At 43.0% G+C, this 230,686-nt stretch carries 197 protein-coding genes, 1 tRNA gene, 1 other RNA gene and 2 riboswitches (2 of these 201 running past the window's edge); of the genes, 32 read left to right on the forward strand and 167 right to left on the reverse strand.

Going from position 1 to position 230,686, the window contains the following annotated elements:
* The 18 genes from LG330_RS13675 to clpP form a co-directional block, all read right to left on the reverse strand.
* Nucleotides 1–81 carry the 5' end (the start) of a hypothetical protein gene (locus tag LG330_RS13675; protein WP_404404701.1) on the reverse strand. The gene continues 1,686 nt to the left of window position 1, outside the view, so the window shows 81 of its 1,767 coding nt (coding positions 1–81); it begins with the start codon at nucleotides 79–81; its stop codon lies beyond the left edge, outside the window.
* 396 nt (nucleotides 82–477) lie between these two features.
* Nucleotides 478–960, reverse strand: a complete 483-nt coding sequence (locus LG330_RS13680) for a hypothetical protein (RefSeq protein ID WP_404404703.1) — start codon at nucleotides 958–960, stop codon at nucleotides 478–480.
* A gap of 94 nt (nucleotides 961–1,054) precedes the next feature.
* Nucleotides 1,055–2,044: a tyrosine-type recombinase/integrase gene (locus LG330_RS13685; RefSeq protein ID WP_404404705.1), complete on the reverse strand. Its 990-nt coding sequence runs from the start codon at nucleotides 2,042–2,044 to the stop codon at nucleotides 1,055–1,057.
* 148 nt (nucleotides 2,045–2,192) lie between these two features.
* Nucleotides 2,193–2,550: a transfer-messenger RNA gene (gene ssrA / locus LG330_RS13690) on the reverse strand.
* Between the two features lie 126 nt (nucleotides 2,551–2,676).
* Nucleotides 2,677–3,141, reverse strand: coding sequence for an SsrA-binding protein SmpB (gene smpB / locus LG330_RS13695; RefSeq protein WP_404404707.1), 465 nt, complete (start codon nucleotides 3,139–3,141; stop codon nucleotides 2,677–2,679).
* A gap of 168 nt (nucleotides 3,142–3,309) precedes the next feature.
* Nucleotides 3,310–5,619: a ribonuclease R gene (gene rnr, locus LG330_RS13700; protein ID WP_404404709.1), complete on the reverse strand. Its 2,310-nt coding sequence runs from the start codon at nucleotides 5,617–5,619 to the stop codon at nucleotides 3,310–3,312.
* 24 nt (nucleotides 5,620–5,643) lie between these two features.
* The gene (locus LG330_RS13705) at nucleotides 5,644–6,396 is read right to left on the reverse strand and encodes an alpha/beta hydrolase (RefSeq protein WP_404404711.1); all 753 of its coding nucleotides are present in this window, start codon (nucleotides 6,394–6,396) and stop codon (nucleotides 5,644–5,646) included.
* A 732-nt stretch (nucleotides 6,397–7,128) separates the two neighbouring features.
* Nucleotides 7,129–7,362, reverse strand: coding sequence for a preprotein translocase subunit SecG (secG, locus tag LG330_RS13710; RefSeq protein WP_404404713.1), 234 nt, complete (start codon nucleotides 7,360–7,362; stop codon nucleotides 7,129–7,131).
* A 287-nt stretch (nucleotides 7,363–7,649) separates the two neighbouring features.
* On the reverse strand, nucleotides 7,650–7,799 hold the full coding sequence (locus LG330_RS13715) for a DUF1540 domain-containing protein (protein WP_404404715.1): 150 nt from the start codon (nucleotides 7,797–7,799) through the stop codon (nucleotides 7,650–7,652).
* A 416-nt stretch (nucleotides 7,800–8,215) separates the two neighbouring features.
* The gene (locus LG330_RS13720) at nucleotides 8,216–8,656 is read right to left on the reverse strand and encodes a cell wall hydrolase (RefSeq protein WP_404404717.1); all 441 of its coding nucleotides are present in this window, start codon (nucleotides 8,654–8,656) and stop codon (nucleotides 8,216–8,218) included.
* Between the two features lie 181 nt (nucleotides 8,657–8,837).
* Nucleotides 8,838–10,130, reverse strand: a complete 1,293-nt coding sequence (gene eno, locus LG330_RS13725) for a phosphopyruvate hydratase (protein ID WP_404404719.1) — start codon at nucleotides 10,128–10,130, stop codon at nucleotides 8,838–8,840.
* 459 nt (nucleotides 10,131–10,589) lie between these two features.
* Complete coding sequence (gene gpmI / locus LG330_RS13730; RefSeq protein ID WP_404404721.1) at nucleotides 10,590–12,122, reverse strand: 2,3-bisphosphoglycerate-independent phosphoglycerate mutase; 1,533 nt, start codon at nucleotides 12,120–12,122, stop codon at nucleotides 10,590–10,592.
* A complete protein-coding gene (gene tpiA, locus LG330_RS13735) occupies nucleotides 12,115–12,876 on the reverse strand; it encodes a triose-phosphate isomerase (RefSeq protein ID WP_404404723.1) in 762 nt (253 codons plus the stop codon). The genes gpmI and tpiA overlap by 8 nt, the downstream gene beginning before the upstream one ends.
* 21 nt (nucleotides 12,877–12,897) lie before the next feature.
* On the reverse strand, nucleotides 12,898–14,082 hold the full coding sequence (locus tag LG330_RS13740) for a phosphoglycerate kinase (protein WP_404404725.1): 1,185 nt from the start codon (nucleotides 14,080–14,082) through the stop codon (nucleotides 12,898–12,900).
* 140 nt (nucleotides 14,083–14,222) lie between these two features.
* The gene (gap, locus tag LG330_RS13745; RefSeq protein ID WP_404404726.1) at nucleotides 14,223–15,233 is read right to left on the reverse strand and encodes a type I glyceraldehyde-3-phosphate dehydrogenase; all 1,011 of its coding nucleotides are present in this window, start codon (nucleotides 15,231–15,233) and stop codon (nucleotides 14,223–14,225) included.
* 56 nt (nucleotides 15,234–15,289) lie between these two features.
* Complete coding sequence (locus tag LG330_RS13750) at nucleotides 15,290–16,315, reverse strand: sugar-binding transcriptional regulator (RefSeq protein WP_404404727.1); 1,026 nt, start codon at nucleotides 16,313–16,315, stop codon at nucleotides 15,290–15,292.
* Between the two features lie 177 nt (nucleotides 16,316–16,492).
* Nucleotides 16,493–16,732 (reverse strand): glutaredoxin family protein, encoded by a 240-nt coding sequence (locus LG330_RS13755; RefSeq protein WP_404404729.1) that lies wholly within the window; start codon nucleotides 16,730–16,732, stop codon nucleotides 16,493–16,495.
* 176 nt (nucleotides 16,733–16,908) lie between these two features.
* Nucleotides 16,909–17,511 carry an ATP-dependent Clp endopeptidase proteolytic subunit ClpP gene (gene clpP, locus LG330_RS13760; protein ID WP_404404731.1) on the reverse strand — a complete coding sequence of 201 codons (603 nt, stop codon included), beginning with the start codon at nucleotides 17,509–17,511 and terminating at the stop codon, nucleotides 16,909–16,911.
* A 222-nt stretch (nucleotides 17,512–17,733) separates the two neighbouring features.
* On the opposite strand from clpP, the gene LG330_RS13765 reads away from it, so the two are divergent.
* Nucleotides 17,734–17,805: transfer RNA gene (locus tag LG330_RS13765), tRNA-Arg, on the forward strand.
* Nucleotides 17,806–17,946: 141 nt separating this feature from the next.
* On the opposite strand, the gene LG330_RS13770 is transcribed toward LG330_RS13765, so the two are convergent.
* The 16 genes from LG330_RS13770 to LG330_RS13845 all read right to left on the reverse strand — a co-directional run bounded on the left by LG330_RS13770 (nucleotide 17,947) and on the right by LG330_RS13845 (nucleotide 33,032).
* Nucleotides 17,947–18,204 carry an HPr family phosphocarrier protein gene (locus LG330_RS13770; protein WP_404404733.1) on the reverse strand — a complete coding sequence of 86 codons (258 nt, stop codon included), beginning with the start codon at nucleotides 18,202–18,204 and terminating at the stop codon, nucleotides 17,947–17,949.
* Between the two features lie 17 nt (nucleotides 18,205–18,221).
* Nucleotides 18,222–19,169, reverse strand: a complete 948-nt coding sequence (gene whiA, locus LG330_RS13775) for a DNA-binding protein WhiA (RefSeq protein WP_404404735.1) — start codon at nucleotides 19,167–19,169, stop codon at nucleotides 18,222–18,224.
* 29 nt (nucleotides 19,170–19,198) lie between these two features.
* Nucleotides 19,199–20,170, reverse strand: a complete 972-nt coding sequence (yvcK, locus tag LG330_RS13780; protein ID WP_404404737.1) for a uridine diphosphate-N-acetylglucosamine-binding protein YvcK — start codon at nucleotides 20,168–20,170, stop codon at nucleotides 19,199–19,201.
* On the reverse strand, nucleotides 20,167–21,051 hold the full coding sequence (gene rapZ / locus LG330_RS13785) for an RNase adapter RapZ (protein WP_404404739.1): 885 nt from the start codon (nucleotides 21,049–21,051) through the stop codon (nucleotides 20,167–20,169). The genes yvcK and rapZ overlap by 4 nt, the downstream gene beginning before the upstream one ends.
* Nucleotides 21,052–21,065: 14 nt before the next feature.
* Nucleotides 21,066–21,524 carry an NUDIX hydrolase gene (locus LG330_RS13790; RefSeq protein WP_404404741.1) on the reverse strand — a complete coding sequence of 153 codons (459 nt, stop codon included), beginning with the start codon at nucleotides 21,522–21,524 and terminating at the stop codon, nucleotides 21,066–21,068.
* Between the two features lie 688 nt (nucleotides 21,525–22,212).
* Complete coding sequence (trxB, locus tag LG330_RS13795; RefSeq protein WP_404409615.1) at nucleotides 22,213–23,184, reverse strand: thioredoxin-disulfide reductase; 972 nt, start codon at nucleotides 23,182–23,184, stop codon at nucleotides 22,213–22,215.
* 62 nt (nucleotides 23,185–23,246) lie between these two features.
* Entirely contained in the window at nucleotides 23,247–24,695 is a 1,449-nt protein-coding gene (locus tag LG330_RS13800) for a tetratricopeptide repeat protein (protein ID WP_404404743.1), read from the reverse strand.
* A gap of 196 nt (nucleotides 24,696–24,891) precedes the next feature.
* Complete coding sequence (gene hisIE / locus LG330_RS13805) at nucleotides 24,892–25,518, reverse strand: bifunctional phosphoribosyl-AMP cyclohydrolase/phosphoribosyl-ATP diphosphatase HisIE (RefSeq protein ID WP_404409617.1); 627 nt, start codon at nucleotides 25,516–25,518, stop codon at nucleotides 24,892–24,894.
* Between the two features lie 2 nt (nucleotides 25,519–25,520).
* The gene (gene hisF / locus LG330_RS13810; RefSeq protein ID WP_039810995.1) at nucleotides 25,521–26,279 is read right to left on the reverse strand and encodes an imidazole glycerol phosphate synthase subunit HisF; all 759 of its coding nucleotides are present in this window, start codon (nucleotides 26,277–26,279) and stop codon (nucleotides 25,521–25,523) included.
* The gene (gene hisA / locus LG330_RS13815; RefSeq protein ID WP_404404745.1) at nucleotides 26,279–27,007 is read right to left on the reverse strand and encodes a 1-(5-phosphoribosyl)-5-[(5-phosphoribosylamino)methylideneamino]imidazole-4-carboxamide isomerase; all 729 of its coding nucleotides are present in this window, start codon (nucleotides 27,005–27,007) and stop codon (nucleotides 26,279–26,281) included. The genes hisF and hisA overlap by 1 nt, the downstream gene beginning before the upstream one ends.
* Nucleotides 27,004–27,639, reverse strand: coding sequence for an imidazole glycerol phosphate synthase subunit HisH (gene hisH / locus LG330_RS13820; protein WP_404404747.1), 636 nt, complete (start codon nucleotides 27,637–27,639; stop codon nucleotides 27,004–27,006). Before hisH ends, hisA begins: the two co-directional genes overlap by 4 nt.
* Nucleotides 27,640–28,230: an imidazoleglycerol-phosphate dehydratase HisB gene (hisB, locus tag LG330_RS13825; RefSeq protein WP_404404749.1), complete on the reverse strand. Its 591-nt coding sequence runs from the start codon at nucleotides 28,228–28,230 to the stop codon at nucleotides 27,640–27,642.
* Nucleotides 28,231–28,632: 402 nt separating this feature from the next.
* Nucleotides 28,633–29,901 carry a histidinol dehydrogenase gene (hisD, locus tag LG330_RS13830; protein ID WP_404404751.1) on the reverse strand — a complete coding sequence of 423 codons (1,269 nt, stop codon included), beginning with the start codon at nucleotides 29,899–29,901 and terminating at the stop codon, nucleotides 28,633–28,635.
* Between the two features lie 26 nt (nucleotides 29,902–29,927).
* A complete protein-coding gene (gene hisG, locus LG330_RS13835) occupies nucleotides 29,928–30,554 on the reverse strand; it encodes an ATP phosphoribosyltransferase (protein WP_039811006.1) in 627 nt (208 codons plus the stop codon).
* Nucleotides 30,551–31,729, reverse strand: coding sequence for an ATP phosphoribosyltransferase regulatory subunit (locus LG330_RS13840; RefSeq protein WP_404404754.1), 1,179 nt, complete (start codon nucleotides 31,727–31,729; stop codon nucleotides 30,551–30,553). Before LG330_RS13840 ends, hisG begins: the two co-directional genes overlap by 4 nt.
* A 529-nt stretch (nucleotides 31,730–32,258) precedes the next feature.
* Entirely contained in the window at nucleotides 32,259–33,032 is a 774-nt protein-coding gene (locus LG330_RS13845) for a SurA N-terminal domain-containing protein (protein ID WP_404404756.1), read from the reverse strand.
* A 418-nt stretch (nucleotides 33,033–33,450) separates the two neighbouring features.
* Between LG330_RS13845 and LG330_RS13850 the strand changes: the two genes are divergently transcribed.
* Nucleotides 33,451–34,041 carry a biotin transporter BioY gene (locus LG330_RS13850; protein WP_404404758.1) on the forward strand — a complete coding sequence of 197 codons (591 nt, stop codon included), beginning with the start codon at nucleotides 33,451–33,453 and terminating at the stop codon, nucleotides 34,039–34,041.
* A 17-nt stretch (nucleotides 34,042–34,058) separates the two neighbouring features.
* On the opposite strand, the gene LG330_RS13855 is transcribed toward LG330_RS13850, so the two are convergent.
* From LG330_RS13855 to hprK, 5 genes are read right to left on the reverse strand one after another with little or no spacing between them, the layout of a single operon-like run.
* Nucleotides 34,059–34,562: an acyltransferase gene (locus tag LG330_RS13855; RefSeq protein ID WP_404404760.1), complete on the reverse strand. Its 504-nt coding sequence runs from the start codon at nucleotides 34,560–34,562 to the stop codon at nucleotides 34,059–34,061.
* Nucleotides 34,559–35,212: a pyrophosphatase PpaX gene (gene ppaX, locus LG330_RS13860; protein ID WP_404404762.1), complete on the reverse strand. Its 654-nt coding sequence runs from the start codon at nucleotides 35,210–35,212 to the stop codon at nucleotides 34,559–34,561. Before ppaX ends, LG330_RS13855 begins: the two co-directional genes overlap by 4 nt.
* Nucleotides 35,196–36,140: a nucleoside recognition domain-containing protein gene (locus LG330_RS13865; RefSeq protein WP_404404764.1), complete on the reverse strand. Its 945-nt coding sequence runs from the start codon at nucleotides 36,138–36,140 to the stop codon at nucleotides 35,196–35,198. Before LG330_RS13865 ends, ppaX begins: the two co-directional genes overlap by 17 nt.
* Nucleotides 36,141–36,149: 9 nt before the next feature.
* The gene (gene lgt, locus LG330_RS13870; protein WP_404409619.1) at nucleotides 36,150–36,980 is read right to left on the reverse strand and encodes a prolipoprotein diacylglyceryl transferase; all 831 of its coding nucleotides are present in this window, start codon (nucleotides 36,978–36,980) and stop codon (nucleotides 36,150–36,152) included.
* Nucleotides 36,981–36,998: 18 nt separating this feature from the next.
* Nucleotides 36,999–37,934 carry an HPr(Ser) kinase/phosphatase gene (gene hprK / locus LG330_RS13875; RefSeq protein ID WP_404404766.1) on the reverse strand — a complete coding sequence of 312 codons (936 nt, stop codon included), beginning with the start codon at nucleotides 37,932–37,934 and terminating at the stop codon, nucleotides 36,999–37,001.
* Between the two features lie 161 nt (nucleotides 37,935–38,095).
* Here hprK and LG330_RS13880 point away from each other — a divergent pair, with 161 nt between their 5' ends.
* Nucleotides 38,096–38,755, forward strand: a complete 660-nt coding sequence (locus LG330_RS13880; protein ID WP_404404768.1) for an N-acetylmuramoyl-L-alanine amidase — start codon at nucleotides 38,096–38,098, stop codon at nucleotides 38,753–38,755.
* A 46-nt stretch (nucleotides 38,756–38,801) separates the two neighbouring features.
* Here the strand turns inward: LG330_RS13880 and LG330_RS13885 are convergent, their stop codons facing one another.
* The 30 genes from LG330_RS13885 to LG330_RS14030 form a co-directional block, all read right to left on the reverse strand.
* Entirely contained in the window at nucleotides 38,802–39,065 is a 264-nt protein-coding gene (locus tag LG330_RS13885) for a hypothetical protein (RefSeq protein WP_404404770.1), read from the reverse strand.
* A gap of 449 nt (nucleotides 39,066–39,514) precedes the next feature.
* Nucleotides 39,515–40,774, reverse strand: a complete 1,260-nt coding sequence (locus LG330_RS13890) for a DUF4097 family beta strand repeat-containing protein (RefSeq protein ID WP_404404772.1) — start codon at nucleotides 40,772–40,774, stop codon at nucleotides 39,515–39,517.
* A 167-nt stretch (nucleotides 40,775–40,941) separates the two neighbouring features.
* Nucleotides 40,942–43,824 (reverse strand): excinuclease ABC subunit UvrA, encoded by a 2,883-nt coding sequence (uvrA, locus tag LG330_RS13895; protein ID WP_404404774.1) that lies wholly within the window; start codon nucleotides 43,822–43,824, stop codon nucleotides 40,942–40,944.
* Nucleotides 43,825–43,831: 7 nt separating this feature from the next.
* Nucleotides 43,832–45,814: an excinuclease ABC subunit UvrB gene (gene uvrB / locus LG330_RS13900; protein ID WP_404404776.1), complete on the reverse strand. Its 1,983-nt coding sequence runs from the start codon at nucleotides 45,812–45,814 to the stop codon at nucleotides 43,832–43,834.
* A 553-nt stretch (nucleotides 45,815–46,367) separates the two neighbouring features.
* Nucleotides 46,368–46,613, reverse strand: a complete 246-nt coding sequence (locus LG330_RS13905) for a CsbA family protein (RefSeq protein WP_404404778.1) — start codon at nucleotides 46,611–46,613, stop codon at nucleotides 46,368–46,370.
* Between the two features lie 31 nt (nucleotides 46,614–46,644).
* Entirely contained in the window at nucleotides 46,645–47,283 is a 639-nt protein-coding gene (locus LG330_RS13910; protein WP_404404780.1) for an HD domain-containing protein, read from the reverse strand.
* Nucleotides 47,284–47,602: 319 nt separating this feature from the next.
* Complete coding sequence (locus LG330_RS13915) at nucleotides 47,603–48,766, reverse strand: hypothetical protein (RefSeq protein WP_404404782.1); 1,164 nt, start codon at nucleotides 48,764–48,766, stop codon at nucleotides 47,603–47,605.
* Nucleotides 48,767–48,881: 115 nt separating this feature from the next.
* On the reverse strand, nucleotides 48,882–50,279 hold the full coding sequence (locus LG330_RS13920) for a S41 family peptidase (RefSeq protein ID WP_404404784.1): 1,398 nt from the start codon (nucleotides 50,277–50,279) through the stop codon (nucleotides 48,882–48,884).
* 24 nt (nucleotides 50,280–50,303) lie between these two features.
* Nucleotides 50,304–50,849, reverse strand: a complete 546-nt coding sequence (locus LG330_RS13925) for a TlpA family protein disulfide reductase (RefSeq protein WP_404404786.1) — start codon at nucleotides 50,847–50,849, stop codon at nucleotides 50,304–50,306.
* Nucleotides 50,850–51,075: 226 nt separating this feature from the next.
* Nucleotides 51,076–52,500 carry a murein hydrolase activator EnvC family protein gene (locus LG330_RS13930; protein WP_404404788.1) on the reverse strand — a complete coding sequence of 475 codons (1,425 nt, stop codon included), beginning with the start codon at nucleotides 52,498–52,500 and terminating at the stop codon, nucleotides 51,076–51,078.
* 50 nt (nucleotides 52,501–52,550) lie between these two features.
* Nucleotides 52,551–53,435, reverse strand: a complete 885-nt coding sequence (ftsX, locus tag LG330_RS13935; RefSeq protein WP_404404790.1) for a permease-like cell division protein FtsX — start codon at nucleotides 53,433–53,435, stop codon at nucleotides 52,551–52,553.
* Complete coding sequence (gene ftsE, locus LG330_RS13940; RefSeq protein WP_404404792.1) at nucleotides 53,425–54,111, reverse strand: cell division ATP-binding protein FtsE; 687 nt, start codon at nucleotides 54,109–54,111, stop codon at nucleotides 53,425–53,427. The genes ftsX and ftsE overlap by 11 nt, the downstream gene beginning before the upstream one ends.
* A gap of 251 nt (nucleotides 54,112–54,362) precedes the next feature.
* Nucleotides 54,363–54,683, reverse strand: coding sequence for a cytochrome c551 (gene cccB / locus LG330_RS13945; protein ID WP_404404794.1), 321 nt, complete (start codon nucleotides 54,681–54,683; stop codon nucleotides 54,363–54,365).
* 53 nt (nucleotides 54,684–54,736) lie between these two features.
* Complete coding sequence (locus tag LG330_RS13950) at nucleotides 54,737–55,606, reverse strand: YitT family protein (protein ID WP_404404796.1); 870 nt, start codon at nucleotides 55,604–55,606, stop codon at nucleotides 54,737–54,739.
* Nucleotides 55,607–55,827: 221 nt separating this feature from the next.
* Nucleotides 55,828–56,932, reverse strand: a protein-coding gene (gene prfB / locus LG330_RS13955; protein ID WP_404404798.1) for a peptide chain release factor 2 whose coding sequence is annotated in 2 segments (ribosomal slippage) — nucleotides 55,828–56,859 and nucleotides 56,861–56,932 — 1,104 coding nt in all. Because the reading frame shifts where the segments join, the coding sequence is not laid out codon by codon here.
* Between the two features lie 449 nt (nucleotides 56,933–57,381).
* On the reverse strand, nucleotides 57,382–59,889 hold the full coding sequence (gene secA, locus LG330_RS13960) for a preprotein translocase subunit SecA (RefSeq protein ID WP_404404800.1): 2,508 nt from the start codon (nucleotides 59,887–59,889) through the stop codon (nucleotides 57,382–57,384).
* A gap of 286 nt (nucleotides 59,890–60,175) precedes the next feature.
* Nucleotides 60,176–61,006: a DUF1028 domain-containing protein gene (locus LG330_RS13965; RefSeq protein WP_404404802.1), complete on the reverse strand. Its 831-nt coding sequence runs from the start codon at nucleotides 61,004–61,006 to the stop codon at nucleotides 60,176–60,178.
* A 33-nt stretch (nucleotides 61,007–61,039) separates the two neighbouring features.
* The gene (locus LG330_RS13970) at nucleotides 61,040–61,570 is read right to left on the reverse strand and encodes a chromate transporter (protein ID WP_041123211.1); all 531 of its coding nucleotides are present in this window, start codon (nucleotides 61,568–61,570) and stop codon (nucleotides 61,040–61,042) included.
* Nucleotides 61,567–62,094 (reverse strand): chromate transporter, encoded by a 528-nt coding sequence (locus LG330_RS13975; RefSeq protein WP_404409621.1) that lies wholly within the window; start codon nucleotides 62,092–62,094, stop codon nucleotides 61,567–61,569. The genes LG330_RS13970 and LG330_RS13975 overlap by 4 nt, the downstream gene beginning before the upstream one ends.
* Before the next feature lie 36 nt (nucleotides 62,095–62,130).
* Entirely contained in the window at nucleotides 62,131–63,741 is a 1,611-nt protein-coding gene (locus tag LG330_RS13980) for a gamma-glutamyltransferase family protein (RefSeq protein WP_404404804.1), read from the reverse strand.
* 335 nt (nucleotides 63,742–64,076) lie between these two features.
* Nucleotides 64,077–64,727, reverse strand: a complete 651-nt coding sequence (locus LG330_RS13985) for an SGNH/GDSL hydrolase family protein (protein ID WP_404404806.1) — start codon at nucleotides 64,725–64,727, stop codon at nucleotides 64,077–64,079.
* Nucleotides 64,728–64,797: 70 nt separating this feature from the next.
* Entirely contained in the window at nucleotides 64,798–68,436 is a 3,639-nt protein-coding gene (locus LG330_RS13990) for an Ig-like domain-containing protein (protein WP_404404808.1), read from the reverse strand.
* Nucleotides 68,437–68,501: 65 nt separating this feature from the next.
* The gene (locus LG330_RS13995) at nucleotides 68,502–69,476 is read right to left on the reverse strand and encodes a Gfo/Idh/MocA family protein (RefSeq protein WP_404404810.1); all 975 of its coding nucleotides are present in this window, start codon (nucleotides 69,474–69,476) and stop codon (nucleotides 68,502–68,504) included.
* Nucleotides 69,473–69,982, reverse strand: coding sequence for a hypothetical protein (locus LG330_RS14000; protein WP_404404812.1), 510 nt, complete (start codon nucleotides 69,980–69,982; stop codon nucleotides 69,473–69,475). The genes LG330_RS13995 and LG330_RS14000 overlap by 4 nt, the downstream gene beginning before the upstream one ends.
* 5 nt (nucleotides 69,983–69,987) lie before the next feature.
* Nucleotides 69,988–70,827, reverse strand: a complete 840-nt coding sequence (locus LG330_RS14005) for a sugar phosphate isomerase/epimerase family protein (RefSeq protein WP_404404814.1) — start codon at nucleotides 70,825–70,827, stop codon at nucleotides 69,988–69,990.
* Nucleotides 70,824–72,401, reverse strand: coding sequence for an FAD-dependent oxidoreductase (locus LG330_RS14010; RefSeq protein ID WP_404404816.1), 1,578 nt, complete (start codon nucleotides 72,399–72,401; stop codon nucleotides 70,824–70,826). Before LG330_RS14010 ends, LG330_RS14005 begins: the two co-directional genes overlap by 4 nt.
* 1 nt (nucleotide 72,402) lies before the next feature.
* Nucleotides 72,403–73,461 (reverse strand): Gfo/Idh/MocA family protein, encoded by a 1,059-nt coding sequence (locus tag LG330_RS14015; RefSeq protein WP_404409623.1) that lies wholly within the window; start codon nucleotides 73,459–73,461, stop codon nucleotides 72,403–72,405.
* A gap of 16 nt (nucleotides 73,462–73,477) precedes the next feature.
* Nucleotides 73,478–74,473, reverse strand: a complete 996-nt coding sequence (locus tag LG330_RS14020) for a zinc-binding alcohol dehydrogenase (RefSeq protein WP_404404818.1) — start codon at nucleotides 74,471–74,473, stop codon at nucleotides 73,478–73,480.
* Between the two features lie 5 nt (nucleotides 74,474–74,478).
* On the reverse strand, nucleotides 74,479–75,534 hold the full coding sequence (locus tag LG330_RS14025) for a dihydrodipicolinate synthase family protein (protein WP_404404820.1): 1,056 nt from the start codon (nucleotides 75,532–75,534) through the stop codon (nucleotides 74,479–74,481).
* Nucleotides 75,535–76,551, reverse strand: coding sequence for an NAD-dependent epimerase/dehydratase family protein (locus LG330_RS14030; protein WP_404404822.1), 1,017 nt, complete (start codon nucleotides 76,549–76,551; stop codon nucleotides 75,535–75,537).
* A 106-nt stretch (nucleotides 76,552–76,657) separates the two neighbouring features.
* On the opposite strand from LG330_RS14030, the gene LG330_RS14035 reads away from it, so the two are divergent.
* Complete coding sequence (locus tag LG330_RS14035; protein WP_404404824.1) at nucleotides 76,658–77,998, forward strand: hypothetical protein; 1,341 nt, start codon at nucleotides 76,658–76,660, stop codon at nucleotides 77,996–77,998.
* On the opposite strand, the gene LG330_RS14040 is transcribed toward LG330_RS14035, so the two are convergent.
* From LG330_RS14040 to LG330_RS14055, 4 genes are all read right to left on the reverse strand, one after another.
* The gene (locus LG330_RS14040) at nucleotides 77,968–78,819 is read right to left on the reverse strand and encodes a Gfo/Idh/MocA family protein (protein WP_404404826.1); all 852 of its coding nucleotides are present in this window, start codon (nucleotides 78,817–78,819) and stop codon (nucleotides 77,968–77,970) included. The genes LG330_RS14035 and LG330_RS14040 overlap by 31 nt on opposite strands.
* Nucleotides 78,820–78,821: 2 nt before the next feature.
* Nucleotides 78,822–79,625, reverse strand: a complete 804-nt coding sequence (locus LG330_RS14045) for a carbohydrate ABC transporter permease (RefSeq protein WP_404404828.1) — start codon at nucleotides 79,623–79,625, stop codon at nucleotides 78,822–78,824.
* 29 nt (nucleotides 79,626–79,654) lie between these two features.
* Nucleotides 79,655–80,506: a carbohydrate ABC transporter permease gene (locus LG330_RS14050; RefSeq protein WP_404409625.1), complete on the reverse strand. Its 852-nt coding sequence runs from the start codon at nucleotides 80,504–80,506 to the stop codon at nucleotides 79,655–79,657.
* 176 nt (nucleotides 80,507–80,682) lie between these two features.
* Entirely contained in the window at nucleotides 80,683–81,933 is a 1,251-nt protein-coding gene (locus LG330_RS14055; RefSeq protein ID WP_404404830.1) for an extracellular solute-binding protein, read from the reverse strand.
* A gap of 258 nt (nucleotides 81,934–82,191) precedes the next feature.
* On the opposite strand from LG330_RS14055, the gene LG330_RS14060 reads away from it, so the two are divergent.
* Nucleotides 82,192–82,818, forward strand: coding sequence for a YesL family protein (locus tag LG330_RS14060; protein ID WP_404404832.1), 627 nt, complete (start codon nucleotides 82,192–82,194; stop codon nucleotides 82,816–82,818).
* A 22-nt stretch (nucleotides 82,819–82,840) separates the two neighbouring features.
* Here LG330_RS14060 and LG330_RS14065 read toward each other — a convergent pair whose 3' ends face one another.
* The 48 genes from LG330_RS14065 to LG330_RS14300 all read right to left on the reverse strand — a co-directional run bounded on the left by LG330_RS14065 (nucleotide 82,841) and on the right by LG330_RS14300 (nucleotide 130,452).
* Entirely contained in the window at nucleotides 82,841–83,695 is an 855-nt protein-coding gene (locus tag LG330_RS14065) for a MurR/RpiR family transcriptional regulator (protein WP_404404834.1), read from the reverse strand.
* A 6-nt stretch (nucleotides 83,696–83,701) separates the two neighbouring features.
* A complete protein-coding gene (locus tag LG330_RS14070; RefSeq protein WP_404404836.1) occupies nucleotides 83,702–84,610 on the reverse strand; it encodes an ROK family protein in 909 nt (302 codons plus the stop codon).
* 14 nt (nucleotides 84,611–84,624) lie between these two features.
* A complete protein-coding gene (locus tag LG330_RS14075) occupies nucleotides 84,625–85,314 on the reverse strand; it encodes an N-acetylmannosamine-6-phosphate 2-epimerase (RefSeq protein WP_404404838.1) in 690 nt (229 codons plus the stop codon).
* A 2-nt stretch (nucleotides 85,315–85,316) separates the two neighbouring features.
* Nucleotides 85,317–87,203 carry a hypothetical protein gene (locus LG330_RS14080; RefSeq protein ID WP_404404840.1) on the reverse strand — a complete coding sequence of 629 codons (1,887 nt, stop codon included), beginning with the start codon at nucleotides 87,201–87,203 and terminating at the stop codon, nucleotides 85,317–85,319.
* A gap of 330 nt (nucleotides 87,204–87,533) precedes the next feature.
* On the reverse strand, nucleotides 87,534–88,274 hold the full coding sequence (gene nagB, locus LG330_RS14085) for a glucosamine-6-phosphate deaminase (RefSeq protein WP_404404842.1): 741 nt from the start codon (nucleotides 88,272–88,274) through the stop codon (nucleotides 87,534–87,536).
* Nucleotides 88,261–89,439 carry an N-acetylglucosamine-6-phosphate deacetylase gene (nagA, locus tag LG330_RS14090; protein WP_404404844.1) on the reverse strand — a complete coding sequence of 393 codons (1,179 nt, stop codon included), beginning with the start codon at nucleotides 89,437–89,439 and terminating at the stop codon, nucleotides 88,261–88,263. The genes nagB and nagA overlap by 14 nt, the downstream gene beginning before the upstream one ends.
* 31 nt (nucleotides 89,440–89,470) lie before the next feature.
* Complete coding sequence (locus LG330_RS14095) at nucleotides 89,471–90,310, reverse strand: MurR/RpiR family transcriptional regulator (RefSeq protein ID WP_404404846.1); 840 nt, start codon at nucleotides 90,308–90,310, stop codon at nucleotides 89,471–89,473.
* Between the two features lie 264 nt (nucleotides 90,311–90,574).
* Entirely contained in the window at nucleotides 90,575–91,612 is a 1,038-nt protein-coding gene (locus tag LG330_RS14100) for a YecA family protein (RefSeq protein ID WP_404404848.1), read from the reverse strand.
* A 251-nt stretch (nucleotides 91,613–91,863) separates the two neighbouring features.
* A complete protein-coding gene (locus LG330_RS14105; protein ID WP_404404850.1) occupies nucleotides 91,864–92,613 on the reverse strand; it encodes an SDR family NAD(P)-dependent oxidoreductase in 750 nt (249 codons plus the stop codon).
* 164 nt (nucleotides 92,614–92,777) lie between these two features.
* Nucleotides 92,778–93,365 carry a ribosome hibernation-promoting factor, HPF/YfiA family gene (gene hpf / locus LG330_RS14110; RefSeq protein ID WP_404404852.1) on the reverse strand — a complete coding sequence of 196 codons (588 nt, stop codon included), beginning with the start codon at nucleotides 93,363–93,365 and terminating at the stop codon, nucleotides 92,778–92,780.
* A 144-nt stretch (nucleotides 93,366–93,509) separates the two neighbouring features.
* Nucleotides 93,510–94,493, reverse strand: a complete 984-nt coding sequence (locus LG330_RS14115) for an aldo/keto reductase (protein ID WP_404404854.1) — start codon at nucleotides 94,491–94,493, stop codon at nucleotides 93,510–93,512.
* On the reverse strand, nucleotides 94,490–95,998 hold the full coding sequence (gene xylB / locus LG330_RS14120) for a xylulokinase (protein WP_404404856.1): 1,509 nt from the start codon (nucleotides 95,996–95,998) through the stop codon (nucleotides 94,490–94,492). Before xylB ends, LG330_RS14115 begins: the two co-directional genes overlap by 4 nt.
* A gap of 66 nt (nucleotides 95,999–96,064) precedes the next feature.
* Nucleotides 96,065–97,393 carry a xylose isomerase gene (gene xylA / locus LG330_RS14125; RefSeq protein WP_404404858.1) on the reverse strand — a complete coding sequence of 443 codons (1,329 nt, stop codon included), beginning with the start codon at nucleotides 97,391–97,393 and terminating at the stop codon, nucleotides 96,065–96,067.
* Nucleotides 97,390–98,364, reverse strand: coding sequence for an aldose 1-epimerase (locus LG330_RS14130; RefSeq protein WP_404404860.1), 975 nt, complete (start codon nucleotides 98,362–98,364; stop codon nucleotides 97,390–97,392). The genes xylA and LG330_RS14130 overlap by 4 nt, the downstream gene beginning before the upstream one ends.
* Entirely contained in the window at nucleotides 98,276–98,908 is a 633-nt protein-coding gene (locus tag LG330_RS14135) for a YesL family protein (RefSeq protein WP_404404862.1), read from the reverse strand. Before LG330_RS14135 ends, LG330_RS14130 begins: the two co-directional genes overlap by 89 nt.
* Nucleotides 98,871–101,018 (reverse strand): glycoside hydrolase family 52 protein, encoded by a 2,148-nt coding sequence (locus tag LG330_RS14140; RefSeq protein ID WP_404404864.1) that lies wholly within the window; start codon nucleotides 101,016–101,018, stop codon nucleotides 98,871–98,873. The genes LG330_RS14135 and LG330_RS14140 overlap by 38 nt, the downstream gene beginning before the upstream one ends.
* 204 nt (nucleotides 101,019–101,222) lie before the next feature.
* Nucleotides 101,223–102,032 carry a carbohydrate ABC transporter permease gene (locus LG330_RS14145; RefSeq protein ID WP_404409627.1) on the reverse strand — a complete coding sequence of 270 codons (810 nt, stop codon included), beginning with the start codon at nucleotides 102,030–102,032 and terminating at the stop codon, nucleotides 101,223–101,225.
* A gap of 105 nt (nucleotides 102,033–102,137) precedes the next feature.
* Nucleotides 102,138–103,016: a carbohydrate ABC transporter permease gene (locus LG330_RS14150; RefSeq protein WP_404404866.1), complete on the reverse strand. Its 879-nt coding sequence runs from the start codon at nucleotides 103,014–103,016 to the stop codon at nucleotides 102,138–102,140.
* Nucleotides 103,017–103,277: 261 nt separating this feature from the next.
* Complete coding sequence (locus LG330_RS14155) at nucleotides 103,278–104,579, reverse strand: extracellular solute-binding protein (protein WP_404404869.1); 1,302 nt, start codon at nucleotides 104,577–104,579, stop codon at nucleotides 103,278–103,280.
* Between the two features lie 116 nt (nucleotides 104,580–104,695).
* Nucleotides 104,696–105,481: a response regulator gene (locus tag LG330_RS14160; protein WP_404404871.1), complete on the reverse strand. Its 786-nt coding sequence runs from the start codon at nucleotides 105,479–105,481 to the stop codon at nucleotides 104,696–104,698.
* Nucleotides 105,465–105,878 (reverse strand): sensor histidine kinase, encoded by a 414-nt coding sequence (locus LG330_RS14165; protein ID WP_404404873.1) that lies wholly within the window; start codon nucleotides 105,876–105,878, stop codon nucleotides 105,465–105,467. The genes LG330_RS14160 and LG330_RS14165 overlap by 17 nt, the downstream gene beginning before the upstream one ends.
* On the reverse strand, nucleotides 105,824–107,221 hold the full coding sequence (locus tag LG330_RS14170; RefSeq protein WP_404404875.1) for a sensor histidine kinase: 1,398 nt from the start codon (nucleotides 107,219–107,221) through the stop codon (nucleotides 105,824–105,826). The genes LG330_RS14165 and LG330_RS14170 overlap by 55 nt, the downstream gene beginning before the upstream one ends.
* Before the next feature lie 426 nt (nucleotides 107,222–107,647).
* Entirely contained in the window at nucleotides 107,648–109,336 is a 1,689-nt protein-coding gene (locus tag LG330_RS14175) for a methyl-accepting chemotaxis protein (RefSeq protein ID WP_404404877.1), read from the reverse strand.
* Nucleotides 109,337–109,500: 164 nt separating this feature from the next.
* Complete coding sequence (locus LG330_RS14180) at nucleotides 109,501–109,701, reverse strand: YjfB family protein (RefSeq protein ID WP_404404879.1); 201 nt, start codon at nucleotides 109,699–109,701, stop codon at nucleotides 109,501–109,503.
* 12 nt (nucleotides 109,702–109,713) lie between these two features.
* Entirely contained in the window at nucleotides 109,714–110,073 is a 360-nt protein-coding gene (locus LG330_RS14185) for a hypothetical protein (RefSeq protein ID WP_404404881.1), read from the reverse strand.
* Nucleotides 110,074–110,122: 49 nt separating this feature from the next.
* Entirely contained in the window at nucleotides 110,123–110,464 is a 342-nt protein-coding gene (locus LG330_RS14190; RefSeq protein WP_404404883.1) for a flagellar protein FliT, read from the reverse strand.
* Nucleotides 110,464–110,865: a flagellar export chaperone FliS gene (gene fliS, locus LG330_RS14195; protein ID WP_404404886.1), complete on the reverse strand. Its 402-nt coding sequence runs from the start codon at nucleotides 110,863–110,865 to the stop codon at nucleotides 110,464–110,466. Before fliS (LG330_RS14195) ends, LG330_RS14190 begins: the two co-directional genes overlap by 1 nt.
* Before the next feature lie 18 nt (nucleotides 110,866–110,883).
* Nucleotides 110,884–112,950 carry a flagellar filament capping protein FliD gene (gene fliD, locus LG330_RS14200; RefSeq protein WP_404404888.1) on the reverse strand — a complete coding sequence of 689 codons (2,067 nt, stop codon included), beginning with the start codon at nucleotides 112,948–112,950 and terminating at the stop codon, nucleotides 110,884–110,886.
* Nucleotides 112,951–112,962: 12 nt separating this feature from the next.
* Nucleotides 112,963–113,322: a flagellar protein FlaG gene (gene flaG / locus LG330_RS14205; protein WP_404404890.1), complete on the reverse strand. Its 360-nt coding sequence runs from the start codon at nucleotides 113,320–113,322 to the stop codon at nucleotides 112,963–112,965.
* Between the two features lie 99 nt (nucleotides 113,323–113,421).
* Nucleotides 113,422–115,089, reverse strand: coding sequence for a motility associated factor glycosyltransferase family protein (locus LG330_RS14210; protein WP_404404892.1), 1,668 nt, complete (start codon nucleotides 115,087–115,089; stop codon nucleotides 113,422–113,424).
* On the reverse strand, nucleotides 115,073–115,606 hold the full coding sequence (locus LG330_RS14215; RefSeq protein ID WP_404404894.1) for a hypothetical protein: 534 nt from the start codon (nucleotides 115,604–115,606) through the stop codon (nucleotides 115,073–115,075). The genes LG330_RS14210 and LG330_RS14215 overlap by 17 nt, the downstream gene beginning before the upstream one ends.
* Nucleotides 115,607–115,679: 73 nt before the next feature.
* A complete protein-coding gene (locus tag LG330_RS14220; RefSeq protein ID WP_404404896.1) occupies nucleotides 115,680–116,492 on the reverse strand; it encodes a flagellin in 813 nt (270 codons plus the stop codon).
* Between the two features lie 179 nt (nucleotides 116,493–116,671).
* Nucleotides 116,672–116,887: a carbon storage regulator CsrA gene (csrA, locus tag LG330_RS14225; RefSeq protein ID WP_404404898.1), complete on the reverse strand. Its 216-nt coding sequence runs from the start codon at nucleotides 116,885–116,887 to the stop codon at nucleotides 116,672–116,674.
* A 4-nt stretch (nucleotides 116,888–116,891) separates the two neighbouring features.
* A complete protein-coding gene (fliW, locus tag LG330_RS14230) occupies nucleotides 116,892–117,323 on the reverse strand; it encodes a flagellar assembly protein FliW (protein ID WP_404404900.1) in 432 nt (143 codons plus the stop codon).
* Nucleotides 117,324–117,342: 19 nt separating this feature from the next.
* Nucleotides 117,343–117,906 carry a DUF6470 family protein gene (locus tag LG330_RS14235; RefSeq protein WP_404404902.1) on the reverse strand — a complete coding sequence of 188 codons (564 nt, stop codon included), beginning with the start codon at nucleotides 117,904–117,906 and terminating at the stop codon, nucleotides 117,343–117,345.
* Nucleotides 117,907–117,922: 16 nt separating this feature from the next.
* Nucleotides 117,923–118,801: a flagellar hook-associated protein FlgL gene (flgL, locus tag LG330_RS14240; protein ID WP_404404904.1), complete on the reverse strand. Its 879-nt coding sequence runs from the start codon at nucleotides 118,799–118,801 to the stop codon at nucleotides 117,923–117,925.
* Nucleotides 118,802–118,813: 12 nt separating this feature from the next.
* Nucleotides 118,814–120,463: a flagellar hook-associated protein FlgK gene (gene flgK, locus LG330_RS14245; RefSeq protein ID WP_404404906.1), complete on the reverse strand. Its 1,650-nt coding sequence runs from the start codon at nucleotides 120,461–120,463 to the stop codon at nucleotides 118,814–118,816.
* Between the two features lie 19 nt (nucleotides 120,464–120,482).
* The gene (locus LG330_RS14250; protein ID WP_404404908.1) at nucleotides 120,483–120,890 is read right to left on the reverse strand and encodes a flagellar protein FlgN; all 408 of its coding nucleotides are present in this window, start codon (nucleotides 120,888–120,890) and stop codon (nucleotides 120,483–120,485) included.
* 93 nt (nucleotides 120,891–120,983) lie between these two features.
* Nucleotides 120,984–121,424 carry a YaaR family protein gene (locus tag LG330_RS14255; RefSeq protein WP_404404910.1) on the reverse strand — a complete coding sequence of 147 codons (441 nt, stop codon included), beginning with the start codon at nucleotides 121,422–121,424 and terminating at the stop codon, nucleotides 120,984–120,986.
* A gap of 106 nt (nucleotides 121,425–121,530) precedes the next feature.
* Nucleotides 121,531–123,330: a flagellin gene (locus tag LG330_RS14260; protein WP_404404912.1), complete on the reverse strand. Its 1,800-nt coding sequence runs from the start codon at nucleotides 123,328–123,330 to the stop codon at nucleotides 121,531–121,533.
* 3 nt (nucleotides 123,331–123,333) lie between these two features.
* The gene (fliS, locus tag LG330_RS14265; protein WP_404404914.1) at nucleotides 123,334–123,777 is read right to left on the reverse strand and encodes a flagellar export chaperone FliS; all 444 of its coding nucleotides are present in this window, start codon (nucleotides 123,775–123,777) and stop codon (nucleotides 123,334–123,336) included.
* Between the two features lie 165 nt (nucleotides 123,778–123,942).
* Nucleotides 123,943–124,236, reverse strand: coding sequence for an EscU/YscU/HrcU family type III secretion system export apparatus switch protein (locus LG330_RS14270; protein ID WP_404404916.1), 294 nt, complete (start codon nucleotides 124,234–124,236; stop codon nucleotides 123,943–123,945).
* Complete coding sequence (locus LG330_RS14275; RefSeq protein WP_404404918.1) at nucleotides 124,233–126,434, reverse strand: hypothetical protein; 2,202 nt, start codon at nucleotides 126,432–126,434, stop codon at nucleotides 124,233–124,235. Before LG330_RS14275 ends, LG330_RS14270 begins: the two co-directional genes overlap by 4 nt.
* A gap of 57 nt (nucleotides 126,435–126,491) precedes the next feature.
* Entirely contained in the window at nucleotides 126,492–126,758 is a 267-nt protein-coding gene (gene flgM, locus LG330_RS14280; RefSeq protein WP_039811186.1) for a flagellar biosynthesis anti-sigma factor FlgM, read from the reverse strand.
* A 115-nt stretch (nucleotides 126,759–126,873) separates the two neighbouring features.
* Entirely contained in the window at nucleotides 126,874–127,287 is a 414-nt protein-coding gene (locus tag LG330_RS14285; RefSeq protein ID WP_404404920.1) for a TIGR03826 family flagellar region protein, read from the reverse strand.
* Between the two features lie 101 nt (nucleotides 127,288–127,388).
* Nucleotides 127,389–128,006, reverse strand: a complete 618-nt coding sequence (locus tag LG330_RS14290; protein WP_404404922.1) for a ComF family protein — start codon at nucleotides 128,004–128,006, stop codon at nucleotides 127,389–127,391.
* 56 nt (nucleotides 128,007–128,062) lie between these two features.
* Nucleotides 128,063–129,226, reverse strand: a complete 1,164-nt coding sequence (locus LG330_RS14295) for a DEAD/DEAH box helicase (RefSeq protein ID WP_404404924.1) — start codon at nucleotides 129,224–129,226, stop codon at nucleotides 128,063–128,065.
* A 383-nt stretch (nucleotides 129,227–129,609) separates the two neighbouring features.
* Nucleotides 129,610–130,452: a DegV family protein gene (locus tag LG330_RS14300; RefSeq protein WP_404404926.1), complete on the reverse strand. Its 843-nt coding sequence runs from the start codon at nucleotides 130,450–130,452 to the stop codon at nucleotides 129,610–129,612.
* 235 nt (nucleotides 130,453–130,687) lie between these two features.
* On the opposite strand from LG330_RS14300, the gene LG330_RS14305 reads away from it, so the two are divergent.
* Complete coding sequence (locus LG330_RS14305; protein WP_404404928.1) at nucleotides 130,688–131,461, forward strand: transposase; 774 nt, start codon at nucleotides 130,688–130,690, stop codon at nucleotides 131,459–131,461.
* Nucleotides 131,462–131,559: 98 nt separating this feature from the next.
* Here the strand turns inward: LG330_RS14305 and LG330_RS14310 are convergent, their stop codons facing one another.
* The 6 genes from LG330_RS14310 to LG330_RS14335 all read right to left on the reverse strand — a co-directional run bounded on the left by LG330_RS14310 (nucleotide 131,560) and on the right by LG330_RS14335 (nucleotide 139,634).
* Entirely contained in the window at nucleotides 131,560–133,533 is a 1,974-nt protein-coding gene (locus LG330_RS14310) for an EAL domain-containing protein (protein WP_404404930.1), read from the reverse strand.
* Between the two features lie 20 nt (nucleotides 133,534–133,553).
* Nucleotides 133,554–134,660, reverse strand: coding sequence for a SpoIIE family protein phosphatase (locus LG330_RS14315; RefSeq protein ID WP_404404932.1), 1,107 nt, complete (start codon nucleotides 134,658–134,660; stop codon nucleotides 133,554–133,556).
* A gap of 64 nt (nucleotides 134,661–134,724) precedes the next feature.
* Nucleotides 134,725–135,039 (reverse strand): STAS domain-containing protein, encoded by a 315-nt coding sequence (locus tag LG330_RS14320; RefSeq protein WP_404404934.1) that lies wholly within the window; start codon nucleotides 135,037–135,039, stop codon nucleotides 134,725–134,727.
* A gap of 24 nt (nucleotides 135,040–135,063) precedes the next feature.
* Nucleotides 135,064–137,175, reverse strand: coding sequence for a flagellar assembly protein A (locus tag LG330_RS14325; RefSeq protein WP_404404936.1), 2,112 nt, complete (start codon nucleotides 137,173–137,175; stop codon nucleotides 135,064–135,066).
* Nucleotides 137,176–137,202: 27 nt separating this feature from the next.
* Complete coding sequence (locus LG330_RS14330) at nucleotides 137,203–138,678, reverse strand: HAMP domain-containing protein (RefSeq protein ID WP_404404938.1); 1,476 nt, start codon at nucleotides 138,676–138,678, stop codon at nucleotides 137,203–137,205.
* Between the two features lie 2 nt (nucleotides 138,679–138,680).
* Nucleotides 138,681–139,634 carry an ATP-binding protein gene (locus tag LG330_RS14335; protein ID WP_404404940.1) on the reverse strand — a complete coding sequence of 318 codons (954 nt, stop codon included), beginning with the start codon at nucleotides 139,632–139,634 and terminating at the stop codon, nucleotides 138,681–138,683.
* 575 nt (nucleotides 139,635–140,209) lie between these two features.
* Here LG330_RS14335 and treP point away from each other — a divergent pair.
* Together treP and treC are read left to right on the forward strand one after the other, a co-directional pair.
* Nucleotides 140,210–141,652 (forward strand): PTS system trehalose-specific EIIBC component, encoded by a 1,443-nt coding sequence (gene treP / locus LG330_RS14340; RefSeq protein ID WP_404404942.1) that lies wholly within the window; start codon nucleotides 140,210–140,212, stop codon nucleotides 141,650–141,652.
* 142 nt (nucleotides 141,653–141,794) lie between these two features.
* The gene (treC, locus tag LG330_RS14345) at nucleotides 141,795–143,480 is read left to right on the forward strand and encodes an alpha,alpha-phosphotrehalase (RefSeq protein ID WP_404404944.1); all 1,686 of its coding nucleotides are present in this window, start codon (nucleotides 141,795–141,797) and stop codon (nucleotides 143,478–143,480) included.
* Nucleotides 143,481–143,875: 395 nt separating this feature from the next.
* Here the strand turns inward: treC and LG330_RS14350 are convergent, their stop codons facing one another.
* The 3 genes from LG330_RS14350 to LG330_RS14360 form a co-directional block, all read right to left on the reverse strand.
* Nucleotides 143,876–144,973, reverse strand: a complete 1,098-nt coding sequence (locus LG330_RS14350) for an amidohydrolase (protein ID WP_404404946.1) — start codon at nucleotides 144,971–144,973, stop codon at nucleotides 143,876–143,878.
* Between the two features lie 2 nt (nucleotides 144,974–144,975).
* Nucleotides 144,976–146,082: a mandelate racemase/muconate lactonizing enzyme family protein gene (locus tag LG330_RS14355; protein ID WP_404404948.1), complete on the reverse strand. Its 1,107-nt coding sequence runs from the start codon at nucleotides 146,080–146,082 to the stop codon at nucleotides 144,976–144,978.
* Nucleotides 146,083–146,341: 259 nt separating this feature from the next.
* Nucleotides 146,342–146,911: a YybH family protein gene (locus tag LG330_RS14360; protein WP_404404950.1), complete on the reverse strand. Its 570-nt coding sequence runs from the start codon at nucleotides 146,909–146,911 to the stop codon at nucleotides 146,342–146,344.
* A 464-nt stretch (nucleotides 146,912–147,375) separates the two neighbouring features.
* On the opposite strand from LG330_RS14360, the gene treR reads away from it, so the two are divergent.
* Nucleotides 147,376–148,095 (forward strand): trehalose operon repressor, encoded by a 720-nt coding sequence (gene treR, locus LG330_RS14365; protein ID WP_404404952.1) that lies wholly within the window; start codon nucleotides 147,376–147,378, stop codon nucleotides 148,093–148,095.
* Between the two features lie 173 nt (nucleotides 148,096–148,268).
* Here the strand turns inward: treR and LG330_RS14370 are convergent, their stop codons facing one another.
* Nucleotides 148,269–148,943, reverse strand: a complete 675-nt coding sequence (locus LG330_RS14370; protein WP_404404954.1) for a response regulator — start codon at nucleotides 148,941–148,943, stop codon at nucleotides 148,269–148,271.
* A 20-nt stretch (nucleotides 148,944–148,963) separates the two neighbouring features.
* Nucleotides 148,964–150,106, reverse strand: a complete 1,143-nt coding sequence (locus LG330_RS14375; protein ID WP_404404956.1) for a sensor histidine kinase — start codon at nucleotides 150,104–150,106, stop codon at nucleotides 148,964–148,966.
* 329 nt (nucleotides 150,107–150,435) lie between these two features.
* Between LG330_RS14375 and LG330_RS14380 the strand changes: the two genes are divergently transcribed.
* Nucleotides 150,436–151,074 (forward strand): YigZ family protein, encoded by a 639-nt coding sequence (locus LG330_RS14380; protein ID WP_404404958.1) that lies wholly within the window; start codon nucleotides 150,436–150,438, stop codon nucleotides 151,072–151,074.
* Nucleotides 151,075–151,231: 157 nt separating this feature from the next.
* Nucleotides 151,232–152,332, forward strand: a complete 1,101-nt coding sequence (locus tag LG330_RS14385) for an LCP family protein (protein WP_404404960.1) — start codon at nucleotides 151,232–151,234, stop codon at nucleotides 152,330–152,332.
* 253 nt (nucleotides 152,333–152,585) lie between these two features.
* Here the strand turns inward: LG330_RS14385 and LG330_RS14390 are convergent, their stop codons facing one another.
* From LG330_RS14390 to LG330_RS14425, 8 genes are all read right to left on the reverse strand, one after another.
* Nucleotides 152,586–153,644 (reverse strand): glycosyltransferase family 4 protein, encoded by a 1,059-nt coding sequence (locus LG330_RS14390; RefSeq protein ID WP_404404962.1) that lies wholly within the window; start codon nucleotides 153,642–153,644, stop codon nucleotides 152,586–152,588.
* 171 nt (nucleotides 153,645–153,815) lie between these two features.
* A complete protein-coding gene (murJ, locus tag LG330_RS14395) occupies nucleotides 153,816–155,327 on the reverse strand; it encodes a murein biosynthesis integral membrane protein MurJ (RefSeq protein ID WP_404404964.1) in 1,512 nt (503 codons plus the stop codon).
* Between the two features lie 13 nt (nucleotides 155,328–155,340).
* Entirely contained in the window at nucleotides 155,341–155,820 is a 480-nt protein-coding gene (pssE, locus tag LG330_RS14400; RefSeq protein ID WP_404404966.1) for a PssE/Cps14G family polysaccharide biosynthesis glycosyltransferase, read from the reverse strand.
* Entirely contained in the window at nucleotides 155,817–156,293 is a 477-nt protein-coding gene (gene pssD, locus LG330_RS14405; protein ID WP_404404968.1) for a PssD/Cps14F family polysaccharide biosynthesis glycosyltransferase, read from the reverse strand. Before pssD ends, pssE begins: the two co-directional genes overlap by 4 nt.
* A gap of 4 nt (nucleotides 156,294–156,297) precedes the next feature.
* Nucleotides 156,298–157,404 carry a glycosyltransferase family 4 protein gene (locus LG330_RS14410; protein ID WP_404404970.1) on the reverse strand — a complete coding sequence of 369 codons (1,107 nt, stop codon included), beginning with the start codon at nucleotides 157,402–157,404 and terminating at the stop codon, nucleotides 156,298–156,300.
* Complete coding sequence (locus LG330_RS14415) at nucleotides 157,397–158,542, reverse strand: polysaccharide pyruvyl transferase family protein (RefSeq protein WP_404404972.1); 1,146 nt, start codon at nucleotides 158,540–158,542, stop codon at nucleotides 157,397–157,399. The genes LG330_RS14410 and LG330_RS14415 overlap by 8 nt, the downstream gene beginning before the upstream one ends.
* A gap of 283 nt (nucleotides 158,543–158,825) precedes the next feature.
* Nucleotides 158,826–160,718: an N-acetylmuramoyl-L-alanine amidase gene (locus LG330_RS14420; protein ID WP_404404974.1), complete on the reverse strand. Its 1,893-nt coding sequence runs from the start codon at nucleotides 160,716–160,718 to the stop codon at nucleotides 158,826–158,828.
* A 211-nt stretch (nucleotides 160,719–160,929) separates the two neighbouring features.
* On the reverse strand, nucleotides 160,930–163,677 hold the full coding sequence (locus tag LG330_RS14425) for a phosphodiester glycosidase family protein (protein WP_404404976.1): 2,748 nt from the start codon (nucleotides 163,675–163,677) through the stop codon (nucleotides 160,930–160,932).
* A 225-nt stretch (nucleotides 163,678–163,902) separates the two neighbouring features.
* On the opposite strand from LG330_RS14425, the gene LG330_RS14430 reads away from it, so the two are divergent.
* From LG330_RS14430 to LG330_RS14440, 3 genes are all read left to right on the forward strand, one after another.
* On the forward strand, nucleotides 163,903–166,176 hold the full coding sequence (locus LG330_RS14430) for a S8 family peptidase (protein ID WP_404404978.1): 2,274 nt from the start codon (nucleotides 163,903–163,905) through the stop codon (nucleotides 166,174–166,176).
* A gap of 172 nt (nucleotides 166,177–166,348) precedes the next feature.
* Nucleotides 166,349–167,380 carry an NlpC/P60 family protein gene (locus LG330_RS14435; protein ID WP_404404980.1) on the forward strand — a complete coding sequence of 344 codons (1,032 nt, stop codon included), beginning with the start codon at nucleotides 166,349–166,351 and terminating at the stop codon, nucleotides 167,378–167,380.
* 105 nt (nucleotides 167,381–167,485) lie between these two features.
* On the forward strand, nucleotides 167,486–168,520 hold the full coding sequence (locus LG330_RS14440) for an acyltransferase family protein (RefSeq protein WP_404404982.1): 1,035 nt from the start codon (nucleotides 167,486–167,488) through the stop codon (nucleotides 168,518–168,520).
* 82 nt (nucleotides 168,521–168,602) lie between these two features.
* Here the strand turns inward: LG330_RS14440 and LG330_RS14445 are convergent, their stop codons facing one another.
* Both LG330_RS14445 and LG330_RS14450 read right to left on the reverse strand, forming a co-directional pair.
* Nucleotides 168,603–169,874 carry an S-layer homology domain-containing protein gene (locus tag LG330_RS14445; RefSeq protein ID WP_404404984.1) on the reverse strand — a complete coding sequence of 424 codons (1,272 nt, stop codon included), beginning with the start codon at nucleotides 169,872–169,874 and terminating at the stop codon, nucleotides 168,603–168,605.
* Nucleotides 169,875–169,992: 118 nt separating this feature from the next.
* A complete protein-coding gene (locus LG330_RS14450; RefSeq protein WP_404404986.1) occupies nucleotides 169,993–171,990 on the reverse strand; it encodes an S-layer homology domain-containing protein in 1,998 nt (665 codons plus the stop codon).
* 329 nt (nucleotides 171,991–172,319) lie between these two features.
* Here LG330_RS14450 and LG330_RS14455 point away from each other — a divergent pair, with 329 nt between their 5' ends.
* The 6 genes from LG330_RS14455 (at nucleotide 172,320) to LG330_RS14480 (ending at nucleotide 181,532) form a co-directional block, all read left to right on the forward strand.
* Nucleotides 172,320–173,681 (forward strand): O-antigen ligase family protein, encoded by a 1,362-nt coding sequence (locus LG330_RS14455; protein ID WP_404404988.1) that lies wholly within the window; start codon nucleotides 172,320–172,322, stop codon nucleotides 173,679–173,681.
* A 243-nt stretch (nucleotides 173,682–173,924) separates the two neighbouring features.
* On the forward strand, nucleotides 173,925–174,323 hold the full coding sequence (locus LG330_RS14460; RefSeq protein ID WP_404404990.1) for a GtrA family protein: 399 nt from the start codon (nucleotides 173,925–173,927) through the stop codon (nucleotides 174,321–174,323).
* A 4-nt stretch (nucleotides 174,324–174,327) separates the two neighbouring features.
* On the forward strand, nucleotides 174,328–175,245 hold the full coding sequence (locus LG330_RS14465) for a glycosyltransferase family 2 protein (RefSeq protein WP_404404992.1): 918 nt from the start codon (nucleotides 174,328–174,330) through the stop codon (nucleotides 175,243–175,245).
* 15 nt (nucleotides 175,246–175,260) lie between these two features.
* Nucleotides 175,261–176,808, forward strand: coding sequence for a glucosyltransferase domain-containing protein (locus tag LG330_RS14470; protein ID WP_404404994.1), 1,548 nt, complete (start codon nucleotides 175,261–175,263; stop codon nucleotides 176,806–176,808).
* Between the two features lie 416 nt (nucleotides 176,809–177,224).
* The gene (locus tag LG330_RS14475) at nucleotides 177,225–178,331 is read left to right on the forward strand and encodes an acyltransferase (RefSeq protein ID WP_404404996.1); all 1,107 of its coding nucleotides are present in this window, start codon (nucleotides 177,225–177,227) and stop codon (nucleotides 178,329–178,331) included.
* 390 nt (nucleotides 178,332–178,721) lie between these two features.
* Complete coding sequence (locus tag LG330_RS14480) at nucleotides 178,722–181,532, forward strand: carboxypeptidase regulatory-like domain-containing protein (protein WP_404404998.1); 2,811 nt, start codon at nucleotides 178,722–178,724, stop codon at nucleotides 181,530–181,532.
* A gap of 40 nt (nucleotides 181,533–181,572) precedes the next feature.
* Here LG330_RS14480 and LG330_RS14485 read toward each other — a convergent pair whose 3' ends face one another.
* From LG330_RS14485 to LG330_RS14495, 3 genes are all read right to left on the reverse strand, one after another.
* Entirely contained in the window at nucleotides 181,573–182,685 is a 1,113-nt protein-coding gene (locus tag LG330_RS14485) for a diguanylate cyclase (protein WP_404405000.1), read from the reverse strand.
* Nucleotides 182,686–182,857: 172 nt separating this feature from the next.
* The gene (locus LG330_RS14490; protein ID WP_404405002.1) at nucleotides 182,858–183,766 is read right to left on the reverse strand and encodes a hypothetical protein; all 909 of its coding nucleotides are present in this window, start codon (nucleotides 183,764–183,766) and stop codon (nucleotides 182,858–182,860) included.
* Between the two features lie 200 nt (nucleotides 183,767–183,966).
* Nucleotides 183,967–186,186 (reverse strand): 5'-nucleotidase C-terminal domain-containing protein, encoded by a 2,220-nt coding sequence (locus LG330_RS14495; protein WP_404405004.1) that lies wholly within the window; start codon nucleotides 186,184–186,186, stop codon nucleotides 183,967–183,969.
* A 527-nt stretch (nucleotides 186,187–186,713) separates the two neighbouring features.
* Between LG330_RS14495 and LG330_RS14500 the strand changes: the two genes are divergently transcribed.
* Nucleotides 186,714–187,124, forward strand: a complete 411-nt coding sequence (locus tag LG330_RS14500) for an LCP family protein (protein ID WP_404405006.1) — start codon at nucleotides 186,714–186,716, stop codon at nucleotides 187,122–187,124.
* Between the two features lie 50 nt (nucleotides 187,125–187,174).
* Here the strand turns inward: LG330_RS14500 and LG330_RS14505 are convergent, their stop codons facing one another.
* The 7 genes from LG330_RS14505 to LG330_RS14535 form a co-directional block, all read right to left on the reverse strand.
* Nucleotides 187,175–188,200, reverse strand: a complete 1,026-nt coding sequence (locus LG330_RS14505; protein WP_404405008.1) for an S-layer homology domain-containing protein — start codon at nucleotides 188,198–188,200, stop codon at nucleotides 187,175–187,177.
* A gap of 192 nt (nucleotides 188,201–188,392) precedes the next feature.
* A complete protein-coding gene (locus LG330_RS14510) occupies nucleotides 188,393–189,448 on the reverse strand; it encodes an S-layer homology domain-containing protein (protein WP_404405010.1) in 1,056 nt (351 codons plus the stop codon).
* A 270-nt stretch (nucleotides 189,449–189,718) separates the two neighbouring features.
* Nucleotides 189,719–190,303, reverse strand: a complete 585-nt coding sequence (locus LG330_RS14515) for a histidine phosphatase family protein (protein WP_404405012.1) — start codon at nucleotides 190,301–190,303, stop codon at nucleotides 189,719–189,721.
* 193 nt (nucleotides 190,304–190,496) lie between these two features.
* Nucleotides 190,497–191,795: an acetamidase/formamidase family protein gene (locus LG330_RS14520; protein WP_404405014.1), complete on the reverse strand. Its 1,299-nt coding sequence runs from the start codon at nucleotides 191,793–191,795 to the stop codon at nucleotides 190,497–190,499.
* A 100-nt stretch (nucleotides 191,796–191,895) separates the two neighbouring features.
* Nucleotides 191,896–192,669 carry a transposase gene (locus LG330_RS14525; protein ID WP_404405016.1) on the reverse strand — a complete coding sequence of 258 codons (774 nt, stop codon included), beginning with the start codon at nucleotides 192,667–192,669 and terminating at the stop codon, nucleotides 191,896–191,898.
* Nucleotides 192,670–192,788: 119 nt separating this feature from the next.
* Entirely contained in the window at nucleotides 192,789–197,528 is a 4,740-nt protein-coding gene (locus LG330_RS14530; RefSeq protein WP_404405018.1) for a S8 family serine peptidase, read from the reverse strand.
* A gap of 240 nt (nucleotides 197,529–197,768) precedes the next feature.
* Nucleotides 197,769–198,284 (reverse strand): nuclease-related domain-containing protein, encoded by a 516-nt coding sequence (locus tag LG330_RS14535; RefSeq protein ID WP_404405020.1) that lies wholly within the window; start codon nucleotides 198,282–198,284, stop codon nucleotides 197,769–197,771.
* 239 nt (nucleotides 198,285–198,523) lie between these two features.
* On the opposite strand from LG330_RS14535, the gene LG330_RS14540 reads away from it, so the two are divergent.
* A complete protein-coding gene (locus LG330_RS14540; protein WP_404405022.1) occupies nucleotides 198,524–199,054 on the forward strand; it encodes a DUF1456 family protein in 531 nt (176 codons plus the stop codon).
* Nucleotides 199,055–199,453: 399 nt separating this feature from the next.
* Nucleotides 199,454–199,544: riboswitch (cyclic di-GMP riboswitch) on the reverse strand.
* A 94-nt stretch (nucleotides 199,545–199,638) separates the two neighbouring features.
* On the opposite strand, the gene LG330_RS14545 is transcribed toward LG330_RS14540, so the two are convergent.
* The 8 genes from LG330_RS14545 to LG330_RS14580 all read right to left on the reverse strand — a co-directional run bounded on the left by LG330_RS14545 (nucleotide 199,639) and on the right by LG330_RS14580 (nucleotide 209,917).
* A complete protein-coding gene (locus LG330_RS14545; RefSeq protein ID WP_404405024.1) occupies nucleotides 199,639–200,781 on the reverse strand; it encodes a Gfo/Idh/MocA family protein in 1,143 nt (380 codons plus the stop codon).
* 134 nt (nucleotides 200,782–200,915) lie between these two features.
* Nucleotides 200,916–201,728 carry a glycosyltransferase family 2 protein gene (locus LG330_RS14550; RefSeq protein ID WP_404405026.1) on the reverse strand — a complete coding sequence of 271 codons (813 nt, stop codon included), beginning with the start codon at nucleotides 201,726–201,728 and terminating at the stop codon, nucleotides 200,916–200,918.
* A 74-nt stretch (nucleotides 201,729–201,802) separates the two neighbouring features.
* Nucleotides 201,803–202,984 (reverse strand): PLP-dependent aminotransferase family protein, encoded by a 1,182-nt coding sequence (locus LG330_RS14555; RefSeq protein ID WP_404405028.1) that lies wholly within the window; start codon nucleotides 202,982–202,984, stop codon nucleotides 201,803–201,805.
* 178 nt (nucleotides 202,985–203,162) lie between these two features.
* On the reverse strand, nucleotides 203,163–204,539 hold the full coding sequence (locus LG330_RS14560) for a YjiH family protein (RefSeq protein WP_404405030.1): 1,377 nt from the start codon (nucleotides 204,537–204,539) through the stop codon (nucleotides 203,163–203,165).
* Between the two features lie 170 nt (nucleotides 204,540–204,709).
* The gene (locus tag LG330_RS14565; protein ID WP_404405032.1) at nucleotides 204,710–206,386 is read right to left on the reverse strand and encodes an acyl-CoA dehydrogenase family protein; all 1,677 of its coding nucleotides are present in this window, start codon (nucleotides 206,384–206,386) and stop codon (nucleotides 204,710–204,712) included.
* Between the two features lie 208 nt (nucleotides 206,387–206,594).
* Entirely contained in the window at nucleotides 206,595–207,164 is a 570-nt protein-coding gene (locus LG330_RS14570; protein WP_404405034.1) for an NADPH-dependent FMN reductase, read from the reverse strand.
* Nucleotides 207,161–208,249, reverse strand: coding sequence for a dimethylsulfone monooxygenase SfnG (sfnG, locus tag LG330_RS14575; protein WP_404405036.1), 1,089 nt, complete (start codon nucleotides 208,247–208,249; stop codon nucleotides 207,161–207,163). Before sfnG ends, LG330_RS14570 begins: the two co-directional genes overlap by 4 nt.
* A 212-nt stretch (nucleotides 208,250–208,461) precedes the next feature.
* Nucleotides 208,462–208,557: riboswitch (SAM riboswitch) on the reverse strand.
* Nucleotides 208,558–208,717: 160 nt separating this feature from the next.
* A complete protein-coding gene (locus LG330_RS14580) occupies nucleotides 208,718–209,917 on the reverse strand; it encodes an MFS transporter (protein ID WP_404405038.1) in 1,200 nt (399 codons plus the stop codon).
* Nucleotides 209,918–210,146: 229 nt separating this feature from the next.
* On the opposite strand from LG330_RS14580, the gene LG330_RS14585 reads away from it, so the two are divergent.
* A complete protein-coding gene (locus LG330_RS14585; protein WP_404409629.1) occupies nucleotides 210,147–211,325 on the forward strand; it encodes a GTP-binding protein in 1,179 nt (392 codons plus the stop codon).
* 97 nt (nucleotides 211,326–211,422) lie between these two features.
* On the opposite strand, the gene LG330_RS14590 is transcribed toward LG330_RS14585, so the two are convergent.
* The 7 genes from LG330_RS14590 to LG330_RS14620 form a co-directional block, all read right to left on the reverse strand.
* Complete coding sequence (locus LG330_RS14590) at nucleotides 211,423–212,217, reverse strand: ABC transporter ATP-binding protein (protein ID WP_404405040.1); 795 nt, start codon at nucleotides 212,215–212,217, stop codon at nucleotides 211,423–211,425.
* 6 nt (nucleotides 212,218–212,223) lie between these two features.
* A complete protein-coding gene (locus tag LG330_RS14595; RefSeq protein ID WP_404405042.1) occupies nucleotides 212,224–213,138 on the reverse strand; it encodes an ABC transporter permease in 915 nt (304 codons plus the stop codon).
* Nucleotides 213,139–213,199: 61 nt separating this feature from the next.
* Nucleotides 213,200–214,183 (reverse strand): ABC transporter substrate-binding protein, encoded by a 984-nt coding sequence (locus LG330_RS14600; protein WP_404405044.1) that lies wholly within the window; start codon nucleotides 214,181–214,183, stop codon nucleotides 213,200–213,202.
* A 243-nt stretch (nucleotides 214,184–214,426) separates the two neighbouring features.
* Nucleotides 214,427–216,925, reverse strand: coding sequence for a bifunctional 2',3'-cyclic-nucleotide 2'-phosphodiesterase/3'-nucleotidase (locus tag LG330_RS14605; protein ID WP_404405046.1), 2,499 nt, complete (start codon nucleotides 216,923–216,925; stop codon nucleotides 214,427–214,429).
* 221 nt (nucleotides 216,926–217,146) lie between these two features.
* Complete coding sequence (locus tag LG330_RS14610) at nucleotides 217,147–218,490, reverse strand: S-layer homology domain-containing protein (protein WP_404405048.1); 1,344 nt, start codon at nucleotides 218,488–218,490, stop codon at nucleotides 217,147–217,149.
* A gap of 136 nt (nucleotides 218,491–218,626) precedes the next feature.
* Nucleotides 218,627–219,148, reverse strand: coding sequence for a hypothetical protein (locus tag LG330_RS14615; RefSeq protein ID WP_404405050.1), 522 nt, complete (start codon nucleotides 219,146–219,148; stop codon nucleotides 218,627–218,629).
* Entirely contained in the window at nucleotides 219,126–219,719 is a 594-nt protein-coding gene (locus LG330_RS14620; protein WP_404405052.1) for a hypothetical protein, read from the reverse strand. Before LG330_RS14620 ends, LG330_RS14615 begins: the two co-directional genes overlap by 23 nt.
* A 170-nt stretch (nucleotides 219,720–219,889) precedes the next feature.
* Between LG330_RS14620 and LG330_RS14625 the strand changes: the two genes are divergently transcribed.
* From LG330_RS14625 to LG330_RS14665, 9 genes are all read left to right on the forward strand, one after another.
* The gene (locus LG330_RS14625; RefSeq protein ID WP_404405054.1) at nucleotides 219,890–220,417 is read left to right on the forward strand and encodes a CueP family metal-binding protein; all 528 of its coding nucleotides are present in this window, start codon (nucleotides 219,890–219,892) and stop codon (nucleotides 220,415–220,417) included.
* A gap of 214 nt (nucleotides 220,418–220,631) precedes the next feature.
* Nucleotides 220,632–221,732 (forward strand): S-layer homology domain-containing protein, encoded by a 1,101-nt coding sequence (locus tag LG330_RS14630; RefSeq protein WP_404405056.1) that lies wholly within the window; start codon nucleotides 220,632–220,634, stop codon nucleotides 221,730–221,732.
* Nucleotides 221,733–221,991: 259 nt separating this feature from the next.
* Nucleotides 221,992–222,846 (forward strand): hypothetical protein, encoded by an 855-nt coding sequence (locus LG330_RS14635; protein WP_404405058.1) that lies wholly within the window; start codon nucleotides 221,992–221,994, stop codon nucleotides 222,844–222,846.
* Between the two features lie 27 nt (nucleotides 222,847–222,873).
* Nucleotides 222,874–224,775 carry a zinc ribbon domain-containing protein gene (locus LG330_RS14640; protein ID WP_404405060.1) on the forward strand — a complete coding sequence of 634 codons (1,902 nt, stop codon included), beginning with the start codon at nucleotides 222,874–222,876 and terminating at the stop codon, nucleotides 224,773–224,775.
* Nucleotides 224,776–224,785: 10 nt separating this feature from the next.
* Nucleotides 224,786–226,609 (forward strand): zinc ribbon domain-containing protein, encoded by a 1,824-nt coding sequence (locus LG330_RS14645; RefSeq protein ID WP_404405062.1) that lies wholly within the window; start codon nucleotides 224,786–224,788, stop codon nucleotides 226,607–226,609.
* 132 nt (nucleotides 226,610–226,741) lie between these two features.
* Nucleotides 226,742–227,602, forward strand: coding sequence for a hypothetical protein (locus LG330_RS14650; protein WP_404405064.1), 861 nt, complete (start codon nucleotides 226,742–226,744; stop codon nucleotides 227,600–227,602).
* 119 nt (nucleotides 227,603–227,721) lie between these two features.
* Nucleotides 227,722–228,036, forward strand: coding sequence for a DUF2628 domain-containing protein (locus tag LG330_RS14655; protein WP_404405066.1), 315 nt, complete (start codon nucleotides 227,722–227,724; stop codon nucleotides 228,034–228,036).
* 100 nt (nucleotides 228,037–228,136) lie between these two features.
* Nucleotides 228,137–228,856, forward strand: a complete 720-nt coding sequence (locus LG330_RS14660) for a hypothetical protein (RefSeq protein WP_404405068.1) — start codon at nucleotides 228,137–228,139, stop codon at nucleotides 228,854–228,856.
* A 228-nt stretch (nucleotides 228,857–229,084) separates the two neighbouring features.
* Nucleotides 229,085–230,686, forward strand: the 5' portion of a protein-coding gene (locus LG330_RS14665) for a hypothetical protein (RefSeq protein ID WP_404405070.1). It continues 18 nt past the right edge of the window; only the first 1,602 of its 1,620 coding nucleotides appear in the window; its start codon is at nucleotides 229,085–229,087; the stop codon falls past the right edge of the window.

Consider the following 230,686-nt stretch of genomic DNA (forward strand, 5'->3'; position numbering starts at 1 on the left):
TCCCTTGTTCTTTTTTAAAGATTCTAGTTGGTGTGGGGTAAATTTTTTTACTGCGTTAGTTAGTGTCCATTCTTTTGGCAAAAATTCTCCTGCTTTCTTTATATTTTCATTAATACTTTCACGTATAAGGTTCTGTGCAAGATTACCCTCTAAGTAATATTATATACCTCTCCTTATAGAGAGTAATCTTGCACAGAAAATAAATTAAAATTAATTAAATATTAACTACTACTTTTAACAATCATCTTTATATTTGAATATGAAAAAGTATAAATTGACATGTCCTATCTCACACTTAATTACATAAGATAAATCTATCCACACTCTCAAAGAAGCAAAAATATAAAGAGTGTAAATAGATTATTTATGGGGAATTTATTATTTTTTATCCATTTCTTGTTTTACTCATGAAGATTATACTCATATTAATTTTCTATTTCAATAGCTTTTAGAAATACTTCAAGAAATTAATGTTCATTATTGAACATCAAAACTTTTATACATACTAGCCTTTAGATCAGAACGTATATCAGAAATTATTGGATCTATACACTTCTTAGAACAATATTTATTACTCGATTCATAATTAGGACCACTTATTCTCCACCAACTCTTATCTTTATCGCTTGATACTTTTTTCCCGCAATTTTTACAGCTAAAAGACCACTTCCTTTTTAAATTTTTGCGAAAAGCTGTTTCTAATGAATTAGGTCCATAACAAAGAGTATAATGCCAATATTCATTTTCGGCATTTTGTTTTTTGATTTCATTCAAGTCATATTCACTCATATTTTTATATGTGTGATTCAATTCTTCAGCCAATGCTAAAGCAATTTTCGGATCTATTTCGTACCCTTCATCATTGAACAACTTAACTTTTCCGCTATCTTCTTCATAATCAAAATGATAATTAATTCTTTTATTATTTTTTATATACTCTCTGATTACATTTTTATCCATCATTTCACTCCTAAATCAACTTAATTGTTATATGTCTAATCAAACAAAGCTATATAGCTAATATTTATCATTAAACAAACTGATATTTTAAAATTTAATTTGGATTGTTCATATATTGTCGTAGGTTATTCGCAACCTCATCTACATCTAAGTATAAATACTTTGTAGTCACTGAAATATCACTGTGTCCCAGTGCTTTTGAAATTAATGCTACACTTGCTCCATTATTTAATAAATTTTTAGCATAGGCTCTTCTTATTGAATGAGCATTTATATTTTTAAAACCATATTTCTTTGAATACCTATTTAGCTGCTTTGAAATCGCACAATTTGAGGATTTTGTTTTACATACTGGCAAACCATTTTGAGTGATAAATATAAAAGAATGTTCAGTACCATAGTACTTTTTAATTCTCGAATTAAGATCTATGAGTTTAAGAAACATTTTTAATAGCTCATCATCGAGTGGAAGTTTTAGACTGTTGTGATTTTTTAAAACCGATCCGTCTAAAACGAGTTGCTTACCAACAAAGTCTATATGCTTAATTTCTAAACACCCTAAAGTTTTGATACGGATTCCTGTTTTATATAATGTGATTATTGCCACACTATCTCTGAATCCAATGAAATTTGATTTATCTATTACAGACAACAATTGATGTAAATCATCTGCATTAGATCCTTTCTTAACTTCATTGTCTACTTTAATCTTTATCCCGCTCCAAAAACGGTCTTGTATCCATCCATTGTTATAGAATCGTCCTAGTATGGCTTTGATAGATTTCAATCTTATTAATTTGGTTTGCTGAGACACATTTAAGCTTCCAAGATAATCATAAATTACTTGTTGATTTAAATCTTCCACAAAATTGATATTTGTATTTTGTATAAGCTGATTAAATGCATACTGATATGTTTGTATAGTTCTGATCCTATTTCCTTCTAAATGCATTTGTTCTGTTACAGCTTTCAAAACGACGGATAACTTTTGCTTATTCGACTTATTTTCATTTAAAACTGAGAAACCTAAATCTTCTTGAAGGTTTTCAACTGAAAAAACCCCATGTTTTCTGTTTCTTTTCATATAATCGCTCCTTGAATTTAGTTAAGGAGTTGAACCAGAGTTCGCAAACCACATAAAAAAACAGGGATATTACAGAAGAGTTCATCTCCCGTTCAATATCCCTGTTGCTTATAAACTTATATATATCAGTATTTCCACCGTTTTAATTTGGTGGAGACGGTGGGAGTCGAACCCACGTCCAGAAACTTCAATACTTGAGCTTCTACGAGCGTAGTCAGCCTATTCGCATTTCACCGTAACTTATGCCAACTGACAGGCGTCCGAACGGCTATCCTGATTAGTCTCTTCAGGCTGCTTCAGGTGGCAGCAGACTGCGTATCCCACTATAAGTGAACCTCAGGCAGGTCTACATGGGTGATAGACAAGTGAGGCCTCAAGTGCTTATTAGGCAGCTAGAGCGTAATCTTGTTTGTTGTTAACTATTTTTGTTGACGTTGATGACGGAGACGATCCCTCCGACTCGCAACTCAAGCTCGAACCATTCCTGTCGAATCCGTAACGTCCCCATGATAAGGATGAAACAGGCGTTAACCTGGTTCAGTACGGGATCCGGAATTCAATCCGGTTGTCCTGCCGCTGTTAGCAGCATAATCAATTATAACATAGTACCGTCTTTTTTCAACTGGAAAGCCTTACCGCTGGCGCTCTTTCAGTGCACGTGCCACTTCACGCTTCGCATCCTTCTGCTTCATCGTCTCACGCTTATCGTATTTCTTCTTACCTTTACCAAGACCAATCAGCACTTTTGCATATCCGTCTTTAATATACAGCTTAAGCGGGACGATTGAATAACCCTGCTGTTTTGTTAAGCCTATTAATTTATTAATCTGCTGTTTATGCAAAAGCAGCTTTCTTTCACGCAGCGGATCATGATTATACCGGTTCCCTTCTTCATAAGGACTGATGTGTGCATTATTTAAAAACACTTCGCCGTTACTGATTCGCGCAAATGAATCCTTAAGGTTGACACGTCCCCTGCGGATCGATTTGATTTCCGTTCCCTGAAGCACGATGCCCGCTTCGAACGTTTCTTCTATAAAATAGTCATGACGCGCTTTTTTATTTTGCGCAAGTAATTTACCTTCTCCTTTTGGCATGAGTTAAACCTCCCAATAGAAATGCTGAAGGCGCTCGTTCAGATCCGACAGGCATAAGACGCGGAGCGGAAAACGGGTGGTTTTCCTGTTTGCCGCTGCGTGGCTTATGACCCGAGGAGCTAGCGCCTGAAGCTGGACAGCTCCAAGTTTAGAATGCGCCCCTGCATCCTACTTTTTCTTCTTCTTTTTGTTCTTCTTATTTCTCGGAGCACCTTTATAAAACTTTTTCTTGTCTCCTTTGCCGCCATCATCACGTGTACGCTTTTTCTTATCGCGACCGTCTTTTTTACCGCGGCTGTCTACAACGCGTGCTGTTTCTCTGCGGACTCTCGGTGTACCCTTCATGCCGACTATTTCAAAATCAATTGCACGCTCGTCTTTATTCACGTTGACAACGCGGATTGAAATTTCATCACCGATTCTATATACGTTACCGGTCCGCTCACCGATCATCGCCATGTGACGCTCATCAAAGCGGTAGTAGTCGTCAGTCATATAGCTGACGTGAACAAGTCCTTCAATTGTGTTGGACAATTCAACAAAGATACCGAAGTTTGTTACTGAAGAAATGACACCGTCAAACTCTTCACCAATCTTGTCCATCATATACTCCGCTTTTTTCAGCTCATCTGTTTCACGTTCAGCGTCAACTGCACGTCTCTCGCGTCCTGAAGTATGTGCTGCAATTTCAGGCAGCTGTTCAGACAAGCGCTTCTGCGTCTTTTCATCGACCTTTTTATTGATCAGATACGTTCTGATCAAACGGTGGACGATTAAGTCAGGATAACGTCTGATAGGTGAAGTGAAGTGCGTATAGAAATCAGTCGCAAGACCAAAGTGGCCAAGGCTGTTTTCATCATATTTTGCCTGCTGCATTGAACGAAGCATCATTGTTGAAATCACCATTTCTTCAGGTGTTCCCTGAATATCATCAATGATTTCCTGCAGTGCTCTCGGATGCACTTCATTTCCAGTACCTTTTACTGTAATACCGAAGTTTGTAATAAACTCAAAGAATCTCTCCAGCTTTTCAGCCTTTGGATCCTCGTGAATGCGGTAAATAAACGGCAGGTTCATCCAGTGGAAATGTTCAGCAACTGTTTCGTTGGCTGCAAGCATAAACTCCTCAATGAGCTTTTCACCGACAGAGCGCTCACGGATACCGATCTCAGTCGGATTTCCTTCTTCGTCCACGAGTACTTTTGCTTCTTTAAAATCAAAGTCAATCGCACCGCGGCCAAAACGTTTACCGCGCAGAATCGCTGCAAGCTTTTCCATCTCACGGAACATTGGTACAAGCGGCTCATACTTTTCAATCAGCGTTTCGTCCTCATCAACAAGAATTTTATTTACATCAGAATACGTCATACGCTCATTTGTACGGATTACACTCTGGAAAATGTCGTGTTTAATCACGCCGCCGTTTTGATCAATCTCCATTTCACATGAGAGTGTCAGACGGTCCACTTTTGGGTTCAGTGAACAGATTCCATTTGACAGGCGGTGCGGAATCATTGGAATTACACGGTCTACAAGGTAGACACTTGTCCCGCGCTCATACGCTTCTTCATCGATCGGCGAGCCTTCTGTCACGTAATGGCTGACATCCGCAATGTGAACACCGAGCTTATAGTTTCCGTTATCAAGCTTGCTGAGTGAAATCGCATCATCTAAGTCCTTCGCATCTGCGCCATCAATTGTCACAGTCGTCACGTCACGCAGATCACGGCGGTCGTTCAGGTCTGCCGGATCAATTTCATCGGGTACGTTATTCGCCTGCTCGATCACTTCATTCGGGAATTCAATTGTAATGCCGTGCTTATGAATGATCGACAGGATATCCACACCCGGATCATTTTTGTGACCGAGAATCTGGATCACTTCGCCTTCAGCACTGTTGCGGCCATCCGGATAAGCTGTGATTTCAACGATCACTTTATGACCTTCCACTGCACCTTTGCTCGCATTTTTCGGAACAAAGATATCACTGGTCATTTTTTTATCATCAGGCATCACAAATCCGAAGTTTTTACTCTCTGTATACGTTCCGACAACCTGCTTCGTGCCACGCTCAAGAATACGAACAACCGTACCTTCTTCACGGTCTCCTCTTGATTCACTTGATACACGTACCATTACCTTGTCACCGTGCATCGCGTGTGCAGATTCATTCGGCGGAATAAAGATGTCTTTTCTACCCGGCTCATCCGGAATTAAAAATGCAAATCCTTTTGCATGGCCTGAGAGTGTTCCTCGTACAAGGTTCATTTTTTCCGGAAGGCCGTAACGGTTACTTCTTGTTCTGACGATTTCTCCTTTTTCCTCTAAAATCACAAGCGACTTTACAAGGTCTTTGAAATCTGCAGAATCAAAAATTCCGAACGATTCCTCCAGTTCCTGCACAGTCAGCGGTTTATAAGCCTCTTCCCGCATGTACGTGAGCAGTTTTTCTTTCATTATCATCACCGATTCTTCCATCAGCGGCCCCTCCATTTTCAGCTGTTATTTTTCAACTGACCAGTCAAGGGAATCAAGAAACGCCAGCACATCCTCATGCAGCTGTTCTTTCTCTTTATCAAGCGTAATCACGTGGCCTGACTCCTCATACCATTTCAGCTTCTTCTGATCAGTTTCAATGCCTTCAAAGATAATATTTGCTGAATCTGTATTAATCATGTGATCATGTCTTCCCTGCACAACAAAAGTTGGCGTATAGATCATATCAACAGAATTTCTCACTTCACCAATCAGCTCCTGAAGTCCCTTCAGTGTCTGCATCGGTGTCTTTTCAAATTCCTTCATTTCAGCTTCAATCTGATCTTCATCTTTTTTCTCATATTTCTTAAATTCGCGGGCGTACTCTAAAACTCCTTTGTACATCACTTCTTCACTCTTAATGTACATCGGCGCACACATTGTCACGATACCCTTTACAGGAGCAGTGTAACCTAACTTCAGTGAAAATACACCACCAAGTGAAAGTCCTGCAACCGCAATTTCCTCATAGCCCTGGTTCTTCAGATGCTCATAGCCTGCTTCAACATCCTTCCACCAGTCCTCAGGTCCCGTTTCTACAAGCTCCTCAGGTGGCACACCATGCCCCTTATAGTGAGGCGCGTGTGATGTATATCCGTTTTTCTCTAAAAAGCGGCCAAGCATTCTCACGTCGGAAGAATTACCTGTAAAACCGTGAAGTAATAGTACAGCACGCTTCCCGCCTTCAAATGTAAATGGTTTTGGTAAATTCAGTTTCATCTTCAGTCACTCCAATTGCAATTTCGTCTTGTTCTATTTTAGTAGAAAACGCGGTGGAAAGCTATTTGTGCGCATTGTGGAGGTTTTATGGAACCGTTTCGCTACGCTTCAGGGGGACGCTTTCCGGACGGTGGTCGCTGAGCCTCCTCAGCTTCGCTTGCGGGGTCTCAGCTATCCCACTAGTCGTCCCGGAGTCGCCCCCTTCCGCTACGCTCAACTATGAAAGTGCTCTAATAACAAAATGGGCAAAATTCAAAACAGCATTAACGACTCAACATTCTATATAGTCAGTTAACTACGCTCAACAACCGTATTTAAAGTCTTAATATAACTAGTATGGTTTTTGAATGACATATGATGTCTCCCGACGTAGCGATACACCCGGGTGGAGTGCTGTATAACCTCTGTTGACTGCAGTGACACTGGTATTGAATGCACTATATATATCACTGACTGCAGTAACACCTTACTTCGACATCCTCATTTAACAATTTACCGGCTGGATGGTCATTTTAATATGCTCTCTAATTACAAATAGTAATCTCAGGCGAGCGCAGCGGAAGGGGGGGCGACTCCTGCGGGATTTGACGGACAGCTGAGACCCCGCAGTGCAAAGCACGAGGAGGCTCAGCGCCGTCCCCGCGGAAAGCGTCCCCCCTGAAGCGCAGCGAGACGATGTCTAATGATCCGCAAAATAATAAAAACCCGACCATCCGATCGGGTTTTAAGCATTTATTGTAGCACAAAGGCAACTGCAATCGTCAGAACGAAAAACAGTACCGAAAGAACGATAGTAATACGGTTTAAAACAAGGTCAATCCCACGTGCTTTCTGCTTGCCGAAAAGCTGTTCAGCACCACCAGAAATGGCGCCTGAAAGACCAGCACTTTTACCTGACTGCAGAAGAACCACGACGATCAACAAGATACATACGATGACTAATAGGACAGTTAATAATGTTTCCATGTGTTCCACCTCCTGAACCGACCTTACACTCGTTCCATTTTATCATACGCCCATAAGGCATACAATCTTTGTTTTTGACATTATTCAAAAACACTAACACTTGTCAGAAAACTAAAATATGCAAAAAATCAAAACTTCCTGATTGACGGATTTACTGTACATGGCCCATTATATTAGGTTTCTAGTGATTGCCGGACTTTGTGCCATACTTTCTCTGCAGTTTCAGTTGAAAAGACAGTGAGTACGGATTGAAAAAAGCGGCTGCCTCGCACGGCAGCCGCTTTTTCTTATACATGTTCATAGGTTTTGCAATCTGTTTCTTCACTGGATTCAGCACGTTTTTTATGAGAGCCAACATGAATTTTCTCTGCCTCGCACCTCGTACCATCTCTGTTAAATTTACAGCTGTTCACTTCGCACATAATGATTTGTTCCATCAAAAGCCCCTCCTTCTTTTGTTGAATCAAATACCAGCATGACAAGTTGACATTTCATTATGACTGATAAACGCTGAATATTGAACTAAATATTCTGTTTATTCAGATAATAAAACGTATTAATATTATCTCCTTTTTGTATATAACTAAACCCGGTAATCATTTTTACGTATAATGTTGCAGGAAGAGCACCTGGTTCTGAATAGTTTAATTAATCCTTTTGGTAATCAAATGAATCCTGTCATTGATTTAAATATTTATCATGATGAACCAATTAGTCACTTTGCACATTAAACTAAAGCTGATTAACACCCCACTTAGCTTCTATTTCACCAAAAAAAACTCTCTGTCCTATAAGACAGAGAGGATCTCTTTTCAGCATATGATGTAAGAATTCCCAGCAGCCCCGCTGTTTGTTACAGCCTGTAAACACTCTCACACGTATTAGCCTGCGGTTCATAATAGCAGTGCTGTTTGAATTGTCCGGAAAATGGCTGATCGTACCAGGTTGGAGGACAGGGTGCATATGGATTGAAGTACCAGAGTGCATATTTGGAAGGGTGTTGTCTCCAGTTTCTAATGACCTGTCTAGCTAAATCTCGCTCCAGGTCTCTTGCCGGGCTGTAAAACAAATTACCTTTTTGTACTGCCTCAAAAGAATAATTATTACCCTGAATCTGAAAAATCACATCATTGATCGTCCTCACATCCCTGAAATCCAGACAATCGGCTACAGCACGATTAACGATCACATTCCCGACCATCAGCATCCCCAATTTCCCTTCACCCTCAGCTTCTGCCCGCATCATCCTTGCAATCAGATCAATGTCCTTGCTGTTATGCTTTACTCTCGTCACGTTTTTCACCTCTCAGTTATTGTATGAAAGACGCATTGAAAGATGTCAGCCGGCACACCGGGGACGGAGTTAAGTGAGCCGCTTTTAGAATCATTATAAAAATGAATCAGTCAACTCCGTCCCCCCCTGTGCCGCTACAAAAAAATCCCCCCTGCCATCAAAGGCAGAGAGGACTTGATTATTAGCGTAAGTTATAGAAAGTTTTAGCGCCAAGGTACTGTGCTGTTGCACCAAGCTGATCTTCGATGCGAAGAAGCTGGTTATATTTCGCAACACGGTCAGTACGTGATGGAGCACCAGTTTTGATCTGGCCTGCATTTGTAGCAACTGCGATGTCAGCGATTGTTGCATCTTCAGTTTCACCAGAACGGTGAGAGATGACTGCAGTGTAACCTGCACGCTTCGCCATTTCAATTGCATCAAATGTTTCAGTCAGTGTACCGATCTGGTTCACTTTGATCAGGATTGAGTTACCAATTCCCTGCTCGATACCGCGAGCAAGTTTTTCAGTGTTTGTAACGAACAGGTCGTCACCTACAAGCTGAACTTTATCACCGATCTTTTCAGTTAACAGCTTGAAGCCATCCCAGTCGTTTTCATCAAGGCCATCCTCAATTGATACGATTGGATACTTGTCAGCCATTTCAGCATACCAGTTAACCATTTCTTCAGAAGACTTCACAACGCCTTCTCCAGAAAGGTGGTACTTGCCATCTTCTTTATTGAAGATTTCAGAAGCAGCTACGTCCATTGCCAGAAGAACCTGTTCTCCTGGCTTGTATCCAGCTTTTTCGATTGCTTCAATAATTGTTGAAAGTGCTTCTTCATTTGAACCAAGGTTTGGCGCAAATCCACCTTCATCACCAACAGCAGTGTTAAGACCTTTGTCTTTAAGAACTGATTTAAGTGAATGGAAGATTTCTGCACCCATACGAAGTCCTTCACGGAATGTTTCAGCACCAACAGGCATTACCATGAATTCCTGAATGTCTACGTTGTTATCAGCGTGCTCCCCACCATTAAGGATGTTCATCATCGGTACTGGAAGCTGCTTCGCGTTGAATCCGCCAAGGTACTGATAAAGTGGTACATCAAGGTAATCTGCTGCTGCGTGAGCAACTGCCATAGATACACCAAGGATTGCGTTAGCACCAAGCTTACCTTTATTTTCAGTACCATCAAGCTCGATCATTGCATGGTCGATTGATACCTGGTCAAGTACTGAATAGCTATCGATTAGTTCTGGCGCGATTACGTTGTTTACGTTTTCGATTGCCTTAAGAACGCCTTTTCCAAGGTAACGGTCTTTGTCACCGTCACGAAGTTCTACTGCTTCATATTCACCTGTTGAAGCACCTGATGGTACTAGTGCACGGCCAAATGCGCCGCTTTCTGTGTAAACTTCAACTTCTACTGTTGGATTACCGCGTGAATCAATTACTTCACGTGCGTATACATCTACGATAAATGGCATGTTAAAATCTCTCCTCTTTTAAATGATTTTTCGGGATATTTTGCTTTTTTTAGTTAGTTCGTTGATTTCCGCTCCAGGGGGACGCTTTCCGTGGCCGGGCGGTGAGCCAGCAGGCTTCGCCATGCTCTGTCTCACACGTCCCTTCCTGCCACTGGAGTCGCTCCCTTACGCTTCAATCAACTATGTGCAAATCATTTGATAGCAAAATTCAATTTACAGGCCGGAAGTACACTGTGATATGAATTAACTATTTCAAATTATATTGTGTAGGAAACAAAATCCGGAAGTTCTTTTGTTTCCTTTTTATTAAGAAGCATCCAGCAGATCGAAGCGGAGGGCAGTGACTCCGGAGCGATTAGTGGGACAGCTGAGACCCCACAGGCGAAGCCGAGGAGGCTCAGCGACCACCGCTCGGAAAGCATCTGCCTTGAGCGTAGATCTCTGCGATTATAGGAAACCTTACTTCTTAATAAGTGACTCACCAGTCATTTCTTCAGGCTTTTCAACCTTCAGCAAATCAAGCATAGTCGGTGCAAGGTCGCCGAGAATTCCGCCTTCACGAAGCTCTGCACCTTCCTTTGTTACAATCACCGGTACCGGATTTGTTGTATGAGCAGTCATTGGCTTGTCATCAGGTGTGATCACTTCGTCAGAGTTGCCGTGGTCTGCTGTGATAATGACATGTCCGCCTTTTTCGTGAATCAGGTCAACGATTTTACCAAGACATTCGTCTACCGCTTCAATCGCTTTTACAGTTGGCTCAAGCATGCCGCTGTGGCCAACCATATCCGGGTTCGCAAAGTTCAGCAGGATCGCATCAAATCGGTCTTCATTAATTGCATGAAGTAACGCGTCCGTCACTTCGTATGCACTCATTTCAGGCTTCAGATCATACGTTGCCACTTTTGGTGAATCAATCAGGATGCGTTCTTCTCCCGGGAATACTTCTTCACGTCCACCGCTCATAAAGAACGTTACGTGAGGGTACTTTTCCGTTTCAGCAATACGCAATTGCGTCAGGCCATGAGCAGATAGCACTTCTCCCACTGTGTTTTTCAGATCCTCTGCTTTAAATGCTACATCAGCACGCACTTTATCACTATAGTGCGTGAAGCTGACGAACTGCAGATTCTCAGGTTTATTCTGACCCAGTTCAAAGCCCTGGAAGTCAGGGTTTGTGAGGGCTGTTGACAATTGAATTGCACGGTCAGGACGGAAATTGAAGAAGATCACTGAATCCTGATTTTCAATTCTGCCAACAGGCGCTCCATTCTTTTCAATGACGAAAGGAATGACAAATTCATCGTACACTTCTTCACCGTAAGAAGCCTGAACACCTTCTTCAGCAGAGCTGAATGTAGGGCCCATTCCGTCAACCATCACGCGGTACGCTTTTTCAACGCGTTCCCATCGGTTGTCACGGTCCATTGAGTAATAACGGCCGGAAATTGTTGCGAATTCCCCAACGCCAATCTCTTTCATTCTTGCTTCAGCATCCGCAACATACTGAAGACCTGATGAAGGAGCAACGTCGCGTCCATCTAAAAATCCGTGAACGTACACTTTTGTTAGTCCTGCATCTTTTGCAATCTCAAGCAGTGCAAAAAGATGCTCATAATGACTGTGTACGCCGCCGTCAGAAAGCAGCCCCATAATATGAAGTGCTTTGTTGTGACGCTTCGCATTATCAACCGCACGAAGAAATTCCGGGATAGAATGAAACTCCTTATCGCGGATTGAAATGTTAATACGCGTCAGGTTCTGATACACCGGTCGTCCTGCTCCGATATTCAGGTGACCTACCTCTGAGTTACCCATTTGCCCATCCGGAAGTCCGACAGCTTCACCGCTTGCTGTCAGTGTGTTGTGGGGAAAGGTTTCCCAGTATCGGTCAAAGTTCGGCTTTTTCGCCTGAGCGACTGCGTTTCCTTTTGTTTCAGAACGCAGTGCAAAACCATCAAGAATAATTAAAGCAACTGGGGCTTTACGCATTTGCGCCAGCCTCCACTAATGCAAGGAATGAATCTGCTTCAAGACTTGCACCGCCAACAAGTGCGCCGTCGATATCGCTTTGTGCCATGTATTCTTCAATGTTAGCAGGCTTTACGCTTCCGCCATATTGAATACGTACTGCTTCTGCAGCAGCTTCTGACACAGTCGAAGCAACCACTGAACGGATGTGTGCACATACTTCATTTGCATCTTCTGCAGTTGAAGATTTACCAGTGCCGATTGCCCAGATAGGCTCGTATGCAATCACTGTCTGTTTTACCTGTTCTTCAGATAATCCTTCAAGTGCAGCCTTTACCTGGCCACCAACAAAGTCTTTTGTTTCGTTGTTTTCACGCTGCTTAAGAGATTCACCCACACATACGATTGGTGTAAGGCTGTATTTAAACGCAGCATGTGTCTTCTTGTTTACTGACTCATCCGTTTCATTGAACATGTCACGGCGTTCAGAGTGTCCAAGAATGACATATTGCACGCCAAGGTCCTGAAGTGCTACAGGGCTTGTTTCGCCTGTAAATGCACCATTTTCCTCGAAGTGCATGTTCTGTGCACCTACAGCGGCATCTGAGTTTTTAGTTAAATCCACAAGATTTGCTAAAAATAGTGCCGGTGAACAGATTACAGCATCCACCTTGTCATTTGAAGGTACTTTTGAAGCAACTTCTTCAGTAAAAGCTTTCGCCTCAGATGCTGTTTTATTCATTTTCCAGTTTCCTGCAATAATTGGTTTACGCATTGAAAATCATCCTTTCCCGGTTTACTTATCGTTTAGTGCGACAACGCCTGGAAGATCTTTACCTTCCATAAACTCAAGAGAGGCACCGCCACCTGTTGAGATATGACTCATCTTATCAGCCATGCCGAACTTTTCGACTGCTGCAGCTGAGTCTCCTCCACCGATGACAGAATATGTATCCTGTGCATCAGCAAGGGCCTGTCCTACCGCTTTTGTACCATTTGCAAATGAATCAAGTTCAAATACTCCCATTGGTCCATTCCAGATCACAAGCTTGGACTGAAGGATCACATCACGGTACAATTCGCGTGTTTTCGGTCCGATATCAAGACCTTCCCAGTCAGACGGAATTTCATCGACTGAAACTTCTTTAATATTCGCATCGTTTGAGAAATCATCCGCTACGACGATATCGACCGGCATATAGAACTTCACGCCTTTGTCTTCTGCTTTTTTCATAAATTCTTTCGCAAGATCAATCTTATCTTCTTCTAAAAGAGATTTTCCGACTTCATGACCCTGTGCTTTAACAAATGTATAAGCAAGGCCGCCACCGATAATCAGGTTATCCACTTTATCAAGCAGATGATCGATCACACCGATCTTATCTTTTACTTTTGCTCCGCCAATAATTGCTGTAAACGGACGCTCCGGATTAGATAAAGCTTTACCTAACACATCAAGCTCTTTTTCCATGAGCAGACCTGATACAGCCGGAATGTGTTCTGCAATACCTGCAGTAGAAGCATGTGCACGGTGTGCCGCTCCGAATGCATCATTGACATACACATCAGCCAGGCTTGCAAACTGCTTCGCAAGTTCAGCATCATTCTTTTCCTCACCAGGATAGAAGCGCACATTTTCAAGAACGAGAATGTCTCCTTCTTCAAGAGAAGAAACAGCTTCTTCAGCTTTCTCACCGTATGCTTCCTCAACTGTTTTTACGTCTTTTCCAATCAGTGAAGACAGGTGCGCTGCAACAGGTGCAAGACGAAGTTCCTCAACAACTTCACCCTTTGGACGTCCAAGGTGGCTCGCTAAAATCACCTTCGCTCCGGCTTCTGTTAAATACTTAATCGTAGGAAGGGCTGCACGCACGCGCGTATCATCTGTCACTTCTCCATCCTTCATCGGCACGTTAAAGTCTACGCGGCAAAATACCCGTTTCCCTTTAAGATCAACATCTTTCATGCTTTTCTTGTTCATTGAATACAGGCCTCCTTCAATTTATTGGCAAGCGGATGAAAAAAGGGAGTGGGGATCATTCCCCGCTCCCCGTTTCACCCTCTTATTATAAGGGATGACCAGCCGAAAGACCAATCATACTCTCTAAAAATCCGGACTTCTTACAGTCCTTTTTCAGCCATATAAGCAGCTAGGTCTACACAGCGGTTTGAGTAACCAGTTTCGTTATCATACCAAGAAAGTACTTTAACCATGTTATCTTCAAGAACCATAGTAGAAAGACCATCTACGATTGAAGAGTTCGTGTTGCCATTGTAGTCAGTTGATACAAGCGGCTCGTCGCTGTATGCAAGGATTCCTTTAAGGTTGCCTTCTGCAGCTTCTTTAAGTGCAGCGTTGATTTCGTCAGCAGTTACATTCTGATTAAGTTCAACTACAAGGTCAACAAGTGATACGTTTGGCGTTGGTACACGCATAGCCATACCGTTCAGCTTGCCTTCAAGTTCTGGAAGTACAAGAGATACTGCTTTTGCAGCTCCAGTTGAAGTTGGGATAATGTTTTCAGCAGCTGCACGCGCACGACGGTAGTCTTTGTGTGGCAGGTCAAGAATCTGCTGATCATTTGTGTATGAGTGAACTGTCGTCATCATACCGCGCTTGATACCGAACTTGTCGTTAAGAACCTTAGCATATGGAGCAAGGCAGTTCGTTGTACAAGAAGCGTTAGAGATTACGTTGTGGCTTGCTGCATCATACTTGTCTTCATTTACGCCCATTACGACTGTAAGATCTTCGCCGCTTGCTGGTGCAGAGATAATGACTTTCTTCGCTCCGCCTTCAAGGTGCTTAGCAGCTGCTTCACCTTTAGTGAAGATACCAGTTGATTCGATTACGATCTCAACGCCAAGCTCGCCCCATGGAAGGTTTGCAGGGTCACGTTCAGCGAGAACTTTCACTTTGTGTCCGTCAACAAGAAGGTTGTCGTCTCCATCTACTTCTACTTTCTGATCTAGCTTTCCGTGAACTGAGTCATACTGTAGAAGGTGTGCAAGCATATTAGCATCAGTAAGGTCGTTTACTGCTACAACCTCTACATCCGGGTTATTAAGTGCTGCACGGTATACGTTACGTCCGATACGTCCAAATCCGTTAATTCCAATTTTCACTGTCATGAATAATTCCTCCTTAGAATGTTTGGGGATGGTGCTTTAATATATTTTAAAAGGTCTTACCCTTTCAAAAGCTCTTTTGCTGCTCCTTCGTCTGTAATCAGTGTCGAAGAAGTCTGTGGTGCGCCTTTAAAATAAGCGCGGATTGCCTGTGCCTTGGAGTGACCTCCGGCTACAGCAAATACGTTAGGTACATTGCCCAGGTCCTTCAGCTGAAGTCCGATGGTTTTTACCTTGTGGACAATATTGCCCTCCACGTCAAAATAATAACCAAATGCTTCACCGACTGCCTGTCCTTCAGAAATCGTCTGAAAATGATCCTCTGAAGTGTTGCGGCGTTTTGCCATTGTATGGGCGTCACCGATTCCATGAAGAACGATATCTGCTGAAGTAATGAGTGACATCACTTCTTTAATGGCAGGTTCTTTCTTAATCGATTCATACACTTCACGGCTGACCTGATCCGGCACATACAAAACTCTGTGCCTCGCACCGGATTTAAGTGCCATTGTCGAGCAGATTGTATTCGCCTGGTTCTGAACATCCTCACCAATACCGCCACGCGCCGGAACAAATAATGTTTCTGGTGTGGCAAAGTCAGGCGTCAGCATGCCCGCTACTGCAGACATCGTTGTACCACCGGTCACTGCAATGACTGTGTCAGTGCCGACATAAGGCTTCATACTCTGAATCGCTGCCCGTCCAAGCTCTTCCTTCACCCACGGCGAATCGTCACTGTCCCCGGGTACGATCATAACCTCTTTGACTTTCAGCATGTCTTTTAATGAATGCTCCATTAAGGTTATACCCGATATCTCATTTATCATGCGTTCAAGTGGGATAAGGATTTCCATTCCATCCTTCGTCAGGCTCATGCCCGATGAATGAATGTGGATCAGATCCTGAGCTTTTAACTGCTCAACCTCTTTCCTCAATACCCTCTCTGTCATGCCAAGAGACTGAGCAAGACTTCTTCTGCCGACAGGCTGTAAAAACCTGACTGACCTCAAAACCTGGTACTTCAGTTGAATCTCATCAAGCAGGTCAGGCACCAGACGCTTTTGGATGTCAATAATGTTTGCCATATCAAAGCTCCTTTTCAGTGAAACATCACTTCAAGGCCCGGCAATATCCTGACATCGAAGTGTTCCTGGTCATTTTTTGTCCCGCATAGACATATTATGTCCCATTCAGTCCAAAAAAAAGATCCCTGCTACAACTCTAATCATAGCAAGGTTCTTAGAACGTTTCAAGAAATAAAGTCAAGACATTTTTTGAAAACGTTTACTTATTGTCACAAAATCAATATTGCCAGCCTGAATGATTTCCCCTTCAACTTCTATAACAGGGATCATCAGCCCATACTTCTCCGTCCATTCGTCAGATGTATCAATATCACGCTCAACAATTTCAAAGCCGTGATCCTCCTGCGCAAGACCTAGCATTAACTTTCCTTCTTCACATAAGCCGCAGTTTTTGCGGGTGTAGTAGTGTACGATCATTGGGTCACCTCGGTTGTTAGTTATACATGAATTAGGCGGTACAGCGGGGACGGAGTTCAGTGATCCATTTTTGTAATAATTGTAAAAATGGATCAGTCAACTCCGTCCCCAGTGTGCCGCTGTATCGCTCAACATAAAACCGGTCCCTCACAAAGAGAGACCGGCTGATTTAAAACTTATTTACCATCTTCAGCAAGCTTGTTGCGGTCCATGATCTGATCAACCAGACCATATTCTTTCGCGCGCTCAGCTGTCATGAAGTTATCACGGTCAGTGTCCTTCGCGATTGTTTCGAAATCCTGACCAGTACGCTCAGCAAGAATTTTGTTCAGCTTTTCGCGCAGGAACAGGATACGCTTTGCAGCGATATCAATTTCAGTTGCCTGACCCTGTGCACCGCCAAGTGGCTGGTGAATCATGACTTCAGCGTTAGGAAGTGCATAACGGTGGCCTTTTTCACCTGCAGCCAGTAAGAATGCACCCATAGAAGCTGCCATACCGATGCAGATTGTGTGGACTTTCGGCTTGATGAACTGCATTGTATCGTAGATTGCCATACCCGCTGTGATGCTTCCACCCGGGCTGTTGATGTATAGATAGATATCTTTGTCCGGATTGTCAGCTTCAAGGAAAAGCAGCTGAGATACGATTGAGTTCGCAACGTTGTCATCAATTCCGCTTCCAAGCATAACGATACGGTCTTTCAGCAAACGTGAATAAATGTCATATGCACGCTCACCGCGGTTAGTCTGTTCAATAACTGTAGGAATTAAATTCATTGAAAAATCCTCCTTTAACGATCTAATGGTGTGTTGCAACAATATGTACTGTTATCTTACAACGAAGGTCAAACAAGGTCAAACAATATGACTTTTCTTTCTTTCTTTCATCATACCCATCTGAACCTATGATGTACAAGTCTGAACCATCACTGTAACTGTAAAACTTCTCTTGCATTCATAAAACCCATTTATTATAATAGAAAAGCATCGTTAAAGCGTGCCCTCGTAGTTTAATGGATATGACGCAAGATTCCGGTTCTTGAGATAGGGGTTCGATTCCCTTCGAGGGCGTTACGCAGCCGATCACTCTGATGAGTGGTCGGCTATTTTATTGTCTTCTTTATGTATTTCGCCATTGTAGTTATGTTTCCCTTTAAAACACCGTTACATTTTAAAAAACCCCTTTTCGGTGTGACCGAAAAGGGATTTTGATTATTTCTCTTCTTCTACATATGCTGCAAGCGTTTGCATCGCTGCTTCTTCATCAGCACCATCTGCGATTAATGTAAAGCTTTCACCTGAGCTGAGTGCAAGACTCATTAAGCCCATTATGCTTTTTGCGTTTACCTTTTTATTTTCTTTCTGAATATACACATCTGAAGAAAACTTTGTAGCTTCCTGAACAAATATGGATGCAGGACGTGCCTGCAATCCACTTTTTAACCTGACTGTTACTTCTTTTTGCTGCATCTGATCTCCTCCTGAACTTAGTTTCCTACCATTTCACCCTTGCGCAACTTTTCAGCAATCTGATCAATTTTTCTTAAGCGGTGATTAATCCCGGACTTGCTGACAGCGCCGCCGGAGACCATTTCGCCAAGTTCTTTTAACGTAACATCCTGATAGGCAACTCTCAGTTCAGCGATTTCTCTGAGCTTGTCAGGCAGGATCCCAAGGCCCGCTGTTCTCTCGATAAAGCGGATATTTTCAACCTGTCTGAGTGCTGCGCCAATTGTTTTATTCAGATTAGCCGTTTCACAGTTCACAAGTCGATTGACAGAATTTCTCATGTCTCTGACAATCCGTACATCCTCGAAGCGGAGAAGCGCCTGGTGTGCACCGATCAGACTGAAAAATTCAGTGATTTTTTCAGCTTCTTTGAGATAAGTAATAAAGCCCTTTTTACGTTCAATCGTCTTACCGTTCAGATCAAACTGGTTCATAAGATTAGCCAGAGAATCGTTATGCTCTTCATACATTGTAAAGATTTCGAGGTGGTATGATGAGGTTTCAGGGTTATTGACTGATCCGCCAGCTAAAAATGCACCTCTTAAGTAAGCGCGCTGACAGCATTTTTTGCCGATCATTGCAGGTGTTACTTCATGATTCAGCTGAAAGCCTTCCCCTAAAATATTCAGGTCCTCTAAAATATCACGTGCTTTCTCTGCAATTCTGACAATATAGACATTGTTTTTCTTCAATCTCATTTTCTTCCGGACAAGCAGTTCCACCTGCACGACATAATTCTTTTTAATCAGTGTATAAATTCTACGGGCAATTGCCGCGTTTTCTGTTTGAATATTGACGATCAGAACTCTGTTTGAAAAAGACAGTGATCCATTCATCCTGATCAGTGCAGACAATTCTGCTTTTAAGCAGCAATCATTTGCTTCTATCTGGGTGAGTTCTTTCTTCGTTTCTGACGCAAATGACATGTGTCTTTTCCGCCTCCCTCTTTCACTTACTACGCAAGGTGATCTTTTGTTTCAGCCATTAAGCGGACAATAATTTCTGCGACACGATCAGTATCATGACGGATGAGTCCTTCGCGATTAATAATTATTTTATCATAAACCACCTGAAGTCCGAGTCCTTTTAGACGCTCTACATCGAATTTTACCGGTTCCGCCATTTCTTTATCATAAAGTGAACGGATCTCCGCCGGAACGTCTTCATTATTTACGAGTACGTAATCCATAAATCTCGCATCCATATGCTTGTAGATCGCTTCTACATGCTGGGAAGCTGTATAATTCAGCGTTTCACCGGCCTGGGTCATCAGGTTACAAATATATACTTTAGGTGCAGTACTCTTTAAGACAGCCTGCCCAATTTCTTTTACAAGCAGATTAGGCAGGATACTTGTATAAAGCGAGCCTGGTCCGATAATGATCATATCGGCTTCTTCAATGGCTTCTATCGCCTGTGGCAGGGCTTTCACATGCTTTGGTGATAAAAACACCCGGTCAATCTTCTTCCCGCTAAATGGGATTTTCGATTCACCTTTAATAATTGAACCGTCCTCCATTTGAGCGGACAGGACAATACTCTGGTTGGCAGAAGGCAGTACGCGCCCTCTGACATTCAGTACTTTACTCATTTCCTCCACGCCGTGCGCGAAATCACCGGTAATCGATGTCATCGCTGCTATAATTAAGTTCCCCAGCGAATGACCGCTTAATTCGTTCTTACTCGCAAATCTGTATTGGAACATCTCTTCTACAAGCGGCTCAACGTCAGATAATGCAGCAATCACATTTCTGATATCACCCGGTGGCGGAATCTTCAGGTCATCCCTGATTCTGCCCGAACTCCCTCCGTCGTCTGCTACTGTTACAATTGCTGTCAGATCAAGCGGGTGCTGCTTCAGCCCGCGGAGCAGAACAGACAGGCCTGTCCCGCCCCCGATCACAACAACTTTACCTTTTTGACTCATTTTTTCGGTGCACCCTGCTTTTTGTGAATATCACGGTGTGCAATCTGAGTGTGATAATCCTTGGCAAATGCACGGGCGATCTCTTCAGTCAGTGCTACTGAGCGGTGCTGTCCGCCAGTGCACCCGATTGCAATCACAAGCTGACTTTTGCCTTCACGTTTATAATGAGGAAGCATGAACTGAAGCAGATCAATCGTTTTCTCGAGAAACTTCTTCGTCTCATTCCACTTCATTACATACTCAGAAACTTCTTCATCCAGGCCTGTCTGGGGTCTCATATGATCAATATAATGCGGATTTGGCAGGAACCTTACGTCAAATACAAGGTCTGCATCAATCGGCAGCCCGTGCTTGAATCCAAACGACATCACATTAACTGTAAATAAAGACTGCTTGTTTACTGAAAACTCCTGAAGAATTTTCTCACGCAGTTCTCTCGGTTTTAAATTTGACGTATTATAAATCGTCTGTGCGCGTCCCTTTAATTCAGATAACAGTAGCCTTTCCTGCTTAATGCCTTCCATCGGCAGTCCGGCAGGTGCAAGCGGGTGAGAGCGTCTCGTTTCTTTATAGCGTCTCACAAGCGCCTGATCATCAGCTTCTAAAAATAGAATACGCGGCTTCAGCGTTTCTTCATCATCAAACTGATCAAGTGCCTGAAAAAGAGAATCAAAAAACTCTCTTCCTCTTAAATCCATGACAACTGCTACACGATTCATCTTGTCCCCGGATTCCTTCATCAGCTCAAGAAACTTCGGTAAAAGCGTCGGAGGCAGATTATCTACACAGAAAAAACCAAGGTCTTCAAAGCTTTGAATCGCAACCGTTTTTCCTGCTCCCGACATTCCAGTTATAATCACTAATTCCATATCTGTTGACATGAAGACACTCCCCCTCAGCTAGGATCCAGACGATAGGATAACAGCTTAAAATCTTTTGTATAAGTGAACGTGCCATAGATGACGCCCTGACCATGAATCACATATTCAAGAATATGACGGTCACCTTCAGCCATATCAAGCGACTGAACGGCCTCTACCGGCTGCCACTGAAGGATTCCCTCCGGTGATTCATCGAGCAGCAGACCATCACCCTCTGTCGCCAGGAACGTAAACATCATCCACTCGGAAATGACTTCATTTCCTTCTTTTATAATAAAAGTAAAAATCCCTTTAATTTCAGGGTTTTTCACATAAATCCCTGTTTCTTCACGATACTCTCTAATGCAGGCATCTCTGACAGATTCACCAGGTTCCATTTTACCGCCCGGCGCAACCCACCAGTCTCTTCTCGGCTTTTGGAGAAGCAGCGCCTGGTTATCTTTTATATATACACAATTCGTTATCCTCTGCACAATATCACCTGCTCATTTTTGCTCATTCATTTTATTATACATGGTTTCACAGCCTCTCACAATGAAGCCGTACTGTCTCCTTCTCTATCCATATGTAAATCTCCTTTTTGTTATGAGCACAAAAAAGGGCACGGACATGTTCGGTGTCCGTGCCAAAGATATATACTAAAGGGGGTCAATTACTTATGGTCTTACTATACCCATAAATTGTTGCATAGCGGTTACAGTTTGGTAACGATTAGATAAAGATTTGGTTATTGATCTAAAGTTTTGGTTTTTGTAGTTTGGCAGGTGATTTCCGCTTCAGGGGGACGCTTTCCGCGGCCGGGCGGTGAGCCCGCAGGCTTCGCCATGCTCGGTCTCACACGTCCCTTCCTGCCGCAGGAGTCGCCCCCTTACGCTTCAATCACCTACTGTGCGAGTAGGTTGATCGACTTTATTAAGAGCACATAAAGTTACGGAAACCGCTTTATGCTCACAGTAACAATCAATTTTAATCTAACTAACATCTTAATTTAAATGGTTTTAAAACACAAAAAGCTGATGATTGGAGTGGAGGACGGAGACTCCTGCGTCATCGAAGCGACAGGTGAGACCCCGGAGACGCAAAGCGTCGAGGAGGCTCACCGCGCGGACGCGGAAAGCGTAGTCCTCCACGGAAATCATCAGCGGTTATTAAATGCTTATATTATGACTGAACCTTCAAAGACTCAGCAAGCTCTTCCACATAGTGCTGGATTGCCTGTGAAGCGACACTGCCGTCGCCTGTAGCAGTTACGATCTGACGAAGCGTCTTATCGCGCACGTCACCAGCTGCGAAGATACCAGGTACGTTTGTCTGCATTTTTTCATCAGTCTCAATGTACCCTTCATTATTCAGAATACCAAGACCTTCAAACGGCTTTGTCAGTGGCACCATACCGATATAGATAAATGCGCCATCTGCAGCAAATTCCGTTTCAGAACCGTCTTTAGTTGATACAAGCGTGACTGAACCGACTTTGCCATCTTTGTCATTGATTTCTTTTATCGTAGAATTCCAGATAAAATCGATCTTTTCGTTATCAAATGCACGCTGCTGAAGGATCTTTTGTGCGCGCAGTTCATCTCTGCGGTGAACGATTGTCACTTTGTTTGCAAAGCGTGTCAGGTAAACGCCCTCTTCAACTGCAGAGTCTCCGCCGCCGACAACGACAAGGTCTTTATTTTTGAAGAATGCACCGTCACATACCGCACAGTAAGATACGCCGCGTCCGCCAAGTTCTTTTTCACCCGGTACGCCAAGCTTCTTATACTCTGCACCTGTTGTGATCAGAACGGCACGTGCTTTATATTCTTTTGAACCGGCTTTGATTGTTTTATAATCCCTGCCGTCCTCGATGCTCTTCACGTCACCATATGCATATTCAGCACCGAATTTCTTCGCATGCTCAAACATTTTATTTGATAGATCAGGTCCAAGAATGTGGTCAAATCCAGGATAGTTTTCAACGTCCTCTGTATTTGCCATCTGGCCACCCGGCACACCGCGCTCAAGCATAAGTGTTGAAAGGTTTGCTCTTGAAGTATATACAGCAGCCGTCATCCCTGCAGGACCAGCGCCAATAATAATTACGTCATAAATTTTTTCTTCGGTCATGAAATGACACTCCTTTTTGATGAGTTCATAATTTATCTACAATATATCGTAATCCAAGGTATATAAATCGTCCAATCATCTGCTTATGGCAAGTAACATTCCAGCTCGCGCTTATATCTGGCAAGCGTTCCAGGCGCAATGCCGTAACTAGCTGCGATCTCTTTTTGCGTCAGTTTTGATCCTCTGACCTTCCGCCACAAATACTCCACAGCAGCTGAAAGACCCTCTACATTTTGAAATGGATATCCGTCAACGGATCCGTGATAGACAATATGAAACCACATATAGAATAATCCCTGATGTGCTTTTTCGTGCAGATCAAAGTGTTTTAAAAGTTCACATGCAACCAGATGCGCTCTGCTGATCGGTGTATCCTGAGGTTCATCAGATCGCACCATATCATAGTATGCTTTTTCAATCTCTGTATAGTATTCAGGTGCATCTTCTTTTAAAGAGCTGTCTGACTCCTGAATATCTTTAAATAGAATAAACATCCGCTCTTCCGGATAAAAGGTTTTCAGTTTTTCATCATTCCGGGTCGTTGCACGGTTCCACGGTTCCTGCCCTGCTTTTTCAGGCTGCTCTTCAATGACACGCTTCCACGCTTCTTCAGCCGCTTTTTTATGACCGGAATGCCACGCTGAATGCGACAGCCAGTAATGAAAGCCGCTGTCACCTTCGAATCCTTTTTTTGCAAGACTCTTCAGCCAGCCATATGCCTGCTCATGCCTTCCGAGTAAAGCAAACGTTGCCCCAAGCTTAAAGCGGTGTTCAATCAGAAACGGTCTCACCGTCTCAAGCGCTTTTACAAGAGCCTCTAATTCCTTCGTGCGTCCCTGATAATGATAAAATACCGCTAAATTACACAAAGCATGCAGGTTACCGGGATTTTTGTTCAGTACTTCAGTCAAAATAGCTGAAGCCTGTTCCGTTTCTCCCTGGTAGAAATAGGCAAGTGCAAGGTTGTTATAGGCTGACCAGTAGTCCGGATAACGGTCAACCACATCTTCAAGCACTTCAATCGCTTCCTTGAACTTTCCATCAGCAAGCAGCTTCCCGGCCTTTTCCTGATGTATAATCAGGTCATCATGCTCAAATTCATCATCAAAGCCGTCTTCATCCTCAAACTGCAGCAGATCAAGCAGATCCTCTGCATCCTCTGAGAATTCACCGTCCGGCTGATCCTCTAAATACGTATTTACATGGCGGTATGCCTCCTGGAACAAGCCAAGATGCGCATAATTGTTTGCCATAAAATAGTGAACTTCTGTCATAGACGGATCGGTTGACTCACTTATACGCTTCAGACGTTCATTAGACTCCTGGAAATGCCCAAGCTCCGTTTCAATCATCGCAATCTGAAGTGCAATCATCGGCTCTTCCGGCTCAAGCTCGGCCGCTTTCCCTAAATATTTCACAGCCTTCTCAAGCTGACCCTTTTGATAAATGGCCATCCCTCTTTTATACAGACTCTCACCTGTCTGGGTAAATGGCACAAGCTTTCCTTTTTGATGATCCGATCCTTTTTTCATGCATAGCCTCCGTACGTTGTATTAACTAATCAATTTTAGCACGGAATTGGAAGTGTGGGAAGGGATGATTGCCATGGTCAGAGGGTAAGAGAGTAGAGGCGGGTCTGTCCCGGGTCTACGCTGGCCAGGTAGACCCGGGACAGACCCGCCTCTACCCACAAAAAACACCCGCTCCAAAAAGGAACGGGCATCTCATTTATTTAGGTCTATTATGTCGTTCTTCAAGCACGCCCATCACATCTGCAAGGGGAAGTTTCTGCTCGCGAAGCAGTACGAGTGTGTGATACAGCAGATCCGCTGTTTCCCACTTAAGCTCTTCTTTATCACGGTTTTTCGCTGCGATAATCACTTCAGCTGACTCTTCTCCGACTTTTTTCAGGATCTTATCAACGCCTTCTTCAAACAGATACGTTGTATAAGCACCTTCAGGACGTTCTTCATCGCGCGCTGCAATCAGCCCTTCAAGCACTGACAGAATCTGCGTGCCGACAGCCTTTTCGTCTGACTCATATACTTTTTCATTAAAGCATGAACGCTCGCCTGTGTGACATGCAGGTCCGGCAGGCTTTACGCGGACAACGAGTGAATCTCCGTCGCAGTCGAGTGTCATGTCAATGATTTTCTGCGTGTTCCCGCTGGTTGCCCCTTTATGCCAAAGCTCCTGGCGTGAACGGCTGTAAAACCATGTTTCACCGGTCACAGCTGATTTCTCAAACGACTCTTTATTCATATACGCAACTGTCAGGACTTCTCCGGTTGATGCATCCTGCACCACTGCCGGGATTAATCCTTTTTCATCGAAGCGAATGTTCTCTGTATTGATGGTCATCTTACATTCACTCCTTCATTTCTTAAATGTGCTTTCACTTCTTTAACGCTTGTCTCTTCATAGTGGAAAATGGATGCTGCCAGTGCTGCATCCGCTTTTCCATCTGTAAAAATTTCAGTGAAATGCTCACTGCCGCCGGCTCCGCCTGATGCAATCACCGGAATATTGACAGCTTCACTCACTGCTTTGGTCAGTTCAACATTAAAGCCTGATTTTTCACCATCGCGATCCATTGACGTTAAAAGGATCTCTCCTGCACCAAGTGATTCTGCTTCTTTGACCCAGTCGATCACGAGTCTCTCAGTCGGCTTACGGCCGCCGTGCGTGTAAACGCGCCACGTGCCTGCTTCCTCGTCCCATTTAGCATCCACTGCGACCACGATACATTGCGTACCGAAATACTCTGCGCCTTCCCTGATCAGTTCCGGTCTTAAAACCGCAGCTGTGTTCAATGACACTTTATCAGCTCCTGCACGCAGAATCCGTTTCATATCCTCAAGTGCATTAATCCCACCGCCTACTGTAAAAGGAATGGCAAGCTCTGCAGCAACACCCTGCACGACATCCACCATTGTTTTGCGGCCTTCATGTGATGCTGAAATATCAAGGAACACAAGTTCATCTGCACCCTGCTGATCATATGCACGTGCCAGTTCAACCGGATCCCCTGCGTCTCGGAGCTCAACGAACTGGATCCCTTTTACCACGCGGCCTTCTTTTACATCAAGACAAGGAATGATCCGTTTTGTCAGCATCACGATGTCTCCTCAATCGCCTGTTTGACGGTGAATTTATTCGTGTAGATTGCTTTACCGACAATGGCACCTGCTACACCGATCCCCGAAACAGCCTGCAGTGTACGCAGGTCCTCAAGAGAGCTGACCCCGCCTGAAGCAATGACTTCAGCACCTGTGTATTCAGCAAGTTCTACAACTGCATCCACATTTGGACCGCTCAGCATGCCATCCGTTGCGATATCTGTAAAAATGAACGTTTCAGCGCCTGCTTCTGCAAGCTCTTTTCCAAGGTCAACTGCCTTTAGCTCTGACGTTTCAATCCACCCGTGTGTGGCAACGTAGCCGTTCTTTGCATCAAGACCGATTGCAATGCGGCTGCCGTATTTCTTCAGCCATTCTTTTACTAAAGCAGGGTTTGTGACAGCCAGACTTCCGATAATTACGCGGTCAACGCCCTGGTCTAAATAGTGTACGACGTCTTCTTCAGTACGGATGCCGCCGCCGACCTGAACACGCGCGGGCAATTCTTTCACAACGCGCTCTACGAAGACATCATTCACGCGCTTGCCATCCTTTGCTCCGTCAAGGTCCACCATGTGAATCCACTCTGCACCTTCATCGACAAACTGCTTTGCCATATCAAAAGGAGAGTCACCATAGATCGTCTCCTGTGCATAATCACCTTGAGTAAGACGTACACATTTGCCGCCTCTCATATCAATTGCCGGGTAAACTGTGAAACTCATACTTCCACCTCCGTATTTTGTACGTACTGCGTATAGTTTTTCAAAAGTGCCATGCCTAAGTCACCGCTTTTTTCAGGGTGAAACTGCATGCCGAACACATTGTTTTTTCCGACGACAGCCGGTACTTCTTCAAAATAGTCAGATGAAGCGATCAGTGCATCTCGTTCCTCACCAGCAATATAGTAGGAGTGAACAAAATAAACGTGATCCGCTTCAACATCCGCTGTCATTGGTGAATCCTGATGAAACTTCAGCTTATTCCACCCCATATGCGGAACCTTATAGCGTTCACCATTTGCTTCCCCCAAAAACTTAACCGCTTTTCCTTTCAGAAGTCCAAGTCCTTTAAACGCGCCATTCTCTTCGCTTTCATCAAATAAAAGCTGCATCCCAAGGCAAATCCCGAGTATCGGTTTCCCTGCTTCCGCCTGTTCTTTAATAAAATCAGACAGCTTCGTTTCATCCAGCAGCTTCATTGCATCACGAAATGCGCCAACACCCGGCAAAATCAGTCCGTCTGTCTTTTCAAGCTGCTCTTTTTTATCACTGATAATATAGGGAACGCCAATCCGCTCAAGTGCTTTACTGACACTGAACAGATTCCCCATACCGTAATCAACTATTCCGATCATTTACAACATCCCTTTCGTTGATGGCACACCTTTAACTCTCGGATCGATCTGAGTTGCTTCATCAAGTGCGCGGCCAAGCGCTTTAAATACAGCTTCGATCATATGATGCGTATTGAAGCCGTAATGGACATTCACATGAAGATTCATCCGCGCTTCAATCGCAAGCTTCCATAAAAATTCATGTACAAGTTCCACATCAAAATCCCCAACGCGCTCTTTTGGGAAATCAGCATTCATCACTAAATGTGGGCGATTGCTCAGGTCTACTGTCACCTGAGCCAGTGCTTCATCCATCGGAACAAAAGCGTTGCCGTAACGCTTGATTCCTTTTTTATCTCCTAATGCTTCAAGCAGTGCCTGACCGAGTACGATGCCAATATCCTCTGTTGTATGATGCCCATCAATATCCACGTCCCCGCGGCCTTCAACTGTCAGGTCAAAGTGTCCGTGTTTTGTGAAAAGGTCGAGCATGTGGGTCATAAATGGTACGTCTGTCTGAATATCGCTGATCCCTTCGCCGTCGATGTTCAGTGAAAGTGAGATATTGGTTTCATTTGTTTTTCTTTTTAATGAAGCTTTACGTTCAGTCATTTGTGACACTCCTTTTTTATGTATGGCAGCTATTTTGATAGCTTTGTTTAAGTTGGCTGAGGATTGGAGCTCCAGGCGGACGCTTTCCGCAGGGCCGGCGGTGAGCCTCCTCGGCGCAAGCGCCTGCGGGGTCTCACCTGTCCGGCTTCTCCTGCTGGAGTCGCCGCCTTACGCTCCAATCATCAGCTGTGCAGGTATTTTGTTTGTGTTTCATAAAAAGAAAAATCACAACCTACAATTTAAAAATTAATTAATAATTAATCCAGCTGAGACTTCGGAGGACGGAGACTCCCGCCCCGGGGAAGGACAGGTGAGATCCCGCAAGGCGAAGCCTGAGGAAGCTCACCGGCCGGGGGCAGGAAAGCGCAGTCCTCCGAAGTCTCAGCGGCTTTTAAAGAAACTTTAGTTTTTATCCCTCGCCTCAATCGCTCTCGCATGGGCTTCTAAGCCTTCGAGCCTTGCAAACTTCGCAACTTTGCTGCCGTTTTCGTTAAAGGCTGTTTTGCTGTAGGAGATGATGCTCGATTTTTTTACGAAATCATCTACTGACAGCGGGCTTGAGAAACGTGCTGTTCCGCTTGTTGGCAGTGTGTGATTTGGCCCTGCAAAGTAATCGCCGATCGGCTCTGAGCTGTATCTGCCGACGAAAATTGCGCCTGCGTGGCGGATCTTTCCAACCAGCTCCATCGCATTTTCCATCTGAACTTCAAGGTGCTCAGGTGCGATCTGATTGACTGCTTCTACTGCCTCATCAAGAGAATCGGCTACATAAATCGCACTGTGCTCTTCAATTGCAACGCGTGCCATGTCATGTCTTGGCAGTTCATTCAGCTGTGCTTCCACTTCTTTTTGTACCGCTTCAGCAAGGTCTTTTGAAGTTGTAACAAGATTCGCCTGTGAGAGCTCGCCGTGTTCAGCCTGTGATAACAGGTCAGCTGCGACTTCATTAGCAAAAGCTGTATCATCAGCAAGGACAGTCACATCACTCGGTCCTGCGATCATATCAATATCCACAATCCCGAATACTTCACGCTTGGCAAGTGCAACAAAGATATTTCCCGGTCCAGTGATTTTATCAACCGGTTCAATTGATTCAGTTCCATAAGCAAGCGCCGCAACTGCCTGGGCACCGCCGATTTTATAAATATCGCGGACCCCTGCAAGTCGGGCTGCTGCAAGAACGCCTGCAGGCACTTTGCCGTCTTTACCAGGTGGTGTCACCATGACGATCCGCTTCACACCAGCGACCTGCGCAGGAATTGCGTTCATTAAAACTGATGAAGGATAAGCTGCTGTTCCGCCTGGCACGTAAATGCCTGCTGCATCAAGCGCTGTGACCTTTTGACCAAGAATCGTACCATTTTCTTCAGTGGTCATCCATGACTGCTGAACCTGCTTTTCATGGAAAGCACGGATATTGTTCGCTGCTTCCTGTAAAATTGACAGCAGTTCCTCATCCAGTTCCTGAAGTGCTTCGTCTACTTCACCATCAGTCACCTTTAACGACTCAAGCTTTACGCCGTCAAACTGCTCCGTGTAAAAGCGGACTGCCTCATCACCTTTTTCTTTTACTGCCGAAATAATATCCTGCACACTTTTCCGCTGCGCCTCAGTTCCCTGATCGAGCGACTGACGCGGAATGCTGCTTTCATTTAGAAAACGAATGTCCATCGTTAGCAAATCCTTTCTGCTGGCTGCTAGCCATTCACCACTTTTTCAAGCCTGTTCGTCATCTCACTGATCCGATCGTGCATCAGACGATAGCTAACCGGGTTCGCAATCAGACGCGATGTGATGTCTACAATATGCTCATACTCTACTAAACCATTTTCCTTTAGCGTACGTCCGGTTGAGACAATATCCACAATCCGGTCCGTCAGCCCGATAATCGGTGCAATCTCAATTGAACCGTTCAGCTTAATAATTTCCACCTGTTCACCCTGCTCTCTGAAATAAGAGGATGCAACATTCGGATATTTTGTGGCAATTCTCGGTGCTACTTCATTCATTTCAGTATCAGGAAGCCCTGCTACCGCTAAATAGCAGTGGCTGATTTTAAGGTCCAGCAGTTCATACACATGACGCTCTTCTTCAAGCATCACATCTTTCCCTGCAATTCCGATATCTGCAACCCCGTGCTCTACGTAAGTCGGCACGTCCATCGGTTTCGCTAAAATAAAGCGCAGGTTTTCTTCAGGTACTTCAATAATTAGCTTTCTTGAGTCATCAAATTCAGGCGGTAAATTGTAGCCGGCTTCCTTCAACATCACAACCGCTTCTTCAAATATACGCCCTTTTGGCATGGCAATCGTTAATTCCTTCATGCCTGAACCCCTTCCTTTCCAATAAACGTATGCACATCTTTAAATCCAGCCGTAAAGCTGTCCAAGTCAGATACACCTCTTACATCCTGCACAATCACAGGCTGCTGGTTCTGTCTGTACTCTGCCGCCTTTTCAGCAGCTTCTCTCCTGCGTTCAGCTGAAAATAAAATGAGTGCAGGCTGAGCCTTTTTCACACTTTTATTTAAAGCTTCCATCACATAATCCATTCTCAGTCCAAACCCGGTCGCACCAACCTCAGCGCCGAATTTCTTCAACAGGTTATCATAACGGCCTCCGTTACCCAGTGCGAACCCTACATGATCTGCATATACTTCAAATAATACACCCGTATAGTAAGACATGTGGCTGACAAGCGACACATCCATTTTCACATAATCCTCTAAGCCGTAATCCTTCAGCACTGAAAGTAATTCTTCAAGCTCACGCAGCGGCCCGCGTCCACCTTCACCCTCTAAAAGAGCTTCAGCTTTCGCAATCGACCCGCCGTTCCCCTGGATATGAAGTACATCAATCAGTCTCTTCTTATCAATAGAAGAAAGCGGCAGTGAATCCACATGCTTGCGGTAACCGACGTAGTTCTTTTCATATAAATGCTTTCTCAGCTTCTCAGCCCGTTCTTCTGTTCCGACGATCTGAAGGAATAGCTCCTGCAGGAACCCAACATGTCCAACTGCGATCGTAAAGTCTTCCAGACCGGATGCTCTTAATACTGAAGCTAAAAGTGCAATCGTTTCAGCATCCGCACTGACAGTTGAATCACCAATCAGCTCAACACCGATCTGTTCAAACTCAGCCGGTCTCCCACCTTCACGCTGCTGCGCGCGGAATAGGTTAGCCGCATATGCCAGTCTCAGCGGATTACGGTCTTTCAACAGCTTTGAAGCCGCTACACGGGCAATAGGCGCTGTCATATCAGGTCTGAGCACAAGCGTTCTTCCCTGCTGATCAAGAAGCTTAAACAGCTGCTGATCTAAAATCGCAGATGCCTCGCCGACTGTTTCGTCATATTCAAGGGCTGGTGTTTCCATAAATTCATAGCCCCAGTTCATCATTTCATTTTCAATGTTTGTACGGATTTCTTTTTTCAGACTATATAAATGAGGAAACGTATCTCTCATTCCAATCGGTTTTTCAAACATAAACAGCTTTGACATCGTCTCCACAACCTTTCATTAAATAACGCTGATAACCGCTAAACCTTTCCGTGGAGGACTTCGCATTCCTGCCCCCGGACGGTGAGCTTCCTCAGGCTACGCCTTTCGGGATCTCACCTGTCCTTTTCCGGGGCGGGAGTCTACACCCTCCACTCCAAGATTCAGCTTAGTTACATTTTAGTAATTAAAAGTTTAAAAACTTTTGTGCTTTCTTAAATTAAACCGTATCTTTTTATTATACCTTCTTACTGTAAATAACTCGAACAATTGACTGAATCCTTTAGTTCGCTAATACGATAACATAATGAAGATATTGTGTAGTTTACTAGGGTTGGGGTGGTTAGTCAAGGGGTGTGTTTAAGTGAAGAGGTTACTGTTTTTGCTGGAGTTGTTGTGGTTTCTCTTCGGGTTGTAGTGATACGCCCGGGAAGTTGTCTGTATTCCCCGCCAGGTTGTAGCGATCACCTGCCCCACGCAGTCACTTCTATACAAAAAAAGACACCCCCACAAGGAGATGCCTCATAACCATTTAGATTAATGTTTCAATTTCAGCGTCAGCTTTCAGCTCTTCAAGGTGAGCCATTAGCTGTTCCTGCTGTTTTTGCTGGTTCAGGTTCGCTACGATGTCTTCTCGAACGTCTTCTAAAGCAGGTGCTTCCTGGCCGGATTGTTCTGCCTGTGCAGTAATCTGCTCATAAAATTCCTGAATTTCTTCATCAGAAGGCTCTTCTGCAGGCGCTACTTCGTTTACATACTTATCAAATTTGATAGAGTCTGCCATCTGGCTGCGAAGTGTTTCCTGATCCATGCCCTGTGCTTCCATGATTTCATTCAATGCTTCTTCTCCACCGAACTGCTCCTGGAATGATGCGTATTCTTTATCAATTTCCTCTTCAGTGGCTTCATGTCCAGCTTCGTCTGCTTTTTGAATGATCAGTGTCTGGTTCACTAAAAGATCAAGTGTCTGAGTTTTAGCCTGCTCTGCACCTTCTTCAGTTGTAGGATCCTGTCCCATTTGCTGAAGGTTGCTTTGCGTTGAAGCTAAAGCTGAGTTATATGCCTCACCTGTAATTTCTTCACCGTTAATGGTTGCAACGACTTCATCTTCTGCAACCTGCTGCTCTTCCATTGCAGCCTGCATATCTTCAGCAGCTGCCTGCTGATCTTCTGCTGCCTGTTCCTCTTCAGCAGTTGGTTCTTCATTTTCCGCTTCTGTATTTGCTGATTCATCATCACTGCATGCCGCGAGTCCAAGCGCTAGTGCACCTGCAGCGAATGGTAGAAAGATTTTCTTAAAGTTCATAAAGGTAAAACCCCTTTCAGATTTCCAAAAACTCTATTTCTTAGCCTAGGTTGCATTGTATCGAATATCTGGAAAAAAGCAAACCCATAACACTTAATTTCACTAAATTGAAACATCAATGTAATACGCAATCAGTACGATTCACTCAAATATAAGCATTACTCATTTCCATTTTAATAACTCATGTAAAATCATTATAGGTTAACCTTAATCAAAATTAAGTTGACTTAAAAACTTATTCAAATTATAATCTTTTTGTACATAACTTTAACAAATTTAGCTGGAACTTGGAGTAGTGGACGGAGACTCCCGCCCCAGTAAGGGTCTCACCGCCCGCGGGCAGGAAAGCGCAGCCCGCCACGGAAAGTATCAGCGGTCTTGGAGACCATACAGCATTTATTAGAAAAGAGGGGTTCAAATGGTAAAATCACAGGTTCACGGAATGGTGCTTGCCTCATTATTCGCAGCACTTATGGCAATCGGCGCAAACATCACTTCGATCGTACCAATCCTGGTAGTCGGAAATGTGCCAATCACACTTCAAACTGTCGTCTGCCTGATCGCAGGCCTGCTGCTCGGTAAAAAATGGGGACCAATTGCAATGACCGTTTATATGCTGATCGGTCTCGCAGGGATGCCTGTATTTGCCGGATGGGGTGGCGGTCTTGGCACACTGATCAGTCCTACATTCGGATTTATTCTTTCATACATCGTTGTAGCATGGATTGTTGGCCTGCTGACTGAAAAGAGACAGTCATTTGCGATGCTCGTCACTGCGGCACTGCTTGGCACAGCGGTTAACTACTTCCTCGGCACCAACTGGATGTATATGGCGTACAAGCTGTGGTTTAACGCACCGGAAGGCTTTACTTATACAATGGCATGGATCTGGATGCTGCCGACTGCTCCAAAAGATATTATTCTTTCATTTGTGGCGGCGGTGGTTGGTGCTAAAATGCTCAAGGTGTTCCCGCAGGCACAGGTATCAAAAACAAGAGTGCCGGCATAATAAAAAGAGCAGAGGATTTAGTCCTTCTGCTCTTTTTTTTCGGGCATTTTAATAATCTGCATTGGATTTCCGCCTGCAAATGCTCCGGCCGGTACGTCCCGGTGCACAAGTGTAGCAGCTGATATGACTGCACCGTCACCGATCACAACACCGGGTAATACAGTCGAGTTTGCTCCGATCATGACATTGTCACCAATCACAACTTCCCCGAGCCTGTATTCCTCCACCAGATATTCATGGGCTAAAATCGTAGAGTTATAGCCGATAATTGTATTGCGTCCTACTTTAATCATTTCAGGATAAAGTGTGTCCGGCATCACCATGAGTGCAAATGCCGTTTTTTCACCGACTTCCATTTTTAGCAGCTTGCGGTACATCCAGTTCTTCAAACTAATAAACGGCGTATAGCGCGCAGTCTGCAGTACAGCAAAATTCCATGCCACTTTGATAAAAGGAACAGTTTTATAAAGCTGCCAAAGCGAATTCGACCCTTCTACAGGATAGCGCTTTGTTCTTCTCATGAGCCGCTTTCCTCAATAATCTTCAGCAGGTCACTCATTTCCTCAAGCATAAAGTCAGGCTTGTATGTGGCAAGGTGCGCTTTCCCTTTCGATGTCCAGGCAACACCTGCAGTTCTGGTGCCTGCATTGTGACCGCCTTCGATATCATGGTGATTATCACCGATCATAATCGCCTGATCAGCTGTTGAGCCGAGTGCTTCAAGTGCTTTATTCAGCGGTTCAGGATGAGGCTTTGCGTGCTCCACATCATCAAGGCCGATCACAACGTCAAAATACTGGTCAAGGTTCATCAGCTTTAGCCCTTTTACCACCATGTCATGACGCTTTGTTGAAACGATCGCCATTTTAATCCCGCGCTCATGCAGTTCTTTTACCGTCTCATCCACCCCGTCAAATGCTGTGACAAGTTCATCATGTACTTTTAAATTGTATTCTCTGTAGAAATCGACCATTTCCTGCGTTTTTTCAGGATTTAACGCCTGAAATGAATCAACGAGCGGAGGCCCCATAAACTGCAGGACATCCTCACGGGTATATTCCCCCGGATAATAGTGATCCATGACATGCATAAATGAAGAAATAATTAAATCGTTTGTATTAATTAATGTGCCATCAAGATCAAATAGCACGGTATCAATGCGTTTGTTCATAGCTTGGCTCTCTCCTCTCCGCACGGTTCCAGATGGCCGCGACGATCATGGTTAATAAAATCGCTGTTATCACTCGGATCAGCAATAGCGGCAGGATTGGGATCCCAAGCGGAATAAAGATTAATGTATCCTCGACAATGGCGTGACAAGCGACAAGAAAAATAAATGCAAGAGTCGCATCCTTTTTGCTGACGCCGTCTTCCTGCACTGCTTTAATCATCACCCCTGCCCCGTAGGCAAGGCCGATCGTCAGACCCGCAACGAGCGTCATCGATGTATTCTCTTTCATTCCAAGACCTCTAGTGACAGGCGCCATCCAGCGGGAAAAGACGTCCAGCCATTTCAGGTCGCGCATGATTTGAATCACAATCATAAGCGGGATGACAATCAGGGCAAGCTGCATCACGCCAAATGCTGCTTTTTCAAGTCCAAGCAGCAGGATCGAACCCCAGCCGCTCACATCAGGCTCACTAACAGGCACCATGCCGTACTGTGCAATCTCACCACCGCCGCTCCAGACAAGATTAATGACAATCGCTGATGTAAAAGCAAGTCCAAGTCTGACGAGTAAAACCACCCACAGCTTCACGCCTACCTTTAGCGCCACCCCTGTTTCAATTAACAAGTTATGAGAAAAAGAGAGCATGACTGCAATAATGAAGACTTCCTTCACCGTCATTTCAAGTGATAAAATCCCGGCGATCCCGGCATATAAATTTAACAGATTTCCTAATACAAGCGGAACCGCCGCTTCCCCGCTGAGACCAAATAAGCCCATAAACGGTGCAATCAGATCCGTGATAAACGGTAAGACAGGCGTGAACTGAAGAACCGTAATGATGAACGTGATCGGGAAAATGATTTTACCAAGCGTCCACGTCGTATTCAATCCTGCCTTTAAACCGTCTTTAATCGTCTGTTGTTTCATTCCATTCACCTAATTTCGTTTATCAGCGTAGCGCGTTTTAATCCCCTGTCCAAATCTGCGATACAGAATCAATCCCACTGCAACAATCACTAATAGAATAGAAATCGCCTGTGCAACGCGGATTGTCTCAGTCAACATCAGGCTGTCTGTGCGAAGCCCTTCTACAAACGTACGACCGACTGAGTACCAGATTACATAGCTTAAGAAAATCTCGCCTCTGAGCGGGTTCACTTTTCGGAGGAGCAGCAGCAGAATCAGGCCGACAAAGTTCCATACTGATTCATATAGAAACGTCGGATGATAGTAGGCAAAGCTGCCGTTCACTTCAATATACATCTGGTTAATGATCCACTCGGGAATCATCAGTCCTTCAAGGAAGCTCCGTGATACCTCGCCGCCGTGTGCTTCCTGATTAATAAAGTTCCCCCAGCGCCCAAGCATCTGACCTAAAATAATGCTTGGTGCTGCAATATCGACAATTTTCCAGAATGATAGACCTTTTCGTTTCGCAAAAACAAATCCTGTTGCAACCGACCCGATCAGTGCACCGTGAATCGCAATCCCACCGTTCCAGATCGCAACAATCTCACCCGGGTTCTGTGAGAAATAATCCCACTGAAAAATGACATAATAAATTCTCGCACTGATAATCGCAATCGGTACTGCCCAGATTAACAGGTCAGCAAACATATCCTTTGGCATACCAAGTCTGTCTGCTTCACGGTTCGCAAGCAGGTAACCGAGCACAATACCCGTTCCGATAATCAGTCCATACCAGGCCACACTAAGCGGTCCGATGCTGAAGGCAACCGGATCGATCGGCTGGGCTGTTAATAACATCATATTGTTTCCTCCTGATTAAATATCATCATGGTCTCCGTCTACAATAATGTCATTCAGACGGTTTGAAAATTGCTCCGCTGCATTCATGCCCATTCTCTTCAGACGGAAATTCATCGCAGCCACTTCTATAATGACTGCCAGATTTCGACCAGGTCGAACCGGCAGTGTAATTTTCGTGATATCTGTATCAATAATTCTCATCGTTTCTTCATCCAGTCCAAGACGGTCGTATTGCTTCGTCTTATCCCAGATCTCAAGGTCAATCACAAGTGTCACACGCTTATGACTGCGAACAGCCCCGGCACCGAAAAGTGTCATCACATTAATAATGCCAAGTCCTCTGATCTCAAGTAAATGCTCAATCAATTCAGGTGAAGAACCGATCAGCGTATCTGTATCCTCCTGGCGAATTTCCACACTGTCATCTGCAACAAGCCGGTGACCGCGTTTTACAAGCTCAAGTGCCGTCTCACTTTTACCGACACCGCTTTTACCCGTAATCAATACACCCACACCATAAATGTCCACAAGTACGCCATGCAGTGCTGTAGTCGGTGCAAGTCTGCTCTCTAAAAAGTTTGTCAGACGGCTTGAAAAACGCGTCGTCTTCACAGGTGTTCTCATCACAGGCACCTGACTCAGCTCAGACGCCTCAATCAGCTCACGTGGCACTTCAATATCACGCGACAGAATAATGCCTGGTGTATTATCAGTACATAACTGTCTCATCCGGTCCTTCTTTTCATCAGTCGACAGCAGCTCATAAAAAGACATCTCCGTCCGTCCGAGCAGCTGAATCCGTTCAGCAGGATAATAGCTGAAATAACCTGCCATCTCAAGACCCGGTCTTGATATATCACTCGTTGTAATCGGCCGGTGAATACCTTCTTCCCCGCTCACGAGCTCCATCTTGAACTTCTCAATAATCTCATTCGTCGTTACTTTAGCCATCATGACCCTCCCTGCTTATCTCACATACAGTCTATTGTAGCACTTTGAAAAATGAAGCACTACATTAGAAAACCGAAACATTTTTGAAAAGGTGTCTGATTTTCAGATCAAATACGATCTCTTTACCGAAAGCCAAAACCATTTAAAAAAGGAGAATCATGATGCCAATTGTATGTATTGATGCAGGACACAGCTACGACACGCCGGGAAAACGAAGTCCGGATGGAATGAAAGAATACACATTTAACAAAGCAGCTGCAATCGCTGCTAAAAAAGTCTTACTACAGGCAGGAATGACAGTACTCACCCCACACAGAGATGACCACGACGTCCCGCTCACCGCGAGAACAGATCTCGCAAACAACGGCCGGGCAGACCTTTATGTTTCTATTCATGCAAATGCTTTTGGCGGATCCATCTGGAATGGGGTCCAGGGAATCGAAACGTACATCCATCCACATCATTCCGGAGAAGAGAAAAAGCTCGCACAAATGATCCATCAGCATCTCATTAAAAGTGCGAAACGACCTGACAGAGGCATCAAAACAGCTGACTTCCACGTGCTGCGCGAGACAAAAATGCCTGCAGTTTTAGTGGAGTGCGGATTCATGACCAATCGTCAGGAAAAGCAGCTGCTCGCAAGTGATTCATACAGAAAAACGTGTGGTGAAGCCATCGCAGCAGGTGTACTCGCTTACCTCAGAAAAACTGTACAGCATACATTCTATGTTCAGACCGGCGCATTCTCTAAAAGAGAGAACGCTGAAAAACAGGCAGCTGAGTTAAAAAAAGCCGGCTTTGAAGCAATTATTAAATCATAACGCAAACTAAAAAGACGTCGGGGGTTTTGATACCCCTAACGTCTTTTTAATTTGCGTTGGATACTTCCGGATTATCTTTTCCTGAAGAAAATCTCAGCTTCAGACCAATTGCCAGAATTGCAATCGAGATCAGCAGGCTGATGCCCCCGACACCCCAATTGAAAATCAGCAGAATCCATTTAAACAAACCCATAATATCAGTACTCTGCGTAAACAATGCCAGCACAACAAACAATACGCCTGTCCCAAGAAATGCAGCACCAACCGTACTGAAACCAAACCACATGATCCGGTTAATAAACGTCTCCATCTGCCTCACCCGCCTTATGTATTTATTGTACTATACCATGATGTGGGGGTTGGGAAACATTTTGGTGCAGAGTGGGTGGGTAGAGCTGGGTCTGTCCCGGGTCTACCTTTGTTAGCGTAGACCCGGAACAGACCCAGCTCTACAAACAGACTTTTGGTTTGTTAAAGGCATGAAGAGGGTGTGGTGGTGCAGAGTGTGGAGTGGATATGTCATTCTGTGAGGCGGAATGATACAAGTTGGTGGGGGGATTGCTGTAAGTTCCAGGGGGTATCGCTACAAGCCGGGCTGTGATCGCGACATCTCTGCACATAATTGCTACAAGTCCCCGCGCCGCGCCAAACGCGTCTGCCATTCCCAAATACAAAACAGCCCAATGCGCTCGTCTGGGGGGACGCGCATTGGGCTGTTTTTAAATGTGTGAATCCTGGTCATCTATTTAGACGAATCTGTTAAGCGTTGGTTTCATTCTTTTTTGAATATGATTTAACAGTAACTGAACCGGTTTTTGCATCCGCTGTGATATACAGCTTAGATGCACTTTCGCGGTCTTTTCTGAAATTTAGTCTGCGCTGCATCATTTCCTCGCGCTCTTCTAAATGGTCCATCTCATGGAAGTCCACTTTCAGCTTACCAAAGTTTGTTCTGAGCGTACCATCCAGCGAGACTGAATCAGGCACGTTAATTTCAATCGGGCCTGCAAGTGACTTGGCTTCGATGCGTCTCGCTGATGAACTTGATGTGCTGCAGACAATCTTTCCATTTACAGATTGCGCATCGATTTCATCTAGCGCACCTTCAACATTTACTTTACCATTCACTGATTCTGCTTCAATCAGGTCAGCGCGTGTGTTTTCAACGTTGATCCCGCCATTAGCCGTTTCAAGCTCTGCTTTTTCAACAAGCATATTAGAAAGCTCAATTTTTCCGTTCGCTGTCCGGACTTTGATTTTATTTACGTTCCCGCCTTCAGCCTGAAACTTGCCGTTGAACAGACGGATATCCCATCTTTCATAGCTTGCTTTTGGTACGTATAATACAGTATCCAGACTCATCATCTTCAGGTCTGAGACAAAGCGCAGTTTCTTGAAATTCGTATTAAAAATCACTGAATCTTTCAGCTGCTGCTTCGCTTTCAATTCATCATCTGATCTGAACACTTTCACATTACATTCAGCTCTGACAAAGTCTTCATCCCAGGGACGAATCGTCAGCTTACCGTTTGAAATGCTCGTTTCAATATCAATGAGCTCTGCTTTTTCAGATTCAAACACGTGCTTAAATTCAAGTGAAGGACCCATATTGAATTCAAGGTCCAGCCCTTTCACTTTATCAAATGCAGTCTGAACAAAGTCTGTCAGTTTGTCTTTTTGCTGCTGGCGTGACGTTTTCTTCGTCTGCTCTGTCTTATACTCAGTTGCTTTTTTCTCGATTGTGCCGAAAAGATCATTGATCATTTCATCAAGATTGAACGGAAATTCTTTTTTCTGACTGCCTGACTCGCTGTGTGACTGACTGTGCGATTCACTGCTTGTCTTGTGAGAAGAACGGCTCTGCTGTTCATAAGTTGTATCTTTATGAGCAGAAGAAGCTGAATCTCCCGTTGACTTAGAACCGTCTTTTTCGAGTGCTTCCAGTAAAGTTAATGCCTCAGTGGCCGTGATTGTTCCCTTTTCTACCATACTTAAGATTCTCTTGCGTTCGTTTTCCATGTATTTGACACTCTCCTCTAGTTTGAAATTGCCTCTACAGTATTTGAACGTGCTGCCTATTATACGATTAACCTGAATAAAAGTTTCATTTGATTTAAGCATGACAGAAAATCCGGAACTGATCACCCGTCTCAGGACTGATATTCACCTAAACCCAGGGTACGATTTTAAGCGTTCACTTTTTCTCCAGTGCGCTCAGCCATCTTTTCTTCCATCCGGTTACGATCACGTTCAAGGACCGGCTTCAGATAGCTTCCAGTGTAAGATTCCTTCACTTCAGCAATCGCTTCAGGCGTTCCGCAGGCAAGGATTGTGCCACCACGGTCACCGCCTTCAGGTCCAAGGTCAATGATATAATCCGATGCTTTAATAATATCGAGATTGTGCTCGATGATCAGAACGGTATCTCCATTGTCAACCAGGCGCTGCAATACATTAAGCAGGCGGGAAATATCATCCACATGAAGGCCTGTTGTCGGCTCATCCAGAATATACATTGATTTACCGTTTGAACGTCTGTGCAGTTCTGAAGCAAGCTTCACACGCTGGGCTTCCCCACCGGAAAGCGTTGTTGCAGGCTGACCAAGTGTAATATAACCAAGTCCAACGTCTACAATTGTCTGCAGTTTACGGCTGATCTTCGGAATGTTCTCAAAGAATGAAAGGCCGTCTTCTACTGTCATCTCAAGAACGTCTGCGATATTTTTCCCTTTATATTTCACTTCAAGCGTCTCACGGTTATAGCGTTTCCCGTGACATACTTCACACGGTACATAAACGTCAGGCAGGAAGTGCATTTCAATTTTAATAATCCCGTCACCGCGGCATGCCTCACAGCGTCCGCCTTTTACATTAAAGCTAAAACGGCCTTTTTTATAACCTCGCACTTTCGCTTCATTTGTTGTCGCATATACGTCACGGATATTATCAAACACACCTGTATAAGTCGCCGGGTTTGAACGTGGTGTTCTGCCGATTGGAGACTGATCAATATCAATAACTTTTTCAAGCTGATCAATGCCTTTGATTTCTTTATGCTCTCCAGGCTTTACCTTTGAACGATGAAGCTTTTGAGCGAGTGACTTGTGTAAAATGCTGTTGATCAGCGTACTTTTACCTGAACCTGATACACCTGTTACAGAGGTAAAGACACCAAGCGGAATTTTGACATCGACTTCCTTCAGGTTGTTGGCTTTTGCACCTTTGATTTCAAGCTGTCTCTTTTTATCAGGCTTTCTGCGTTCAGTTGGCAGTGGAATAAATTTCTTTCCTGACAAGTACTGACCGGTCAGTGACTTTGTGCTCTTCATCACCTGTTTTGGCGTACCTGCTGCAACAATTTCACCGCCGTGAACTCCGGCTCCAGGTCCAACATCAATCAGATAATCTGCTGCAAGCATTGTATCTTCATCGTGTTCAACAACAATTAATGTATTACCAATATCACGCATATTTTTCAGCGTTTCAATCAGGCGGTCATTATCACGCTGGTGCAGGCCGATTGAAGGCTCATCCAGAATGTAGAGAACGCCGGTCAGCTGAGAACCAATCTGGGTTGCAAGTCTGATCCGCTGAGCTTCACCGCCTGAGAGTGTTCCGGCTGCACGGCTTAGTGTTAGATAGTCGAGTCCAACATTTACTAGGAACGTCAGTCGCTCATTGATTTCTCTTAAAATAAGACGGGCAATCTGCATTTCTTTTTCAGTCAGTTCTACACGGTTAAAAAAATCCTTTGCTTCTTCAATTGAAAAAGAAGTGACGTGTCCAATATGAAGATCCTGTACTTTTACTGCAAGGCTTTCACGCTTCAGACGGTGACCTTCACAGCTCGGGCAGTGATGCTGTGCCATATATTTCTGCATCTGCTCACGAATATAATCCGAGCTCGTCTCGCGGAAACGTCTCTCAACGTTTTTTAGTACGCCTTCAAAATTGATTTTGTTTTCACGGACCTGACCAAAATCATTCTCATAGCGGAAGTAGATCTTGTCACGGCCGGACCCTTTCAAAATTTTATCCATTTGTTTCTTAGGGATATCCTTAACCGGAATATCCATATCAATATCATAGTGGTCACTAACCGCTTTTAGCATCGATGGGTAGTACTGAGAGCTGGTTGGTTCCCATGGTGCGATCGCATGCTCATTCAGCGTGCGGTCCCAGTCAGGAATGACAAGCTCCAGGTCTACTTCAAGCTTTGTGCCAAGGCCATCACATTCCGGGCAGGCGCCAAACGGCGAGTTGAATGAGAACATACGCGGTTCAAGCTCTTCAATTGAAAAACCGCAAATCGGGCAGGCGTGATGTTCATTAAATTTGATTTCCTCTTCGCCAATGACATCCACAATGACATTCCCGTCTCCAAGCTTCAATGCAGCTTCGAGTGAATCTGCCAGACGTGCTTCAGCACCTTCTTTTACAACAATACGGTCAATGATGACTTCAATAGAATGCTTTTTATTTTTATCAAGCTCAATCTCATCGCCGATATCCATCATTTCACCGTTCACACGGACACGTACATACCCCTGCTTTTTCACGTCCTCAAGAATTTTCGCATGTGTTCCTTTACGGCCGGATACTAGCGGAGCAAGTACCTGGAGCTTTGTACGTTCAGGATATTCATAAATCCGGTCAACCATCTGTTCCACTGTCTGCGATGTGATTTCAATACCGTGATCAGGACAAACCGGTCTGCCGACACGCGCAAATAACAGTCGGAGGTAGTCATAAATTTCAGTAACGGTTCCGACTGTTGAACGAGGGTTTCTGCTGGTTGTTTTCTGATCAATTGAAATTGCCGGTGATAATCCTTCGATTGTATCGACATCCGGCTTATCCATCTGACCAAGGAATTGTCTTGCATAAGCAGAGAGCGATTCAACATATCGCCTCTGCCCTTCCGCATAAATCGTGTCAAATGCGAGCGATGATTTACCTGATCCTGAAAGACCTGTCATCACGACGAGTTTGTCACGCGGAATTTTTATATCAATATTTTTAAGATTATGAGCGCGGGCGCCCTGTATAATAATCTGATCTTTACCCATAGTCAGGTCATCCTTCCGCTTTCAGTTCTAAAACGAGGTCACGCAGCTCAGCCGCTTTTTCAAAATCAAGCGCACGTGCCGCTTCCTTCATTTCAATTTCCATTGACTCAATGACTTTCGCACGTTCCTTCTTAGACATCTTCTTCATCTGTTCAGCAGGTGATACATACTCTTCCGCTTCTTCAACCGCATGTGTTGCACGAATCACATCACGGATTTCTTTATTAATTGTAACCGGTGTAATGCCATGTTCTTCATTATAGGCAATCTGTTTCTCACGTCTTCTCGCTGTCTCTTCCATCGCACGAGACATAGAGTCAGTCACTTTATCTGCATATAAAATAACATGACCGTTTGAGTTACGTGCAGCCCGGCCGATTGTCTGAATCAGTGAACGGTCAGAACGAAGGAAGCCTTCTTTATCCGCATCTAAAATTGTAATGAGTGACACTTCAGGAATATCAAGCCCTTCACGTAATAGGTTGATCCCGATTAAGACATCATATTTACCAATCCGCAGATCTCTGATAATCTCAATCCGCTCAAGCGTCTTTATTTCTGAATGGAGATATTGAACTTTAATGCCAATTTCCTTTAGGTAATCAGTGAGATCCTCAGACATTTTTTTCGTCAGCGTCGTGATCAGCGTACGTTCGTTTTTCTCAATCCGGTCCTGAATCTCACCAAGCAGGTCGTCAATTTGACCTTCACTCGGGCGGATTTCAACGGTTGGATCAAGCAGCCCGGTTGGACGAATGATCTGTTCAACCATTTCATCCGTATGCTCCATTTCATATGGACCCGGCGTTGCTGATACATAAATGGCATTATGCACATGCTTTTCAAATTCCTCAAATTTCAATGGGCGGTTGTCCATTGCTGACGGAAGACGAAAGCCGTGATCTACAAGCACTTTCTTACGGGCCTGGTCACCATTATACATCCCGCGGACCTGAGGAAGCGTTACGTGGGACTCATCAATAACTAAAAGAAAATCGTCAGGGAAATAATCCAGCAGTGTATAAGGCGTTGCACCTGCTTCGCGCAGTGTCAGGTGTCTTGAGTAGTTTTCAATACCTGAACAAAAGCCCATCTCTCTCATCATTTCAAGATCATAGCGCGTTCGCTGTTCGAGTCGCTGCGCTTCAAGCAGCTTATCTTCTTCCTTCATAATCTTCAGCTGTTCTTCAAGCTCTTTTTCAATGTTTTCAATTGCCACACGCATTTTTTCTTCACGCGTTACGAAGTGGGATGCCGGGAATACTGCTACGTGGTCACGGTCACCAAGAATTTCACCTGTCAGGGCATCCACCATCCTGATCCGGTCAATTTCATCGCCGAAAAATTCCACGCGGATACAGTGCTCATCGTTTTTAGCTGGGAAAATTTCAACTACATCGCCTCGTACACGGAACGTTCCGCGGGTAAAGGCAATATCGTTGCGCTCATACTGTATGTCAACGAGTCTTCTAAGCAGCTGGTTCCGCTCGATTTCCATCCCGACCCGGAGTGAAACTACCAGTTCTTTATATTCTTCAGGCGAACCTAAGCCGTAAATACATGAAACGGACGAGATAATAATGACGTCATCACGCTCAAACAGTGAAGATGTCGCTGAATGACGCAGCTTATCAATTTCATCATTGATGCTGGCGTCTTTTTCTATAAATGTATCGGTCTGAGGCACGTAAGCTTCAGGCTGATAGTAATCATAATAGCTGACAAAATATTCGACAGCGTTATTTGGGAAGAACTCTTTAAACTCACTGTAAAGCTGTCCGGCAAGCGTTTTGTTATGTGCAATGACCAGCGTTGGTCTTTTCACTTCCTGTACAACGTTCGAAACCGTAAAGGTCTTCCCTGTCCCAGTCGCACCAAGCAGTGTCTGATGCCGCTTCTTCTTTTCCACACCCTCTACAAGCTTCTTAATTGCAGCAGGCTGATCCCCCGCCGGCTGATATTTTGACTGCAAATCAAATTCCTGCACCATTCGTTCAACGCCTCCTATACTTCTTTTCGATAAAACCTTCTTCTATATTCATACCCTTTATGATGAAATGAAACAGGGTTTTAGGCAAATTAATTGTCTCAACTAGTTTACCACCATGAGATGAAAATTAACAGCAAAAAGCGAACATACATTCTTAAAATGTGTTTTGAGCTTGATAACCGCTAAACCTTTCCGTGGAGGGTTGCGCTTTCCTGCCCCCGGACTGTGAGCCTCCTCGAGCTAAAGCTCTGCGGGGTCTCACCTGTCCTTTTCCGGGGCGGGAGTCTCCACCCTCCACTACAAGGTTCAGCTAAGTATAATAATGGAATTTATATGGATGTAAAAATATGGATCGGAATTTTTGAAAAATGGATTCTCATTCAGCTGATCGGAGCGTAAGGCGGCGACTCCGGCACGATTAGTTGGAAGCTGAGACCCCACAGGCGAAGCCGAGGAGGTCTAATGGAGCCACAAAACGGCTCATCCAGGAAAGCGTCCGCCTGAAGCGCAGGTCAGCGGTTCTCCAGACACACACAGAAAAACAGCGCCGAATCTATGCGATTCCGCGCTGTTTTTCTGTGTAGTTCTTCATATATCGGTTGACGTACCAGAGACCGAGTGTCAGTGAAGCTGCGTCGACGATGATGACATACCAGCTGCCTGTATAGCCTTTATAAGAGGAGCCGGCAATCAGTGCAATCGTCAGCAGCATTGCAATCGTGCGGCTATATGTGATTCGGGTAAATAGGATAACGAGTAATGCCGGAAGAAACATGGCCATCAGAATTTTTGTGCCCATTTCATCACCTCACGATTCAATCATACTGAACTCATTTTGATGCTGCAATAAGATTTTCCGTTATTTTGCTTAATTCTGAATGAGGAATAAACTTTTCAGCGAGCATATCAGGCAGCACACTCTCGAGGAAAAACGCCACGCTCGTCATTTCTCTAAACTTCAGGATAGTGGATAATGCGTCCTGATAGATCTCAAGGAAAATCGGTTCAGGGTTTCCTTTTTGTATTTCACCAAACGATTCATACAGCAGATCAATTTTATCCGCGACAGATAGAATATTTCCTTCAAGCGTGCGATCCTTGCCTTCTTTAAAACGCGCAAGGTAAATCGACTGATACTCTTCAGGAAATTCTGCCTGCACAAACCGGTGCGCCATCTCCTCCTCCACTTCACTGAACAGACGGTTTAATTCAGAGGATGCGTATTTAACCGGCGTTTTGATATCACCCGTAAAAATTTCAGGGTAATCATGGTTCAAAGCTTTTTCATAAAGGTTTTTCCAATTGACAGTTTTCCCATGGTGCTCTTCAACTGTACCAAGAAACTGGGCAATTTTTGTCACTTTAAATGAATGAGCGGCAACTGTGTGTTCATTGTATTTAAACTTGCCTGGACAGCGGTAAAGCTTTTCCATATCCGATAAACTTTTAAAATAATGATGAATCCCCATGAGCTCACCCCGTTAATTTTAGCTAATCGTAGCATTCACAGTGTGTAAAGTACAATACATAGTATGTGAAAAATTTGCTAAAAGATTTGGGTGGGAAGGGGTTTGTTTAATTCAATCATCTTTGTGATTATTCCATCACCTTTTATTTTATTCGATCAGGTCCAGCGTCATTTCAGCCTCAGCCACTTTACATGTAGTTAATTCTTACACCTTTCAACTTTTATCCATCATCAATCAAATTAATTCAATCATCATTCTGATTATTCAACGCCACAGCATCTCGCACCGCGCATCCCGAAAACAAAAACAGCCCGATTCCTCAGGCTGTCTCACGTTTACGATCTTCAATTAAAATCAGTCCAAGCTGATAATGCTGACCTTCATACAATGCTGCCTGCGTGTAGCGGATTTCGCCTGCATGGTTGAATACTTCAAGCTTACTGTGAGCGCGGTTTTTCTGGACCGCCTCATAAAATTCACGTTCATTTCGTACAACAATGCCATTGACCTTATGGACCATTTCACCACGCACGAGACCCATTTTTGCAGCCGGCGTGTCAGGAAGTACGTCAATAATCATGACGCCTTTGTCCCCGTTCAGGAAATGATAACCGGATTTTCTGCAGACAGCACGTGTTTTCAGCAGAATGAACAATCTGCCCGCAAGCGCAATGCCAAATGCTGCGTAAATCAGATACGGTGCCCAGAGTGAGCCCGCTGCGATTACAGCAGAAAGTACACCGAGCCATACAACCTGCGCTCCGGTTGATCTTAAGATATTTTTCGGCAGGTCATGGACTACTGTTAACTGATAACCGAGTATAGCCGGGAAAATCAGCAGCGAGAAAGTTTCACCTGCACCGATAAGCGGCCACCAGCCTACTTCACTGATCAGTCCATTTGGGACAGGAATCAGCAGCGGCACAAGCCAGATTCTTTTTGTAAAAAATGCGCCGGCCTTCATGCCACGCGGAGTCCGGACCAGGCGGGGTGACGTCTGTTTCACTGAGTTCAGCTGAATCATAAGCCCTTCAGCAATCAGCAGTAACCCCATGATGATCCCTGCAGCTGTAAATACTTCCGGCAGTGCAGGCACCAGGTCAGGAACCGTGACATCAAAACGATCGAGCCCGATGATTGCTGCAAGCACAACAGGAAATAGAAACCCTGCAGATAAAAGCCTGAACTGGCCTGTGACTGCAGCTAAAATCATGACGAGACTAACTGCATAAATCCAGAATGTGTCCATTACGATCCCTGCTCCACTGATGACTGCTGATAAAACAAGTCCAACTGCCAGAGAAACACCAAAGAAGCTGATTAATTCTATGTACCATGGTTTGACCGCTGTTCTGACGTCCCTGCGTTCTCTTTTCAATCTGACAGCTCCTGCAGCAATTGCTGCGATCACGCCAATGATCAGCACTGGATTTAACAGACCCAGCAGCGCACCAGGCAATTCATTTAACCATTGATTGAACATACGATCCCCCCGGTCGATAACAAATTCTTGTATTTATTGTATCAGACCTGAGGGATTCACAGTATAGGAATTTCGCCCGGTCCACACGTTTCTTTATGTGAACCGGACGGGATATTTAATGCTTCGCAATAAATTCGATTGCAGATTGCAGCTGGTGATCGTGATTTGGATTCTTTTTATATAACTCAAGTGTTGATTCCAGCTTTTTTAAAGTTGAGGTATTCACTTCACCTGTTTCTTTCAGACGCGATTTCTTCTGGAAATCACGGATAGCTTTTTCAGTCTGTCCACTGAAGTAGCCATCGGTGCGGTCGATTTCGTAGCCGAGTCCATCGAGCAGTCTCTGAAGTGAAGCAACTCTTTCATCATTCATGCCTTTTTTCAGTACAATGGATGATTGAACAGGGGACAGCTCAAAGATCTCGGGCTGGACAACCTCTAAAGTTGGCTGAATGCCTTTACGGTGTATCCAGCGCTTATCCGGTGTAAGCCATTTGGACACAGTCAGCTTCATCTGACTGCCGTCGCCAAGCTCAAGTGACTGCTGCACTGTTCCTTTACCGAAAGTTTTCGTACCAATCAGCGTATATCCTTCCACTTCATACATTGCTGCTGCAAGAATCTCTGAAGCTGAAGCGCTGCCTTCATCGATTAAGACAACAACTGGATATTCCTTTTTATTTTCAGAAGCTGAAGTTAAAGCTTCTCTTTTCCCGGAGCGCTCCTCCACATACATAAACGGTTTCTTATTTGTGATAAAATTGCCAAGTACTTCCTCCACGCTCGACAGCAAGCCACCCGGATTTCCTCTTACATCAATAATTAATCCGGACAGCTCTTCCTTCTCAAGGTCAGCTAAAGCAGCTTTAACATCCTTGCCTGTTCCCTCACCGAACGTTTTAATTTCTATGTACCCAGCCTTTGCCCCTTCACGTTCATAAAGCTGATGGGAAACCGTTTCTACAGGAATATCATCCCGCACCACGTTAATTGTTAATGACTTTTCAGCTTCGCCTCTCAAAATACCGAGCTGTACGCGGCTACCTTTAGGTCCTCTGATTTTAGAGGTCAGATCGTAAATGGTCAGCCCGTCTATTTCTTCATTATCTACTTTTGTAATGACATCATTCGGCTTCAGTCCAGCCTTTTCAGCCGGTGATCCTTTTAGCGGAGCAACTATGATAAAGCTGCCTTCCTGCTGTGTAATTTCAGCACCGATCCCACTGAATGATGAGTCGAGTGAATCATGGAACTGCTTCGAGGCCTGTTCATCCATATATACCGAATAGGGATCTCCAAGCGCTTCAACCATGCCTTTTAATGCGCCATCAAGCAGTAAATCCTGATCCACCTTTTCCACATAACTCTCCTGAATCATCTGCTGTGCTTTTTCAATTTTTGACTGTTCAATAGAAGTTTCTTCCGTCACTCTTTTAACAATCCACCGGTCCGCACTGTAATAGACACCTGCTCCCAGTACCATACATATCAGGATCATAAGTACTCTTTTCACCTGCTTCCCCCTCTCTGATACACATTATGAAGCATTTGTTTCACTTAGAAGCCCGTCCAGACTCTTTTCAAGCTGTGCTGCTGTTACGGGTCCGTAAAATGTTTCATAAATCCTCCCGTCAGCAGTCATCATGACAGTAATGGGGATTGTAAATACTTTGAATGTCTTCTGGAGGCGACCTTCCTCATCCATGGCAATCGGAAAAGAAACCTGATGCTCTTTAACAAAATCAGAGACATTCTCTTTGCTGAACTCCTCCTTCGTCAAATTCACACCAATCATCTTTACATCAGGATGTTCGGCCGAAAACTTTTTTAACTCAGGCATTTCCTCAATGCAGGGCGGACACCAGCTTGTCCAGAAATTCAGAATCAGTGGCTTACCGATGAAATCTTTTTTGGAAAGCTCAGTGCCATCTTCCATAATCAGCGTAAATTCAGGCGCATCCCTTAACGCCGTTTTCATAGCAGGTTCGCTTGGCGCCGGCTCAACACTGACCAGAAAAAATAATCCCGCACAGCACAAAACAGCAAATGCCCATCCAGCCAACCCTAATTTCTGAACCGTCATATACTGTCCCTCCTCGTGAGGAAGTATATGAAGCAGGTTGGGTTTCATGCCATGGGTTTTGCTGTTTATGGCGGTGGTTTTTCCATTATTTATGTGGCGCACTGGGGACGGAGTTAAGTGGTTCATTTTTAGAATCATTCTAAAATCGGCACACTCAACTCCGTCCCCAGTGTGCCGGTGTACCGCACTAAAAAACTCCCAAACCGAAGTTTGGGAGTCTGCTAGATTAGAATGAGATATATTTACGTGGGTTAACAGCATTTGACTTAGAGCCGTTCCATGCGCCTTCGTGAAGTTCGAAGTGAAGGTGAGACCCAAATGAGAATCCTGTGTTACCCATGCCGCCAATGTATTGGCCTTTTTCAATGAACTGACCATTTGATACTGAAATACTGCTTAAGTGAGCATATACAGTTGTGAAAGTCTGTCCGTTAACACTGTGAGTTAAAATGATCATGTTACCATAACCACCATTTTCACCGCCAGCTGCTTTAACAACATAACCATCTGCTGCTGCAACAATCGCTGAACCCGTACCATTAGCTACATCAATTCCATAATGATAACGAGTCTTACCATTTAGGATATCCCAGCCGAATTCAGTCGTGATTCTACCGCTTGCAGGTGATGTCCAAGCACCAGCTGATACAGGAGCTGATACTGATGGCGCTGATGGCTGTGAAGAACTGCTTGAACTGTTTGAGCTGCTGGCACTGCTTGAACTGTTAGCACTGCTTGAACTGCTAGTCTGGGCTGCTGCTTGTCTCTCAGCTTCTGCTTGTCTCTCAGCTTCTGCCTGTCTTTCAGCTTCTGCCTGTCTTTGTCTTTCAAGTTCTTTCTGACGCTCAATTTCTCTTTGTCTAGCAAGCTCAGCAAGACGTTCCTGCTCTGCTACAATTTCGTTTTCAATATCTGTTGCAAGTTCTTTTAGTTCACTATCTTCTTCCTGAAGCTTAGACTTTTCATCTTCAAGTTCAGCCTGCTTTGCTTCTAGTTCTGCCATTAGTGCAGCTTTGTCAGCCTTTTGAGCATCAAGATCTGCTTTTAGACCGTCAAGCTCAGCTTTTTGAGCTTCAAGCTCTTCAAGCTGCTGCTGAACCTCTGCTTCCTTTTGCTCAAGAGATTCTTTATCCTGACGCTGTTCTTCCATGATTTTTCGGTCAGCATCTACAAGTGTATTTACAGCTGAGAAACGGTCGATGAAATCTCCGAAGTTTTCAGCTCCGAGCAGTACATCAATATAGCTAACAGATCCGCCGGTTAATTGAATTGCACGTGCACGCTCTTCAAGCAGTGCGTTACGCTCTTCAATTTTTCTCTTTAATTCTTCAATTTCTCCACGAAGCTTTTCAATCTGAGCATTTGTCTCATCAATTTCAGCTGAAACAGCATTAATTTTATTTGTTGTATCTTCAATCTCGCTATCAAGCTCTTTAATTTCAGCAGTTACTTTTTCCTGCTCAGCAACAATCTCTTCAATACGATTATTAGTTTTGCTGATTTCACCGCCGATTTCTTCACGCTGACTTTCAATTGATGAACGCTCTTCTTTTAAGTTATCTAATGTTTCAGCAGATGCTGTATTGATTGCCGGAAAGCTTCCTGCAACAAGTGCTGCTGCCAATGACAAGCTGACGAATGACTTTTTCACAAATTTGTTCTCCCTTCGAATCTAGCATTTCTTTGTCTATATTTCTATTTTTAAACGCGCAGGAACTTTCTGACAGACATAAAGCTTCCCCAAACGCCGATTACAACGCCCATCAGTAAAATTAATGCGTTAATCTGATATATAAACGGTGAAAACTCAAGGATCTGAATAAATGAATTTTCAAGCCGCGGCTCCATGTACTCATAAACATTGTAGTAAAGAAGTGAAACAGCAGTAATCGGCAGGATTGAACCGATAATACCGAGCCAGATTCCTTCTAAGATAAATGGAATTCTGACAAACCAGTTAGATGCACCAACCAGCTTCATAATCTCAATTTCTGTCCTTCTTGCAACAATTGTGATCTTAATTGTGTTTGAAATCAGGAACATTGCGGTAAACAGTAAACCGAAGATCAAAACGGCACCGACATTTCTGCTGACTTCAAGGATGCTGAACAGCCGATCGATTTTCCCTTCTCCATATTCGACAGAGTGTGTATTCTCTAACGTGCCGATCTGGGAAGCGAGACGTTCAGTCTGCCTCGGGTCCATGGCTTTAACAACAAATTTATCCCGGAGCGGGTTGTTCTGTTCGAATAACGCCATCTCCTCACCGAAGCTGTCAATCAGTCCGGATAGTTCTTCTTCTTTTGTTGAATACTCAATGGATTCAACACCTGATAATTGTTCTATTTCCTGCTCTAACGATGCGACTGCCTGATCGTCTGCTTCAAGCTCAACGTAGACGTTCATTTCAACATCGTTTTCTATATCATCTGCGGCTTTATTCATATTCAGCATAAGAGCTGTGAATACGCCGACAAGTAATAACGTGACAGTAACTGCACTGACAGATGCAAATGTCATCCATCCGTTTCTCGCAAGACTCTTAAAGCTTTCTCTAAAGTGTCTCGTTATCGTTCTAGCTTTCATAACCGTAATCCCCCCGCTGTTCGTCACGGACAATTACACCATTTTCAATGGCAATGACACGGTGGCGGATCGTGTTAACTATTTCACGGTTATGCGTAGCCATAATAATTGTAGTGCCGCGTGAATTAATTTCTTCAAACAAGTTCATAATTTCCCATGAAGTCTCCGGATCAAGGTTTCCCGTCGGCTCATCGGCAATCACCACTTTTGGTGAATTAGCGATTGAACGTGCGATAGAAACTCGCTGTTGTTCCCCTCCGGAAAGCTCATCGGGCATCATGCGGGCTTTGTGTTTCAATCCAACAAGATCTAACACTTCCATAACTCTCTGTTTGATCACCTTTGGCTGTTCCTCAATCACTTCTAAAGCAAAAGCTATATTTTCGTAAACGGTCAACTTATTCAGGAGTTTGAAATCCTGGAAAACCACCCCGATATTTCTGCGTAAATAGGGCACGCGATTGCGCTTCAGTTTCGCAATATCGATTCCGTTCACCATAATTGTCCCTTTTGTCGGTTTTTCTTCACGGTACATCATTTTGATAAATGTAGATTTACCAGCTCCACTTGGTCCGACAACATAGACGAACTCTCCGGACTGAATCTTCACATCAAAACCGTTTGCAGCCATGATACCATTTGGGTACTTTTTGTATACTTCATTCATTTGTATCATATAAAAAATTCGCACCTTATCTTTAAATTTCCATGATGACTGTTTCTGGCTGACTGGTGTACATGCCTGTAACCCCCGATATAATAGGAATAAATAGCTAATTATAAGGGCAGGTCGATTTTTGGCACAAGAACATTATATCATTCTAACGAATTTTGTTAACGACATTTATATTACAGTTTCATTTCGTCTATGAAATATAAAAAAGCACCTTTTTCCAAATTGGAAAAAGGTGCTTAAATCATAATATATTATTGCTTTTCAGATAACCACTCTGCAACAACTTCGGCTTCTTCACCTTCAATTAATCCACCAGGCATGCCGCCCTGTCCCTCTAAAATCACTGTAAGAATCTCATCCTGGCTCAGTCTAGAGCCTACTTCTTCAAGGTTTGGACCGCTTGCACCTTCAAGGTTATCACCGTGACAGCCTGAACAGTTGCCAATATAGATTTCTTCCGGATCCATCTCACCAGCTGAAGAACCTGTATCAGTTGCTTCCTCTTCTCCGCCTCCGCATGCTCCCAGTAATACTGCAGATCCCAGTGCAACACCTAACCACCATTTTTTCATCAATATCCACCTCCTCCTTAAAATTATGTCAAAACTTTTCTTAAAATAGCAATTTATTCTCTCTTAAACCCTTCACCAAGCACTTCTGATGCGTCATTTACTATGACAAATGCGTTTGGATCGATCTTTTTTACTACATTTTTCAGTTTTGTAAATTCAGTCTGATCAATCACACACATTAAGATTGGGCGCTCACGATCGGTGTATCCGCCATACGCTGACAGCTTCGTCACACCTCTGTCAACTTCATCAAAAATAGCCTGGCTGATCTCTTCCTGACGATTCGTAATAATATGAACCATCTTTGAGCGCTGCCATCCAACCTGCACGAGATCAATCGTTTTACTCGTTACGTACAGCGCAATCAGTGCATACAATCCAAGTTCAATAGTGAAAACAATTGCCGAACTGAGAACGATTAACCCGTCAATGATTGCGATACTTGTACCAAGACCAAGGCCACTGTACTTATGTATAATCTGCGCAGCCAAATCCGTACCGCCTGTAGATGCTTTACCTCTAAATACAATTCCTAAACCAATTCCGACACCAATTCCGCCAAATAGTGCACCAAGAAGAGGGTCCTCTGTCCATGGTGCCCAATTTTCCGTCAAAAATACCCACCCCGGCAAAGCAAGTGTTCCGACGAATGATTTTAATCCAAAGTTTTTCCCTAGAAGAATCACCCCTGCAATAAACAGCGGAATATTAAAAGAGTACTGAACAATTGCAGGACGCCACTCAAACAGTCCATTTAAAATCGTACTGATCCCGCTTGTTCCACCTGATGCTACCGCATTCGGAAGGAGGAATACGTTAAAAGAAATCGCGACAAATAATGCCCCGATGATTACATATAAATAGTCAATTACACCATGCCAGCGTTTCGGCTCACTCTGACCACGGCGATTCTGCTTACTCATTGACAGTCATCCTTTCTCTATTCTAGTCTACACCGCTAGAGAGTATAGCATGTAGCGACATTTCTGTGAATATTGTCATGCTAGAGCGTTAGTGCGGTGAAGGGGATGAGTTTCGTAGACCCTGGTCTGTCCCTGGTCTACAATTGACGGCGATGGGGTCTGTCCCGCCTCTACCCGCTTGTCAAAAGAAAATCCGCTGCACCCAAGCAGCGGATCTGTCATCAGTTATTAATTTTCGAACGCAGATAAGCGTTGATGAATGGATCTAAATCGCCGTCCATTACACCCTGCACGTTACCTGATTCTGCACTTGTTCGGTGATCTTTCACCATTGAATACGGGTGGAAAACGTATGAGCGGATCTGGCTTCCCCAGCCAATTTCCTTTTGCTCACCTCGGATATCGGCAAGCTTCTGCTCCTGCTCTTCAATCTTCAGCTTATACAGCTTGGATTTAAGCATTTTCATTGCTGTCTCACGGTTTTTAATCTGTGAACGTTCAGACTGACATGATACAACTGAATTTGTCGGAAGGTGGGTAATCCGCACGGCTGAGTCAGTTGTATTAATGTGCTGACCGCCTGCGCCGCTTGCTCGGTACGTATCAATTTTCAGATCTTCAGTTCTAATCTCAATTTCAATTTCATCATTGAATTCAGGCATGATGTCACATGACACGAATGATGTGTGACGGCGGCCTGATGAGTCAAATGGTGAAATACGGACGAGACGGTGAACACCTTTTTCTGCTTTCAGGTAGCCATATGCATTGTGGCCCTTAAATAGAAGAGTAACGGATTTGATTCCCGCTTCGTCTCCAGGAAGATAATCGAGTGTTTCCACTTTGTACCCACGCTTTTCACCCCAGCGCTGATACATCCGAAGCAGCATAGAGCCCCAGTCCTGAGACTCGGTACCGCCTGCGCCCGGGTGCAGTTCAAGGATGGCATTGTTTTTATCGTATGGCTCACTTAATAGTAATTGAAGTTCGAACTCATCCAGCGTTTTGCGGAAAGTTTCCAGCTCAGAGACCATTTCATCGTGCATTTCTTCATCCGGCTCTTCTTTTAAAAGCTCGAGTGTAACTTCAAGGTTTTCCTGGGTATCAACCAGGTTTTGATAGCCGTTTACGACATCTTTCAGTGCATTTTGATCATTGATGATGCCTTGTGCTTTTTGCTGGTCATCCCAGAAAGTTGGTTCGACCATGAGTTCGTCGATTTCTGCGAGTTTTGCCTCTTTGTTTTCTAAGTCAAAGAGACCCCCTGAAGTCAGCCAGTACCTTGGCTGTTTTTTCGAGCTCGTTTCTTACATCTGATAATTCCATTTGAGTTCCACCTTATTTTAAAGTTGATTTTGTATGTTGCTTGAAAACCGCTTGTGATCTCCGTGGAGGGCTGCGCTTTCCGCGGCCGGTCCGGCAAGCCTCCTCGGCTAAAGCCTGCGGGGTCTCGCCTGGCCCTTCCTGCCGCAGGAGTCTCCGCCCTCCACTCCAATCACAAGCTGAGATTACTTAGTAAATTAATGATACGAAGCTCACCTTTATGATACAGAGACTTCTAAGAAAACAAGTATGAATGAATTTATTAAATAACAATATGATATCTGCATAGCTAATGACTGGAGTGGAAGGTGGGGACTCCGGGGCGATAAAGCGGGATAGCTGAGACCCCGCAAGGCGAAGCCTGAGGAGGCTCAGCGCCCGCCGCCCGGAAAGCCTCCACCTGGAGCTCCAGTCATTAGCCAACTTTCACAGATTCATATGAATAACGCTTATTAAACCCCGTGGCAGTTCTTATATTTCTTACCGCTTCCGCATGGGCATGGGTCGTTGCGGCCGACGTTGTTTTCTTTGCGGACCGGCTGGACTTTTTTCTTCGTCTCGCCGTCTGTTTTCGGGTTGACTGCCTGTCCTTTTGCAACTTCTTCACGCTCGATGTTGCTGCGGATTTCAGCTTTCATCACGTATTTTGTGACTTCTTCGTTTATTGACTGCTGCATCATTTCGAACATTGCGAAGCCTTCGTTCTGATATTCACGCAGTGGGTCGATCTGACCGTATGCACGCAGGTGGATACCCTGACGGAGCTGATCCATCGCGTCGATGTGGTCGATCCACTTTGTATCAAGTGAGCGGAGAAGTACAACTTTTTCAAATTCACGCATTCTTTCACCAAGCTCAGCTTCACGCTCATCATAACGCTTCGTTACTTCTTCCATAATAAGAGATTTCATCTCATCATTGGATTTACCTTCAAGCATTTCTGCTGTAACCACATTCTCAGGCAGCAGGTTGGCAAAGATAAAGTTTTCAAGAGCTTTCAGATCCCACTTACTTGTTTCTTCAACCATCGGTGCGTGTGCATCGACTGCATCGTGAACAGTTGTTTCAACCATTTTATCAACGATATGACGCAGGTTTTCTGATTCCAGAATTTCGTCACGGTCTGTGTAAATGATTTCACGCTGCTGACGAAGTACATCGTCATACTGAAGAAGCTGCTTACGCGCATCAAAGTTGTTACCTTCAACACGTTTTTGTGCAGATTCAACTGCGCGTGACACCATTTTACTCTGGATGGGCTGTGAATCATCCATACCAAGGCGTGACATCATATTTTTCATATTGTCTGAACCGAATCGGCGCATCAGGTCATCTTCCATTGAAAGGTAGAACTGAGTGACACCAGGGTCTCCCTGACGTCCTGCACGACCACGAAGCTGGTTATCGATACGGCGTGATTCATGGCGTTCAGTACCAATTACAGCAAGTCCGCCAAGATCTTTTACGCCATCGCCAAGCTTGATATCTGTACCACGGCCGGCCATGTTTGTCGCGATCGTTACTGCACCGCGCTTACCGGCGTCCGTAATGATCTGCGCTTCACTGCCATGGTTTTTCGCATTGAGCACATTGTGTGGAATCCCTTTTTTCTTCAGTTCACTTGCGATCAGTTCTGACGTTTCAATTGCAACTGTACCAACAAGCACAGGCTGCCCTTTCGTGTGGCGCTCAGCAATATCCTCAATCGCTGCCATATACTTTCCTCTGACAGAAGCGTAAATCAGATCAGCTTTATCGTCACGTACAATTTCACGGTTTGTCGGAATGACAACAACTCTCATGTTATAAATATTGCGGAATTCCTCTTCCTCAGTTTTTGCTGTACCTGTCATACCCGACAGCTTTTCATAACGGCGGAAGTAGTTCTGAAAAGTGATCGAAGCCATTGTCATCGATTCATTTTGAATCTCAAGACCTTCTTTCGCTTCAATCGCCTGGTGAAGCCCATCGCTGTAACGGCGGCCTTTCATCAGACGGCCTGTGAACTGGTCAACGATGACGACTTTTCCTTCTTCTACAACATAATCAAAGTCACGTTTCATTGAAGCATGTGCTTTTAGTGACTGTGTAATATGGTGGTTTAGTGTAACGTGCGCATAGTCATACAGATTATCAATACGGAAGGCTTTCTCCGCTTTTGTAATGCCGTCTTCCGTCAGCTGTACACCTTTTGTCTTTTCATCATAAGTGTAATCCTCATCAATTCTGAGGTTACGTACAAATGCGTTTGTCTGGATATAAAGCTGCGTATTCTTCTGAGCCTGACCCGAGATAATGAGTGGCGTTCTCGCTTCATCAATTAAAATCGAGTCAACTTCATCGATTACAGCAAAGTAAAGCGGACGCTGAACTTTCTGCTCTTTATAAAGCACCATGTTATCGCGCAGATAATCAAATCCGAGCTCATTATTCGTGCTGTAAGTGATATCAGCTAAATAAGCCTCGCGCTTTTCATCCTTGTCCATGCTATTTAAATTCAGTCCAACAGTCAATCCGAGGAAATTGTAAAGCTGGCCCATTTCTTCAGCATCACGGCTGGCAAGGTATTCGTTGACTGTGACAACGTGCACACCTTTTCCTGTGATCGCATTAAGATAAACAGGCATTGTCGACGTCAGCGTTTTACCTTCACCGGTTTTCATTTCTGCAATGTTGCCTTCGTGAAGCGCTGCGGCACCCATCATCTGAACGCGGTAAGGATCCAGTCCAAGCACACGCTTTGCACCTTCTTTTACAACAGCAAATGCTTCAGGCATTAAATCATCAAGTGATTCTCCCTGCTGAAAACGCTGCTTGAATTCATCAGTCTTTGCGCGCAGCTGTTCATCAGAAAGCTGTTCAATGCTGCCGGCAGTTGCAATCACTTTATCAGCAACTTTATCAAAACGTTTCACATCACGCTTATTGCCATCAAAAATTTTATTCAAAATTCCAGACATGTTAACGCTCCTTTATATAACGGGCGGAAAAACCGTCCTTGCTATTCACATCGCAAACAGAGTTTATACCCCTGCTACGTTGACTTTAAACCTACGTATACACCTAATTATCTTATCACTTACAGGGGGGATATACAAGAAATGGAGGGATGGGGTTTGGTGAGTGTGGCGGGAGTTGCGGCTTGTAGAGGCGGGTCTGTCCCGGATCTACGTTCTCGATAAGGTAGACCCGGGACAGACCCGCTTCTACCCCCACCCCAAAACAAAAACCGGGCCCCAGCCCGGTTTAAGTACGCTCCATATATTCAACGACTTCCATATCCACATATCCTTCAGCCTGCTGACGCATTTCGAAGTTTTCTGTGTGAAGATAGTTTTTAAGTGCTTTTTCAATTGACATGCCATCTTTTAGATAGCCGAGGCGCACAAGCTGGAGTTCAAGTTTTTTCTCCACTTCGCCTTCAATTGGCATAATATATTCTTTTTTAGACTCTGCAAAGTACAGCTGATGAAGCCTGTAAATCCGGATCAGTTCATCAACAGGGGTTGTATGATCATCGACACGCAGGTCAATATAGCGGTCGTTATGACCTCCATAACCACCCTTTTCTTTTACAACTAAAAGCGCAGCGGATTGCTGACCACGCGAGTCTCCGCCGGCAGCCTGACCAGCTGCTAGTGCAGCGAGCAGTCTGTCAGCGAGCGGCTGACCTTCTGCGTTTTCGTAGGCTCGTGCCATTGATTCCACGGTGCCTTCTACCAGCACATTGCCCTGCACAGCAAAATGTTTTCCGGTCATTCCGCCTGCCCAGTCGTAGCACTCTTCTCCAGTGTATGTAGCTGCATTACCCTGGTTATCAATGATGCCGACCTGTCTGTATGCACGGTCTTCATCATCTTTTGTTAAAAGCTCAAGCGTTTCTTCAGCCGTTTTACCAGCCATAATAAACGTCATTGCTTCAGGTCCGTATGCTGTATTCGCATAGGACTGTGTCGCCACTGCCCCGACGCCTGCAACAGCATGTGGCACAACAGCACCTACTGCCAAAAATTTCGACTGCGTTGCAACGCCCCACTCTTTTTCTACCGGATCATAACCCACGATTGAATATGTCATTTTCAGCACTCCCTTACATCAAGATGCTTATATTTACCCTAAGAAAACCGCCCCGTAAACCAGTGCGCCGGCGATCACAAATGCAGGATGCACCTTGAACCGCTCGAGTAAAACAAAACTGATCACTGCAAGTACGACAGTTTGTACTGTCCCGGTCGCTTCAATCGCATCCGCGAAAAATCCCCACGTCATCACGCCTAAAAGCACGGCAATTGTCGGTCGCACAAGTGTGGACATTTTTTTCACTCGGGGTGAATCCTTATATTTCATTATCAGTCCGAGCAGAACAATCATCAGAATTAATGATGGGGCGATCGTTGCAAAAAGCGCTACCCCTGCTCCTAAAATGCCGCCTTCTGCATAACCGATATAGCCTGCCATTTTTGTTGCGATCGGGCCTGGCAGTGAGTTACCGAGTGCGAGCACTTCTGAAAATTCCTGTGTCGTCATCCAGCCATAGCGGTCAACCACTTCATTTTCAACAAGTGGAATAGACGCCGGACCGCCTCCATAACCAAGGATTCCGGGTATAAAAAACGCCAAAAAGATTTCCCAGTAAATCATGCTTTAGCACCCCGCTTCCCGCCAAAAATCAGTGCATAAAGCAGAATGCCCAAAATGAGAATCGCCGGGTGCACATCCGCCACTTCAAGCAATAACAGGCTTCCTATAATCAGCGCAATCGCAATGCCCCAGCCGAGCGCAGTTTTGGATTTTTCCATAAAATCCCATGTCAGCACGGCAAGCATGACGCCAACCACCGGTACAACTGCCTGTGACATGCCGTTTACCCAGGCGACGTCACGATATGCATTTAAAGCCATCAGCATGACAATCATTGCGACTACTGTAGGAAAAGTTGTTGCGAAGACTGCATTGATCATGCCCAGTATGCCGCCGACACGGTAGCCGATATAACCAGCCATTTTTGTTGCAATCGGTCCCGGCATTGCATTGCCGAGCGCAAGTACATCTGAAAATTCCTCGTCGCTCATCCATTTATAATGTTCCACTACTTCCTTATGAACGAGTGGAATCGATGACGGTCCGCCCCCAAATCCGAAGATACCGACTCTGAAAAATCCCATGAACAGACCGCCCTGTTTATTTTTAGCCAATTGTCATCACCACGCTGCAATTTGTCCGTCTGTACGGGATTCTGTTCCGCCTTTTAACACGCCAGTCTTTGGATCGCGCCAGATAATCTGTCCGCGTCCAAAAGATCCGCCGTCTGTTGTTACCTGAATCGTATGTCCTTTTCTTACAAGCGCCTGCGCTAAATGGTTCGGGAAGTGCGGCTCCACGTGAACCGTTTTTCCATTGATCCACTGCCATCTCGGTGCATCAAGCGCTGCCTGCGGATTCAAGTGAAAATCAATCGTATTCACAGCAACCTGGAAATGACCCTGCGGCTGCATATAACCACCCATGACACCAAATGGACCGACTGCTTCACCGTCTTTAGTAAGGAATCCAGGAATAATCGTATGATACGTCCGTTTTCCAGGCTTCAGCGCGTTCGGATGTTCAGCATCCAGACTGAAATCATGCCCTCTGTTTTGAAGTCCGATCCCAGTTCCCGGCACAACAACGCCCGAGCCAAATCCCATATAGTTACTCTGAATATATGAAATCATATTTCCTTCATCATCTGCAGCAGCCAGATAAACCGTTCCGCCTTTAGGAAGCTCCATTGGCTCAGGATCAATTGCCTTTTCACCGATCACTTCCCGGCGTTTATCCGCATACTCTTTTGATAAAAGCTCTTCAGTTGAAATCGGCATATCCTCAGGCTCTGTAATGAATGCTTTTCCATCTGTAAACGCAAGCTTCATCGCTTCAATCTGCTTGTGATATGTATCTGCACTCTGGAATTCATCAAAGTCAAACCCCTGCGCGATATTCAGCGCCATCAGTGCAATCATCCCCTGACCGTTCGGCGGGATTTCCCACACATCATAGCCGCGGTAATTCACAGACACAGGGTCAACCCATTCAGGCTTGAACGCTGCAAGGTCCTCTTTTGATAAATACCCGCCGTGCTCCTTCATATAAGCATCAATTTTATCAGCTAACTGTCCGCTGTAAAAGCTTTCCGACTTTGTTTCAGCAATTTCTTTTAACGTCTCAGCATGTCCTTTTGATGACCACATCTCACCAATTTCAGGTGCACGGCCCTCAGGTGTGAACGTATCAAACCATGGTTTATATACGTCATCCTTGAAAATCTCTTTGAATTTCTCAACCGCAGACTTCCAGTACTTCCCGAGAATCGGTGATACCGGGTAGCCCTCTTCAGCCAAACGGATCGCTGGTGCCATCAGCTTTTCAAAAGGAAGTTTACCATGCTTTTCAGAAAGCTCAGCCCACGCAGCCGGCACACCGGGTACAGTCACCGGCTCCACGCCAAACACAGGCATCTTTTCATAGCCGCGCTTCTTCATTTCTTCTATTGAAATAGACTGCGGTGCAGGTCCACTCGCATTCAGCCCGTGCAATTTATTTTTCGTCCAAACAAGTGCGAACGCATCGCCGCCAATCCCGTTTGAAGTTGGCTCCACAACAGTCAGTGCTGCAGCTGTTGCAATTGCAGCATCAATCGCATTGCCTCCCTGCTGCAAAATCTCAAGCCCTGCCTGCGCAGCAAGCGGCTGGCTCGTCGCCACCATTCCACGCTTTGCAAAAACCGTATTTCTCTGTGATGAAAATGGATGATATAAGTAATCTGTTGTCATCTATGTACACTCCTTTTATTTCGAAATACGAACCAATGCGTTTTATTATAGTCTAAATTGAGGGAAAATTCTAGTTTTGATTTAAAAAGGGTAGAAGCGGGTCTGTCACGGGTCTACTAAAAACGATGAATGAGGCTGATATGTCACTTAATTGTACTTTCATGACACTCAACGTAGCATATACCTACTTCAAGCCGGGTGTATCGCTACTTCGATGACAAGCATAGGCCCTTCAATCAAAGAAACATGTCGTTCAAGCAAAGTACGTTCAACAAAAAACGCCGGATGCTTAACTTAAAGCATCCGGCGTCTCCCCCCACCTAGCTGAAATAGAATCAAATTCGTTTTTTAGCATTTAAAGAGTGACTAACGACAGTATACAATTCCCGAGCCCCTTCAGCTGTAAGATGTGTTCCGCTGCTGTCAATCATGCCGGATTGTATCAGGTACTTATCAGGATCAGGATCATGCTCTGCTCCGGACTTTTTCAAAAAATACTGCCATACATCAATCAATTGTACTCGTTCCGTATCTGAAATTTCTCTAACAATATCATTATATTGATCTACCCAATCACGTGGAGAGATATCCTTAAAGAATGAGGTATGATGTCTCGAAAGATAATACCCATCCCCACCGCTTCCTTCTATTAAAGGGATGACCGTCATAAGGACCGGCTTCTTGGAAGTTTGACGAATAAGGTTAATAAAGTACAACAAATTCTCTCTATATCTGCTCAAGCTGACTTTTGGTTTATTCTTTTCTGTCATGACAGCATCATTTGTACCAAACATGATAAATACCGCATCACCATTTAAGTTTATTTCTCCATTGGTTAACCTGATTCTTGCATCTTCAGTCGTGTGACCATTCACCCCTTCATTGACAACTTCTATACCCGTCAACCCGGATAAAAGTGTGGTCCAATTTTTACTCCCCAGCATCTCACCTTTTGTATTGCTGTCTCCTATTACGATGATTTTCAACCGTATGCACCTCGTATCTTCACAGGGAAAGAGAGCTCTAATAATAGAACTCTCTTAACACTATGGCCTATTAATTTCCTCTGCCGGGATGTAACTTCCCATTTTTGTGCGTTACATGTACTTCTATTTCACTTGTATAATTAGCGGTATTGTTGATTCCCTCTGGCAATTGCAGCTCTCCGATTATGGTATATGTTCCTTTTTTCTTGTCGTGATAGTCAGATTGCTCCTTGTTCCAGACCACCGGTACTTCAAGCTGATAGTCCTGATCGTTCAGCGTTACTGTTACGACCGGCGGCAGCTCTACATCATCCAGCGGTGTTTTATGCTTAACATAGACTGCTTCAGGTTTTTCGACGGAATTCACTTCTGTTTCTTCCATTGAATAAACGTACACGTTGTCATAGTAGACATTAGAAACATACGCTTCATTACTTGCTAGGTGAACCACCATGAATGCGGCACCCTCAGGAGGTGTTACAGTAAATTCATCGTTTCTCCACTCACCAAGTTTCCCATCAAAGATGATACCAAGCCCGCGTGTCAGATTAATAAACTCTTTATTTTCATCATAGTAGCGAACCTGAAAAAGTGATCGACTTGAAGAAAAAGCAGTACCTGTTTCAGGATTTATAAGAGGCTGATCCAAGTAAAAACTTGCGCCTGCAGTGTATTCTTTCCCCGGTACAACAGGGATCATTGATGACTCAAGTGCAGCAAAACCAACAGTTGTGGCATCCTTTAAGCTTAAGCTGTACTCTCCTGACCTTGAAATTGAATCTGTCAGTTCAAGGGAAGTATGATCTTTCTCGGCAACCACTCTCCAGCCAGGGATTTCACCATCCAGATATCCTTTTTCAAAATCTGCATTTTCAATCAAATAATATTTTTTGAATAGCCCGAACTGTTTTTCAAGTACAGTGATTTCTACTGAAGCCTTTAACGCTTCCTGGTTCATAATGCCCTCCGGCAGAACCGGTTCACCGTATATCACATTATTGCCCGGTGTGGTTGCATCGTAATCTGAATTGCTGATCTCCCATTCAATATTCATATCTATTTCATTTCCGTTACTCAAAACTCCCCGCACTGATGATGGGAGATTGAGCTGCTCTGCTGTTGTGCCGTATGCTACTGTAATCGGCTCTATATCTCCAATACTCACAACCTCAGGTGCGGCTTCAGTAGACACATAAACATCATCATAATAGACATTTGATACCCAGTTGGTGCTTCCTCCAAGATGAACAGTCATATATGCTGCTTCTTCGATCGGCGTTACACTGAACTCTTTGACCTGCCACTGATGCAGGGGTCCAAGCAATTCTGTCCCCAGACCGCTTGTATACTGAATAAGCTCTTTATTTTCATCATAATACCTGACCTGCATAAGGCTGCGGTTTGATGAAAAGTTTCCTCCGGCAGGATTTTCAGGAGGATCAGATAAATAGTAGCTGACACCAATTGTGTATTTTTGACCCGGTGTCACTGAAAACAGATCTGATTCGAGTGTTGCAATCTTTGATGTGGACTGATCAAGCATTCTTAAACTCTGATTACCTGATAAGGAGAAATCTCCTGAAATTTCCAGAGACGTATTTTCCTGCTCTATAAAGGGTCTCCAGCCAGGAATCACGCCATCTGTTACTTCCATTTCAAAATCTGCGTTCTTAATATCAATTTCAGTCTGGACAGGTGCATTTACGTCATCTACTACGCGAATCCGTTTGAGCATTGACGCTTCGCTGTAATAGATGTGTCCATCATCTCCAATTACCATCAGATTTGTACGGGTACCCGGAAATGATTGATGCTCCATTGTATCTGTATCAATCACAACTATTTGACTGCCCAGGGTGGTATAAAGAAGAGACCCTTCCCAACGCAACTTCACTGGACTCCATAGGTGAGAAAAATTCCAGTTAGTTGAAATGATTTCTTTTTGTTTTACGACTTCATAAGTATCAGGGTCTAATGCAAATATTGTTCCATAAGCAGCACCCCATATATTTCCATCAGGCCCCGCTGACAGGCTTCCAATCGCTTTTGGCTTTTGACCATCTGCTAATTGAATATCAGGAACAAACTCTGCAATTTTTTCATCGTTTTCAACATCCCATACGAACATTTTTGCTTCTGTTGCTTTTGGCTCGATACCAAGCCCGTTCCAAATCGTCGTTGAACCAAATAACTTACCATCCTGATATGCGAGACCCATCACACTTTGGTCCTCTACGACATTTCTATGAGTATCCCAATTTACTCCATCAAAAATCGAGATAGCGCCTCCATAAGTACCGCCTTTTGAAATCGTACCTGCAAATAAATATCCATCCCCTGTTGTCATTGCAAAAGGTCTGTCCTGATCTTCTTCAATGTCATGGATTTTATAAGGATTATTTTCACTGATCGGCAATGCAGGATCCAGTTCATAGATTTGTGCACCTGCATATACGCCAAACATCATTTTATCACCATATGGTGTCATCCCTTCAGTCTGGCCCATGCTGAATCTCTCAGTCTCACCGGTCTCAATATTATACCTTGTACCTGATGAGCCATGATAACCACCCATATACAGAAGACCATCCGGACCAAATTCCATTGCCTGAACGGAGATTGGTGTCCCACTCACGACTGGCGCTCGATCTTTTATCACACCAGTTTCAAAGTTGATGAGCTTTACACTCCCGCTTGCAATTGTGGCAAGTGTTTTTCCCGGTAGTTCTGGATCTCCCTCAACTTCAATCCATGTACCATGTCTGAAATAAAGACCATATGCAATGTCGGTTGGGGTAGACACTTTTGTGGAGAGATCAAATTCTACAAATTTATTTTCTGCAATATAATAGGTTTTTCCATCAATCTCAGGTGTAACATACATACTGCGGTAATTTTCAATCACTTCAACCCATTCATCATTTTTCATGTCATAAATCAGTCCAAGATTCGGAGTAGATGACATGTGAATAAAGAGAAATTCGTTTACAGCCTGCATTCTGAAAAGACCTGGTGCATCATTTTCTGTATACCCTGTTTCTTCAGGAAAAGGAATGTATACTCTCTCACCTGTTTCAGGATCCATTTTAAACAGACCTCCAACTGTTGCAGTACCAGCAAAGAGATTGCCATCATAATAAGCTACATCCTGTACATATTGGCGGTTTGTTCCGAAAGCTTCGTAGAGTTCGATTTCACCTTCTACAGGATCATATTTAAATACCTGACCAGTCGGGTATGTTCCGCCATAGACTACATTATTTTCATCCACAGCAAGACCATAAATCGTTGAAGAGCCTGGAGGATTTCCCAAGTTCTCTACCTGTTTGACAGCAGGATCATAGACAAACAGATTTCTTCCACTTGTAATATAGACGAGACCATTTCCGTCCACTACATGTCCCCAGGTCTGACCGCCTCCTGTTAGTGGTATTTCGCTTATTAACTCGTTTGTCTGAAGGTCAATTATACTGAATAATGCGGGATCCCCCGTTACAGTCGTATATAAAACCTCTCTGCCATCTTCAATTCCATATGCGCTATCCAACGTACCAGCATTTGTTACAAATTCACCAAGGTCTTCAGGTTCTGAGAAATAACCCGGAATACTGTCTGCTTTTGCTGTAAAAACTCCAAATGACAATATGAGCAGAAAAGCCAATAGAATAGCAGTGATCTGTTTACTGGAAACCTGTAAAGATATATTCACGATTGTTTCCTCTCCTTTTATGGTGTTGGATTCATATGCTGGTGTCCTTGAAATAGCGCTTCACTCTACTTCCTTACCGTTTCGGATTTTTTTGCTGATTCATACGCCATGAGTGCTGCCTCTACAGCGCGTAAACCGTCTTCTCCTGTGATAGAAGGGCTGCGAAGGTTGCGGACAGACTCAATAAAGTCTGAAATCAGTCCGTAATCCATATCCTGTCCCACAAAATCGTAAGTAAGATTTTGTGATTTATTTTTATGAAATACTGATAAATGCTCACCAAACGCATCTGCACGGACCGTTTTTTTCGTTCCAATTACTTCAATTGTTACATCTCCCCATGTCGGGTAATCAGGATAACGCGACCAGCTGGCATCGTGTGAGGCAATTACCCCATTTTCAAATTCAAACGTCAGCAGTCCGGTATCATCAATTTCACTTTCATGATAGATCGTATCAACAAAAGCCTGTACTTCTTTCACCTCACTGCCGGTAAACCATCGCATGATGTCTACCATATGTACAGTGTGATCCAGAACAGCTCCGCCACCTGCTTTACTAGGATCAATAAACCATCCACCCGGGTTCTGACCGCGATTAGTCGTTCGAAATGCAATAATATCTCCTAAATCTCCATGATCAATCTGCTCTTTCAAATTACGTATCACTGAATTAAAGCGAACCGGAAAAGCAGTCTGTAACAGGACATGATGTTCTTTGCAGATATTGATCATTGTTCTGCAGTCATTTAATGACAACGCGAGCGGCTTCTCGCACAAAATGTGTTTTTTATTCCTGGCAGCATACTGAACCATTTCAAGGTGCCGGCTATTTTCAGAACAAACAATCACAGCGTCTATCTCTTTTGAAAAAAACGCTTCATATGTCCTGTCCACCTGTATTCCAAATTCTCTTTCCAGCTTCACGACACGGCTGCTGTCATCATCAAAAATTGCACTTATGTCAACGCCCTGCTTTTTCAATGCATCTGCATAACTGTATGCATGCATATGTGCAAAACTCATCATTCCAATTTTCATGACATCAACTCCACCATTTGATTTACTTCATGAACAGTAAAGCCCGGATGTTGATCAGACTTTACAGATGTACACGCTTCGAGAATTCCATTTTCATTACTAAAAGCCCGGTTCACATCGCTATTAAATGTAATGATTTTCTCCTGACCACTCCATTCCAATTCAAAATGAAATGGACGGCCAAAAGTATAATCAGCGTGCATGATCGTACCTTCTTCAAATAACACAGAAATAATCAGATGTTCGTCATGTCTTTTCATAAAGCATTTATTAACTTTCCCAAATATTTTCTCAAGCGTCAGCAGATCAACAGCAGCTACTGTTACTGGATCTTTCGCTTCAGGCAGAATGCGTCTGATTCTGAACACGCCTTTTTTGCTTTTTTCCTCTGCAATCGCTGACTTTGCTTTTATAAAAACCGGATAAGTTGATAGTGGACTTATGAGCTGTCCGGATCCCTGAACCTCTGACCACTTTGCCTGCTCAGAGGAAATCATGCCTGTCATCACACTCACACCTTTCCAATCAGATCACGCAGACGGCTGACTGCTTCTTTATTCGCTTCCTTCGCATCATCAAAACCTTCATATTCAATTGAGAGAAAGTCCTGATATCCATTGTCTTTAAGCCCCTGTACAATCTTTTGAAGATTTACCTGACCGTCTCCGGGTACTACTCCAATCAGCTCAACTCCTTTTACTGATTTAAAACCAGTCAGCTGTTCCCCCACTTCTTTTTCACGGAAATCCTTAAAATGCACATGGCTGATTGAAGACTTTAACCGGTCAAAAGCATCCTCCGGTTCTTCATGAACAAGAAGAAAATTACCTGTATCAAATGTTGAAGTTACATAAGGGCTGTTTACTTCTTTGATCATTTTTGCAACCTGTTCACTTTTACCAGCAAGCAGTCCATGGTTCTCAACAGCAAGATAAACCTCTTCCTTTTCAGCTACTTTGGCCGCTTCCCTGAGACCTTCAACAATCCACTTTTCACCGTCTTTAAATGTTTCACCCTGCTTTACATCGCCACAAAATGTACGGACAATATTCGTACCGAGATCTTTAGCTGTATAAATGGCGTCTATGACCTTTTGGATTTCAGCCTTGCGTTCTTCAGCGTCAGACTTCACAAAATCATTTGATACATCATAGGCTGAGACAATCAGACCATGCTGTTCAAGGTAGTGATTTACTTCAGGAATTTCTCTTTCTTTATCAGTCCAATAGAAATCCAGCAGTTCAACGCCATCAAGTCCAATTTCCCTGGCATAGTCAAGAAAATCTATAATGCCCCATTGTTCTTCCTTTATCGTACTTGCCAGGCTGTACATACTTACACTGACTTTCATACTTCCGGCCTCCGTTTCTCATAAAAACTTTCCGGCCATTCCAGTTCCACCCCGGAATTCTGAAGCGTCTGTTGAAAAGATGCCAGAAGTGATTGATCATTCCTTACCTCTTTTGGTGTATGACCTGTGCGGATACAAAAAGCAGCCAGTTCACCAGCGGATTCACCTATGTTCCACTCAACCGGGTGCAGCCTGTAACAACCATTTGTAATATGAGTCGTGCCAATGTTTTTACTGCCGGCAATCACATTATCCATATCTGCAGGAATCAGCGCGCCAAGTGGAATATGAAATGGAAGAGCGGGAATATCAAGGTAATTCCTGCCTCCAATACTCGGGTGCAGATCAATACTATATGAACCAACACCAACTGAATCTTCATACTGTTTTCCGCTTTGGTTTGGCTGGACACGGGGAGACACATCGTCTTCAGTGACGGTATATTCTGCTTTAATTCTTCTTGATTCTCTGATATAAGGTGCTTTAGCAAGTCCGTCCCTTGTCTCAAAAATATCTTTTCTGAGCATTAGACCTGGATAACCTTTCTTTCCGTCAGCACGCTCAAGTTCCGTTTGCATCCAATAAAGAAGAGAAAGGCTAAGCTGCTTTGCCTGATAGTCATGTTTCTTCCGCTCTTCCTCTGATACTTCATACACATTTCCAAGAAAGTAATCATTCATTGGCCAGTTCATTAACGTGACTTCACCTGCATGTTCTATCTGCGCAAATGAGCCGGTATGCAGAATCCGCCGGTAATTCCATAATGGAAATCCGTTTTCTTCTTTAAAAAGCGTATAAGTTCGTTTTTCTTTTGTTTGTGGATGGGGTGCATAAAAACTTAAATACTGATCAGGCCAGAAATCGGGTTTGAAAGACTTCCAAAAATCATACATTTCCGGTTTTTCAATTGTGTGATCTTCACCGTCTCGATACTCGATTCCAAGTACATATGTAAAAGCCTGAATATCTTTCGGGTCTGCCACATCTCTTGCATGCTCTTCACCTGTTTCTGACTTTGCTTCAGCGCCGGTTACATAGTTCATACCTGCAAGTGGCAGAAGGTCTCCCTCTTCACTTGCATCAATCACATATTTGCCGGATACCTGTGTATACTTGTCTGTTTCGACATGACGAAACACAACTGATTGCAGCATTCTGCCTGTACGTTCTGTCTCAGCCGGTGCTGTCTTGTAGTCTACAGTCAGAAGACCAGTAAGCTGATAAGGTAATATCATTTCCTTCAGTACCTGAAGTGATACTCTCGGGTCGTGACAAATATTGCTTACAAGTCCATTGCCGGGATTTAAGTGCTTTTCTTCAGCTGTTACATTCATGATTTTTTTATAAGTGGAACGAACTGATTCTCTGTATTCACGGTAGCGTAGAGTTCTTCCAAACTCTTCAATCCACTGGTGTTCATCAGGTGGTACTCCCTGGGAAGTTACCTGCCCGCCAATCCAGTCAGTCGGTTCTGACATATAGACGCGCAGACCTTTAGCACATGCAGCGATTGCAGCTGCAGTACCTCCAAGACCGCCTCCAATAATGATTAAATCTACTGTTAGCTGATTCATATTAAAGCAGGACCTCTCTTCCTTCTTTTGCAGATTGATAGATCGCATTCAGCATTTTCATCACTTCAACACCATCTTCAACCGGAGCGATTTGTTCTGCACCATTTTCAATCACGTCTACAAAATGTGAAATCTCACTTTGAAACGCTTCAAACATATCAAGACCCGGATGATCAATTTGCGGATCCATATTAAAAATCATATCGTTGACTTCTGTCATTACTTTCAACGCCGGTTCGAGCTCTGCACCGCCTTTATCACCATAAAGCTGGCAGCTTAGTTCATCTTTCTTTGCGTGTAAGGTAAAGCTGACATCGACTAGCAGACTTGCACCATTTTCAAAGCGGATCATCGCATTAGTCAGGTCTTCAACTGAGTTAACGGTTGGATCATAGTCAGCTGCTTTATAAAAATCAAGATGCTTAATGTTGCTACGGTTACCAAGCTTATAATAAGCATTTCCTGATACAGACACCGGCTTTGGTCTGCCCATTAGATACCAGCAAATATCGATCATATGTACACCGAGATCAATCAGAGGTCCACCACCTGATCGTGTTTTATCACTGAACCAGCCTCCCGGATTGCCAAGGCGGCGCAAACAACTCGCTTTTGCATAGTAGATCTCGCCAAGTCCATCAGTTTCAATAAAGTCTTTCAGCCATTTCGCGTTGTTAGCGTGTCTGCGGACAAAACCTACCTGAACAATCTTACCCGTTTGTCTCTGGGCTTTCTGAACACCCAGCGCTTCTTCTGTCGTAATGGAAAGCGGCTTTTCAACCAATACATGCTTTCCCGCATGAAGTGCTTTAACTGCCAGGTCTGCATGTGTATTATTCCAGGTGCAAATGCTTACGGCTTCAACGTTCGTATCTGAAAGGAGTCCATCAATCTCCGTATAGAGTGCTGATACATTGTATTGTGCACCTTTTTCTTTGAGCCGCTGCTCATTCATATCAGCAAGAGCGACAATCTCTGCACGTCCATCATCATGATAAGATTTAAGATGAAAATCTGAAATTGAACCAAGTCCGATTACGCCTACTTTTACCATTAGAATCGTCTTCCTCTCTCTTTTAGGCTCTATAATCAATAATATAGGTGAGTGCATCTTCCGGATTAAAGATATCCTGAAATGCTTCCGCTGTTTCATTCAGCTTCCGTTTTTCCTGGTGAAATGCAGATACATCAATCTTTCCAACGGATACGAGCCGAAGAAATTCAGCAATATTCCTTCCCTCAGTCCACCGTACATATCCATACGGGTAGTCGACTGCTTCTTTTTCATAAACTGGGTCATATCTTCCGGGTCCGCCTGCACGGGAAATCAGAATCTGAGCTTCTTTCCGGAACATAACTGAACGGGGGAAATCAGGCTCAACGTCCCCTACAATGACCACCTTGCCCTTATCCCTGACCCACTGTATACTTTCACCAGTCAATGACGTTTTTTTTCCTCCGGTACATAGCAATACTGCATCAGCACCATTCCCGCCAGTTTCAGACATAATGCTGGATTCAACTTCCTCCAATCCGGTCTCAGCTATAATCCCAAGCTCTCTGAGTGAATCTGCACGTTTTCTGCTCAAGTCGCAGCCAATGACATGATATGAAGCGGCATCAGCTATTTGGGCGATTAATCTTCCTAAAGGGCCAAGCCCGACAACTGCAACCGTTTCGCCAAATTGCAATGATGCCGTTCTTAATGCATGAATGGCAATTGCCCCTATTCCACACAGTGACGCTGCTTCAGAAGAAACATTATCAGGTACTTTCGCACAAAGTGTAGCCGGGACGCTGAGCCACTCTCTATGTCCAACATAAGGAGCACCGTAACAGGCCACCCGGTCTCCAGGTTCAAACCCCGGAGCAATAGATTCTGTTACCACACCCATTGCACTATAGCCCAGATCAATCGGGTTTTCCTTACTGATCTGAATAATTGTTTTCTCAGTTCCGGCAGATATAGCGGAAAATTGTGTTTTGATCAGAATATATCCTTCTTTTAATAAAGGGATTTCAGCTGTCACCAGCTCAGCCCGGCCATTTCTTGCAGTCACTTTCTTCATCATAGATTTCACCCCTGCCGCCACCTGTTTACATTCGCACTGACAAACTCATCGTCACTCAAATGAGGATATTGTGAAAAGATCCGTTCAATTTCTTCTGACTGTCCCGGACTGAGTCTCTCATGGTCCATCAGGCACCAGTTACCTTTTAGCAGCCCCTGCCTGCTGAGCACTTCATTAATCCCTGCGATACTGCCTTTAAATTGGTTTGCAGAATCAAAGAAAGCTGCATTTGCATCCGTTACTTCCTGACCTGCAATAAGCAAATCAGATGAGATATGACCTTGTTTTCTATCCTGTTGTACCTGTTCAAATAATTCGACTGCTTTTTTGGTCCATACAGACCAGTGACCAAGTAACCCGCCAACGATCTGCTTTTCAACCACGCCCTGATCAGTTTGTATTTTATAATTTGTTAGTAAATCAGCTACAATATTATCGTCATTGCCTGTGTAGAGCGCAATCTGATCATTCCGCGTTGAAGCTGCTACCGCTCTGACGACATCAAGCGTACAGTAACGGTCAAATGGTGCGATTTTGATCGCATGGACATTTGGTATTTCAGCGAATGCTTTCCAAAAGTGATAGCTGAGTCTTCTGCCACCGACAGCCGGCTGAAGATAGAAGCCGAATAACGGAATGATAGCTGCTACTTTCCCTGCGCGATCGAGCAATTCTTCTTCACTCCAGTCATTCAGTCCCCCCATACTTAAAAGCCCGAGATCATATCCTTTATCCGCTGCAAACATCGCTTCTTTTACAGCCTGCTCAGTATTTCCTGCGAGACCGGCAACCTTGATAAAATCTTGTGTAATCCCCGCTGTTTCGATCTCTTCCATCGCAAGTCCCAGCACTTTTTCATACAGGTTAAATTCGGGATCTCTGATTTCAAACTGTGTTGTATGAACACCAACTGCAACACCGCCGGCTCCTGCTTCAATATAATAGCGGGTCAATGCACGCTGACCATTTTCATCAAGCGTTTTATCTTCGTTTAATGCAAGCGGATGGGCGGGAATCACTGTCCCATCCAATAGCTTTTGTTTGATTTTTTTTGAGATCATTTAAAACGCTCCTTCTCTTTCCTGGAAGTGTGTCGGTTTATTTAATGTATAGCCTCCATCACTAACCCAGTCAGCGATTAAATCAATCATCTCCTTCACAGAGACACGCGGATAGCCAAAAAGCTTGTGTGATTCAGAAGCATTGTTCAAAAGTGCCTTGTTTGACTCCTCTGAAATAAAGCTCAATGTTTTTCCGAACCTCGCAGCAAACTGTTCTGCAATCCATCTGGTTGATAATGTTTCAGGCCCTGTGACATTCAGGATCTTCGCTGGACTTTCAGTATGAAGCAGAGACCTGAGGGCGTATTCATTGGCATCTCCCTGCCAGATGACATTGACGTTCCCCATAGTCAGATCAACAGGCTGCTCTCTGTATACCTGATTTGCAATTTCGAGCAGAACGCCGTAGCGAAGGTCAATCGCATAATTAAGTCTGAATATCAGCATCTCTGTTTGATTTTTGTGCGAAAAGTGAGTGAGTACACGCTCTCTTCCCAGGCAGGACTGCGCATATTCTCCGACCGGGTTAACAGGGTGTGATTCATCACAGCCGTTTTGAGCGATATCTGTTAACGGATATACATTTCCTGTTGAAAAAGCAACCATTCTTGAATTTTTGTATTTTTCAGCAACCCTTCCCGGAATATAAGCATTCATTGCCCATGTAAAATGCTCATTTCCGGTAGTTCCAAATTTGTTACCAGCCATATACATGACATTTCTGGCATCAGGAAGATTCTGAAGGGCCTCATCATCTAATAAATCACAGGAAATTGTTTCAACTCCATGCAGCTCAAGTTCCTCTTTCAGTAAATGATTAGAAAACCTTGATACCCCGATCACCCGTTGGCTGCTGCCGATTTCGTTAAACGCTCTCTTTGCCATTTTTGCGAGCGTCGGTCCCATCTTGCCTCCCACGCCAATTATCAGTAAATCCCCATCCAGCTTCTTAAAATCCTCTATTAGTGCTTCTGAAGGTTCCGTCATAAACATCTCAAGCTGTTCAATTGTTTTCATTTCTAATTCCTCCCTTAAGGAAATATGTAAATTGACACAAATTATTTGAAGATTTAATCTATTAAAAGACATGTCTTTTAATAGAGTCTAAAAAGGTGGGTAAATGATGACTGTCTATCAAGCTCCCGGTGATTCCCGAATTCCAATCGGTATCATCGGTCCTCAACATCATTTTCAAGAGTTAAAACCTGTACTTAAAACATTTCCAAGCTTCATACCTGAGTTTAAAGAAGCAAATCATATTGACGAAATTCTGAAATATACAGAAGAGCTATTGAGCAGCTCAGCCGTTATCTTATTTTTAGAATGGCAGCATTATCTTGAAGCGAAGCAGCATTTGAGGTTTAATATCCCTGTTCATGTTGTTTCACCTTCAGGCACCGGTTTATACCGGGCAATCCTGCTCGCATCACATAAGTTTTCACCACTCGCATTAACGGTTGATACCGTTGAAAAAGAATATGTTGAACAAGTACTTGGAGATCTCAGTCTTTCAATTGAGTCACAAAAATATATTTCTTCAGATCATCTGCAGCAGACGAATGAAGTAATCAAACATCATCAGCTGTTTCTCGATGAGAATGGCGGCACTGTCATTACCGGCATTACTGAAGTTGCATCCAATATGGAGCGGGCAGGATATAACGTCCAATTGATCAGACCTACCAGACAGGATTTTATTGTCTCTTTAGAACGCGCACTTCTTTCGACTGACACCAGAAAAAATAAAGAGACACAGATTGTTTTTATGCTGATTAACATTGATTCATTCCGGCAGGTGATACACTCTTACCGCTCTGAACATGACATACAGCTTTTAAAGCTGAAAACCCAGGAATTACTTTTAGACTATGCTAAACAGCTGGACAGTCATTTTTTAACGATTGGGGATGAATATTTATTTATTACTACACGCGGGATATTTGAAAGTGAGACACGTGGTTACAAATATATCCCACTGCTTCATTCTATTAAAAAGCAGACTGGATTCAGCGCGAGTATCGGAATCGGTTTCGGACAGTCAGCTGCTGACGCTGGAAACCATGCACGACTTGCTTTAAAACAATCTAAGGATGTCGGTGGAAACGCCTGTTACATTGTCCGCGAAAACCGGAGCGTTGTTGGACCGGTTGAAGTTTCACACTTAAATGATTACGAGCAGTATGAGCTGTCTATTACAGATCATGATTTCCTGGAACGTGCAGAGCAGGCAGGTATGTCAGCCGCTTACATGAAAAAACTGATGGCACGTGTTACCCGGCATAAAAAAACGGATTATACAGCGCAGGAACTCGCTCAAACTCTTAACATCACAGTCCGAAGCGCACATCGCATCCTTTTAAAGTGGATGGATGCTGATCTTGTAAGGATTATCGGTGAAGAAAAGCTTACTTATAAAGGAAGGCCGAGAAGAATTTACAGTCTAACCTTTACCGAAGACAACTGAGCTTGATTTAATGCTTCCGTAATCCGTATGGTATCAAGCATCTGATCATGAGATAAAGGTGACTTTCCTGATTTGGTGAACTCAATTAGCCTTTCTATTAAGCCATCAAACAGATTACTTCCAATGACCGTGTGACACTTATCATCAGGATAATTAACAGTTGCTTCAAATTGGTAATTATCCTGATGAAAGGTCACAAAATGGGTTCTGCCTTCTGTATCCTTTAAATGAAACTTATGCTGATTATCATAACCGTTGAATGAGACTTCTTTTATCTTTGCGCCCGTTATGCCGTGCAGCATGTCAACTAAGTGAATACCGTACCAGAAATATCCGTTCTGTGTTTCCTGCCACTCAATCGGTCCAAAGCATGCTGCTGAGACCAGGTTATTCTGGTCAGCATTTAATTCTTTTGCAAACCTTAATGCTGAACTGCTCATCACTGGAACATGCTTTTGTTCAGCCAGCTCAAGCAAATTATCTGCTTCCTTTAGTGATAAGGCTAAAGGCTTGTTAATATAAACCGGTTTTCCTGCATCTGCGATCTCCATGAACTGACTGAGACGATACCTGGCATCTGCTGTTTCAAGCCAGATCACATCACTATGATTGATTAAATCATCCAGCGAACGAGCTTGCTTTACCCCGTAGCGATCTTTAAGCAGTGAAAGATTATCAGGTATTTTATCAGCAGCAAAACGGAAATCCTCAGTGGTACAAGGAAATACAGATGATATCATGACGTCACGTTCATGATTGATCGCTTTAGCAAATGGAGAAATATGTGAAGTATCCAGTCCAATGATGCCAACTTTTAACATATTTATTTTAACCCCGATAGCTGAATGCCCTCTGTGAAATAACGCTGGAAAAATAAGAAAATCAAGAATGTCGGGATAAAGGAAATCGCAGATCCAGCCATTTCAATACCAAAATGACCCTCTTTCCCGAGAAGCGAGGCAAGACCAACTGTTACAGGAAACATGTTTTCCTGTGTCATATAGATCAGCGGTTGAAACAAATCATTCCAGTTTGCAATGAATGAGAACGTACCAACAGTTGCCACAACGGGAATCGCGAGCGGAAAAATGATTTTCATGAAAATCTTAAAATCCCCTGCACCGTCAATTTTAGCTGCCTCTTCGAAATCATTTGGTATATTCTGGAGGTATTGACGGATTAAAAACACACCCATGATGCCCCATATCTCAGGTACAATTAATGCTTCATAGCTATTGATCCAGCCGAAATTTGAAAACATGATATATTTTGGAATAATCAGCAGCTGCTGTGGTATCATGACGACAGCCATAAACACCCAGAATATGACCTCACGTCCAGGGAATACCTTTTTTGCAAAGATGTATCCCAGAACTGTACAGAAAAACATCTGGCTGAATACTGGTATGACTGTAATAACAACTGAGTTGAAAATCCATCTGAGAAAAATTCCGTCACTTAAAACATAGCGGTAGTTATCAAGCGTGAGCTGATCGGAAAACCAATACGCCGGACTTAATAAGGCGTACTGCATATCTCTTAAAGAGCCGAAGAGCATAATAATAAAAGGTAAGAGAAAACACGCTGCAAAGAAGGTTACACTTGCATATGCAATAATTTTTTTCATGGTAATCGCTCATCTCCTTTCCTCAACAATCAGTAAATTGAACTGTCTTTTCCGATATATTTACGCTGAATGAGCGAAATGATCAAAATAATGAAGAACAAAATATACGATAATACAGCTGCATAGCTAAGGTTTAATGAAGCAAAGCCTTGCTGGTACAAGTAATAAACAATTGTTGTTGTTGAATAATTCGGTCCTCCTCCTGTAAGAAGGAAAGTGGAATCAAAAATCTGAAACGATCCGATAGTGGTGATAATGGCTACATAAAAATGAATCGGCTTCAGCAGCGGAAAAGTAATGCTCCAAAATATTCGTACAGGACCTGCCCCGTCGATTTTAGCCGCTTCGTAAAGCTGTGATGGAATAGACTGGAGACCTGCAAAATAATAAATCATCGTACTGCCGCTTACTTTCAAAATACTTAGAGCTGCGAGTACCATAAGTGCCTGACCTGAACTGGACAAAAATAATTGTGACTCTATACCAAATACACCTAATATTGAGTTGACAAGTCCTGATTCAGTCCCCTGAAAAATCCATCCCCAGATACCTGCGATGATCACAAATGAGGTAACAACCGGGAGAAAGAAGATTCCCTTAAAAATCCCTGCAAATCTAATGCCTGAATTGATCGTCAGTGCTAAGATAAGTCCTAATGCCATCGTGGGTATAATGTAGTACAGCGAAAATAAAACCGTGTTCCAAATCGCTTTATGGGCAAGTGTGTCACTAAAAAAGTTAATCCAGTGTTTTAAACCGACAAATTCAGACTCCCCGATAAATCGCCAGTCCATAAAAGTCAGTACAAGACTGAAGGCAAAAGGGAAGACCTGAAAAATCAGAAAATGTATGAGAATCGGCACTAAGAATATGTAGACCATCCCATACTTTCCCCAATGCTTTTTCAACCTTAATCCAATCGGTTGTGAATCTGACTTTTTTGAAACTGACGCTCTTGCTGTCTCTTCCATAAATTTCACCCCTCAAATCTGTTGAAGGAAAGAACAGAGGGCGTCATGAAATGCACGCCCCGGGCTCTTTACTCTCTATTTAATGTTTACTGAGCCAGCACATTTTCGATTGCTTCGGCTGCTGCATCTGCTGCTTCCTGAGGCGATTTTTCACCTGCCATCATTGACTGAAGCTCTGCCTGGATAGAAGGCATGATATCTCTGCCTTTTGGATGAATCACTCCAGGTAACGCATATTGCGTGTAAGAAGCAATTTGTTCAAGGTGCGGCTGGCCATCAAAGATGTCTTTTGCTGCTTCACGTGTAGGAATATACTTAGTAACAGTATTAAATCTCCGCTGATTTTCTTCGTTTGTCACGTGTTTAATAAATTCAGCAGCTGCTTCCGGATTATCAGTATTACTTGGTGCAACAAACATTCCGGTTGTTCCGTATGTTACCTGCTCCTGGTTCGTTAACGGCGCTGCCATCGCGAAGCTTTCATAGCCTTCACTTTCAAAGAGGCTTAACGTATTACCTGATCCTGTAATCGCCATAATTTCTCCATTGAACCACTGTTCATTATGCGCCATTGCTGTAATTGAATCTTCAGGAATCCACCCATCCTGATACATAGTATTAATTAATTCAAAGGCTTCAACTGCCTCAGGTTCATTGATTTTCACTTCGTCATCCGCTGTCAGCACTTCCCCGCCAGCCTGCCATAAGTAAGGATATAGGGTCCCGTTCATTGATCCTCCACCCTGGAAACTGTGAGCATAATAACCTGCCTCAACAGCCTTTTCAGACCAGGCCGTGAATTCTTCCCATGTTTCAGGGAGGTTTTCAGGGTCTTCACCAATTTCTTCTACGATGTCTGTGTTATAAAATAATGTATAAGCTTCCTGAAGAATTGGAAGCCCGTATGTTTTGTCCTGCCACTGTACAGAAACAAGAGAACTTTCTACAAAGTTTTCAAGATCGTAATCTCCAAGATAAGAATCAAGTTCGAGCAGCATACCTACATCGGCATATTGCGGCATCTGATCAGGGATCGCGTAGAATACATCTGGCCCATTATTAGCTGCCAAAGCAGTCAGAATCTTCTGATCTCTGTTGGCCCAGGGAATTGTTTCAAGGTTTACCGTCACTCCGTGTTCTGACTCGTAATCTGCAACAATCTCATCCCACATTGCCCCTTCACTTTCAGCATCCCCTGTATACGGGTGAACCCACACTGTAATTTCACCTGACATGTCACCATCGCTGTTTGAACTTGCATCATCTGATCCATCTTCCTGACTGCAAGCTGCTAGAGCCAAACTTAGTACAGGCAGCCAAATCCACGTCTTTTTCATTCTTTTAACCCCTCACTTTTCACCTGTTTTTTGGAAGGAATCATTATGCCACTTTTGTTAATAAAAGCATTAAAAAAATTTTAAATATATCTAAATTTTCTGACAAGCACAAAAGATATCCTCCAATTAATAATTACATTACGGTTTATTTCTCCAAAAGACAAGTCTTTAATTGGTCTTTAAATACCATTCCTGTTATTTTCTTATTGGCAGGGAGATTCAAGTCTTTTATAGTAAGGACTATAGGGAGGCGGGGAAATGAATGGATGGGAGACATTTAATAAAGCTGCTTATTGGATGATCAGAGCAGCATATCTGAATATCCTCTGGATACTTTTCACTTTGATGGGACTTGGTATTTTCGGGTTGTTTCCAGCCACCGTGGCCATGTTTACTGTTGCGAAAAAGTGGCTGGTTGAAAAAGACCTTTCTTTAAAAGTCTTTAAACAGTTTGCACATGTTTACTTTCAGCAAATTGTAAAAGCTAATCTATATGGGGTCATTTTTGGTATCATTGCTTATATTATTTATATTGACTTTATGTTTATCTACTCAAATGATCAGCTAGGGGTTTACCTTCTCCCTGTTATCGGGCTGATGGCTGTCATTTTCACTGCCATGCTCGCTTTTTTCTTTCCTGTATATGTTCATTTCGAGCTTTCATTTTGGCAGTACTTGAAGCAGACCTTTCTAATCACGATTGCCTCTCCATTTCAGTACGTGATCATTTTATTAAGCGCAATTGCACTCGGTTTTTTAATTACGCTGTTACCGGGGGTAATTCCCCTTTTCACAGGCAGTGTAATGGCATTGATTATTACTTATCTGACTGGACAATCATTACATCAAATACAAAACAAACGAAAAAAGCAGCTATCCGCTTAAAAATGGATGACTGCTTTTTTACTTATGACTGTTTATCTGATACCGCACGTGCTGTCCGTTCCCTTACTTCCAGCGCTGTATCTTTTGTTTTTTCAAGGACGCCATTATATAACACATCTATAACTGAGAGCTGTGACATAATTGAAGTAATTGAGCTTCCATGCAACGGATTTTCTTTCCCTGCAACCAGAAGCGTAATATCCGCTATTTTTGTAATGGCAGATCTTGCACTGCTTGTCATGGCTACAATCCGAGCTCCGCGTGCTTTAGCGATTTTCAGGTGATCTATCGTATCTTTCGTTTCTCCTGATACTGATATCCCAAAAGCAGTATCTTTTTCTGAGAGCATACTGGCAGCCATCGCCTGAAAATGACAGTCCTGTACAGCTTCAGAAGGTTTACCAATTCGTAAAAAAGTGTGTGCAGCCTGAGCTGATACAAGGCCTGACGTTCCAACTCCAAAAAAGCTGATTTTATCAGATTCCACAATAAATTGGACCACTTTCTCAATTGACTCCGTATCTGCATATTGACTAGTGTCTTTTATCACTTCAAGATGCGTTTTAATGACATGACTAACCATTTTTTCTTTGTCACCCGCAAATCCATGTTCATCTTCACCCGATCGATCTGATCCAGCGCTTGATGTTCTTGCCAGTGAGATTTTAAAGTCCTGAAAGCCTTTAAAATTTAACTTACGGCAGAAACGCAGCACAGTGGTTTCACCAACATCCGCTTTTTCAGCCATATCAGTGACTGAAAGGTAAACCGCTTCCTGAATATTATTCATGATATAATCTGCGATTTTCTTTTCAGTTTTTGTAAATGAATTTGCATAACTTTTAATTAATAATTTAATATCCGGCTTATCAGCCATCCATTTTCACCTCATTTGCGAGTGATCAGCAGTTTCAGATAAATAAGCTGCTCCGATCACTCCTATATTTTCTCCATCTGCAGCGATTGACCAGTTCACTTCCTGCTGGTGACCTAAAGAAGACAGAATCCGGTTAAGATCAGCTTTCATCAGATAAAACGCTGATGATAATCCCCCACCGATAATGATTTCTTCCGGGTCAAAATACGCCTGAATATTGATCATAACTGTCCCCAAATCTCTTAAAAACTGTCTGATGAGCCGCACTGCTTTAGCATCCCTGCTTTGATAAAGTTTCAGCAGTTCATAGGAATGACAGTCTGAACTGATTTCTTTTGCGAACCGGTTCAAGGCAGTTCCTGAAACATATTTTTCAGCACAGCCCATTTTACCACAGCCACAGGCAAGCCCATCAGGATACAGTATGGAATGCCCAATTTCTCCGGCACCGCCGTTATTCCCTGAAATAATACGACCGTTATGAATGATCGCACCTCCCAGGCCTGTTCCGATTGATAAATATACAAACTGATGAACCGGGTCCCCTATCAATTTCCTATTGATAAATTCACCTAATCCCGCAACATTTACATCATTATCAATTGTTACAGGGATCGGCAGTTTTTCTTTTAAATATTTTCCTACCTCTGTCCCGAGCCAACCTGGCATTGTATCACCAGCCCCGGTTATAACACCGGTAATAGGATCGATGACGCCGGAGAGTCCGATACCTGCTGCTGAAATATCATATTTTTCATGTTTCAGATAATGATTAATTAAGTTTACCAGCACAGGTAAAACATCCGGTGCAAAGGCCGGAGTCGGTTCTTTAATTAAATCCAGCACCTGACCGTTCTTATCAACGACTGCCGCCCTGACGTTCGTTCCCCCTACATCAATTCCAACTGCATGCATGGCAATCCCTCATCTTATAGAATTTTTGCCTGACGTTCCTGAATTTTCTCAGTAAACTTTTTCGTAATTTGTTGCGGACGTGTAATAGCTCCTCCTACAACGACAAAATATGCCCCTGCATTTAAGGCAGATACTGCTTCGTCAGGTGTGCTAATTCTTCCTTCTGCTACAAGCGGTACGTCAAGTACATTTGCAAGCTTTGTGACGAGTTCCAGATCAGGACCGTCCAGTGCTTTACTATAAGGTGTGTATCCTGATAATGTGGTTGAAACAAAATCCGCACCAAAAGAGGCAGCCTTTATTCCTTCCTCAAAAGTCGAAATATCAGCCATCACCAGAATTCCTTTAGATTTTAATATTCCAATTGTTTCTGAAAGTGACCTTCCATCGGGCCTCATCCGGTCTGTAGCGTCCAATGCAACGATATCAGCACCTGCCTTACTGATCTGCAGTGCATCTTCAAGTGTTGGGGTAATATAAATGTCATTCCCGGTATAATCTTTTTTCAACAATCCGATTACAGGAAGGTCAACAGCTTCTGAGATTGCCTTAACATCCTCAATGCCGTTCGCCCTGATGCCTGCAGCACCGCCCTGCATTGCTGCAATCGCCATTTTTACCATTGTGTCTGATCCGTGAAGCGGTTCACCCTGAAGCGCCTGACATGAGACTACCAGACTTCTGTTAGGAATAATATACGTCATGTTCAATCCCCTTTTCCGGAAGCCTTCTGCAGATCCGCCTCCCTGGTTTTTTTATGCACATCATCAAACAAACTTATATTCATTTTGCTTAAAAGCAGCCCGGTTCCGATTAATCCATTCGTCCATCCACTTTCCATACAATATGGTCCCCAGCCTGTATCACCATTGTTTCCGAAATACTCACCATGATTAAGGTCATATGCTCTCATCCACCCGCCATGATACAAGCTGGACTCACTTTCCACTTGTACATTGACCAGAAAGTCACGAAGTTTTCTGTAAAACTCAAAGTATTGCTCGTTTCCTGTTTGTTTCCATGCTTCCCAGACATTCATCAGCATGAAATTATTTGTATAAAGCAGATCTGCTATTCCTTCCCCGTTATAAATATACACGCCAGTATCTTCATAACCATATCGTTCAGGATCCGGGTTATCAGCTTCTTCCACACCTCCGGAAGAATGTTGATGACTGATCAGGTAATTCATCACATGGGACAGACCATTTCTCAATTTTTCATCATCTCTAAATTTTAATAAGCCACTGATTGCGAGAGAAAATCTGGCATAGGCTGACGTTTTACTATACATCCACTTCATTTCATCCAGGTGCTCTAATAAATATACAGTCCCCTTATAAGCCGTATTCAAAAACCGGTCATCACCTGAAACCTGATAAGCAAGCAGAAAAGCCGTATGAGCAATACTTTCAAAATGAGGATTCATTGAGACCTGAAGGGAATTCATATAATGCTCACCCTGAGACCTGAGAAGTGAGCCTTTATAATTTTCAGGACGCAGACCATTTTCGTGCTGCGTTCTGAGCAGTGCCTGTGCTGTTAACATTCCTTTTTCCCTGAAGATTTCAATACCGGTTTCTTTGTATAAAAACAGAAGCGCAATTGTAACCCAGGAATTATCATCAGTGAACATATCTTCAGGTAATGCCCCTGGATACTGAAACCATTTCCAGAATCCAAAGCTTGCTGATGAGGGATCTGTATCCTGATAACCTTCTCGAATTAAATAATGTATTAATTGAAAAGCTCTTTCTTTCGAAGATGCATCATTTTTGTACTTACCATACAAATAGAACATGATAGCTGACTGAGCATGACAGTCGGGTCTTTTATCCTTTGATACCTGCTGAAAAAATGAATGAATATTTTCATATATACCCTCAGCTCCATTGATTTGAGGCATAATACCTGACTTTATAAACCAGTCATTGACTCTTTCAATCGATTCATCGGGAGTTGATCCACTTCTTTTTAAAGGGTTATTGATTGCAGGGAACTCAATTCCTGCCTTTTCACTTACTTTTTTAAGTGTGCGGTTCCACAAATGATTCGGTCTATACGCCAAAAACGATGTTTGACCAAAAAGAGGAAACGCGGAATATACAACTCTTCCTTTACCTAATAAGTGAAGAGTAAGCGCTGGAAGATTTCTGATCCTGGATAAATTCCTGTGAGTGTCCTTGAAAACACCGACTGATAACAAAGGAATACCTGTTGTACAGTACCCTTTCTGATATGTCCCTTTCCACTCGAGAAGGTAGCCTTTTAGTTCATCGCATAGTTCCTGCTCCACCACCAGTTTTTCAGTCGTTCGGTCAAGTGGTGAAAAATCCTGTTTAAAACCAAAAAGCCTTGAAGAAGGAAAATCAAAAACAGCAAGATTTTCTGCATATAAGCTCCCGCCGCCTTCAGTAAATTTCCACAGCGCAGAAATTACCTCATCATCAATTATTTCTTCTCCTGACCCAATGAGTGCAATCGCATCCACATCTGTAAATTTAAAGTCTTTTAATTTGTTTAAAGGCCATGTTGCTTTGTGTTTTGGAAATCCAATGACGTTCTTATGGTCTGAAAAAATATGTAATGACAATTTCACACCTCTTCCAAAAATATTTTTGACAGAAAATATCCTTTTTAAAATTATATATTGGAGAATATATTTAGTCAATAAATTAAAATTAGATTTTTTCTCCTAAATAAATGCATTTTGTTTATTTTGAAATAAGACTCCCACAATACAATTTCAAATGATGTATATGGCAAGAATAAAAGGAAGAGGACAAGACAAAATTTTGTCCCATCCTCTTCCTTCTATTTGATCAGCCAGGTATAAAAATCGTTAACGAACCTCAGTATCTGAAAGTTAAAGCTTTCATTCAATTTTAGAGATTCATACACTTTGCCTTCTTTGATTTGGTCTTTAAAACAAGGCATCACGCTCTACAATTACTGTGACATCATGATGAAGACGCAGAATCGAAGCCGGAAACTCTTCACTTATCTGTGAGGACATTAACTTTTGAAAAGCATGCTTTTTTTTGAAGCCTGATATTAAAAGGACAATTTTTTTGCTTCTCATAATCGTTTCAATCCCCATTGTAATGGCGCGCTCAGGTACTTCTTCAATAGAAGAAAAATATTTTGCATTGGCTCTTCTCGTACTCTCTTCTAATTTCACAGTGTGAACGGTTTGTTTAAACGGAGTAAATGGTTCGTTAAATCCTATATGGCCATTTTCCCCTATCCCTAGAATTTGCAGATCAATTCCGCCACTCTCAATAATCTTTTTCTCATAATGATTTACTTCAGAGTTGATTGATTTTTTCTCTCCAGAAGGAATAAAACGCTGGTTTTCCGGTAAATTCACATGTTTATATAAATTGTGATACATATATTGGTGATAACTTTGGGGATGATCAGGAGCGAGTCCAACGTATTCATCAAGATTAAATGTTCTGACTCCTCCGAAATTAACATGATTCGAACGATAAAGTTTGATTAATTCTCTGTACATACCCACAGGTGTTCCACCCGTGGAAAGACCGAGCACACTGTCTGGTTTTTCCGCGATCTGCTGTACAATCATCATTGCAGCATGATTACTAAGATTTTCATAAGTATCACATTCAATCACTTTTAACTTATATTTAATCCCGTTCATATGTACACTCTCCCCGGCAAAAAGTCATTACAATATCTTTATTTTCATCCAGGACGACCAAATCAGCGTCCTTTCCTGTTTTAATAGAACCTTTTCGAGATTCCAATCCGAGTCGGACTGCAGGATTAAAGGAACAAAAAGAAATGGCTTCTTCAAAAGAACAGCCTGTGATTTCTATAATATTTTTAAACGCCTCAATCATTGTCAATGTACTTCCTGCTAGCGTGCCATCCTCAAGAGTTGCCTGCCCGTTTTTCACAAATACTTTCTGGCCGCCAATCTCGCTAATACCATCAGGCAGCCCTTTGGCTCTCATTGAATCTGTTACCAATACAATTCTATTAAGTGGTTTCAGTGCGTAAATTAACTGCACCGCTTCTTTAGAAATATGTGTCCCGTCTGCAATAATTTCTGTATAACAACGATCATCTAACAGAAGAGCACCTGCTAAGCCAATATCCCTGTGATGTATTGGACTCATTTGATTAAATAGATGGGTGCCCTGAGATCCTCCTGCATTAATCATTTCATTTGCAATGCTGTAAGTGGCATTACTATGACCAAAGGATGGTATAATTCCCCGGGACACAAGATGTCTGGTAAAAGCTGATGCACCAGATAGTTCCGGCGCAAACGTCACGATTCGAATATGATTTCCTGCATACTGATTCCAGTCATCAAAAAGATTAAGGTCAATCGGACAAATATGTTCAACCGGCTGGGCTCCCGCTTTTTCATGTGAAATAAAAGGCCCTTCAAGGTGTATTCCGAGTATTTCCGCCCCGGTTCTTTCTTCTGTCATCACCACATCGACAGTTTTCATTGCCTGGGTAATACATTCCTGATGTTGGGTCATTGTAGTAGCTAAAAAACTTGTAGTCCCTTCTTTTGGGAGATGTTTCTGCATCTGACGAATCGCCTCAACATTCCCATCCATGACATCCACATTTTCCAACCCATGAATATGCAGATCAATAAAGCCGGGAATGATTGTCCACTCTTTTTTCAAGTTAATCATTTCCGTACCATGGCTTATGTCCCTAAAATGATCTGGCATCGATTCCGATATTCCGGTAATCTTACTTCCATCGAGAAGCAAATTACCATGCCTTACATTCAGCCCTTTCGCATAAATTCTTGCTCCCCGTAAAATCTTCTTCGTCATAACAGACCTTCTTTCTTATCTCACACTCTAATCAATAAAGCTTGCTTGAGGCATTTTCTGAGATTTTCATTTTTACCTTTTTGGACTGTTCCAAATTTTTCAACGTTAATCCGGTACAAATCAGGTCTATTGTGTATAACTGAGAAATTTTAGCGATAAGAGATCCACTATCAAGCGGATTTTCCTTATATGCTGATAATAGAACGAAATCTGCAAATTTTGTTAAAGGCGACTTTTCATGATTAGTCAGCGTGATAATCGTTGCGCCATTTTCAGATGCAATTTTGACAGCATCTACTATGTCCCTGGTACTCCCTGTCAAACTAATTGCGACCACAACAGTTTCACTCGAAGAAGTAACAGCTCTCATGATTTGAAAATGGGAATCCGTTACTACCTGAGCCTGTTTACCAATTCTCATTAACCTGTTTTGCATATCCATTGCTGCAATGCCGGATGCACCTATACCATAAATGACGATATCATCAGCTTCATCTAATTTATCAATAATACTTTCTAAGACAGATTCATTAGTTACATCTGCAGAATCTTCTATTGCCTGGATCATGTGATATTTAATTTTTTCTATAGAATTTTGTTCCTCACCCTTCTCAGGGAGATTCGAGATTTCCTGTGCCAGCATGAACTTAAAATCCTGAAAGCCTTTATAATCTAACTTCTTAAAGAAACGTAATATTGTAGCCTCTGCCACACCACAGGCATCTGACATTTCAGTCAAAGAATAATAAATAATTGACTCTTTATGATTAATGATGTAATTGTAGATTTTCAAATCTGACTTGGTAAATTCAGATTTTTTCTGCAGCATAACTACAGATGGTTTTAAGCTTCTTTTTACAGCTTTATTCATTTGATCACCACTTTCAATTCATAAAATTATATTCATCTATGTACAACTTTTTTTACCTGTAAAATTATACATAGTATATGAAAATGAAAGTTTATTGTCAATATAAATATAAAAATGATGTTCAAACATCATTTTATTTCCAGGTAAATTTTAAAATATAACTTTTTACTGCAAGGCAACCCAGATTTTTAACATAAAAAAACAGCACATTATTTATATGTGTGCCGTTTTTTAAAATCTTTTATATTATAACTAAATTAAAATTTAATTCGATTGTTTCTTCAATTCCTCCAGCTCACTCACAAACCACTCTTCAACCTTACGCGCAGCTGAAGAAACGCTTGAAGCCGTTACGTCAAACGCTTCGCCTGCTTCTTTCTGCGTCATTGGTGTTTCTGTAGCGTGCTGCGCCATCAGATATGAGAAGGTTGCAAGGTAGGTTGCAGGCTTTCTCACTTTTGTTCCGTGTTCTGCAAAATAAGCAGATGCGATATGGCAGGCAAATAGTGAAAGGTCTTCATCACGCTGATCCCAGAATGTTTTCAGCTCATGGATTGCTTCTTTTTGCTGGTCAGATGAAAGGGATTCTGTCATCTGTTCAATCCACTCTCCATTTTCACCAGCCTGCTCGCGGCCAACTAGAGCGCGGATTACTTTTACGACTCCTTCAGTCGAAACCCATTCACTGCGGTTTTCAGTCAGCTTTTCAACGCGTGATGTAAGCGCTGCTGCTTCACTTTTCGTATAAACTGACGGGAACATAAATCCGTATGGCACCCACTTATCTTCAAATGGGAGAAGCAGAGTAAATAAGTAATCAATCGGCGCCCATGAATGGAAGTCCGGAATGGTAACTTCATACGTTTCACCAGACACAAGATCCTTCATGCTCACTTTACGCGTCAGCTCTTCCATGTCAGTTACTTCAGCCACAACTGGTTTTGGCTGCTGCCAGTTTTCAAGCATTTCTTTTAGACGCGGGCGTTCTACTGAAGGCGAACGCTCATCCAGGAACTGTTCCCAGCTTGACGGCTCACCGTGCAGTCCGAAAAGGTATGTCAGAAAGACAGTCAGGAATTGAGGCTCATTGAAGACTTCCTGCACTTCCTGAAGCACATATTCATAATCCTTTTTAAATGAAGACTGCTTTGGCGCCATCGCTTCATTTAAGAAACCAAGCTGAAGGTCCATCTGCTCCTTCACTAAAATCGTTTCAATATTTACTACTTTATTTGCACAGCATTTTTTATATTTCTTACCACTGCCACATCGGCACGGTTCATTACGTCCAATTTCCTGCATTTCGGCACTTCCTTTTTAAAATAATCACCCATTATTGTAACACGGGCGCGGCAGAACGCAAAAAGGAGCCGATTTTGTGCAGGAAAGGTTAACGAGTTTTTACATCTGCTTGTAGCAATTCCGGGCGAAGTTGTAGTGAGAACCCTTGAGATTTGCAGCAATCTGCACCTGACATGTCGTGATACACCCGGATACTTGTTTCTATCTTCCTCCAATTTGTACCAATCTCGAACTAAGTTGTTGCAGTTAACTTAAACCCCAAACGTCTTCCCGCCATTCACATTAATATTCTGACCTGTCACAAAGCTTCCTTCTTCACTCGCTAAAAAGCGGACCATATTTGCGATCTCATCAGGTTTTCCAAGCCTGTTCAGCGGCACATCCCGCAGATAATCGCTCGCACTTTCCTCAGTAACCTCTCCATGACGTTCAACTGGAATAAAGCCCGGGTGAACTGCGTTTACAGTGATATTGTGCTTTCCTAACTCTTTTGCCCAGGAGCGTGTCATGCCAATCACTGCCGATTTCGCTGTAACGTAATTTGAGAACTCAGGATTTCCTATTTCGACTACTTCACTGCCAATATTGATCACACGGCCGTACCGATTTTCTTTCATGGCAGGCATGACTTCTTTTAAAAGGAGCAGCGGTGCTTTTGCGGTAAAATGCAGCTGATCCAGGTAGTCATCCCACGTGACCTCTTCAAGTGAGAGCTCAGGCTGTGGACCGGTTGCGTTATTCACTAGTACCTCAACCGGCTGACCGAAAGCTTCTACCGAATCAGCAATCAGCTTTTTAACTGCATCTTCGTTTGTGACGTCCGCTGAAATTGCGACTGCTTCCCCACCTGAATTTTTGATTCGCTGAACAATGGATTCAGCCTTTTCATGATTACTGTTGTAATTAATCACAACCTTAAAGCCTGCCTCAGCAAGCTTGACGGCCATACTTTCTCCAAGGCCTCTTGAAGCGCCTGTTACGAGTGCAACTTTGTTTGTCATGTGAATCCTCCTTTGAAATTGGTGGAATGTAGAGCCGGGACAGACCCGCCTCTAGAAATGACGTCTCTATCTGAAAAGAGAAAAGAAGAGTGCTGGCTAAGCCAGCACTCCTTGCGACTGCCCGTCGCACAAAAAGACGCCCCGCAGGACGTCCTTTTATTTAATCAAGCTTCAGTTTCAATCAATCCATACTTCCCGTCTTTACGCTTGTAGACGATATGTGTACCGTTAGAATCAGCGTCAGTGTAGACGTAGAAGTTGTGGCCGAGCATATTCATCTGAAGAACAGCTTCTTCGCTGTCCATTGGTTTCAGGTTGAATGTCTTTGTACGGACGATATCGAATTCGCTTTCGTCGCTGTCTTCAGGAACCGTTACCGGCTCAAGTTCTTCAATGCCATTTTCCGCGTCAACCGTTGTAGCGAAAAATTCCGGCTCATTTGTTTTTTCACGGAATTTACGATTTACTTTTGTTTTGTGCTTACGAATCTGACGCTCTAGCTTGTCAAGGATCAAGTCAACAGCAGCGTACAGATCTTCATGACGCTCTTCTGCACGAAGAGTCAGTCTCGGCATCGGGATTGTAACCTCTGCCTTCGTCTGCTTATCGTTATACACCTTTAGATTAACGTGAACGTTCGCATCAGGTGTATCGTTGAAATAGCGCTCTAGCTTGTCGATTTTTTTCTCCACGTATTCGCGGATTGCTGGAGTTACCTCAATATTCTCGCCTCTGATATTATAATTCAACATGTAAACTCCTCCTTTGAATCTTAAAAGCTATACTACCTATTTCTCCTCTACCCTTGCTTTATCCTTCTTAATCGTAAAAGATTTTTTAATTTTTTGTCGAATCTATTGCGGTAATAACTGGGTTGTGCCTCAATCAGATGTTTCTTAATATGCCCCGCGGATATGCGGATGTACTTCATTCCGGTAAAAGTCATGAAGCAGATTTAATTCATGCTTTGTAAAAGAAGGTGTATTCAGCGCCTGAAGATTCTCCTGAATCTGGGACTGATTTTTAAAACCTGGAATTGCACACGTCACTTCAGCCTGATCTAAAATAAACCGGAGTGCTGCACGCGTCATATTCTCTCTTCCTTCAATGATCCACTCAAGCTCTTTTGTCAGCTCAACACCCTTTTTAAAACCGAGTCCTGCAAAGGTTTCACCCACATTAAACTGTTCACCGTTTTCATTGAACCTGCGGTGATCATCCTCTTCAAATTCATGATCCAGACTGAATTTATTCGTCAGCAGACCACTTGCAAGTGGAAGACGGGTAATAATTCCCACTCCTTTTTTCTTCGCTTCAATAAACAGTTCCTCTAAAGGCTTCTGACGGAAAATATTAAAAATCACCTGAAGACTTTTAACGTTCGGATTCTGAAGACAGATCAGTCCTTCTTCAACGGTTTCCACGCTGACGCCGTAGTGGCGGATTTTACCCTTTTCCTGCAGCTGATCCAGCACACCAAACACGCTGCCATCCTCTAATATTTCTTTTGGCGGACAATGAATCTGATACAGATCAACCCGCTCCCGCTCAAGACGCTTCAAACTGCCATCCAGATATGCTTCAACCTGCGGCATTTCATATGTTTTTGGATCATGAATGTCACCTGCACGACAAAATTTCGTGGCGATATGAATACTCGACTCCTGACCTTTTGTTGCCTTAGCCAGAAGCTCCTCACTATGACCATCCCCATACACATCAGCCGTATCAAAAAAATTCACACCTCTGTCAATCGCATAATGCAGCGAACGCAGCGCTTCCTGATCATCCGACTTCCCCCAGGCACCACCGATCGCCCACGTTCCGAAACTGAGTTCACTCACACTGAGCTCTGTATTGCCTAATTGACGGTATTTCATTTCATAACACGCTCCTTAGCATCATTCAGCATTCGACTTAATTCTTTAGTTTGATTGTACACCTGTTTGTAGATAGAAAACAAATTTTTGTAAAATTCATTATTTTCCGCTTTCGGTTTGTAGACTGATTCTTCAGCTAAAAACCGGTCTGCGCATTCATTGAAATCACTGAACCAGTCTGACCCGACCGCAGCGATCATAGCAGCCCCCATCCCGGGTCCCTGCTCGGAATTCAATTTCACGATTTCCGCATCAAAAATATCAGCCTGTAGCTGGAGCCAGAATTCACTTTTCGCTCCTCCGCCAATTGAAACAATCTGATTGATTGATTTGCCCGCCTCCTTAAAAATACTGAGCGATTCATTTAGCGAAAACGTAATGCCTTCAAGTACTGCACGTGTAAAGTGACCTCTCGTATGACGTTTATCCATTCCGATAAAACTGCCCCGTACACCCGCATCTGCATGCGGCGTACGTTCTCCTGAAATATAGGGTGTGAACACGAGTCCTTCAGCTCCAGGAGGTGTCAGTGAGGCTTCTTGCACAAGCTCGTCAAATGACAGCTCCGGTGCAAAGTTTTTTCTGTACCACGAGAGGCTATCCCCGGCAGCAAGCGTCACGCCCATTGTATAGTAAGCGCCTGGTATACCATGATTGAAGTAGTGGACCTTACCGTTAAAATCCAGGTCCCCCCTTTTTTCATAAGACAGAACCACACCTGACGTGCCAATGCTGCACATACTGAGACCTTCTTTTAAAACGCCCGCTCCAATCGCACCGCACGCATTATCCGCGCCACCAGCAAACACTTTTACTGAAGATTGGAGGCCTGTTTCTTCTGCTACGTCAGGAAGCAGCTCTCCTGCCTGATCAGTTGAAAACAGCAGCTTCGGGCACCGGCTTTCTTCTATATGAAACGCCTCAAGCACCTCACTGCTCCATTCACCCTTTTCCACATTTAATAAAAGTGTGCCTGCAGCATCTGACAGGTCCATCGCCATTTCGCCTGTCATACGGTATCTGACGTAATCCTTTGGCAGCATAAATTGATGAAGTCTCTGCCAGTTTTCAGGCTCATGCTTTTTCACCCAGAGCATTTTTGGCAAAGTAAAGCCTTCAAGTGCAGGGTTTTTTGTCAGTTCAAACAGTCGCTGCTCTCCAAGCGTACTGACAATCTCCTGACACTCTGCTGTTGTACGGGTATCGTTCCATAAAATTGCCGGACGGATGATTTCACCCTGCGCGTCCACCATCACTAACCCGTGCATCTGTCCTGCAAAGCTGATACCATCAATACGTTCCCCAGGCTCAAGTGATGAAGTGATTTCCTTTAATGCCTGAAAAGTCCCGCTAACCCAATCTTCCGGATGCTGCTCACTATATCCTGATTGCGCATTGATCACAGGGTATTCTTTTGACGCTTCCTTTACGACTTTTCCTTCACGGTTTACCAAAAGCACTTTCACTGCGCTTGTACCCAGGTCGACTCCCACAACATATCTCATCCTGTTTCCTCCTCTTAATGTGTTAAATATGTAAATCCCCCGGACCAATCTGCCCGGGGGATCATTTTACACGCGTACTTCTGACAGCGTCTCAAGCAGATATTGATTCAGCAGTCCCTTCAGACGCTCCTGTCTGCCTGATTCATTTTTAATTTCACCGAGTGACAGCGCATATTGTTCCAGTGATTTCAGATCAGCCTTTCCATTTATAATATCCAGTCCCACACCTTCTGTAAATGACTTATAACGGTTTTCAATCACGCTTTCAAATACGCGATCCTCAATCAGTTTAGCCGCCACTTTCGCACCAATCGCAAAGCTGTCCATACCTGCAATATGTGCTTCAAGCAGATCTTCCTGTGCAAATGATGCCCGCCTCACTTTCGCATCAAAATTCAGACCGCCTGAACCGAGTCCGCCATTCTGGAAGATCTCCACCATTGCAAGCGTGGCAGCATACAGGTCAGTCGGGAATTCATCCGTATCCCAGCCAAGCAGCGTGTCACCCTGGTTTGCATCAACTGAACCGAGCATCCCGTTAATTCTTGCAAGGCGCAGCTCATGCTCAAATGTGTGACCTGCAAGTGTTGCATGATTGGCTTCAATGTTAAATTTGAAGTGATCAGCCAGGTCATATTTCTGCAGGAATGACAGGCTTGTTGCCACATCAAAGTCATACTGATGCTTCGTGGGCTCTTTTGGCTTAGGCTCAATCAGGAATTGGCCTTTGTAGCCGATCTCTTTTGCATAATCGACTGCTAAATGAAAGAAGCGCGCCATGTTATCCATTTCGAGTTTCATATCCGTATTTAAAAGCGTTTCGTATCCTTCACGTCCGCCCCAGAATACATAGTTCTCAGCACCAAGTCTTTTCGCCGTATCAAGTCCTTTTTTCACCTGGGCAGCCGCATAAGCGAAGACGTCAGCGTTATTCGTTGTTGCACCGCCATGGACGTAGCGCGGATGTGTGAACAGATTCGCTGTATTCCATAAAAGCTTTGTATCAGACGTTTTCATAAAGGACTCAATCATGTCTGTAATTTCATCAAAGTTTTTAAATGACTCCTTCAGCGAACTGCCTTCCGGTGCAACATCCACATCATGGAAGCAGAAGTATGGAACACCCAGCTTGTCAAAAAACTCAAATGCTGCTTCCACTCGCGCTTTTGCAAGATCCATCCCGCTGAAACGGTCCCATGAACGGATCATCGTCGGTGCACCGAACGGATCCGTACCGTCAGCCGTGAATGTATGCCAGTAAGCCACTGAAAAGCGCATCCACTCAGCCATCGTTTTCCCGTTCACTGTCTCATCAGCTTTATAATATTTATACGCCAGCGGATTTTTTGAACCCGCTCCTTCGAATTGAATCTTTCCTTCATTAAAATGTGTCATTTGCCTTCCTCCTCTAATAATCTAATATTGATTGATGCTTTTACACTTAACACGTCTCCCGGCGCAATCGCCTGAAAGCCTGAAGCGGGATCGTTTTGTAAATGTGGTGCATTTGTGATCCATGTATAGGGCTCCGGGCAGATAAATCCTTTTCCTTCATGAAATATCACCCAGTTTGTAAACGTGTCTGATACTTGATAATCAATAAGGATTCTCTCATCAGGTCTGATGATCGAAGCTTTACGTTCACCGTTATCTGTATATGCATCATCCAGCATCACATTTTCAAGAGACGATGGGATATGCGCAGTGCTTCTATTACCAGTCGGGAGGTTTCGGTCATCCAGCTCCCACTGCTCATCAACTGAAGCTTGAAAAATATCAGTTGATGCATCAAATACAAAGCTCGTATGCCAGCCGAATCCTGCAGGCATTTCGTTGTCACTTGAATTTCTGATCCGGCAGCGTTTAGTCAGCGATTCGCCTGTCAGTTCAAAATCAAGCTCCACTTGAAAATGATGTGGAAATCCTTCTGAGATTTCAGGATGATCTGCACTATCAAAAACAGCTGTCAGTGCGGACTTTGACTGACTTTTGATTTTAAACGGACGGTCACTGACAAACCCGTGAATGTGATTATTCAGTACAGGTTCATTTAAAGGCAGATGATAGTCAGTGCCGTTAAAGCTGAACTGCCCATCCTCAATTCTGTTTGGCGGAAAAAGCACCGGTGTACCGAATAAAATCTTTCTTTTTAAGTAAGCTTCCTGATCTCTTGGTGCCCGTAAAATCTCAGTTGATCCTCTTTTTAAAGACATCATATTGGCACCTTCAGACGGAATAATCACAGCTGTTAACTGTTCGTTTTTAAGTTGTATTGCATCATGAAACCATTCCAGTTTGAAGCGCCTCCTTTTTTCTGCTGATCTGAATAAAGCGGTGGTAGGCCGGCACCATGAATGCGACTGCAAAAGTGACGAGTCCGAAGAACGGAAACAGTGCCGGCATAGCTGCAAACAGTAGAACAAGTGCAGCTGCGCTGAATGCCATCAGTAACGTATGAAGCGGACTGATGATTGCGATCAGTGCAGCCTGTTTCACCATCTGGATAAAGCTGAGCTCATAGTGCACCCATACCGGAAAAAGATATAGCGCCACGCCGCCGATCAGCGTGATGAAAAGTACAGTTGCTGCGAGCTGCACCGGATGAGCACCTCCGCTGATGACAAAGAACGCCACCTGCGTCATCAGCAAAATGAGTATGCCCGTAAAGAGCACCATCGGCTTCCATGACTTGATGCAGGCTGTGATAAAAGCTGTGTGGAACGTACGCCAGATTTTTAAGTCTGCTTCCCCGCGCAGCCATTTTCGGATGACGGTGAATGCAGCAATCACTGTCGGCACAGCGGTTAACCCAAGTCCTGCGATCAGATAGCCGAGCCAGATCAGGTTCAGCCATGCGCCTTTTGAGATCCATTCACATATTGTGTACAACCCGTTCAGGGTCTTTTCCATGAACCTCATCTCCTTTAGATTCATCGAGCCACAAAATACTTGTCACACCGCGCGGATAATATTTACTGCCGGCAATTTCCCCGTTAATAATCTGATCACTCCAGCTCCAGAATGACAGTTCAGGATGCGTCAGCCATTTCACATGCGCGGCATCTGCTGAGGAATCGACATCTTTTTGCATAATTTCCCGGGCAATAAACTGGCACAGATATATTTTGCTAAGCCATGAATTGCCGCTTGTCGAAGAAAGCTTCCAGCCGTTGTCATCAAAGAGGCAGATCCCTTTTTTCAGTACTGCATCATAATGAGTGTGAAGCGCTTCTAAGTAGTGTTTAAACGGTCCTTCCTCATCCAGCGCTTTTTCGATCCCAAGTACATATGGGAAAATAAGACCTTCAATCGCCGGGATGATTTTCGAGTCGTTATTTTCACCCATGACTGCCGGAATGTAGCCTTCTGAAGTTGCAAAGGACACCATCGTCTCCGCCGCTTTTTCAGCCTGACTGTAGGCTTGTTTTGCTGAATCGGACTCGTCAAGCTCATTCAGCATTTGTTCAAGCGCTAAGTAAGAAGCCCACGTTTTCCCTGCAAGATACAGATTGTTTCTCGCCTGACCAAGTGATACGTCCAGACTGTCATACGTTGTAATTTCCGCACCGCCCATCGTTCTTGATGAGTCGAGCGCCATGATACCGTTACGTTTCGCCGGCTCAGGATGGTCACGGTTCACCAGACTTTCCAGACAGTCTTTTACGATCTGGGCATTTTGCTTAAGCCACTTTTGATCACCTGACTGCTTCACATAAACAGCCGCTGTCAGAATCCAGTTCACAAGCTGCTCATGTGTCATGTGTGAGAAGCAGCCGTCAATACCATACAGCTCATATGATGAGTACCCTGGTCTTGAAAAAGTATTGGCAACACCCATGTCGTGTGTAAAACTGATACCACCCGGATATGTTTTTTCTTCGCCCGGGAATCTCACTTCGTCACGATAGCTGTAGCGCTCGATAAATAAATCAAGCTCATTTTTAACTGTCCAAGGGTTCATCTTCATTTCAAAAAACAGCTGATCCACTGTCAGGTCAAATGTATTCATCATTCTGTATTCACCTTCATTCACAACCCATAAAGGCTTGCCATCCTGCACTAAAAACTGCGTGCTCCCGTAATAACTTCTGATCGCATGATTCATCATAAAGCGCTGGTCGTCTGACAGGTGCTCTGATTCAGTGAGCTGATTCGCTGCGACTGAGCGCTCTTTCAATTCTTCAAAATGCTCATGTGAATAAGCGGCTACTTCTTCAATCGAATCAAACAGCTTTGTGTAATAATAGCTGCTCTTCATACCGGCCGTAATATTGCCGTCCCTGTAAAAGCTGATGACAACATCAAGCGTCTTCTTCTCACCTGCCGGCACGTCAATAATGAGTGTTCCAACAGTCCCTAAGCCAAACGCCCAGTTTTCCTTATGTGGATCGGTCAGGATATTTTCAAGACTGAAATGCATCGCAGAGTAAGCGTCAGGGTCCTGTGTCGTGATTGCAGTAAATGTCCCCTGTCCAAAGCCCTTTGCATCTATCGTGTCATCAAGTTTCCTGACAGACGTATAAGCATCAGTGCCCTGGTAGCCGAAAAACGCTCTTCGTGTGCGGCTGCCATTTGAATTATCAATCGTCAGTGTTGCAAGCACGCTTGGTACAACGACCATTTTCATTTCTTTGTCACTTGTCTTGTCAGGATCCGGTACGCCCTCAGCTTTTGAATAAATCGCGAGCTCTATATCACCTGCTTTAAAAGTGTCAGTGCCAAGTTTGAAATCACGCTTTACTTCACCTTTAGCGTACTGATGAAGAATTTTAGGTTTGTCAGGGTCAGGATCCATATTTTCGATGTCATAACGCTTACTTTCTTCCTCAGTCAGCTGATGGAAGAATGGAAAAGTATCGTAATGACCTTCACGCTCTTTTGATTCCAGTCCAATATAAACGTTTTGCCCAGGTGAACGTCCGAGTTCGACATCCAGACCGCCGCCTGCACCCGGAAAGCCCAGTGTAAAGCTTGAAAACGCGCCAATTGGTGAATGATGTGCGTTGAAAAATTGATTCATGTGGGTCATCCTTTCTTGTTTATGTATTTTAGTCGTGTATATTGGTTGGTGCAGAGGCGGACTTGTCGCAATTGTTGCCTGAGATGTAGCAATTCCCCTTCAGGTTGTAGCGATACACCTGGCTACTTGTCGCTATTCGGCGCCGGGTTGTACCTTTCCCCGGCCAGGTTGTACCTATCCACCTAAAACCAAGCCGCCTAAAATCTACCCTTTAACAGAACCCGCCGAAATCCCCTCAACAATCCGGTCACTCAGGAAAATAAATGCGATTAAAATCGGCAGGATACTGATTACGAGTGTTGCACCGATTGCACCCCAGTCTGTTGAGTACTGACCGATAAAGTTCTGTATCCCAACTGTCAGCGTTTTGAACTGATCAGCACTGATAAAGGTGTTGATAAATACGAATTCATTCCAGTTGTAAATCATGTTGATAATTGCAGCTGTAGCAATCACGGGTGCTGTCATCGGCAGTGTAATCTGGAAAAAGATTCTGTGAACAGAAGCCCCGTCCATAACGGCTGCCTCCTCCACTTCCCGCGGCAGCACCTGATAGAATCCGTAGAGAATCATAATCGTGATCGGCAGGTTAAATGCCGTGTACGTCAGGATAATCGAGAGCGGGTGATTAATCAGATCCAGGTTTGAAAATGTGTTAAACAGCGGGATCAATGTTGAATGAATCGGGATCATCAGCCCGACCATGAACAGGCCGAGAAACAGACTGCTCTTTTTCCACTTCATTCTTGTCAGCGCAAAAGTTGCCATACTTGCAAACAAAATCGTCAGCAGTACTGCTGAACCTGTATACAGCACACTGTTGAAAAAGTACTGACTGATGTTGCCTTCTGTCCAGACCCTAATATAGTTCTCCCACCTTGGTGTTGCAGGGAGTGCAAATGGTGAGAGTTCGAATACTTCCTGGTTGTTTTTCAGTGAAAATAAAACGAGCCATACGAGCGGGAAGATCTGGAACACGCCGACAATCGCAAGCACGATATAAAGCAGCGTCATGCTGATTGTATGTCTGATCTTCCCCTTACTTTGTTCCGCAGCTTTTCGGCGTGCTAATGCGGATTGTTTTTCAGTCAATGCTTCATTTCGCATAAAGCAGCCTCCTTAATATTGAATATCTTCATCTGACACGGTGACTTTTCTGATCAGCCATGTGATCAATAGGCAGATCACGAGCAGGAAAAATCCGATTGCGCTGGCATAACCGAAATCAAACCGGCTGAACGCCTGACCGTACATGTATGATGCCATTACTTCACTGGCACCGTTCGGCCCGCCATTTGTCATGACATAAATGAGATCAAAGTATTTCAGTGAACCGACAACTGCGAGGACGATCGTTACTTTGATCACGTTCATGATCAGTGGTACTTTGATTTTCCATGCAATATCCCACGCACTCGCACCATCAATCTTTGCTGACTCGACAAGTGACTCCGGAATGTTTTTCAGTGCTGCATAATAGATCAGAATATAAAAGCCTGCGTACTGCCAGATGATCGGGATAAAGATCGCGAACAGCGCAAGTGATGGTTCTGCAAGCCACGCCGGCGGATTTTCTATACCAATAGAGATGAGAAGAGTGTTCAGAATTCCGTTTGTCGGGTGATAAATTTTCATCCAGAGCTGTGCAATCGCAACTGAAGCAAGCAGCATTGGTACGAGGTAAATCTTTCTCAGGAAATTCGCACCTTTAATTTTGCCGGCAAGAACAAGTGAGATCAGCAGGTAGCCGATCAGGCTCAGGGCTGAAAAGACAGCCAGCAGCAGCGAGTGCCAGGCACTATCCCAAAACGCTGCGTCCCTGATTAGTAATGTGTAATTTTCAAGACCAATAAAGGTCATCTGCCCAATTCCATTCCAGTCCATTAAGCCGAAATAGCCGGTCTGAAATATCGGGATGTAAACGAGCGCAAGGAGTAAAAGCAGACCTGGCGCCAGATACAGGGCAATCATTTTTTTACTTGATAAAGCCTGATCCATATGAATCATTCCTTTCATGTTGTCGAGCGGTGTTACTCATTTTTAAAAGTGGGCGGCAGATCTACGTTTCAGGCGGAGAAGGGACAGGTGAGACCATACGGCGAAGCCGTAGGGGCTCACCGCCCGGCCGTGGAAAGCGTCCGCCTGCAACGAGAATCTCAGTCATTCGTCATAAAACGAACTTCTTTTTCCTGATTTTTACGTAAAAGAAAAGACATACCCAAACTGGTGATATGTCTCTTCTTATTGTCAGCAGGAAGCTTACTCGGCGGCGAGCGCTTCTTCGTGCTGTTTGACAAAGTCTGCAGGTGTCACTTCTTTACCGTACAGCGACTGGATCAGGTTCAGGTGCGTTTCTGCAACACCGGCACTCATCTGCACATCAGCAAATAATGTCAGGTTGCTTGCATTGCCCAGTTCATTAAGTACGTCGATATACATCTCAGGCAGATCAACTGCTCCTGTATCTACGACTGTTGCAGGAATCACACCCGCATCCGTTACAGAACGCTCCCCCCATTTTTCAACGAAGAACTTAACGAATTCTTTGGCTTCATCCTGGACCTCAGAGTTTTCAGAGACGAATAATCCTACACCAGGTCCGCCAACCCAGCTGTCGATATCGCCTGCTCCGCCGTCAACTTCAGGGAATTTGAAGAACCCGATACTGTCGCGGAATTCCTGTGGTACATCTTCATTCGTTGTATAGTTAGGCAGCTCCCATGTCCCCATCAGATACATGCCTGCGTTGCCATTCATAAATTCAGATTTACCTTCGTCATTTGATAGACCATTGAAGCCTTTGTTAAATGCATTTGCATCCACAAGCCACTGAATTTCTTCTGCAGCCTGCTCCAGTGCAGGGTCTTCAAATGTGCCTTCGCGGTTGATCGCCTGAGTCAGCACTTCCGGACCTCCGAAGCGGTCAGCTAAATACATGTACCACAGTGAGCCGGTCCAGCGGTCCTTGTTACCAAGTGCGATTGGTGCAACGCCAGCTGCTTCAAGCTTTTCAACAACCTCTTTGAATTCATCATACGTTTCAGGTATTTCAATACCGTGCTCTTCAAAAATCGCTTTGTTGTAATAAACAGGTGCAATATTCAGTTCAAGCGGCAGTCCGTATGTCTGGTTGTCAATTGCATACGCTTCAGTTGTACCTGCTACGAATTGATCCTGAAGTCCGTCACCAAGTACATCATCAAGCGGTGCAAACAATTCACCTTCCACAAACGGCTGAAGATAGCCTGCTGCCCATGTTACCCCTACATCCGGCAGATCGTTTGATGATGATAAAACTTTAATTTTATTTTTATACTGCTCATTTTCAAGCACTTCTGTTTCAATTGTGACGCCCGGATTTGCTTCTTCATATTCAGCGATAATATCTGAAGCAATCATATTGTGCTGCTTAGAGCTGCCTGATGGCCAAAGGTGCATGAACTTCACAACCTTTTCGCTCTCCCCTGCTGTACCGCTTGCTTCTTCCCCCGATGAACAACCAGCCATGATCAGTGCTGCTGTCATTGCAGCCGCAGAAAATGATAACGCTTTCTTTTTCATGTAACGTGTTCCCCCTTTGTTTGTTTGAAGCTGACTTAAGTGTAGCACCGGAAAATTCATGCCGGTAGGTCACACTGATTGGGGAAAATTCCACTTTGATTAGATCGAATTTTCAGTTACTTATGATGTCTCCTGAACTGTCCCGGCGTCAGCCCCTCATACTCTTTGAAAATCTTATTAAAGTATTTAGCTGTCTGATAGCCTGCGATCTCTGCAATATCAGCAACTGGCATAGACGTTGTTAAAAGCAGCTGCTTCGCTTTTTGGATTCTCTTTCTCGTGACATATTCACTGAATGTGAGTCCCGTCTGCTCTTTAAAAATGACGCTGAAATAACTTGGATTCAGATGCACATGCTCTGCAACTTCCTTCAGTGTCATCTGCCTGTCCATATGCATATCTATATAATCTTTCCCAGCTTGAACAGGGGAGGTCATCTGCTTTTGGTCCTGCTCAAGATCAGCCAGTGAGTGATCGGCTGCTTTTTGCATAATGCCTGCGCGCTCCTGGGTAAATTCCTTTTCAAGCGCCTCTTCAACAGATTGAATCAGTTTATTCTTTTGGACAGGCTTGACAAGATAATTGAGTACCCCAAGCCTGATCGCAGTCTGTGCAAATTCAAACTCTGAATGCCCTGAAAGAATAAGTGACACCGGCTTCTGCCCCATCTGCTGAATTTCTTCTATGAGCTCAAGCCCTGTCATCTCCGGCATACAAATATCAGTGACCAGCACATGGACTTTTTCGTTTTGAGCTGTCAAAAGTGCTTCTTTTGCTGAACCAGCTGAGCGGATTCTGAATCTGCCATCCGCCCATACTTCAAGCGACTTTGTCAGTCCTCTCAGCGTAGTCTCCTCATCATCCACGATTAAAATGGTTCTTTCTTTATCCAAAACGCTCACCCTTTGATTCGTAATATGGCAGTTCAAAGAACACCATCGTTCCCTTGCCTTCCACACTTTCGATCTTCAGTCCGCCCGTCTCATGTCCTGCAAAGTGGAGCAGCAGTCTGTGATGAACATTCGCCAGGGCGACACCGTTCCCCTTTTTAGATGAAATGCCTTCAGCTTTCATCGCTTCAGTCACCTGATTCAGTAACTCATCAGACATGCCAGGGCCATCATCGCTCACCATGACCATCACTCGATCCTGTTCAATTTCCGCTACTTCAATTTTGATTTCACCCGGCTTCACTTTCCCTTCAATGCCGTGCATAATTGCATTTTCTACGAGCGGCTGGATCATCAGTTTTGGAATCTGAGAATGGATTTCGTCTGATCCGGCAATATGATCTTCCACTTCAGCCGCTCCCCAAACCGCATTTTCATCACAGACATATACCGCTCCGCATGCTCAAGCTCATCCTGAAGCGTCACCCACTCATTCTTTCGCTTGCCATTTGCAATCGTATACCTAAAGAGTTCGGACATCGTCACCACATGTTCAGCGAGCTCGCTCTCCTCTTTTTCCTCTAAAAGCCAGTAAAGCGCATTCAGCGTATTAAAAAGAAAATGCGGATTAATCTGCGCCTGAAGCGCTTTCAATTCTGCCCGGTTCTGAATCAATTCTTTTTCATACACCACCTGGATCAAATGATTTGTCTGCTCAACCATCTGATTATACGTCTGATTCAATTCATTGATCTCAATGCTTGAAGATCTGATTTTATTTTTCTGCAGATGACCTTCACGTGCTTTTTTCATCGTTTCAGTCAATTTAAATATCGGCTTTGTGATCACCGTTGAAAAGCCGTATGAAGCTGCCCCGAAAATGATCATGCCAAGTACAGCTGACAGTAAAATAATCAGCCCGAGCACACTCGCTCCTGAAGCAAGGACTGTCATCGGCGTCGCAATATACGTCGTCCATCCAGTCACCGGTGACGTTTCCTGAACGAGGATGTGTTCTTCTCCATTCAGCGTGATCCGCTGCTCTCCCTCCTGATCAAGCAGCGCTTCAGCAAAATCTGAATTCGTTGTTATGACATTATCATTCGAGTCAGCGAGTACCTTCGCATCACGATCCTCTGTCCGGTCACCATCAGAGAACCTAAAATAATTCGGATCAATCCGGATCACAAGATACCCACCGCTCGCAAAGCTGCGCTCAATCAGACTGATCCGCCTGATCGCAAGCAGTGAATCCGGATACTGGGGATCCTGTCCAACCCAGATCTGACGCCCCTGCTCATAATCAGCACGCACCACCCAATACGGCGCAACCCGGTCATATAAATATGTATCGTCTAGCGGAAACAGCCGCTCATTCTCAGCACTATACATCTCAAAAGACTGAATCCCGTCAGAATACGCCTGAAATGTGTTTCCGATTGTCAAAAGCGACTGACGCTGCTGAAACGTCGCTTCCTCCCCATCGTATAAACTGGTCAACAACTGCTGAATCGACTGATTTGTTGCCACCTGAGTTGTCAGAAGATCAATCTGACCGTACAGTGTATCCGTCTTCCCGGACGCCTGCACAGCGGTCTGCTTCAACTGACGCTCCGCATTATCACGGAGAATCTGTCCGCCAAAATGATAAGTCGAAACAGCCACAAACCCGAGCACAATCACCATCACAATAAGAAACACAATCGAAATCTGATTGCGAAGCGTATTATACTTCTTCAAACGCTGGACCAAAACACCCACCCCCTAAGCATTTTTCATTTACTTTAACAGACTATTTCGAAATGCGGAATAGGTGAAGGGGTGGATAATAGTTTTACCGCACTCGATTTGGCTGATAGCTACCTCGTTTTGGTACTCACAGCACTCAACCCGGGCGTGTCGCTACGTCAACGGAACGAATACGCACCTCGCCACGCATAATAGGACATCCAATAGCTATACACTCATCATGAACTTGGGTAACAGGCACTTAGAATCTCAAAAGCATTAAGAGGGTGTGGCAGCGCACCAAATTTGGCGGATACCTACTTCGTTCCGCTTCTCACAGCACTCAATCCGGGTGGATCGCTACTTCATTTGCAGTAATATAGCACTCAATCGGCCAACTACAAACACCAACACAAAAATCCGGAGCTCACCAAAGCCCCGGATTTCTCATCAAGCATTTAATTTAAACTTCTGAACCTCACCTGCCAGCTCTTCAGCAAGCCCCGCAAGCTCATCTGCACTCGCAGATATTGTCTCCATCGTGCTGAGTGACTGCTCGCTTGATGCGGCTGTTTCTTCCACTCCAGCAGCTGATTCCTGTGAAATGGAGGCAATCTCCTGAACGGATGCATTCATGGACTGGCTTCCCTGTGAAATATCCTGCAGGTTATCCGTAATCTGATCGACCATTTGAATCATGTCCCTGATGGACCCATTGATTTCATTGAATCGCTCACCGGTCACGGCAATCTGTCTCGTGCCTTCATTCACTTCTTCATAACCCTGTTCAAGTGAACCAACAACGCTCCGGGACTCGGTCTGGATCCCATTTACAAAGCCGGTGATATCATTTACTGAGTTCGCTACCTGCTCTGCAAGTTTCCGGACTTCATCTGCGACAACCGCGAATCCTTTACCCTGCTCCCCTGCACGTGCTGCTTCAATCGCTGCATTTAGAGCTAAAAGGTTGGTTTGCTCGGCAATTTCACGAATCACACCGACAAGTTTTGAGATTTCATTTGTCTGATGGTCAAGACCGCGCACTTTTCCAACTGCTTCAGTCATCACCTGATCGATAACCATCATTTGCTGAATAGAAGATTCCATCATCTGTGAGCCTTCTTCAGCACTTGTCATCACTTCCCGAGAGCGGTTCGAAATCTCTCCGCTTCGCTGTGTTGTATCCTGAATCTTTCCTGAGAATTCTTCCATCGTTTCAGAAAGCGCACCGGCATTTGTCGCCTGCGCTTCAGACCCGGAAGCAAGCTCCTGCATGGTAACAGCAATCTGCTCGCTGCCTTCACGCACTTCGTTTGCAGACTGCGTCAGCTCTTCACTCTGTGCAGATACCTTTTCAGTGGCTAAAGCAATTTTGCTGACAACTGTTTTCAAGTCTTCCTGCATTTTATTGGTCGCGGCAACAAGCGTGCCGATTTCGTCTTTTCGTTTAGAGACGAGCGGTTCATGCTTCAGATCACCGTTAGATACACGCTCCATACGTGATGCAACACGCTTTAATGGACTTCCGATTGCGCGGCCCATTGTGATGCCGATTGCAATCGCAGCAACTAACGCCACACCGCTGATCACTAAAATGATCAGCTGATTCGTTGTGAAAATCGCTGCATTTTCACTATTTAATGCATCCGCGACTTCTACACTTCTATTTTTCAAATCTACGAGATCCGCCTGTGCCATCGCAAAAATGGAACCTGACGAACCAAGCCCCTGCGCTGCTTCATCATAATCGCCGGCCTGAATCACCGGAATATTACCCTCCACAGATTCTCTGTAGACTGACCAGTTCTCTTCAAAGCTTACTAGGTATTCTGAGGTCTGAGGGCCCGGGTTCGTTGCCCAAAACATTTCAACCAGACGATCCACTTCCGCAATATTATTCTCAGCAGCCTCCATCATCCGCGGACTCTCAAGCAGCACAGCACTCGACATCTGCACACGCGTATTCTCCGTCATTCTCGTAAGGTCTGCCACAATTGAAATCGGTAGAAGCCGCTCAGTGTACATACTCTTCCCATTTTCATTCACCTGATTTAAAGACATCACACTCACAGCACCAAGCAAAATTAATAAACCGGCAATAACTAAATACGAAGTGATCAATTTACCTTTAATCTTCAATGCCTTAACCCCCATCTTACAATATGTATATTCTTATTATCGGGTATAAGGGCTTAGTTGTGAATGTTTTTTAGTAGGAAAGTTTGATTTTTGTGTAGTGCGGGGTCAGACCCTGGTCTTCGCTCCAAACAAAAAAGACACCCCCAAAAAGAGATGCCCCTCACTTAACCACGCACATCAATATGCCCAGCCAAATGCGGTTGCGCCGCATGCTCAACCGCCTTCACCTGCGAACTATTCAACATCTGAATCATCGAAGCAGCATTCTGTTCTGCATGATTCATCGTCTTTTTCATCATTGCAATCGACGCATCCTGCTTCACCTTGCTTTGACTCAAGCCAATAGATAAAGCTGCTATATCCACTGAAACTCCCCCTTACTGCGTTAAATAATCCTTGTACGTTTCTTCAATCGCCTGATCCAGCTTCTTAAACGCTGGAATCATAGACTTCTGCAGCATTTCTTTCACCTGCTCAAATGCCTGTTCTGAATAAGCAGCAACGATCTGATTCGCCACCTTCACTACCCAATCAAAATGTACAACCAGTTCTGCCGACGCAGCAGGCTTAATAGCAGCTTCAATCTGTGCATAGCCTTTCATCGCCTCTTCAAACATATACACTGATTGCTCAAACTGACCTTCGTTAATTAACCGCTGTGTGTGCTCAAGCTCCTCAAGAACCTTTTCACCTAACTCTTTCGTTCTGACCACAACTTCTATGAATCTCTCATCCATACAAACTTCTCCTAGCAGAAAAAGCCTGAGGGATCATCCTCAGACTCATTTAATTTCTCTTATCGTAAAACACACCATCTGTAGACGCTGTCTCTGCATACGGATTGTTATACTTCGCCGCAGATTTTTTCTTATGACCCGTATCTTTAATATCCTTCTGGATCTCTAAACGCAATTCCTGCATACCAGAGTCAATTTTCTGATTCCAGGTCATGATATCATTCGCAAGCTTTTTTTCATCAGCCGTTTCAGGAAACTTTACATCTTTCAGGATGCTTTCTCTTTTCGCTAAAAGCTTTTCAACCTGATCAATTTTCACGTCACGATCATGATCAGACTGCACAACTGTATAAAGCGCTTTTGTCAGTTCATAACAAATTTCAAGACTCATTAAACCGTTCCGCCCGCTCCAACCTGCTGCAGCTTGCGGTTTTCCTGAATAACCTGCTTCCAAACGTCGCGGAATTCCGTTACAAAGCCTGCAACTTCATCTAAAATTTCTGTGCTGCCCTTCACGTTCGCTTCCATCAGGCGGCTGATTAAAAAATCGTATAACGCCAGCATATTTTTGGCTACTTCCTGCTCTGTTTTCAGCGTCACAGAAAGCTCGCGTAAAATCGCCTGTGCTTTTTGGATATTAATATTTTTTTGTTCAATGTTATTCTTCTCGATAGCCAGCTGTCCCTGCTTGATAAACTTTAGACAACCGTTATAAAGCATTAATGTCAGTTCGCCAGGTGAAGCTGTGTTCACCTGATTGTTAGCGTATGCCTGCTGTGGATTTCTTACCATGCTGCCACTCCTCTATCTTTAAAATCCTGAATTAAATTGCTGCATCAGATAAGCTGATTGATTATTCGCCTGCTGAATTGCTTTCTCCATGGCTGTGAACTGCCTCCAGTAGCGGTCTTCTACCTGAATCATCCGGTCTTCAAAACGCTTGATTCTGTCATCAACATCATTCAGGTTTCGTCCGATTGAGAACTGCTGATTCGTTGAAAATTGGTTACCGGCTTTTTGACGGAACTGATCCATCGTTGCGTTTACCGTATCCGTCAGTCTGTGAAGAATCCCCTGTGCACCGTCCTCAACAGCGTCTCCACCACTTCTGAATAAATTCTCAACCGCTTCCGGATCATTACTGAGCGCTTCCTTCAGCTTAGCTTCATTAATCTCAAGCTTACCGCCTTCACGGAAGTTCGCAGTCGTCGTGATCCCAATTGACGCAAGCTGACTGAAAGCAGGATTTGTCTGGTCGTTTGAAACCGGTGAATAGAAGTCCATTCTCATGGATGAAAGCGCGCCTGTTAAAATTGGATCACGTCTGAGCAGGCCACTTCTCGCCTTCTCTTCCCACTGCTCCTGCTGCTTCTCTGACATTGCTTCTCTTTCTTCATCAGAGAGCGGGTTGAAGTCACGATAGCGTTCTTCAGTCGCTTTTTCATTTACCGCCGCTATCAGTGTGTTGTACTTTTCAACGAATTCTTTGATGTTGTCAAAAACCTTTTCATTGTCATTGTTAATGTTCATTGTCACCGGGTTGCCGGCTTCAAATGTCTGGTTAAGCGTAAATGTGACACCGTTCATATCAAATGTGTTTGTTGTACGGTTTGTTGTCAGACCGTTTACTGTGAACTCTGCGTTTTGTGCTTTAATTTTGAGTGAATCATTCGCATCATCGATTGACGTGTAGTTATAGCCGAGCACTGCTGTCGCAAATCCAGCTTCAAATGAAACATCAGGCGCACCGGCAGTTGTATTATAACTCCCAGTCTCCGTTCTCATCATTGATACCTGATTGGTCTGTGTATCCATAAACATAGATAGTCCAAGCGAGCTTTTGTTTACCTGTTCAAATACAGAATTCAATGTCTGATCTGAAGTAAATAAAAAGCTTTCAGTGATTTCGCCTTTACTTGAATGAGTTGTCAGTGACATATTTGAATACTGCTGATCAAAGCTTGCTTTGACATTGGTTTCGCCGGTTACATTGTCATTTAGCGTGACAACGCCTGTATTCAGATTTACTGCTCCGATAACCTGATCGTTCTGATCCTTTAGTGCCATAGCTGTTCTATCGTCACCATCAGTAGGATCAGTATCCACTAACGTATAAGTATTAGCTCCAGCCTCAAGTTTAAAATCTGCATTTTGCGCAATCATTTTTGTCCCTAGGTTCAATGTCTTCGTACCATCAGCAATTTTTAAATCTTTGATGTTCTTATCCGCTACATAATCAACCGTGATTTTAGAGTTGGCACTCACTGCACTGCCAAAAGTTAATTCGCCTGATGCAGTCAGCTTCACTTGATTTTTACCCGCTGTAAATGTAGTACTCTCATCTATAATGTTAAAAACTTTTCCATCCACTTTGACCTTCATTTTATCTAAAGAATTGGTATCGATCGATGCACCATTCAAATCAAGCTGATAACCTGTCGTACCGTTACCGTTTAGGATTTTTTTACCAACAGCACCTTCACTCCACGTCAGACCAGTAATCGATTGCTCACCCATCGCTTTTGCAGGGTTAATCTTGCTTGAGGCAGTTGAAACCCATGATTCCGCTTTTGCGAGAGATTTTACTGAATCAATAGAATAAGATCCCTGCATTGCTGCTGAAGAAGCAGTTGCCGTCACTCTCGCTTCATCAGAAGACGTCACAGCCCTCGCTCTAAAAGAAGTCGACAACTTCATCTGTGTCAGCGTGCTTCTAAAATCCATCATCAACGTATTAATCGTTCTATAATCATCACGCTGCCACTCAAGACGCTGCTTATCCTGCTGCAGCTTCTGTAATGGTATACGCTCAGCCTGCATTAAATTCTTAACAATCGAATCAATATCCATTCCACTTGCTAATCCACCAATACGCATATAACTCACTCCTTACACTTTTCGATCCACCATCAGTCCGATAAATTCAGTCATTGCTGCATATGAATCAAGCAGCTTTTTTGAAGGAATTTCTTTAATCACTTCCTTTGTAACTTCGTCCACTACTGTCACATAATACTCGCCAAGGTCCTCATGAAACTCGAACTTTAAATGAGAGTTCGTCGGCTTTAAAAAGTCATTCATACCCTGAACAGCCTTCAAAATCTCCGCCTGACTTAAAGGCTCTTCACGATGAACCTTCTGCTGAATCGAACTCGCCTCAGGCTCATGTGACCCCCGCTGTACATTTAAAGAACTAAACTTACTTTCCTGAATAGATGAACTGCCCGCTGCCTCTCCAATCCTGTTCATGTTTACCCATCCCCTAATTATTAGTTAGCTTGCTACAGACAGTAATAAATATTAAATTTTTCCACTTTTAATTTTTATATATAGTTTAATGTTTTTTCACTAAACAAAGTCCTCGAGCCTTTCATCGTCCAAAATTTCATTAATATATTTATACACTGCTTCTATTAGTCGAATAATTTCACTAACCATATCTAATCTATCTTGGTTTGTTATTGATTCTTTATTGAATATATATTCAAACTTATTATTTATTTTTTGTAGAAAAAATGTAAGTTGCATTAAAATGACATCTTCAATGATTTCTTGACTTCTTATACGGGTTAATAGATTTAATGCTATTTTTAAATCTTTTTGGGTAACTACTTTAGTATTTAACTTTTTGAACTTTTCAAGGGTTTCGTCAATAATATTTTTAGTTATTTTTAAATTTTCTATAAAATTAATAATTACTTCTTTATTCTCATCCAAATTTATTCTATCGTAGTCACTTGGATTCCCTTTTTTTGTACTTTCAATTATTACTGAGTCTGGAGAGACATATTCTACGCCTTTTATTTTTGCACCATGTTTAGAAAGATTGTAAATTTTAATGGTTTCATGATCAAATACTGATATGAGCTCGTTAAAAGATTGTAAGTGAGCATATAATGAATAAAGTGTCCCAACTTTCCGCCCATCATTAGCTTCTACATATAATTGTGGTTCGAATTTGTTTGAATGCTGATGTACTGTTACTCCATTTGCATAATACTCACCATCTATTAGAGCTAAATCCTGTCCGATTAAATAAACTTTTGAGAAACCTAAGTATTTCATTAATTGAAGTGTATATACAGCAACAGATGGTACTGATGGGAAAACTGGAATGTCGGTTCTATAAAGTTTAGTAACAGAATCAATGTTTAGATTTGTAAGATATATAGGTCCTTTATGTTGATTAACAATATTGGAGTTCAACATTCCACTAATAATCATGGGACCGTTATAATTAACACCTTTGAAATGAGCATCAAAATTTTTAATACTAGAATCAATTGCGGTAACAAAATCTGGATTAACGTGATGGTTTAGTAATTTTTTTAATGCAGATCCTACAGAAAATATATGGGCATTAGATTTCATTTTTTTTATAAATGAAATGTTTTCTTCTAAGGTAGGTCCTGAAGCTATAAGTAAAGCTGTTTCACCTTGGTATTTATTCTTTAAACTATCAATTGATGGTAGTGATGTAGTATACTTCAAATTTAATAAAGGCTCTACAACCCAATCAAGTTTAAAATAATTCTCTGTATTTTCATTAACTTTTGTCATAGTTGTTCCGTTTTTAATTAATTCAGTAATTTCTTTCAATTTGTACTTATTCGTATTCTCATACCTTGGATGAACTAATATATTTACTTTTAAACCTAAAAATTTTTTAATATACTCATTAAACAATAAAGAAGATATATCTTTTAAATAGTAAAAAGTTATATTTTTATTATCTCTTATAATTTCCATATGTTTTTTATCTAGAACGATCTCATCATAAGGCTCAATAATTAAACAATGTGCAAAATTAGCTTTTAAAAGAGATTCAATTATTTTACCGTTTCCAACACCAATTAAAATATATAAATTGTTTGACTCAAATTTTTTTGTGAATTTTTCAAGTTCGTTAAATGTATGAGTAATAGAATTCAAGAAAACTTTTCTGTGTTTACTTTCCTCATTATAGATATAATACTTTTGATCATTTTCAAAATAAGTATCAATTGAGTAGTTCATTGTTTGATACACTTCCCATAATTTGCTCTAAAAAATTCCTAATTCTAGGTACAATTTCATATTCCAACACATCCATAAGGTAATCAATATTATTCAATTCAATATATTTTATTGCTTTATTTGCTATTTCATTTATTTCTTCAATTGAATAAAAATCAATATTGTAATATCTTGCAGCTGTTTCTAGCTCAGTCAATGAGTTAATTGTGTCGATAAAGCAATTGATTTTATTACTTTGATCCTCCAAATAAGAAACTTTATTTATATAAAATTCCAATTCGTACAAATAGTTTTTCATCTCTTTTAAAAACCCAATTTCTATATTCCGTAATTCATTTGTTTTAAACTCATAACCTTTATTAGATTTAATGATATCTATCAGAGCCTTATCATTTAAAGTTTCACCTTTTTTATCTAATAGAATTTTCTTCTCATTATGGAGATATTTTTTTATTTCGTTTATTAAGCTTTCAGTATTAACAGTTTTATAAAAAGTTTTTTGATCAATTACATACAAAATACTCACCCCTAAAAAAGGATAGATAGCCAAATGGCTATCTATCAAATATAATTTCATCCAGAACTTTTTATTATCTTAATAATTGAAGGACTCCCTGAGGCTGTTGATTTGCCTGTGCAAGCATAGCTTGTGCAGCCTGAGAAAGAATAGAATTCTTTGTTTGTTCCATCATTTCTTTAGCCATATCTACGTCACGAATACGAGATTCCGCAGCAGTAAGGTTCTCAGAAGATGTATTAAGATTATTGATCGTGTGTTCTAGACGATTTTGAATAGCACCCAAGCTAGAACGCTGACCTGAAACTGACTTAATCGCTGAGTCTAACAATGCAATCGCGCTGTTAGCTCCTGTTTGTGATCCGATTGACACACCATTAATACCAAGTGCCGAAGCCCCCATTGTAGAAACAGAGATTGATAATGTTTGACCAGTATTTGCACCAATTTGCACTAACTTACCAGTAAAAGAGCCATCTAATAATTTTTGAGTGTTAAATTCAGTGTCATTTGAAATACGATCTATTTCTGCATTTAATGCAGTAATCTCTTTTTGAAGTTCAGTTCTGTCATCATCCGTGTTTGTATCGTTTGCAGACTGCACTGATAGTTCTCTCATACGCTGTAGAATAGAATGAGTTTCATTAAGAGCACCTTCAGCCGTTTGGATCAATGAAATCCCATCCTGAGCATTACGTGATGACTGATCAAGACCACGAATCTGACCACGCATTTTTTCAGAAATAGCTAGACCAGCCGCATCGTCTCCAGCACGGTTAATACGAAGACCTGAAGCTAGCTTTTCCATTGATTTAGATTGTGCACCTGAAGCATCAGATAACTGACGGTGTGTGTTAAGAGCTGTAATATTGTGATTAATAATCATTTGAAATTTCCTCCCTGAGTTTAACCTGTCCACTTCCTTGTGAACGGTAAGTTTTATAGCAAGTCTTAAAGGTCGGCCGCCCTGTATTTCCTGCTTACAGTAGTAATATCGGCACCGGGACAAAATGTTTAACTGTTTTTGAGTTTTTTTTACAAAAAAAATCCGCATCAATGTGCGGGTCAGTCGTTTGAGAATAGTTTTATAAGATCTACTGTGTTGTTTGCTGCTTCATTTTCTTCCTGAATTGCGAGGAAGATTTCTTTTCTATGTATATCAATATGTTTTGGTGCATCAATACCCAGCTTGATCTGGTCGCCCTGTACAGATAGCACTGTAATTTCAATGTCATCACCAATCCGGATCGCTTCACCTGTTTTTCTTGTCAGTACTAACACGGGATCACTCCTTAACGGCAGCCGTTGCAATGGGCTGTTTTCTGGAGTAGTGGTTTAGGATAACCTGTTTTGCTTTTTTGTTGGACAGGTTAAAGATCAGGGGCGCCTGTAGATTGGCCGTTGAGTCATTGAATGGTTCTCTGACTGTCAGGATGACATACAACATTGAGTCCTCAGGCTTTTTAAGTGACAGCGCATGTGTAACTGCATCATCAAGCTTGATCTCATATTCTTTGAAAAATGAAAATGGATTGCTGATTATTAGACCAAGTGACGGGGTCTGGACGGATTGAAGTACATAGAAGATATTATTACCTTCAAACGAAAGAACAGTAAACTGCATTTCATCCTCAAATCCCGGAATCCCTTTTTCAAAATGCCAGATGTCTTTTTCTTCGATCTCAATATGACCGTGGTATTTCGTTTCGATCTTCATGGAACAAACAGCTCCTATTTTAGATTTCCTGATTCACAACGCTTAAGCTGATTGAGTTCAGCTGTTGCATGTGAATTTTTACTTCCTGTGGTGTGTAGCTGATTCTCGTTTTTTGTGCACGCGTATTGTTCTTAACGCCTCCTTCAGTGAATTGGATATTAGTCGTGTCGGGGCGATAATCCATTTTCACACTGAATTGGGGTGGAATAAAACCAATGTTAAACGATGGTGGCGGGCCTTCATAGTTTCTTTTGGCAATCGACTTAATTGGATCGCCGCTATTTTCAATTTTCATCAGTTCATCACCTTCTGATGAAACACGTTGCATGCCTTTTAATACATCCTGATTTCCTTCAGCGGCCCATTCACGAATGCGACGTGATATGGGCTTGATGTCCATCGATGCCCAGGCTTCTGTCTGATCAATTGTCAGCCAGCCTTTTGTTGTGGTAATACTCATTTCGGAAGGAGTCTGTTTCAGATCAAGTACTGCCTGTGGCTGCTCGATCTGCTGCTGACCTTTTGGTGATTCCATACCGATTTTAGCATGAGTCTGATTAATTTGTATTTGAGGAATGTTCATTGGTTATTCCCCTTTCTTATCTAAGAAAATCCATCAGTGATGGCTGAATAATCCGCGATCCCACACTCAAAGCCGCTCGATGCACACTCTCCTGCACCTTCATATCTGTAATCACTTTTTCAAAATCAATATCTTCATTATCAGACATTACACGTGTCGCAATGACTTCCTGTTCACTCACACGTGAATCCATCAGTTCAATTCTATTGTATCTAGCACCGAGTGATGAGCGTTCATTTGACAGGTTCGTCATATGCGTGTCCATATTTGTTATAAAGTTATTGATATCATCACCCGTAGAGTTTTCATCTTCAAGAGTTGCAATGATGTCGTCAATATCATCAAACATCTCTTGTGAAAATACTGAAGTACCATCAATGTTTACTTTAATAAGAACACCTTTAGAGAGTTCAATCTCAACTGATTCACTGTTTGCGGGATAAACACCATTTGCTACATCAAGTGGTTTATTAGTAGTATCAGTACCGTTAAATAAATACTTGTCACCGAACTTTGTGTTACCAATTTCCTCGATGTGTTCTTTTAATTGCTCAATTTCAGCTCGAGTTGCTTTTCTTTGTTCTGCATCATAAGTATCGTTTGACGTCTGAACGAGCAACTCACGCAGTCGCTGCATTGCCTGATTCGCTTTATCCAAGGATGAATCAGCGTTTTCCACCCAGTTGTATGCTTCAGAGAAATTGCGCTTGTACTGCTCAACTTCATTTAGGTTACGACGGTACAGTACACCTTTCATAGCTACGACCGGGTCGTCAGATGGACGTGAAATCTTTTTCTGCGTCGCGATCTGCTCCTGTTGTTTACCCATTTTTTCATAGCTCTGCGTCAGATTGCGCAGCATGTTACTTGAAAGCATTGATTGTGTTACGCGCATTTATTTCACTCCTTATCTGCCGACTAAGCCCATGCCGTTAATGATTTTATCAAGCATTTCATCGACCATTGTGATATTTCTTGCAGCTGCGTTATACGCATGCTGGAACTGAATCATGTTTGTCATTTCTTCATCTAAAGATACTGAGCTGACTGACATTCTTTTTTCATTTACTGACTGCTGTAGGATTTCGCTGTTTCCTGCAAGTCGGTTTGCCTGGAGACCTTCTACACCGAGTCTTCCAATGACACCTTCATAAAATGAGTTCATTGAGGCATTTCCAAGAAGACTGAAATCTCCATCTGCACTTGCCGGTTCGAATGTTTCTGTGCCATCAAAGCCCTCAAGTAAAACTGGTTCTCCGTTCATCAGCCAACTTTGAATATTTGATAGGTTCACAGCATTTTTACCGTCACCTGCATTTACTTTTCCATCCGCATTTGCAGTGGTGGAAGCAGCTATTTCTTTAGAAGTCAGATCACCCATCGAAATGTTTTTGGATGCACCTTGATAGCTGTCAAGTTCTCCGAAGAATGCACCGCCATTATTTCCTTCAAGGTCAATCCCTTTTTCATGCACTGCATTAAAGGTTTGTGAAAATGTATAGGCTAATCGGTCAAGGTTATCAAGCATGTCAGGGAATGTCCCTTTTACCTGAGTCGTACCACCTGCATCCTGATAGCTGTAACCGTAAGATTCAATCAGTCCTCTGATTTCACCCTGTGAAAACATCATATTGCCTGATGCATCAGCAACTGCAATACGTTTGGAAGGGATCTCTTTACCGGCGCTTGAGAAAATGCTCAGGTCACTGATCACGTCAGGTGTAGTTGTTGAAAGATTGCCACTGCCATTCGGGAAACCGAGCTGGTAGTAGCTGTCTTTTGAAACGAGCAACTCTTCTTTACCGTTAGCCCCAACAATGCTGATATTATAAAGTCCTTCAGCTTCTGCAGCAGGTCTACCTTCAGATTTAGTTGAAGTTACTTTAATATTAATCATGCCTGAAAGCTCATCAACAAGATTATCGCGGCGGTCATACAGATCATTTGGAATATTGCCGTGCGGCTCCACATCACTGATCTGACTGTTCACACTTGCGATCTGCTCTAAAAGGGAATTCACACTATCCAGTGAGACACTGATTTCATTTCCAATATTGTCATTAATCTGATTCAGTGAGTCATTCAGATAATGGAAAGTGTCTACTACTGACTGCCCTCGCTCAAGCACAACATTTCGCGCACCATCATTTTCAGGATAAACGGATAGATCCTGAAGCGACTGCCAGAATTCACCCATAACAGCACCAAGTCCATTGGTCGTCGGCTCATTCACGATGTTTTCCATCTCGCTGATTGCGCTTGATTTCGCATCCCAGTAGCCAAGCTTATTTGTTTCCTGACGATACTGGATATCAAGAAACGAATCTCGTACACGCTGAATTGACTTCGCTTCAACGCCGGTACCCATTTGACCTGGCACCTGAGGACGGTTCATCGCTGCCGGCGCAAAAGGACTTGTCGTACCAAAGTTCACGCGCTGCCTAGAATAGCCTGGCGTATTTGCATTCGCAATATTATGACCTGTCGTATGTAACGCACTCTGCTGGGTAAAAAGCGCGCGTTTCGCTGTTTCTAACCCCATAAATGTAGAATTCATCAATTTCCCTCCCTAACCGTTACGCCTGTGAGTCAAACATTGACCTGACAGGCTCGTCTTCGTTGTCTTTCTTTGAATAATTAATCGAATCAGGCTGTGGCATAAGCAGATCCAGGTTAAGTGACACAAACTGCATGGACTGAGTCAGTAAATCCTGATTCAATTCATTGATTGTTTTTAGATCAATGATTACCTGAAGCAGCTCATCTTTTTCTTGCTGGACGTCTTCCTCTGTGTTCAGCTGCTGACGCTTCGTTTCAAGCGCGCCAATCGCCTGTATATGTTTTTGTTCATCTTTAATTAACTGGTTTAAACTTTCAAGATCATTCTCTTTAATCACAACAGTCTTGCGCTTTGCCAGTTCAAGCAGGCTTTTGTGCAGCTTGATCTGTTGAGAGAGAATCGTTTTAATAGATTGCTGAGTCATTGGTATCCCCCTTAGTCTCGAAGTAGGGGGTCAGACCCTCGCCTTCAATAACCATCAAATTATATATCGGATGCTTTCTACATTTATCAAGCGTTATGAGTATACATTTATGATCAGACCCTGAATTTCCCCAATTGTACCCAGAATATCGAGGCCTTTTTTCTCTTTATCTAGTACCTGGTTAGTGAGGTCGATCAGCTTTGTATCGATTTCCTTAACGATTTTATAGACCTTGGTACGTCCACGTCGGTTAAATCCACGCTGATCTTCAAGCTGGAGGCCGTTGTTAACAGCTTCCTCCATGAACTTTTTAACAAGCCCTTTATATTTTCGTAAGTCATCTACTGTACGAGAGTCCGCAAGCTTTTTACCCTGATCTTCAATTTCAACGCTCATTGCCGTGAGCTTATCTAGTAAAGTCGTTGTACGCTTTTTTGACATGACGTCCTGGAATGAGACTGATTCTTTGGCAATTTGTTCTTTCTTCTGCGTTTTGCTCGTTTCGGTTGTTTTACTGATGCGTTGAACATCCATGTGTGATCCCTCCACTAGGGTAGTAGCGAAGGGCGGGGTCAGACCCCTGCCTTCGCGGATTTAAAAATGGAGAAGCAGGTAATCTGCTCCTCCACTGATTGTAACATTATTGAAGCAGTTGCAGAATGCCCTGTGGCAGCTGGTTCGCCTGCGCAAGCATTGCCTGTCCTGCCTGGTTAAGAATATTGTTTCTTGTGAACTGTGACATTTCTTTTGCCATGTCAAGGTCACGGATACGTGATTCTGCTGCAGTCAGGTTTTCGTGTGCTGACTGAAGGTTAGTCACTGTATGCTCAAGACGGTTTTGGAATGCGCCGAGTTTGCTTCGTTCAGCGGAAACGAGTTTTATTGCGTTATCAAATGTAGAAATCGCTTTTCTCGCATCTTCAGCAGTCATTACATTTACACCCAATTCTGCGTTTGTACCTGCAGAAGTAATCGGTGTGCCGTCAGCTGCTCTTGCAATACCAAGCTTTGCTGTGTCCATTGGCTCAATGTCTACTACCATTGTTTCTTCTTCATTACCGCCAATCTGGAACATCAGGCTTAGTTTTTCATTTTGAGCAGGGTTAATATCTGCGTCCTTAATGGCAATTTCCATCCCATTTGAACTGCCATCTGCTGTTTTAATTGTTCCGATTGTTATAGTGTTTCCTGAAACTGATTTTGTCTGATCAACAGCTGAAACGTTCGTGTTCCCCTCGCCAATTGCTGTTTCAAGAACACTGTCCATCTGGTTCAGGATGTCTTCAACTGATTTATTAGTCGGGTCGATCGTGACAGATGAGCCGCCAGTGTTATACACAGCTTCAGGCGTCCCAAAGTTGAAAGTGAAGCCATCAATTGTGATTGCATCTCCAGATTTAGGTACTTCTCGCATAGTAAGTGTTACTCTACTTGCGTTAGCTGCTTCAGTGTCAGCAATAAACGTTGCACTTGTTAGCTCTGCATCTGTTGCAGCATTTCTGTATTTCAGTTCATCTGCTGAAAAATCTGATGTGATTGATCGATTAAAATGAACTTCATTGTCTACATCCGCTGGAGAAACATTTTCAACCGAACGGATGATCAACTGTCCATTTTGCGTGACAGCAGTTCCGTCTGATCCTGCTGAAATCTGCTGAGTTGAAAATTCATCATCATTTGCATTAATAGCTGCACTTAATGCTGATGTGATTTTGTCCATATTTGCAGCAACTGCATCTGAATCAGTACCATCTGCTGGTGTCCATGGTGAAAGGCTGACAACAATATTAGTTGCGTTAGATACGCCGCCTTGGGTGTCGAATTCATAGGTCTTACCATTAATTTCGATCGTCTTTTCATCCATGCCTGTATTATCTGCTGCAAGCGCAGCCATATCTGGGGTAATATCAAGCTTTATTTCAGCGGGCTTGGTCGGCGTTGCTTCAATGATACCTTCAAATGTATTTACGCCATCAAACTGAATTGAATCTGAATTGATGCTGGTAAATGCTTTTCCAAACTCTGATCCATTTAACAACTTCTTCTGGTTAAACTGTGTCGTGTCAGAAATTCGGTCAATTTCAAATGTCAGCTGATTTACTTCATCCTGGATCGCCTGGCGGTCACTATCTTCTAGTGTATCGTTTGCAGCCTGGACTGAAAGCTCTCTCATACGCTGAAGAATATCGTGTGTTGAAGAAAGCGCACCTTCAGCTGTTTGAATCAGGGAAACTGCATCAAGTGAGTTACGCTCAGCCATGCCGAGACCACGGATCTGTGAACGCATTTTTTCTGAAATCGCAAGACCTGCCGCGTCATCTGCTGCACGATTAATACGAAGACCTGATGATAATTTTTCAAGACTTTTAGACGTTGCGTTCATTGTCTGGTTAAGATTTCTATATGCATTTAACGCCTGGATATTATGGTTAATTCTCATTGATTATTTCCCCGCTTCCATTTTATGAGTCGTGTGCTCTTCTACCATTACATGCTGCTCATAAGCATTTGTTTTTGAAGGACGTCTGACAGGCTGATGACTGATTGTTGCCTGTCTCCATGACTGGCTGATATCTTTTAGAATAACTAGTACCTCTTCAGCACGCGTTGCATCCTTGTTCAAGTTAGCCATGACAATCTCATCCGCCAAAAAGTTGTACAAGGCATCTAACTGATCAGCAATGATTCCACTATCGTAATTCAGGCCTGCACCCAATCTGTGAAGAATATCATTCACTCGCTGATAAGATTTATTTGCTTCTATGTAATTGTGTTCCTTTGTATCCTGTATCGCTTTTTCCAGTTTCGTAATGGCTGCTTCATATAAAAGAGAAGTCAGCTCCTGAGGTGATTTCTGATATAAAAGTTCTTTAGATAAAAAGTTCATTTATTTCCCTCCCGTTGCTCTCATTCTCTTTATCGGGAGAACTGGAAGAATATTAATAGAAAAACTAAAAAAAGTGCCTGAGCGAAGGGGAGGGTCTGACCCCAAATCCTTCAAAATGCAAAGAGCGAAGGCCGGGGGGTGACCCCATTTCCTTCGCTCTTCCCTTCAATATGTCTTTTCCATTTCTTCGATCAGCAATAAAATCTCTGCAATCACTGCATACAGCTGTGGTGGAATTGTATCACCCAGGTCAATATCCAGCAGGTCTGCAAGCAGGCTATTGTCTTCTTCAAGATGAATATTATGTTCTTTTGCAACTTCAAGTATTTTCTCTGCGAGTGCACCGCTGCCTTGCGCAACAACATGGGGTGAATCGTCTTTTTCATCGTACCGGATCACAGCAGCAGTCGGACCATTGATTTTTCTTTTAGCACCGGGATTAAAATAATGTGGTCTCATATCGAAAAATCATACCCTTTCTCAGTCATGATCGGTACTGCTTGCTTAGATTGTACAGTCATTTCTTCACTTTCATCAATCGTCATCTTATCAAACTGGAGCTGCTGAACGCTGTAGCCGATTTTTTCAAGACGTTCTTTTGCAAGGCTTGTAATTGGCTCCATCTTCTTTTCAAAATCCGGCTGATCATTTTTCATTTTAATCGTTAGATTTCTCTCAGAAACATTCAGTGAAACTCCAACTTCTCCAAGCTTCTTCGTATCAAACAGGAAATACAGGTTGCAGTTCTCCCAGTCAACCTTCTGACTGCCGTTTTTAGACTGCATATACACTTTAAAGTTTTCCACTTTTTCCTGAAGAATAAAAGGAAGTGTCATCACCATACTTTGCAAACCGTTCGAATCTGTTTTGCTGAGCAGCTGCTGACCGGTCAGCTGGGACAGTGTCTGGTCAGACTTTCCTTCGCCCGCCATTTTCATCAGCATCGCTTTAAGTGAAGCTGCCTGCTCCTGATTTTTATTTAACAGCGAGTGCGCCTGATCATTTTCAAAAGTCATACCCATTGCCCGCACGTGTTCAAATACATGACGTGCGGACGGTTCATTTCTTAAATTTTGCATCGACTGCTGAAGATTATGAGCAGTCATTTTTTGAATAGAAGGCTGCTCAAGCTGCATCACTTCCTTTGATACAAAGTGCTGCACTTTTACATCTGATGGTTTGAACTCGATCCTTTCCATCATCGCTTTTACGTCTGAGGTGATTCTTGCAGCCTGCGCAACCTCACCTTTTGCCAGAAGCTTTGATGCTTCTGCCAGCTGGCCGCTTGCCTTTAAAAGATCCTTCTCTGTCTTCATATCTGTGTACAACATAAAGTCGCCTTTTAAAATGGCTTTATCCAGCATCCTGATTGTTGCTTCAAGCAGTGGTTTGGATTGCTGTAACTGCTGGCGGTTTGCTGCAAATTCGATCTGACTCAAGTTTCTCGTCATGTCTTTTTGGATGTTTTTAAAATCAATTGCAGCCTGGGACATTTTTTCACTGATTCGCGTAACGATCACGTCTCTTGAGTGCATAGGAATCTGGGAAGTCAGTTCATCTGAGAGCATATATTGTTCAGATGCAGCTTTTAATGGGTAGGCTGCCGTTGCCTGTTCGATCCCCTGCATCATGATTTGTCTCGCCTGAAGCTCCTGTCCATTTTGGACGAGATGTTCTGCTTTTACAGCTGCCTGCTGAAGTGATTGTCTAACATCAGCATTAATTTTGGGATTGTTTGCTAAAGCCGAAAATTGTTCAGTTACCTTCATTACATCTGGCATTTTCTGAATAGCAGTTTTCACGTCCTGTACGAGCAGTGCTTTTGATTGATTAATCGGTTGCGACTGAACGATCGGTTGGACGAGAGAATCCAGCTTTAGTGCATTCTGAAGGAGTTTGGCAGCATCAGGATTTTTTTCCAGTAAAGAATTGAATACCTTTTGTGCTTCTGCAGCGACCGACTTAACGTCTCCTGTCGCTTCAAGCTGCTTTAACATCCCTCTTGCTTCAGGTGCATCTTTTGCAAGCATCTCTAAAGCCTGAATCAATTGCTGTCTTGCAGCCTGATGAATCTGGCTTGCAGAATGTTTTTGACCGGGTATTATGTCCACTCCCGCAGATTTAAGCAGCTCCGTCACTACTTTACTGATTGGAGGACCGTGCAGTGCTGAGTGAATGGCAGTCAGTTTATTTGCAGTCAGGTCAAGGTTTTTAGAGACAGCTGCCTGAATAGTTTCAAGCTTTTGATTAAGGCTTCCATCTGTTTTAGTAAGGAATTGATTTAACTCCTTTATTAATGCCGGGTCCACTTGTACACCTTTAGCTGACAACTGTTGTAAAGCAGTCTTCAGTTCACCTGACAGAGGCTTCCCATCATTCATTTTCACAAAGTCTGGCGTTTGGGCAGATGTCTGCTGCTGAGCCTGTCTGACAACCGGCAGACCATCCTTCGTTCCGGTCACTTCCAGTTGAACGCGTCCTGAATCCGGGAGCTTGCCATCTGTTTTCACTTTGACTTCCTGACCTCTAACCTGAAGCGTTGCCTCATTACCGTTTTTACTTTTTATAGTAGCTGAAAATAAGTCTCCCTGCTTCAGCGAAACCTCTTTTTGACCTTGTGACTGACTGCTGACTGATGGATCCATTTTAATCTGCACGTATTTTACACCTCCGTTTATACACAAAAAATTGCCCATCAAATGAGCAATTTTTTATCAGGACTGTCGATAGAATTTCAACAGATTTTCAGCTGTTTTGTTCGCATCCGGTTTGTATGTTCCGTTCTCAACCGCTGCCTTCAGCTGATCGATCCGCTCCTGACGGCCTTCCTGTAATTTATTTAAGCTTTGCATTTCCTTTGCTTCTGCTGAAATCTCTACCTTATCCGCCTTTTTCTGCTTCTGAAGTTCCGCCTGCTCCACTTTTGCTTCCTGACGTTTATAAGGATTCACTGGATTATGATTGAAAGGATTAATCTTCAAAGCTTTCACCTGCTTTCTTTGTTCGATATTGTTGTGTTACCCATTATATCGGCAGGCAGAACAAAAATTAAAGGCACACGGGAAAATTAGAATAAAAGTCCCATGCGCCTGATGATTAATTATTACGGTTAGACAAGTAAGTTTTTTTGTTGTTATTCGCTACTGCTTCACGAAACTCCATATTTGCTTCATGCTGTGCCAGGTCAGTTTTAATATTATCTGTACAGGACTTGCAAATCTTCCCCTGAATGATCAGCGTTCCGCAATTATCACACGGATACCCAAGTCCCGGAAACTGTGCCGGATGTAGCCTGCGCTTACGGACCCACTTGTGTAAAAGGCTTTCTGATGCTCCTGTCACTTCAGTAATTCTTCCAATCGACGCCGCCCTATTCTCACGCTGTCGCAGAAAACGGTACACCTTTTCAAATAAATCCTCTTCTTCTTTAAAACACTTCGGACACACATCACGGAGCCCGTTATAATTAAAAATGGCATTGCACTTTGGACAGTTTTTTATCTCCGCCATCTGTAAATCCCCCTCAAGTCATTTTCTTTAGTATAAAACGAACGAGGAATAAATGGAAGCTAATATATAGGTCTTTTTATTTACAAATCACAACTTTATCACTATCTTCCTACAGTGAGTGTTCTTATTTCACCGGCACCTGCTTTTTTCAAAACATGTGCAGCTCGTCTTAGTGTTGTACCGGTTGTATATAAATCATCTATTAAAATGATCTTTTCACCAGTAAGATTCCTGATCGCTTTAAAAGGATTTTCCCCTTTATGCCGCTCTGACTTTACCTTTTTCGCCTGCGAAGTTTCAGTATTCTCCCTGGTTAATAGACATTCGTATTTGATCATCGCACAATCCAGTAAAGCTTCGGTCTGGTTAAAACCTCTTTCTTTCAAACGCTCAGCACTGACCGGTAAAGGTATAATAATCGCAGACTTCATAAATGGCTTAACCAATTCAGTAAGCTCCTTTTGAAAACACCCCGCAAGCACATAATCACCACTGTATTTAAATCTTTTCAACAGTTCTTTCAGTGCCGGATTGTATTGATAAATGGATTGATTTGAAGTCAGCACGCCTTTAAATTCCGGATGCTTTGACCAAACCTCACAGTCACCGCATACACCCTCTGCCTTCATACTTCTCGAACAAACCTCACACCGGGGACCTTCTATTTTGACCAGCATAGCCCTGCACACTTCACAGAACGGATCCTCCGCTCTTTTCAAAAACAAATCACTCCAGCCAATCTCTTCAAATAAGCGACTATGACAACTCAGGCACCTCATACAAGAATCCCCTTCACATACCCAAGCTTCACTGCCTCCTTATTCATCAGCACAATATGCCGCTGCGCTCTCACCATCGCATCCGTCAGACCGTTATGGAAAAACGTGATATTTCCGGCCGGCTTCAGCGGATCCCGACCGACTCTCCCGGCAATCTGTACAAGCGCCGCTTCTGTAAAAACCGGATCCCCCGCGCCAACCACAGCCACTTCAACACCTGAAAACGTCACACCTCTTTCTAAAATAGTAGTCGTGAGTAAAACCTTCGACTTCCCTTCTCTAAACGCCATCACCTTCTCACCCCGGTCAGGATCAGCTGAATGAACGCTTGGCACATTAAGCAACATTGAATAAGCCTGCATTGATTCGATGTCAGGCATAAATACTAACGCTTTCGGATGGCCCGCCAGCCATCTCAGTAAAATGGGGTCCACTTTATCTTTGAGTAGTGTTTTCTTCCAGTTTCCAAGCCACTTCGTCTCAGGTACAGGTAATGGATGTCCGTGAAACCTGGCAGGAATTTTAACAATCTCATCTGTTTTTATTTTTCTTGAAGGCGTTGCGCTGAGGTAAATTAACGTAGAGGATTTTTTGCGGGCTAATTGAGAAGTTTTCTGAAGCGCATCATCTGCTGAAAACGGAAATGCATCCACCTCATCAATGACCATCACATCAAATGCTTCCCTGAACCGGATCAGCTGATGTGTCGTCGCAATCGTAAGGTGTGCATGTGGCAGCCTGTCTTCACTCCCGCCATAAAGCGACTCAATCTCAGTCGTTGGGAATGCTCGTTTCAAACGGGGAGCCAGCTCCTGGACCACATCTCGTCTCGGGGTTGCGATACAAACGCGCAGTTCTTTTCGCAGCGCTTTTTCAATCGCATGAAATAGAATTTCTGTTTTACCTGCGCCGCAGACTGCATGAACTAGGATAGAGTTTTTCTTGTCTATAGAGGTTAGAAGTGCATCAGAAGCTCTTTGCTGCGGACGTGATAATTTTCCTTCCCACTGTAAAATTGGTTCAGGAGGAATTGACTGTTCAAACGGCGCACCTTTCCAAAGCACAATCCGCTCACACTCAGATGCTTTCCCCATCTGAATACAGTTACGGCAGTACATACAATGCTTACCACATTTGCCGCAGTGATGAGATGCAAACAAATACCGCTTCCTGTTTCCACAGCGGTTGCAGGAGAATTTTTCAATTGCTGGTACTAAATTAACCTGATTTTCAAACTCGGATAATGGAAATAGTTTAAGAACTTCAGAGAGGAGAAACTGTCTTCCAGAGAGGAATTGTTGTGGAGTAGTCATGAGGAGGCTCCTTTTTTGGGGGTTATTTTGTTCTGAGGATATCTTAGAGTTGTTGATAAGCTTTGAGAAATCATTGAAACATCAAGTGTAGCGGAGCGAAGGGCGGCGACTCCTGCGGGATTTGACGGACAGGTGAGACCCCGGAAGGCGAAGCCTGAGGAGGCTCACCGCCGTCCCCGCGGAAAGCGTCCACCCGAAGCGCAGCGAAACGCTTCAGGAAGAACAACTATCTATTTTTTCATCCATCCAAGACCCATCGAACCCTCACCAAGATGAGTTCCAATCACAGGTCCAAAATGACTGATTCTAAATGACACATTCGGCAGCTCAGCGCTGATCTCATTTTTCCACTGAATTGCTTCTCCTTCACGATTCGCATGAATAATAACAGCCTGAACCTCATCATATTTCTGAGCATCTTCTTTTAACAGATCGACAATCCGCTTCATCGCTTTTTTACGCGTACGGATTTTTTCAAAAGGTTCAATCTTCGTATCAACAAAATGCAATAAAGGCTTAACCTGCAGCATGCTGCCAATAATCGCCTGTGCATTTGAAAGACGTCCGCCCCGCTGCAGGTGACCTAAATTATCCACCATAAAATAAGCGCGCGTCGTTTCCTTCAGATCATTTAAACGGGAGAGAATTTCCTCAGCAGTTGCGCCTTCCTTTGCCATTACTGCCGCTTCCAGCACAAACATCCCCTGTACCATACAGGAGATTTCCGAATCAAACGCATGCACTTTTATATCGTCAACCATTTCACCAGCCTGGACCGCACCAGCGTACGTACCGCTGATTCCGCTCGATAAATGGATCGTTACTACTTCATCATAATTTTCGCTCAGCTCTTCAAAAAGTGAAGCGAATGTACCAACTGCCGGCTGAGACGTCTTCGGAAGCGCGCCGCCTTTACGGACCTCATCATAAAACGCATCCGTTGTCAGGTCGACCTCTTCCTCGTATGTCTTTCCATTCATAATGACATAAAGCGGCACCATGCGAATATCGTACATCTCACGCAGTTCCTCCGGCAAATACGCCGTACTATCAGTTACCACAGCCGTTCTCATTGAATCATCCTATCTATCTGCATTTCCATTAACATGGATACGTATATATGACACTTGTCATGTTCTATTTTATCTTAATCACTGGGTGAGTGCATCTTATTTAGGAATCTTTTTTGGGAGTGATGTTCGCCGGGAGGGTAGAGACGGGTCTGTCCCGGGTCTACCTTTTGGCAAGAAGAAAGTAGACAAGGGTCTGTCCTCGGTCTACAATAAACCAAAAGAATGGAGGAATCTGATGCCCAGGACTTCTAGAATAGTTAGCAAATCAGGTATTTACCACATCTCTATAAGGGGTGTTAACAGACAGCTAATGTTTTATGATGATGCGGATCGAACCTTTTTGTTGAACAAGTTATTGTTTCTTAAAGTAGAAACCGGTTTTCAGTTATATGCCTGGTGTTTGATGGACAACCATATTCACTTGGTTATTAAGGAAGAACACATCTCTATTTCTAAGATCATGCAACGATTAAATGCTAGTTATACAATTTATTTGAATCGTAAGTATGATGGAACTGGCACCATTTATGATGGTCGGTTTTACAGCACACCTATTGAAACAGTACCTTATTTACGTACTGTCATTCGTTATACTCATCAAAACCCCGTAAGAAGTTTAATTGTTTCCTCCCCTTCAGAATATAAATGGAGTAGTTGCCAACACTATTATGGAAAATCTACGAACTTTAACTCTTTAACCAATATTGAAAACATACTCAAACTCTTCAGTTTAAATATCGAAGAATCCATTAAACATTTTATTGAGTATACAGAATCAATTTATGAACTCCCCTGGAAAAACCCCTCAAAAAAATTAAAACTCTCAGATGCACAAGCTCTAGATATAATTCAGGAGCATATTGCTAATATTAAAATCCCCCTAATTAAAAAACTTCCAAAATTAGAACGGAATCTAATCATAAGAAACCTGAAATCAATTAATGGCCTAAATGCTTCACAACTATCCCGCATATTAGGAATTCCAAAATCAGTGATCTGGAAAGCATAAAACGTAGGGGCGGGACAGACCCTGCTCTACCTTCTGCCAAAGCGTAGACCCGGGACAGACCCGCTTCTACAGACCCACCCCAACAAAAAAAGAGCACCCTACTCAGGCACTCTCTGCTTCAACACTTTCTCATAATAAAACCGCTCGCATTCCTCAAGCGTCATTGGCTTAAAAAAGTGATATCCCTGCATATCATCACAGCCATTCATCAGCAGAAAGTCACGCTGTTCTGCTGTTTCCACGCCTTCTGCCAGCACGTCGAGGTCAAGGCTGTTCGCAAGCTTTACAATAGAAACAAGAATCGCTTCACCCTTTTCATCGACCATGATCTGATCGGTGAAGTGCTTATCAATCTTGATTTTATCGACCGGAAACTGGTTCAGATAGGACAAAGTTGAATAGCCGGTACCGAAATCATCAATCGCTACACGCATGCCCATTTTGCGCAGGCGCTCGAGTGTCTGGACACTTTCTTTATGAGAAAACAGCTGAATATTTTCTGTGATTTCGAGTTCAATCTGGTTATATGGCACCTGGTATTCAGAAATCACTTCTTCCAAAAAGGCAATAAAGTTTTTATTTCGAAACAGACCGGATGAAATATTAAATGCGATGATCCCCTCAAATCTGAACTGCTGCCGCCAATCTGAGAACTTTTCCAGACACCATTTAAGCTGATATCTGGTCAGCTTTTCCATCATGCCTGACGTTTCAGCAATTGGAATAAATTCAGCCGGCGATACAGGGCCTAGTACCGGGTGGGTCCAGCGCGTTAATACTTCAACGCCTTTGATCCAGTTCCGCGTTGCATCCACCTGCGGCTGATAGACAAATTCCAGTTCATCCCGCTCTATTACTTTTTTAAGCTCCTGCTGAATAATCAAATCACGCGAGACGCTTTCATGCATGACAGGGTCATACATCACCGCTTTAGCAGACTGCTTCTTTTTCGCTTCATACATCGCAATATCTGCTTTATCGATCAGCGTATCAACGAGGTTGCCGTCTTTGGGAAACTGACTGACGCCGATGCTTGGATCAATGTGAATTTCAGGACGGTCCTGCAGCATAAATGCCTGACTGAACATCCCGATCACACGGTTCCCAAACTCCATGACTTCCAGATCACTGAGTGCTTCAGGGACTAAAATCAGATACTCATCCCCGCCTAGTCTTGAAATCGTCAGCTCTTCCGGAAGATTTTTCTGAAGGCGCATCCCGATTTTCCTGATCAGCCTGTCCCCTACATCGTGACCGTATAAATCATTAATGATTTTAAACTGATTCAGATCCAGGAAGTAGATTGTAAACGCCTGGTTTTTATCTATGTAGTCTTTCATACATTCATAAGCATAACGTCTGTTTGGCAGGCCTGTCAGGTGGTCTGAGTTTGCAGACTGCCATAAAGACTGTTCAAGGTCTTTTTGTTCATTAATATTTCTGAAATAAACGGATAGACCGCCCTGTCTGTTAGGATAGGCGTGCACTTCAAACCAGCTTTTACTCGGCGCATAGAATTCTTCAAACTGCGTCGGAATCTGATCGTGCATCGTTTTGAAATAATGCTCTTCAAAATTAGTACCCCATGCTTCAGGGAACACCAGCCAAAAATTCCGGCCGATCAATTCTTCTCTTTTTTTAAACAAAACCTTTTCCGCTTCGTGGTTGACGTATGTAAAGCACCACTTTTCATCGAGCGAAAAGAAGGCTTCATTCATGCTTTCAAGTACGTCCACTGCATTTTCAGCGACGACGCCTGAATCGACTGCGGGCAGGATTTGAAAGAGCATGTGGTTTTCACCACATTTTGAAATCGTGAGCTGACAATGATCGCGTGATACCGTGCGGAAATAATATTCATATGAGTCCAGTCTGCCACGCCAGATTTTCTGACATTCTTTTTTAACCAGAGGCGCACGAATAAATTTATTCAGTTCACTATATTCTTTTCCCGCATGATCGACCATGGGCTCGAATTGTTCCCATGCAGGGTTGGCCAGCTGAATATCGCCACTTTCATTAATAATCGCAGCCGGCAGACGCAGCTGTTTTATTAAATGTTGTTCATCCATGGTCATCACCTCCATACGTTTTAATCAAAACTGACACTTACAATTGCTATATCGTCTTTTATGTTTAAATTTGAAACAATATCTTGAAAATGATCGTATATTTGCTCGTTTCCACGCATTTCCTGCAGGATGAACTGCTCACCCTCTGAAATTCTGAGTCCCATTGAATCGATGAAGCCGTCTGTATATAAAATCACCTTCGTATTTTCGCTAATCTGAATCCGATTAGTTACAGCTTTCGGTTCCTTTGAAAGGCCGATTGGCGGATTATTGCTTTTTAAAATAAAACTTTCCTTACCCGACACACCCACTCCGCCGGGATGCCCTGCATTCACATATGAAATGACCCGTTGATCAATGTCAAGCAGCATATAAATTCCTGTACAGAAAAAGTTTTTATAGCCTCTGCCCGATTTAAACAGCTTATGGAACTGGTCATTCAACTTCAAATACACCTTTTCAGGATCAATTTCATCCGTGATGATCCCCTCAAGCATCGACCGGATTGCCATACTCATCATGCCGGCCGTTACACCGTGACCCATAATATCAAGCAGAATAACGCCGTACTGATGGCTGTTGATTTTATACCAGGCATATAAATCACCTGAAAGCTGATCAGATGCCAGGTAGAAGCCTTGGATTTTAATATGGTCTTCCTCAACAGGATCAATGACCACGCGCTGCTGAATGGATTTTGCCATATCCAGGTCCTTCTGCTGTCGCAGCTCAAGTAATTTTCTGTCTGTTACATCCATATGTGTAATCACAGCGCCGATGATCTTTTGCTGTCCGGCATTTTTAAGAGGTGTTACATTCATCGCAAACCATCGCTTATCGCGCGGTGCATGGCACGGATATTCAATCACAACCCTTTCAATGGAACCATCAAGCACCATCTTCAGCTGCCTGACCGTTTCCCTGTCACAGACGCTGAAATAATTACTCCCTTCACCCGTCTCATCAGGATTGCCACTATTGATTCTCGTATAATCAGTCCACGCACTGTTGACCATTATAATCTTACCAGCCTGATCAATCACTGCAACATGCTGCGCCATCGATTGAATAATATGATCTGCTATAGAATCCTTTACATATCCCGTTTTGTTTCTGGGGTCCAACATACAAATCACCCCTTTCTCTATTGTTTCATGAAGTATGGGGTCAGACCCTGTACTTCGTTACCTTCTATCTCACAAATGTCTGTTGTCCCAGAATCTCGGGGATTTGCAACAGATCAAATACTTCCATCACTTCTTCGCGTACTTCTTTAATTCTGACGTCAATGCCTTCATCGCGTAGTGCCTGTACGAGGTTCAGCAGCAGGCCCATCCCGGATGAATCTACAAATGCCACTTGGTCAAAATTGATCGTGACGCTTTTATAATGCAGCAATGCAGGAATCAGCTCGTCTTCCACTGTTTCTGTACAGTCGATATCCAGGTCCCCTTCAAAGGTGACCAGTGCACGGCTTTCCTCCTGCTTGATTTCGTATGAAAACATGATCTTCACCCTCTCTTTAAAGCGTCAGCGTAAAATAATCTGTCCTTTTGCATTGATTGAAGCTGTCACGGCAAAGTGGTCTTCTGTGAGCACCCGTTTTCTGTTACCGATTTTCAGCACAGTGCCTTCAAGCGCTGTCCCGATTTTAATGACAGCATTTGCAGGCACTGACAAATTAGTTGGCGTTCCGCTTTCTGCACCGGTCCCGCCGACGTACATCCCTTTTTCAGCGTAAGCTTCACCGCCGCGCAGCGTTCCGATGATCGTCATATAGCCGCCTGCATGTATTCTTGAATTCACGCAGCTTTCCCCTTCAATGTAAAGATTTCCACCTGCATGAATTCTGCTGTTCAGCACATTTTGTACGCTGATCGTTGATTTTGATTCATCAAACAGCCCGATTTCCTCCTGCAGTGCACCAAGCTTTTGTGAGAGGTGAGTGAAGATATTCAGCGACATCGGTCTAGCGGAAAGGGTTAAGAATAACGCAGAGATCTGTTCTGCAGTTTCTTCCCAGCGTTCATCATCAAGCTGGGCACGCCCTTCTTTTACAAGCTGTACGTATTTTTTCGCTCTCGGCAGGAAGTCACTGAATTTCTTTTCCATTAAAATGCGGACGAGCGGCTGCATACCACCTTTTGCAAAGTCAGTGGACTTAAAACCTGGTGAGTTGATCAGCTGGGTGATGACTGCAATAATCCTGTCAATATCCTGCTTCAGCACGACGACCAGCATAGAGAGTTTTGAGGTCACCATATTGTTCTGACCGGCTGAGAGGTCTGAGGAAATTACATTACCTTTTACACTGATTGATCCTGACGCATTACACACAGAACCACTGATATTTTTAGCGATCACAACGTTCCCCTGCGCTTCAATCTTCATCCCGTGATGAACTTCACCGGTGATTTCCACGTCCCCAAAAAAGGAGATATTTCCTGACTCGAGACTGACATCCCCGTTGTGAAGCAGCTTCGGCATAATGGTGATTTTCACGAGCTGACCGCGTTCTTCGATATGAGGACGGCCGAATTCTTTCGCCACCACTTGATCACCAATCAGCTTGACCCCTTTACCAAGCCGCAAAATAACTGGATACACAGGTCCCGGCGGAATTGATTCACTGAAAACGGAATAGCCTGAAGTGCCTTCTTCAGGCGGATGAACAATGCCGAGAATATCGCCGGTTTCTATATTCGGAAATACCTTCGTTTCACGAAAATCGACTTTTCCATGTTCATCTTCATGCACACCCTCTTTAACATGCGTATCCACTTTCAGCTCAAGCCAGCCATCTCTCCCGTCAGTCGGCGCCACGCCGCGGGCAATCGTGTAGGTAGCAGGCTCAAGGTTGCGGACCGCTTTCATCAGCTCGATCTGATCAATGTTTTGTAAAATGGACTTTTCCTGCATCTCTGCTTTTATTTCCTGCTCCGTTAACGTCAGGGTCATCTGCTTTTCTTCTTTAAAAGTTAACGTCAGGTGGGAAGCGGGCTCTGTATCCTGAATGGTGCGCGTAATTTTATACCCCGGATTTACTTCGAGATAAGCCTTTAACTTATTCTTATCAATCGAGATCGACCATTCAGTTTCTTTTACTTCATCATTGATTGCAAGCCGGTATGAGTCATTTGCTGAGAGAATAAATGTTTTTGCTTCCACAGGCTTTTGATTTTTGTACAGCGTGATTTCTTTTGGGATTGTTACAATCGGCAACTTATGTGTGCCCGGTTCCATCATGAGTCTGCCATTTTCAACCCATACAGCACCATTACGTTCTAAAAGCTCCCTGTCTGAAGCAGGCCTGAGCGTTTTGACCGGTTCACGACTGACTTCCACCCGTTCGACGTCCACTTTGTCAAAAAAGGATTCCGCCTGGGCCAACCAGTCGGTAATTTCTGCCTGACTTTCATCAGGAGGAGGCGACGTACGCTTTTTTGTTTTTACAGATGGTTCATCTTGTTCACTCAGCAGCGTAAGCCTGACCACCGCCTCCTTTGAGCCGATTTTCAAAAATCCTTTTGCCGGGTTCTGGAGTACCTCGATATGTACATCCCGTTTTGTCACCTCGAGCAGTTCGACACCTGTCTGCACCGCTTCTTTAATCGTTTTTCCCTTTGCAACGATACTCTGCATATCATTCACCTGCCCTTTAGTCATCCGCTACTTGATTTTAAAAGTATCAATTATTTCCATCATATCCTGTGATGTCTCCGCCAGCGCCTCTGCCTGACCGTGCAGCGAATGCAGTAAGTCACTGATGCTGATTGTGACTTCAGCTGCTGCCGCTGATTTCTGCTGATAAAGTGAACGCATCAGATGAATTTTCTCCAGATACGCTTCCACGTCTTTTACAGGTGCATACATTTTTACAAATTGCTCTGCATCCTGCAGCAATTGAGTGACCTCTTCATTTTCATGCCGCTCCATCAGTGCTGATTTAACGGTTAATTCAGATAACCTGCGCGCAGATTCCTTCGTTTCTTTTTCTAAAAGAATCGACATTCGCTGCGCCTGCGTCGTATAGCCCGTAGCTTTTTTCAAAAGTGAATTGAGCCGCTGCGACATTTTATTCAGACTGACTGACAGTTTTCTCAGCTCACCATTATCATCCAGGTAATTTCGAACAGTCAAATCTCCACCTTCAAGACTGGACACCTGATTAATCAGCAGCTGAATATGATCAGCCACTCTGTTAAAAAATCTTGATATTAAGAAAATAAATAAGATCAGCGGAAGCAGCCCCAGCCCCATTAAAATAAAGGCTGTACGATAAATGGGGGCAGTTATTTCTGACTGGTCAAGCGAAACATAAGCTGCATATGATTCATTGACCGGGAAAAACAATTTGTAATATCGTTCCCCGCCAATTCTGCTGTCAGTGCCAATCAGGTTCTGCTGATCTTCTGACAGCGTCTGTTCAGTGCCTGCAATCAGATCCCATCCGTCTGCTGACTGTTGATATACAGCTGCTTCTTCCATGATCAGCAGATTTTCAGTTATTTCATGAATCAGTGCTTCTGGACCGGCCTGATTTAAAAACGCCGCCACTTCTTTTGATTCCACATAAATACTTAAAAAATAATCTGCTCCTTCAGGACGGTAATACGCATATTTATGCCGTTCATCACTTGAAATATTTGTTCCGGTCACGGTTTCTGAGCTGACAAGCGAATACGCTTCATCATTTCTGAGCACACTGATCGCATCGTCATAATAACCGACTTCCGTGAGACTGAAACCTTCATCCTCCGGTTCAGATGTGACTGTACCTGTTACATCATCCCCTGTTTCCTGAAAAATTGTCAGGCCATCAAGCTGAAACTCTTCCTTGTACTGAAGCAGCTGTTCTCTTGAAACGTCCGAACCATTTAACGTTCCGAGATTACTTGCAATCAGTCTCACCTGCGTAAGCATCCGTGTATCCAGCTCCTGCTCCAGCAGATTAATTGCCACTTCAGTCTGTTTAAAGCGTGACAGCAGTTCATTTTCGATTTCATCCGCACTGTTTTCTGTCTGATTTGCTATTTGCTGCTGCATGAGAAACAAATGAATGACAGCACCGATTATGCCAATCAATATGGCAGCTGCAAATGTCCAATATAAAAATTGCTTCCTCAGTGTTGTATATTTTGCCATCCTCACACACTCCAGACCTGCGCAACAGTTTCTGTATTGAGATTTGTGCTTACCCCGGTTCTTTCCGGCTGGTCAAACGAAATGACAATCGTCGACCCTTTCTCTGAAGTATGCAGATGCACAAAGCTTGCGATTTTTAACATGACTGTAAACCCCTGCCCCATAGAATCCTGCGTAGAATAACCTGAATAAAGCGTTGCCTTAGGAAGCTGCTCAAGCGGAAAACCCGTTCCTGAATCTTCAACAATCAAATGGAGCGACTCATCCTTTTCTACAATCATCACCTTTCCGTGCGATGCATGCTTAAACACATTTGTCATCGCTTCAGACAGCACCAGTAAAATGCTCATGATGGCTGACTTGGAAAATTGACGTGCTTCTAAGCGCTGTCTTGTCTGATTTCGGATCTTAGAAATATCAGACCGCTCCCCAATCCTTCCTTCAATTAATACAGCGCCTTCTTTAAAACACTCCACTTCATCTACTTCAATCAGCATCAGTTTGTTCTGAGTGGCAGCCGCCAATACGTCCCGGTAGACATACCAGATATCCTGCTGATTGCGTTTTACATGCTTTTTAATACAAGCTCTTTCAGGAAACAGCTTCTCCTTATGATTAAAATACACGGCCTGCATTGCACGTATGACACGCTCTTTTTCCTTGTATTGACTGATCTTCTCAGGAAGGTCCTCACCCTTTTCACACCACTCGAGCATATGGGCAGCCGCTGCAACCACCGGCTCCTCATGTTTTTTCAACTGGTCCTGCTCATGCCTGATCACCTGAAAAAACAGCTGATTCCGTTTTCTTTTAGAATAAGAGAGCTCAGCACCTATTTTCATTGCCAGATAAGCCGCATTTACAACACAGAGTAACTGCGCGTGAGGCTGGTCCGATGGCTGCAAAGCGCGATCTGCATTCTGTTTGCTATTGAATAAAGTTAACAACCATCTCATCGCAATCACTCTCCTAAAAATTTGTCGAAAATAAGAAAATATTTTTTCTACAAAATTCTATATGTATTCAATTAATCATCCAATAACCGTGACTAAAGTTCTATTTGATTTAGTATATTTTACCCCTTTCTTCAGATAAACACAATATGATTCGACACAATATTTGTCAATCAGCCCACATGTCTCAAAACTTGAAATACCTTACATACATTCTTTAAAACTTCCTGATTGACAACTTGTATATACACGTTATAGGATAGGAATTGTTAAATGAAAGCGCTGTTTATTGAGAGTATATATGGTTTGTTGCTGAATGTGGCACTGGTTGGGCGGATACAACATACTACACGGGGAATTGGTGCCGGATGCGGACGGGTTGCTGCATGTAACCGTGTGTATCGCTGCATCCCGGGAGCACAATGGTACAACTCCGGCCATAATTGCTACATCTGGCTTCAAAGACTGGATCCAGCCTTATGAAACCCTCTCATTCCCAGTGTTTTTTTCCTGGATAAAGGGAATAGATGTAATGCGTCGCATGAAATGAAAACGGTTTCGAAAGGGAGGTTTTATAGATGAGCGATGTGAATCGTGAACAGGTGCGCCAGATTGTTGAAGCAATCGGCGGACAGGAAAACATTGACACAGCTACTCACTGTGTCACACGTCTCCGCTTCGTCCTGCATGACGACAGCAAGGTAGACAAGAAGAAGCTTGAGTCAATTGATCTGGTTAAAGGGTCATTTGCCAACAGCGGACAGTATCAGGTAGTCATCGGACAAGGGCTTGTAGATAAGGTGTATAAGGTCCTGGCAGAGGAAACAGGCATTCAGGAAGTATCAAAGGATGATGTAAAAAATGCAGCGACGAAAAAGATGAACCCGCTGCAGCGTGCAATCAAGCTTTTAGCTGATATCTTTATTCCTATTCTTCCGGCAATCGTAACAGCAGGTTTACTGCTCGGTTTGAACAACGTGTTAACTGCAGAGGACTTATTCGGGGCAGATCCACTGATCGTCACATACCCCCAGTGGGCTGATATTGCAGAAGTCATTAATATTATAGCCAGCGCCGCCTTCACCTTTTTACCTGCACTGATCGGCTGGTCAGCAGTAAAAAGGTTCGGGGGCAACCCTTTAATGGGTATCGTACTTGGTTTAGTACTGGTGCACCCTAACCTGCTGAGTGCTTACGCTTATCCGGATGCACTCCAGGAAGGAACTGTACCAACATGGAGCCTGTTTGGTTTAACTGTTGAATCAATCGGTTATCAGGGTCAGGTACTTCCGGTGTTAGTGGCAGCTTATTTATACGCACTGATTGAAAAGTTCTTAAACAGACGTGTACACGATTCAATCAAATTGCTCGTTGTCGCACCGGTTTCGATTTTGATCACTGGTTTCGCAGCATTTATCGTCATTGGACCACTGACATTTGCAGCAGGTACAGCAGTAACTGATGCAGTTGTCTATATGTTCGAAAACTTCGGCTGGTTAGGCGGACTGATCTATGGTGGATTCTATGCAGTACTTGTTATCACAGGTATGCACCATACATTCCTGCCGGTAGACTTACAGCTGATTTCAGACCAGGGCGGTACATTCCTATGGCCAATCCTTGCTCTGTCTAACATTGCCCAAGGATCTGCAGCATTTGCCATTTTCGCAGCAGCATTCTTTATGAAATCAAAAGATGAAAAACTTAAAGGTCTTGCAAGTTCATCCGGTATTTCAGCATGGCTCGGCGTCACAGAGCCTGCACTATTCGGGGTTAACCTGCGCTATAAGTTCCCATTCATCTGCGCACTGATCGGTTCAGGTATCGCAGGACTTCTCCTCGGTGCCAACTTCGTCCTCGCCAACTCAATCGGCGTCGGCGGTGTACCCGGTATCATCTCAATCCAGAGCCAGTTCTGGGGCATATTCGCAATCGGCATGGCCATCGTCATCGTCGTACCATTCGCCCTGACACTTGCATACGCACTGATTATCAAAAAAGGTAAGCTTGAAGAAGAGTAAAACTTGATATAGAGCTGTGAGAAGAAATTTTCACAGCTCTGTTTTTCTTTTAATAGCGTAGAGGCGGGTCTGTCCCGGGTCTACGCGCGAAGGCCGGGGTCAGACCCCCGCCTTCATTTACAAACAAAAAGGAGGAATTTCAATGGCACAGCCTTGGTGGAAAAAAGCAGTGGTGTATCAGATTTATCCGAAGAGCTTCAACGATACGACAGGAAATGGTGTTGGTGATCTGAACGGGATTACTGAGAAGCTTGATTATTTAAACGAACTAGGTGTAGATGTCCTCTGGCTTACACCGCCTTACAAATCACCTCAGCGTGACAACGGTTATGACATCAGCGACTATTTCTCCATTCACGAAGAATACGGATCTATGGAAGACTTTGACCGCATGCTTGAAGAAGCACACAAGCGCGATATCCGCATTATTATGGATATCGTTGTAAACCATACTTCAACAGAGCACGAGTGGTTTGTTGAATCACGTAAGTCTAAAGACAATGAATATCGCGATTTTTATATTTGGAAAGATGGGAAAGAAGACGGTTCTGAACCGACGAACTGGATATCAAAATTCGGCGGAAACGCATGGCAGTATGATGAAGCAACCGGTCAGTACTACCTTCACCTATTTGACGTGACGCAGGCTGATCTGAACTGGGAAAATGAGAAAGTGCGCCGGGAAATTTATGACATGATGAACGTCTGGGCTGAAAAAGGGGTGGATGGCTTCCGCCTTGATGTGATTAACCTCATCTCAAAAAATCAGGATTTCCCTGACGAAACAGGCGATGGTGACGGACGCCGCTTTTACACAGACGGCCCGCGCGTGCATGAATATATGCACGAAATGAATCAGGAAGTCTTTTCAAAGCACGACCTGCTGACAGTCGGTGAAATGTCGTCAACAACGATTGATCATTGTATTAAATACTCTAACCCTGAACGTGAAGAGCTCAGCATGACGTTTAATTTCCATCATTTAAAAGTGGATTATCCGAACGGTGAAAAATGGACGGTAGCAGATTTTGACTTCCTTCAGTTGAAAGACATCCTTTCTACGTGGCAGGTTGGCATGAACGAAGGCGGCGGATGGAACGCGCTGTTCTGGTGCAACCATGACCAGCCGCGTGTCGTATCCCGCTATGGAAACGACGGCAAGTATCACAATGAGTCAGCGAAAATGCTCGCAACATCCGTTCATATGATGCAGGGTACGCCTTATATTTATCAGGGGGAAGAGTTTGGGATGACAAATCCGAAATTCACCTCAATTGATGAATACCGCGATGTGGAGTCCTTGAATATTTATAATATCCTGCTTGAACAGGGTAAAAGTGAAGAGGAGATCCTTAAAATTCTGCGTCAGAAATCACGCGATAATTCCCGTACGCCTGTCCAGTGGGACGACAGTGAAAATGCTGGATTCACAAGTGGCACACCGTGGATCCCTGTAGCGAAAAACTATAAAGAACACAACGCGAAAAAAGCGCTGGAAGACCGCAACTCAGTCTTTTATCATTACCAGAAACTGATCCAGCTGCGTAAGGATTTTGACATCCTGACAGACGGGAACTACGAGCTGCTGCTTGCAGATCACCAAGCTATTTTCGCTTACACACGTAACACTGAAAACGAGACACTGCTTGTATTAAATAACTACTATGCAGAAGAAACGACGTTTGAAATGCCTGAATCACTTGCTGAAAAGCTGAATGGCTTTACGCGTCCGGACGTGCTGATACAGAATTATGATGATGTCAATGGTGACGCTAAAGCGTATACGCTGCGTCCTTATGAGTCGATCGTGTTTCATTACAAGAAGTAAGATGTAAAACACCGCCCGGGAGATGGATTCCGGGCGGTGTTTTATTTGCCACTGCGGCAGAGTTGAACGTCGTATAATCTGGTTTGAGGTAGGTGATCTGCGAATTGACGTAGTGATACACCCGAATCGAGTGCTGTTAATAATCAATTGAGTGCAGTATCTCCAAAACCGAATGTTGCACTTCCCCCCTTGATTCCCTTAAGAAACTAAAAGCTTGTGACCTAAGGGCATCAAGAGTATGTGGAGGTCGAACGTTGTGAAAGTGCGATTGAGGTAGATGAGGTGATACTTTGACGTAGCGATACACCCGGATCGAGGGCACGATCCTCAGAATCGAGTAACCTATCAGCTCGATCGAGTGCTGTATCCGTCATTTCGGTTGCAGCCACCCGCCTCTACTTTACATCCATCGCAAGCTCCACAGCCCGCGTCACAACCCTTACCCCCTGCTCCAGACAATCATGGTTAAACCGCATATTAGGATGATGCAGTCCCGGTTCAAGATCCGCTCCTAGCGCCAGCATGCAGGCCTTCAGCTCAGGCTTTTTAATCGTGTAAAAATGAAAGTCATCACTGCCCGGCGTTACAACGCGAGGCCTTAGTGAGTTTTCTCCCAGTTCCTGTACAATCGCTTCCCGCATAATCGCCTCTGCATCTTCGTTCACATCTGCACCTGGCGTATAATCAACCCACTCACCCTCAATTTTGACACCAAGCATGGAACTAAAAGCAGCAACCTTCTCATCAATCCGCTTTTTTAGCTCATCCATCGCCTCATTCGTCTGGGCACGCACATCAAGGGCAAACGTCGCAGAGCCGGGGATAATATTATAATTTGATGCTCCTGCATGAAAGCTTGTCATCTTAACGGAATGCGGAATCATTGGTGAGATTCTCACTGTGTGCAGCTGCTGACCAAGCGCAAACCCTGCTTCAATCGCATTTACACCCTGATGAGGTCTCGCACCGTGCAGGTCTTCTCCAGTAATCTTACCCTCATAAAAAATCCCGCCGCCATGTGAAATGGATGGTGCAGCTTCACCAAAAGACAGCTCATCTTTTGGACGCAGATGCACACCAAACAATACACTGAGTCCATCCGCTCCACCATTTTTAATGACAGAAAGCGAACCATTCCCCTGTTCCTCAGCAGGCTGAAAGATACACCTGAACGTGCCTTTCAGCTGATTCTCCTTCTTTTTCAAAGCTAAAAGCGTACCGATCCCGATCGTCATATGCGCATCATGACCGCAGGAATGGTTCGCCTTCATCTCACCATCAACCTCCTGCCACAGCGCATCGATATCCGCTCTAAAACCGACAATCGGCTCACCGCTGCCCACTTCAGCAATCAGTCCGGTATGCTTTTTAAACAGCTGAACGCGCACACCCTCCCGCTCCAGCATACGCGCGATATAATCAGTCGTCCTCACTTCCTTAAAACTCATCTCAGCAAGTCCGTGCAGATCCTGCCACACCTGTTCAAGATTCATCTTCACACCTCCACATGTATTTCGCTCAAACTTTCAAGCACTGCTTCATCAACATCCACGCCAAGCCCTGGCTTTTCAGCTAAATAAACGTAAGGCACCTCGTACTTCAGGTTCCCCGGATCCATCGAAAATAAAAGTGGTCCCGTCAACTCAGTCGTCTCAATATTTTTTCTCGCCATCGCAGCATGATAGCCTGCTGCTGAGCCGATTGATGACTCCACCATTGAACCAACCTGACACGCAAGACCGGCAGCTTCAGCAGTTTTCGACATATGGATAACGGGATAAATTCCACCACTCTTCATCAATTTCAAATTAATTTTATCAGCAGAACGCTCACTGATCGCACGCTGCAAGTCTTTTTCAGAGCAAATACTCTCATCCAGCATAAGCGGCGTCAGCGTTGATTGCCTTAACTCATTCATTTCTGTAAAAGCCTCCGGTAAAAGCGGCTGCTCGACCCAGTCCAGGTTCAGCGATTCTGTTTGAGCAAGCGCTCGCTTAGCTGTCTCATACGTTCCCCAACCCTGGTTCACATCCACCCGGATCGGCACACGATCACCAACTGTCTGCCTGATTGCACTCAGCCGTTCTACATCAAGCACTGCATCCCCATTCAGCTTAATCTTTAAATGTTCATACCCTTTTTCAAGCGCGTTGAGTGCAGCCTCACTCATTTTTTCAGGCGTCCCTATTGAAATGACCTTCGGATAACTCAGCTTCTCATGCGCTTTTCCCCCAATTAAATCGTATACAGGAAGACCCGTAACCTTCCCCATCAGGTCATAGCACGCAATATCCACTGCCGCTTTGATAGAAGGATTTCCTTTTAAAGCATGATTCATGCGATCATGAATCTCTTCAATTTGAAAAGGAGACATTCCATTCACTTCAGGGACAATCACTTTTTCTAAAAGCGCAAATGAACCGTAAAACGATTCACCCGTCACATGCTCATCAGGCACAGCCTCCCCATACCCCTCATGACCAGTATCAGTCGTCAGCTTCAAAATAATCGATGGCATTGAATCGAATCTCGCATACGAAACAACAAATGGTTCCTTTAAAGGGAGATGAATCCCCCATATTTCAGCACGAATAATCTTCATTTTACCTAACCTCATTTCCCAGGAAATATGTCGATATGTATAGAAAATGCACCTCTTATTGAGATGCATTTCATAACTCTTAAATACAATTACAAGTAAAAGAATTTTATCAGCAAATCTTGCAGTGGAGAACGGAGACTCCTGCGGCATAGAAGCGACAGGTGAGACCCCGGAAAGCGAAGCTTGAGGAGGCTCACCGCGCGGCCGCGGAAAGCGGAGTTCTCCACGGAAAGGTTTGCGGCTACTAAGTTAAACTCTACTAAGGCGCAGCAATAAACTGAATGGAAGCAATCTTCCACTCCCCGTCAACCTCTTTTAAAATCGTCACTTGCCGTCCGCTTCGTGACGCCTCTGCACCGGATGACGGATCCGTTGTCGTCAGCTCCATATTTGAAAATACCTCAGCAGAACCTTCTTCATAACCGCTGATTGTATGCTCAACCACTTCTCTATTCACATCAAACTGGTCATATACTTTCTCAAGCGCCCCACGCTCTTCTTCTCTGTCATAATATCCATCTTCATATAAAAGCAGGTCCAGATAACCTTCTATATCCTTATTGTTAAAAGTCTCAATATACTCATCAAAGACCGCCATAATTTCCTCTTCTGCTTCTGCAGGCACCTCTGCACTCTTCACATTACCTTCTTCATCAAACACAATGCCTTCCTCAGATTCACTTAACCCTTCAGAAGTATGCGTCTCCTGGCCTTCACCCGAAAGCCCATCTCCCGCACTGTTCGAATTCGTACTCTCCTCATCACTGCAACCTGCCAGCACAACCGCAAGCAGACCGGCAGCAATCGATGTCTTCCAAACCCTATTCATGTAAACCGTCCTTTCTGCTTAAATGATTTATCTCTGTAAATTCGGCTGACAGTTTCCGCTTCAGGGGGACGCTTTCCGGACGGAGGTTGCTGAGCCTCCTCGCCTTCGGCTGTGGGGTCTCAGCTTCCCTCTAATCGTCCCGGAGTCGCCCCCTTCCGCTCCAACAGTCAGCTGTGCAACTAAAAACCATGAACTATAACATGGTTAATATAAATATTATTGAATTTTAGGAGAAGTACCTACCAGCGGATTCTTGGAGTGGGGGACGGAGACTCCTGCGGCGTAGAAGCGACAGGTGAGACCCCGCAAGGCGAAGCCTGAGGAGGCTCACCGCGCTGCCGCGGAAAGCTCAGTCCCCCACGGAAAGAAGTAGCGGCTTATTGACTCAAATATCATATGAAAATAATGGTACATTCACTAAAATCCTGTCCCCTCATATGATACAATAAACAAGGGTGATATATATGGCAACTACAAATAAATATATGAACATTTTTCAAGAACTCTCCGAAGAAATAAAAAATGGAGTCTTCGAGCCGAACTCTCTACTCCCTTCAGAACACGAACTGTGCGAGCGATTCAATACATCACGCGAAACAATAAGGAAAGCGCTTACACTTCTATCGCAAAACGGGTTCATTCAGAAAATGCAGGGTAAAGGCTCCCTCGTTCTTGATATAAGCAAAATGACATTCCCGGTAACAGGACTTGTCAGCTTCAAAGAAATTCAGCAGTCACTCGGACGAGACATCCAGACAACCGTCCACAAACTCGAACTGATCGAAGCAGAAAACTGGCTTGCAAACCAGCTTGAATGTCCTGACCAGGCACTAACCTGGGAAGTTGTCCGTGCACGAACCATTCAGGGAGAACGCGTCATTCTTGATAAAGACTGGCTGCTGCAATCAAGCGTCCCTTCACTCACTGAAGAAATCTGTGCAGACTCAATCTATGCCTACCTTGAAGGTCAGCTCGGTCTGAACATTTCTTACGCGAAAAAAGAAATCACAGTCGAACCGGCAACAGACGAAGACCGTGCACTGCTCGACCTCGACGGCTACAGCCATATCGTACTCGTCAAAAACTTCGTGCACCTGGAAGACACATCCATCTTCCAATACACCGAGTCACGCCACAGACTTGATAAATTCAAGTTTGTCGACTTTGCAAGAAGAAGGAAATGAGATGAGACTCCGCTGATTTGGCGGAGTTTTTGTTATTTATTAGGCGGCGCGCTGGGGACGGAGTTGAGTGGTTCACTTTTAGAATCATTATAAAAACGAATCACTCAACTCCGTCCCCAATGTGTCGCGCACTAAAAAAGCCCCGCCAAAAGACGGAGCCCTCCTAAACAATACTATCGTACCTCAACCCAGCCATTCTTAATCGCCGTAACAACAGCCTGAGTACGGTCATTCACATTCATTTTCTGTAAGATGTTACTTACGTGGTTTTTAACTGTTTTTTCAGAGATATACAGTCCTTCACCGATTCCACGGTTACTCTTACCATCTGCAAGCATTTGTAGTACTTCACACTCACGCTTTGTAAGCAGGTGAAGCGGACGGCGCACTTCCATCTGCTGGAAGTTACCTGTGAATTCAGCTTCTGCAAGACGGCGGAATTCGTTTACAAGGTTAACTGTTACTTTTGGATGCAGGTATGAGCCGCCGTCAGCAACTGTTTTGATTGCCTCGATCAGTGCTTCTGAATCCATTTCTTTCAGCATATAACCAAGCGCACCTGATTTCAGTGCATGTGATACGTAGTTTTCATCATCATGGATTGACAGGATGATCACTTTTGCATCAGTATGCTTTTTCACAAGCTGCCCTGTTGCTTCTACACCATTTACCTCTGGCATATTAATATCCATTAATACTACATCCGGCTGGTGTGTTTCATAAAGTTCGATTGCCTGAGAACCGTCATCGCCTTCTCCTACGATTTCGAATGATTCTTCAAAATCCAGGATACGCTTAACACCTTCACGGAATAACTGATGATCATCAATAATTAGAATCTTTGTCATGTTTGGTTCCCCCTCAATCTTTAACTTTTAATTGGTACATTAATACTGATTGTTGTACCTTGTCCGGGCCTTGATTGAACATCCATTTTTCCTGAAATGAGTTCAATTCTCTCTTTCATGCCCATCATGCCATATGAACCTTGCTTTTTTTCTAAAGGATCGAAGCCTTTTCCGTCGTCTTTGATGATTGCATTCACACAATCGGGACGTATTTCCACTTTTACAGTGACTTCAGTTGCCTGTGCATGCTTTACTGCATTTTGCACAGCTTCCTGAATCAGCCTGAATAGTGAGACTTCATATTTTGGATCCAGTCTAGATTCTTCCCCGATTTGTTTAAATGATAACTTAGTACCATGACTATATTCTTCGATAGTACTTAAGTATTTTCTGAGGGTAGGAACAAGACCCAGGTCGTCGAGCGCCATTGGTCTAAGGTCGTAAATGATCCTTCTGACCTCTGATAATGCTGAGCGGACCATCTTTTTATAGCTTTTAATTTCGTTAATTGCTTCATCAGTGCCTTTATCCCTGAACACACGTTCCATTAAATCAGATCTCATCAGTACATTTGCCATCATTTGGGCAGGTCCATCGTGTATTTCCCGGGAAAGCCTTTTACGCTCTTCCTCCTGCGCTTCAATGATCTGCATACCGAACATCTGCTTCTCGGCAGCGTCTTCAAGTGCTGCACCGACTTTTTTCAGGTCACTATTTAAATAAGTAAGCACAACTGATATCTGAGTTACCAGATTTTCAGCGCGATCAATGGTTTCAACCATATTCTGAAGACGGCGCTCGAGGTCATCGCGTCTCTCACGGAGCTGTTTCTCTTCCTGTCTGTTAACCGAGAGCTTCATCTGAAGATCGTGTGCCGTTTCATAAGCCTGACGGACCTGTTCTTCAGAAAAATTCTTAAAATGATGGCTGACTTCCGCCAGACGCTTTCTTGCAAAACGCGAGCGTCTTTCAAGGTCATCTCCTGTATATATCACGCTTGCAATTTTTTCACGAATTAATGAAAGTTCATTTACAAGCTGATCATATTCGTTCCGGGTCTGCTCACCTATTTCAAAAATTTCTGACTTACTCTGATCCACAGTCTCTATCATTTTACCCAGAATTGAATCAAGGATCTGGGTGTCTATACTATTAGCGGACACATGCAGACTCCTTTCTCTCGTATACATGTCTTTACAAAAAATTATACTGTTAAACCAGTAAAATTGAAAGTATTGTGCTAAATAAAGTTTCGCACCGCAACATGTCGAAAATACGAAAAAAAGAAGCTATTTTAATATATTTTTTTCGCAGCCCGTTTAATCAACAAGACCTTATCTATTATAACATCATCACTTTGTCGCGATATTAAAGTTGCATTACAATTGGCGCATATGACATTTCACCTTTGTTGCATCTCTGCAAAAAATGACGCACCGTGCAATTTCTTGTTATAATTGTGTAATAAACGCCCGACATGAAGGAGTAAGATATGCTGAAAAAATATTTAACCGTTAAAGGATACAGTGAAAGTGAGATCGTGATTCAAAAATCCCGATTTATTACCTATACAAAGCGAACAGAAACGGAAGAAGAAGCACAGGCTTTCATTCAGGAAATCAAAAAGAAGCACACTTCAGCCAACCACAACTGCTCTGCGTATATGATCGGGGAGCATGATTTAATCCAGAAAGCGAATGATGACGGCGAACCATCCGGCACAGCAGGTGTACCTATGCTTGAGGTATTAAAGAAGCAGGGCTTAAAGGATACAACAGTTGTCGTTACCCGCTACTTCGGCGGAATCAAACTTGGCGGAGGCGGCCTGATCCGTGCATACGGCAAATCAGTGACAGAAGGCTTAAAAGCTGCAGGCATTGTAGAGAGATCCCTAAACAGAATCATGATTTCAAAAATGGACTACACGTGGCTCGGCAAAGTAGAGAATGAAGTCAGGTCTTCAAAATATCCTTTAAAAGAGATTCAGTATTTAGAGGATGTCGCTGTGGAAACATATGTGGAAGATGATGATATAGAAGAATTTACTGACTGGATGACGGAGCTGACGAATGGTCAGGCTGAAATTGTACAGGGTGAAATGGTCTACCGGGAACAAATTGTAACCGAATAATCGACAATTGTAATGAAAGTTTCATTTTACGGATAGCGGGAAAACAAGTAAAATAGAGATTGGCGATTCTTTTGCCCGTTCTATGACAGGTTTTCCCGGTCATTAGCAGCGTTAAGTATGATTTGGAAATCCCCGAGTAAAGGAGCCATAACTAAAGATGGACAGAAAAACCTTTAAAAAGAAAGCAAAAGCCAAGCGCACAAAAAAGCGTGTGTTAATGATTGGTCTTCCTTTGCTTCTAATCGCGCTTTCAGGGCTTGTGTATGGTGGCTATCTTTACACAAAAGCTCAAAGTATAGCGAATGATTCTTATGAAGAAATTGAAGGCCGTAATCAGTCAGACCTTCGTGATAAAGACGTAAACCCGGATGTTGATAATGTATCAGTTTTGTTTCTTGGAGTGGATGGCAGTGATGTACGTGAAAATGCCGAAGGATTTGAAAATGGTACAACGCGTACAGATGCTATCATTCTTGCCACACTGAATAATGAGGATAAAACAATCAAATTAACTAGTATTCCACGTGATACACTGGCATATATTCCTGAAGTTGAATATGAAGATAAAATTAATCACGCACATGCCTTCGGTGGTCCTAAAGCTTCCATGGAAGCAGTTGAGGAACTTCTCGATGTACCGGTTGATTATTATGTAAGAATGAACTTCTATGCATTTATGGATGTTGTAGATGCGCTGAATGGTGTAGAAGTTGATGTGCCGTTTAATATGTATGAAATGAATTCAAGCGACCAGAAAAACGCGATTTTCCTTGAAGAAGGTCGTCAACTCGTTGATGGTGAAGAAGCCCTTGCGTTTGTACGTTCCCGTCATATGGATAGTGACATTGCAAGAGGAGAACGTCAGCAGGAAGTCATTGATGCAATCCTTGCAAAAGCTAAATCTGCAGGCTCAATTAATCGCTATGCAGATGTAATCGAGGCTGTTGGTGATAACATGGCAACAAATATGAGGTTCTCAGAAATGAGGTCTTTCATGTCATATGCAATGAATTCTAACCTCTCAGTAGATATGCATACACTAGAAGGTGAAGGAGTAATGTACGACGGTGTATATTACTATGAAGCTTATGATGAAGAAATACAAAGTGTACGATCAGATCTTCGTGAACATCTGGGATTATCCAGATTTGTTTCAAATGATGAAACATCAGAATATAACAATGACGATTCATCAGAAATCGAGAGTAACAATAGCCTGAACGAATCAGCCCAGGAAGATGAAGAATATGGATGGTAAAAGAAGAGCACTCAACTGAGTGCTCTTTTTACCTTTATTTAGAGATCAAAATCATAATTATTTCGCTTTCAAATCGTTAGAACTAACTATTCTGGTGAATAAATCTTTCATTAACTATATGCTGTATCGATTTATCTATCCTTGTTTTTATTAAATCATTAAGTGATAGTAGAATCACTTATTGTTCAACTTAGTAAATAAAAAAGCTGACCAGATTCAGTTTCACCTGATCCTGGTCAGCTTTTCAAGATAATTAAAATCGTTCTCCACGGGCATTTCTAACACGCATCAATTTCATTAATGGTCTGTAATCTTTACCAACGAGTCCGATACTTTCAGCAAACAATTCAATTGCAATGAGCATCACACCGACTACGAGAACTGCTCCCCACACTGTAGACATTGAGAAGATCAGCGCTGACATACCAAATGTTGCTGCAATCGCATAAATGATTAATACGGTCTGCTTATGAGAATAGCCAAGCGCCAGTAACCTGTGGTGCAGGTGGTTTTTATCAGGTGCTGATAATGGTTGTTTATTCACAAATCTTCTCAGGATTGCAAAGAATGTATCTGAGATCGGCACACCCAGTACAATAATCGGGATAATCAATGAGATCATTGTAACGTTTTTGAATCCAAGCAGTGCGATCACTGAGATGGCAAAGCCTAAGAATAATGCGCCTGTATCGCCCATAAAGATCTTTGCGGGGTGAAAATTGTAAACCAGAAAGCCCATCACACTAGCGAATAGAAGCATACCAATCGCCATAACGAAAATGTTTCCGTCAAGCAGGGCCATCAGACTGATCGTTCCAAGCGCAATTGATGAAACGCCGGCTGCAAGCCCGTCCAAACCGTCAATCAGGTTAACTGCGTTTGTGATCCCTACAATCCATAATACAGTCATTGGAATACTTAACCAGCCGAATTCAAGCTGACCACCGAATGGCAGGTTGATGTATTCAAGCTGAATTCCGCCAAGTACGACTACAAGAGCTGCCGCAATCTGCCCAAGTAATTTAACTTTTGCAGAAAGCTCACGTATATCATCAAGAACTCCGACAATAATAATGATGATACTACCGAAAAGTAATGGCCAGGCTGCCTCATTTTGCGGATTTATTAAAATAAATCCAATAACAAAGGCTAAGAAAATGGCGAGTCCACCAAGTCTTGGCATGATACGCTGGTGGACTTTCCGGTAATTTGGTTTATCAGTAGCGCCTATTTTAAAGGCCAGTTTTTTCACTATAGGGGTCAATATAATCGAGCTGACAAACACAATCAGCAGATTAAGCAAAAAGTACATAATGTTCCTCCTCGAAAACAGTCAGTTTTCATAAATGGAAAATGATTGATTTAATCATGGTCAAGCAGATTATAGCACAGTTTGTCGTAAAAAGAGAATAGGTTCTGAAACTTTATAACGCAGGTCCTATTCTAACTGCTACTATATAGACGTTCGTCCGCCTGATGAGTTTCATTTTCTGATTAGTTTTTTTATTTTTCCTGACCACTTTTCAGCATCTGTCCATATTAACAGTGCAATCATAACAAACATAAGAATGAAGACGTTTATGATTAACTGTAAAATAGAGTATTCCATTAAACGCATTAATATAAAAATACCCCCTAGCAGGGTACTCAAACCAAGTATCTTGATGAGAGCACCACCAACATCCGGTTTTAGATCCATTTTATATAAGGCAATGATCAGCAGCATAAGTAATTGGGTAAGACCGCTAATTGTCATTCCCCAGGCGATCGCTGATGCACCCAGAGAAGGCATGAGGAAAAGAATGACTCCAATGTTAACTAAAAATACGTTAAATGCACCGATTCCTACTGCCAGCCAGTTTAATTGCTGGGCATAATAAAATCGTGTCAGATAAACGTTTAATGCATGAGCGGTCATCCCCACTACGAAGATTTTCAGCAGACCTGCAGTGATTTGGGATGCTTCACGATCGAACGCACCATATTCAAACACAATCGAAATAATCGATTCCGCATTAAAAAAGACAAAAACAGATGCAGGAATGATTAGCAGACATAAGTATAAAATACCCCTCTTGTACATCTCCTGAAGCTCATGCTTCTTTTCTGCCGCAGCCATTTGACTGATCAGCGGAAATAATACAGTCGTCACAGCGGTAATGAGAATGCTCTGTGGGATCTGTATCAGCTTTGAGGAATAGTTCAATGCTGCGATCGTCCCCTCCCCCATACCTGATGCAAATATTCTCTGAAGTAGAAAATAAAGCTGTATCGTCGCACCACCAAGCAGTATAGGTAACGCCCGCCACAAATACCTTTTCATCAAGCCTTCAGATCCGCCTGTATAAGCGAACGGCTCAAGTGCCAGTCTTCTCTTTTTAATCTCTAGGAATAAATAACCGTACATCAAAAGGGCTGCTGCCATCACTGACCACGCGTATGCATCAATACCGATTACCGGCATAAAAAGAACCGCTCCGCCAACGTAGACAATGTTAAAAAGTAATGGTGCAAGTGCTGATGCTTTATAATATCTGTTGGCATTCAGATAGCCTGTAAATAACATGGATAATGTTAAAAAGAAGGTCCCGAGCGCCATAATTCTGAATAAATCCCCGGTCAGACTGATCGTATCAGCAGCCATTCCGCTGAAAAATAATTGAATCCATAAATCAGGCAGTAAAAAAAAGAGCAGCGATAAAACTGCCGCTGCTAATCCTGTATATGTAAGGATAACGGATGCAGCTCTTTTCTTATGTTGCTCCGGTTCATTCGTATAAACACTGATAAAGGCAGTTGTCAACGCTCCTCCAGCTGCAAGATAAATAAAATTTGGAATCGTATAAGCAGCAATAATGGCATCAGCAGCTGCACTCGTTCCATAATGAACACCAATTGCAACTTCTCTTAAAAAACCAATCAGCCTGGCAATCAGGTTAATGACTGCCACGCTGCCGATAATTGCTACGATTTGACGCGGAGTAAGTGATTTCATATGATTCATCCGTTCACACTTGGTCTATAAAATCTTCAAGAATAGAGAGGATTTTCACTCTTCCACTTTGAAAAGGCTCCGGTGTAAATGTCTTCGCTGCTGTTAACACTTCAGCAAATTCCTGAGACTCATTCCATTGTAAAATATGCCCGGAGTTAAAAAACTGTTCAACGATCTCCAGCTGGTGATCATCATTATGCTCTCCATATTTCTTTAAACGGGGTACAGCAATCATTTTTTTACCAACTTTGATCCCGGTTGTAATAGAGCCTGTCCCCCCATGAGTAATGATTAGAGAAGCCTGATCATACATCTCCTCCATTTCCTTGTAGGACATGAAGGGAACCAATTTCATATTTTTTGTTTTAAATGAAGTATGGCCGCTTTGAACAATGACTTCTTCATCAATGTGACCACCTTTAATCTGCTGCTCAATCTGTTCGAGCAGACGTTTGAAGGGCAGTTCATGCGTGCCGAGTACGACAAAAATCAATAGATAGAACCCCCATGCACCGCTTTAGGATAATGCTCCTTCATCGTTTCCCATTGCACAATAAATAAATCAGCAATTGGATACACCATTCTTCCTGAAAGCGTAGGTGTTGTAGTTTTTGCAAAGCTCTCAATAAAGACGACCTTCTTACCAAACATTTTCGCTATGTAACACATTGGGACAGCAGTATGCGCACCTGTTGTCACGATTACATCCGGCTTCATTCTGAAAAAATAAATAAAGGACATCATGATATTATAAGAAAACTTGAATAAATACTTGATCGGATAGTTTCTCGCACCATATACGAGAAACGACATATTGTATTGAGATTTAAGCTCTTCAGTAATCACTGATTTCTCAGTAATAATATGATAATCATACTTTTCGAATAATGGTTTCAGCTGTAAAAGCTGTGTCAGGTGCCCGCCCACTGAAGAAATGAAGAGCACCTTTTTATTCCGTGACGCCATTGTGTTACCCTCCATTAGGAAAATAAAGCTGCTTCAGCTTTTGAATGACCCGTTCCTGATCATTTTCAGCCGCTTTTTTAAACCCATTTTCCCGCAGCTTTTCCCTGTAAGAAGGATCTGACAGTACAGTCCGTATACCTTCTGCTAACGAAGCAGGGTTTTTTGGTTCAATTAAATGTCCTGACTGCTGATCCAGTAAATATGGCAAACCGCCTGTACGGCTTGCAATCACAGGTGTGCCGCATGACATCGCTTCAAGTGCCACCAGTCCAAATCCTTCAATATGTGAAGGCAGTACAAAAGCATCTGAAGCTGACATCCATTCAGCCAGTTCCTTTTGATTTTTCGTTCCTACATATCTTACCACATCATCCAGCTTTCGTTTACTAATCTCTTCCTGAAGACGGGTAAAAAACGCAGGACTTTTATTTGCCCCAATCATGTACAAGCAGGAATGCTCAAACGCTCCCTCCTGCTTAAGTAAATCTACAGACTCAACTAAATCCAGCAGACCCTTCTGCTCAATCATATTACCTACATATAATAGAACATTTTCATCTTCACTGATGTTAAACTTTTGTCTTGTATTAGAGCGATCATACGGCTTAAAGACAGAGCGATCCACACCCATATTTAGCAGCTCAAGTTTACTTTCAGGAGCATTAAATTCCTGGTGAATCGTATCATACAACTGATTTCCTACAGCAATTGTCGTATCAGCATTTTTAATAATGTTTTTCGTCATTAAATGCGTAACAGGTGAAATGCGTGCCATCTTATCAATGTCTCCACCATGAGCAGTTACAATCATGTTGGTTTTAAAAATTTTTTTATAAAGCATGCCAAATAGTCCGCTCGGAAAAACGTAATGCACATGCACGGCATCAGTTTTTTTGCCTTTAGTGATTAAATAAACAAGATTTTTTAAAGCCCAGATCCCATACTTCTTCAATGCGTTACCTTTTCCACCGCGCGGATCTGTGATCGCAATCACATCAACCTGATAACCTTCTGACCTTAATGCTTCAACCTGATTTTTCACAAAAACCCCAAAAGTAGGGTGCTGTTTAGATGGATACATATTCGTAATGACAGTTATCGTTTTAGTCATGAAACTTCTCTCCAAACTGTTCCTTCAGCCTTTTAGGAAACTCAGCTGCTTTTTGATGGAATTGATCAGCAATCTCATTGATTGCTGCCTGATGCGCTGGCCAGTTGTCTTCCATTTTCGTCACTTTCTCAATCAAAGTATCGGTGTGGAATTGCTCAATATCTGTATAAAATGCTTTCTGACCAATCAGGTTTGAAAATGATCCGACTTTCTTATGGTACCCAACGCCGATAATAGGTGTTCCGGTTCTTACTGCTAAAATAAGCGAGTGGAGCCTTGTCCCGATAATAATATCCTGCTCAACAGAAAACTTCATCAGCTCATCAGGCTTCATATTTTCTTCTATTATATAGGATGAATGCTGCATCCTTCCCCTAATATCCCGAACGACTTCAAGATCCTGAGGATACTTTGTCGCGTAAAACGTTACGTCAGTTTGCTTTTGCTCAATCAGCTGATCTAGTGCCTGTGCAAAAGAAGTAATATATGACTGATATTTTTCCTCATCATGAACCGGCCAGTACTGGCTGCTGTAATAAGGTACAGCCGTAACAGCTACTTTTTTGATAGTGTCTGTCACTGCACGCTGCTTTTCAGGCACAAGCCCAAAAGCCGGATCAGCTGTCAGTTCAATCGGCTTCTCTATTCCGATTTTCTCAAGCAGCACTTTTGAATCCTCATCACGCACAGTTAGAATGGAAGCGGTCCGGGCAATTTGCTTAATTAATACTGCCCCGGTTGGCGTTGTAATCGGTCCCGCTCCAACGCCCCACACTGCGACTTCACACCCCTGCATCTTTCCAATCATCGCAATACTGGAATAAACAGGTGCATCTCTTTTATACAAATCCATTAATAACCCGCCGCCCCCGATAATCAACAGATCAATATCTTTCAGTACTTTAAGGTGCGACCTTAGCGTTACGCCAGCTGCAATCAGCTTATTTGATTTTCTGACCAGAAGCGGTACAGATTTTACTTTATGTTCCTCGATCGTTTTATGTGGATAATTACTAAATACCGTAATCTCTTTACGACTGATACCCGCATATTTTTCAAGGCTCTGAAGCATTCCTGCTAAAATTGCTTCATCCCCGTTGTTATCATGTCCATAATTCCCTGCAATTGCGACTCTCATCGTATCATCACCCGGTCCTTTTTATGCAATACGTCCATTATAGCAATTTATGAAATAAGACAAAACATAAAAAAGAACCAGTTTGGCTCGTGAATAGAATCTGAGCGGCTGAGGTTGCGATATGACTAAGCATTTAGTGATGTGTCCCGGAGGCGGCACACCGGGGACGGAGTTGTGTGGTTCGTTTTTAGAATGATTACAAAAATGAATCACTCAACTCCGTCCCGCCTGCGCCGCACCAAAAAAAACAGCCCGGCACACGGCCGGGCTGCTCAAGATCAAATTACTTAAGACTATAATAGTCGACGATTCCCTGATAAACAGCTTCTGCATAGATCTCCATATAGCGTGAGCTTGTCAGCTTCGCAAGATCTGCTGGATTTGTCATAAATCCAAGCTCTACAAGGATGGCTGGAATGTTTTGATTACGGAGTACGTAAAATGCTTCTGTTTTAACGCCTCTGTCTCTCATTCCTGCACGTGCGACGATTTCTTTTTGTACTTCATTTGCTAAATGATAGCTTTCAGTTGTGTTGTCGTTATACTGCACATCATAGAATGTTTCTGCTCCAGACACTGTACTTGAGCCGATTGCATTCGCATGAATGCTGACGAAAATTTCACCATAGTTCTTATAAGCAAAATCTACACGATCCTGTAATGACGGGAACGTATCTCCAGTACGGGTCATTTTAACATTAGCCCCTGCTGCTTTTAATTTTGCTTCAACTCGTCTTGAAACTTCAAGATTAATTGCTTTTTCTGTATAACCATTTGAAACCGCACCTGGATCTGAAGCACCATGACCAGCATCAAGGACGATAATTCTGTCTTTTAGGATGTTACCAGAATTATTGATCAGCTTAAGATATGTTTTATTAACAAATCCCACATGACCGCTGCTTGTCTTAATCTGTGCCCAGTAGCCGCTGATCGCCTGAACGTCTACACGGTCACCCTGCTTTAATGTTGTGACGATCGGGTGTGATACGCCAGCTCCTGCTCTTACATTCAATGAAGCAACCGTTGCTTTTCCTGAAAGTGAAGTTGCAGGCTCCGGTGTAGGTACGTTGATTGTGATATAGCCTTTATGAACGAAAGCAGGCATACCATTATATTCAACTCTCATCCAGTCCCCTGTTCCACCAAATAAAGTAATTGTCGTACCATTACGAATTTTACCGATTACTGTAGCGGATGAAGATGGACCTGAACGGACATTTAACTCATAGGCACCTGTAACACGAGCAGTATCAGTTGGAGAACCAAGTGCATTACCAAGTGTATCTAAGAATGTTACGTAATACTTATGAACGTAAGCCTGCTTACCGTTAAAGTCGACCTTAGCCCAATCACCGGATAAAGAATAAACATTCATACGGTCACCATTGTTTACTTTTCCGAGTATACCATGTGAAGTCCCCGGGCCTGACCGTACATTTAAATTATTTTCTTTAACAACAAGCTTTGCAATTACCGGTTCAGTTGGAGATGGTTCCGGCTCTGGCTGTGGAGTTGGCTGTGGTGCTCCAACTTCAAGCTTGAAATCATCATTAAGTGCTCGGCTCATAAATGCAGCAAACTGTGCACGGTCTACACTTGTCAGTGGCTTGAACAGGTTGTTGCTGCCGTTAGAGATTCCATTGTAATACAATGCATTAATATACCCGATTGCCCACTCACTTTGAGATGCATCTGAGAAGACTACAGGCTCCTGAGCAGCTGCTGCAAAATCAAGATTAAATGCTTCTGAAATAATTTTACTCATTTGCGCTCTTGAGAGGTTTACGTTCGGATTGAAATTTTCATTACTGCTTGAGAAAATCCCAAGTCTTACTGCACTCTCTACCCATCCTGAAGCCCAATGGTCAGTAGGGACATCTGAGAAAGTGGCTGAAGAAACGTTTAGTTCCTTATTTCCGCTTGCGACAACCAGCATTTTTGCTGCCTGAGCCCGCGTAACTTTATTTTCCCACCTATACGCAGTAGTACCGTTCTCTTCATAGCCGGAAATGACACCTAAACTATGTAAATATTCAATTTCATTCTTCGCCCAAAAATCTGATTTCACATCACTGAACACACTGGAGGCTTTTGAAACATTTCCTACTGACAAAGTACTAATTACTAAGATAAGAGCCGGAATTAAGATCAAAAACCTGCTAACATTTTTCAATCTACTTTCTCCTTTCGGGTTTAAGTCATTGACTATGGTTATTCTAGCAAACTATTTTCTTATTGGCTATGTGACATTGACAGTTCTTTCGAATGATTTTCATATTTTCTAGTTTTATTATCGATAGAACAGGGTAAAGAATGAACTGTTTTTTAAAAAACAGTACTTTTTTACCATTTCCTTTACCCTCTCTATGAAAATAATGTTTGCTTTAGTTCATTGTAAGAATTCTGTACATAAATGTACTGAACTGGCTGCGGTTCACTGATTCGTTTGGTCTGTAATAGTTTCCTTCATAAGGAACTGTTATGCCTGCTTCAGCCAGAGCGTGAATCTCTTTATGTGCCCAGAATGACTGAGGGGCATCTTTAATTTCAGGTGAATACATTCCATCAAATCCATAAGCTCTTGTCAAAATCACAGCCATCTGCGCTCTTGATAATGAAGCTCCTGCATCAAATGAACCATCGGCTTTACCACTGATAATCCCTGCATTTGCTGCGGCTGCAATCTCTTTGTAATACATGTGATTTTTATTAATATCAGTAAAGCCTGGATCTGTAATATTATCTGTCGGCAGATTCATCATTCTTGTCAGTAAGACCGCTGCGTGCGCTCTGCTTAATGTCGTAACCGGCTTGAATGTACCATCCTGATACCCGTTAATTAGCGAACGGTCTGTCAGATAACTGATCTGATCACGCGCCCAGTAATCGTTCGGAATATCTCTGAAGATCGGCTCTGCATAGTTCTGACCGTATTCAGCTTTCAGATCATCAAAATATACAACGCCTGCACCCTGATTAGATGCATTTGGTTCTGTTACATATAGCTGGCTGACCTTTAGAGGTGCAATGGCAGCTGTCGGGATTGAGGCTCTGACATACTTCCAGCCAGTCCAATTTAATCCGCCGTCTTCAGTAAAGTTAATTGTATGTGATTGACCTGCTCCGTCAGTAATTTTCCCTCTCAGCCAATGGCTTTTCCCATCACCATACACCCACATGCCAAGGTAAGAAGGCTTGCCATCAATTGTAACCGTTGATGAGTTAGCATAAGCTGCCGCTGTTCCTGCTTCACCTTTAGAAAAATCATAAGTAAGCTTTAATGCGGAGTTCCCTTCCCGGACAGGAACTGACACATTATTTCCCGGGAAAGAAATTGCAACTTCTGCTCTTGCAGCAGATGACTTCCATTCTCCAGATGATTCCAGGCTGCTGACTTTTCTAGCACCTTCGTATACCTCAACATTCAATGTAGCGGTAACACCTCTTATTGTTGCTTTAATTGAAGCAGTTCCGATATTTCCTGCTGTTAATTTACCATTGGCTGTGATACTGCCACTCCCAGTTACTGACCAGTCCACCGCTGACTGATCAACTGTGACAGCATTACCGTTTTGATCATATCCATTTACTTTAAAGGTCTGCTCTGCTCCCGGTGCCATAACCGTAGCTGATGGCACGACTTTTACAGTTTTTAGGTTGTCTGTGACTTCCACAGCAATACTTTGTGTTGCTCCTCTATAAGAAGCAGTAATTGTGCCTTTTCCCTTTTTCTCTGCTATAAATTTGCGTCCTTCAATTCTGCCAATATTACCGTTCACACTGTACTGTATATCTTCCTGTTTAAATGCAAGATTATGGCGGTTTGAGTCAGATACATAGTTAACTGACATTTCAGCACTGCCACCAAGTGAAACAGAACTCTGGCTGATTTTAGCTGAAATATGCGCCGGAGCCGTATATGGCGCCTTACTTACTGCACCTAATATTGTAGAAACAGATCTCATCGAACCATTTTGAGGGCGATTCGTGAGCGTTGGATACGCACTGCCATACTTTCTTGTAACCATTGTAGTAGATCCGCCACCATCAAGGTTTAAAGCCTGATAAGCACCTATGCTGACAAGATACTGAGAAAATTCCGGCAGCGTCATACCGGCACTTGATGAGGTAGCATCTACTGTAACCAGTTTAACTCGGTCACCAGCAGCATTTGTTACAACAGCAGTTCTTGACGTTCTTTGCATTGCTCTCCAACTTGTCGGGTCGATGGTCATGTCAACTTTGCCGTTTCGGACAAGTAATGGACCACTTCCAATCATATATTGAGCATTTTTCCACTTATCTTCAACATTCATGTTCAAAGTGATCTTGTCACCTCTGGCCAGTGACGTGTATTTCGAAACATTTGTACCGTGAACAGAAATCACGTAGCCGTCATGCGGAATTTCATTAGAATAAGTACGACCGGGTAATCTGACATTTTCAACGGTTCCCGTGATATCTTTCCCGAATTCCATGCCGTTTTCAATACTTCCAGATAATCCTCTGACAATAATTTCAATACCATGCTCATTCGTTCTGGTATCTTTATAGCTCCACGAAGGAGTGTAAATAATTGATTCATTTGCTTTTCTTGCCTTATTAACTGCAGTGATTGGCAATGATTTTCCATCAAAAGAAATTGTTGAATCATAGGTGAATGTATCAATAAGATATTTCCCCTGCGAATTAATACCGAATGCTGATGGTACGCTCATATACTCCTGCATGCCATCTGAAATGACGCCATAAGTTGCTACTCTATTATTCTGAGTTACCAGATAGGCGGGCATGCCTGTATCCATGTGGTAAAAAGAACCGTTTACAGCTCCAACCATATGATAAAGATTTTCTGTCATAACTGTTGCTCTTGTTTGCACATTACTTAAAGAAGCCAACGGGGAAGGTATTCCCGGTTCCACACTTATGTAAGGTAATGACGTATTAATATCTAAAATATTTGAAACCTGGCTCCTTGCATTCATAGAGAATGATGATTGCGTATGCTGAACACCAGGTGTTACTTCATATGATGAAGCCCCAACCCCTGATGTGGCAGCTCCTGCGATCGCTAAGCCGGCGATGACTGTGACAATGGGACGAAAAACATTTTTAAAAGATTTCTGTGACATGTAAACCTCCATCTGTATTCTCAAGGATGAACTACTAACCTTTTCCATTTTAGTAGACTCCTGTCGAAACATCAATGCGATAAAAGACATATTATGCGTTACATTGATATGTTTTTGATATTGTGTTGAAATATTTCTGAAATATTTTACGCATAGATGACTTTTATTAAGGGTAAATGCTTTATAATATAGGATAATTACATGTTTATGGATGGAGGTGTCTGCATGACTATAAAGTTATTAACATCTATGATGATGTCAGCTTTATTTTTACTAATTTTTCTCACTCCGGTCAGTGCATCTGAGGAAGAATGGATTCTTCATTTTGATCAGACAGACCATAAAGAAATTGTTAAACAATTGTTACATGAAGATCAAGTAATAGGAGAATTACCACTTTCCTTATTAGTTTCAGGAACACCCCCTGAGCACCAGCTCATTACAACTGTTGAACGAAACGCTTTAAAGCAGGCGCATGCAGAAATCAGCCCTGATCTTTACATAAATGACCAGTGGGGATTATCAGCTGTTAATCAGCAAACCATTAATGACCTCTACCCTCAGGCGGGGGAGAATCTGCTTAAAAATAACGAATTAATCATTGATAAAAACAAAACAATATTAAACAGCGGAAAGTTTCAAGCTAAAACAATTGAATTTTCACCTGATATTGCTTTATCAAGAATTTCAGTTGAAATTGAAGCAAAAACTGAAGACACCTATTGGGGAATTGAAGTAAAAGATGAAAAAGGAAATCTGCTTGGTGTCAATTACGGCAGATTTACGAGGCTGGATATTTTAATTCCAAACGACAGGCCCATCAACAAAATTCACATTACGCTAATGAATAAAGACAACGTACCTGAACCCTTTAATATTTCATCATTAAAAGGAGTAAACAATCCAGTTGTAGCCGTATTGGATTCCGGCGTTGCACTTCATGAAGACTTTTGTTCAAATATTCTTTATAGTCTCAGCAATGATTATACAAAAGAAGCTTATTCATGGGCTCAGGATACCTATGGACATGGAACGCATGTAACAGGTATCATCGCCTCTTGTTATAACAATGGAATTGGCACTTCAGGAGTCTTTGGTCACGCACCAATCGATGTCCTACCAATGAAAGTGTTAAATGAAAGAGGAACAGGAACTGATTTTGAAATCAGCCAGGCATTATTCGATGCAATAGAATTGAACGTCAGTGCAGTGAATATCAGCATCGCTGGCACAGTTAAAACTGAGTTACTTAAAAATGCACTCATTAAAGCTGCATCACAAGAAATACCTGTCATTGCGGCAGCTGGTAATTACAACTCTTCAACGAAGGATGTCTATCCCGCATCCTATCCAACAGTTATCACTGTCAGCGGGATTAACCAGCAAATGCAAAAGGTTAACACCTCCAATTTCGGATGGGAAGTTGATCTGGCTGCTCCTGGATTTGAAGTACTCAGCACCTATATTAACCCGCCTTACCGTAAAATGAATGGAACTTCAATGGCGGCACCTTTTGTAACTGGAGCAGTCGCTTTAATCAAACATCAATACCCCGAAGATTCACTGCTGTCAATCAGACAAAAGCTATTTAACAGTACTAAGGATATTATGACTGAAGGATATGATCTCTGGTCAGGACACGGCGTAGTTCAATTTGAGCCCGATCGCTGGGAGAATACACCCCCCACTGCAATGGAATGGATGAATTATCGTCAGGGTCAGCCTTACAGCTCAGAAGAATTCCACCTTCTGACAGATGAAGACCTGACTGGCAGTGATCTTCATGTATTTGTAAATGGCCGCGAATCATTCAATGGAAAAATTACAGACCATTATCAGTCAATCAAAATTTCATCGCCGGTACAGCCGGCCTTCAAATTATTTACTGTCATAACAAATGGAGAACAAATACTCGAACAGCAGTATTTAAATCTGGCACCTAACGCGCAGGCAAGCTTCACATTTAGTGATACGGCCAGCAATTACTGGGCTTATGAGGAAATTATGAAAGCTACATCAATCGGTATTATTAATGGTTATGAGGATCGTACTTTCAGACCCGACGCCCCGATCAGTAGAAAACATGCAGCATTAATGATGAACAGATTATTTGAATGGGACACGCTTCCATCAATGGAATCATCGTTTAATGACATCGAATCATTTGATTTTATAACGAAGCATTCTATTCTATCGGCTAATTATGAAAAAGTATTGAACGGATATGAAAACGGGCTTTTTAAACCTAATCAGCAGCTATCAAGATCTCAGATGGCACTTATTTTGTTTCGAGCTTTACAGTTAAATGAATCCAATAGTGAAATAGATCTATTATTTACAGACGTTTCACCAGAAAGTGAAATTTTTTCTGCATTATCTACATTAGTTTCGAAAGGGATTGTTACAAATCAGAAACAATTCAAACCATATGAATCTATCAGCAGAGCTCAATTTTCTGCAATGATGACAAGGGCTCAGAGGTATATGGATAATAAATGAAAAAGAAGCCGGTGCAGTTGCACCGGCTTCTTTTTTTCATTTATGACAAAAAAGAAAACTTTTGTTACATAACTGTAAAACGAAACTTTCTACACATATGCTATGATTTCCCTAGTTGATTTTTTCGGATATTTCGGAGATTCAGAAACATTACTTTTGGAGGTACAGGAACTTGAAGTTATTACAGAAGACGCTAGTTTTACTTTTAGCCCTAACGTTAATTATTCCCATGGCCCTTGACAGCAACAGAGCAGAAGCTGCTTCTGCATCAGATCTAACAAACTATGCCAAGAGATTCTTAGGAACACCTTACGTTTACGGTGGAGCATCTCCTTCAGGTTTCGATTGCTCAGGATTTGTTCAGTATGTAATGAAAAATTCTGCCGGCATTTCAGTACCAAGAACAACAAGCACTCAGTATAACACTGGGACAAGCGTTTCTAAAGCAAACTTAAAGACTGGTGATCTCGTATTCTTCAATACTTTTGGAAGCGGCGTGTCACACGTTGGAATTTACATAGGTGATTCTAAATTTATTCACGCACATAGCTATAAAGGGATTAACATTGATTCTATTAATGACCCTTATTACTGGGGTTCACGATATGTAGGAGCAAAGCGCGTCGGTTCATTCGGCAGCACACCAACACAAACTTCTAAGCCTGCAGCAGCACACTCAGGTATTTATGCAGATATCACTAAAGACTTCTGGGCACATGATGAAATTGCTTACTTAAAGCAGCAAGGCATTATGTACGGTAAAAATGGCGGATCTTACTTCCTTCCTTACGAGCACCCGACTCGTGCTGAAGTCGCTTCTTACATTGCAGAAGCACTTGGACTACAGCGCGTGAATACTGCAACACCATTTAAAGACGTACCTTCTGATTACTGGGCACGCGGTGCAATCAATGCAGTAAACGAAGCTGGTATTATCATGGGAGACCAGAATGGTAACTACCGCCCGACTGAAAAGCTATCAAGAGAACATATGGCTCTAATTTTCACCAGAGCATTTGATTTAAAAGCAGCTTCATCTGAAGTTCAGTTCACTGATGTATCTTCTGAATACTATGCCTATGGCGCAATTCAGTCACTTGCAGCTTCAGGTATTACGACAGGAAAAGAAAATGGTTCATTCGCTCCTCGTGAGCTTGTAAACCGCAGTCAGCTTGCTGCATTCCTGACTCGTTCACTTAAATAAACTTAGGGGTTTCATCCGGATTCATTCTCATTCCGGATGGAGCTTTTTTTATTTGGTTCTTTCATGATACAATGCATTGAACCATTTGATTGGAGGTATTATTCTTTGGCCAGAGAACGTATTGCCGGTATTGACTGGCTCAGAGCTTTCGCCTGTTTGAGCGTCGTCTGGGTCCACTCAATATCCAGAGGACTTGTCACTTATGATCTACCTGAAGCTTCCGTGCAGATCGCACAAATACTTCAGATCGCCTTTATCTTTGCAACCCCAATGTTTGTCATGATGTCTGAATACATACTAAGCTATTCATACCCTGATCGGATACCTAATGGATTTTGGAAGAAAAGAATCATGTATATCCTGATCCCCTTCTTCACAATCCCGTTTGTCTATGCTACATATTACGGACTGATCGGAACATTCACATGGGAAGCCATTTCATCACGGGCATTTGATTATATTCTGTATGCTAGATGGCACGGCTATTTTATTTTAATTATTTTTCAGTTTTATGTACTGCATTTTATATTTAACCGGATTCATAAGTACTTAAACCCGTATTTCATGATTTCTTTATCCATTATGATTACGATGGGCTACAATCTGTTTTTTAAAAACTTCTCATCACCGGGTGGAAACTGGGATCTGATCTGGAATCATTACGGCATTATTTTTTTCCCGGGCTGGCTCGCATTTTTCACAGTCGCTTACTTTACAGGCAGATATGCAGGATCAATTAAATCGTTTCTGAAAAAAGCAGGGCCAGGATTTATCCTGCTCACCATTATTGCATTACTATACTGCATCTACAACGTAATGAACGGTATAGGCAGTATCTCTTCAAGACGAAATGACGTACTGATTTATACGATTCTTTTATTTATGTCAGTGTTGTCTGTCTCAGTTTATATCAATAAAATTCCGTTTCTGATCAGGGTCATCAGCAAATACTCATTTGCGATCTACCTGCTGCATATGCTTCTTCTGCACTTTTATGCAAGGTATTTACCATATGACGTTTCATTCACTGTATTTACACTGAGCGCATTTGCTTTTGGCGTCACCTCCAGCATTTTAATCTCATGGTTACTAAAGTGGATTCCGGGATCACAGTTCCTTATTGGGCAAATAAAAAGATGAGTTTCTTCTATATTATATTCATCAAAAAAGCTGTCGCCTCAATATCGAGACGACAGCTTTTATATTCGATTGATTATAAATCTTAATACTTTCTGTCCTCAAGCATCAGCTGCAGGATTTTTGCGATCTGCGCCTTACTCATGGATTGATTTGGCCTGAAGGTGTCATCGTCATAACCTGACACATAGCCTGCGCTTGATAAAGCATCTACATGAGGTGCAGCCCATGCATAATTCCCCTTCAAATCCTTAAATGCCTTAGGCTCTCCATCAGGTAAATCAAATGTCAGATCAAAAATCTTAGCCATTTGTGCACGTGATAAAGAGTTATTCGGGTTAAACTTTTCAGCCTTTATAAAGATACCAAGATCAGTCAGGGCTGCTATTGCTTTGTAATTAGGGTGTGTAACAGGTACATCGCTGAAGCCCGGGTTTGGTACAGTCTCTTCCACCTCATCTAAATAAAGAACATTATACAGCGCCTGAGCTGCATCCGCTCTTGTCAGCTTCCCCTGTGGTCTGAATGTACCATCATCATAGCCACTCATCACCTGGCGGACAGTCAGACCATCAATGTACAGCTTCGCCCAGTGAGTCCCCGATACATCAGTAAAGCTTTCCGGATGATGAAATGTATCAATGAATGCATTTGCCATCACGCGGTAACCGGTTGTATTCGGATGGATATCCAGCGGGTTCGGGAACCACTGAACTGCATCCCGTCCGAAGTCTGTGTCGATATCAACATAAATACCGCCCGCTCTGGTCACCTGACGTTCGATTGTTGAATTTAAAAACTCAAAGGTATCATTAAAAGCTGCTTTTTGAAGAGTATCTAAAGCCGGTAGAGGAAACGCATATCCTAGTGCATAAACCTCTGCATTAGGGTTGATCGCATTGATCTCTGCGTGAAGTGCAGCAAGGCGATTATTTAATGAAAAGTATACCTTTGACAATTCCTGACGATTAAAAAATAATTCCCCAGTCTGTTCATTCACATTCAGGATCCCAAGCAGGTCATTTCCTCCAGCTGAAAGGGTAATCAGATCTGCATCCTTAAGCTGCTCTCTTAATGCCTGATTCGTCTTTAAATCATCAAGCAGTTCTACTGAATCAAAGCCTGACCTTGTAAACTCCTTCGTGTAAAATTCAAGCTGCCCTCTCTTCGCAAGGTCACGTGCAATATAGTCGCTGTAGCCAATGTCCAGCTGCCGCTGATCATTGATTCCGGCTGCGTATGAATCACCAAGCGGTATATAAGTGATCTGATCCCCGGGCTCATGTGCTGCTGTTCCTGGTAAAAACGTTGACAGTACAACGGTCAAACTGAGTAAAGCAGAAATCAATACCTTCAATTACAACACCCCTTCTATTCATATAAATCAATTATACTACTTATCTTTTAAGGTGGAGAAATTTTTTGGAAAAAATATAATAAAAGCTGTCCGATATTTCACCGGACAGCTTTTTCCCTTACTTAGCTATTGGCAGTACACGTACATAATGACCTGAAACATATGCATCCCTGTTGAGTCCAACATCAGATACAATTTTCAGCCAAGGAATGCTTGATCCATTTGTAGCTTCACCTTGAATAATGATAGGCATATCTGTTTTAGGATACGTAAACAGCTTAGTCTGATCATTTAATTCCGTTGCAGATCTGACATTCAACCCTTCAGTTGTAGTCAAACCTATCTTAAGTGCATTTTTCAAATCTTTACCGCCGAGAGCCTTATCAATTCGATACATATGCCCTGCTGCTTTTGAGCCCCAATACGGATCAGATGCATACTTCACATTGAATCCATATCCTTTATGCCCAAATGCAGCACCATTTGCATGAGGCCCGGTTGGCGGAATATAGTTTTTATTCCAGAATTCATTCAGTAATTCATCTACATTTTCCTGAACTGTTTTAAAATGATCATTCGCAGGATTATCATCATAAACGCGCAGGCCGAACAAATTATTGTAAGTTAATGCCCGCTCACTTAAGCCGTAAGCTGATTCGTGCTGAGCAAGTGCCAGAATCATCAGCGCATTAACACCTTTCTCTGCTTCAACCTTTTTCAGGTGTTTACCAAGGCCCAGCAGCTTGCTACGTTTAGAAGCATCCTTATATACTGCGCTATTTGGATTACGCTCTTCAAGTCTCTTTAACTCATCAACAATGTATTTATCAATTTCCTCTGCAGTATAGTTTGTCTTACTTCTTGCAGGAAGGTGCTGAAAATATTGATACGCCTCAGCTACTTCTTTCCCATTCACATCAAAAAACTTACTGCCATCCCAGCTGTAATAAGTCTTCCCCTGTTCAAGTCCTGCTGGTGCAGGTCCCACAACATAACTTGCAGCTGAACCTCTGCTATTCATATACACACGGTGTACAAGCTCTCCAGTAGTACTTACAGAATAACTTGAGCGGTCTTCAAGCACATTAAAAGGAATAAGCTTTACATTGCTGTGCTTAACATATCCAATTTTATTACCAACCTGAACCTTTACTTTCTCTTTATCAGCATCCAGGTAACGAAGCTCAGTGTCATTTACGACATATGTCCACGCTGAAGTCATCGCTTCGTTATACACATTCGTCAAAGACCCTGCAGCAGTTGGAACAGTCAATGCGACCCCTGTGTTCATCTTAAGAATCTGATCACCATATGTGAGATGTTTTCCTGAGCTTGCCTGATAAGCTTTTAACGCTTCCTCGTATGTCTGGTATTCCCTTTCAACAAAAAGGTTCCCGGCTGAATTATATGATCCGATCCCATAACCTACCTTGGGCTTTGAAGGCTCTTCCGGCACTCCCGGTTCCTCAGGGGGAACAGGCTCAGTTTCAGCTTTAATCGTTTCTAACAGTTCATAAATAACTTTTGCAGCCTGACCACGTGTAGAAGCCTCCTTTGGCGCAAAATACTGCTTGTTGTTAATCGTCTTACCATTGATAATGCCGTAATAAACGTTTACAGATACATGCTCCAAGTAATTTTTATTAATCAAATCATTATCAGCAAAACGCAACGTTGCCCTTTCAGCATCTATCTGAAGATAATCCAGCGCACGCTTTAGCATGACAGCCATGTGCTCCCGGCTGATCATTGTGTAAGGACGAAACGTACCATCCTCATAACCTGTAATGATGCCCGCTCCTGCAGCACCCTGGATACGATTAATCGTTTCCTCATCTGAAGGCATATCACCGAAAGTCTGTGTCGTATCCGGCTCAAGGTTCAAAGCCCTCGCAATCAGCGACGCAAACTGAACTCTCGTAACCTGATTATATGGTCGGAATGATCCATCATCATACCCATTCATAATCTCCTGGCTAACCAAAGCGCGAATCTGCTCTTCCATTGGATGACCAGTTAGATCATCGCTTGCATGAGCCTTTGGTGTCGTACTGACTAATGAAACAACCAGCATCAATGATAGTAATACGCTCACTGCAATCCTGCTATTTAACATTTCCCTGCACTCCCTTATGTGTATCCTGTTTCCGTGACTTTTTGATAATTTTACCTATCTACTATCCTATCACACAGAAGGCATATTTCAGTTTTTTTTTGCAAAAAACAGGTCTTTATGTATAGACGTCTCCAAAAGAAAAAAGATTCATATTTTACAGATGTTCACGAATCTTTTACACTCAGTGGACAGAATGTCTTGTATTTTCAATTATGTATTGATATCATCTGACGATATCCGCTATTATTAAATGGATTGTTTATATAAAAAACAGATGGAAATCTGCATGCTATAAATCTTTATATTATGAAAAGGACAGGAATGAAATTATGCTCAAGTCGTTACAAACAAACGAAAAATTAATATTGCTTTTCTTTTATTTTATAGCACTACAGCCAATCATTGATGTGCTAACTACATTTAGTATCACACAGCTTCAACTCAGTGCCACAGTCGGAGTTCTGATCAGAATCCTATACATGGGACTAAGCGCACTCTTCCTGTTGATCAACTGGAAAAATAGTAAGATTGCCAAGTATGCAGTGATCTATCTTGCAGCATGGGGCATATATCTTTTAGTCAACCTGGGTATCAGCTACATAGAAAAGCCTATTTTCTATTTCGGAGAAGAAATTAAGTACCTTGTAAAGCTCTCATACTTTAATGTAGTATTGCTGAACTTTGTTTTCCTATTCCGCTACTTCTCTAAAAATCTTAACCTGGCAAAAGTATTTTTCCATAACCTGATGATCGCCTCTATCTTCATCGGTGTCGTAATGGTTGTGGCAATTTTGACGGGGACAAGCTTAGAAAGTTACGAATGGACAAAAACTGGATTTACAGGCTGGTTCTTTGCAGGTAACGAACTTGGTGCATCACTCGCAATGATCCTACCAATCGTACTCTACTTCGCTATCCTGAGAACAGAAAAAGTGAAGCATTTCGCTTACTGGATTCCATTTATTTTAGTCAGCTTCTCATTAATCATGATCGGTACAAAAGTTGGATACGGTGCTGTAGCGATTACACTTGTGATGGGTCTTGTCAGTGCAGTCATCGCACTGATTGCAAAAGTAAAACACTTCGGCAATCTGAAAGTCAGCGCCGCATTCGCATTAGCACTATTAATCATACTGGGTGCACTTACACCATTTACACCAGTATTTATGAACACATATGCACACATCGACCTTCTTGAAGACCAGCGCCAGAAGGAACAGGAGCAGGACCCTATAGAAGACATTGATGAAGAACCTGTAGAAGAAGAGGAAAGCAATCTTAACAGTCTGATACTCAGTAACCGGGATCTATTCCTGAACCAATTTGGTGAGTATTATGCTGAAGCCCCTGTCACTCAAAAAGTATTTGGTATGGGTTACGCAGGTAACTTTGAAGAAGTTCCTAAAATGATTGAAATGGATTATTCGGATGTTTTTTATTCAGTAGGGATTATTGGAACCATCCTCTACTTCCTACCACTTCTCTACATCGGAATCTCAGTAATCCGAAACATACTAAAAGAATTTAAAGCTATCTTCTTCCCACACTATGCACTTGTCATCTCAAGCATCGTGCTCGGACTTGGTATTGCACACTTCGCAGGTCACGTATTCACAGCACCAGGCGTCAGCATCTACCTGGCAATCGTGGCAGCGTACTTTTATCACCATTTGAAAACTCAGCGTGTTTGATGTTGTCCCGGTGCCTTTGGTGCCGGGTTGTTTTTTGGGCGACACAGCGGCACACTGGGGACGGAGTTGAGTGATTCATTTTTGTAATCATTCTAAAAATGACACACTCAACTCCGTCCCCGGTGATTCACTGGTAATTCCCGGTGTGTCACTAGTGACCCCCGCTGAGTCATTTCAGGGTTGGCTTGGAGAAAATTGGCTGATACAATAAACAGGATGATTTCATAGAAGTGAGGTTTGGATGTGGAACAATTAATGGGAAGACTGATGCAGAATGAAACGATTAAGTTTATTATGGTCGGTTTTTTTAATACATTTCATTATTATTTGTGGTATTTGCTTTTTACGGAAGTGTTGACGATTCATTATATTGTGGGTCATTGGATGGCGTTTTTGATCAGTATGGTGGGGTCGTTTTATCTGAATACGTATTTTACTTATCGAACGAAGCCGAGCTGGAGGAAGTTTTTTCAGTTTCCGCTTACGTATGTGGTTAATATTTCGGTATCGACCGGAGCATTGTATATGCTGACTGAATGGCTTCAGATCGATAATAAGATTGCACCATTAATTGCTTCTGGTGTGGCGATACCTTTTACATTTGTGATTTCGAGAAAAATATTGAAAACGGAAAAGGATTGATCCGGTGAAGACGTTAAGTATAGTGGTTCCATGTTATAACGAAGAGGCGACGGTGCAGAAGTTTTATGACGAGACGAAGCAGTGGGTTGCAAAGATCCAGGCTGCTGTTGAATATGTATTTGTAGATGATGGGAGCCGTGATCGCACGCTTCCGATTTTAAAGGACATGGCTGAACTTGATTCAGATGTTCATTATATTTCCTTTAGCAGAAACTTTGGGAAAGAAGCTGCGATTTTAGCAGGATTTCAGTATGCAAAAGGCGATGCTGTCGTGCTAATTGATGCTGACCTGCAGCACCCCCCTTCTTTGATTCCAATGATGTGGAAGCATTTTGAGGAAGGGTATGATCAGGTAATTGCAAAGCGTAACCGCACGGGTGAGAAATTTGTGCGTAAGAGATTGACAAATGTGTACTATAAATTGGTCAACCGACTTGTTGAAGTTGAAATTACTGATGGCGTTGGTGATTTCAGATTATTGAGCAGACAGGCGCTTGATGCTCTGCTTTCTTTATCTGAGTATAATCGCTTTTCTAAGGGGTTATTTTCCTGGATTGGTTTCCATGAAAAGATGATTGAGTATGAAAATCAGGTGCGTGTGGAAGGTGCCAGTAAGTGGAGCTTTGCAAGCCTGTTAAACTATGGAATGGACGGCATTTTATCGTTTAATAATAAGCCGCTTCGTATTGCGATTTATAGCGGGATTGGGATTACGCTGTTCGGCTTTATTTATATTTTGATTACGCTTGTGAACTATTTCTTAAATGGTGTGGATACACCTGGTTATTTCACGACAATTTCTGCGATTATCCTGCTTGGCGGAATTCAGCTGCTGTTCCTTGGTATTATTGGTGAATACATTGGCAGGATCTATTTTGAGACGAAACGCAGACCTCAGTATTTGGTCAAAGAGAAAAACTGATAAAGGAGCCTTCTGATGCCTGAAGATTTGCTGAAATGGATAAAAGCCAATATAAAGCGCGAGTGGAAAATTGCATTTTTCTCGGCTGCGGTCATTGGTTTTTTAACTCATATGTATGTCATTACAAATACACTGCCTAATCATGACGGACTGATTAATGTATATAATACGCAGGAAAAGTTTGTATCAGGACGCTTCTTTCTGACATTTCTGGCTGGGATTAGTTCATATTTTGATCTCCCCTGGTTAATTGGTGCACTGTCTATTCTGTATCTGGCACTGACCGCAGTGTTTGTGACCATGCTGTTTGATCTGAAAAAGACAATTTCAATTATTATAGCCGGCGGAATGATTGCTGCATTTCCGACTGTAGGTGCAACTTTTTCTTATATGTTCACTGCTGACGGTTATATGCTTGCAAACCTGCTCACGGTTATTTCTCTTGTAGTCGCTAAAAAGTGGCGCTTTGGTTTTATACCTGGTGCATTGATTTTCTTTGTAAGTGTTGGTACATATCAGGCCAATCTGACAATGTTATTAGTGTTTGCAGGAGTTTATCTCATCAAAGAGCTTCTTAGAAAAGGCTCTTCATTAAGAGATTTCTTCGTACCGCTCCTTCGCTTTTCAGGAGTTGCTGCGATTGGTATGGGGCTTTATTATGCCCTCTTTAAAATTTACCAGACTTTTTTTGCAGGACAGATTACAAATTATCAGGGATTAAACGAAGTTGGAGCCGGTGGTGAAAGTCTTCGGGCAACGCTTGGCAAAATTAGAGATAGCGGGATGGAATTTTTCTTCCATGGTCTGGTGACAGATGCATTTCCAAGATTATATGATTTTCTGAATGTCGGATTTTTCGTCGTGCTGGCGATTGGGCTTGTACTTGCAATTGTTTATCACCAGGTATATAAATCCCCTGCTAAGCTAGCACTTTTAGCCGGAAGCATGGTTGCATTGCCTTTCCTGTCATATCTATTGTACTTCGTGTCTCCAGGCGTAACATATCATATGCTTATGGTAATGGCGATTGCTGCGATTTATCTGTTGCCGATCGTCATTTACGATCAGATGACATTTGCTAAGCGGATTCCTTTACCGGTAAAAGCTTATTCATGGGTTGCAGTATTGTTACTCGGCGTAATCATTTATAATTATGCTGTTATTTCAAATATTGCTTATTTTAACATGAATCTGCGCTATGAGAAATCCTTTGCTACAGTGAACAGGGTGCTTGATCGTATGGAACAGACTGAAGGATATAACGAGCTTCAGCAGATCGGTATCATCGGAGCGCCTGATATCCGCTCTAACCTTGGCATTAAAGTATGGAACAGTATCCCGGAAATGACTGGTGCAATGGGCGATTCATTCATTGGATACCCTGCACATATGGAATATATGCTTAATACGTACTTTGGCGAGGATTTTTATCTCATTAGTGATTTTACGCTTGATGAGTTTAAAGAGATGGAAGAAGTACAGGACATGCCAGTGTGGCCTGAAGAAGGCTCGATTCAGCTGGTGGATAATACGATGATTATTAAGTTTAGGGATTATGAATAACAGATATTGAAGACGAGAGAACTGCCTTTTTAGGTAGTTCTTTTTAGTTGTTGGAGACAGACAGAGTTGACGCCCTTAGGAAATTGAGGTCACATCGGCTGAATTTCGGATCACATTCTCAGGGTTTAGGGGCACATTCGGAGTTTCTCAGGTCAGATTTTCCGAAAAGCTAAATTTTCGGGTCGGATCCACTAAATTACGGGTCACATCAGCTATTTTTCGGGTTACATTCCCCAAATCTCAGATCACATGCACGTTTCCATCCCTCTCCAAATTCACCCGCTACCCAAAATAAAATCTCCAAATTCTTTCTATTCTTTTTCAATCTCAAGACAATTCTGTCTCAGACGATGACAAACCCAAGCTGACAATGGTACGCTTAATCAGTAAAAAAACTGATAGACAGAGGAGAAGTTATGCGTAAGGAAAGAATTGAATCTTTAAAATTTATGCGGGTTGTAGCAATGAACCTGGTTGTGCTGATTCACGTCACTGCACCGGCCATGGCCAATGTTCCACCTGATCATTTTTTATACGATATCTACTTAATGTTAAATCGTTTTACAAGGTTTGAAGGCGCTGTTTTCGTCTTTTTAAGCGGACTAGTTCTCTTTTATAATTATGAAGATAAACCTTATACTTTAAAGACATGGCTGACCTTCTACAGACGCCGGTTTATGTTTATTCTCGGCCCTTATTTATTTTGGTCGATCTTTTATGAGCTTTTCTCATATTATATGGGATACCGCTCATATGAAGGACTTGGCACGATCTGGAATAACTTGCTTGTAGGCGGATCTTATTATCAGCTTTACTTTATTATGATCCTTGTACAGCTGTTTTTCTTTACACCTTTCTTTATTTACCTGATTAAAAGGTTTAAGTTTTTCAACCGCTATTTCTTTATTATCGGCTTTGCCCTCGAATTTCTATATACGATGTGGAATAATGAAACCGGCGCCATTACCTTCCCATTCTTTATGATTTATCTTGGAAGCTTCTTTTTCGGCGGCTGGGTAGGCGTACATTATCAGAAGGTGAAACACTTATGGACGAAAAAAGCGAGTTTTGCTTTTGCTGCATTGACTATTACATTTGGCCTTATTTATACGTATAGCTTTTATTATAGCTATACGCTGGGTGAGCCCTTTATGTCTTATAGCATGATGACGATTGTTAAGATTCTGTTTTTTGCAACCTCATGCTACCTGTTATTTAAAATGGGGACCTGGGTTGAACAGAGTTCACCTGCTCCCCTGCTCGCAGTCATTGAAAGGCTCAGAATCTATTCTTTCGGCTTTTATCTGGTTCACCCGTTTATCCTGGTGATCTGGTCTAATCTGCTGGTTGCTGATACGTTTAGAGAATTTAATATTTATATTGCTTTGAGATTCCCGCTCGTGATGATTAGTACGTACCTATTTATCAGAGTACTGCATCTGATGTTCCCGAAGGCCTGGTTCCTGTTTGGTAACCTGCCTGCAATTAGAAAAGAATCTCCCCCTGCACCATCTAAAAGCTGAGCGTAATGCTCAGCTTTTTTATTCTCTCAAAATAACTTGTTGCTTAAAACATTATAGGAATTAAATACCCAACTTTATAGACCAATAGTATCTATACAATTTCAGTAGCCAAAGATACAAGAATAATATTCAGAAAGGTTAGTTATTTTACAATAATAACAAAGGATCAAACTATCGAATTATTTATCTCAATTTAAATGTAATTCTTTTTAATCAATTAAGTGGTTATTATATGAGCTTAAAGGATGATTTCTATTGATATTAGGAGATATTACTTTAACTTTATAACAAACACGTTACAATTAAGACTATGTGATGCTAAAGGTGTATATACACTTAAAATAGCACCCACTTTTATACTTATAATCTTTTTTAGGAGGACATTATACTATGTCAAGAAATCGTAAATTTTTAGCTGGAACAGTTACTACTGCTCTTGTTGCTTCTGCTGTTGCACCAGTTGCAGCTGCTGAGGAAGCACAATTTGACGCACAGCAGGAACTTTTCACAGATGTTCCGGAGAATAATTCACATTTTGAAAATATTTATAAAGCAGTAGACTACGGTCTATTAAGCGGTTATCCAGATGGCACTTACAAGCCACTAAACGCATTAACTCGTTCAAACGTAGTTAAAGCACTTGGTAAATATGTAATTGCATCTAAAGGATATGAAAGCCTTGCAGAATACCTTGCTGATCACGACCTTTCAGACGTTGAGCCTTTCAATGATGTAACAGCTGATTCACGTGATGCTGAACTTTATAACTTCTCACTGATCGTGAAAGAAGCTGGCATCTTCCAGGGTAGCAACAACAACCTAATGGCTGGAAATAACATCACTCGTCAGCAAATGGCACAGGTGCTTGTTAATGCATTCAACCTTGATGAGATCGAAACTGACAATGAAGTTGAAGTAGAAGATCTTGATACAGCGTTCACAAGCTACCGGGATGACATTCAAATCCTTGCTAACCTTGGTGTAACAACTGTTTCTAACTTCCGTCCATTAGATAATACTTCACGTGGTCACCTGGCTTCATTCCTTGTAACTGCTTATGAGCTTGTACAGGATGACACAACTCCAGTTCTTGCTTCAGGTATTTCAGGCTTTATCACTGACGGTGACGAAGTAGTTGAAGGTGCTGTTGTTGCAATCGGCGACAAGCAGGCTGTAACTGATGAGAATGGTTACTATGAGCTTCTTAATGTAGCTGCTGGGGAAGTAGACGTAACAGTTGCTAAAAAAGGATATAAAACAGTAACACTTGCTGATCAGGTAGTAAAAGAAGATACAGTAACAACTGTTTCTACTGATCTTACAGGTCAATTAATTGATGTATCTGACATCACAATCAGCGGTACAGTTGTAAATGGTGACTCTGGCGCTTCAGTTGACGCTGCTACAGTAACATTTGAAGTATATGATGAGGAAACTAACGAGTGGGTAGTTGCTGGAACAACAGAAACTACTGCGAACGGTTCTTACTCAGTTGATCAGGAATCTGCTGACCTTGCGCTTGGCACAGAGTACAATATGACTGTTGAAAAAGAAGGATTCAAATCTTTCGAGCAGACAATCACAACTGATAGCCAGGAAACTGCTAACGTACTTTCAGGTATCGAGCTTGATGAAATTGCAGCACTTGACCTGACTGTGAACGTAACAGACGCTGCAGGTGAAGATGTTGCCTCTGCTGAAGTTGCTGTTCAGGATGCTGAAGGTAACGTAGTAACTGAAGGAACTGTAACTAACGGTTCGGTTGTACTTCCTGACCTTCAACTTCTTAGCGGCGACTACAGTGTAATCGTTAATGCAGATGAAGATTCTGCAATCTCTTACACTGAATTCACAGTTACTGAAGGAACTGATCAGACAGTTGATGTTCAGCTTGAAAAAGGATTCACAATTTCTGCAGTCATCGGTACTGAAGCAGTAAGTGAAGAATTCCTTGATGGTAGCGATGTAACTGTAGAACTTCTTCGTGGAAACACAGTTGTTGAGACAGTTGATGCTGCAGTATCTGTAGATGCAATCACAGCTTCATTTGCTCGTATAGCACCTGCTGATTACACACTTCGTGTATCTGGTGACTACATCGTAACTGAAACATTCGACGCATTTTCAGTAGACAGCGATGCAGCCTTTGAAGCGCGTGCTGAAGCTGCTGGTGTTGTTGAAGGAACTGTAAACGATGTAGATGCTACAGTTAACCTGCTTGATGCTGAAGGTAACACTGTTGATTCACTTGAATTAACTGATGGTACTTACAAGTTCTCTGGCGTTGCAGCTGGCGAATACACAGTTGAAGTTGTTTCAGAAGACTTCGTTAATAAGTCTGCAGAAGTTACTGTAGAGAAAAATGCAGATACAACTGCTGACTTCACTCTTGAGTCTCCTGCTTCTACTGGTGATGTAGCTGGATTTGTAAGAACTAAAGGCACACTTGCAGCTGCTAACGTAACAGTTGTATACCATAATGAAGAAGGCGCAGTAGTTGATTCTACTGAAACAGTTAACGGCGCTTACAGCCTGACTGAGCTTGCCCCAGGTACTTACACAGTTGTTGTTCGTGGAGATGGATTCGAAACATTCTCTACTACACAGACAATCGAGGCTGGCGACAACCTTGAGCGTGTAAACTACACGGTTGAAACAGGTGCTGACGCTACATTTACAGTAAATGCTGTAGATAGCAAAGGAGAAGAAGTAAGTCTTGAGGATGCAGGAATTACGCTTACTGATTCATTCTTTGATGCAGAGGATAACGTATTTGGCGTTTGGACTGAAACTGCTGTCGGTTCTACAGTAGAATTCACTTCACTTTCTGCTGGTGATTATGACTTCACAATCGACTTTGCTGATGGTTCAGAATATGTTGATGTTGAAGAAACAGCAACAATCGCTTCTGGTGAAGATGTTGCGCTTGAAATCACTGTAGCTGAAAAAGCTGCGATGCAGGACGTAAGCTTCCGCGTAGTTGATGAAAACAATGCTGACGCTACAGCGAAAGCAGTTGTTTTCAACGAAGATGGTTCAGTTAACACAATCATTAACAGTGACGGTGAACTTTCTCTTGTAGACGGTAACTATACAATTGCATTCTTTGCAAATGGATATGCAGTTGAAACAAGAGACTTCACAGTTAGTGGTAACGCTCTAACAATTCCGGTTGTTCAGCTTATTAAAGTAACTAACTAATATAAATGACCCCCTGACCGCAAATGTGGTCAGGGGGTTTTTAATATCGTTTCATTTTCGAGGATTTATGCGTGTGCTGCCTGAGGTTTTCAATTGAGCAAACCTGATTTCTGCCTGCACCTTTTGCGATATATAAGGATTGATCGGCTGTTTCAAACAGCATGTCCGCCGGCGCGTGGTCTGAATGAGCTACGCCAATTGAAGCTGTAATTTGAAGCTCAGGTTGATTGTTCAAAAGAAACGAGTGATTCTCAATCGCACTGCAAATTTCATTTGCCTGCTGTAATATTTCCTTTTCAGTGACCTGTTGAACCAGGATGGTAAACTCTTCTCCCCCATTTCTCGAAATCGTCCCACTGCTATGATGGCTCAGAATTTTAGCCAGTTCTCTCAGAATTTCATCTCCAACAGCATGCCCATAATTATCATTGATACTTTTAAAATAATCGATGTCAATGATCATCAGGCCCAAGCTAATCCCTGACTGCTCATAGTCGCTCAAATAGCGGTTATAGTAGCGGTCAAACGATCTGACATTGTATAGATTGGTTAATGGATCCTTCATTGCATTTTCCTGAACCTGATAAAATGTATCAGTTGCATGACGGATATATCTTGCAAAATACAATACAAGATAGCCACCTGCTAAGGCTCCAATAGCATGCAGAACTGCAGCATCCAGGACTTCTGAATAATTATCAGTGACGAAAAAAAATGCAGCGGAAAAAATACTTTGTGCATAGATAAGCATAATCGTCCATTTTTTCCAGACAGACCATTTCACATACTGACCGATCAAACCAGTTCCAAGCCCTATCAAAATCATCATGATCATCGCTACATGAGATGACATATTGACATCAATTAAATAGCGGCCGCCAATCACAATGCCAGTGGCGATGATTGCAGGAATTAGACCACCATAAAAAGCGACCATTGCCACAGCAATATGTCTGAAATCCAAAATAGTTATGTCGTTAATTGTTAGACTGAAATTCATCAGCAATACACCGAAAACACCTGCAATGATTCCATCAATCACTTTTAGATCAATACCTGAATCGACTTTTAGCTGTCTCTTTTTAAATAGCTGATGCCACAAAAAAGTAAAAGAGATCATAATTGAAATATTAATAATAAAATCTCTCAGCATAAAGACACCTCACAGGAATGTCATAATCCTCTTATTTTCAAAAATTATAACATGAGATAACTGATGAATAGTAAAATAGTTTAATAACCTCCTATAAATATAGTTCATTTAACCCCTTTTTCTATAAATTAAAAAGCCAGATCCAGATTGATCTGACTTTCTCATAAAATATTTATTCAGGCTTTCCTGCACTATCATATTGTTCCTCAGCCCATAGCTTTCCTTCTTTTGTTAATTGATAATGAACTTTATTTGCATTTTTCACTTTTTTAGTCAGTGGTCTGGTTCTGCTTAATCCTAAATAGACAGACCTTGGCAATCCATCAAATTTATAAATTTTAACGATTAACATATAGATAAAGTTCGGACGCATTGGACCTGAAATTCCCTTTTCATCAAGTAAATAGAGAAGCTTAAGAATTCTGTCTTCCATCACGTACTCTTCTTGTAAAAGATGCAATTCTTCCTCAGTGAGTAAACTGATAAATTCTTCAGCTGTTTTTTGCTGCACCTCATTTTCATAGCTTTCCATTTGTGAAGATGCGTTATTCAGACTGGCCTGTGTTTTGATGAAACTCACACCATCCTGGGTTAGAGAATATGCTTTTGCACCTTCAACCTTACCCATTGGTTCCAGGTAATTCTTTCTCACACATTGGTTGATGCATAAATGAATATTTTGAGGGGGTTTAATTTGTGCGTGTTGATACATTGATCGGATAGACTTCGCAGTAATTAAATTTTCCTTCTCACTCTGTACCAGAATATATGAAATACCTAAACAGTAGATCCATTCAATTCTTGTCCCAAGACTGTGAAGGAAATCATGAACCTCCTTATCACTGCTTTTAAATGAAGGACTGATCAGCTGATTTCGCTTCATAATGTGATCAACATTTTCAGGCGCCCGGTGATTAATTTTAAGGTTTACTTTAAATGGTTGATCTAACGGAGCTTTTTCCTGGTCTTTTAAATATGATAATACCATTGAGATATGCTGATCAATTAGTTCACTGTCCCCATTTATTGTGTAATCCTGATCCTCATATTCTATTAATAGCTCCCACTTTCTATCAGCCACTCAAATCCCCCCCATTCTCCTAATACAAACATAGTCAAAAAGTCACGAAACATATCTATATATTAGTATATATTTTCCTTGTTTGCAACTGAAAAGAAAATTTAATGCTTTTTTATAAAAATATTTAAGCAAAAAATAATAAAATCAACAAAAACAGCTCCCTGGAATACCAGGAAGCTGTTCTACTGTTACCTTAATGATTAGTTAATCTGATCAACGTCAAGGAAAATCGAAAGCATTTTAGAAGCCTGTGCTCGAGTTGAGTATGCAAATGGACGGTACTCATCACCGTAACCGGAAGCAATACCATTCTCATAGACGAATGCTACTGCATTAGCAGTTTCTCCGTCTCCTCTAACATCAGTAAAGTAATCAGTTGATTCAGGTGTATATGCATCGTTACCCAGGTTGTAAGCTCTGTTTAGCATAAGCGCCAGTTGTGAACGTGTAACAGGTGCATATGGTCTGAATTCGCCATCAATTCCTTTAACAATACCAGAAGCTGCTGCTGCTGCAATTTCAGCCTGTGTTGCTTCTGCCACATTATCAAGGTCACTGAAAGATGCTGCTTCATCAGTTGTCAGGTTAAGACTTCTTACGATTAGTGAAGCTGCCTGAGCACGTGATAGTGTACCAAGTGAATCAAACATTGTAGCTGTTTTACCACTAAGTACTCTTTGCTCGCTGCCTTTTACTTTTTGGTAATAAAGGTCAGCAACATAAGGCTGGAACCAGTTAGCAGGTGATACATCCTCAAACGGAGTCAGGGCAATGATACGTCCTTCTTCTATAGGCGCTACCTCACCAGTTGTTTCCTGAAGATAAAGCATTTGCTCTGCTAATGTTTCGGTATCCCGGACGCCAAGCTCAAGTGCACGGCCTTCTTCATAAGCAGCTGCAAGCATATCGAAGTTGTCTCCGCCTTTAGCTGTAAAAGCATTTGTTGCTACTTTGTACATTTCTTCGCTATCAATTGCTACTTCTTCCCCATCTACCATTACATAGGCTTCAGTTACTCGTGAGCCCGGCTCCTCTGATGGATCAAAAACAAACTTCATCCCTGCTACATGAAGGAATGCACCCTGTTCTCCAGGATAATCTCTTACACCATGCTCTAGAGCGGCAAGGATTTCAGAGCCGTATAGATCCATAACTGCCAAGTCATTATTAAATGTAAGAACGGTAGCTACTTCTCCAAGTGTGATTGTACCTTCATCAATTGATGAACGGATACCACCGCCGTTTTGAATGGCCATCACAGTATCGCTTTCAAATTCCTGCGCTTTACGCAGCATACCGTCAGCAATCAGGTTACCAAGATTCGTCTCAGCAAGTCTGACACCGCCAAAGTTGTTATCTGTCTTACGGAGACCATCTAAAAAGACCGTAGCCTCAGCGTCAACTTCTCCATTGCTGACCGGCTGCATCATTAACTCATCAACCTGCTCTTTATATGGAGCAAGAAGTGCTGCAGCTTCTGCATCTTCACCTTCTACTTTTTCGATTTCATGTAATGTACCTGTATAGTCCTCAGTAAGGACACCGTTTGCATCAAATGTTACATCAAGCTGTCCAAGGAACTTATTATTTGCATCAGCCTGAACAATGACAGTTGGTTCAGTACGCTCATCATACAGGTATGGTGGCATAATTTCTGTATGTGTATGTCCACCAACTATGATATCAATACCTTCTACTTCTTGTGCCAGCATCATATCGTTATCAACTGCTGCTGAATCATTAAATCCAATGTGAGTTAATGCGATAATTTTATTTACACCTGCTGCTTCAAAAGCTGCTACAGCTTCTTCCGCTGCTTCAATGTAATTCGAGAATGTAACCGGTCCAGGACTTGCAATCCCTACAGTATCTTCAGTTGTCAGACCGAAGATCCCGACTTCTTCACCGTTTACTTCCTTAATCACACCATTATAGACTTCGCCGTTAGCGAATTCTTTTGTGTACTCATTCTTTTGAAGGCCATCAAAGAATGTGTCTTCAGAAAAATCTACGTTTGTTGCAACAAAAGGAAAGTCAGCACCTTTAACGAAGTTAGCAAGTGCTTCATTTCCACTATCTTCGCCAAGATCAAATTCATGGTTACCAAATACCATTGCATCGTAGCCCATTAGGTTCATAAACTCCAGATCAGCCAGACCTTTAAACTCCTGGAAATACAATGTTCCTGAGAATACATCCCCTGCATCAAGTAAAAGGTTATTATCAGGCATCTCAGCCTTTAATTCTTTTACTAATTTGACACGCTTTGCTACATTATTCAGATTCGCATGCGTATCATTCGTATGTAACACACGCAATTCGAATTCATGGTTATCTGCATGCGTTTCAGCAGCCTGGAATCCGAATACACTTACCGCCATTGCACCAGCAACAGAAGTCATTAATAACTTTTTCTTCATTTGACACCATCCTTGTAATTTTTTCTGACAACACTATTATATATGCTATTTGTAAAGCTGAGTTAAGAGAATTGTAAAGACATATATTGAAAGCGTTGTCAATCAAAATCGTACCATTATTCTTCATTCAGAACAACTTAGATTTAACAATATTATAAAAAATCTGATAGAAGCGCCATATAGCATTAAAATCCATAATAGTATTTATAACCAATAAATCGATATATGAATAATCATTATTTAATACTAAAGAGAAAAATAGTCATGAAGAACAAATTTATGACTATCAGTTATTTTTTCTTAATATTCTAACTGCCCCATTAATTGAAGGAAGTTCCCTGAAATTAATCATCCATATATAAAAAAAGGCTCGCACAAACCATCAAAACAGTCTATAATGTTCTTTATAAAGAACGATCGTTGAAGTAGGGGGTCAGACCCTGTCCTTCGGGCGAAGGGCAGGGTCTGACCCCCTACTTCGCTCTCCCTGCCACCGCTCAACACAAACAGACAGGATGGAAGGCTTTATGGAAGTAATCGATACGCTCGGTGGCGTAACGATTATAAATCAGCAGGCATTTGAATATGGAGGTTTTACCTTTCCTGAGGGAGAGATTCGCCTTCATTCCGGCAAAGAAGCAATGGAATACGTTAGGATGCGTTACGACGATCCAAGGGGAGATTTTGGACGACAGGAAAGACAGCGGGAGATCGTGCGAGGTATTTTAAATGAAGCCGCTCAGTTTGAAAACGCATGGAAAATCAACCAGTTGTTAAATGCACTCAGTGAAAATGTACAGACAAACCTTCAGATGGAAGACATGATAGACATTCAGAGACACTATCGCCCAGCAATGAATGAAATCTATTATTATGTGGTACCGGAAGCCTCTATTAAAGAATGGTCAAGTCGTCTGAGACATGAGTTAGCGCTATAAAAAACTGTCATTCTGTGAATTTATTCAAGCACAGAATGACAGTTTCAATATTATTTACCGATAAATACAAGCACGTAATAGCTGCCGTATTCTCCACCCTCAGCATACCCTACGCCAACATGCGTATATGACTGATGAAGAATATTATCCTTATGACCCTGGCTATTCATCCACGCTTCAACAACCGCCTTGGCAGATTGCTGACCTGCTGCAATATTCTCACCTGCAGCTACTCGTGTTACGCCTTCATTATCAAGCATATGAAAGACCGATCCATAAGTCGGAGAATAATGATCAAAATAATTATTTTCCATCATATCAAAAGCTTTTAGATTAGCTACCTTCTGCACTGACTGATCTGTAGACAGCGGCTTCAGACCAGCAGCATTTCTCTCAGCATTAATGCCATCAAGCACAGCTTTAGTCATTGCTTCATCTACTATGTTTGAATCATCACCCGATGGTTCACTTTCATAACCATCCATACCAAGCACTCTGTATAAAAAGACCGCCATTTGTGTACGGTTCACACTTCCAACCGGATCAAAACGCTCAGGTGTCTTACCGGTCGTCACTTCATTTGCTAAAAGCGTGCTGATATAATCATGCGCCCAGTGTGTTTCTGGAACATCATCAAATTGCTGATTAGATAAACCTGTTAATTCAAACGTTTCAACAAGAACCTTCGCCATCTGATCACGTTTTAATGAAGCACCCGGATTAAATTTATCCGCTTTAACAAATACGCCTTCATCTGTTAACGCCGCAATATACTCATATCCACTTGTTTCTTTATTCACATCAGAAAAACCAGGATCCGGACGGTTGCTTGTATCAATATCCATCGCACGGCCAATCAGCATCGCTGCCTGACCGCGTGTTACATCACGATGCGGCTTAAACGTCTGATCCTCATATCCTTTAATCACACCCTCATCTGCTAGAGTCACAATCATATCATAGGCCCAATAATCGGCTTCAACATCACTGAAAACTCCGGAAGTCTTCCCCTGATTTGCAGGTAAAAGACCAATCATTAAACTTAAGCTGAGTAAAATAAAACCTAACTTTTTCAAACTGATTCGTTCTCCCTTCCATATATCTTAAAAAATTGTTCAACTACTGTCATATTTTATAGGAAAATGTCAGGGATAAAAGGAATATTTAAAGAATAATGTAAAAAGAATCTATATGACTAGAAAACTCGTAATTCACTGCATCCTTTTATCATGCAGACTGTTTCTTTCATCCTATCTGAAAGTATTGGTTTATTTAACTTCTACTAATTCAACACGAAGGTGCTCTTCCCCATTATTGATCCAGGTCGACTTAACAAGACCGATGTCAGGTACATAATAATCAACACGATTCAAGCCTCTAACTTCAACGGCATTGTTAAATGTACCAGCTTTAGTCGAGACAGTCGCAATAGTGTCAGTTATTGTAAACCGTTCCGCATGAGGATCAATCCAGGAATGTCCTTCTTTCACAGGGTAGCCAAACGCAAAGCTGAACACCAGCGTCGGCTCACTGTAAGCAACCCCATTTGACGTTTCAATAAATGGCCGTTCTGCTTCAAGTACATACCCATCTGTTGTTTCAGATTTTTCAAGCCAGGTATCTCCGCTAACATGACTGAATGTGCTGAAATGATTACCGAATTGATCTGTCTGGTAGACATAAGTGTTAGCCTCATCCGGCATAAAACTTACCTCAGGCAGCTCCGGCTTAAAATTATCCTCCAATAACCGTGCCATAAACACTGCAAAATGCTGACGCGCAATATGGTCTTCAGGTCTGTATGTACCATCACCAAAACCGGTTGTCACATCATTTGAAGCAAGACTATTCACATACTCATTTGCCCAATGCAGCATATTTACATCGATAAAAGAGATATTCTGAGTATCGAACAATCCATACCCCTCACTCAACACCTTGGCCATTTGCGCTCTCGTCATCGGTGCATATGGGTCAAAGTACTGCTCACCGTTTTTATCTGTCTTACCTGAAATCAATCCTAGTTCAACTGCCTTCGCTACATCCCCATATCCGTAATCACCCGGCTGCACATCGGAAAACCCCGGGTTACCCGGATTCAGAACGTCATCACCCATTTCTCTCACCAGCATCTGAACCGCCTGTAAACGTGTAAGACCTTCTGTCGGCTTAAACGTTCCATTGTTATATCCAGATATTATTCCCTCATTAGTTAAAAAATCTATCTCACTCTTATATAGCTGAACATCCGAAAAAGCATCTGCTTCAGCTGAAAATGCCAGCATGCCAGCAGCAACAAAAACTGTACTAAATAATTTCTTCAAAACCTATAACCTCCTGTCTGATTCTACAACAAACTAACATAGCAGCTTTCCAAAGAAAATACATATTCATTAAAACAAACACAAAATCCTACCATTTTCTTATCAATTGTATTACGACTAATACATTTTATTTAAGAAAAAACGTTTTAGTAGAATATATAAACAAAATCATATATGATAACATACAGGCTGCGGTAATACTTTGGTTGGTAAGCCAGCAGCTCTCCTTAAAAAATCGCCTGGCAGACATGTCAGGCGATTTCTTTTTATTCACTCAGGAATCCAATCCGTCTTCCACATCCGCTCAGTCGAAACCAGTCTAAAGTCCTCATCAATCACCAGCTTATAAATGTCAGGCTTTGTCGTCTGCAAGCTGAACTCAAACCCATAACGATTATCAAACCAGCTCATCATACAGGCAAATATATTTCCATGGATCCCAACTGCAATTCTCTTACCCTTATGTTCATTCACTACTTCTTTCAATGCAGAAATCCCACGCTCAATCACTTCATTATTTGACTCGCCCTCAGGAAACTTAAAATCCGGGTTCTCAAAAACCCGTTTAACCGCAGAAATCGGATCCTCAAAATGATGATCACGCGCAGCCAAATCACGCTCCCTAAAGCGTTCATCAACCTCAATCTCCTGTCCAAGCTCCTTCGCCAGTCCCTCAAGCGTCTGCCGTGCCCGCACATAAGGACTCGACACAATCACATCAATCCCCTCCCCCTTAAGCACCTCAGTCACCAGATCCACAGCCAGCCACCCCTGCTTAGACAACCCCCGCGTCTCCTCAAACTCAAGCGAAAACACCGAATGCGCATGCCGTACCATATACACCTCAGTTTTCATTGTATCTCTCCTTATGTATGTGTTTGTTGTAAGTTTACTATAGTTGGAAGATGGTTACGACTTTTAGGGGGTGACTTGAAGTGAATCAAGGTGACTCACCGTGACTCACTGGGGACGGAGTTGAGTGGTTCACTTTTAGAATGATTATAAAAACGGCACACTCAACTCCGTCCCCGGTGTGCCGCTCAATTAACTACCTGTATTGCCCCCTTACAACATCCAGCATCCCAGCCTTCTTCAAATACTCAACCGGTGCTAAAAACGTGATCGTCACCACACCCGGATGCCTGCCGATTTCAATGGACCCGGTGATGGTTGTCCGGTTCATAATTTCCGGAACCGTTACTCCGAACAGATCTGCTGCGCGCTGCAGGCCATTATCTGTTGCAAGGTTTAGATTGGATCCTGTTCCGATAACTGATACCGGTAATGATTCCTCAAGTTTTTCAATGTTCCATTGTTTTGCTAATGCATTCGCTGATTTTAATTCAGCTTCAGTGAATGGCTTTGCTGTGTAAGGGAGATCCTCTTCATTTGGCAAAAGAATCGGTCCTTCAAGGTTAGCTTTCTTAATGACATGAACCTGCAAATGGACAATGCCTGAAACGTCAGCAGTATGACCAGCAATTTCCCCGTCACCCTGCATGGCATGCATATCTCCAAGATAAACACCGCCTCCCGGAACTTTTACCGGACAGATCAGCGTTGAGCCTGCTCGTACACGGCTGATATCCATATGGCCGTCAGTTCGATGCTCCTTCAGCTCGTCTTCAGTCACTTTGTAATCGTGTGGCGCCCCCACAAGGAACGATCCAAAATCACCTGCATTATGAGAATCGGGAATTGGTCGGGATGGCGTTGTGCCAAGCTGACCAAGGAACGGTCTCATCCTTGCGACTACTCCTACTAAATCATGCGGCGCAAATGTCACGATCGGATTCTGAACTGAAGCATCCGGTGTCATCATATAATGGCGTCCGTCCCGCGCAATCGTTTCTGCAGATTCTTTTGACATCGTCACCCCGACATCGCCGTGCTCACTAAAGCTGATCGTATAGCCGTTTGTAAAGACAAATGGCGTCACATCCGCGTGACAGTTCGCACATCTGATCGCTTCCTGCCCAATCCCTTCAATCACCGTATCAGGATACATCGTTCCACACTCCGGACATTTTACCGCAACGAACGGATCTCCAAGAAAACGCCCATCCACCGGCGCATCATTCCCTGAAGCAGTCGCAAGAGACGTCACATTAATTGAATGAATCTTAATCACAATCGCATCCCCGGGCTCAGCCCCTTCAACATACACAGGCTTCGTCACCTCATGCCCGCCACGGATACAAGGCGTAATCATCGGCCCCCAGCATCCCGGCGCCGTATTCGCAATAATATGCCCGCCATCACGAACCGGGCCAAGCATTTCCTTCTCCGGATCCAGTACCCCATCAATAAATGAATTAACCAGTAAAGTCTCAGTCGCTTTGTTCAATGTACTCTCCCCTTTCTGAAAATTCAGTTTAATTATAACCTATTTGATTAAAAATCTCGAATTCGAAGTATTTTGTTAGCGAACCACTGGGGACGCCCCCCTAACTCCGCCTCACAACTCCTACCGAAGTCCCCAAAACCCTCGCAAGCTGCCTCTGAGAAATTCCCTTTATTGTTTTCAAATGCCGGATGACTTGTTTTCTTTCTGATGGAGGAAGGTATTTTATCGCTTGAATGGGTGGTTGATTAATGTGGTTTTGAATTTCTATAATTGCCTGCTGATCAGTAAAGGTAAGTTTTTTGGGGATAAGATGGTGAGGTTTTACTGCATAACTTTCACTATAGACGGTGAACCTTTGAATGGCTTCTTCTTTGTTGGAGGAAAATGTTAGAAGGATTTCAGCGTGGTCCATAAACTCTTTAAAAGGAGTGGTTTGACCATAATAGTCGCGACAGCTGCTCCAGATCCACTGAGATGGCTCAGAAACTAACTTTGCTCTTACCGGGTTATAGTGAACATATCTAATTAAAGTGTAAAGATACTGTAGATTTTCAACTTCATGACTTTTAAAACGATCGTAATAAAGTGAGCCAAGCGCCCGGTATTTAGCATTGAAATACCTAACATAACTGCCATTCAGCTTTTGCATAATACGTGAAATTGAAACAGAGGCTATTTTGATTATCAAATGAAAATGATTATCCATCAAACACCAACCATACAACTGAAAATCACCTTCATCCTTTATAGATTCAAGCTCCTTTAAAAATCTAATTCGATCATGGTCATCATAGAAAATCATTTGATAATTTGTTCCTTTTGAATGAACGTGATAAATACCGCTTTTACTAATTTTTCTTGGTTCTCTTGGCATGTGATGCTCCTTTCAAATGATAATAACGACACACCGGGGACGGAGTTGTGTGTGCCGTTATTAGAATGATTACAAAAATGAATCAGTTAACTCCGTCCCCAATGTGCCGCTTGTGCCGCCTACCTCAAAACCTCAACCATCCTGCCAAGAACAGCAGCCATCTGACCGCGAGTCAAATGATCCCTTGGTGCAAAGCTGCCATTTTCTTTACCAGTAATAATGCCGAGTGCTTCGGCCTGGTAGACTGCGTCTCGTGCGTAGCCTGAGATGTTTGTGTGATCTTTGAATTGGTCAGGCATGTATACGATTGGTGCCAAGTATGGATCACGGTGATTGATGGCGCGCATGATCATGGCTGCCATTTGTTCACGAGTGATTTTTTCTGCCGGCTTGAAGCTGCCATCTTCCTTACCGGTGATAATGCCTGCATTATAGGCTGCTTCGATTGCAGGGCCTGCCCAGTGTTGTTTACTTACATCCGGGAAGATGCCTTCTGCTTCTCCTGATGGAAGCTGCATGGTGCGTGCCAGCAGTACAGCGAATTCTGCACGTGTCAGCTTCAGATTTGGCCTGAATTCTTCCGGTGTTTTACCTGTTGTGATGTTGAGTGATGCGATGACATCAATTTCAGGACGTGCCCAGTGATTCGTCACGTCTTTGAATGTGACGTCATTCTCAAGAACGCTGTATGTGCCAGGCTCTGTCATCATGAATACGAGTCCATCCTCAAACTTTGTACCACCGGCATATTGCCATTTCTCCTGATCCCATTGTTGTACTGATACTTTCTTTTCATTGTTGATCCTGTCCAGATCAAAATAAATGTTTGCATAGAATGGCTGATTGAAGGATTCAATCATTTCACCGTCTACTACACTTGTAAACTGGAATGCGTCAGACAATGCAGTTTGTTTTCCGCTGAGTTCAACAGTTTCATCAGTTTTCATGCTGAATACCATGTTGTCAGCTGATGCATTTTCTTTCAGGAAATCAGCTGGTACGAGCACCTGGAATGGTCCTGAACGGAACTCCAGATCCTTTTTAGCTGCAGCAAGCACTTCCACTGCCGCTCCACTCATCATCAGTGTCGCGTCAAGCGCACCGTCTACCTGCTGAGGAATTGCGTTTACCATAAAGTAATCGTCTGCATCCTTCACGATCTGCTTTGCCTCCTCTTCATCGATTGTGATCAGACGTGAATCGTCTTCACCCTCTTTGAAAAGGATAATATCCTTTGTATAGCCTACATTTCCAACAACATCGACTGCTCTGATTTCAAAACGGTTCAGTCCAGGCTCGAGTTTCAGTTCGATGTCTTTCACTGTTGTTTCGAAAGCTTTCTTTTCTAAAAGTTTTGTAGGTTCGGAAGCGAAAACTTCGTCGCCATTTACATATAAACGCACATCGTCATAATTATCTTTTACATTGACAGATATGACTGGATTGTCAGCATCTTCTCCCACGATAAATGGTGTATCAAGACCTGATACTTTCAACTTCGGTGCTTCACTATCCACTATGATTGTACGGTTGATACTGATTTCATTTCCTGCTTTGTCAGTTGCAGACACGATGACATCGTGAATATCGTCGCTGTCAAAAGTGACGCGTGCAAAGAATACGTAATTCTGGTCGTCAATTTCAAATGAATCTACTTTTTTACCATTCACCGTTACTTCTTTTACGCTTGAAGCATCAGTGACGTAGCCGGAAACGAATGTTTCGCGTACTGGTGTCGGCTCAAAGAATGCAGGGGAATCAAGGAAAATCTCAGGTCCTTTTGTATCTTCACCCTGCTGAACCGTTGTTTTCACACGGTTGCCTGCAAAGTCTACTGCCTCAACCTGAATACGCTGCTTAGCATTGATTTTTTTGTTAAATGTAAATGATTCTTCTTCAGGAGACAGGTAGAAGTCAGTTACACTCTGACCGTCTACTAAAATATCAACATATTGAACCGCATGATCATCTTCTGCAGAGAAAGTGATCGTTGAAGCGTCTGTATCTAGCGCTGCTTCTACTTCCGGCTTTTCTGTATCAATTTTGATCGGCAGTGAAATTTCCTGCCATTCTGCTCCGTCAAAATCAATTTTAGCCTGAAGCGTCAGGTAGTACTGGCCATCCGGTGCGGTACGTCCGTTGACCTTCCCGTCCCAAGCCCATGCAGGTGAGAATGTCGCGCCTTCATCAAGCACCATATCAATATAGTTTTTACGAAGCTCACGATCAGTACGGATTGTCCGCAGCGTTTTACCATCTTCATCTGTGACAGTAACTTTTAATTCCTTCGCATTTCGCAAAAGTGAAACGACAGGCACAACATCGTCCTGCATCCCATCACCATTTGGAGAAAATGCGATCAGTTCAGGGTCAACCATGTATTCGTCAGCGAATGGGTCAACACCAAGATCTTCAGTGTATTCTCCACCATACTCAATTGAACGGACGCCTGTGTAACCGTAGTACGTCATCTCGTCCCACTGCGGTAAATCAAAGATTGGCGGCTCGTTCCAGTCACCTTTGAAGCCAGCGTATGGAACTGTCAGAACTGGATTGACATCTGTTGGATCTGTAAATGTCACAAACCCTTCTACAAAATAACCATTTTCAAAAACTTCTTCAGGCAACACTTCTTCATCGTCTTGAAGTAATGTGACATCTGAAAGGTCGATTTCAACTTCAACTGTTTCTGTCGCAAGCGGCGCCACTGTAAGTGTCAGTTCCTCTTCCCCGTTTAACAGAAGACCTGCTCCTGCAATTTCCTGTCCATAAATCAGATTCGGTGCAGTTAAGCCACCTGACAGCGCATCTGTCTGCGCGTTTACATCCACTTCGTAGACAAGTTCTTCATCCAATAAGTTTTCAACCATTAATTCAAATACTGCTGTGTCACCATCAATTTCTTTCAGCGCAACTGCAGCATCACCCTGCTCATCTGTTACAACAGCCGGTGCAGAAAGTGCAGCATGAAGTTGCATCAGACCCGCTCCCTGACGGCGTGGTGAGATCGCAAGGCCATTTGGATCCATTACTGGCGCTGCAGTATTCATCATAATTGTTTTTACCCAGTCAGATCTGAATGCCTTATCAACCGTATCCTCAAGCTGCTGCATAATCAGCGCAGATCCACCCGCGATATGCGGCGCAGCCATTGAAGTCCCGCCCATTACTGCATATTCATTATCATTGTCAGTAGATAAAATACTGCCACCCGGCGCAGTGATTTCAGGCTTGAACTCAAGATCCGGTGTCAGTCCCCACGACGTAAATTCACTCAGCATACCGGCAGTCGGATTCGCCTGTGTTAACTCATCGCCGTTAAATGAAAGCTCAACCACAGCCCCATTTATCAGCGCTTCAGCAAGACGTTCTCCCTCTGACATCACCATAAATAACTGAGGAATTGTAATTTCCGGATCCGTTGCCATACTAACAAATCCATCCGTATTATTGTAAATAATAACTCCTGCAGCACCCGCATATTGCGCATTCAGCACCTTTGAAACGAAATCAATCTCCCCGCGCTGAATCAGTGCATATTTACCGGCTACATCAATGTCATAAAAATCCTCTTCATAACCAAGACCTGCATAGACCAGTTCAAAATCCGTTTGAACGTATTCTTCAGGATCCTCTTCATTTGCAACTGAATAAGGTGCTAGACCGCCATCTTCACCATCGATTGTGACCTGTACTGCCTTGGAATCAACGAATACATTATCTAAAGAAGCAACAGTCAGTGCATTTTCTGATACACCCGGTGCTCCTACTACGCCATAATCAGGATTGCTCGCGTAAGGGTAATAATACCCATCACCAAACAAAGCAGAGTTCCCCGCTGAAATTGATACTAGAATACCCGCATCAACCGCACGCTGAACCGCCTGTTGCTCAGGATCCTCAACATCCACAAACCCTGCAGTCGCACCAAGGCTCATATTAATGACATCTGCTCCTAAACGAATCGAATCATCAATCGCTTTAATAAATACATCACTGTAAGTTGTAGAAATTAACGGATCACTGCCGAACACTTTCATCGCAAGCAGCTGAGCTTCAGGTGCAACACCTTTTACTCCACCATTTTCAAGGTCACCATTTGCAGCAACCGTCCCGGCCACGTGCATCCCATGAGACGCATCCGCTCCGAAATCCTTCACCTGATTATTTTTATCAAAGTAGTTATAACCATAAGGCATTTTTTCGTTTAAATATTTCCCTTTTAGACCAAACTCTTTAATCGCTGTGTCAACATCACTTTTATCAAGCTTTACATCCGTATCATCACTGATCATCATATCACGGTGACTCGGATCCATTCCGGAATCAATGATTGAAACGACAAGCCCCTCACCGCGGTAACCATAATCCTCCCAGGCAAGCTCCTTTTCAATCAGCTCACCCGTATAAGACATATCCGGCTCAACCTCCGGACGCTCATACGTGTTCGCAATATGTACCTTCTTCACACCGGCAATTTTTTCAATCTTCTCAAGATCACCAGCCTGAACAGTCGTACTGAAGCCATTTACGATTGTCGTAAACTCATTCTCAACAGAAGCCGCTGAAAATTCTCCAACCTCACTTTTCGCAGCCTTTTGACTCTTCAGTACTTCATCAATAATCTTGTCCTGCTCAGAAACACTCAGCTCCTGAAAATCCGCTCCATCCTCAGAAGCAATCTCCATCGCCGAAGCCCCCTCAAGCTCAACTATTACACGAATTTCCTCATCCTGAGACAAATCTAAAGGAACCGCTTCACCTGTCCTCACCGGCTTCTCAATCGGTAATGCTCCATAAGCAGCACTACTAAAAGCCAGCATCAGTACAAAAACACTAATCAACAACTTTCTGCCCACAACCTCAACTCCACTTCTATTCAAAATATTTCCTGCAAATACTATTATAGAGTTAATTTTCTGAAATTGGTTTAGGTATAATTGACTATTTTTAGGCGGTGCAGTGGGGGCGGAGTTGAGTGAGCCAAAAGTAGAATCATTATAAAAATGGATCACATCAACTCCGTCCCCAAGTGAGTCACTTTTATAATCACTACAAAAACGAACCACTCAACTCCGTCCCCCCTGTGCCATCCACTCTCACTCCGCCATCCACCTCAAACCCCGCTCAAGAATATTCAAATGATGCATCTTAATCGGTTGATCCTGCATCACGTTTTTCTTTAGAATCACTCGCTCTATGTATTCTGATATTTCTCCTTCTGCGAGCAGCCATTCCTGACCTTCGATGTCCTTGTGATTACCAGGGACATTGATTTTCACTCGTTTTTTGAATCCAATGATGGAATAAAAATAGTCGTGAAAGTATGGTGGGATGAATTGTTTGAGGGATTGAATCTTTTTTTGATTTTCCTGAAGGGGATTTTTCATTCTTATGTCTCCATCAGATAACCAGATTGGGCGATTATGATTACCGTCAATCATGCCTCTAGCTTCGTTATATTGAATAACAAAAATGCCGCCAGTCGTGATCACCATTTTATCTATGTATAAATCTTCGTGTAAACGATCGCTCAAGTCCAGGTGATCAACTGTCCGGTTTTCAATTCTTAAATTTAGTGTATTATGTTGAACTTCTTCTACAGAATGTAACAAAAAACCCACCCCTTCGTTATAAAATGAATTAACAGATAATTCTATTATATCTTTTCAAATATGGTAAAACAGTAGTTCGTTTAAAATGGTAAAAAAGTCCTTTATTAATTCTTCAGTGGTAGTTTACCTTAAAATAAATGAAGCTTTACATTTATTGAGCTAATTTCAGTCAATACTAGTAGAAACCACAATTTCCTGATACAATTTTAAAATTGAATGAAAATTTTGAGGTGATTGATATGACTAACAATGATATTTTAATTCGCTTGAGATATGCGTTGGATATTAAAAATGTAGATATGGTTGAGATTTTTAGATTGGGCGGGCTTGAAGTTTCAAAGGATGAAGTGATGAAGATCCTCACAAAGGTTGACGAGGACGATTTTTATGAGGATTATGACGAGCCTGAGGAGACAGACCAGTATATCAAGTGTACGAATTCAATGCTTGAGTCTTTTTTAAATGGATTTATTACATTCAAAAGAGGAGAGCAGAAGGATAAGAATGGGCAGCCGGTTAAACCGGACCGCTCGATTAAAAATCATGCGAGTGTTAATAATGTGCTGCTGAAAAAAGTGAAGATTGCTTTGTCGCTCACAACTGAAGAAATGATCGAAATTTTTGAGAAGGCCGGTTTGACAATGACTAAAGGTGAACTTGGCGCGCTTCTCAGAAAAGAAGGTCACAAAAATTACAAGCCTTGCGGTGATAAGTATGCGAGGAATTTCCTTAAAGGATTAACATTAAAATACCGTAATGATCTAGAATAAAAACCTGCAGCAGGGCATTTTTGCCTCTTGCTGCAGGTTTTTTCAGATAATCTTTCTGAATGCTCTACGTTCTGCGTATTCTTTACATTTAGGGCAGACCTTTAAGGTTTGGTTCAGCCCATCTCTGTACTTCGTCAATTGATTACTTTTAACTTTACACAACGTACAGCTTGCCCGGAAAAAATTCAGCATTTGATCACATTGCCCCTTTTTTAACCCGTTGTTTCCTCTCAATCACTTGGCCCGCACATTTTTGTTCGGCTGCTTTTTGTTACAGACGATACATCTTCCATCATAAAAGCTGTATCGATGTTTGCCTTTAAGCCGACAATCAATCCAGTAACGCAGTTTCATCTGCTTCACCTCTCTAAACAACTTCTTCCCGTTATTCAGAATTTTCCTGGCAGTTCAGCCATCCTGGCAGCTAAAAATCTGCTTTAGACCTGTAACTTTGCGTACAATGCTTTCGCTTTGATTGCCTTTATTGAGAAGATTTGTATTTTAATATTATACATCCAGGGGACTTTACGCACAATAAATATAATAAATTTTACATATAAAAAATTATTTCTATATGTCTATATTTAGACGTATACCCATTTCTCTTGTGCACTACTCTTGATAATTGCATCAACAATTTTCATATTGTAATGTCCATCATTAAAAGTGGCAAAATAACTTGACTGTTCGGGGTTCTCCACCTTTTTATAAAAAGAAATCATTAAATTTTTCAGGCAGTCCGGCCAGCCTTCCTGATGGCCGCCTGGAAAGTGAGCGTATGCACCTGCTTTTTCTGATAAAAGGGCAGGATCCTTCATTAGAATCTGATTCGCTTCATCCCGTCTTCCAATCCACAAACGGTTTGGCTCCTCCTGATCCCATTCAAACGAGCCGTCTGATAATGAGATCGTAAAATGGAGGTGATTCTTTTTCCCCGCAGTGACCTGAGATACATTAAACATCCCCTTTGTGCCGTCTTCAAACTGAACCAGCACGTTGCCTGCATCTTCTGACTGAATGTGAACCATTTCGTACTGACCGCCTGACTCATTTGTAAATGTGGAACCAGCTTCTTCAGAAGGTTTTTGACGTTCTGTATGGAGAATTGAGAGGTCAGCTATTACCCGCACAATTCGCTTACCAATAATATGCTGCACCGTATCACACCAGTGCGAACCAATATCCGCAATGGCCCTTGACTCTCCATTTAGAGTCGGGTCCATTCGCCAGTTGTAATCAGATTCGTACAGACACCAGTCCTGTAAATAACCGCCCGATATTAAATGAGGACGCCCAAGCTCTCCAGCTGCAATGCGAACACGCGCCTCCTCAACCATTGGATAATGTCGATAATTAAAACAAACACCATGCACAAGCCCTGAATCTTTAGCGATCTCAAGCAGTTCAGCTGATTGCTCACTGTTTAAAGCAAGAGGCTTTTCTGACAAAACATGCTTTCCTGACAATAGGATTTTTTTATTCAACTCATAATGCATCACATTTGGTGTGCAATTATGTACGGCTTCAATTTCAGGATTAGCCAATAGTTCATCAATATCATCATAAGCAAATGCAAGCCTGTACTCAGCTGCAATCTGCTCAGCTTTTTCTATAGATCTCGACACAATTCCAGCAGCCTCAACCCCCGGCAGCCTCTTCAGCGTTTCTAAATGAGCCATTGCAGAAAAACCGGTACCGATCACAGCAGCACGAATCAACTTTTTCATTAAACAGATCTCCTTTTATGGAATATTCTGATTATTAATTTTATCATATTTTGTGCAAGCTGTAGAATTTGAGTGTCCGCTTAACTATTTAAAAAAGTGTAGATGCAGAACTTACATTCAACATCTACACTTAGTTATTGTCCAACCTTTGATATAACAGGCATTTCACCATTCCATACAATTTGTGACGATGACTGCCTTAGGATAATTTCAGGCTCTTTTAAAAGCAGTTTAAAGTTTTTCACTGGCAAAAATCCGAGTGAATGCTTTAGACTTAAGCGGTCCAGATAGGTTCGCATACTCCCAAGATTGGCCGACTGATTTTGACCACCCGGGGTAAAGTCATATAATACACCTGCGACTGGTACTCTTTTGACAGAACCAGCCTCAGCAACCCTTAGAAAAAAGTCCCAGTCCCAATAGTTTTTCATATCCGGATCAAAAAGACCAATGTGCTTGTGCAGTTCTCTTTTATAAATACAGCCAGAAGGTATAAAGGTTGAAAATTTCTTCATTTCAGCTAAATCATATTCATAAGCAAACAGCATTCTTTCAACAGGAACCCTTGAACCATTTACGATTTTATACTCAACAATCTCCACGTCAGAATAGGCAAGGTCATATCCCTCAATTTCCTGAAGCATCGTTTCAATGTGAGTCGCTACAATCCAGTCATCATCATCAATCAGCATCATATAGTCTGAAGTGGCAAGCGCAACCCCACGATTTCTCGCATGTACATGCAGCACATTTTCAGGCAGCTGTTCAATACTAATGTGAAGAGACTGAAATTCCTCCAATAACTCACCCACTGGTTCACCTGCATCATTAATAATAATGACTTCATCGGGTTGAACCGTCTGCGCTGCCAGAGAAGTCAGCAGCTCCCGTAAATACGGAAGGCGATTATATGTAGGAATCACAACTGAAACAGATCGATTTTTCATCGTCAGCACCCTTTTACAGTTTTTTATTTAATAGTAGCACTGAATCGGGTTGCTGTGAAAAGGAATATCAACTGCTATCCAATCACCCCAGCCAGCCGCCTGACCCCTTCAACAATCTCCTCCTCACCAGCAGCACTAAACGACAACCTCAGCTGCTCAAGTCCATCTTCCTGCTGAAGGTAAAAATATTTACCCGGGATGTAAGAAACGCCTGCATCAGTTGCTTTTTCCAAAAGAGTGGCTGTATCTGCTCCCGGAATGGTAAGCCAGACGAAGTAGCCTCCCTTTGGCTGGGTCCATGTAACATTTGCAGGCATATGTTCTGAAAGTGCGTTCAGCAACGTGCTGCATTTAGATTGATAGAGTGACTGGAGGTTTGATAAATGCGCTGGCCAGTCTACATTTTCAAGGAAGGTAGCCATCGTTGACTGCGCGAATGGATGATCAAGATCCTTTTTAAAACAAAACAGTGTTTCGATCCATTCTTTATTAGCAGCAACCCACCCTACACGCATACCTGGTGCGACGACTTTTGACAGGGATCCGATGTAAAACACACGGCCTGACTGATCCATCGATTTTAAAGAATTGACCGGCTGATCGAAATGAAGTTCTCCATATGCACCATCTTCCATAATTAAAAAATTGAAGGTCTCTGCAAGCTCGAGCAGATGCTTTCTTCGTTCTGATGATAGCGTAGTGCCTGTCGGGTTTTGAAAAGTCGGGATGGTATAAAGCACCTTTGGCAGCGGCTGATCTTCCTCCTTTCTTGTGGCTAAAAGAGCTTCAAGTTGATCCGTCTGCATACCATCCTGATCGACTGGTACTGTAAGGATCTGATCAGTATAGTTCTGAAAAATTTCGAGCGCCTCCATGTAGGTTGGGGACTCGACGATGATAAACGTGTCTTCATCAATCAAAATGCGGGCAATCAGATCAATCGCCTGGCAGGCACCTGATGTAACAAGCAGTTCTTCAGGATTTATATGTATGTTTCTTTCGTACATGCGGTTTCTCAGCCACGTTTGCAGCTGATCAATTTTCGGACTGCCAATGTAGTGCAGCGGCAGACCCTGCTCTTCATTTAACATACGCGTAACTGCCTGCTGGATCTGATTTACAGGCACAAGCGATGCATCCGGGAAGCCGGAGCTAAGTCGCACACACCCATCAGGCACAACCGGCATCCATGCACCTGGCGGGGCGTGTTTAAGGGCGGATGTGATGTTTTGTGAGAAGTAGTTTTTGACGTTCATATGTATTCACTCCCTGGTTTGGTTATTGATAGTATAGCAGTGATAGCGACACCCCGGGGACGGAGTTGAGTGATTCACTTTTAGAATCATTCTAAAAGTGGCACAGTTAACTCCGTCCCCGCTGAGCCGCTAAGCCAAAAAACAAACCCGGAGAAGCCCACAGCTCCCCCGGATCTTTTTAAAAGAATAATAGATGCGCCATCAATGCTGCGATTGGCAGACTGATAATTGTACGTTGAAGAAAGACGACAAACAGTTCCCAAATTGAAATCGGAATTTTTGATTTCACTAAAAGCACGCCAATTTCTGACATGTAGATCAGCTGTGTTAATGATAAAACCCCAATCACAAATCTAGTCAGCTCTGATTCGATTCCGCTTCCGATGACTGCCGGCAGGAACATATCTGCAAATCCGACGATCATGGCAGGAGCCGCTGCCTGTGCTTCAGGAATTCGGAGCAGTTCAAGCAGTGGAACGAATGGGTAAGACAGGTAAGTAAATACCGGTGTGAATTCAGCGATGATGAGCGCAATGGTTCCAATTGCCATCACGAGTGGAATGAGCGCAAACCAGATATCAAGCACATTCACGATCCCTTTTTTCGCTACACCGCGGTAACTCTTAACCTGATCCGCCTTTTCAACAGCCTTCTCCACACCCCATTTAAAATTCGAAACGCCATCCGGTACAACCTCCTCGATCTGTTTACCGACAGGCTCATAATACGTTTCCTTTTTACGTGAAAGTGGTGGAATTCTCGGGCAGATGACTGCAACAATTACACCCGTTACAATGACGGTGAAATAAAATTGCACAAACATACTATCAATATTTAAAAATCGTGCAATGACCAGACTGAACGCGATTGAAGCGATTGAGAAGTTCGTCGCAACGACTGCCGCTTCACGTTTTGTATAATAGCCTGACTCGTACTGCTGTGTCGTGAGCAGCACGCCAACCGTTCCGCTCCCCATCCAGGACGCCAGTGCATCGATCGAAGAACGCCCCGGTAATGTAAACAGCGGCACCATTACTTTTCGCACAATCGTGCCGATAAAATCCATCAAACCGAACTCTAAAAGCAGCGGCATGAATAAACATGCAAACAGGAACCAGACCATCAGCACCGGAATTAAGTCATACAGCATCACCTGTCCAGTCACTGGTGACCAGATCAGCTCAGGGCCAACTTCAAAAAGCGTTGCAAGTGCAAACAGCGCACCCACAATACGCAAAACGATCCAGAATGGTGCCACATTAAATAGTAACGAAACTGTCGGTTGTTTCCTGATCCCACTGAGTGTCGGAAGCTTTATTACCAGGCTTCCCAATGCTGACAGCACCAGTACAAACGTCATAAAAGCGGGAATATAAGCAGCAATCGCACCCTGCAGACTATCCGCCAAAATCCCAAGTCCAATCGTCACCTTTCCATCAAACTTTACCGGTACAAGAAAAAGCAAAACCCCAATTAAAGAAGGCAGCCAAAACTTCATATACTGCTTTGCAGAATAAGTATTCGTTTTTTCATTTCTACTATGTATTCTCTCCATCTCCAATGACCTCACAATCCGCTGCTAAGATGTTTTATATATTATCATTTTAATGTATAAAAATACAATGGTTATTTTGTGAGGCACAGCGGGGACGGAGTTGGATGTGTCACTTTTAGAGTCATTCTAAAAACGAATCACTTAACTCCGTCCCCGCTGCGCCGCCTCGATCAAACCCCATCCATCATCTCCCCAAACCCACTCACAGTCCTCATCTCACCACCAAATTCCCACACACCCCACACCTCTTCACAAAACACATCACATAACAACTGTTCGCGCTTGCCATGCCGAACTGCAAACGCAACAGTAAATAGGCTTTCTGTCAGCTTCGTCATTTCCTTCATCATGCGCTTTGCTTCGAAGCTCTGATGGTCTGATGGCATTTGTTTAAACTGATTGAGTTCATTTAATATCCGGTCAGCCTGTTCACTTAACAAGCTGTGCCATGAGGAGGATTGTATGGTTTCCAGTTTGTCCTTGACCCATTTCGAATAAATTTCATCAATTCCGTTTTTCAATAAGCGGATCAGCTCCATTGCAAGGATATTTGCTGTGCCCTCCCAGACGGTCAGCACCTGCGCATCACGTAAAAGGCGCGGTGTGACAAAGTCCTCAATATAGCCATTTCCACCGTGCATTTCAATTGCTTCATGTGAAAAGTGGATGGCATTTTCTGCAGTTTCCTTTTTCAAAAGAGCAATCAAAAGTCTGACGAGCAGGGTTTCTTCAGGACTCGCTTCACCTGCCGTTACGCGATCATACAGAGAGATCAGTTCAAAAACGCTTACTGTTTCTGCATGAAGGGTCGCAGCCATTTTCCCCAGAGAATCCTTGATCATTGGATATTGAGTCAGCGGTGCACCGAATGCTTCACGCTTCTCGGCGTAGTCATTTGCTTCAAGAAGTGCTCTGCGCATGATGCCGATTGAAGCGACCGCGTTACAGATTCTCGACAGATTCAGCGCTTCTAGCATGTAGTAAATCCCTTTTGACGGATCACCCACGACATATGCTTTTGCCCCTTCAAACTCAACTTCACCAGAAGGAACAGCGCGCACGCCAAGTTTATCCTTTAGACGCCTGATTGTAATGCCGTTCAGCTGTCCATCCACTTTCCAGGGCACTGCGAAAAGCGTTAGTCCTTTTGATCCTGATGGGGCCCCCTCAATTCTTGCAAGTACCATTGCAACCCCAGCCATACCTGCATTTGACGCAAAATACTTTTCACCATAAAGACGATATTCTCCATTTTCACAGACTGCTTTCACAACATTTGCACCGACATCAGACCCACCCTGGCGCTCTGTTAAAAAGGTGGCACCTTCATATAAAGGCAGATCCCCGGTTGAGCAGACATGCGGTAAAAATCGGTTCCGCACACTTTCATCCGCATAATGATCGAGCAGATAAGCAGTCGCCATTGTCAAGGTAACCGGGCAGTAAAACCCTGCTTCTGCGTGTGAAACGAGAAACCCCTGCGCAAAGCTGTACATATAATTCCCCTTGCGCCCGAGCGAAGGGATCGGTTCATGCACATAGCCGACAATCCCGCTTCCATAGACCTGATGAACCGTTTTTTCATATCCTTCATTGATCCATACCTTTGACTGGTCATTACCAAATCTGTCGTATTTCTCAAGCTTAGGCGCTCCTTCGCGGTCGGTATGCCGCGCACGCTCATCAATCTCATTTGCAGCTGCCCGGCCAAGCTCAGGCAGCTCTTCGTTTGCGAAAGCGTAGAGCTCGTCATCTAGCTTTTCTTTCAACAATTTTTTTAGCGTCTCATTTCCATCAAAAAAGTTGCGATTTAGATTGAGGCTCTCGTTCGTTAGCACCTTAGTCATATAGTCACACCCATCCCTTTTTATGGTATGTGTGTATAGTTCAAGGTGAGGCAGGGAGATTCCTTTGTTTTTGGGGATTTTGGTGCCGGCGCAGCGGGGATGGAGTTCTCTGTTCCACTTTTAAAATCATTCTAAAAATGAACCACTTAACTCCGTCCTCGCTGTATCATCTAAAAAACACACCGGAAAAACCCCCAGTGTGCACCATTCATCTTCTTGTTATCTCAGGCTGTCTCACTTCAGCCCGCTCCCCATCCAATGCACTTGCGAGTGAAACAAGTGAATGGGTGAGTTCTTTCAGTCTTCTTTTTATATCAGCATCTGTCAGCTGACCATTTTGAAAATGATCGTTGTGTGCGTAAACCCCTCCCGGTACGATATGTGCCCGAAAGTAGCTTGCTAGCGGGTTCAGCTGGTGTTCGATCGCCAGGTAATGGTGGTAGGTGCCTCCTGTTGCGACAAAGCCGATCACTTTTCCGCGCAGGGCATCATTTGGGATCAGGTCAAAAACATTTTTCAGTGCACCTGTCAGCGATCCTCTGTAAATTGGCGTTCCAATGACAAATGCATCTGCTTCAACAATCTTTCTGATGATCAGGTCTGTATCCCCTTCATAGGTCAATGGATCACGCCCGTCGCAAAATTCAACCTTGAGATCTGCAAGGTTTAGCGCTTCAACTTCTACAGAATCAAACTCACTGAGCAGGGCTGCAGCTTCTTTTATGACCGTATAAGTTTTCGAGCCCGACAGACTGCCTGATAATGCTAGAACCTTCATGCCAGTACCCCGCTTTCTTTTAACGCCAGTTCTTTCTCTTTTACGAGTGGAATGACTTCTTTACCGAAGCGTTCAAGGTCCGTTTCGTAATGGAAATGGCCTGTCAGTACGATATCCACGCCGAGCTTTTTCAGCTCAATGATTCTGTCAGCCACCTGTTCAGCTGTCCCGATCAGACCGGTTTTAAAGCCGTCATTATACTGCACGAGATCTTCAAAGGTGGAATTTGCCCACATGCCATCCTTCTCCTTAGAAGCCTGACCCGCGTCCTTCACTGCTTCCCTGAACCCTTCAACCGCCTCTTTATCTGCGTGCGAAACGATTTGTCTGAGCAGATCGACTGCTTCTTCCTCAGTATCGCGCACGATTGCAAAACCATTTGCAGCAAACTTCACTGTTCTTCCTTCTTTTACAGCAAGCGCACGCACCTCATCTATCTGCTTTTTAAAACCTTCCAGTGTATTCCCGTTCATAAAATAAACATCAGAGACTCGCGCCGCCATTTCCTTTGCAGCCTGTGAATTACCTCCCTGAAAAATTGGAAGGTCCCCACCCTGCACCGGCTTCGGTTTAAAAGGTGCTTCATTGATCCGATAAAAATCACCTTTAAAAGTTGTTGTTTCTTTTGTCCAGAGCTCCCTCAACACCCGGGCAAACTCTTCAGATCTTCTGTAGCGTTCATCATGATCAAGCCAGTGCTCACCGTACCCGATAAACTCCTGCTTGAACCAGCCGCTCACAATATTCACAGCTGCACGGCCGTTGCTGATCTGATCAAGTGTGGCGAGCATTTTCGCATACACGGCTGGATGCCAAAGACCCGGATGAACAGCTGCAATCAGATTAATTTTTTTTGTTACTGCAGCAAGCGCTGACCCAAGCGTAATCGCCTCAAGCTGATTTTCAGCCCCATATCTTGCAAAAAATCTCGTCTGTAAAAGGGCATAATCATACCCTGCATCTTCAGCAATCTGAACATATCTTTTATTCGCGTCAAAGCTCCAATCCGTATGCTGAGGCAGCTTTGATACAACAAGTCCCCCACTGACATTCGGTACCCAATATGCAAACTTCAAATTCGTCATGTTCATCGTCTCCTTTTAATAAAGTAAATAGACGAACATCCCTGTCAGTGATACGATTAAATAGATGAACAGAGATATTCGGCGCAACCCGGTGTCTTAACTCATCATCGGAAGAGGTGTTGCCGCACCTCTTCTTTTTATTTTCACCAAAATAAAACCCGCCTCCTTTTATCCAAAAACAAAAGGAAGCGAGCTTTTCCGGCCACAGCCACCTCTTATCTTCGGAAACAATCCTCTGAAATTAGCACCGCGCATCGCCGGTTGCCGAGGCTTCATCGGGTCAGTCCCTCCGCCTCTCTTGATAAGAAGTAAAGCTATTCAGTTATAAAGCCTATCTTAAAGGTCGGAATTGGAATTGTCAAACTATTTTTGAAATAATTTATGTGATACAGGGGGGACGGAGGTTGCTGTATCAAAAAGGATAATTTTGCATAAATGATACAAGAACCTCCGTCCCCCTGTATCACCCTAAAACCCCTTCATCTTCCTCAAAACAAAAGCCAGCACCCCGGCCACACCCAACAGCCCAGCCATCAATAGCCATGCAGTCTGAAAGTTTCCACTCATATCAATCGTCAGGCCAAAGAGCGGTGGCAAAATAATGACGCCTGCTGAGCCGATTGTGAGGCTGACTCCACTTGCCGCCCCTGCCTGCTGTCTGGGTGTCAGTTCTGTTGCGATATTCATCCACAGTCCGTTAAATCCTGATACGGCAAACCCCAGAACGACTACGATTACAACTAGCAGCGGGACCGGAATTCCCTCAGTTAAAAACGCCATGCCGAGCGCTCCGGTCAGTGCTGTCACAATAATAATCATGAGCACTGGAAATCTTCTTCCGCCAAATAAGGTATCGCTGATTGACCCCCAAATAATTCTGCCAAACGAACCGCTTGCTTCAGATAATACAAGCATCGCTCCTGCCAGTGCCAGACTAAAAAACAGTTCATCCGTAACGAAAAATAATAGATATGTATTCACACTCATTTGCGAACCGTTTAGAATTAGTGCTACTAAGCTGATTAAAAGCAGGGGTTTATACGTAATAATACCAAGCATACTCCCTTTTACCGCAGGCTCACGGGCAGTTTTTTCAGCGAGCTGTTCTTTGTAAAAGCGAAACGCAATGATGCCGCTCAGCATCACTACAACACACGCAACTGCCATTGCCACACGCCAGCCAAATGCCACTGCAAGTGGTAAAAGTGCAATTGCTGCAAGGGCTGAACCGAATGTGACACCCATCTGCTTGATCCCCATCGCTGTCCCTCTTTTAGCCGGGAACCAGTAAAGAATGCCGCGATTCGTCACGGGATGCATAGCGCCATACCCCATCCCGCCGAGCATGATAAAAAATAGTAATATGTAAAGGCCTGACGCAAAAGATCCAAGCAGAAAAGCTGTACCGAGCACCAGACACACGATCAACAGCAATCGTCGCGTTCCGATCTTATCAGTCAGCATCCCCGCCGGAATACTGACCAGCATCTGTCCCAAAAATAAAAATGAAGGCAGCAATCCTACCTGCGCTTTTGAAAGTGTAAGATCCTCAGCAATCAACGGGCCAAGCGGTGCAAGCGAACGCCCCACAAGCGCAACAGCCACCTGCGCCAAAAGCAGCCAGCCAAGCATCTGCCATGCAGTTGAAAGTCCTCTATGATTTGACATCGTTCTGGCTCCTTTCAGTAACCGGATAATGTTTCCATTATACATGAAGCATGAAAATAAAACGGCACAGCGGGGACGGAGTTGACTGTTTCACTTTTAGAATGATTTTAAAAGTGGATCACTTAACTCCGTCCCCACTGTATACCCCCCCTATTAACCCTTTACATCACCCCAAAAATCCGCTATTCTTTAAATCGTAATAATTACGTTTTAAGAGAGGGTTATAATGATGACGATACCAGTTACGGTTTTGAGTGGTTATTTAGGTGCGGGTAAGACGACTTTGTTGAATCATATTTTACATAGTAAGCAGGATTTGAGAGCGGCTGTGATTGTGAATGATATGAGTGAAGTGAATATTGATGGCGGTCAGTTGAAGAAGGGTTATTTTTCGCAAACGGATGAGACGCTGGTTGAGATGCAGAACGGCTGTATTTGCTGTACTTTGCGTGAGGATTTGATGATTGAAGTAAAGCGGCTGGCTGAGATTGGCGAAATTGACTATATCGTGATTGAATCAACAGGAATTTCTGAACCGATCCCTGTTGCGCAGACATTTGTGTACGAGGATGAAGAAACCGGAATTGATTTAAGTAAGTTAACACGGCTCGATACAATGGTGACTGTTGTGGATGCACTCAGATTTGCAAATGATCTTGAGAGCGGCGAAACGCTTCTTGACCGTAAACAGACAGATGATGAGCAGGATGAGCGTGACGTGTCTGACCTCCTGATTGATCAGGTTGAATTTGCTGATGTCATTATTTTAAATAAAATCGATCTTGTTTCTTCTGAGGAAGCGGATGCGATCAGGGTTCTGCTGAAGACATTAAACCCCGAAGCAAAGATCCTGACAGCTTCATACGGTCAGGTAGACCCGCTGGACATTTTAAATACGAAAGCTTTTGATTTTGAGAAAGCCAGCCAGGGTGCGGGGTGGATCAAAGAGTTGAATGAAGAGCATATCCCGGAAACAGAAGAGTACGGGATTACATCTTTCCTTTATAAAAGGCAGCATCCTTTTCACCCGGCAAGATTTTATCAATTCCTGAGTGAGCTTCCTGAGGAAATTGTCCGTTCCAAAGGCTTTTTCTGGCTTGCAACAAAAGAACAGTCTGCAGGTTTGGTCTCTCAGGCGGGGAAATCGATTCAGCTGCAGTCTGCGGGGACATGGGTGGCTGCTTTGCCGGAAGAAGAACAACAGCAGACACTGAAAGATGAGCCAGAGCTGAACAGCCGCTGGCATCCTGAATGGGGCGATCGGCTGAACGAGCTTGTCTTTATCGGAATAGGACTTGATCAGGAAGCCATTACTAAAGAGCTTGATCAATGTCTGCTGACTGATGAAGAGTTGAAATCTGATTGGCGCAAACTGGAAGATCCGTTTCCTGATTTTTCAGGGAGGTAGTGAGTGAGGCACAGCGGGGACGGAGTTGAGTGTTCCACTTTTAGAATCATTCTAAAAATGAACCATTGAACTCCGTCCCCACTGTGTCGCTTTTAACCTAAACCCCAAGCAACGTTCGATCCGAAAGCTCAGTCCCCTTCATCTTCCCAAACTCATTCAGCAGATCTGTCACAGTCAGATGCTTCTTACGCGTGCCCTCTTCCTCAAAAATAACCTTTCCTTTATCCATCATCAGGATCCGGTTGCCGAGGTCGACGGCTTGCTGCATGTTATGGGTGATCATGATTGTAGTGAGCTGTTCACGTTCGACGATTTCTTTAGTAAGTCGTGTGATGAGTGCCGCTCTTGATGGGTCCAGGGCAGCTGTGTGTTCATCGAGTAATAACAGGTCAGGCTTTGTAAATGTTGCCATGAGCAGTGAGAGCGCCTGGCGTTCTCCCCCTGAGAGCAGACCGACTTTTGCGCGCAGGCGGTCTTCAAGTCCAAGTCCAAGTGTTTCAAGCTGCTCTTTGAAAAATGCTCTTCTTTTCGCTGTAACGCCAAGGCGCAATGTACGAGGTTTCACTCTGCTGTATGCAATCGACAGGTTTTCTTCGATTGTCAGTGTCGGCGAAGTCCCTGCCATCGGATCCTGGAATACTCGGCCGATGCGGCGGGCGCGTTTGTATTCAGGGAGTCCGGTTACGTTCTCGTCACTGATCAGCACCTCGCCCAGGTCAGGATACATTTTCCCGGCGATGATGTTGAAAAGCGTTGATTTCCCGGCTCCGTTACTGCCGATAATCGTAATAAAATCACCCTTTTTCACATCAAGCGTAATATCATCAATCGCCACTTTTTCATCCGGCGTTCCTTCATTAAATACTTTGTAAAGTTCATTTAGCTTAAGCATATGCCACTATCCTTTCTGCGCGCTGAGTCGTAGGCGGCGCTGTCGTTTTCGCATTGTTTCTTTTTGTTTGGCGATCGCTTTTGGAAGGACGAGAGCGAGAATCACGATGATTGCTGTGATCAGCTTTAGATCGCCTGTTTCAAGGAATTCCACCCGCAGTGCCAGCGCGACAATGATTCTGTAGATGATTGCGCCGACAATCACAGCAAGCGTTGTGCGGATAATCGTCTTTTTACCGAAAATCGCTTCCCCGATAATGACGGAGGCAAGCCCGATGACGATCATCCCGATTCCAGCATTGACGTCAGCAAACCCACTGTATTGTGCGACGAGTGCACCTGCGATGGCGACTAATCCGTTTGAAAGCCCAAGGCCGAATACTTTATAAAAGTGGATATTTCCTGAGAATGAAGTAATCATTAAGTGATTGTCACCAACTGCTCTTAGTGCGAGGCCGAACTCTGTTTTTAAAAAGAAGTCGAGCATGATTTTGACTAAAAGAACAAATACAACCATGACAATCATGATGGCCCACGTGCCGCCGATGCCCTGACGGATCCATGTAAACAGGTGATCCTGAGCGAGCAGTGAGACGTTTGGTGCGCCCATAATACGCAGATTGATAGAGTAGAGCGCGATCATCATCAGGATCCCTGATAAAAGCGGATTAATGCCGCCGACTGTATGAAGCAGTCCTGTAATCGTGCCAGCAATAAAGCCTGCTGCAAATGCTGCTGCGACCGCCATCAATGGATTCACACCGTTTACAAGCATGATGGCCGCAACCGCTGCGCCTGTGACAAAGCTCCCGTCCACTGTCAGATCGGGAAAATCGAGAATTCTAAACGATAGATAGACGCCAAGCGCCATCAGTGCAAACATCAGTCCTACCTCAACTGATGTGAAAATGGACATCCACATACAACTCTTCCTCTCTCCCTTTGATGAAAAAGAGCGAAGCAGCGCGCTCCGCTCATAACGTTTACTCTGTAAATTCGGCCATCTCTTCCCACTCAGGCTTCACTTCAATGCCCATCTCTTCAGCCGCATCACGATTAATCATCAGCTTCAGATTTCCAGGGTACTGAACCGCCATTTCACCAGGATCAGCGCCTTCAGTCAAAATTTCAACCGCCATCTGACCCGCTTCGTAGCCAATATCTCCATATTCAAATCCGAATGCCGCAAACCCGCCGCGTGCAACTGAATCAAGCTCCCCAACGAAAAGCGGAATGTCCTGATCATTCGCAACGCCAATCACAGATTCAAGCGCAGAAACAACTGTGTTATCAGTAATGATGTAAAACGCATCCACTTTTCCAACAAGCGATTCAGCTGCCTGCTTCACATCAGCAGAAGTCGAAACAGCCGCTTCCTCAACCGTCACGTCAGATCCAACAGCCTCTTTCACTGCATCCACCTGCACAACCGAGTTCGGCTCACCAGCGTTATAGACCATCCCAATTGACTTCACGTCAAGCTCATTTGTCATAAACTCAACTGTATTCGAAATCGCATCCGGATGCATATCCGTTGTTCCCGTTACATTGCCACCCGGCGCTTCCATATCAGCTACTAAATTTGCAGAAAGTGGATCCGTCACCGATGTAAACACAATCGGAATATCAGCCGTCGCATTAAGCGAACTGAGCGCACTCGGTGTTGAATTAGCAAAAATCAGATCCACACCATCCGCCACAAACTTCTGCGAAATGGACTGACTGTTATTCTGATCACCCTGTGCCACCTGATCATCAAATGTAACTTCAAGTCCAGCCTCTTCAAATGCACGCTTAAACCCTTCAGTCGCAGCATCTAAAGACGGGTGCTCAACAATCTGTGTCACCCCAATCGTATATGAATCCTCCCCGCCGCCCTCAGCCGACGTCTCAGAAGTCTCCTCACCACAAGCCGCTAACACCATTGCCGCAGACAACGCTGCACCTGACAACCATAACTTTTTCATCTGAAATACCCCCTGTTATACTTTTGCACTTCGACGCTTTTATGCTTTTATGTGTTAAAGTTATTATACATGAATGGGTTGAGAATTCAATAGGTTTTTGATATTTTTTGAGCGGCACAGCGGGGACGGAGTTGAGTGAGTCGTTTTTGTAATCATTCTAAAAGTGACACACTCAACTCCGTCCCCAGTGTGTCGCTATTAAAAAAACACCAGAGCAAAACCCTCTGGTGTTCATCCAATCACTTATTTCAAATACAAAGACAAAACCTTCGCAGCGTGTGAGCGTGTTGCATTGCCACGCGGGTTGAAGTTGCCGTCTTCGTGGCCGGTCATGTAGCCGAGTTCTGCGGCTGCATCGACGTGGTCAGTGAAGACTGTGCTGATTTGTGCTCTGTCTAGGTAGACAGCTTGATTATCTGCCTCATAGCTTTCACCATTTTTCACTTCATATGCGCGCATAAGCATGGCTGCCATTTGTTCTCTCGTGATTTTTACAAATGGGTCAAATGCTGCAGGTTCACGAGTTGTGATGCCATTATCGTAGGCAAGTGACAGTTCTTCGTTTAGCGTATTGTCTCTATCGCTAAGACCTAGTGATCTTACAATCATTGAGATAAATTGACCGCGTGTGACTGGCTCCTGTGGACCAAATGTTGCATCAGGTCTCCCATATACAATCCCTTTGTCTGCAAGGTCATGTATATATTCTGACGCCCAATGCTCTGAGGTTACATCATCAAATGGATATGCTTCCGGAAGTGGTGTTAATTCGCCTGCAAGGTCAAACTTGAAAATACCAAAGCCGTCTTCGTTCGTTTGACCAGTGTAGCTGATGCTGCCTTCTGCATATTTTTCAGCAGCGGGGCTTGAAAGGAAAGTGACTTCAGCTCCAGTATTTACATAAGCAATGGACCAGTTCATATCTGCTGATGGATTGATTTCACCTTTTTCAGTGATATAGTCCATCAGAATCTGACGGTTTTCTTCAGCTGAATCTACGACCATTTCAGCGTCTGCAAGACCCGGGAAGTTCCCGCCACCGCCTGCACGGTAGTTGTTTGTAATGACGATAAACTCCTGATCGTCTTCTACAGGCTGACCATTATAAGATAAGTTGATGATACGATTTGCATTTTCATCGTTTAAAGTTCCGTCGTTATTGTATTTAGCTGGCTGCGTAACATCGATTTCGTAAGTAACGCCATCGATCACGTCAAAATTATAGGCTGGAAAAGTTGGATTTAACAGATTTTGAGTTTCTTCTGCGGCCGGATCAATCTGATTAAATTTACCGGCTGACATTTCAAGCCATTCGCGTACGTCTGCTCCGGTTAAAAGAACTGCTTTTAACGTGTTATCGTAAAGATATAGGTCGCCGGCCGATCGGATTGTCAGGTCCCCTGTTTCAATATCTGTGTATTCATTAATGCCGTTTCGCCCTGCCTTAAAAGGTGCGCCTGCAGACAGTAGTGGCGTATCTGCATATTCAGGGGAATTCAGCCGAATATACTCTTCTACATACCATTTCTGTGCATCTGTCACTACCTGAACTGATGGATCATCCTGTACAAGAGCAAAGTAGCTGTGAATTGGTGCAGTCGTTGTACCAAGCTTGCCTTCTGTATACTCAATTGTAGATTCATGAGCATCGCGAACAAGTTCAGCAATATCTTCATCTACTTCAACGCCATTAATAGAACGGTTTTCTGACTGGGAACCCACGACCTCCCATTCGCCGTTAACCTCCTCAAGCGTCAAGTCAATCACCCCAAGGTAAGCACCGCCAAATCCAGACTCAACCGCGGCAACGCCATTGATCGTTCCTTTTTCAGCATCGATATAATCAAGAACTTCACCGTTCGATTTGAAAAGCGATCCTAAAGAACCTCCAGGCGCAGCTGGAAATACATCATGCGTATGTGAAAAAGTGATCGCATCAATATCTTCTACTAAACTAAGCGGAAGTACTGCATTCTCAGCCATGTCGCCCGCTTTAGCGTTTTGGTCGAATCCTGTATGCGCAATCGCAATGACCACATCTGCTCCTTCTTCCTTCATTTGAGGCACATACTTTTCAGCCGATTCAGCAATATCCTTCGTAATGATCTTTCCATCTAAATGAGCTTTATCCCACTGAACGATCTGTGGGGCTACAAATCCGATATAGCCAACCTGAATTGTCTGTTCATCTCCATTTTCATCAATAACTGTCTTCTCAACAATTTTATAAGGATCATAAGCCGGCTGATCATTATCAGGATTGTCATCTCCATCATCAATATATGTATTCGCACTCACATAACCAAAATCAGCCTCACCGTAAACCTGCTCCATAAATTCAAGACCATAGTTAAACTCATGATTCCCAAGCGTCACCATATCGTACTGTAGCGCATTCATCACCTCAACAACCGGGTGAACCTCACCTTCAGCAACCGGCTCCACCTTGGCAAAATAAGTCCCTAGCGGAGTCCCCTGAATTGTGTCTCCATTATCTACTAACACATGATTCGAAACCTCTGCACGCGCCTTCTCAATTAACGAAGCAGTCTTTAAAAGCCCCACATTCTGATTCTCAGTCCCGCGATAATAATCATAAGGAAACAAATTCGTATGCGTGTCCGTCGTCTCCAAAATCCGCAGTTTTACCTGATCACCCTCAGCAGCACTCGCATCCGGGGCAACCGCAGCAGCAGCCAAACCCAAAGACAGCACTGCACCAGCAGTAACTAACTTCTTCAAACTAATCCACTCCTTTTTAAATATGATACAGGTATACTATACCATATGGTTGTAAATATAAGTTAATATATTGTAAGGGTTTTCTTAAGCGGTACACTGGGGACGGAGTTAAGTGGGTCATTTTTAGAATCATTCTAAAAGTGGCACAGCCAACTCCGTCCCCAGTGTGCCGCAGTAATTCTCACCAAACAAAAAACCCGGGAAAACCCCCGGGCCCTAACTCAATCATCCAACCGATTCAACGGACTATCATAAAAGAAAAAATACGCTCCACTTGATACGACTGTCGAAATATATTGTTCCTGTGGTGAATAAAGGAGTACGTCATTCCAGTCTAGATGGCGGTAATATTCTTCTGGATAGTTCGTTGGAAGTATTGCATAAGTTGGATCGAATCTATTTAATACAGCGTCTGTAATTTTAACTTTTCTTGATACTTGCACAATATCGTATGGAATGGCTGGGAACATTTCTTTGTACATTTCGTCTGTCGCTGAGCCGGCAAACAGGATGTTCATTTCCTGATTCCAAAGTCTTAACATCATTACACCATCATTAATGTTTTCGGCGAATAAAACAGCTGTTTCTTCATCACCAGCAAGCATTTTATTCTGCTCAGCTTTTAAGCGCTCAACTCCCAGTGATTCCAGCATATTTAAGTAGTCATTGTCATTGTCATTCTCTTCGCTCGCGTCGACTGCCTGATCAATACTGTATTTTTCAAAAATCCCACGTGTTGCACCATTTAGCGTTTCAGCAGAAAGCTCGGTTGCGATAAATGTATCGATGTCTGTTAAGCCGATGTCTGTCAGCTGGGCATCTAACTCAGCCGCATCTAGGCCTGCATCAATCATAACTGTCGACTGGTCTGGAAATTCAATGACAGCAGCGTCTCCCTTATCATCTCCAAGGAAATACACTCTTGTATCAAGCAGTGGTTCGTATAAGTAATCTGACGTTCTTTTCAAAAATACAGCGAAATGCTGTCTTGTTGTTTTTTCAAAAGGCCGGAATGTCCCGTCTCCATAACCAGTTGAAATATCCGCATCAGCAATAATCCCTATGTACAATGCCGTTTCCGGATCAAGTGTTTCAGTGTCTTTAAAAGTCGGAAGCTCATCATCAATACCCGCTTCAAGCGTATAAGCCTTCGTCAAAACCTTTGCCATTTGACTCCGGTTCATATGACCACCGATATCAAAAATCAGGTCTCCATCTGCATTTTTCTTTCCATTAATAATACCTAAAGAATTTGCAATCAGCGCCTCCTGATAGCCATACTGACCTTTTGCCAAATCCACAAATCCGGGATCTTCACCCTCAAAATTGTCAATCTGCTCCTGAGTAAAGCCAATATCTCTGAGAATCATCTGCACAGCATTCAAGCGCTTAATCGCCTGACCCGGCTTAAACGTGCCATCCGGATAACCCTTTATGACACCACGATCAACAAGCCAGCTAATCTCCTCTTCATATAAAGTCACATCCGAAAACGTCGCAGCCTTCGAAGGTAACACCGGAAACAATAAAAACAAAGCAACAAATACTAAAAGAATTTTTTTCATAAATACTCCTTTCAAGATAACATATAAGTATTTTAACATATTAAGGAGCTGACTGAAGACTGGGGTCAGACCCCGGCCTTCAGTCCCCTTCCAACGAAGGCAAGGGTCAGACCCTCCCCTTCACTCCCCCGGCACCTTATAAATCCAATACCTCTATCAAATACTTTTCGCCTTCCTGAATCACTACTCTCTCAGACTGGTTAAGTATACTTTTTTCTATTTCAAGTGCGATAGAACGTGGATTGTCCATTGATGTGCATGAGTCATCAGTGTTAGCGAAATACACTTCGATATCGTCTGTGTCCGGATTAGTACCTATATTCTCGATTTCCATTTCACAGCCTTCGGATTCGAAAAGAGCTATAAACAGCACTGCCTTTTGATCAAAGTCAACCTCTGGCTGTACTTCTGTAAAACCGAACCGCTCCCAGGCGTCTGAGACCTCCTCTACCTTGCCAGCTGAATCAATCCCCGCATCTGGAGGAGAAATCCCATCTTCATACACTGTTCTTGGCCCCAGTTCATCGAAATTTTCCGGCTTGGTCTGTTCAGTCGTCAGTATTGCGTAATCTATTGGATTTTCAACATTTACACATCCCGCTAAAAGGACAATGATCGTTGTTAACAAAATTACTTTAGATAATCGTGACAAATTCAATTTTTAACCTCCTTGTGTCGGTAGCGAAGGTCAGGGTCTGACCCCCGCCTTCGCTCGCCAATTCTATGACAACTCTTCTATTCTGTTTGACGACGACTGCGTTTTGCGCCTGTTCAAGTATCAGGGTGTCTATTTCGATTGCAAATGATCTTGGTTGCGCGTCTGCTGAGCAGTCTCCATCGATTTCAATAAAATGGATTTCTATGTCGTTTGTTTCGTGATTTGTGCTGATTGCACCAATTTGTTCTTCGCAGCTTCCTGATTCGTGAATGGTTAGGAAGAGGACTGATTGTTCACTGAATGAAATGGCCGGCTGGTCTTCTTTGAATGAATACCTTTCCCACGCTTCAGTTAGTTCTTCAGGTGACCACACAGTTTCTGCCGACATCATTGGCATTGTTCCATCTTTTTCAGACACTTCAATTTCTCTGAAGTTATCTGGAAATGTTTCTTCCGAAGTCAAGATTGAATAATCTAATGGCTCTTCTATTTCAATACCATTACTGCAGGCCGACAGCATACTGACAATTAATATAAATGATAACATTTTTGCTAATTTTATGTAGTTCACCTTTTACCCCCCTATCAATTATGTAGCGTCTATTATCTCACAGTTTCCTTTTAATGGTTAAAAGAGTTTGTCTCTGAACAATTTATGTCGATCACCACATTTCACTTTTATTTATAGCAATAGATACTATAATGGGGTATAAGAACATCATAGTTAGGGAGTGACAGCTCATGAAGAAATGGTCAGTTTTTGTTGTACTTATTTTATCAATTGTACTTGCAGGCTGTAGCAGCGACAGCGAAAATAGCAGTTCAGCGGATGATGAGTTTGATATCAAGAGATTAATAAAGGATTTTAGCACGCGTGAGGTCAGCGCTGAGCAGGCTTCGATTAATGGAAAAGAGTTAATTGTAAATGAAGAAGACGGCAGTGAAAATGTATATGACATTTCAAACGAAGACTTTTTCGTATCAATCGCGCCTTACGAAAATCAGACGCACCCTTGCACATTCCACAGTCTGACGGGCTGTCAGGGTGAAATGGTTGAAGAAACATTTAACGTTTATGTAGAAGACGAAGAAGGAAACGTCGTCATCGACGAAGAAATGACCACCTACGAAAACGGATTTATCGACCTCTGGCTGCCGCGTGACAAAACATATAATGTAAAAATTGGACACAACGGCAAGAGCACAGAAGCACAAATCTCCACATACGAAGACGACGCTACCTGCATTACGACGATGCAACTGGCATAAATATAGCGAAGGCTGGGGTCTGACCCCGGCCTTCGTTTTTTGTTACAAGCGAAGGGCAGGGTCTGACCCCAGCCTTCGCTACCACACTTCGCTCAAAATAAGTCCATTTTCACTTACCAAAAATAAAGTTCTTGTTCTCTTTTTTTATGTATATTTTTTTGCTTTTTGTTGTGGTAAATTTAATTGATTGAATTTGGATTAGGAGGAATTGGAAATGAAGAAGGTTTTGATTGGGGCTTTGGGGCTTAGCTTTTTTGCTGCTGCACCAGCACAGGCTGCATCTTTTAGTGATGTGAGCCAGTACAAGTCAGAGATAAACTATTTGACTGAGCAGGGGATTATTAAAGGGTATCAGGATGTCACGTTTGCGCCTGCTAAAAATGTTGCGCGTCTACAGGCAGTGCAGATGATTTTACGGGAGATGGGTGTGACGGATTTTACAGCACCGGATCCTGGTTTTACCGATTTAAAAAGTGGGGATTATGGTTATGCAGAAGTAGCGAAAGCTGTAGAACTTGGTTTTATTTCCGGAAAAACGGATCGTAATGGAAACAAGTTTTTCGATCCTTATGGTTCTTTAAGCAGAGCACAAATGGCTAAGATCTTATCTGTTGCCTATGACCTTGAGAAAGAGTGGCGCTATTATTTTAATGACGTTAAGCGCGGTCACTGGGCTAAGGATTATATTGACGTTTTAGCATCAGAAGCCATCACAACCGGTTATGAAGATCAGACATTCCGTCCTGAAAATCTAATTCAACGCCAACACTTCGCACTGTTTATGGCGCGTCTGTTAAACGAGGATTTCGTTACCACCTCTAACCAGAAAAATATCAGCTATCTAATGGATACTGAAAAAACATATGTATTTTCAGAAGAAATTGATGGTGAATATGATGAGTACGTATTTTCTTACGAAGGAATTTATGCACCGTTAAATATTGAATGGGATATCTGGTACAGTACCTACTCAAGCGGCGATGAATACGAGGAAATCTACACAGAGTATGACAACGAACTCCGTATTGGTTATCCTGAATCAGAATACTACACAGTCCTTACTTACCCACTATACGAAGGACAAGTCTGGACCGACTTTTACTACGAGGAAGAAGGAGACGAATACAAAATTACAGACGTTGACGCAACAGTTACAACACCAGCAGGCACATTCGAACATGTTATCGCTCAGGAAAGCATCGGCTACGGCCAAACCGTCTACTTTGCCCCGAACATCGGTATGATCAAAGTAGAGGACACAGATCCGGATGATGGTTACAACTTCGAAGTCGAACTGGTTGAAATAATAGAATAGCAGAAAGCGAAGTGCAGGGTCAGACCCTCTCCTTCGCTTTTTTAGTACCGAAGGCCAGGGTCTGACCCCCTACTTCACTCCCTACTCCACTCCTTCTTCATACCCTTTTCGACTCGCTCTTGCCAAAGTCAACATTACTTTTTTATTATAAATTTTGTAAAAGGCTGTTGACTTTACATCTTAACACCAATAATATAGGCATAAAGAAATGGTTATTAGTTCTCTGTTTCTTTCTAAAATTTTGTTAAGGAGTGATGATATGAGTTGCACTAGTTGCGGTCATGAACAAACATCTGGTAAATTCTGCGGGAATTGCGGATCAGAAATGGTATACAAGGAGGAGACAGTTTCGCAGGCAGAACAGCAGGTAGCGGCCTCGGCTACAGCACCACCGCCACCTTTACAGCAGCAGACTCAACAGCAGCATCAGGCAGCCACTGTCAGCAGTGCCCCTAATCCAACGATTGAGAAGGCAAAACATACATCAAGAAATTATTTAAACTACATAAAAACGTTTATTAAAAACCCCTCACACATTTTTAATACAGGTGAGCAGCAGTTTTTAAACGGTCTTATTTCTCTTATTCTATTTACAGTGCTTTTTGCTGCTATGCCTTATTTAATTGTCAGACAGGTAGCGAGTACAGTTGGATTCTTTAGTTTTAGTGAATTCAGCGGAATAAATGCTCCTTCATTCTTTGAAGTATTTATCCAGGCATTTTTTGTGATCGCTATTTTTTTATTGATTGTTACGGCTTCATTATATGTTGTAAATAAAGGATTTGGCAGAGAAGATTCTTTTAAATCTATCATTTCATACTATGGTACCCACCTGATACTTCCTATTCTTTTAGCAGCTGGTTCAATCATCACACTTTTCACCAGCATGTATAGATTAACGACTGTCCTCCTCGGCGTATCTTTCCTTTTAGCGCTTGCGATGATTCCGTTCTATATGATTAGCTCACTTGTTACTAAAAAATCTAAAACGACTGATCCGGTCTTTGCTGTAGCGATTTATATTATTCTTTCAGGTATTGCGATGATATTCTACGCTGATGCAGTATCAGAATCTACATTCTTCAATATGATTGATGAAATTAGCAGCTTTTAAACTAAATTCAAAAGGAGTGAATTGCTATTGAGTAAATTCTGTACCCAATGCGGACATCCGCAGCAGTCTGATGAACGCTTTTGTCAGGAGTGCGGGAAACCTGTCAATCAGGAAACTCAGACATCTGTTAGCCAGCCGGTTAATGAACAGATAACGTACGAGCAGCCGGTTCAAATGCAACAGACACCGCCGCCTGCTCCCCGAAAACCACGCACAAAGAAGCAAAAAGCTGTACTTGCAGCAGGAGCGGTTTTACTCGTTGCTATTGCCGGCAGCTCCTACTTTGCATCAAACTATTACTCTGCTGAAAGCACACTGGACCGTTTCAAGGATGCTGTGCAAAATGAGGACGCAGAAGCACTTGCTTCCTTGATGGTCCTTGAAAACGGTGCTGAAGTGGATGAATACCAAGCGGAAGCATTTCTTAGTTTACCGCCAGAACAACTTGCTGAGATTATGACGTTTGAAGAAACGGACGGGTTTTTGTGGTCTATTAATGAACCATTGCTGTCGATTCAGCCGCACGGAAAGGTTGCTGGTGTAATCAACCGCCATGCAGTCATTGGTGTTCCACAGTATGTTGAGCTTTATTTACCGACTGAAGACGAAGTTCAGTATGCATTTTCACTGAATGGAGCTTCTCTAGGCACATCCGGATCAGGTGAATCAATTAATGTTGGACCATTTCTTCCAGGGAATTACCTATTGGACTCTACATTCAGCAGTGACTACGGTGAACTGACGGCTTCAGAAGAGCTGATGTTAACCAGTACTTCTCGTGAATACCAGTCGCATTACATAGAACCTGATATGGATTACGTGATTTTCAGTCTGCCTTTTGATGATCCGAACGCAACGAATGTTGTAATAAACGGGCATGAGATTCCTTTTAACGAGCGCAGCAGAGAGACAGCAAAGGTTGGTCCTCTCCCGCTAAATGGGTCAGTCAGTGTAAAAGCAGTTGCGACTTATCCGTGGGGGACGCTTGAATCCGATGAAATTGCCGTTTCAGAAAGTCTGCAGCCGGTGACGATCTCACATTTAACAGAAGATCAGAGAAGTGAAGTCGGCGAGCTCGCACTTGCTTATGCTGAACAGACGGTTGAGGCGAATGCGAATCAGGATGCCTCTTTTATTAAAGATGGTACTGAAGCATTGAAAACAAAGTGGCAGGATAATATTGAGGATATGATTGAGCGCAACCGGATGTATTCAGGTCAGCTGAATGAAATTCAATTAATGACAAGTGCTTCCCGCGTAACTGGAGATGGCGATACGTCAAAGCTTGTCATTCCGGCCTCTCTCCACTTTTATGAAGCTTCCCACATTGCAGCAGAGCCAAAAGATCCAGAGGAGTTTATTTCTGATGGATACTTAACGCTTTCCTACAATGCGGATGAAGGTAAATTTTATGTGGATGATTATTCTTATAGAGATGAGACATTTGAAACAGAACCTGACCTTGTGCTTGCCGGATCTGAGATTTATCACGAAAGTATCCCGGTAGATGTCGTGGAAAAAGTTGAAGAGAAAAAAGAAACTGCCTCAGCCACTTCTGATCAGGACATCGAAACATTTATCGTCAACTTCAGACAGGATTATGAATATGCGTTGAACGAAAAGGATTTCGCGTTTGTTCAAAGCTACTTTGAATCTGGAAGTTCGATTTACAGAGAATATGATGAATATATTCATAGTTTTGATGATACGTATTATTTCTTTGAGTTCCTTGAAGACCGCGTGACTTCTGTTGAAAAAACGGGTGAGGATACGTACAAAGTGAACACTGCTGAGCTATTTGATTTTCATAACCATGTAAATGAAACGTGGCGCTATACGAGAACGAAGAGCTACATTTTAAAAGTTAAGGACAACCAGTTATACATCGACCGGATCGATATGATGACTGATGATATTACAGAGGTCTAGGAGTGAAATCATGCAAAAATTTTGTCAGGAATGTGGTGCCAAAGCTGCCGCTGACCAGAAGTTCTGTCTGTCATGCGGTCAGCCGCTTCAGCAGGGGGAATCGGCTGCAGCTCCTCCCCCGCCTCCTCCACCCGCTCCTAAAAGGAAACGGACGAAAAAGGAAAAAGCAGTTATTGCGTCTGTCCTGACAGTGCTGGTCCTTTTAGGCGGAGGAATTTACGGAACGAGCCTGTATTTTTCAGCAGATCAGACAGCTGAACGATTTACCCAGGCTTTTAAAGATGGAGATACCGAAGCTGTACAAAAATATGTGCTCCATGAAGACGGCACGAGCATCAATGAGTTTGAAGCAGAAGCTTTAATAGCACTCGATGAAGAAACAGCGCTGAGCTCATTTCACGAAGCAACACCTGAAGAGGCAAAGCTCTTTACGATCACTGAGCAAAAACCGCTGTTAGGTGTCATCAAAAAGTATGCTGTTACAGGGGCTGATCAGCATATCGAACTGCCGCTCCCTGATGAATCGGTTCAGGCAGAGGTTAAATTAAATGGCAAGGTGTTATCAAAAACAGCTGACAGTGGCGTTCTGACTGCAGGTCCGCTTGCGCCAGGCGTTTACACGATGACCACCGATTTTTCAAATGACTTTGGTGAGCTCTCTGATGAACAGGAGCTTACATTAGTCAGCCTGTCAGGAACCGTGCAGGCAGTCGGAGCAAAAATTGAATTTGCAGAAGTGTCATTCAACCTGAAAAACGGCTCCCCTGCTCATACAAAGCTGAACATTGACGAAAATGAAGTTGCTTTTGGTGAAAACGGAAAGACCGATACAATCGGGCCAATTCCGATCGGCAGCAGTCTGATGGCAACCGCTTCAGCAATATATCCATGGGGTGAGTTTTCGTCTGAGGAGATGGAGATATCAGCCGGGCAGAATGAAATTGAAGTAGGAATACTCTCTGATGAGCAGGCCGACCAGCTGTTAAATGATTACCTGCAATACAGCGAGGATCTAATTAAAGCAATGGCTTACCTAGATGCAGATCACTTCACAGGCATCTCATCTGATCATCAGCAAATGCTGGCAGAACAAATCATCGCCCTGACTAATGAAGGAACAGCCGTCAGCGGTCAGGTTGAAGTTGCAGCGATTCATCTTGATCAGGCAACAGTTACCGGCGAAGGTGAAAACGTCCGTCTAAGCATGCCGGCCGAAGTAATGGCTTATATCAGCCTTGATCACGGAAAAAAGGAGCTTACCTATTTCGGATGTGAACTGGAGCTTCAGTACGTCGAAGATTCATTCCAGGTGAATAAATGTGATCTAAATGAGATTTCAAGCGTACGCGGATCCATTCATGAAATCAAAGGAACAAACACCTATTTTGAAACTGTCGTAGAAAAGCCTGCAGAACCAGTGGAACCTGCTGAGCAACCGGCAGCTGAAGGCCTGAACTTCAACACAGTATCAAGAAGCGAAGTCGAGTCATTCATGAGAACCTACAACATGCTTTCAGTTGAAGCAATCAACAAACAGGACTTCTCAATCATTGCACCATTCACAGACTCTTCCGGTGCCCGTTACAACGAACAAAGAGATTACATTGACTATCTCGCATCAAAAGGGATTACTGAGGAAGTCGACCGCACCAACCTGATTGACCTGCGCGTCGTATCAGCCACAGAAGCAGTCGTCACAACCGAAGAATGGTTCTACATCTTCCAGGACGGAGAAACACGCTACAACGGCTACCGAACAGAATCCGTTTTGAAGATCATAGATGGACAGTTTAAACTGCATGAGTTATTGAAGACAGATTTGATTGGTGATTAGCGACGCGGGGTTAGCGAAGGCGGTGGTGGAAGGATGGGGTCAGACCCCGGCCTTCGGAGATGTTAAGACGAAGACGAAAGTGAAAGCGAGGGTCAGACCCTCGCCTTCACTCCAAAACAAAGGAGTGATTTTATGACGTGTCCAACGTGTGACCATCAGCAGGCCCAGGGGAAGTTTTGTGGTAAGTGTGGTGCTGGATTACAACCTGCTGAAACAGTGAATACGCAGACAGCCACTTCACCACTGGCAGCTGCCGTGCAGACAGCAATGCCGGGACAGGCTGCTACGGCCGATTCCCCTTATGCAGGTAAAGTAAGAAATACTTCTCAAGGATTTGCAGCCTATTTCAAGAAGTATGTGAAATCACCTGGTGCCATTTTACAGACAGGTGCGACAGAGTTTAAAAACGGATTGATTTTATTAATTCTTACAACAATTGTATTAGCATTAGCACTTACAAGCCTGGTACACAGCTTTGTGCTTACTTTACTTGAAGGGCTGAATGAGTTTACAAGCTTTTTCGGTACTCCCGAACCAGCCTTGACTCCTTCAATTATCAGTTACTTCCTATCGTCATTTCTGTATATTGCAATTCCTGTAGCACTGGTAATTGGTATTTTATTTGCCACAGTGAAAATTTTCAGCACGGGCCGCCCAATTCAGCAGCTCACAGCTTTTTACGGAACGCTCTTATTCCCTACGTTATTTCTCAGTGCGCTCAGTTTAATTTTCAAATTCTTAAACGCAAATACATATAGCATCGCCGCACTAGTGGCAGCAATCGTATTTGCATTGATCATTACACCAGTGTACCTGAATGCAACTCTATTAAATAAAAGCAGCACTAAAACAGACGCTTACTATGGAACTGCAATCTTTACAATCGTGACATTCCTTGTGCTTGGCATGTACGTAAACTATCTCACAGATTCAGCATTTGGTGGTGTGATGGATCAGATTAATGAGCTGAGGGATTTTGGTGGGTTATTTTAATTGGTTATAACTATACCCAATCTGATCTTGAATATGAAGCCATAAAATAAACACTACCGGCCTATCAATCGATACCTAAAAGAAATAATGAATATAAAAATAGAAATTGAGGGATCTAAATGAAAATTAAATTAGCAAATAAAGGCGGCGTAGTAAAAGAGGTTAAAGTCGGTTTTAGCTGGACAACTTTCTTCTTCGGTTTCTTTCCAGCACTTTTCAGAGGAGATTTAAAATGGGCACTCATTATGTTCATTCTTGAAGCCATTCTTGGATCATTCACATTAGGAATTGGCGCATGGATCACCGGCGTCGTATTCTCATTTACTTACAATAAAATTTACATCAAAGAGCTGATCGAAAAAGGGTACACTCCTGTTTCACATGAAGACAGAGCGATTTTACAGGAAAACGATATTATTGCAATGGCAGGGTGATCGGTAGTGCAGTGAAGGGTAGGATGAAGGGTAGGGTCAGACCCCACCCTTCACTACAAATCTCGATCTTAAAAAATTCATCAATTGGAGGAATTAAAAGTTGGAAGCTGAATTGGGATCTGGACGTGAAGAGCTTATAAAAAATATTGAATATACTCATGAAATTCTATTGAGTGCTGAAGAAAATGATAAAAAATACAAAAAAATATTTAAAAATCCAATTAATATCAATCCGATTATACATATCATTCTATTTTTATTTCTGATTTGGCCTTATGGAGATATCTTTGGAGTGTTTTTCGGACCAATAGCCAGAATGCTTGAAAACGTCATACCTCTAGGCTTTTTAGTAGACTTGGTAGCCATTATCCTGACAATCATTACATACGTTATCCTTTACAACCTGTTATTGCATAATTTAAATAAAAAGTATACTTCATATCACAATGATAAAAATAAGGTTGTTTTGTCAGAGCTACAGCAAACAAATGAAAAATTGCATTCAGATTTAGCACAATATTCAATCGTTCCTTTAAAATATCGACACATTTACTGTACTGAAAAATTGATCGACTACCTTAAAAACTTCCGTGCTGACAGTTTGAAAGAAGCGATCAATCTTTACGAGTCTACCGAACAACACCATTTACAAATTAACGAAATCAAGAAAATGCAGGCGCTGCAAGCAGATACAAATCAGGAACTATCATCAGTTAATGCATCACTAGATCACCTGGGGCGTATGCAAAAAGAAACGAAGCGCAGCATCGAAAGCGCCAATAGCAGTCTTTCTGAGATAAGAGAAAGTACAAGGTATTGATCTGGTTCAATATTTAGAAAGGTTGACAGGGAAAATCCTGTTAACCTTTTTTGGTTGAAGGGTGGGGTCAAACCCTCCCCTTCGCTTTTTAAACGTATAATTAAATTTGTATTTATAAAGAAATTTACTTTTATATGGAATAATAATATTATTATAGACGTAGGTAAATATGATGAAAGGTCTACTGATTTAATATTTGAATATGACAAAATTCTTAGGGGGTATTTTATGAAGAAATGTTTTAGAATGATGATGATTTTCTTTTTAGTATTAATTACAACGAGTTATGTTATCGATAACGCCCAGGCTAGTTCTTATCTTGACAATGGTAAAGAATACACTGGTTACATAACTAACGAAAACAAAGAAGTAAGGTATAGTTTTGTGCTTGATAAACCTTCTGAAGTAAGCTTTGAAACTACAACTGAAGTTTATGGCAACCGTTTTAATATTTATGATGATATGAATAACGCTTTGGATTCCATTTTTTCTCAAGGGTCTAAAGCTACTCCTCAAAAAAGCACAATTACACTTGATTTGAAACCTGGAAAATATACTTTCGTTTCATCTGTAATAGATTTTTCACGCGAGGAAGGTAAGTACTCTTTTAAAATGAAGAAAAAAGAATTTGATGTGAATGAAATTGAACCAAACGATGGTACCACCGGAGCTACATCGATTGTTTTCGACAAGAAATATAGTGGTCATTTAGCTTATAATGACCAGGTGGACTACTATAAGTTTGAAGTGCCGGCTCAGGGTATGATCGAATTAAACGGAGAAGGTTTTATTGCTGGTGGAACAAATATAGCTGTTTATGACGCTAACAATAAATCTATTACTCGAGATCATCACTCTGGTTCGAAAATCACTCCTTCTAAGTTTAATGAAACACTTTACCTAAAAAAGGGCACTTACTATATTGAGTTTTATACTGACAGACATTGGCCAGAAAGAAGTGGGGCCTACAATTTCTCTGTTTCTTTCTCAAATGCCCATGCAAATGAAACAGAACCTAATGATGGAACTACACAAGCTAGTGAGATTAAATTCGGCAACAAAAACAAAGGCTTTATTGCAATGAATGATACAATTGACTATTATTCATTTACAAACAGTAAAACTGAAGACATTTCATTTTCAATAGAGAGCTACTTAAACGGTGGATTAGATTTTACAATCTATGATGAAAATAATAAATCTATTAGAAGTAAATACACTAGTAGTACTCATATAACTCCAGGGGTTATAAATTTTACTGAGAATTTACCTGCTGGAAAATATTATATTGCAATTGAGAGAGGATCATACTACGACAGTTATGGAAATTATAACTTTACAATAGGAGATTCTGCTATCACTAAGTTTAAAGACTACAGCGCTAACGCATACTGGACACAGCCTTTTATATGGGGAATGGCAAACGATGTCATTAAAGGCGATGTGAAATCGATGAAACTTTCACCTTACAATAAGCTGAATGAAGTTCAGTGGCTTGCAATGATCTTCAGATATTCAAAGCCTGATGAGGTCAAAGAAGATAAGAATAATTGGACAAAAGTTTATTATGACCTTTCCAAAAAGTACAGTATTCCTAATAGCGGAAAACCTTACTCAGCTTTACGTCGTGGCGATGTTGCTGTAATTATGGCTCAGGCATTCCAGGGTAAAAAAGTATCGGAAAGAGAAGCTATTCAGTGGATGTATGATAACAACCTGACAACAGGTAAAGATCCATCAAAACCAAAAGATTACGCAAACTTTGGCGCAAACGACTCACTCGCCCGTGCTCAGGCAGTAGTCTTTTTATATCGCGCAATCGAAGAACAA

The sequence above is a fragment of the Jeotgalibacillus malaysiensis genome, assembly GCF_044789845.1.
Taxonomy (GTDB): domain Bacteria; phylum Bacillota; class Bacilli; order Bacillales; family Jeotgalibacillaceae; genus Jeotgalibacillus; species Jeotgalibacillus malaysiensis_A.

Coding starts and splice junctions, on each gene's coding strand:
- nagA (WP_404404844.1), bottom strand. CDS start 89,439: ATGACGAAGAAGATTTTACGGGGAGCAAGAATTTATGCGAAAGGGCTG.
- fliD (WP_404404888.1), bottom strand. CDS start 112,950: ATGCGTATTGGTGGATTAGCAAGTGGAATGGATATTGATTCGATTGTT.
- ftsX (WP_404404790.1), bottom strand. CDS start 53,435: ATGAAAGCTAGAACGATAACGAGACACTTTAGAGAAAGCTTTAAGAGT.
- LG330_RS14010 (WP_404404816.1), bottom strand. CDS start 72,401: ATGAATCAGCTAACAGTAGATTTAATCATTATTGGAGGCGGTCTTGGA.
- LG330_RS13890 (WP_404404772.1), bottom strand. CDS start 40,774: ATGGAAAACGAACGCAAGAGAATCTTAAGTATGGTAGAAAAGGGAACA.
- gpmI (WP_404404721.1), bottom strand. CDS start 12,122: ATGCGTAAAGCCCCAGTTGCTTTAATTATTCTTGATGGTTTTGCACTG.
- LG330_RS14625 (WP_404405054.1), top strand. CDS start 219,890: ATGAAGAAATGGTCAGTTTTTGTTGTACTTATTTTATCAATTGTACTT.
- LG330_RS14595 (WP_404405042.1), bottom strand. CDS start 213,138: ATGTGGATGTCCATTTTCACATCAGTTGAGGTAGGACTGATGTTTGCA.
- LG330_RS14500 (WP_404405006.1), top strand. CDS start 186,714: ATGGAAGTAATCGATACGCTCGGTGGCGTAACGATTATAAATCAGCAG.
- uvrA (WP_404404774.1), bottom strand. CDS start 43,824: ATGGGTAAAGATCAGATTATTATACAGGGCGCCCGCGCTCATAATCTT.
- LG330_RS14430 (WP_404404978.1), top strand. CDS start 163,903: ATGACTATAAAGTTATTAACATCTATGATGATGTCAGCTTTATTTTTA.
- flgL (WP_404404904.1), bottom strand. CDS start 118,801: ATGCGCGTAACACAATCAATGCTTTCAAGTAACATGCTGCGCAATCTG.
- xylA (WP_404404858.1), bottom strand. CDS start 97,393: ATGACACATTTTAATGAAGGAAAGATTCAATTCGAAGGAGCGGGTTCA.
- hisG (WP_039811006.1), bottom strand. CDS start 30,554: ATGAAGGAATTAACGATTGCCATGCCAAAAGGGCGTATATTTGAAGAA.
- secA (WP_404404800.1), bottom strand. CDS start 59,889: ATGTCTGGAATTTTGAATAAAATTTTTGATGGCAATAAGCGTGATGTG.
- clpP (WP_404404731.1), bottom strand. CDS start 17,511: ATGAATTTAATTCCTACAGTTATTGAACAGACTAACCGCGGTGAGCGT.
- LG330_RS13910 (WP_404404780.1), bottom strand. CDS start 47,283: ATGGGGATTCATCATTATTTTAAAAGTTTATCGGATATGGAAAAGCTT.
- LG330_RS13915 (WP_404404782.1), bottom strand. CDS start 48,766: ATGTTCAATCAATGGTTAAATGAATTGCCTGGTGCGCTGCTGGGTCTG.
- LG330_RS14210 (WP_404404892.1), bottom strand. CDS start 115,089: ATGAACTACTCAATTGATACTTATTTTGAAAATGATCAAAAGTATTAT.
- LG330_RS14255 (WP_404404910.1), bottom strand. CDS start 121,424: ATGGATGTTCAACGCATCAGTAAAACAACCGAAACGAGCAAAACGCAG.
- LG330_RS14570 (WP_404405034.1), bottom strand. CDS start 207,164: ATGAAGGTTCTAGCATTATCAGGCAGTCTGTCGGGCTCGAAAACTTAT.
- LG330_RS13850 (WP_404404758.1), top strand. CDS start 33,451: ATGGTAAAATCACAGGTTCACGGAATGGTGCTTGCCTCATTATTCGCA.
- LG330_RS14260 (WP_404404912.1), bottom strand. CDS start 123,330: ATGAGAATTAACCATAATATCCAGGCGTTAAATGCATATAGAAATCTT.
- LG330_RS14145 (WP_404409627.1), bottom strand. CDS start 102,032: ATGACGCTGCTTTATATCGTGCTTGCGATTGTCGGCGTGTTCCAGATC.
- LG330_RS14060 (WP_404404832.1), top strand. CDS start 82,192: ATGAATGGATGGGAGACATTTAATAAAGCTGCTTATTGGATGATCAGA.
- LG330_RS14650 (WP_404405064.1), top strand. CDS start 226,742: ATGACGTGTCCAACGTGTGACCATCAGCAGGCCCAGGGGAAGTTTTGT.
- LG330_RS14545 (WP_404405024.1), bottom strand. CDS start 200,781: ATGAAAAAGTTGATTCGTGCTGCTGTGATCGGTACCGGTTTTTCTGCA.
- LG330_RS14610 (WP_404405048.1), bottom strand. CDS start 218,490: ATGAAAAAAATTCTTTTAGTATTTGTTGCTTTGTTTTTATTGTTTCCG.
- LG330_RS14070 (WP_404404836.1), bottom strand. CDS start 84,610: ATGCATGCAGTTGGAATTGATGTAGGGGGAACGAACGTCAGGGCGGCA.
- rapZ (WP_404404739.1), bottom strand. CDS start 21,051: ATGTCAACAGATATGGAATTAGTGATTATAACTGGAATGTCGGGAGCA.
- LG330_RS13950 (WP_404404796.1), bottom strand. CDS start 55,606: ATGAGTAAGCAGAATCGCCGTGGTCAGAGTGAGCCGAAACGCTGGCAT.
- flgK (WP_404404906.1), bottom strand. CDS start 120,463: ATGAATTCTACATTTATGGGGTTAGAAACAGCGAAACGCGCGCTTTTT.
- LG330_RS14645 (WP_404405062.1), top strand. CDS start 224,786: ATGCAAAAATTTTGTCAGGAATGTGGTGCCAAAGCTGCCGCTGACCAG.
- pssD (WP_404404968.1), bottom strand. CDS start 156,293: ATGGCGTCACGGAATAAAAAGGTGCTCTTCATTTCTTCAGTGGGCGGG.
- LG330_RS14005 (WP_404404814.1), bottom strand. CDS start 70,827: ATGAAAGTCAGTGTAAGTATGTACAGCCTGGCAAGTACGATAAAGGAA.
- LG330_RS13995 (WP_404404810.1), bottom strand. CDS start 69,476: ATGAAAATTGGAATGATGAGTTTTGCACATATGCATGCATACAGTTAT.
- LG330_RS14385 (WP_404404960.1), top strand. CDS start 151,232: ATGGACAGAAAAACCTTTAAAAAGAAAGCAAAAGCCAAGCGCACAAAA.
- LG330_RS13970 (WP_041123211.1), bottom strand. CDS start 61,570: ATGATTTACTGGGAAATCTTTTTGGCGTTTTTTATACCCGGAATCCTT.
- lgt (WP_404409619.1), bottom strand. CDS start 36,980: ATGTTATTAACAGCCCAGCCGATCGATCCGGTTGCCTTCAGCATCGGA.
- LG330_RS14315 (WP_404404932.1), bottom strand. CDS start 134,660: ATGTTGGACCCCAGAAACAAAACGGGATATGTAAAGGATTCTATAGCA.
- LG330_RS14270 (WP_404404916.1), bottom strand. CDS start 124,236: ATGAGACCACATTATTTTAATCCCGGTGCTAAAAGAAAAATCAATGGT.
- LG330_RS14030 (WP_404404822.1), bottom strand. CDS start 76,551: ATGAAAACAATTGAACAGCTTGAGATGTTTATGACGGAACCTTCAGAA.
- LG330_RS13750 (WP_404404727.1), bottom strand. CDS start 16,315: ATGGCAAACATTATTGACATCCAAAAGCGTCTGGTGCCTGACCTGCTT.
- secG (WP_404404713.1), bottom strand. CDS start 7,362: ATGGAAACATTATTAACTGTCCTATTAGTCATCGTATGTATCTTGTTG.
- whiA (WP_404404735.1), bottom strand. CDS start 19,169: ATGTCATTTGCGTCAGAAACGAAGAAAGAACTCACCCAGATAGAAGCA.
- rnr (WP_404404709.1), bottom strand. CDS start 5,619: ATGGAAGAATCGGTGATGATAATGAAAGAAAAACTGCTCACGTACATG.
- LG330_RS14220 (WP_404404896.1), bottom strand. CDS start 116,492: ATGATTATTAATCACAATATTACAGCTCTTAACACACACCGTCAGTTA.
- LG330_RS13840 (WP_404404754.1), bottom strand. CDS start 31,729: ATGTCAAAGCTGTTTATGTTTGAAAAACCGATTGGAATGAGAGATACG.
- LG330_RS13715 (WP_404404715.1), bottom strand. CDS start 7,799: ATGGAACAAATCATTATGTGCGAAGTGAACAGCTGTAAATTTAACAGA.
- eno (WP_404404719.1), bottom strand. CDS start 10,130: ATGCCATTTATCGTAGATGTATACGCACGTGAAGTAATTGATTCACGC.
- nagB (WP_404404842.1), bottom strand. CDS start 88,274: ATGAACGGGATTAAATATAAGTTAAAAGTGATTGAATGTGATACTTAT.
- LG330_RS14370 (WP_404404954.1), bottom strand. CDS start 148,943: ATGACAAAGATTCTAATTATTGATGATCATCAGTTATTCCGTGAAGGT.
- murJ (WP_404404964.1), bottom strand. CDS start 155,327: ATGAAATCACTTACTCCGCGTCAAATCGTAGCAATTATCGGCAGCGTG.
- LG330_RS14565 (WP_404405032.1), bottom strand. CDS start 206,386: ATGACTAAGGTGCTAACGAACGAGAGCCTCAATCTAAATCGCAACTTT.
- LG330_RS14115 (WP_404404854.1), bottom strand. CDS start 94,493: ATGAAATACCGTCAATTAGGCAATACAGAGCTCAGTGTGAGTGAACTC.
- LG330_RS14475 (WP_404404996.1), top strand. CDS start 177,225: ATGCGTAAGGAAAGAATTGAATCTTTAAAATTTATGCGGGTTGTAGCA.
- LG330_RS14360 (WP_404404950.1), bottom strand. CDS start 146,911: ATGAATAGGGTTTGGAAGACATCGATTGCTGCCGGTCTGCTTGCGGTT.
- LG330_RS14140 (WP_404404864.1), bottom strand. CDS start 101,018: ATGAATCAATTTTTCAACGCACATCATTCACCAATTGGCGCGTTTTCA.
- LG330_RS14390 (WP_404404962.1), bottom strand. CDS start 153,644: ATGTACTTTTTGCTTAATCTGCTGATTGTGTTTGTCAGCTCGATTATA.
- LG330_RS14525 (WP_404405016.1), bottom strand. CDS start 192,669: ATGCCAAGAGAACCAAGAAAAATTAGTAAAAGCGGTATTTATCACGTT.
- treR (WP_404404952.1), top strand. CDS start 147,376: ATGGCAACTACAAATAAATATATGAACATTTTTCAAGAACTCTCCGAA.
- LG330_RS14250 (WP_404404908.1), bottom strand. CDS start 120,890: ATGACTCAGCAATCTATTAAAACGATTCTCTCTCAACAGATCAAGCTG.
- LG330_RS14100 (WP_404404848.1), bottom strand. CDS start 91,612: ATGCAGGAAATTGGACGTAATGAACCGTGCCGATGTGGCAGTGGTAAG.
- LG330_RS14325 (WP_404404936.1), bottom strand. CDS start 137,175: ATGCAGAGTATCGTTGCAAAGGGAAAAACGATTAAAGAAGCGGTGCAG.
- LG330_RS14350 (WP_404404946.1), bottom strand. CDS start 144,973: ATGAATCTTGAACAGGTGTGGCAGGATCTGCACGGACTTGCTGAGATG.
- fliW (WP_404404900.1), bottom strand. CDS start 117,323: ATGAAGATCGAAACGAAATACCACGGTCATATTGAGATCGAAGAAAAA.
- hisH (WP_404404747.1), bottom strand. CDS start 27,639: ATGATCGGAATAGTTGATTACGGTATGGGGAATCTGTTCAGTGTCAGT.
- LG330_RS14380 (WP_404404958.1), top strand. CDS start 150,436: ATGCTGAAAAAATATTTAACCGTTAAAGGATACAGTGAAAGTGAGATC.
- yvcK (WP_404404737.1), bottom strand. CDS start 20,170: ATGAGTCAAAAAGGTAAAGTTGTTGTGATCGGGGGCGGGACAGGCCTG.
- flaG (WP_404404890.1), bottom strand. CDS start 113,322: ATGAACAGGATTGGAGAGGCAGCGGGCAGTTCATCTATTCAGGAAAGT.
- LG330_RS14355 (WP_404404948.1), bottom strand. CDS start 146,082: ATGAAGATTATTCGTGCTGAAATATGGGGGATTCATCTCCCTTTAAAG.
- LG330_RS14555 (WP_404405028.1), bottom strand. CDS start 202,984: ATGAACGTCAAAAACTACTTCTCACAAAACATCACATCCGCCCTTAAA.
- ftsE (WP_404404792.1), bottom strand. CDS start 54,111: ATGATACAAATGAATGAAGTATACAAAAAGTACCCAAATGGTATCATG.
- LG330_RS14095 (WP_404404846.1), bottom strand. CDS start 90,310: ATGAATAAAGCTGTAAAAAGAAGCTTAAAACCATCTGTAGTTATGCTG.
- LG330_RS14150 (WP_404404866.1), bottom strand. CDS start 103,016: ATGGATCAGGCTTTATCAAGTAAAAAAATGATTGCCCTGTATCTGGCG.
- LG330_RS13855 (WP_404404760.1), bottom strand. CDS start 34,562: ATGAGAAGAACAAAGCGCTATCCTGTAGAAGGGTCGAATTCGCTTTGG.
- LG330_RS14305 (WP_404404928.1), top strand. CDS start 130,688: ATGCCCAGGACTTCTAGAATAGTTAGCAAATCAGGTATTTACCACATC.
- LG330_RS14515 (WP_404405012.1), bottom strand. CDS start 190,303: ATGAAAACTGAGGTGTATATGGTACGGCATGCGCATTCGGTGTTTTCG.
- LG330_RS14045 (WP_404404828.1), bottom strand. CDS start 79,625: ATGAAAAAAATTATTGCATATGCAAGTGTAACCTTCTTTGCAGCGTGT.
- LG330_RS13800 (WP_404404743.1), bottom strand. CDS start 24,695: ATGAAAAAAGGATCGGATCATCAAAAAGGAAAGCTTGTGCCATTTACC.
- LG330_RS14410 (WP_404404970.1), bottom strand. CDS start 157,404: ATGACTAAAACGATAACTGTCATTACGAATATGTATCCATCTAAACAG.
- LG330_RS14450 (WP_404404986.1), bottom strand. CDS start 171,990: ATGTTAAATAGCAGGATTGCAGTGAGCGTATTACTATCATTGATGCTG.
- treC (WP_404404944.1), top strand. CDS start 141,795: ATGGCACAGCCTTGGTGGAAAAAAGCAGTGGTGTATCAGATTTATCCG.
- LG330_RS14560 (WP_404405030.1), bottom strand. CDS start 204,539: ATGGAGAGAATACATAGTAGAAATGAAAAAACGAATACTTATTCTGCA.
- LG330_RS13885 (WP_404404770.1), bottom strand. CDS start 39,065: ATGGAGACGTTTATTAACCGGATCATGTGGTTTGGTTTCAGTACGGTT.
- LG330_RS13880 (WP_404404768.1), top strand. CDS start 38,096: ATGCCAATTGTATGTATTGATGCAGGACACAGCTACGACACGCCGGGA.
- LG330_RS14000 (WP_404404812.1), bottom strand. CDS start 69,982: ATGACAGGCATGATTTCCTCTGAGCAGGCAAAGTGGTCAGAGGTTCAG.
- LG330_RS14155 (WP_404404869.1), bottom strand. CDS start 104,579: ATGAAAAAGAAAGCGTTATCATTTTCTGCGGCTGCAATGACAGCAGCA.
- xylB (WP_404404856.1), bottom strand. CDS start 95,998: ATGAGATATGTTGTGGGAGTCGACCTGGGTACAAGCGCAGTGAAAGTG.
- LG330_RS14320 (WP_404404934.1), bottom strand. CDS start 135,039: ATGTTTTCATACGAAATCAAGCAGGAGGAAAGCCGTGCACTGGTCACC.
- LG330_RS14285 (WP_404404920.1), bottom strand. CDS start 127,287: ATGGCGGAGATAAAAAACTGTCCAAAGTGCAATGCCATTTTTAATTAT.
- LG330_RS14055 (WP_404404830.1), bottom strand. CDS start 81,933: ATGAAAAAGACGTGGATTTGGCTGCCTGTACTAAGTTTGGCTCTAGCA.
- LG330_RS14020 (WP_404404818.1), bottom strand. CDS start 74,473: ATGATGAAGAAAGTGACTGCAAGAAATGGCCGGGCTGAGCTGGTGACA.
- LG330_RS14415 (WP_404404972.1), bottom strand. CDS start 158,542: ATGAGAGTCGCAATTGCAGGGAATTATGGACATGATAACAACGGGGAT.
- LG330_RS13975 (WP_404409621.1), bottom strand. CDS start 62,094: ATGGGATTTTTCAGAGTCGGTATCTTCGGATTTGGGGGCGGACCGTCA.
- LG330_RS14580 (WP_404405038.1), bottom strand. CDS start 209,917: ATGTCAAATCATAGAGGACTTTCAACTGCATGGCAGATGCTTGGCTGG.
- uvrB (WP_404404776.1), bottom strand. CDS start 45,814: ATGGTGCAGGAATTTGATTTGCAGTCAAAATATCAGCCGGCGGGGGAT.
- LG330_RS14540 (WP_404405022.1), top strand. CDS start 198,524: ATGACTAACAATGATATTTTAATTCGCTTGAGATATGCGTTGGATATT.
- LG330_RS14025 (WP_404404820.1), bottom strand. CDS start 75,534: ATGATCTCAAAAAAAATCAAACAAAAGCTATTGGATGGGACAGTGATT.
- LG330_RS13705 (WP_404404711.1), bottom strand. CDS start 6,396: ATGAAACTGAATTTACCAAAACCATTTACATTTGAAGGCGGGAAGCGT.
- LG330_RS14135 (WP_404404862.1), bottom strand. CDS start 98,908: ATGGAAAAGACCCTGAACGGGTTGTACACAATATGTGAATGGATCTCA.
- fliS (WP_404404886.1), bottom strand. CDS start 110,865: ATGGTAAGAAATCCACAGCAGGCATACGCTAACAATCAGGTGAACACA.
- sfnG (WP_404405036.1), bottom strand. CDS start 208,249: ATGACGAATTTGAAGTTTGCATATTGGGTACCGAATGTCAGTGGGGGA.
- LG330_RS14335 (WP_404404940.1), bottom strand. CDS start 139,634: ATGAGATGGTTGTTAACTTTATTCAATAGCAAACAGAATGCAGATCGC.
- gap (WP_404404726.1), bottom strand. CDS start 15,233: ATGACAGTGAAAATTGGAATTAACGGATTTGGACGTATCGGACGTAAC.
- LG330_RS14035 (WP_404404824.1), top strand. CDS start 76,658: ATGACTGTCTATCAAGCTCCCGGTGATTCCCGAATTCCAATCGGTATC.
- hisA (WP_404404745.1), bottom strand. CDS start 27,007: ATGAGTTTCACAGTTTACCCGGCAATTGATATGAGAGGCGGCAAATGT.
- LG330_RS13865 (WP_404404764.1), bottom strand. CDS start 36,140: ATGAAACAACAGACGATTAAAGACGGTTTAAAGGCAGGATTGAATACG.
- LG330_RS13755 (WP_404404729.1), bottom strand. CDS start 16,732: ATGATCGTACACTACTACACCCGCAAAAACTGCGGCTTATGTGAAGAA.
- ppaX (WP_404404762.1), bottom strand. CDS start 35,212: ATGAACAAACGCATTGATACCGTGCTATTTGATCTTGATGGCACATTA.
- LG330_RS14300 (WP_404404926.1), bottom strand. CDS start 130,452: ATGAGAACGGCTGTGGTAACTGATAGTACGGCGTATTTGCCGGAGGAA.
- cccB (WP_404404794.1), bottom strand. CDS start 54,683: ATGAAAAAATGGTGGTTAGGTGTTGCACTGGGATCTGCAGTATTACTG.
- hisB (WP_404404749.1), bottom strand. CDS start 28,230: ATGACTGAACGTAAAGCTTCATTAAAAAGAAAAACAAATGAAACCAAT.
- tpiA (WP_404404723.1), bottom strand. CDS start 12,876: ATGCGTAAACCAATTATTGCAGGAAACTGGAAAATGAATAAAACAGCA.
- LG330_RS14330 (WP_404404938.1), bottom strand. CDS start 138,678: ATGGCAAAATATACAACACTGAGGAAGCAATTTTTATATTGGACATTT.
- LG330_RS14185 (WP_404404881.1), bottom strand. CDS start 110,073: ATGGATGAGAGATTCATAGAAGTTGTGGTCAGAACGAAAGAGTTAGGT.
- LG330_RS13905 (WP_404404778.1), bottom strand. CDS start 46,613: ATGGGCACAAAAATTCTGATGGCCATGTTTCTTCCGGCATTACTCGTT.
- LG330_RS14105 (WP_404404850.1), bottom strand. CDS start 92,613: ATGACAAACAAAGTTGCACTCGTAACAGGCGCTTCAAGAGGCCTTGGA.
- LG330_RS14485 (WP_404405000.1), bottom strand. CDS start 182,685: ATGCTGAGAGATTTTATTATTAATATTTCAATTATGATCTCTTTTACT.
- treP (WP_404404942.1), top strand. CDS start 140,210: ATGAGCGATGTGAATCGTGAACAGGTGCGCCAGATTGTTGAAGCAATC.
- LG330_RS13770 (WP_404404733.1), bottom strand. CDS start 18,204: ATGCAGCAAAAAGAAGTAACAGTCAGGTTAAAAAGTGGATTGCAGGCA.
- LG330_RS14495 (WP_404405004.1), bottom strand. CDS start 186,186: ATGAAGAAAAAGTTATTAATGACTTCTGTTGCTGGTGCAATGGCGGTA.
- smpB (WP_404404707.1), bottom strand. CDS start 3,141: ATGCCAAAAGGAGAAGGTAAATTACTTGCGCAAAATAAAAAAGCGCGT.
- LG330_RS14190 (WP_404404883.1), bottom strand. CDS start 110,464: ATGAGTCTTGAAATTTGTTATGAACTGACAAAAGCGCTTTATACAGTT.
- LG330_RS14635 (WP_404405058.1), top strand. CDS start 221,992: ATGAGTTGCACTAGTTGCGGTCATGAACAAACATCTGGTAAATTCTGC.
- hpf (WP_404404852.1), bottom strand. CDS start 93,365: ATGTTGAATTATAATATCAGAGGCGAGAATATTGAGGTAACTCCAGCA.
- fliS (WP_404404914.1), bottom strand. CDS start 123,777: ATGAACTTTTTATCTAAAGAACTTTTATATCAGAAATCACCTCAGGAG.
- LG330_RS14655 (WP_404405066.1), top strand. CDS start 227,722: ATGAAAATTAAATTAGCAAATAAAGGCGGCGTAGTAAAAGAGGTTAAA.
- LG330_RS14455 (WP_404404988.1), top strand. CDS start 172,320: ATGCTCAAGTCGTTACAAACAAACGAAAAATTAATATTGCTTTTCTTT.
- hisD (WP_404404751.1), bottom strand. CDS start 29,901: ATGGACATTCGTTTTCTAAATGAAAGCAGCATTCCGCGTCAGTCGCTC.
- hprK (WP_404404766.1), bottom strand. CDS start 37,934: ATGGCTAAAGTAACGACGAATGAGATTATTGAGAAGTTCAAGATGGAG.
- LG330_RS14550 (WP_404405026.1), bottom strand. CDS start 201,728: ATGAAAAATCGATCTGTTTCAGTTGTGATTCCTACATATAATCGCCTT.
- LG330_RS14075 (WP_404404838.1), bottom strand. CDS start 85,314: ATGACGTATATTATTCCTAACAGAAGTCTGGTAGTCTCATGTCAGGCG.
- LG330_RS13965 (WP_404404802.1), bottom strand. CDS start 61,006: ATGACATATTCAATCGTGGGTTATGATCCGGTAGAAAAAGAGTGGGGC.
- LG330_RS13740 (WP_404404725.1), bottom strand. CDS start 14,082: ATGAACAAGAAAAGCATGAAAGATGTTGATCTTAAAGGGAAACGGGTA.
- LG330_RS13680 (WP_404404703.1), bottom strand. CDS start 960: ATGGATAAAAATGTAATCAGAGAGTATATAAAAAATAATAAAAGAATT.
- LG330_RS14590 (WP_404405040.1), bottom strand. CDS start 212,217: ATGCTTAAGCTAAATGAACTTTACAAAGTATTTAATGAAGGAACGCCG.
- LG330_RS14310 (WP_404404930.1), bottom strand. CDS start 133,533: ATGGATGAACAACATTTAATAAAACAGCTGCGTCTGCCGGCTGCGATT.
- LG330_RS13925 (WP_404404786.1), bottom strand. CDS start 50,849: ATGACGGTTCAGAAATTAGGGTTGGCTGGATGGGCATTTGCTGTTTTG.
- LG330_RS14040 (WP_404404826.1), bottom strand. CDS start 78,819: ATGTTAAAAGTTGGCATCATTGGACTGGATACTTCACATATTTCTCCA.
- LG330_RS14480 (WP_404404998.1), top strand. CDS start 178,722: ATGTCAAGAAATCGTAAATTTTTAGCTGGAACAGTTACTACTGCTCTT.
- LG330_RS14600 (WP_404405044.1), bottom strand. CDS start 214,183: ATGAAAAAGTTATGGTTGTCAGGTGCAGCGTTGTCTGCGGCAATGGTG.
- LG330_RS14235 (WP_404404902.1), bottom strand. CDS start 117,906: ATGAACATTCCTCAAATACAAATTAATCAGACTCATGCTAAAATCGGT.
- LG330_RS13685 (WP_404404705.1), bottom strand. CDS start 2,044: ATGAAAAGAAACAGAAAACATGGGGTTTTTTCAGTTGAAAACCTTCAA.
- LG330_RS14585 (WP_404409629.1), top strand. CDS start 210,147: ATGACGATACCAGTTACGGTTTTGAGTGGTTATTTAGGTGCGGGTAAG.
- LG330_RS14630 (WP_404405056.1), top strand. CDS start 220,632: ATGAAGAAGGTTTTGATTGGGGCTTTGGGGCTTAGCTTTTTTGCTGCT.
- LG330_RS14065 (WP_404404834.1), bottom strand. CDS start 83,695: ATGGCTGATAAGCCGGATATTAAATTATTAATTAAAAGTTATGCAAAT.
- LG330_RS14470 (WP_404404994.1), top strand. CDS start 175,261: ATGCCTGAAGATTTGCTGAAATGGATAAAAGCCAATATAAAGCGCGAG.
- LG330_RS14050 (WP_404409625.1), bottom strand. CDS start 80,506: ATGGTCTACATATTCTTAGTGCCGATTCTCATACATTTTCTGATTTTT.
- LG330_RS13845 (WP_404404756.1), bottom strand. CDS start 33,032: ATGAACTTTAAGAAAATCTTTCTACCATTCGCTGCAGGTGCACTAGCG.
- LG330_RS13980 (WP_404404804.1), bottom strand. CDS start 63,741: ATGACAACAGATTACTTATATCATCCATTTTCATCACAGAGAAATACG.
- LG330_RS14425 (WP_404404976.1), bottom strand. CDS start 163,677: ATGTCACAGAAATCTTTTAAAAATGTTTTTCGTCCCATTGTCACAGTC.
- hisF (WP_039810995.1), bottom strand. CDS start 26,279: ATGCTGACAAAACGGATCATTCCTTGTCTTGATGTAAAAGAAGGCCGC.